The organism is Verrucomicrobiia bacterium, from assembly GCA_036268055.1.
Classification (GTDB): Bacteria; Verrucomicrobiota; Verrucomicrobiia; order Limisphaerales; family Pedosphaeraceae; genus DATAUW01.
Genome location: DATAUW010000001.1, coordinates 1 through 221596, shown reverse-complemented (window position 1 = coordinate 221596; position 221596 = coordinate 1). Strand labels below are relative to the sequence as shown.

Sequence of the window (221596 nt, the reverse complement as noted above, 5' to 3'; positions counted from 1 at the left end):
CTTGCTGGGTTTTGCGGAGAGCGATTTGCATCACTGGCTGGAAGCGGCGGGGTTCAAGCGGATTGAGATCAGTGTCGTGGCGAGGGAGGAACAGCCGCCGCATTTTGAGACGATCCTTGCTGGAGGGGAGAAATAAGTGCGGAGTGCGGAGTGTGGAATGGAAAGATAGGCGAGACGTGAGTCCTGGGTGATGGCTTTTTGACTCGTAGAGTGGAAGGAACCTTTTTTGCTCCAACTTCATGAACATAAAAAAAACCAATTCTATGGAGCAGGGCGCAGATGCCGCGCTCGCGGGGCGTGTCACATTTTCTGCTGTTACGGCGGCGGATTTTGATGAGCTGGTTGTTCTTCGGATCGCCGCGATGCGGGACAGTTTGGAGCGTGTCGGTCGCTTCGACCCGGAACGCGCCCGCGAGCGGCTTCGCAAATCATTCCATCCCGGCCACAGCCAGTTCGTGGTTCTCGACGGGCAGCGCATAGGCTTTCACACCTTTCGACCCGCCGGAGGTGATTTTTATCTGGAACATCTTTATATCCACCCAAACCATCAGTCCCGCGGCATTGGTTCTTACGTCATCCGCAACTTGTTGGCGAGATCTGACGCCCTGCGGATGCCCGTCCATCTCGGCGCGTTGCGGGACAGTCCGTCAAACCGGTTCTACCAGCGACATGGCTTTGTGCAGACCCGCGAAGAAGAATGGGACATTTACTATGTCCGAACACCCAGCGAAACCAAAAACGCCTGACCTGTCATTTAGGTTGAAGCCGGTTACGTCTGTTTTCTGTTTTTTCAGCAGTGGGTTTGTAGGGGATGTCTGCTGCGCCAGGGATCGTTTTTTGGATGAAGAGCTGGCTGCCCCCGACTGAAGTTTGGAGGTTAATGAGAAGTGCGTGGTGAATTGTTGGCGTCTCGGAAAATATCTTTTTAGATTTAATTTTTTTTTCTTACTCTGCGCCTTTGCGTCTCTGCGACTCTGCGTCAAAAAAGGAAAGCACGACGGTGGTTAAAGGATCAGCGGTTCAGATCGTTGAGCCAAGCTAGGACTCTTTTTGCGGACAGCGGGTGTGGGTTGATTTGGAATTTTTCGGAGGCGTTGAGGAGTTGGTAGGTGGCGCGGAGATTTTCGGTGGGGAAGTGGGTGGAAATGTTTTCCAGCAAAAGTGGATGAGGGGCGGCGAGGAGGGTTGTGGCGTTGAAAGTGTCTATGTTGCGGATGCCGGGGCAATAGAGGCCGGGGGCGAGCAGGTTTTGGTCGTTGGAGATGTCGAGCTGGCCGCAGTCGGCGATGACGGCATCGGCGGATTGGGCGGCGAGGAGTGACCAGAATGCGCCGTGGCCCGCGCCGTAGAGGACGACGCGATAGTTTTTGAAGTCGAGAGTTTTTGCGGCCTGACAAATGTTCATGAGATCGCGGATTTCAAGTTGAAGCTGGGTGCGATTGTAGCAGTTGAAAAGGACGGAGTGTTCGTCGGCAGCGGGCGGGGTGGCGAGGTCTTCGACGATGGCGATTTCAATATTGTGCTTGAGCAATTCACGGGCGAGACCGGCGGGAGTTTCACCATCGAGAAAAGTTTTTGCGCCGAGGGTGTTGACGAAGATGACGAGCAGCGGCTGGGCGAAGGCATTCGTTTTTGTGGGAACGAATCGCAGCATGGAACGTGAATAATCTTCACCGGCGTGGACGGTGACGCGTTGGACGGAGTAGTCGGATTTCGCGGCAAGATAGGCGAATGAGGTATCGGTATCGGCGGGGCGCAAGAGCAGCGTGTGGGTCAATGCCGGTTGCATGATCTGTTTATATTTGGCGAGCGAGGCTTTGTCGTGCGGTTCGAGCGCGGCGAGTTGCGCGGCGTGGGCGCGAATGCGGGATTGGATGAAGGCATCTTCGGTCAGGGCATCGGCGGGAAGTTTGCCATCGGGAAAAACGCGCAGAGCAGCGTCGGGTTCTTTAGAGTAGGGAAGTTCCTTCACGGGTTCGTCGGGAGCATTGAGGAGAATTTTATCGAACCATTGGTAAAGCGCTTCGCGGCTGGTTTGGTTGCAGTTGTGGGGGAAATTAAATTCGACGTAGCGCAGATTATTCGTGGCCTGAAAAAGCTGGTAGATGTGTTCGAGCGCGGGACCTTCGACGGTCAGGGTGGTCTTGGTCCAATCGCCGGTGGCACCGACGAGAATTTGCGGACGCGGCGCGGGCGCGGCGGCGATCTCCATGTTCGAGTATTCGACGCGCAGGCCGGGCATATTTTCGCAGAAGCATCCGCCTTGCATAACATGGCTGACCATGACGACGGGCGCTTGGACGGCGAGGCGATTATCTATCGCGCCCAGCATAAAGGTTTGCGTGCCGCCGCCGGATTCGCCGGTGCAACCGAGGCGATGCGGGTCGGCATCGGGCAGCGAGGCGATAAAATCCAGCGCGCGCAGACTGTTCCAGGTTTGCAGGCCCATGAGCGAAATGTTCCAGAGCAAGGCGGCGGGGTTATTCGCGGCGAAATCGTGGTGAGTTTTGTAAAAGGGCTGGTTCGTCGGCGAGTCGGCGAAATGAGTGTCGTTGTAGCCGACGAGGTCGTACGAAAAGGCGATCATGCCTTGCTTCGCGAAATTGATGCAGCGGGCCGGGAGGCTGCAAAGCTCGGTATCGGTGAGGCGGCCTTCGTCCCAATGACCGTGGGGACTCAGGACGGCGGGAAATGGTCCCGCGCCGTGGCCGAGCGGGCGGTAAAGATTTCCGGCGAGATAAAATCCCGGCCAGGTTTCGAAATAAACTTTTTCGATGGTGTAACCGTCGCGAACGATTTTGCCGGAGATGACGGAGTGCAGCGGAGTTTTGTCAGGCATCGGCCAGAGCCCGGCGCTGACGAGGATTTGTTCGCGGATGATGCGGGCGCGTGATTGCCATTGGCCTTTATTGTTGATGGCGGGGAAATCGCGCGGAGTGGCGGTGGCGATGATCGGGTTGTCGGGAGCGAGGTTGGTATCGGCGGCGCGGACACTCGATGAAACCAGCAGCGCGAACAGCAGCAGAACAAAATGAGAGCGCATGAGCTTAGTTTTCAGCTTTCAGTTTTAGTTTCAAGTAAAGATACACGATTCCGGGCAAGTGTTTTGCCTAAAGGGTTTTGGAAACGGCCAATTTGTCGGTGAAGGGACTACAAGGGATTCAGGCGAATGGCTATTTAAAGTCCGGAGGGGAATTGCCGATACTCTAACTGTGAAACGATTTTTACTGTTTACCTATTACGTGGGACGCCCGCTGGGTGGAGTGAAAGATTTTCTCGATTCATTCGACTCGGTTGAAGAGGCGTTGGACAATATCCTCGAGGAATCCATGCGCTACTATCAGGTGGTGGACGCGGAGACGATGGAGACAGTCAAAGAAGGACTGGCGCGTTTCAAAAATATTTCGCCCAAGGGTTTGAATAGTTCCAGCGATTCGAGCGATTCGTGGTCGGAAGACAATCGGTAAAGCATTTCACCAGCTTCAAAAGGTTTCCCGCAATTCTGTGTGAACTAACGCTGAAGCTGGAATGCCAGCAGTGCGTAAAATTCTTCAATCGGTGGTTTCCCGAAAGACACTTCAATCAGCGGCCCCCTAATGCGGGTCGCGGCTTTCCTCACGGAGTTCCCGGGATCACGCTTAGTGTAATATTGCCTTGAGCGCCTGAAATACTGGCTACAACGATCTGATAAGTGACGCCGGCCACGGCATTGAAAGAAACGACGGCGGGACCGGGTTGGTAGTTGCCCTCAATCCCGACAGCATTAAGATTTTGGAGCGATGTCCCAGTGAATACGCCGAGGGCAGTATAGTAATCATAGCTATAAGCTTGCAAGTCAGCGACGACTGAAACCAGACCGTTTGTCGTGGACGTCCACGACCACCAAACAGAAGGTCCTTCATTATATTCTGCGATATTTGGTTCGTTCGCTTCGAGCGTGGCACCCGTGTTCAACCCAGTAGTACTTACCGGCAGACCGGTAAGCGGCAAACGATTGGCGAATGCGTCATTTGGAGGAGGCACGGTCACACTAAAATAGTGGCTAACACTAAAATCCAACGCATCCAAGGCGGTCACCGCGTAATAGTTGACGCCATAATTGGCATTGGAATAAGTCAGGCTGAGGGAAAGATTGGTGGTGCTGGCGAGGTTGATTCCATTCAGGCTGATGGACAAGCTCTTCAGTGGAACGGTGCCAGGACTGGCGGTGGCACTGATGAAGATATTGGTGAAGGTCGCGCTGGGAATGGAGCTGATGGCCGGACTCGAAACGTTCAAGGAAGGAGGACTGCTGAGGTGTAGCTGGATGCCACCGGGATTTTCGTAACTATACCCTTCAAAATAATAAGTGGTTCCAGCGGTTGCTGAAAATACCAAAGGGTAAAAAGGAGCTTCGTAAACGTAATTTGGATTGTACAAATTGTAAACTGGGGTCAGGTTATTGATCGCAGGGCCGCCGGAATAAGCGGAGACATTGAAATAGTCATTTTTGCTCACGCCAGTGGCAGCCACAGCCGCCAATCCAGTAGCAGTGGCGGTCCACTTCCACCAAACGGTTCCCGCACCAAAAGTAACCGGATCGCCCGGTTCAAAGGTGGAGTTGTTGTTGTAACTTTCGGCGACGATTCCCAAGCCAGGCAACAGAGTAGCGTTGGCAAAATTGTCGTTCGGTGGAGGAGGCATCGAGTCAGTACGGTCAGCCACGCGATAAAATATTTTGGGGCCATCAGTAATGTTGGTGGTCGAAAAATCCATGCGATCGCCAAAACTGACAAAGGCGAACGCGTCGGTCCAATCCAAGAAATTAGTTGAGGATTCCACGACGTAGCCCCGTCCAATGCGGCCATAGACCGGGAATTCAAACGTATTTCGGTTAGATTGCAGAGACGGGGATAGCTGCTGATAAAACGTCAAATCGTGCGCGAGAACGGATTCCACGTACCCGGGAGGGATGCCTCGCACCGTGCCGCCAAAAGTGGATTCAAGCGTGCCACCGATGAATCCCTGCTTGTAAAAAACCGGAAGAAAAGATCGCGGCGCGTTTGTCGCCGTAAATGCCGCGGGTGCGTAAAGAGCGAGGTCGGAATCTATGCTGGAAATGACCATCGTATTGCTGGCGAGCGAATTCTCCAGGTCCGCGAGGGTGGCGCGGAAATTTTGCTCCCGTCCAGCGCTTTTTGGGTCCAGATTGAACAGTCGCGTCTCTCCGGCGCTCCGTTCACGGATGAACAGCGACGCCGCAAGGTAGCGGTTCACGCCATTGGTGTAAGCGCTTTTGGCATTGAGCAGGTCGTTGGTGGAGGCAAAAGTAAGCAAGCCCGGATAGTCTTTAAACAAAGCGGCGAAAGAAAAAGCGTCGTTAGCGTACAATGAACGAATGACTGTCAGTTGCGCGTCGAGATTCCATGAATAAGTGTTGTAAATAAGATATTCGCTGGCCTGAAGCATCGCGCGAAGCATTTGGATGTCGCCATAGTCGAGCGTCACGGCCACGCTGCCGGTATCCGACGCGGTTAGGGCCAGGGTGAAATTGGTATCCGTGATGACGCTTAGATTTGACTCGGCGCCGATTATCGCGGGCAAAAAATTGGTGCGAAGCAGGGAAGTAAATTCATTTGCATCCACTCCGGCCGGGGCGATTAAGAGGCCATTGCTGTCCCTGAGCGGACGCGCGGTCCAGTCGTACAGATTGCGGCCTACGGCCGGCACACCCCAGCGAGTCAAAAAATTACTTGCCGGCGGCAGCAGCGGCAGTGACAGGACTCGCGTGACGGCATAGAAGGTATTGGCCACCGGATCGGCAGGAACCGAATTCACGGCATTGGAAAAATTCACATTGGCGGAAACAATATTGCTGACTGCCAAAAAACTTCGGCCTTGCGAAACGAAGTCAGCCATCGCCGGCGACGCGCCTTTGAAGCCAAGCCACAATGCGACCAACGATCCGAGAAGAAGCCATTTTAATTTCATTTTCCCTTTCAAACCGAATAAGCGGAGTTAACTAAAACCGAAACTAGAGCCCTCCGTTGTTTCCTACGTGGCGCGGTAGCACATTGCTTACATCCAATCGGACACTGCCACACTTCGATCCGCTCAAGCGGTTACGCGTGCGCATCCGATTCTGGAAATATTCCTCGCCACTGGCATTTCGTCATTCCCCAAAAAACCTAAACTTTGGAACTGCGTGCAATCGGTTATTAAAGCTTAAAAATCCCATGACAAACCCGGTAAGACTGGCGCGGATGCTCTCAGAATTTATCTGCATGTCAAATAAATTGATACCCGCGGCTAAATAGCTATATTGGCACGACGCGCCTGAAGAATGGATTGTCAAAACCTGTAGCCACTCGAGTGCGGAATCTATTTAAATGCAGGGTTTGTTAGTGCTTGAATTTTCCAAATTTATTGATAAAAGAAAGGCTTGAATTTGTCGTTTCTCAAGCGGGGTGTTTGAACTCCTGAGTTTAATGAAGATCTGCCCGCGATTTTTTTATCTTGCCGCGCTGTCGCTGATTTTATTCCTGTCCTCTCACTCGGCCAAGGCCCAGTTGCAGGCGTCCACCAACGTCGCGGATGTTTATAAATATTTTCACTTCGATCCGTCGGCGACGAATTGCGGGGTGTTGATGCAGATTTCCGATGTTCACATGGCACTCGATAACACGGAGCTGGCCAATGGCACAATCGTGACGAATATTGACCCACGGCTGATCGCGATGTTGCATGCGATTTCGCCGCACCCCACGGCGATGATCGTGACGGGTGATTTGTGCGTGGCAGGGGCGACGGCCTTTGGACTTCACGATAATGAGCCGGAAGCGATGAATGAACTCATCCTCGCGCGGACGGCGCTGAGCCAGTTCACAAATTTTCCACTCTATATTCTGCCCGGCAATCATGACAATCCCGCTTACGAGGTCACGAATTCCGCGCTGTTCAACAAAATATTTCCCAACACGCCGCGCTACACGAATTTTACCATCGCCGGATTGCCGGTGATCGGGTTGGCGGGCCACGGCGGGGGCTGGCTGGACCCGGAGGAGCGGGCGTGGCTGACGGGTTTGCGCGAAACGATGGATCATACCAAGCCGGTGCTTTTGGCGGTGCATCAACCGATCGTTGCGGCGTTCAGCGCGGATGCGCGGGAGTTGCGGCGGGACATTTTTTGGTTTTTGAAACCTTGGACGGCGCCGACCTGGCTGGCTTGCGGTCATGCTCATACGCGGGATGTGAGCCAATTCCCGGTGGGCGCGAGCACCTTGACGGAGTACGTTTGTCCGGCGGCGCAAAACTGGCTGATCCCGACTTCAAATCCGCTTTCGCCTTCGGCTTGCGGATTTTATTTGTGGTGCATCACCAATGGAACGGTGCAGGGGGTGGTGGAAGGAGTTCTGACCAACTCCACTTATTATGCGCTTTCTCTTAATGAGAAATATGCCAGTTCTTTGCCTTCGCTATACGACGGAGTGACCAACATCCTGTTCACCGCGGAGGAAGGCCGTTTCAACCGGAGCGATTACCAGGTGAGTGTGCGGGGGATTGACGTGACTTACTGGTGGTCTTATGTGGTCACCTATACTTGCCGGTTGCCGGTGGAGAAATATCCCACGGCCACGCGGGCGCTGTTCATGGGCGCGCCGCCGGACACGAGTTATTATTTTGGAACGAATACAAATTCATGGGTGAGCGCGCCGCTGGAATTTCTTTCGCCGGGCAGCATTTCATCCATCGTGATTCCGCCTAGTTTGCGTTCGGGGCCATTATATTTTATGGCTTCGAATTCCGTGGATACGGTTTTCTCCGGCGGATTCGGACTGGCGACGACCAATCGGATGACTGACTTTGCGGCGTGGGCGGGGGCCACGGTCGGCGATTCCACGATCACGCCGATGACGCTGCTTCCGAATGCCGGCGGCATCACTGCGTGGGATGCTTATCTGTTCGGATTGGATGCGTCGCACACGGAAACTTTACGGGAGCAATCCGGTGCGCCTTATCTGGGAACTTTGCCTGACGTCAGTTCCGGGCAGTTGCGGTTTGGGGCGCGGACGAATCTCAATTATACCATTCTGCAAACGCAGTCGTTAAACGATCCGTGGACGCCCGCAACGCCAACCGTCTCCGTCACGTCGAATGGTTGGAATGAATTGAAAGTCACGAATTCAGCGTCGAAGGGTTTCTTTCGCATCGGCGCGCAGACGAATTAAAGGACAGAGCCGCGTTAAGCTGGCTCTATGAACCGTTGGCCGCCTTTTTTTGGCCGGTCATGAGGAAGTCCAGGTATTCGATCAGTTGGCGTTTCATTTCCTTGCGGGTGACGATGGAATCAATGAGGCCGTGGTCGAGGAGGAATTCAGCGGTTTGAAATCCGGGCGGCAATTCCGCTTGGGTGGTGTCTTTGATGACGCGCGGGCCGGCGAAGCAGATCATGGCGTGCGGTTCGGCGAGGATGAGATCGCCGACGCTGGCAAAACTCGCGGTCACGCCGCCGGTTGTGGGATCGGTCAGGATGCTAATGAAGGGGAGCCTGGCCTTGGCGTGGTAAGCAAGAGCGCCGCAGGTCTTGGCCATTTGCATAAGGCTGAAAGTGCCTTCATACATGCGCGCGCCACCGCTGGCGGAGACGATGATCAGCGGCAAGGATTCGTCGGTAGCGTGTTCGATGACGCGGGTCAATTTTTCGCCGACCACGGAACCCATCGAACCGCCGAGAAAACTGAAATCCATTACGCCGAGAGCGGTGCGGTGTTCGCCAATCGTGCCGACGCCCGTGACGACGGCATCTTTGTGGCCGGTGGACTTTTGATAGTCGGTGAGCTTGGAGGCATAGCTGGAAACGCCGGTGAACTTCAGAATGTCCACGCTGGTCATTAAAGCATCGAGTTCTTCAAACGAACCCGGTTCAACGAGCGAATTGATGCGGTCGCGGGCGGCGATGGGAAAATGATATTGGCATTGCGGGCAAACCTTTTGGTTTTCCTCCAGCTCTTTGTCGAAAACCATTGTGCCGCATTGTTTGCACTTGGTCCAAAGACCTTCGGGAATATCACGCTTGCGAGACTTGCCGCCGCCCATCTTGGATTTCTTAACGAAATTGGTTTCCGTGTTCGGCGGCGGAGTGACGGCCGGCTCGACGGTTTCCAAACCCAAAGTTTTTTTGGTGAAGGTGGTGGTAGAGGAAGACATGTCAGGCATTTTGCAAGTTAGGGTTGGCTGAATGGAAATGACGAATCCGTTGGGCGCATGCCCGATTCGAAGTCAGAACCGGTCCCGGTGGCGGGACGAGTTGCAAGCCGTTGAATCTTTGTCATTAAATTAAATTCCGCGAGCGACAGTCCAAACCGAGACTTCAGCCGCGCCAGCGGACAGCAATACTTTGGCACAAGCACTGGTAGTTGCGCCAGTCGTAAAAACATCGTCCAGAATCACGATACGGCGGCCATTGACCGGCTCTCCAACCCGCAGGGCGAAAGCATCTTGCATGTTTTTCGCGCGCTCGGAGCGGGTGAAATGAGTTTGGGTCTGGGTAGGTTTGACACGGCGGAGGAGCTTCGCATTCAATGGAATTTGCGTCGCGCGGCTGAGGCGGGTGGCGAGGCGTCCGGCTTGGTTGAATTCACGTTCGCGCTGCTTGGCGGGATGCAGGGGGACGGGAATGATCAAATCATAAGGGTTTTTGGCCAGGACGGGCGCGGCTTCGCGAATCAGCAGGTCGGCGAGGAATGGCTCGAACCATAAGGCGCGTTGGTATTTGTAGCGATGGATGATCTCAAGCAGAAAGGCGTTCGCCACGACCGCCGAGCGAGCGTAGCTGAAGTGCAGATCCATTTCGCGACAGTTGGCGCACTCGAACTTGGTGGTGATTGCGCCTTGGAATGGCAAGCCACAGCGATCGCAAAAGGGCGGACGGATGAAGTGGATTTTTTTCCAGCACGGCGGGCAGACAAAACCTTCGGCTGGCTTGGCGCGCTCGTGATTGCAAATCTGGCAGGTCTCGGGATACAGAAGGCCGAGGGCGGCATCGCGAAGTGGTTTGAGCGCGGAGACGTTCATCGTCGGGGCGCGGGTTTGGCTTGCGGGAGGCGAAGCAAGACGAGAAGCGCGAAGCTGAGAACGAACAACGCGAGCCAGCCATCAATCAATTTTTCCGTGCCCCAGAGCCATTGATTCGCGGAGGGCAGCGCGCCAGTGAGGAAGCCGTAGGATTTCAGCCAAAAAATCCAGCCGGCGTGCAGGCCGATGGAGAAATAAAGATTGCCGGTGCGTTGATACGCGAGGCCGAGCAGGGTGCCCGCGAGGGTGAGGTTGAAGAAACCGGGAATGACGACTTGGAGGTTGCCAAAGCCGCGCAGCATTTGGGGCACCAATTCGAGGCCGGTTGTCCAAGTGATGGGACCGGCGGCATCGGCGCTTTGCATGAAGTGGACGATTGCGTAAATCATGCTGCTGATAAGCAGGGCGATGCGCCAGTCGCAGACTTTTCGCAACGCGCCAAAGATCGCACCGCGAAAAAGCAATTCCTCGAGCACGGCGACGACGATGGCGGTGGCGGCGGCACCCGCAATTTTGCCGGTGAGTTTGGCGGCGGTGAGGTCGGAATTAAATTGGCGTCCGTGCGCGACGAGAACGATGACGGCCACGAACGCGAGCGACCCGAAACCAAGCGCGAAGCCCGCGCCAAGGCGAGAGCATTCACCGCGCGGATTTACAAGGCCCACGTCCCGCCATGAGCGCGCGCCGAGGCTTCGCAGCAACGGCCAGATACTGAGGAGCGCGAGCACGAGCAGCGAGCGATTGACGAAGCGATGAAAGGGATTGTGCGCGAGATGGGAATCCGGCGCGACGGATTGGACGAACCAATAAAGCCACGGCGCGAGCAGAGCGCCGCCGATGAAAACGACGATGAGAAAAATGAACAGCGCACGAATGGGTCGCGGGCGGATTTGGTTTGTGTGATCGTTTGCCAATGGGGAGATTAAGCCTGAAGGCGGTGGGTTTTGCGAGAAATTCTGAGAAGAAGCGCGGGGGGGGTGTGCGTCGGAAAGCACAGTGGCAGGAAATCCGGTTTCGTGCTATAAACCCCGGCGTGTTTTTTAAGTCGAAGAAAGATTCAGCATCCAGCGGCTCGGCTGAGCCGGGGCCATTCGGGCCTTATTATTTGCGGGAATTGATTAATAGCGGAGGGATGGCGGATATTTGGCTGGCGACGGACAAGGATAATGTGACGTTCGCATTGCGCCGGTTGCACGATAATTTAAAATTCGACCTTACGGCGCGCAAGCGTTTTAACCAGGGCTGCGAGGTGCTTTCCAAGATGCAGCCGCATGATTGTGTCATAGGTTATTATGGCCATGGGAAAATTGACGGCGCGTTGTATCTGCTGATGGAGTATGTCGAGGGATCGAACCTCAAGCTGATGTATGCGGACCACGATCCGGTGTTGCTGGAAAACGTGGGCAATATCCTGATTGATATGGCGTCGGGTTTGGAGCATGTGCATGAGAGCGGTTATATGCATCTCGATTATAAGCCGGAGAATGTATTGATCACGCGCAATGCGGGGGTGCGGCTGGCGGACTTCGATCTGGCGCTGCCGATTCCCAAGGAGCCGAAAAAACTTTCGAAGAATCCCGGCACGCCCGCTTACATGGCGCCAGAACAATTATTGCGCGAAGGGGTGGATCAGCGCGCGGATATTTTTGCGTTCGGCGTGTCGGCGTATGAGTTGCTGACGAATTTCAAACCGTTCCCCGGCGAGACGCCTTCGGAGATTCTGGCCAAGCAGGTGGATCGTTCCAGTTTCGTGAATCCGCGGCAGCATAATCCCGATCTGCCGATTGGTGTGGAGAGGGTGATCTTGAAATGCCTGCAACAGGACATGGACAAACGCTATATGTTCATGAGCGTGCTGACGCATGAGTTGAAGACGGCGTTGTACGTTTGAGGAATTAATTTTCGAGAGTTAAAGACCCCTCTCCCCGCGCAACGAGCGCGGAGCGAGGGAGAAGAATTTATCCTGGACAAGTTCATGTGGCGTATGTGGCAGCCTGTGAACTTCCTTCCACCGGACCGCGGGTCTGTGACCCGCAGCAATTCACGAAGAGGATTGCCGGTCGCGATAGTAGATAATTGTTAAAGAAGACGCCTGCTTTTTATCCTGCAATGGCTGAGCCGAAAGCGGCCTGACCTTATGAACCTTGCTGCGGGTCATAGACCCGCGGTCCGTTCAGAGGAGATTTCGCGCCGACCCGCTCTTATTACTCTTCCGGCTCGGGCGTCCAGTCAACGGCGCTATTGTTGTAGTCGGACGCGAGGGAGAAATAGTTCAGGTGCTGGATGAGTTCGTAAAGCTCGGAAAGGTCCAGACTTTTGGCAACGCAGGCGCTGGCGCCGAGACGCTGGGCTTGTTCAAAATGGGTGGGGTCTTTTGTCCCGCTCAAGACTACTACGGGCAGCTTCTTGAGCCCCGGACGTTCGCTCATCCATTGGAGGACGTCGAAGCCGGACATTTGCGGGAGGTTCAGGTCGAGCAAAGTCAGAGTCGGCAGGGGATATTTGTCGCGATCGGCATACATGCCATCGCCGCCGAGGTATTCCACAGCGCGTTCGCCATCGGTGGCGACATGTACAGGATTGCCGATGCCCCACTTTTTAAAAGCGAGCTGGACCAGGCTCGCATCCTCGGTGCTATCCTCGACGAGCAATATTACGTTGTCTGCTTTCACGTCACTTCAACTGCCAACCATCACGTTCCGTAACTAGGGAGACGTACTTGAGTAGGAAAAGGTTAACAAATTTGTTTTATATTTGGAAATGTTTTTCGGCGAGCGGATTTTGACGCAGAGGCGCAGAGACGCAGAGGCGCAGAGTGGAGAAGATACTGGATGGGAGGGTTTTGCGGATTTGCTCGGTTTTAAGACAAAGTGGATGCGGACATTTATAAAAAGGTCTCATCAGATTAAAATTCATTCATATTCCCAATCTTTCTCTGCGACTCCGCGTCTCTGCGTCAAAAAAAGTAAGCACCAGCGTGCTCAATCTCCCGAAACTCGTCACGGGACGGTGAAGGTAGCGACGAGGGGGCGGTGGTCGGAGGCGATGCCCCAGTTCGGCAGAGCGAGGATGGCGGTTTCCGCCGGGTTCCAGTCGCGGGCGAAGGCGTGGCTCAATAGAATGTAATCAATGCGCGAATATAAATCTTCCTTCGCGTAAAAATCGGTCCAGGTGATGTTGCGCTCGTTGAGGCGATGGTTCGCGGCCGGTTCGGCATCGCCGTTGTGCTCGGCGGGGCGCGTGTCCACGAGGCCGGTTTTGCCGCGGCCGATGATGGCGCGGATGGCGGGGGAGTCGTGGGTGTCGTTGAGATCGCCGAGGACGATGAGGCTGGTGTTGGGATTCGCAGCGAGGATATCGTCAATTTTTTGGCGGAGGATTTTGGCTTCTTCGAGGCGCATGTCGGCCTCGGCGGCTGCGCGGATGGTCCGCTTGGATTTCAAATGCGCGGCGATGAGGGTGAAGCTGTAATTGGTGGTGACGGCGACGTCCACTTCGGCGAAACCGCGGCTGACCTTGAAAGTCTCGCCGTTGAGGAGGTAAGTGTCGTTGGTTTGTGGGCGGCGCGCGGTGATGGGGAATCGGCTGAGGACGCAAACGTGGATATTGGTATCGAAGCCGGTGACGTATTCCCAATTCGGCAAGGGGAGGCCGTTGCTTTGGAGTGCGGATTGCAGTTCGAGCAAGACATTCGTCTCGCCGATTTCTTCGAGCGCGAGAACATCGGGTTTCAGCGCGAGAATACTTTCGAGAATCTTGGCTTTGGCGGCGTCGGATTTTGCGTGGCGCGTGCCGCTGTCGTGGTCGAGATCATTTTCTACGTTATAAGTGGCGATGCGGAAGGTTTGGGCGGCGGGCAGGTGGAGGCTGAGAAATAACGTGAGGAGAATTAAGCTGATGCATGCCCTATTGAAAACCATGCGCGGTAATAAAGATTTTAGGCCAGCGAGTCAAAGCGGAAATGAATGATAATTATCGCTTAGGCTTGTAATTAAAATAAGTAAATCGTATAGAGAAAGCCGTCCGACCCAATTCTGTCTCGATCGGAAGTTTGGCCAGCCGTTTTAGGGAAATCTCAGGGCAGCTTTTTTGCCGTTAATTAGCAACAGATATCAATCCCAGTTTTGTACGGGTGTTGCGAAAAATAATTATCCGTGAATTAACCCATGAAAACCAAAATTCAGAAATTAACCATCGCCCTGGCGATATGGATGTCAGCAGTATCATTGTTTGCACAGGGAACTAGTGTGTTCACGTATCAAGGGCAGCTTCATAATAATGGCACAAATGCCAACGGAGTTTATTCGATGATATTTGCGCTGTATGATGCTTCCGCCAATGGCAACCGGATTGGTAATCCCGCCTCCGCAAATCCGTTAGTTAACAATGGGTTCTTTACAGTAAATCTCGATTTCGGTTCGGCGGCTTTTAACGGAAGCGCGCGCTGGCTGGATATTACTATCACCAATGGCGGAACCGCGCAGACTCTTTCACCTCGTGTTCAAATGTTGCCAACGCCCTACGCTCAATTCGCGACGGTTGCCGCAAGTGTGACCAATGGGGCGATTATGAGCGCTCAACTGGCGGGCAATTCGGTAAGCGCAACAAATATCGCCTCCGGCCAGGTGGTGAAAAGTATTAACGGGTTGGCAGATTTTATCACGCTGGCGGCCGGGACAAATATTGTGCTCAGCGCCAATGGAAACAATCTCCAAGTTTCTGCCGCATCGAATTTAACTTCTACGGCTGAGGGTGGTATGAAAATAATTCGCGGAATTGTATTCGACACAGGTGCGCCCGTATTTGGCACTGGCTTTTCAGTGGCTTATTCGGCTGTAGGAAGCGGTGGTACGCCGGTGGCAAATTTTAGTTCCGATGGTCTCGGTGATCTTACCGCAACTGGCGACTACAGCGGCCAATTTAGCATTGGGCAATGGATAGGCATCAGTGGCCAGATTTATCAGATCAGTCAAATAACCGTCAACACCAGCCAAGGTAACTCGACCACAACGACTTTGCATGTAGGTGGTAATCCAGGCAGTGGATTCGTTTACGACAATGTCCAGACTTTTCCGACTTATACAGTGACTTTTACCACTCCATTTTCAGCGCCTCCCGCAATTATCGCCACAGCCCATACTGGAAGTGATAATCCGGGCTTCAGCGATAATATTTTTTCAGTCAATATCAGTCGCGCTTCTATACAGGCGGCGTTGACTCAATTTACTGCCGTCGTCGGCCGTAATGATATTCAGAGCGGCAATTTCACCGAAGGTTTTGATTTCATTGCCATAGGGCCGCAATGATTTTTCGCGTGGATGCGGAAGTAGCATTGAATAATAAGAATGTAATGTCTGTGCCGCTCCTTCGGAACCGCATGTGCGGCTTTGTTTTGGTGGTAAATGGGGTAAGGGAAGAAAATGCGGGATTTGTTCCTGTTTCATTATTGAAAATTTTGAGGCGCGGATTTGGCGGTTGTAGACCACGGCTACAGAGGGATTTTGGCGACAAGATTATTTGCAAAAACCTTCTGCGCTGGTAACTTGCAGAGTGCAAAAAACGACTGTTGTGAAAAATTCGAAGCCAGCCGCTGCCGCACCGAAGTCCAAGGAGCCGGCGATGCAGGACAAGCAGAACGAGCGGGATCATCGCGAGTTGCGCATTGATAAGGTGGGGGTTCGCGGGTTGCGGTTTCCCATCCAGATCCGCGACAAGGCGCGCGCGCAGCAGAATACGATCGCCACGATCGGCATGTATGTGGATCTGCCGAAGGAATTCAAGGGGACGCACATGAGCCGGTTCGTCGAAGTGCTGAATGCGCATGGTGACGTGGTGCATGTGGAGAATATCACGGACATTCTTCACGCGATGCAGAAGAAGTTGAACGCGGCGACGGCGCATCTCGAAATGGAATTTCCGTTTTTCCTGAGCAAGAAGGCGCCGGTGACGGGCATGGAGGGTTTGATGGATTATACGGCGCGGTTCGATGCGACGGCTTGCGGCAAGGAAATTGATTTTGTGTTGACGGTGGTGGCATCGGTGACGACGCTTTGCCCGTGCTCGAAGGCGATCAGCAAGCATGGCGCGCATAATCAGCGGGGCAATGTGACGGTGCAGTTGCGCTCGAAACGGGCGATTTGGATCGAGGATGTGATCGCGCTGGTGGAGAGTTCGGCGAGTTCGGAGTTGTATTCGTTGCTGAAGCGTCCGGACGAAAAGGCGGTGACGGAGCGGGCTTACGAGAACCCGGTGTTCGTCGAGGACCTGGTGCGGAACGTGGCGCTGAAGCTCAATGCGCATCCCGATGTGACCTGGTACAAGGTCGAAGCGGAGAATTTTGAGAGCATCCACAATCATAATGCGTACGCGTGCATCGAGAACGGGTGAGATGACGCGGGCGGATAAAGCGCGCTTTGGAGGCGGAAAGTGCGGGTGGGAGCGCGTAAGTGCGGATAAGTGCGGATATTTTTTTGGGCGCTTGACGAGCTTTTGGCGAAATGAGGGGTTTTGGGGTATTTTGAGGTTTAGGAATTTGCAAAGGCCAGTTAAGGGGTGTAGTTTAAGTGATATTTCACGTGTGAGATGGAACGAGGAGATTTTTAGCATCCCAATGGCATAAAAATTGTTGAATATTTTGATGGATTATTTGTTTTCCTTTGATACATTCGCACGCTCTCTGATGGATTGAAATTCCATCGGACGGCAGTTTTAGACGTAAAAAAATTTCATCAGCTTGTGACAACGAAGAAAAAGATCGTGAAAAAAGAAGCCGAAAGCAACAAGCCGGCGCGCTCCGCGACGTCCGCCGCCATCCTTGGCAATACCACGGGCCGTTCAAAAGGTCCCAATGGCGCTGTGAAGATCAAGAGCGAATGGGCGAAGTATTATCAAAATCTCCTTGAATTGCGCGAGCAGTTGCTCAAGCAGATGAGTGGTCTCGCCAAGGAATCCGCCCAGGAAATGGCGGGTTACAGCCTGCACATGGCGGATTCGGGCACGGATAATTTCGACCGCGATTTTGCGTTGAGCCTTTTGTCCGCCGATCAGGATGCGATTTACGAGATCGAAGAAGCTCTCAAGCGCATCGAGAAGGACACTTACGGCGTTTGTGAATTGACGGGCAAGCCCATCCCCAAGGCGCGTTTGGAAGTGATTCCGTGGACGCGTTTCACGGTGCAGGCCCAGGCGCAGTTGGAAAAAGAAGGCGCGTTGCGTCAACGCCGCCTCGGCGCACTCGGCTCGGTGGACAGTGTGGGCGTCAACGAAGTCGAGGAAGAAGAAGAGCCCGAAGAAAAGCCCGCCAAGGAAAAGGAATAAAAATTTATGGCCCGAGAAACTGTAACTATCGAATGCACCGAAGCGCGCAAGGAAGGCAAGTCGCCCTCCCGCTACGTGACCAGTCGCAATAAAAAATTGAAGACTGAGAAAATCGAAATCAAAAAATACAATCCCGCCCTGCGCCGCCATACGGTGCATCGCGAGATCAAATAATTTATGCCACGCAAAACGAATACGGATAAAGAAAAACGCGGCGGCCGCGGCCGCTCCAGCACTGGCGAGATGCGCACGCCGCGCCCGAAGCCGAAGATTGACTTCACGGTGGACGCGCTGGACTTCAAGAATACGAACCTGCTCAAGCAGTTCGTGACCGACCAGGGCCGCATCCTCCCGCGCAAGTACACCGGTTTGCCGGCGCATTATCAGCGCCAGTTGAACCGCTCGATCAAGCGCGCGCGCCAGATGCTGCTGATGAAGTAATTTGCCTTCCCCGCCGGAGTTGGCGGGGAATTTTGTTGCCCGCGTAATGCAAATAATTTGCAAATAGATTTCGCGGTGTTAGGCTAACTTTGTGAAGCACTGGCATTTTATCTGTCTGCTGGGCGCGTTGTTCGGGTTTAATTCTCCGGACGCACAGGCGCAACTTTTGGGGCATCGCCTCCACGTCGTCACCAGTTTTCCGCCACTCTATTGTTTCGCGGCGAATATCGCCGGGAATGTGGCCACGGTGGATAATCTTCTTCCGCCCGGCGCTGAGCCGCACGACTTCCAATTTTCTCCGCGCGAGATGCGCGAGGTCCAGTCCGCGGACGTCGTGGTGGTGAATGGCCTCGGCCTCGAGTCGTGGTTGACGCACGTGATGAACACAATGTCGAATCCGCGAAGCGTTATTGTGGCGACGACGGGTTTGTCGGAAGCTGATTTGATCCCATTCGCGCCCAATTTGGAGGATCCGATGATGACGCGCGAGGTTTCCACGAATTTCAATCCGCACACATGGCTCGACCCGCAACTCGCTGAGCAAGCGGTCGCGAATATTCTTGTCGCGATGCAGCACGTGGATCCCGCGAACGCCGCCGCCTACGCCACGAATGCCGCCGCGTACATCACGCGCTTGCAAAGACTCGATACTGATATGCAGCATGAACTCGCGCCGTTCAAGGACCAGGCGATGGTGACGTATCACGATGCGTTTCCGTATCTCGCGCGGCGTTATGGATTGAAGATCGCGGGCGTCGTCGAGCGCGTGCCCGAGGTTGAGCCTTCGCCGAGATATTTGGAAGCGCTGCATCGCGCGATTGAAAAATATCATGTGAAAGTTGTTTTCGGAGAGGCCCAGGGTTCGCAAAAGTTGGTGACGCAAATCGGCGCGGATTATCACGTCACCGTCGGCCAACTCGATACTCTCGAAACGTGTCCGTTGAGTCGCGACGCTTATGAAAACGGCATGCGCGCGAACCTTGTGGCGTTGGAGACGCATCTGAAATGAGCGCGCCTTGCTGCCAATCGCAGGGCACGGTTCCGGTGGAGGTGCGCGATGTGCATGTCTCATTCGACGGCCAGCCGGTGCTGCGTGGCGTGACGTTCCAGATTCCACACGGCCAGTTGGTCGCGCTGATCGGGCCAAACGGCTCCGGCAAAACCACGCTGCTGCGCTGCTTGCTCGGACTGCAAAAAGTTTCTTCCGGCGAAATAAAATTGTTCGGCCAGACCGACGTTCGCAAAGCGCTGCCGCGAATCGGTTATGTCCCGCAACGCCTCGCGCTCGACCGCAGTTTTATTTTAAGTGTCCGTGAATTTCTCGCGCTGCGTTTGCGCAAGACCGGCAACTGGTTTTGGCAATCGCACAAAAAAACCGACGAGTTGATCCACTCGACCTTGGCGGACATCGGCGTGGCTCCGCTGTTCGACCGTCCGCTCGCGCAACTTTCCGGCGGCCAGTTACAACGTGTGCTCATCGCATTCAGTTTGCTCACGCGGCCGGAATTATTGCTGCTCGATGAACCGACCGCGGGAGTGGACACGCCGGGCGAACAAAGTTTTTACGAACTCATCGCGGGCATTCAGCGGCGGCATCATCTTACGGTCGTGCTGGTCTCGCATGATTTGTCCATGGTGTATCGCCACGCCGCGCACGTGTATGCGCTCAACGGCGTGATCTGCTGCGAAGGCACGCCCGAGGAAGTGCTGAACGCGGAATCGCTCAAGCAGGCGTATGGCATTCACGTCGCGCCGTACGAACATCACCATCATCATGTTCACTGATCCGTTCATGCAGCGCGCGCTGCTCGCGGCGCTTTTTCTCGCCCCGTTGTGCGCGCTGCTCGGGGTGTTCGTCGTCGCGCGGCGCATGGCATTTTTCAGCGACACGGTTTCGCACTCCGCGCTGGCGGGTGTCGCGCTCGGATTTTGGTTTGGGTTCGTTGACCCAACGCTGACGATGATCGGCTTCAGCATCATCATCGCCGCCGCGATGATTTGGCTGAAGGAGAATACGGAGTTGCTGACGGACACTATCATGGCGCTGTTGTTGTCTGGTTCGGTCGCGCTTGGCGTCACGATTTTGAGCCTGTTGAAAAGTGGCAATTACCAGAGCGAACTCAATCGCTATCTGTTCGGCGATATCGTGGCGATTGGCTGGGAGGACGTGTGGACCGGCGCGGGTCTGCTGGCGATTGTGGGCGTTGGAATATTTTGGCAACTGAGTTCGCTCACGTTGCTCGCCGCGCAGGAAGATATGGCGCACGTTTGCGGCGTGCCGGTGAAACGCTTGAATTATGTTTTTGTGTTCGTGCTCACGCTAACGGTGGCGATGAGCATTCGCTTGCTGGGAATTATTTTGGTGACGTCGCTCATCGTAATCCCACCCGCGGCTGCGCGAAATCTCAGCCGGAATTTACGGCAACACGTTTTATTGAGTGTGCTGATCGGACTGATCGGTGGGATAAGCGGCACGTTGCTGTCGTATCAACTCGACGTTCCTTGCGGCTCGGCGATTGTGCTGACTTCCATCGCGATTTTTCTGCTGACGCTGATTGCGGGACGATTTTTGCCCGAAAAAACTTTCAAACCCGCGCCACGATGAAAGGCCACGCTCACGCTCATCATCAAGCGGCGGAGATGCCCGCGCTCACGGAACGCTTGCGCAAAAAATCCCGCAAGATCACCGGCGCACGCCAGGCGATTTTGGAAATTCTCCGCCGGCATCCGCACCCGATGTCCAACAAGGAAATTTTCGCCGCGTTGCCGAAAAAAGATTGCGACCTCGCGACGGTCTATCGCTCCATGCACTTGCTTGAGGGGATGAAAATGGTGAAGCGCTTTGACTTGGGAGACGGAGTCGCGCGCTTCGAGTTGCTCGCCGAAGGAGACGACGGACATCATCATCACCTGGTTTGCACCCGGTGTTCGGCGGTCGTCGAAATTGACGAATGTTTTACCCGCGAACTGGAGGAAAAAATCGCGGACCGGCACGGCTTCAAAGCCATCACTCACAAACTGGAATTTTTCGGAACCTGTCCAGCATGCCAGTGATATTTTATCCAGCGTGATTCAAAAAAACCACGCCGGACGTCCGCGAAACTCCGTCGCGGGACTGCTAAGTTGCTTCTTCAAGAGCGCCTGCACCGAGGTGCATAAACTCTTTTACTTTTCTGCGTTCGTACCGATGTTTTTGGGCCTTATTGGGTTGGCTATCGGTTTTACGGAAGGGATGTTTGCTGTTACGAATGATTTCGGTGAGGGCATCTATCGTTTTTGTCATAACTGGCATTTCCTTTCAAGTTTACACAAGCGTGTATCATGCCAACCCGGCGATCCCATTTCCGCCAAGTCCCGCGGCATTTAAAGGATTCAAACTGCTACAGAAGATTGGACGGAGATGCGCGGCATCAGTTCAAATAATCTTTGTTAAATTCTTGCGGCACGAAGCCGTCCCTTCGCATCGCATTGGCGTGCAACGCGTCTAGCTTGAAAAAATAAATGCGCCGGAGCACCACTCGCCGTCAATTTTGTAACTTACCAGTTTCAATCCGCATTTCTCAAACGCGATTTGCACTTGCGAAAATTCCTCCTTCAAAATTCCCGCCAGCACCAGCCGCCCGCTTGTTTGTAAACGATTTACGATGCGAACTTTCTCCGCGATCAGCAGATTTGAAATCAGATTCGCACAAATGAAAGCGTATTTATCGCGGCTCGTCTGCCGGATCTGAGTGAGATCTTCGCGCTCGATCTTTATTTTTTGAAGCACGCCATTTTGCCGCGCGTTTTCCCGCGCCACGCGAACCGCTTCGGGATCAAAATCCACCGCGCGAACCGGAGCATAACCGAGCTTCGCCGCTGCAATCGCCAAAATGCCCGAACCCGTGCCGAGGTCCCAAAATGACTGCGCGCTTTTCGGTTCGCGATTTATCGCCAGTTCGTGCAAACAAAAAGCCGTCGTCGGATGATTGCCCGTGCCGAAGCTCAACCCCGGATCGAGCACAACCACCGCCTGGTTTTTTTTGGCCGCGCGTTTGATCCAACTCGGTTTGATCAAGAGCCGCGAACCAATTTCAATCGGCTTGAAATGGCGTTTCCATGATTCCGACCAATCTTCTTTCGCGACGCGGCGCATAGAAATTTTTCCCACGCCAATATCTAATCCGGTACTCGCGATCAGCTTCAACCTGGCGGCGAGCGCCGACCGTTTGCGCGGAGTCCATTCTTCGCGCTTCGTGCAAAAAACTGAAACCACCGTCACCTTCGTTTCTTCGTTCGTGTAAATGGACGACGATTTGCCGAAAAAATTTGCGAGCGTTTCAACCACCGCCTCTTCCGCTTCGAGCGAAGTGGTCACGGAGATCTCCCAGAGCGATTCCCGTTTCATGGCAAATCACGCCACGGCGTGAAATTCAGCAGTTGGATTTCCGACTTATCCGGCGCGCAACGAACCTGGGTGAGACTTGCGTATTCGATTTCAAACGCCGAGGTCTGCACGAACGGCATCGCCAGCAGTACCGACAAAATCATGCGGATCGTTCCGCCGTGGCAAACCACCGCGACCTTTTGTCCAACGTGCGCGCGAAGGATTTGCTGCACGCACGGCTCGACGCGTTCGCGAAACATCGCGCCTGACTCGGCATTGGGAATCGCCGCGCGATCGAGTTGCGCGAGCCATTGAAAAGCGCTGATGCCAAATTTCTCCTTCACCTGTTCCCAACTCAAGCCCGTCCAATCGCCAAAATTAACCTCGCGCAAACCTTCGAGAGTGACGGGAGCCGGTGCGCGCCCGGCCGCGAACGGCGCGAGCGTTTGCTGCACACGTTTCATCGGGCTTGCGTAAATGGCGTCGAAAGATTTTGCCTTGAGATATTTTGCGAGCGCCGCCGCCTGTTCGTGGCCGCGGTCGGAAATATTCATGTCAATGCGTCCGCCGAAGATGCGATGGTAACGCGTCTCGACTTCCGCGTGACGCAGAAGAAAAAGCTGGGTCGGCTCGCTCATCTAAGCCAGCGCCGCCTGTTGCGCCGCGAGCAATTCGCGGATGCCCGCCTTGCCCAGCGACAGCAACGCCGCCAGTTGAGTCTCGCTGAAAGTGGCTTCCTCGCCGGTGCCCTGCAACTCGATGAATTCGCCCGCCGCATTCATCACCATGTTCAGGTCCACCGCCGCGGCCGCGTCTTCCACATAACAAAGATCCAGCAAAGGCCGTTGATCAACGATGCCTACGCTCACCGCCGCGACGCCATGCAACAGGGGATTCTCCTTCAACTTGCCATCGGCCTGTAATTTTTTCACCGCGAGCGAAAGCGCCACGTACGCGCCCGTGATCGCTGCCGTGCGCGTGCCGCCATCCGCCTGAAGGACATCGCAATCCACCCAGATCGTGCGCGAACCGATCTTCTCCAGGTCAATCGCGGCGCGCATCGCCCGGCCGATCAAACGCTGGATTTCCTGTGAACGTCCGTCAATCTTGCCCTTGGAAATATCACGTTGTTTGCGTTGCAGCGTGGAGTAGGGAAGCATGGAATATTCCGCTGTGATCCAGCCGCCGAGGACATTCTGTTCCTTCATCCAACGCGGCACGGTTTCCTCCACGGTCACGCCGCAAATCACCCGCGTATCGCCCCATTCCACCAGTGTCGAACCGGTGGCGTACGGCGCCACATGATTCTGAAAACGCAGCGGGCGAAGCTGGTTCGGCAACCGGCCATCCACCCGCAACGGCGGAGCAACGCTGGCTAAAGTTTCAATCATAGGTCAGCGCCATGTTAGGCGGGAATAGCAGAGTTTCAAGTTTTCAGTTTTTTGCTGAAAACTTAAAACTAAGTTTATCGCCCCATCGAATCAAAAAGACTCTCCAGACTATTCAACCGTTCATCCTTTTTCGGATTCAACGTCTCGCGCAAATAAACCAGCGCGTCGGGAATATTTCTCACCGACTTCGGCAGCGTCGCGCCGCAGGCGTTCGCGTGACCGCCGCCCTGCAATTTCTCCGCGATCTTCAACGCCTCGCCATTTCGGCTGCGCAAACTCACGATCACCACGCCGTTCGTGCGCCGGAACAAGGTGAGCAACACCGGATACGGCGTCGCTTTTTCCTCAAGTAATTGATGCACGATCAAATTGTTATTGCCGATGATGGTGTCCACGTAGCCGATCGTCGGGCTGAGTTCCGTGACATTGTCGCGGCTCCATGCAAAGCCCATCGGGTTCTCCACTCGCCGCTTCACCGCCATCACTTCGAGCAGCGGATGATCGAGCAAATCCTCCAGCCGCCCCTTGATGAGCGAATGCAAATTCCAGAACTGATAAACCTTCACCAGGTTCGCGTAATCATTCGCCATCTCGAAATCGGGATCGTTCTCCAAAAACAAATCGGACACGTTGTTCAAATGCACCAGCCGGTCGAGCGCCGGCGAACCCAATCCGTGCTCCTTGCACAATTCGTAGCACAACAACCCCGCCGACTTGCCCAAGTCATGAATCAAATGCGCGTTTTTGGCCGGCGCTTCCGTCGTGTGATGGTCAATCACCACCCAGTTCGGCTTGTCGAGGCGCGCCTCGAAATTCAGATCGGTGACCCACGCCGACTTTTCGCGCAACTCGCGTTGTTTCCAATTATTATAATGGAACGCTTCGAGCCGGACCTTGTCGCCAAAAAGTTTCTGCGCCAGGCGTTGCAACAACACGCCCGCCACCAACCCATCGAGATCGCTCTCATGGGTCAAAATCACTTCCGGTCTCGGCAAAATAGACATCAGAAAAGCCTAGACCAACCGCAGGCCAATATCCAGCGGTGAATTGTTCCAGAGAAACTCTCAACGCTAGTGCAAATTTTTTTAACCCTGCTATAACCATTCGAGATGAACAAAATGGTGGCTATGGCATTTTTGGTGGGCGGCATCGCCTTGCTCGTGGCTGGATATAATTCGGCGCAATCCACCAGTTCCATTCTTCATCATATCTTCACCGGTTCGCACAGCAGCCGCACGATTTGGATGAGCGTCTCCGGCCTCATCGCCACCGTCGCCGGAATCTTCGGACTCTCCGGCAGTTCAAAATAAATTGTTCTCCGCCCGTTCGTTTTTTCTTCGCACCTCGGTGTCTCCACGGTTAAAAATTATCTTTCCGCCACCGCTTGCATACCCACACAATCCCCCCACCATGAACTTATTTGATCTCTCAGGCGAAACCGCGATTGTCATTGGCGCGACCGGCGCATTGGGCGGCGCCATTGCTGAAGGACTCGGCCAGGCGGGCGCGAAAATTGCGGTGCTCGGCCGCAATGCCCAGCGCGGCGAAGCCTGTGTCAAACGCATTCAGTCCGCTGGTGGTAACGCGCGCTTCTTCACCGCCGACGCCGTCTCGCGCGACAGCCTTCGCCAAGCGCATCAGGAAGTTCAAAAAGCTTTTGGCGCACCTTCCATTCTCGTCAACGCCGCCGGGGGCAATGATCCCAAGGTCACCGTCACTGGCGAACGTACTTTCGACCAGATCGCCGTGGCCGATTGGCAGGCGAATTTCGATTTGAACCTGATCGGCGGCGTGCTGTTGCCGTGCCAGGAGTTCGGGCCCGGCATGGTCAGCCGGGGCAAAGGCAGCATCATCAACATCGGCAGTGTCTCGGCGGGTGTGCCGCTCTCGCGCGTCGTCGCGTACTCGGCGGCGAAAGCAGCGGTCATCAGCCTCACGCAATTTCTCGCGCGCGAATGGGCCACCAAAAATGTGCGCGTGAACGCCATCACGCCCGGCTTTTTTCCCGCAGAACAAAATCGTCGCCTGCTGTTCAATGAAGACGGCACGCCCACCGCTCGCGCCGCGTCCATCCTCGGCCACACACCGATGGCGCGCTTTGGCAAATCGGAAGAACTCATCGGCGCCGCGATTTTTTTGGCCAGTCACAAGGCGAGCAGTTTCGTCACTGGCACGGACGTGCGCGTGGATGGCGGGTATCTTGCGCAGACGATCTAAGTCTAAATTCTATTTGAACCGCGGAGGCGCGCAGGTCCTTGTGGACGGCCAATGGGAGAAGGGATTTTCAGCCACGGATTTAACACGGATTTTTTTAGAAAAAGTCAGCTTCTACTCTCAGTTTTCTTTTATCCGCGCCTCCGTGTCTCCGCGGTTAAAAATTAGTTTCAAATTTTTAGGGCGATACTTCCTCAATACTATTTGGAAATTTTTTACGGTTTTTGGACATGGCAATTTTCATAATATCCATTAACTTTTGACGGTGCATCATACTATTTCTCAATCCGCGCCGGCGGGTGGCAGTGTCACCGTTGGGCAGGTGGCCGATGTTCTCGCACAAGCGTGTCCGGCGAAAAATTATCGCGGGCGCAAAGTCCTCGTCATCGTTCCCGACGGCACGCGCACCGCGCCGGTGGGTTTGCTGTTTCAAACGCTCTTTCGCCAGATCGGGCCGGTCACCGGGGCGTTCGATATTCTGATCGCGCTCGGCACGCATCAGCCGATGTCGGAGGCGGCGATTTGCCAGCGGCTGGAAATCACTGAGGAAGAGCGCCGCTCGACTTACGCGCAAGTCAAATTTCACAATCACGCGTGGAACAATCCCGCCGCGCTCCAACAGATCGGCACCATTCCCGCGTCCGAAATTTCCCAACTGACTGATGGCTTGTTCGCGATGGATGTGGCGGTGGAGATCAACCGGCTCGTTTTTGATTACGACCAGATCATCATCGTCGGCCCGGTGTTTCCGCACGAAGTTGTCGGTTTCTCCGGCGGCAATAAATATTTATTTCCCGGCGTCGGCGGTCCTGAGATTTTGAATTTTTTCCACTGGCTTGGCGCCGTCGTGACGAATCCCATGATCATCGGCACCAAATGGACGCCGGTGCGCAAGGTGGTTGATCGAGCCGGGGCGATGGTGAAGGTGGACAAACTTTGTTTTTGCCTGGTGGTTGATCCCGAGAAACGCCTGGCGGGATTGGTCGCCGGAACTCCGGAAAGCGCGTGGGACCAGGCGAGCGAACTTTCCCGCCAGACGCATATCACTTATAAAGACCGTCCGTTTCATACCATCCTGTCGTGCGCGCCGAAGATGTATGACGAAATTTGGACGGCGGGAAAGTGCATGTATAAATTGGAGCCGGTGCTTGCCGACGGCGGCGAACTGATCATCTACGCGCCGCACATCACCGAAGTTTGCGTGAGCCACGGCAACACGATCAACGAGGTCGGCTACCATTGCCGCGATTATTTTTTGAAGCAATGGGACAAGTTCAAACATTACCCGTGGGGCGTGCTGGCGCATTCCACCCACGTGCGCGGCATTGGCACGTATGAGAATGGCGTCGAACATTGCCGCGCGAAGGTGACGCTTGCCACGCAAATTCCGCGCGAGCAATGCGAAGCCATCAATCTGGGCTATCGCGATCCCGCGACGATAGACATCGAGTCCTTCGCGAATCGCGAAGATGAAGGCGTGTTGCTCGTGCGCAAGGCGGGCGAGACGCTTTATCAACTCAAGAATCCGCCGAAATGGGCGGGTGGCCACAATGCGTAACCGCTGGCTATGGCTGCTTTTGATCTCAGCAGGAATTATCAGCAGCTTGTTTTTTTGGGGCAGTTCTTCATCGCAGCATGTTAATCTCATTTTTATTGGTTATGCTGATGGGCCGAGCGAAGACCGTCATCTACCCCCGGGCGTTGTGGATGTTGACGAACAGTGGGCCGGCTTCCGTAACGGGTTATATGCTGGGTTCTCAGCCGGATTCGGCGCCAAGGAATGCGTTTATGACACCTTCAGTTACTTCCGGAATGATCGATCCAGAGATATACGGCCATTTGAAACCCGGCGAAGGAAAAGTTTTTATAGTGGTCCAGCCAGATAAAATCACCATGCGATGGAGACTCAACTATCTTTATGAAGAGCTGACTCTGAAAGACAAGTTATACGACTATATCGGAAGTCACGCCAAAAAATTTCCTTTATCCTTGTTTCCACGCCTGCAGTTTCTCTCTGGATGGGCTCAGACCGACAGCGAGTGGGTGGAGAAAAGATCTGCCGGGAATTGATTGACTTCGTTTCAGGCTTGACCACGCCAATAATTCCCGCCTGAATTTCCTTATGAAAACTTTACGCGCGGCCACGCTTGGTGTTTTGCTGTTCGTTTCCCGTGGCTTCGCCGGTGATTGGACGCAATGGCGCGGGCCGGAGCGCACGGGGCATGTGCCGGAAGGTGTTGCGGTGCCGGAGACGTTACCGGCGGATCCGAAAATTATTTGGCATATTAAGATTGGTTTTGGGCTTTCGTCGCCGGTAGTGTCGGAGGGAAAAGTTTTTTATTCGGATGCGCAAGGTGATCGCGAGACATTGCACGCGGTTCAAGCCGTGGACGGAAAACCCCTCTGGCAGGCGGACATTGACAAGGTTCATTCGGATTCGCAAAGCCTTCCCGGGCCGCGCTGCACGCCGCTGGCGGGCGGCGACCGCGTTTACGCGCAATCCTGCCGCGGCGAATTGCGCTGTCTGAAAATCTCCGACGGGAAGGAATTGTGGAGCGTGAATTACACCACGAATTTCAGCGCCGCATTTTTTGGCGAGCGCGGCAATGCGCAGGGCGCGACGCGCCACGGCAACGACGGCTCGCCCGCGATTGACGGCGACCGCCTGTTCGCGCCTGTCGGCGGCACGAATGGTGAGAGCGTGGTGTGCTTCGAAAAGGCGACCGGCAAAGTGATTTGGAAATCGCAGAACGATGAGGCGTCGTACGCCGCGCCGGTCGTGGTGACGATTGACGGGACGCGCCAGCTGGTGGATTTCAACGCGGACGCGCTTTTGGGTCTCGCCTTGAGCGATGGCAAATTGCTTTGGCGCACGCCGCCGCTCAAGACCAGTTTTTCGCGCCACGTCACGACGCCGGTGATCATCGGCGAAAATATTTTTGTGGCCTCGCAAGAGTTGGGGATGATGGGCTTTCAACTCAGCCACACCGGCGCGGACTGGGGCGTGACGCGGTCGTGGCAGAGCAAGGATTCCGCGATGAATTTTTCCAGTCCGGTGGCGGTGGGGAATTATCTCTACGGTCTCGGGCCGGAAAAAAATTTCATTTGCGTGGACGGCAAAACCGGCAAGCAAGCCTGGTCGCATGCCGGTTATATCAATACTTCCGCGGGGCAAGCGCATGCGGCGTTTATCGTGATGGGCAAAAATATTCTCGCACTGACCGATGGTGGCGAGTTGGTTTTATTTGCCGCCGATCCAACGGCCTTCAAGGAAATCTCCATCGCGCAAGTGTGCAGCAAAAATTGGTGTAACCCCGCTTACGCCGACGGCAAACTCTACCTGCGCGACGCGCACGAGCTTTATTGCGTCGGGTTGCTTCCATAAAGCGATCCGCTTAATTTCTTTCTCCGCGCCTCGGCGCCTCCGCGGTTCAATTCCGTCCCAAAATTTCTCTTTGAATAATCCCCGGTTCTCGGCCAAACTGCTCGTTCGTTATTCATGAAAAGAACGCATCATTGCAACGAACTTCGCCCCGCGCACATCGGGCAAACCGTAACGCTTTCCGGCTGGGTACATTCCCGCCGCGACCTCGGCGGACTCATCTTCATTGACATCCGCGACCGCGAGGGCCGCACGCAAACTGTTTTTGATCCGTCCGATTTGCCCAAGGAACTTTTTGACCGCGCGGCCGCGTTGCGAAGCGAATGTGTTGTGAGCGTCACGGGCAAAGTCCGCCATCGTCCGTCCGGCACGAACAATTCAAAAATCCCGACCGGCGAAGTTGAAATTGGCGTCACCGCTCTCGAAGTCTTGAACATGGCCGAGGTGCTGCCGTTCCCGGTGGACGATCCTGAAGTCGCCGCGAAGGTGAATGAGGAATTGCGCCTGCAATATCGTTACCTCGATTTGCGCCGCCCCGAAATGGCGTGCAATCTTCGCCTGCGCAGCAAGGTCGCCACCGCCGCGCGCGTGTTCATGGATGAGCAGGGTTTTTTGGAAGTCGAAACGCCGACGCTTTTCAAATCCACGCCCGAAGGCGCGCGCGAATTTCTCGTGCCCAGCCGCCGTGAGCCGGGAAAATTTTACGCGCTGCCGCAATCGCCGCAGCAGTTCAAGCAGATTTTGATGGTCGCGGGCGTCGAGCGTTATTTCCAACTCGCGCGCTGCTATCGCGACGAAGACCAGCGCGCCGACCGCCAGCTTGAGTTCACGCAAATTGATATCGAGATGTCGTTCATCGAGCGCGAAGATATTTATGCGCTCATCGAGGGCTTGCTCAAGCGCGTCTGGAAAACCGCGTTGAACATGGACATCCCGACGCCGTTCAAGCGCCTCACGTTCGCGGAAGCGTTGAATCGTTTTGGCATTGATAAGCCGGACACGCGTTTCGGCATGGAACTGGTGGATTTCACCGAGGAATTTCGCGCGAGTTCATTCAAGGTTTTCAGCGGCGCGATTGCCAATGGCGGCGTGGTGAAGGCGCTGAATGCGAAAGGTCTCGCGGGCGCGACGCAAGGACAAATCGAGACAATGACTGAATACGCGAAGAGTTTCGGCGCGAAAGGCCTGGCGTTCATCAAGGTCGAGAAAGGCGAATGGAAATCGCCGATCGTAAAGTTTTTCAACGACGCAGAAAAAGCCGCGCTGACGCAGAAGCTGGGCATCGAGGAAGGCGATTTGATTTTGTTCGCCGCCGATCAATGGCTCAACGCCTGCGAAATTCTCGGCAAGATTCGTTTGTATTGCGCCGAGGTTTTGAAAGGGCAGGGCAAGCTCAACATTCCCGCCGACCGTTTCGATTTTCTGTGGGTGGTGGATTTTCCGCTGCTCAGTTTCGACAAGGAACAGAACCGCTGGTATTCGAGCCATCATCCGTTCACCGCCGCGGTCACCGATGATATTCCGCTGCTCAAGACGGATCCAAAAAAAGTCCGCGGGCAGCATTATGATATTGTGGTCAACGGCACCGAATTGGGCGGCGGCTCGATTCGTATTCATCAACCCGACGTGCAGAAAACCATTTTTGAAGACGTGCTGCAAATTCCCGCCGACATGGTGAAGGCGCGTTTTGGTTACATGCTTGAAGCGTTTCGTTACGGCGCGCCGCCACATGGAGGCATCGCGCTTGGCTTCGACCGCATGATCGCGATCCTTTGCGGCACACCGAGCATCCGCGACGTCATCGCGTTTCCAAAAACGGCGAAGGGCACTGATCTCATGACCGATTCGCCCGCGCACGTGGAGCCGAAACAACTTCGCGATTTGCATCTTGAGGTGAAAGTTGCCGCTCCAAAGCCCGCTGGTGAAACGCCCGCGCCCGCGAAGTAATTTACTTCTTTGCCGGCGCGCGATAATCGCCGTCCAGTTCCGCCGCGAAATACGTGAACACCGCGTACGCGGCGGTGCTTTGATTGATGCGCTCGGGCTTGATTTTGTCGAGCGTATCGTCCGGCGTGTGGTGATAATCAAAATAATCCGAGGCATCCAGCGCGAGGGTGACCACGGGAACGTGCGCTTCAAAAAGCGGTTCAATGTCCGACTCGCCGTGCGATAAATTATCACCGGGTAAAACTCCCAACGGCGTCAGTGCGGCTGCGATGCGTTTGAGGCTGGGTTCGTCCGCATTGGTCACGCCGGTTTGAAATTGGTAAATCGGTCCCTGACCCAAATCCGGTTCCGCCGCGATGACCACATTTGTCAACTCACTGGCGTGCATTTTTGCGTAAGCTTTTCCGCCTAAAAGTCCCGTTTCTTCCGAGCCGTAAAGCACCACGCGAATGGTGCGACGCGGGCGCTCCGGCAAATCGTGAATCAACTTTGCCGTGGCCAGCACAATCGCCACCCCCGCGCCGTCATCAATCGCGCCCGTCCCCAAATCCCAGGAATCGAGATGCGCACCGAGCAGAATTATTTCGTCCGGTTTCTCGCGTCCCTTGATTTCGCCGATCACATTCTGGCTGGTGACCGGGCCGAGGTCGCGCGGCGTCAAAGTCATTTTCACGCGCACCGGTTTGCCTAAGGCAGTGAGGCGTTCCAGTTGTTCGGCATCCGTCGCGGACAGGGCCGCCGCCGGAATTTTTGGCACGCCCTCCACATAATGCGTTCCGCCGGTGTGCGGACGCCGCACGCCATCCGTGCCGAGCGAGCGCAATAAATATCCAACCGCGCCGCGTCGCGCGGCTTCTACCGGGCCAGCGGTGCGAATTTTACCGGCAGCGGAATAACCCGCGCCGTCCTTCGTGCGAACCATGCGCTGGGTCACCACGGCAATTTTTCCGGTGAGCGATCCGGCGGGCGCGGCGAGAAGTTCAGCGTACGTTTTGAACAACGCGATTTCCGCTTCCAATCCTTCAGATGGCGTCGCCACGCCGCCGCCGAGCGCGGTGAGAATCAACGGCTGCGGCGAGGGACTGGTGATTTCCGCTTTTTCAATTCCGCGCACCCAGCCGTGTTCCAATGGAAACGTCTCGATCCAAACCTTGTCGAAGCCGAGTTGTTCCATGTGCTGCTGCGCCCATGCCGCGGCGCGCTTTTCGGCTTCCGAACCGTCCAATCGCGGGCCAATCTCGGTGGTTAACGATGTGATAATCTCCATCGCGGCAGAATTCGTCAGCGCTTGCGCGGCCAAATTTGTGGCGACATTTTCCGGTGAATTAATTTCTCCAGCGAGCGCAGGCAAAGCCGTGCATGAAATTACCAGCAGAAGAATTTGTGCCCACTTTATTTTTGCTGTCATGCGTCTCTGCATAAGAGTCGTCATGCAAGCCTCGTCAATCCTGAATGAAATAACTCAGGTTTTCCAACTCGATGGCGAGATTCACATTGTTGACCATCACTTCCTCGGGCACGTGCAGGACAATCGGCGCGAAATTCAAGATCCCCGTGATGCCGCATTGCACGAGCGAGTTTGCGACTTCCTGCGCGGCGGCGGCGGCGACGGTGAGAATCGCCATGCGCACATTATGTTCGCGGATGAAGTCGGCGATCTTATCCATGCCGAGAATTTCCTGGGTGATTTTTTTGTCACGCTTGCGCTTGGGATCAATGTCGAAGGCCGACACGATTTCAAAACCTTCCTTTTCAAAACCGCGATAGGAAAGAAGCGCGAGGCCGAGATTGCCGACGCCCACGAGCACCACAGGTTGCAATCCTTTGGTTCCAAGCTCGTCGGAAATCATCCGCGACAACTGCTCGACATCGTAGCCAAGCCCGCGCGTGCCGAACTGGCCGAAGTAAGTGAGGTCCTTGCGAAGCTGGGTGGATTTCACGCCGGCCACCTTGGCGAGCGCCTCACTCGACACGGTGCGGATGCCGTTGTCCTTGAGCCGCGCGAGGCAGCGCAGATAAATGGAGAGACGGTAAATCGTCTTGCGCGGAATTTCTGGGCGGCCGGTTTTTTTCAAGTTGGCCAAGAGATAATTCAAACCCGCCGCGCATGCAAGCGCAAGCGTGAGGCGAAGGCGGATTTAATCCACGAAGACCAATTCGTTCGCGAGCAGGATGATCTGCGCATATTTTTGCCAGGCATCGAGCCTGGCTGACGCGGGTGTGGAAGAATCCTTCGCCTGCTCATCAATAAAATCTTTTGCGAGTTGAACTTCTTCGCGGTTCGGCTCGCGTTGAAAGGCGAGTTCGTAGAGGCGGCGCACGCGTTGTTGCTCGCTGGTGATGGATTTAAGATCGGGACGCGCGGCGAGGCTTTTCGCCTGCTCGATGATGAACGGGCTGTTCATCAGGAACAAGGCCTGTTGCGGAACCGTCGTGTAAAAACGGCGCGGGCTGCTGGCATCCGGGCTGGCAAAATCAAACGCGCGAAAAAGGTCGGGAAGATTCTGGCGATCCACGAAACCGTAGACTGTGCGGCGCGTGGAATCGGCATCGGTGATGTCCACGGCATGGCCGCCCATCGTCAGGTCGAGCTTGCCGGAGACGTCGAGAAAAGTATCGCGCATGGCCTCAAATTCCAGCCGCTGGCGATTCATGCGCCAGTAGAGCTGGTTGCCGGGATCAATTTTTTCGCTTACCGGATTATTGTCGCTCGATTGCTGATAGGTGGACGAGAGCATGATGAGACGGTGCAGTTTTTTGATGGACCAGCCGTCCGCGACGAAACGCGCCGCGAGATAATCAAGCAGTTCTGGATTCGTTGGCGGGTCGGAGCGCAGACCGAAGTCGCTCGGAGTGGACACCAGCGCACTTCCAAAATGATGGAGCCAAACGCGGTTGACGAATACGCGCGCGGTGAGCGGATTGTCCGGGCTGGCGATGGCTTCCGCCAATTCGAGGCGGCCGCTGCCCTGGCGAAACGGTTTGCGATTTGGGCCGGAGAGAATTTCCAAAAATTCGCGAGGCGCATCGGCGCCTTGATTATCGCTGTTGCCACGAATAAAGATATGGACGTCATGCGGATTGGGCCGGTCCAGCAAAGCCATCGCACGCGGCGGCGCGCCGGGGTGGGTGGCATCAAGTTCCGCGACGCTGCGTTGCAAGGCGCGGAGTTTTTGGCCGGTGGGTGTATCGTAGAGGCGATCAAACTCGCCCGTAGGCAAATTCGCGGGCGCATCGGCGGCATATAATATTTGGCGGAGCGATTCGCGCGCCGGATCAGTGAGGTGAGCGGGCGCATTCGTCTCGTGAGAGACGCGAGTCCATTCCTCATCAATCTCGACGAACAATTTGCCATATTGTTCGGCTACATTTTTCATTGAGGCGGGAGCGTTCGTGAATATTTTGGCAACGAAGGGATTCACCGAGCCATCGGTGTTCGTGGAAATTTTGGCGGTGACTTTGCCAGCCTGTGCGGAAAAATTGGTTTCGTTCAAGGCGGCGAAAGCAAACCACGGCGCGAAGATTGGCTGCGAATTTTTACGCCAGCGAGCGAGGCCATCCCGCCAGCGATGGAGCACTTCGGGATCAAGCTTGGCTTTGCGAGCGAGGTCATCTATTTGCCCGTTGTCCTTAAGCGATTGTGCCTGATACGCGACGAAAAGATAATCGCCCGCCTCATGGCGCAGTTGTTCGGACATCGCGACTTCCTGCTTGTGCCGGTAATTATCGCGCTCGTCTTCGCGCTTCTTGCGCTCCGCCAAATATTCCGCGTGGGCTTTGGCGGGCGCATCCATGCCGAGCAGCGGCTCTTGTTCTTGCGCGGGTTCTTCCGAGCTGTCGAAAATGCCGTAGAGCGAATAGTAATCGCGCGTCGGGATGGGATCGTATTTGTGGTCGTGGCAACGCGCACATTCGACCGTCAAACCCATCATGCCGCGGCAAACAACGTCAATGCGGTCGTCAATGATGTCATGGATGTTATTGATGAAGCGCCGGCCCAGCGTGAGATAGCCGAGCGCGGCGAGGGGACGTTTGTCGGTGTTCGTCATCAAGTCGGCGGCGATTTGTTCCTTGAGAAATTGGTTGTAAGGCAGGTCTTCGTTGAAGGCGCGGATGACGTAATCGCGATAGGTATAGGAATAGGGATAGTGCCGGTCTTCCTCGAAAACGTAGCCCTTCGTGTCGGCATAACGCGCGACGTCGAGCCAGTGGCGGCCCCAGCGCTCACCGTATCGCGGTGAAGCGAGCAGGCGGTCCACGACCTTGGCAAAAGCCTCGGGCGACCGGTCGGCCTCGAACGCGGTGACTTCATCGGGCGTCGGCGGCAAACCGATCAGGTCAAAAGTCGCGCGGCGAATCAAAGTGCGTTTGTCGGCCTCGGGCGAGGGATGAAGATTCGCAGCTTCAAGCCGCGCGAGGACAAAATTATCCACGGGCGTCTTTACCAGGCGCGCATTTTTTGTTTCAGGAATCGCGGGTTCATGGACCGGTTGAAAGGCCCAATGCGTGCGGGCTTTTTCGTAAATTAGAGCGGCTTGCGATCTGCCAGCGCGCGGATCGGGTGCGCCCATTTTCACCCAGGCTTCGAGCGCGGCGATTTTTTCCGGCGAGAGTTTTTTATTTTTCGGTGGCATCGCCAGATCGGGATCGCTATAGCGGACGGCTTTGATGAGCAAACTTTGATCGGGATCACCGGGCTTGATGGCAGGGCCGGTATCGCCGCCTTTGAGCACGCCTTCGCGAGTGTCGAGCAACAGGCCGCCTTTGACCTTCGCACTCTGCTGACTGTGGCACTTGTAACAATCGTCCACGAGGATGGGGCGGATTTTATTTTCGAAAAATTCGATGCCGGCGGGATCGTCCGCGGCGCGGGCGCTCAGCGCAAAGACGCACGCGATGGCCACGATGATTATCGGACACAAACGAAATGACCGCGATGGGCGTTGATGCTTCAACAAGGAAATATGAACCTGCTGGTGTTCACTACTCAAACTTTTTTATCGCAAAGATCAGTGGCAATAGACCGCCGCTACGGGTGGAATTTTTGATTCTCCGCAAAATATATAACAAAATGACGAACGAGGAGGGTCTTTTGTTCAATCTGCTGGCTTTGCGCGAGCGCCGCGACTCATCGTGGCAACAGATTCAATATGGCATCCGCCGCGCGGCGGCTGGCTCCGGGACCGCCGAGCGAAGTCATGATTTCAGCGAGCCGGGCGCGAACGCGCTGGCGGGCGGATTCGTTGCGCAGCAGTTCGAGCGCGGCGGTGGAAATTTTTTCGGGCGTGGCGTCGTTTTGAATGAACTCGGGGAAAATTGGTTCGCCGGCAAGCAGGTTCGGCATCGTCAGTGATTTGACTTTGACGATGCGCTTGCCGATTTCGTAGGTCGCCCAGGAAGTTTTGTAGAGCGTGACCGTGGGCAGGCCGAAACAGGCGCATTCCATCGTGATCGTGCCGGTCTTGGAAATGGCAATGGTCGCGGTGCGCAAGGCTTCCGGCAATCCACCGGTTTGAATCTGCACCGAGGGCGTGGAGGAAATCAGATGGCGTGCGCTCCCGGAGAGTTCGGCGCTGGGCAGAATGACGGTCGCCGAGGCGAAGGGAATCGCGGCGCGAATTTTGGTGAACGCTTCGAGCATGATGGGCAGGTGGCGTTCCAATTCACGCTGGCGGCTGCCGGGCAGCAGGACAATCGAAGGATTTTGCGGACTTAAATTCGAGTCATTTTTTTGGGCGAAGGCGTAGCGGTCGAGCAGGGGGTGTCCGACAAACTCAACGTGAAGGCTGGGCACGCGACAGGCGTACCATTTTTTCTCAAACGGGAAAATGCTCAGCAACAAATCAAAATCGCGCGCGATCTGATAAGCGCGGCCTTCGCGGGACGCCCAGACTTGCGGCGAAATATATTTGATGACGCGCGGCTCCCAATTATTAAACGTGCCGCGCCGGGCGCGCACGTGCTTTTTGATCGCGGCGGCAAACATACTGTTGAACACAGAAAAATCCACGCAGATGATGGCGTGCGGCTCGCGCTCCAACGCCAGGGCGAACAAGCGATGGAACAGTTTGCGGAATTGAAAATATTTTTGCAGCAAGTCGAGGCCAATGACCGAATGCTGGGTAAGATCAAAGGCGAGTTCCACACCGGCTTCAGCCATGCGCGGACCGCCCGCGCCGAAAAAGCGGGGCGCAAGACTGGAGTTGCAAGGTTGCAGATCGTTGCTGGCGTGAACCCGGCGTTCGATTCCGGCGCGCAGTTCCCTGACGAGTTCGGCGGCGAGTTCGTCACCGCTGGCTTCACCGGCGATCACCATGAAGCGCGTGGGAATCATGGCTTGCCTTCGGGCATGAGCTTGCCGCGGTTCTCGCGGACGAACGCCGCTATTGCAATCGGCGCGAGGCAAAGGGCAATCCCGCTGAGGATGTCAGTGATGCGTCCGCTCCACTCAATGGTGAACGGCATGTTGGACGTGACGAGAGCGCCATCCGTTTGCGAATGAGTGACGACGACGACGGGAATGGGAAATCCCTGCATGGAAATTTTTGCGACAGTGTAATGAAAAAAGAATGCGAGCCAGATTCCTACAGCAAGTCCAATCGCCGAGAGCGACGCGAAGGCGCGCCACCATTTCGTCTCGTATCCCCCGCGCCGCAGCCAGCGATAGATGGAAAAAATGGACCACGCTGCCAGCGCCGCCAACGGTAGAATAAAAATAAAGCCCATGCGTGTGGTCAGCGAATCTGCTGAATCTGCCGGGTGATTTCGAACGCGAGGTCGAGCGCGAGTTTTGCGGCTTCACCGCTGACGACGGGAGTCTGGCGCGCCTGCACGCAATCCACGAAACTTTGCAATTCCACTTTAAGCGGTTCGGCTTTTTGAATCGGCACCGGCTCGCGCACGATGCGTTTGCCGGCGAACTCGCTGACAATCATCGAATCCTTGGCGGAAAATAATTTTTTCAGCAGCGAAGATTCCTCTTCGCCGTCGCGGGCGATGCGGGCGATGTAACCCTCCTGCGCGCGATAATCGAGCGAGACGTAGCTGGTGTTTGCGCCGCCGCTGAACACGCGGATTTTGCGCATGCGCTCGGGGCTGATGCGGCTCGCGGTGAGATTGGCGACGCAGCCGTTGGCGAAGCGCAACCGCGCGTTCGCGATGTCTTCGGATTTGCTGAGCACAGGAATGCCGACGGCATCCACGCTCGTCACCGGCGATTTAACGAAGGCGAGCACGACGTCCAAATCGTGGATCATCAAGTCGAGCACCACGCCGATGTCTGTGCTGCGCGCGGGAAAAGGCGAAAGGCGATGGGCCTCGATAAAACGCGGTTCGGTGGCGACACTTTCAAGGTATTTGAAAATTGGATTGAAGCGTTCGATGTGGCCGACCTGGAGCACACATTTTTTTTGCTGCGCGATTTGGACCAAGTCGGCAGCTTGCGCGGCATCGTCCGTCATCGGTTTTTCGACGAGCACATGCTTGCCTTGTTGGAGCAGCATTTTGGCGAGTTCGTAATGCGTGGTCGTGGGGGTGACGAGACTGAGGGCGTCGCTGGCCTGCGCGGCTTCGCTGACGGAAGAAAAAGCGCGCACGTCGTTTTTAGCGGCGATCTTTTGCGCTGTCTCGATGACGGAATCATAAAGCCCAACGAACTCGATCAGGCCGGCACGCGCCATCTCGGCATAGATGCGAACGTGTTCCTTGCCGAGGGAACCCGCGCCGATGACCGCCACTTTCAAAATGGATGACATGGGAAATTTATACGGCGTGGTGGGCCGAAGTTCAAAGTTTATCCGAGAGCTAGGGTAGGAGTTTCAAGTTTTCAGTTGGGAAGTTTTTTTCACATGCAGAATTAAATTTAATATCATTTGACGTTATCCGAACTTTAAACTTTGAACTTCGCAAAAGTATCTCCATAAAATGACCGCGTGGATATTGCTGTTTGTCTGATAACTGCGTTCGCCGCGTATTTACTCGGTTCGATTCCGAGCGGCTATTTGGCGGGCCGAGCGAAGGGGTTGGATATTCGCGCCATGGGCAGCGGGAACATCGGCGCGACGAACGCCTTTCGCATTCTCGGCAAAACCTGGGGCGCAGCGGTGCTGCTGGCAGATGCTTTCAAGGGATGGTTTGCGGCGGCGATGCTGCCGGTGATCGTGTGCAAAATTTTTGACCCGGCATTGTTAAACGTGCCGGAGGCGTCGCGGGATTATTTGAACATCATCGCGGCGATCTCGGTGATCCTTGGCCATAATTATACGTGCTGGTTGAAATTCAAGGGCGGCAAGGGAATCGCGACTTCGGCGGGTGTGTTGCTGGCGCTGGTGCCGTGGGCGTTGGTGATCAGTTTGTCCACGTGGATCATCGTGTGCAAACTCACGCGCTATGTGTCGGTGGGGTCCATCGCGGCGTCGGCGGTGCTGCCATTCGCCACTTGGCTGGTGCATCGCTACAGCATGCGCATGGTCGTCATCACCGCCGTGATGGGCGTGCTGGCAATCTATAAACACAAGGCAAACATCGTGCGGTTGATGAATGGGACGGAAAATAAAATGGGACAAAAACGCGCGGAGCCGGAAGCGGAGGAAATGTCATGAGCAAAATCACTGTGCTGGGCTCGGGCGCCTGGGGAACGGCGCTTGCGATCATTCTACATCAAAATGGGCATAAAATTGCGCTGTGGGGACACGACGCGAAACGGCTTGAGGAACTTGGCCGCACGCATCGCAACGAGCGTTATTTGCCGGGTGTGGAATTGCCGCAAGGCTGGCGGGTGGAAGCGGATTTGAAAAAAGCGATTGGCGACAGTGAAGTGATCGTTGCGGCGGTGCCGTCGAAGGCATTTCGGGCGGTCACGGAAAATTTTGCAGACTTCACGGGCACGGTCATCAGCGTGACGAAGGGAATTGAACCTGAGACGGGGTTGACCATGTGCGGGGTGCTGGGGGAGACGGCACCGAAGGCGAAGTGCGCGGCCTTGTCGGGGCCGACGTTTGCGCTGGAAGTCGCGCGGGGCATGCCGACGGCGATTGTCGCGGCAAGCACGGACGCGGAGACGGCGGCGCTGGTCCAGCAACTGTTTCATCGCCCGGCGTTCCGCGTTTACACGACTGCGGATGTGCTGGGCGTGGAGCTGGGCGGGGCGTTGAAAAATGTGATCGCGATCGCGGCGGGAGTTTGTGACGGGCTCGGTTTCGGGGACAATTCAAAGGCGGCATTGATCACGCGGGCGATGGCGGAGGTGCGCCGCCTGGGCGTGATTTGCAACGCGCAGGCGGATACTTTCAGCGGCTTGAGCGGGCTGGGGGATTTGACGGTGACGTGTTTTTCCAAGCTGAGCCGTAATCGTGGATTTGGCGAACGGCTGGGCAAGGGCGAACAACTCGAAAAGGTGCTGGGCTCGATGGTGACGGTGGCGGAAGGTTACCCGACGTCGCGCTCAGCGTATCAACTGGCGCGGAAACATCAGGCGAGCACGCCGGTGATTGATGAGGTCTATCGGATGCTTTACGAGGGGAAAGATGTGGCGAAGGGCGTGCGGGATTTGATGTCGCGGGATTCGAAGGCGGAGGATTAAGATTTTTGGTGAAGGGGATTTTGACGCAGAGACGCAGAATGGAGAGGGATTTTGTTGAAATGGATGAGGAATAGCCGGTCGTGGATTGGCAGGTAAAATTCTTTATTTCAGCGCTTCTTTAATTAGACGGAGTAAATCAGCGTATTCGTCAACGGCTTTGAATTGGGGGAATTGTTGCTGGATGGGGACGGGGGCGTGGAAGAAGAAGCCGAGGTTGGCTTCCATGAGCATTGCGGTGTCGTTGAAGGAATCGCCGGCGGCGACGACGTGGTAATTTAAATCTTTGAAGGCGGCGACGGCTTTGGCTTTTTGGTTGGTTTGCCGAAGCTTGTAGTTGACGATGCGATCGTTCACGACTTCGAGTTTGTGGCAAAAGAGCGTGGGCCAATCGAGTTGACGCATGAGCGGTTGCGCGAATTCCTCGAAGGTATCGGACAAGATAATGACCTGGGTGAGCGAACGGAGTTCGGCGAGAAATTCGGCGCCGCCGGGCAGGGGGCGCAGGGTGGAGATGACTTGCTGGATGTCGGAAAGTTTGAGGCCGTGCTGGTCGAGCAGATGGAGGCGGCCTTTCATGAGGACGTCGTAATCGGGGATGTCGCGCGTGGTGAGGCGGAGTTCGCGGATGCCGGTCTTTTCGGCGACGGCGATCCAGATTTCCGGGACGAGGACGCCTTCAAGATCCAAAGTGACGATGGTTTGTTTCACGGGGCGAAGTTTTGCAAAGTGACGGGGAAAAGTCTAGTGGGCACAGTGCGATGCGAAGAGATGGCGTAAAAATGGACTTATGGGGCTGCGTTGGGCTGAATTGGAAACGGCAATCTTGGCGTACATTGCTGCGGCTCACAGAGCCGCGGTCCGTTCGGAGATGGGAATCTGATGTGCGTTAAAATTTTTTGAACTCGCGTTTCCTTTGCGTGAAGCGGCAGGACTCGGTGTAACCGATTTCGCGGGCAAGTTGAATGGCTTCGGTGAAATTCATGCCGACTTCGCTGGGGGCGTGGGCGTCGGAGCCGAAGGTGATGGGAACATTTTTTTCGCGGGCGAGGCGGAGAAGTTTTGGGCTGGGATAAATTTCTTTGCAATCTTTACGCAGGCCGGCGGTGTTGAGTTCGATGGCCACATTTTTCTTCGAGGCGGTTTCGAGGAAGCGTTCGAAAAGCGAGGTGCAATCGCGGTCGGGATAGATGCCGAATTTTTTTGGAAGATCGGCGTGGCCGATGATTTCAAAGAGACCGGAGTCGGCGGCGCGGGTGAGCCAATCGAAATACATGGACCAGACTTCGTAAGCGTCGTGCTTTTTCCATTCGGCGAGTTGGTGCGGGCTGTCTATCGCCCATGATTCGGAAACGTAGTGGACGGAGCCGATGAAATAATCCCACGGGTGCATGCGGGCGAGTTCGCGGATCCAATCTTCCTGGCCGGGCAGGTAATCCACTTCGAGCGCGAGCTTGATGGTGAGTTGGGGGAAATCTTTTTGGGCGCGGCGCACGTTTTCGACGTATTCACCGAGTTTATCGGTGTTCATGCGCCATTCGTCGAAGTTGTCTTTGCGCATGGGCGAATGGTCGGAGAAGCCGATTTCGGTCAAGCCGCGCGCGACGGCGTGAGCGGCGTATTCGGTCGGCTGCCCGACTGCGTGCTGGCAGAGGGGCGTGTGCATGTGATAATCAGCGGGCCAAGACATGCGGATAGAATAAAGCAATGTGGGGTGGGGGGAAGTTTTTTTGGTGGCGGTGGACGCGGTCACGAACTGTGGGTTGGAGAGCGGATTTTGACGCAGAGGCGCAGAGACGCGAGAGGCGCAGAGGGGGATGAAGAAGGGATTTTGATGGGATGAGGAATGGGGGTTTGTTTATTCGGGCGAGTTGGTGGCGGGTGCTTTTTGGCGAAAATAATTTGTCATGGATTCGTTGCGAATCGGGCGTTGACACGGTGGGGGAGTCTCTCTAGTTTCTGTCTGTAAATACCGTGCGTTCGCCCCGAATTTACAGTTCGGGGATTTTTATTGCAGTTTTACGCGCGTGACGCTGGCGGTTGCAAAGTGCGGCTGCGCGTTTTTCGGTTGAATCATTATGGCGAATACAATTCTGGTCGGCGCCCAGTGGGGCGATGAAGGCAAAGGCAAAATCATTGACGTGCTCACGGAGCAGGCCGATGTGGTGGTGCGAACCCAGGGCGGCAATAACGCCGGTCATACGGTCTTCATCGGCCCGAAAAAATATGTGCTGCATCTGATTCCGTCGGGGATTTTGCGCAAGGGAAAAACTTGCGTGATCGGCAATGGCGTGGTGATTGATCCGGTGAGTTTGGTCGCGGAAATTGACGGGTTGCTCAAATTGAACGTGGGCGTGAACGGAAATTTGTTTATCAGCGAGACGGCGCACCTGGTTTTTCCTTATCATCGTGAATTGGATGAGCAGCGCGAAATGCTCAAGGGCAAAAATAAAATCGGCACGACCAAGCGAGGCATCGGCCCGGCGTATGGCGACAAGGCGGCGCGAACCGGACTGCGCATGATAGATTTGATCAATCCCGAGCGTTTTGCGATGCAGTTGAAATTGCGCATCAAAGAAAATAATGAAGTGCTGAAGGCGTTCGGCGCTAAACCGATTTCTTTTAGCAAAGTGCTTGCGGCTTATCGCGCGGCGGGCGAGCGGTTGCGTCCTTTCGTGACGAACACGGTGGTGCTGCTCGACAAGGCGATGCGCCAGGGCAAGGATATTTTATTCGAAGGCGCGCAGGGAACTTTCCTGGACATTGATCACGGCACGTATCCGTTCGTGACGTCGTCGAACACCACGGCGGGCGGCGCGTGCACGGGTTCCGGCGTGGCGCCGAATCGCATGGACCGCGTGGTGGGCGTGATGAAGGCTTACACGACGCGCGTGGGCGAGGGGCCGTTGCTGACGGAGAATGCGGAGATTGCGGACATGCTGCACGCGATGGGGCGTGAGTTCGGTTCGACGACGGGCCGTGCGCGCCGTTGCGGATGGTTCGATTCGGTGGCGACGCGCCACGCGACGATGGTGAATGGCATTGATGAACTGGCGGTGACGAATTTGGACGGGCTCGATTCGCTCGAAACCATCAAGGTGTGCATCGGTTATAAACTGGGCTCGACACGTTACGATTACATTCCAAACGACATCGAGACGCTCGCGAAATGCGAACCGATTTACGCGGAGTTTCCCGGTTGGAAAACGCCGACGCATGAAGTCCGCGATTGGAAAAAAATGCCGGCCAAGGCGAAGTCTTATCTCAAGGCGATTGCGGAGTTGACGGGAGCGAAGCTGGCGATCGCATCGGTCGGACCGGCGCGCGAGCAGACAATTTTCGTTTAGCCCATGAGCGCGGCCGCCATTCATCTGAGCGCCGAGGCGATGGCCTGCCTGCCGCGCCACGTGGCGATCATCATGGACGGCAACGGACGCTGGGCAAAGCAACGGCATTTGCCACGCGTCGAGGGGCATCGCATGGGCGCGGAATCCGTGCGCGCGATCATTCGCGCGGCGGGGGAACTGGGCATCAAATATCTGACGCTCTACGCGTTCTCGGTGGAGAATTGGAACCGGCCCAAGGACGAGGTGGATACGCTGATGAAATATCTGGCGCATTATCTCAAGAACGAACTTCCCGAACTCAATCGCAACAACGTGCAACTCGAAGCTATCGGCCAGCTTCATCGGTTGCCGGAGTTCGTGCAGAAGCAGTTCAAAAAAACGCAGGAAGCGCTGGCGAAAAATAACGGCCTGACTTTGATCATGGCGTTGAGTTATGGCGGCCGCACGGAAATCGTGGAGGCGGTCCGCAGCGTGGCGACGAAGGTCAAGAAGGGCGAGTTGGATGCGGCAGAAATCACCGAGCAGGTTTTTGGCGACCATTTATATACGCGCAAATGGCCGGACCCGGATGTGTTGATCCGCACGAGTGGCGAGATGCGCGTGAGCAATTTTTTGTTGTGGCAAATTTCCTACGCGGAACTGGTGGTGACTTCGACGTTGTGGCCGGATTTTCGCAAACCGCAATTCTTCGTGGCGCTGGAAGATTATGCGAAGCGGCATCGGCGATTCGGCGGTTTGTGATAGCCGAAACGGAGGCAAAGCGCTAAATTTGTGCGCGTATGCCGAATGAGATCAGTCCAACCGCGCCCAAGCTTTCCAAGCGGCAGATATTTTTTCGGAGGTTGCTGAGCTTCGTCGTATTGTGGACGGTGATTCTGGCGGGATTATTTTCAGGGCAGAAGATTATTTCCGATTGTGTGTTCCTGGTGATCATGGTGCTGCTCGCGGGCGCGGGGCTTTGGGAATTTTACGGGCTGGTCGAGAAATGCGGGCAGACGTGCTTCAAATATTCCGGGCTGGCGGGTGGATGCCTGTTGATGGTCGGGACATTTTTCAATTTGAACGGGATGCTGGGGTTGAATAATTCTCCCGCGCGCGTGAATGATTTTGAAACGACGTTTCTCATTTTGTTCGTGCTTGGTTTGTGCGTGCGGCAATTTCTTTCCAAGATCAATAACACGGCCATCTTTTCCATCGCGGCGACTTTGTTTGGGTTGATGTATGTGCCGTGGCTTTTGAATTTCATTCAAAAAATAAATTATTTCCGGCACGTGGATGGCGACGGGCATTTTTATGTTTTGTATTTCGTGTTGATCACCAAGTTCAGTGATGCGGGCGCGTACGCGGTGGGTTCGCTGATCGGAAAGCACAAGATGATTCCGCGAATCAGCCCGGGAAAGACCTGGGAAGGTTTTGGGGGCGCGATTGTGGTTTCGGGAATCGCGAGTGTGGTGTTTGTGCATTTTGCGGGAAGCAGAATGCCTTCGATGAATTGGGTGCATGCGGTCATTTTGGGAATCGTGCTTAGTGCGACGGCGGTGATTGGAGATTTGATCGAGTCTATTTTTAAACGTGAAGCTGGGGTGAAGGATTCTGGTAGAATTTTTCCCGGTATCGGTGGGATTTTGGATTTACTCGATAGTTTGTTGTTTAATGCGCCGATTATGTATTTGTATTTGCGGCACGTTTTGAAGGGCTTTTGAATCTACCATTCGTTTCGTTTTGTGCGAGGGTACGGGCTTGCCTCGCTTCGCTCGGGATAGTTATTTTTGGGGTTGGATTCTCCCCCGGCTGAAGCCGGGGGTTAATGAGAAGCGGTGGGTCTGGTGGACTTGTGGACGAAGATGGCGTGTGTGTGGAATTTTAGGGCTCGCGAGTACGCTCGCCCTCCCATTGAGTTGTCGTCGTAAATCGTAAATCTAAAATGAAAAAAGTGGTTTTATTGGGCAGCACGGGTTCCATCGGCACCAGCACGATCAAGGTCGCGGATGATTTGCCGGACCGGATTCGCATTGTGGGTATGGCGGCGGGGAATAATTTGGAGTTGTTGCTGGAGCAGACGCGGCGGCATAAGCCGGAGGCGATTTCAATCAGCGATCCCGCGAAGGCGAAGGAGGCGCAGGATACGCTCGGCACTTCGGCGAATGTTTATTGCGGTGCGGAGGGTTTGTTGAAATTGGCGACGCTGCCGTCGGCGGACATTGTGTTGATAGCGATCGTGGGCACGGCGGGATTGCAGCCGGCGCTGGCGGCGATTCGCGCGGGGAAAGATATTGCGGTGGCGTCGAAGGAAATTTTGGTGATGGCCGGCGAAATCGTGATGAACGAGGCGTGCAAGTATGGCGTGCGCGTGCTGGCGGTGGACAGCGAACACTCGGCGATTTTTCAATGCCTCGATGGCAAGCCGGAAGACTCGGTGCGCGCGTTGTGGCTGACGGCATCGGGCGGCCCATTCCGCAAGACGCCGAAAGAAGAATTTGCGGGCATCACGGTTGAGCGCGCATTGAAGCATCCGTCGTGGGTGATGGGCAAAAAAATCACGATTGATTCGGCGACGCTTTTCAACAAGGGGCTGGAAATGATCGAGGCGCGGTGGTTGTTCAACATTGAAATGGCGCGCGTGAAGGTGGTGGTGCATCCGCAAAGCGTGGTGCATTCGCTGGTGGAATTTGTGGACGGCTCGATGATCGCGCAGATGTCCACGCCGGACATGTGCCTGCCGATTCAATACGCGCTGACGTATCCGGAGCGGGCATCGAGCGCACGTGTGCAGACGAGTTTGGCGAAGCTGGGTACGTTGACGTTTGAGGATCCGGATGTGGAGCGGTTTCCGTCGTTGAACCTTGCGCGGCGCGCGGGTGAAGTGGGCGGCACTTTGCCGGCGGTGTTGAATGCGGCGAATGAAATCGCGGTGGAAGCGTACGTAAACCGGAAAATCACGTTTCCGCAGATTACGGAAATTGTCGGGCGCACGATGGACCGGCATGCGTTGGTATCGCATCCGACCTTGGAGCAAATTTTGGAAGCGGATGCGTGGGCGCGGCAGGACGCCGGGCGATGAGGCCGGTTTGGGCCCATAAAATACCGTTAAATACCATTACATTTTTGAAAGGCTTCTGCCGTTCTAATATTGATACTGCGGCCTATTTAGGTATATTAGGCAGGCATCGCGTAATGCCTCGAATTAGGAAATATGCATATTATTAAAACGGTGTTTGTGATTTTGGAGGTTCTGCTCCTATTTAATTTGCTCATCTTTGTGCATGAGCTGGGGCATTTTCTGGCGGCGCGCTGGCGCGGGCTGAAGATCGAGCGGTTCGCGGTCTGGTTCGGCAAGCCGCTCTGGAAGAAAAAAATCAACGGTGTGGAATATGTGCTGGGCACGATCCCGGCGGGCGGTTACGTGCAGTTGCCGCAAATGGCGCCGATGGAAATCATCGAGGGCAAGACCGAAAAAAGTTCGGAGCCGCTGGCGAACATTTCCGCGCTGGATAAAATCATCGTGGCGGTGGCGGGACCGCTGTTTAGTTTTGGACTGGCATTTGCGTTTGCGGTGATCGTTTGGGGCGTGGGAAAACCGGAACCGAAGGCGAAGGATTCGACCGTGGTCGGCTGGGTGGAGCAAGACGGGCCCGCGTGGAAAGCAGGTTTGCGGCCGGGCGATCAAATCGTGGCGGTGGACGGACACACCGTGACGCAATTTGCTCCACCGGCGCGGGACAGTGTGACGTGGCGCATCGTCACGAGCGAAGGCGAAAATATTGAGATCAAATATATTCGCGACGGCAAGGAAATGGCAACCCAGGTGACGCCGGTGAAATTACCGACGAAATGGTATGAACGCAAATCGCTGCGGAAAATTTTGATCGCGGCGGCGAGTCCGTCGGTCATCGCGGATGTGGCCACGAATAGCCCGGCGGCGGCGGCGGGGTTGAAGGACGGGGATGAAGTCATCGCGTTCAATGGGGAGAAAGTTTATTCGCCGGAAGCGTTGATGAACGCGGAGTTGATGCTGACGAATGGGCCGATCAAGCCGGCGACTTTTACCATTCAGCGCGGCACGAACACGTTTGACCGCACATTACTTGCAGAAAAACCCGTGGCTCCCGCAGACGCTCCGCCTTCGTTTGGCATCACCGCGTGGCTGATCAATAATGACGAAACGCTCACGCATCCTTCGCCGGTGGACCAGGTGTCCGAGAGCGCGGGGCAAATTTTTGCGACGGTGAAGACTTTGATTTCGCCGCACTCGGACGTGGGCGTGCAGCAACTTGGCGGCGCGGTGATGATCATTCGCGCGTATAAGAATTTTTTCGACGCGGACAATGGTTGGCGGCGGGTGTTGTGGTTCAGCGTGGTGTTGAATGTGAACCTGGCGCTCTTGAATCTGCTGCCGTTCCCGGTGCTGGACGGCGGGCATATCACGCTGGCGCTGGTGGAGACGGTGCGGCGCCGACCGGTGAGCGCGCGGCTTCTGAATGGGTTGCAAAGTACTTGTGCGGTGATTCTAATCGCCTTTATGCTCTTCATCGCCTTTTTTGACACCGGCGATTGGGTGCGCAGCGCGCGCCATGACCACGATCAGCCGATAGTTTTCGCGCCGAAAAAGTGACGCGAAGTTGCGGCCAGTGGGGAGTCAGCAGGGCAATTTATATGCAGTATTGCGAATCACCATTTCAGTTTCATCGCCGTAAAACCCGCGAAGTAGTCGTCGGCGATCCGGCGCGCGGCGGCGTCATCATCGGCGGCGAACATCCCGTGGTTGTGCAGTCCATGATCACGTGCGACACGATGGACACCGCCGCGAGCGTGCAGCAAACGCTTGATCTCGTGGCGGTTGGTTGCCAGATCGTGCGCATCACCGCGCCGACGGTTAAGGATGCGGCGAACCTCAAGAACATCGTTACGGAATTGCGCGCGCGCGGTTGCGAAGTGCCGATCGTGGCGGACATCCATTTCAAGCCGGAGGCCGCGATGGAAGCCGCCAAGTGGGTGGAGATGGTGCGCGTGAATCCCGGCAATTACGCGGATTCAAAAAAATTTGCAATCAAGGAATATACCGACGAGCAATACGCGGCGGAGTTGAAACGCATCGAGGAAAAGTTCACGCCGCTGGTGAAACTTTGCAAGGAACTTGGCCGTGCCATGCGCATCGGGACCAACCACGGTTCGTTGAGCGACCGTATCATGAACCGGTTCGGCGACACGCCGCTGGGCATGGTGGAGAGCGCGCTGGAATTTGCGCACATCGCGCGCGCTAATGGGTATCACAATTTTAAATTCTCGATGAAGTCGAGCAATCCGAAGGTGATGATCGAATGTTATCGCCTGCTGGTGGCGCGGTTGAGCGAACTTGGGCCGGACTGGAATTATCCGATTCATCTGGGCGTGACGGAGGCGGGCGAGGGCGAGGATGGGCGCATCAAGAGCGCGATAGGAATTGGTTCACTGCTGTGCGATGGGCTGGGGGACACGATCCGAGTTTCGTTGACGGAAGATTCGCCGCATGAAATCGCGGTGTGCCGGGATTTGCTGGCGCAGATTCCGACGCTGGCGAATACGCAGGCGCGCGTTGACAACGCGGCGGTTTCGTATGATCCATTTCATTTTGAGCGCCGCGAAACTCCGGAGATCGAGCTGAACGAGAATTGCAAATGCGGCGGCGAACAGTTGATTCGGGTGGTGGTTACACGTGGGACGTGGGACAAGGTCGCGCCGAAAATCCGGCCGCGTGACGATGTGAAACCGGAGGCGGTTTACGAGGACTTGAATGTTTTCGAGGTGCATCCGACGCAGGATTTTTCAGTGAATTGCGAGACGCAATTAGTCACGGTGAAGGATGGTGTGGCGTTGCCGGCGATCACGGCGTTTCGATTGCTCGCGGCGAAGTTGAAACGGCTGGGGTTGAACAATCCGATTTTGCTGAAGGATTGTTTGAGTTTCACGCCAACGCCGCTGGAACCGAAGATTGCGCTGTTGCGGGCGTCGGTGGTGATCGGGTCATTGCTCGCGGATGGGATTGGCGACGCGATTTTGATTCGCGGCGAGGCGGGCGGGGGACAATCGTTGCGACTGGCGTACAATATTTTGCAGGCGGCGGGCTGCCGGTCGTTCAAGACGGATTATGTGGCGTGCCCGTCGTGCGGGCGCACGCTGTTTAATTTGCAGACGGTGACGGCGCGGATCAAGGCGCGAACGGAGCATTTGAAGGGCGTGAAGATCGCGATCATGGGTTGCATCGTGAACGGGCCGGGCGAAATGGCGGATGCGGATTTTGGTTACGTCGGCGGCGCGCCGAACAAGATCAATCTTTATGTCGGCAAGACGCCGATCAAATTTAATATTCCGGAAGCGGAAGCGGTGGAGCGTTTGGTGGATTTGATCAAAGAGCACAATAAGTGGGCGGAGCCGGAAGTGGCTGAGGTGGCTCAAGTGCAGTAAGCGCCAAACTTGTTTTATTTTTTCGCAGAGGTTTTGCTGACGCTGGCGGGGAATTCGGGGCAAAGACGGGACTTTGAGAGAACGCCGCGGCGGCTGAAAAATTGAATCTTTCCGTGGCGGTCACACAGCAAAACTCAGTCGCGCCCTTGGCGAAAACGGCATTGCGCTTAATGCGGACTTCTTCATCGGAATTTGAAGGAGACAAGACTTCAATGACAATGTCCGGTGATTCCGACCACATTGCGAGGTTGAAATTGCGCTCCACTTTTTCGGACGATGCCCAGGCGACGTCCGCGACAAAAATTCCTTCGTCCGTTTCGATCGGACATTCGGGCATGGCTTCGCCTTGCGGCAGCAACTGAATAAGAGCGCGGATGATGCGGCTTTGAAAGATGCTGTGATAGCTTTGATGCGGGCTCGTGATTAGCTGGCCGTGACGAGAAAGTTCGACACGATAGGGGATGTTTTCCAAACTTGGGTCGTCGCAAAGATTTTCCCATCTGGAGGCTTCGCTGATGGTCAGCGTTTTCATGGGTTCAGGTTAGCGCGGAAAGAAAGGCGTCGCAAGCGTGGAATGGATTATAAGTGGGCGACAGGTAAAGTCGAGAAACGGTTGAAACCATTTCTTGCACGCGTGCCCTGGTTTGCCCCTAACTAACATTACGGATTAATGAGAAGTGTTGGGCGAGTGTGGGGGCTTTGGTTCCATACGGGAATTTCTTTCGTCCCTGCGGGACTTGATATAAAGAGGACTCCAACCCAGCCATAAATGGCTGGGCTAAGATCTGCCGTCCCGGCGGGACTTCGGACGGCGAAGCGCTACGACGCGCCGCCATCGGTGAGCTGTGTGTGGGGCGCGGGTTAGGAGTCCAGGCGGCGGCGGGACAGGGGGACTTTTCCGGTGTGATAGAGGAGGAAGGCGTGGAGATATTGAGCGAGGCTGGTGACCTGGGCGGGGCTTAGTTTCAGGCGGGCGAGGGCGGGCCAGTCGCTGACGAGGAGGATGCGGAGGATTTGTTTGAGGTCGGGCTTCACATTGTCTTTTTCCAAATCGGGTTGGAGGCCGAGTTCGCTTAGCAATTTTATCTCGAAGGCGAAGAGGGTTTGCGGCTGGGGCGGTTGTTTCGGGAGGTGCGCGAGGACATTGGCGAAGAGCGAAAAAATTTCCGGGATGGGCGCTTCCATTTCGGTGGTTTGCTCGATGAGCGCGATGCAATAGGAGGCTTGCTGGAGGTATTCGATTTCGTTGCGGAGCGCGGCGTGGGTTTCGCGGAGGCTGACTTCGCGGAGCGCATGAAGTTCGGAGCGGCGGCTGCGCTGGAAGCTGAAGTCGGCGAGGTAAAATAAATCGAGCTTGCCGGCGAAGGGGGATTTGGAGCGGCGCGCGCCTTTGGCAACGGTGGCGAGTCGGCCGAAATCAGGCGTGAGCCAGTGGACGATGAGGCTGGTTTCCGTCAGCGGGCGCGTGCGCAAAACCAAGCCGTGAGTGGTTTCGGTCATGCGAAACCTTAGCGTTCGATGAGCGATTTCATGCGCTGCAGCGGCGAATGTTCCGGGCTGATGGAGCCGAGGCTGATGATGAATTTGATGCCGTCGGCCACGGACATATCGAGCTTGGTGACGTGGTCTTGCGGGACGAGCACCATGAAGCCGGAGGTCGGATTGGGCGTCGTGGGGATGAAAACGCAAACAGCTTTTCCGGGGATGCGGCTTTCGAGTTCCGAATGGACTTCGCTGGTGAGGAAGCCGACGGAATACATGCCTTCGCGGGGGAACTCGATCAGCACGACGGTCTTGAAGGAGGTTTTGTTGCCGGAGGTGAACGCCTCGTTGATCTGCTTGGTGGCGCCGTAGATTTTATTGAGAAAGGGAACATTGAGCAGCGAGGTATCCACCCATTCGATCAATTTTTTGCCGAGATAATTTCGGGCGAGCAGGCCGACGATGGAGGTCAGAATTATCGCCAGCACCAGCGCGACGAGGCTCCAGTACCAGTGCATCGGTCCCGCGCCGGGTTCACCGCCGAGTTTTTCGTGCGTGATGTCCTGCGGGATGAAAATCAACAGCGTGTCGGTGATGCGCGACGCGGTGAAAAACAGCCAGAAGATGACGACGACGGAAATCACCCCCGGCAGGACGATGGCCAAACCGGTAAAGAAATTTGCGCGCCAACTGCTGAGGATGCTTTTGCTCACGTTTTCAGTTTAGGTTTGCGTGCGAGTTTGCTCAAGTGAAAGTCACACGCCAATTTTCGCACGCGGCGGCCTTCCTCGATTTTCATGCGGCGGCGCGGCGCGGGTTTCAGATCATCGTGGCCTTGCAGGTGCAAAATGCCATGGACGAAATAACGGATCAATTCCTCCGGCCAAGTGACATTAAATTGGCGGGCTTGCAACACGGCTTCGTCCACGCAAATGAACAATTCGCCCGCGAGAAGATTGGGTTCGGAATAATCCAGGGTGATGACATCGGTCGAGCCGCTGTGGTTTAACAATTCAAAATTCAGGCGCGCCATTTCGACGGCGTTGACGAGATGGATCGTGAGGTCGAAATCGTTGGCGCAAACTTCGGCGAGATGATGGCGCAGGATTTGGCGAAGCAGGCGAAGGTCAAGGGGGCGCGTGCGCTGGCGATTACGAAGGGTGAACAGTTGTTGCGGCGCGCTCATCGGGCTTTGCCGCGATGTTCCTCGTAAGCGGCGATGATGCGCTGGACCAACGGATGGCGCACGACATCGCGGCGGCTGAACTCGACGATTGCTATGCCCTCGGTTCCGCGCAGGGCGCGATGCGCTTCGACGAGCCCGGAGCGTTTTTGCGTGGGCAAATCAATCTGGGTTTCGTCGCCGGTGATCACGGCTTTGGAATTCATGCCGAGGCGGGTGAGGAACATGAACATCTGCTCGGTGGTGGCGTTCTGCGCTTCGTCGAGGATGATGAAGGCATTGTTGAGCGTGCGGCCGCGCATGTAGGCGAGGGGAGCGATTTCAATGACGTTGCGTTCCATGTATTTTTGGATTTCCTCGGCGGGCAACATGTCCTGCAAGGCATCGTGGAGCGGACGCAGATAGGGCGTGATTTTTTCGTAAAGATCGCCGGGCAAAAAACCGAGCGCTTCACCGGCCTCGACGGCGGGACGCGTCAAAATAATGCGGCTGACCTTTTCCTCCTTGAGAGCGGAGACGGCCATCGCCATCGCAAGATAGGTTTTGCCGGTGCCAGCGGGGCCGATGCCGAAGGTAACGTCGTGAACGCGGATGGCATCCACATATTTTTTCTGGCCGAGCGTTTTCGGGCTGACGCTGGGTTTCTTGCCCGAGGTCTGGATGCGCTCGGACATCAAATCTTTGAGCGCGCCGATGCCTTCGTTATTGATCACGTTGAGCGCGTTGGCGAATTCGCGATTGCGAATGGCGGTGCCGGCCTTCAAGGAATTTTCGAGCAGCAGAAAAAGTTGCTTGGCGCGTTCGATGGCTTCGGCGGGGCCGTCGAGCTTGATCCAGCCTTCGCGGGAAGTAGCTTTGACGCCGAGGGCTTGTTCGAGGGCGAGCAAATTTTGCGGGTCGTTATTAAAAAGCTGCTGGGCGAGGCGAGCGTTTTCGAAATGGAGGGTTTCCGTGGGCATGAGAATTTTGCGGGTGGGACGTTGACTTATGATTGCGCCAGCGAAGCGCGGAGCTTGGCGGCGAGTTCGGTGAGCGCTTCGGGCAGGACCATGGTGTGACCGACGACGGGCATGAAATTGGTATCGCCGGCCCAGCGGGGGACGATGTGGATGTGGAGATGTTCCTCGATGCCGGCACCGGCGGCGCGGCCGAGGTTGACGCCGATGTTGAAGCCGTTGGGTTTCATGACGGCGGTGAGGGCGTCCTGACAGCGGCGGACCATTTTCATGAGGTCGGTGAGTTCGCCGTCGGTGAGGCCGTGAAAGTCGGGGGTTTGCTTGTAAGGCACCACGAGGAGGTGCCCACCCGTGTAGGGAAAGCGATTCAACACGACATAGCAGGTGCGGTCCCGCGCGATGACGAGATTGCCTTCGTCATCGGTGGATTGGCCGATTTCGGCAAAGATGGAACCACCGGCCGGGGCCGATTTGGGAGCTTGAATATATTGGATTCGCCAAGGCGCATGGAGCATTTCCATGAGGGCAGCATAATGAGGGGCAAGAGGAAAGTCAAAGGCGAGAGGGGCGTGCAAGAGGTGTAAGCTCGTTGCGATAGGGAATTAAGCCCCCTCTCTCCGGCTCTCGCCCCGCGCGGTCGCGGGGAGAGAGAGACGGAAGGCGGTGGGTAGGCGATGGCGATGGGCGAAGGATCGCGTTTGGGGCGTGACTTTTATTGTTGCGGGGCTGTGGCGGATGGAAATCCAGCAATAAATTGCTGGGTTAATATCTGCCATCCCTGCGGGACTGCGGACGGCTGCGTGGCAGCGCACTCGTGTCCAGCTATAATTGAAAGGGCGGGCATAATCTTCATATTTTATGCGGGTAAGCTGAAGGTGGGGGCTGTTACCGACATGGAGTTTGGCTGGAAAGTTTTGTTCCTTTTCCCCAATTCCAGAGTTGACACTTTGAAGGTTTTCACGGCGGCTTTTTCGCCTAGCGTTGCGGATGCAGCCCTATGCCACCCTGTTCTCTCAAATCACCAGCGCTCTCCATGCCGCGGAGTTTTCCCGCTGCGCCGAAAAATTTCCTCCCGCCAAACCGTTCCGCGGACTCGCGGGCTATGATCATTTTCTGGCCCTTTGTTTTGGCCAGCTCACTTATCGCGAAAGCCTGCGTGATATCGTGGCCTGCCTTAATTCCAAGCCCCGGCTGCTCTATCATATGGGGTTCCGTGGCCGGGTCACCCGGACCAACCTGGCTTACGCCGGCAAGCATCGGGATTGGCGATTGTTTCAAAGCCTGGCCCAAACTCTCATGCGGCGCGCCGCCTCCTTGTATCGCCAGGCGCCCACGGAGGTCGAGGCGGCCGGGTTGGTCTTCGCCCTGGATTCCTCCATCATCTCGCTGGCGCTGGATGTTTTCCCCTGGGGTTACTACTCCCGCACCGGGCGCAGCGCGCTCAAACTGCATTTGCTGCTGTCTTTGCAGGGCAATCTGCCCGCCTGGGCGGCGATCACCGGCACCAAAATCGGAGATATGCGCCTGCTCGATCAAATCCCCATCCACCCGGGAGCGCACTACATCATGGACCGGGGCTACATGGATTTTCTGCGGCTCTATCGCCTCCAGCAACGGGGCGCGTTCTTTGTCGTTCGCTGCAAGGAGCCGGTGAGTCTCAAGGTTTTGGCCAGCCGACCGGTGGCCAAGGAAAACGGTTATAAGTGCGATCAGACGGTGCGCCTCAAAAGTAATTGGTCAGCCAAATCCTTTCCCGAGGCTTTGCGAAAAATCCGGCTCTATGATTCGGAAAACCAAGTCGGGCTGGTGCTGTTGACGAATAATTTTTCACTGAGCGCCGAGACCGTGGGCCAACTCTATAAGCGGCGCTGGCAGGTCGAATTATTTTTCAAATGGATCAAACAACATTTGCGGTTGCGGGCGTTTTACGGGCGCTCGGAGAATGCGGTGCGCTGCCAGATCTGGAGCGCCATCTGCGCGTATTTAATGGTGGCGATTTTTAAAAAGCAAAATGGAATCGAAAAAAATTTGAATGAAATTTTGCAAATTTCCAGCGTGAGCATCTTCGAACAAATGCCTGCCATTGAACTCTTTGCGCAACAAATATCACAAAACGATTCGAACAACTCTTATCCGGAAAACCAGAAGTCATTCCAGTTCCAATAGATATAGCTGGACACTAGTGCGTGGCAGCGCAGCCCTACCAAATTAGAGGAAGGGGTGGACGGCGCTGTCGCGCCGCGGCGCTTTTATGCGGCGGCGAGGGTGGGGGTAGCTTTTGCCGCGGGGGCCATGCGGCCGCGCAGGACGTAAACGAGCGCTTTGACGGCGAGTTCCATGAAGAGAAAGGGCTTGGCGATAAGGTCGTTTCCGCCGCTCATGGTGGAGTTCGCGCGGCTCTCGAAATCGGTGAGTCCGGTGACGAAGACGACGGGGGTGGCGTGGTTGCGCTGGAATCCGCGCAGCTTGGTGCAAAGCTCGAAGCCGTTCATTCCCGGCATGTCCACGTCGAGAAAAACCAGATCGTATTTATTTTCGGCGAGCAACGTCAACGCAGCCTCGGGATTTTCCACGCTGCTACTCGCGAGCTTCGCTTTTTCCAGCGCATAAGTGATGGCGCGGCGCGAGATGGCTTCGTCATCCACGACGAGGATATTCGGCTTCGCGGGCGAAGGCATCAGTTTCGGCTCGGCGATGGGCGTGCGCTCGAAAAGCAAGTTGAGAAAATCAACGGTGAGCGCGACGGTGCGAAGGGTGGAGGCGTTGATGTTTTTCGGTTTCTCGTAAAGCTCCTTGATCAGGGCTTCGAGGGCGTCGGTCATTTGCGCGATGGTCACGACGCCCGCCATGCCGGCATTGCCAGTGATGGTGTGGACGCGGCGATAAAGCTCCTGCAAATATTTGACGCGCTGTTCTTCGCTGGCGCTGCGGATGGCCGATTGCAGATGCGCGCGGCACGCGGCGATGCACGCGGGCAGCGCTTCCAAAAAGGAGCGGCGAAGATCGTCCTGAAAGGCGGCGTCGGCTTCCGGGTCCGCGACGGGAGCGGCGGTGGGAACCGTGCGCGCGGGCGCCGAGGCCGGGGCGGGATCGGACGAGCCCACGAGCGAGCGCACGACGTCAATCACCTGCTTGGGCGTGCAACTAGCCTTGGAAAGACATTTGGTGGCACCGGCTTTCCAGGCTTCCTGCACCATATTGCTAAGGTAGGTGTTGGAAAAAACGATGACCGGCAACTGCTTCAGTTCTTCCTGGGCGCGGATTTTTTTGAGGAGATCGAGCCCGGTGATGGTCGGCAGCATCAAATCCAAAATGACCACGTTGGGTTTGAAGGTCAGGATGGCATCAAAGCCCGCTGCGCCGTCATGCGCCACTTCCACGTCAAAATTATCGCAGCAAAACTTGTTGCGATAAATATTGGCGACGAGCTGGTCGTCTTCGATGAGTAAAATCTTTTTGTTCATGTTACGTCCGGGCAAGCTGAGGCGCCGAATTGAGATAATCGGTCAGAAAATTTTTGATGCGGTCGAATTCGCAACTGGCCTGGCGGGCGAGGTCGAGCGCGCTGGACTCGAGGCCTTCCATGCCCTGGCGTTCGAGTTCGCGGAGCACAGGAGCGATGCCGGTCATGCCGCAGGTGGAACTGGCACCGGCGCAACTGTGGGCGAGGCGTTTCACTTCATCGCCATTTTTCGCCTCGACGGCGCTGGTCAACTGCGTGATCTGTTTCGCGGTTTGTTGCAAATAAAGTTCGACGAGTTCGCGCAGGTTTTCCAGGTCGCCGTTGGCGAAATCAAGGAGGCGTTCCATGTCCACGGGTGGCGCTTGTTGTGCGGGAGTAGATTTAGTTTCGAGCACAGTGCTGGCGGGATGTTCCGCGGACGAGTCGGCTTGAGCTTCGGCAGTGACGCGCGAACCCCAGCGCTCGACCACGAGGCGGATGTCGTCGGGACGAACCGGTTTGGCGACATAATCGTCCATGCCGGCGGCGAGACATTTTTCGCGATCACCCTGCATGGCGTTCGCGGTCATGGCGACGATGGCGATGTTCGATTTAAAATGTCCCTCGGCGGCTGGATCTTTTTGGCGAAGGCGGATTTGGCGCGTGGCTTCGAGGCCGTCCATCTCGGGCATCTGCACGTCCATGAAAATAATGTCGTAAGGCTGGCGGGTGAGGGATTGCAAACATTCGAGGCCATTGTTGGCGACGTCCGCCTTGTAACCCATTTGCTGAAGGAGGCGCAGGGCAACTTTTTGATTGATGAGATTGTCATCGCACAGCAATACGCGCAGCGGGAGACGCTGGGCCATCGTCGGATCGAGCTTGGACGTCACGGATTTTCTTACGGCCGGTTTTGCGCCGGAGATGACGCGCACCAAAACTTCATGCAACTGGGCGGGCTTGATCGGCTTGGTCAGGCAACTGGCGAAAGCGGCGCTGGCGAAAGCGGGATTGTCCGCACGGATGCCCATCGAAGTGAGCAACACCAGCGGCAGCATTACTGTGCCGGGCATTTGGCGGATCTGTTTGGCGAGCATGAGGCCATCCATGTCCGGCATCTGCATGTCGAGAATGGCGAGGTCGAACGATTCGCCTTTTTGCATCCACTCGAGCGCCTGCGGGCCGCTGTGCGCGGAACGGGGAATCATGCCCCACTTGCTGGCTTGCAGGGTGAGAATGCGGCGATTCGTCGGATTGTCGTCCACAATCAAGAGGCGAAGGTCGGCCAGTTGTGGTTGCGGGCCGTGCAACGGGAAACGCGGAGCCGCCGCGCTTGGCTGGAAGGGGATGATGAAATGGAAGGTCGAACCTTTTTGCGGAACGCTTTCCACCCACATGCGTCCGCCCATGAGTTCGACGAGGCGTTTGCTGATCGCGAGGCCGAGGCCGGTGCCGCCGTATTGGCGCGTAGTCGAGGCGTCCGCCTGGCTGAACGATTTGAAAAGCCGGTCGAGTTGAGAGGCGGGGATGCCGATGCCGGTGTCCTGGACGGAAAAATGCAGTTGCCACGGATCGGTCATGGCGGCGGGCGAACCGTCGTTGGAACGGCCGGGGCCGGCTTCGACTTTCACCTGCACGACGACTTCGCCTTCGGTGGTGAACTTGATGCCGTTGCTGAGGAGATTTACCAAGACCTGGCGGAGACGCGTGACATCGCCGAGAATGTGCGTCGGGATGTCGTCATCAATTTGATACGCGAGATCGAGTTCTTTCTCGGCGGCCTTCGCGGCGAGCAGGTCGAGACCATCCTCAACACAACTGCGCAATTCGAACGGGCGATTTTCCAATTCGAGTTTGCCGGACTCGATCTTCGAGAAATCGAGAATGTCATTGATGATGGTGAGCAACGATTCGCTGCTGGAATAAATCGTCTCGACGTAACTGCGCTGCTCGTTGTTGAGCGACGTTTCGAGGAGCAGACCGGTCATGGCGATGACGCCGTTCATCGGCGTGCGAATCTCATGGCTCATGTTCGCGAGAAATTCGGCCTTGGCGCGGGCGGCAGTTTCGGCGGCAACGCGGGCGGCTTCGAGATCGCGATTGATCTGGGTGAGTTCGTCCTGGAGATGTTTGGTGCGGAGCGCGGAGCAAAGGCGCGCGCGGAGTTCGGCGGATTCAAAAGGCTTGGTGAGATAATCCACCGCGCCGAGTTCGAAGCCGCGCAATTTATCGGTCGTGCTGTTCCAGGCCGTGAGGACGATCACCGGCAGCGAACGGGTAAGCGGTTTTTCCTGGAGTTGTTTCAAGACTTCGAAACCGTCCATGCCCGGCAAGCCGAGGTCGAGCAGCATCAAATCGTAAAATTTTTCGCGCACCATCGAGAGTGCGGTGAGGGCATCGGGCGCGTAGGCAAGGGTGATGTTGTCCTCGGCGAGCAGCGCGGCGAGGACTTCATGCATCTTGGGATCATCCTCGACCAGGAGCACATTGGATGCGGGCAAATTCATAAAACGGCAATTTCGATGTCCATTTGACGTATGTATCGTCAATTACCTTCCAGGTATTTAGCACATTCAACACCAATAAATGGGAAAGGCAAATTTCATTTTAAAATGAATGCCCAAGTCGCGCAGCCAAGCGAACTTCGGCGTTTTTGGGACAATTCAGGTTTACCCAATTTTTTCGATGATCATTGGGCATTGGCTCTTGCTCAATTTCTGACCTATTATCGGTCACGGAGCTGCGAATTGTTAGACACGCTGGTCGAGCATGGCATAATCGGGGCAATTAGCTCCGTTCAACTGCGGCGGAGCTTCAAAGAAATATTGCATCATGGCAGAAAAGGCGCATAAATTTCCCTACATGGCTCAAACTATTGGCGAAGTCTCCTCCTTCCGCGATACATACCTGAAAGCTTACCGTGGTATGTTGCTGGCGCGCGTTTTGGACGATAAATTCGCGAGCCTTTATCGAACGGGCAAAATCGCCGGCGGCGTGTTCCTGGGGCGCGGGCAGGAGGCTTTCAGTGTGGCGGCTGGGTTGAATTTGCGGCAGGGGGACATCTTTGCGCCGCTCATTCGCGATGCCGCGGGGCGACTGGCTTTTGGCGAAACGATTTTCGATGCCATCCGCACTTACCTTGGTTCGGCTGCCGGGCCGATGCGCGGTCGTGATGGGAATGTTCATCGTGGCAACCCGCGCGCCGGTTATTTACCGATGGTGAGCCATCTGGGCGCGATGGTTTCAGTGGTGAACGGCGCGTTGCTGGCGCATCGGTTCAAAAAAATCAAAGGCACGGTTGGCGTCGCGTGTCTGGGCGATGGCGCGACTTCGACGGGAGCGTTTCACGAGGGGCTCAACCAGGCGGCCATCGAAAAACTTCCGCTCGTGCTCATGGTGGCGAATAATCAATATGCTTATTCGACGCCCACCTCGCGACAATTCGCCTGTGAAGATTTAGTGGATCGCGCCGTGGGCTACGGCGTGCAAGGCCATTCGTTCGATGGCAATGATTTGACGGCCTGTTTGAAAATCGTGGGTGAGGCGATTGAATCCGCGCGCCGCGGAAATGGCCCGCAACTAATCGTCGGACGACTGCTTCGCCTTTGCGGTCACGGCGAACATGATGATTCCAATTACATTGATCCACTGTTGAGAACGGTGGGTTACGGGCGCGATTGCCTGAAGCTGGCGGAGGAGCATTTGCTGAAAGAAGATTGGGCAGACCAAACGCTGCTGGATGCGTGGCGCAATGAGTGTGTGCATGAAATCGAGGAGGCGCTTGCCACCGTCCGCCGGGAAGCGGGGCCGGACCCATACAGCGAAGATTGGAGCGCGCTCTCTTCGCGGCATCTTATCGAGGGCCAGAACCAGTGAGCATCACCTATCTCGAAGCCATTCGCGCGGCGCAAGCCAAGGCGCTTGCCGATGATCCGCGCGTGTTCATTTACGGGCAGGACGTGGGCGCGTTCGGCGGCGCATTCAAGGCCACGAAAAATCTCGCGCGCGAATATCCGGGGCGCGTTCTCGATTCGCCCATCAGCGAAGACGCGATGGTTGGCGCGGCGATTGGAGCGGCGATTGGCGGCATGCGTCCGATCGTGGAAATGCAGTATGCGGATTTTTCGCTGCCGGGGTTCAATCAAATTGTTAATAACGCCGCGGCATTTTACTGGCGCACGAATGTGCCTTGTCCGATTACCATACGATTGCCGAGCGGCGGAATCGCGGGCGGCGGGCCGTACCACAGCCAAAGTCTTGAGGCGATTTACGCGCATTATCCCGGCCTAGTCGTGATGACTCCGGCAACGGTTGAAGACGCGTATAGCATGTTGCTTGAAGCGGTGGCGATTGATGACCCGGTGATTTTTTGCGAGCACAAACATCTTTATAATCACTTGAAGGCGGAACATCTGCCGACCGAGGCGATGCCCACGGGCAAAGCGCGCATCGCGCGACCGGGGCGTGACATGACTATCGTGGCTTATAGTGCGATGGTTCACGATGCGCTGGCGGTGGCGGAAGAATTGGCGACGGAAGGCATGGAAGTCGAAGTCGTTGATTTGCGTTCGGTCAAACCGCTGGATACCGATACCGTGATGGCATCGGTCGCGCGCACGGGACGCTTGCTTTGCGTCGGTGAAGCGTGGCCGTGGGGCGGGGTGACGGCGGAAGTGATCGCACGCGTAGCAACGGAAGGTTTTGGCCTGCTCGACGCGCCGCCGCAACGCCTCAACGCCAAAGACACTCCCGTGCCGTATCATCCGAGTTTATGGGCCGTGCATCGTCCCACCACCCAAAGCATCGCCATCGCCGCCCGCAACCTGATTCGACTTTGACCTATGCCGCAGATACCCATCATCATGCCGCAACTCGGCGAATCCATCGCCGAAGCCACCATCGTGCAATTACTCGTCAAGCCCGGCGACGAAGTGGAAGCCGATCAGGATGTGTTTGAAGTCGAGACAAACAAAGCGACGATGAATGTCTCGTCACCGTGCGCGGGGCGGATTGAAAAATTGCTCGTCAAGCTCAACGAAAGTTATGTCGTCGGCGCCGTGCTGGGTTATCTTGAAGTCAGCCAGGAAAACATGGAGCGTTTGGGACTCGACCAGCCGGTGCAATCCATCCAGGGCAATGGCGACGCGGCGGGAAATGTCGGCAAATCCACCGCTGACGGCAAGGCGCACGACGTGGAGCCGACGGTGCGCGGCTTGCCCGTCCCAGCGAACGCGGCGGGCGCGAGTTATATGTCGCCACGCATGAAAGCGCGCATGGCGGAGTTGGGGCTGCACGCAGCGGACCTTTCAGGGATTGCGGGCAGCGGCGCGGCGGGACGATTGACGATCCAGGATTTTGAAAAATTTCTCGTCAACCTCGAGCGCAATAAATTGAGTTCGGCTTCGACGATGCGCGTGGCCGTGGCCGATGCCATGCGGCGCAGTTGGACGCGGCCCATCGCGACCGTCGCGCTGCCTGTGTGCCTTGACCCGGTGCTGGCGCATCGTAAAAGTTCCGATCCCAAACCCGGCCCTGCGCTTTACGCGATGCGCGCATTGGCGCTCGCCCTTGCGGAAAACAGCGCGCCGGCGGGACGGTTGGTTGGCAATAAAATTGTTCATCCATCGGCGATTGATGTGGGCTTTGCTGTGGAAGCTGAGGACGGTGTGCTGGTTCCGGTGATTCGCAACGCCGACAAACGCTCGCTCAAGGAAATGGTCGGGCGTTACAATGAATTGGTTGAACTTGCGCGGCAACGGCGTTTGCCCGCCGATGCGACCGGCGGTTCGATTGCGACCGTCACTAACTTCGGTACGTTCGGCCTGACTTGGGCCACGCCGATTCCGCTGCCGGAACAAACGCTCGTGCTGGGCATGGGCGCGGGTCGGCTTGTGCCAAGCTGGGACGCGGCGAAAGGCCAATTTGTGCCGGTCATGGAGGCGAACTTGACGCTTAGTTTCGATCATCGCGTGCTGGACGGCGGCGCGGCGGGGCGACTGCTGGCGCGGATCGCGGCGTTGCTGACCAAGCCGGAGCAGCTTTAAGCCGTTTTTTTTCGCGATATTTTCGGGAACAATCTTTTCGCCCGCGCATCTTATTTGTGTTCCGATGGTAAGAGTGGCCGGCATCGGGTGATGCCGGTCATTTTTATTCGGATTGATGACCGCCATCATTTGGAGCACCACGGATTTGGTTTTGCTGGCTGTCTGCGCCTTGCTGGGCTTGCTGGCCGGAGGTTTTTTTATCGCGATATTCGTTGCAGATGCGCGGGATGCGAAACGCCGCGCCGAGGCCAAAAAAGCTTTTCGCCGCGCGCGCAAAGCTTTCTCAGTTGACCGGCCCAATGATCGGAAACATGAGTAAATTCTGCCGCACGTGGACATGTAGCGAGCTTGCATTTTGCGAAGGTTCGGGCAAGCATCGCTGGAGGTATGTCAAGCGGCTCTCAATCGCTTCCCTTTGTGGTCAGAAAAATGTCCCGGCGGAATTTTCCCGCGCGGGGATTGGCGGCTGGGTTGGTATTGATATGCCTCATCGGCACGGCGGGTTTCCTCAGCATTGAATATCTCAAAAACAATGCGCGCTGGATCGTGTACGACACGCTGGCGGGGTTGAGCGATTCGAGTCTTGCCAATGCCAATCTGGTCGAAGGTTTCAATCGGACTGTGCTGGCGCTGACGAGCGATTCTCCCACCGAGCGCGAGCGTTATGTGAGCGAAAGCGCGGCTTACAATCAACAAGTGAATTCGTCCATCGCGGCCTACGCGCGTTCGGTATTTTCCGCGGAGGATCTGGCCAATTATAATTCGTTGCTGCGTTCGCGGCGCGTGTATATGGAAGTTCGTAAGCAAACACTGGCTTTACTGGATCAACGCGAAGAAGCCCAAGCCCGCGAACTTTTTAAGACATCATTGGTCCCGTCGTACCGCGTCTATAAATCCACCGCTGAGCGGGTGATGAAATACAATGCCGACGAAGGCCGCGAGCGCGGCGAAGTCATCATGCAAATCTGTTCGGTGACGCAAGTGGTCATCGCGGGTGCGAGTATTGCGTTATTTGTGCTGGGCTTCCTGCTGGGCCTGTTCAAATAGGTGGAGTGGGCGGCGTCATGAGCGCGAACTCAAAGAACCTGCTTGCCTCCTAAATCAGCGAAGCCATAATGAAGAGCAAGGACAGTAAAAATGTGTGGAAGGGTGGCTGAGTGGTTTAAAGCTGCAGTTTACTAAACTGCCGTGGCGCTTGCGTCACCGGGGGTTCGAATCCCTCCCCTTCCGCCAATTATTCAACCGGTTTATATACGCCCGCGAAATCTTGTTTGCCTGATCTCGATACGTTGGAAGGTTGAACATTGTCCTTGCGAAAGAAGGTCCGACATGCGCATCTTTTTCATCCATCATTAATCCTATGAGCGAGCCTAAGGATAGTGTAGTGCCAAATTGCTTTCCCACGACCCAATGGACGCTTATCCTCGATGTCATTCAAAACGGGGATGACAAAGCTGCCCGCATGGCCTTGGATCTTTTTTGCCAGCGGTATTGGCACGCGATCTATAATTTTTTTCTTCGGCGGAAGTGCAGCCATGACCGGGCCCAGGATTATACGCAGAGTTTTTTTCACAGCCGTATTCTTGGTTGCTGGGAGGAACGGGATAGTTTGCTGCACGATGTTCAACGCAATGATAAAAGAAAGTTTCGCGTCTTTCTAGCCGTCTGCCTGTGGTCATTTCTCAAGGATCAATGGCGGGCCGCCCATACCCAGAAAGCAGGAGGAAAGATCGAGCATGTATCCTTTGAGGACATAGGAGACGCAAGTGGCAGCGCCGACCAGGCGGCTTTTAAAAAGTTCGGACGAGAGTTCGATCAATTATTTGCGGTTGAGGCCATCAAGAATGCCGCAAAACGATCCACGCATTCCGAAGTGTTCATGGCTTACTTCGTCCGAAAGGAGCGAGATGGTGACGAAGCGGCGCAAAAAGAAATAGCCGCGGAACTGGACATGACCGTTGCTTCCTTTAAAAAGGGGTATCACGAATTTCGCGCGCGATTAAGAAAAGAACTCTGGAAGGAAGTCGCCCAGTATGCCGGCCCGGGCGAGGATGAAATCGAGGATGAAATAAAATACCTGCTCTCCCTTTTTCCTGACTCGTTAACGTAACCTTGGGAGTTAAATCTCGTATCAAAGGTGTGGGCCGCTGTGCCGGTGCGGCCCGTGAATAGCGAGTCTCATGATTACGTGCGATACTTGTGGCTGCCCGATTGAGGCGAATCACCCGTACCGCGTTTGCCCGAAATGTTTGTTCGGGGAGGCGCTGGGTATGCGGGGGCATTCAACGCCGGCTGAGCCGATGCCCGAGCCATCCGATACGCCGGCGCAAGTTTTGATCCCCGGGTTGATTGCGCGGCCCGATTTTTTCCAGAAATACGAACTCATAGAGCGTATCGGTGGAGGCGGGCAAGGCGTCGTCTGGAAGGTCTGGGATTTTGATTTCCGCCGCCAGGTCGCGATGAAACGATTAGGGCATAAGGCTCTGGAATCTCCTTCCGCATTGCACCGATTCCTGGCCGAAGCGCAGATTGCCAGCCAGTTGCAGCATCCCGGCATACTTCCGATATTTGATATGGGGCTGGACCCAGACGGGCGTCCATTTTACACGACGCAACTTCTTCCGGGACTTACTTTGGGTGATATATGGGCGAAAGTGCATGACTCGAAGAATTCCGAATGGACCATTCCGCGAGCTTTGGAACTTCTCCTGCATGTTTGTGATGTGATGGCACATGCCCATAGCCGGGGAGTCATTCATCGCGACCTCAAGCCTGCGAATATCCTGGTTGGTTCATTTGGTGATGTGCGTGTCATTGACTGGGGATCGGCCCATGTTCTGAAGAGCGCGCAAAAGGATTTCCAAGTGTTCCCTTTTCCCCTGAAGGAAGAATTAGTTCAAACCGAACGGGGGGAATCCATGTGGGCGGACCCCAATTCACCGCTTGCTACTGGTCAAACCGGCCAGCCGATAACCATCCCTTTCATGCCGCCGGAAATTTTACGCGGTGAAACCAAGCAAGCAGGTCCACAGACGGAAGTTTATTCGCTGGGAGTAATGCTTTACGCTTTGCTTACCGGTCGGATGCCTTATTCGCAGGCAGGCGGGTCACTGCCGCCGTCAAGTCAGTTGCGTGATTTAGTTTTAGGCGGCGCGCCTGCGCCGGTTCGAAGTGTGGCGCCGAATGTTTCCCGCGATCTGGCTGCGGTTTGCGCCAAGGCAATGGCGCAAGATATTGACAAGCGTTACTCCTCCATGATGGAGCTTGCCGATGAGATACGCGCGGTTCTTGAAGTCCGCCCCGTTCAGGCACGGCGTCCGGGGCCGTTTTTGAAATTGCAAAAGCTGGCCCAGCGGAATGTCCCTCTCGTGCTCATGGGAAGTTGCCTGGTGGCTATCGCCTCACTGGGAATTTCCATTGATTATGCGTTGAAGACCGAACGGGATTCGGCCCGCCAAATCACTTCCTTGCGTGACGCCGAACTTGCCGCGCGCGGCGGTCGCTGGCGTGATGCTCTTCGATTATGGGGAGAGGCCGAGGCCGAGGGTTTCAAGGATCCGATTTTTCTGGGCCTGCAACGGGCGCAAGCGTGGACGGTGTTGACCGAACCGCGTCATGCGCAAATGGAATTGGACGCCCTGATGCGGCGTTCTGATTTAGGCTCCCAGCGCGGCGCGGCGCTGGTGCGCCTGGGGGAGCATGAATTATTTGATGCGCGAACTTTTAATCAAGGAGTGCTTCATGTCCGCGAATCATTGACGAATAATTTAAATGAGGCGGACAACGCTTTTGCCCGGGGGTTGCTGGCGGATTCAACGCCCGAAGCGCTCAAATTTTTCAATCAGGCTATCCAACTTGATCCTTATCATCATGGCGCCCACCGGCACAGCCTGGGTTTGGAATTTCTATTGGGGCGGCACCAGGAGATGTCCAATCATATCGCAGTTTTCAAGGTGCTCTATCCGGACGATCCCTCTCCGATTTTTCTTACGGCTGCCCAATTAGCCATGCAAGGCCGCCTGGCCGACGCCCGGGATCAACTTAAGCCCCTTCATAACGAGGTAAATTCAAATACCTGGGAACAGATTAATCTGGCCTGTGAAGTCTATGCCAACACGGCAACTTTTTACGATCTTGACTCGTTGTTGAAAGATCAATCCGCGGGTAAAACAAATCTAAGCCGGCTTCAGGCTGAACCATTTACTGCTGCTTTTATACCACTCTCCGGGGGTTCTCCAGCCTTGATGAAATTATCTGGAAATCTGCGGATGCCGCGGCTTCCGTGTCTTGAACAGGGCGTGCTGGAAGCTACGGACGGACTGAGAGATTTGCTGCTTCCGTTTTTGGGCAACCCCGTGACCGCCGTCAAACAGATCAAATCCAGTTGGCAGCATCACCCGGAGGCACTGATCCCTCTGCTGGGCGGCATGCTCCTCCAGAATCGGCAGCCGCCGCGGGGTGTCATTGATTTGGCGCTCATGCGGATGCAATGCCAATTATATCAAATGGCGTCCGATTCTCCTTCGATGATGCCTGGCCTTGGGCGGCTTGCGCGATATCTTGCCACACGTGCGGAATTGGATTTGAGCGCCCGTTCCGTAAGCGACTCGCCCTGGGCGGGCACAAATTGTCTTGCCAATATGCAGCGGGTGGTGGCATCGCCCGAGACTTCCGCCGCGGAGTGCCAGGCCTATTGCCAGTTCGCTTTGGAGTTAAAAAACCCTGACCTTGCGCGCCAGCTAATAACCATCTGGGAACAGCGAAAGCCAAGTGATCTTTCAGTCCTCCGAAGCCGGGCTGAAGTGGAAATCTCTGCCGGAGCCTATGGTCCGGCTCTCAAATTGATAGACCAGCTATTAACCAAAGACCCGGCGGATGCCTGGGCTTTGGAACACCGGCAGACAGCGTTGGACGGCGTGAATAAACTTATTGATTCAACCGGCGCTGCTTTCCGTACCAAACCTTAACCTCCACCACGTCCCTGTACCGTTTTAATAACCCACCAACAATTATGAAATTATTCCATTACCTTTGCTTAAGCACTCTGTTAGCCAGTTCCGCCTCGGCCCAACCGGTTTTTAGCGCCAACGATCTGCCGCATCAGAGTGGCCAATATAATCGCTCCTATTCCAGCACCAACAATACGGGGGTCGCGGCCATGCTGGCTTTGACGACATCGCCTGGCGTACCAGGCTCCCCGGCGACCAACGGCCCTCAGTCCTGGAATTTTTCACAATCGAAGCAAGGCAATGAAGTAATACTGCGCACCGATATCATTTCGCCTTCCAGTGGTTTGGACGGAGGATCTTTTCCCAGCGCCGGGTGGGCGGAACAGGATACCATCGAACCCAGCGATGAAAATGCCTGGCGATACTACAGTCTGACGAACCAAGGTCGGTTCTATTATGGCTTTGCGGTGGATGCGGACGTGGATGCAAGCTCTTTGGTGGTTTTTAACAGTTCCACACTGGATATAACCAACACGGTCCGATACCTGCAGACTTGGAATCGCACGGTAACCTGGCAGGGATTAATTTATGGAGACCAATTTGGAGCGAGCTACCATTTCACCGCGAGCGCCACGGTGGATGCATTCGGAACTTTAGCCCTCCCGACTATTGGCCCGGTTCCTGCATTGCGCGTGCATGAAGTTCATAATTACCAAGCCACTGTACCCCCGTATGGGGTGGTTGATTCACATCAAAACCAATATTATTACTGGTTGGTTCCAGGACTGGGGGTGGCTGTGCAGATCACCTTATTTGGTGATAATACTGTGTTTCCCCTTGGCCTGACGGAAACGAATGCAGTGATGCGCATGTTTGCAGACAATTATTTTACCAATTCTCCCGCCACAAATATGACGACGACCAGTTCCGGTAATTTGCATATCCAGTTGCACAGCGGAGCCGCAGTCCTGAACTGGGACGTGTTCACTAATGCCACCAGCTACCGGGTGGATATGGCAAATTCGTTGCCACCGACAAATTGGCAGTCATTGGGCTCGACAACCAATCGTTCCTGGACCAATACTGGGATAACAACACAGCGCTTCTTTCGTGTTGTTGGCACCCACTAAAGCTGAAGACATCACGAATATTTCATAAAGAATGGTTGGGATGGCGCGGGCAGTCGCCAACGGATCGCCGACGACGGCTGCCTTTTCTTCAGCTCCAGGGGCGGAGACGGCCCGGCAGGGAAGTTTTTTCATCAGTGCCCGGAGCAGGTTTTACTCTATTGGAAGTTCTCGTGGTTGTCGGAGTCATTACCCTATTGTCATGCCTGCTTTTACCCGCGCTTAATAGCGCCAAGCGCAAGGCGAAGCGAATAAATTGCGTTGCAAACCTGCATCAGATCGGCGTCGCCCTGGGTATTTATGAGATAGATGATCATTATTATCCGATGGCCACCGCCGGGGATGGACTCGGCAACTGGCAGCGCGCCTTGCGACCCGCGGCGGGTAATGATGTTTTTCATTGCCCGCAACTGGCGTCGGCCTCGGATCAATTTCTGCAATTCTTTCCTTCAAACACCTTTATCTTTCCTCATTATGGATATAATTCCTTCGGCGCTGTGCAGCGCAATCCGCCGCCGCAAAATCTCGGCCTGGGAGGGAATTTTGTCTGGGACGATTCCGGCGGCGGAAGCTATATGCCGGAACATGAGACGCTGGTATGCCACCCCGATCAAATGGTAGCTGTGGGTGACAGCCCGACCTTTGTGCGTCCGCCGAATTCTTCTCTCTCTACTATTACTCCCGACGATCCTATTTATATCTCCTATCCCTTTATTCTTCAGCCTACGGGTTATTATGGAGTCGGCAACTGGCATGATGACGACGCCAACATGGTGTTTTGCGATGGCCACACTGAGTTTAAAAAACAGTCAATCTGGATGGCGGCGGACGCGTCGAGCAAACAGCTTTGGAACTGTGATAACCTTTCCCATCCCGAGTGCTGGTAAACTGCCTGGTTGAAAAGAGTCCGTCTTCGTTCCCGCGCCGCAAAAGTCAGGTGAGCGCATAAAGGGAAAAAAACTTCGTAACCTTCCGCCGAAATCCGCGTTGCTTGGGTGTCGGGGAGAAAATACCCCGGCCAGTAGATCCAGAAGTTAACCAGCAAACAAAGAATAAACTCATGAAGAAAAACTTACTCAATCCGCCCTTGTTTATTGCATTGCTCGCGGGCATTGCGGTCATTCCGACCGCGCTCCAGGCCGGGCAAACCGGGTCTTATTTCAATGCCGATGCCGGCGTTTCCCTCGTGGAAGACATCACGACCAGCGTGGGCGGCGTCACCGGCAAAATCAAATTCAATCCCGGCGCGCGGTTTAGCATGGCCGGCGGCTACACATTTTACTCCTCGGCCACTTTAAGCCTGAGCGGTGAGATTGAAACGGGCTTGATTTATAATTCGCTGGATTCCGCTTCCGCTGGTGGCGCGTCCGCCTCGTTGTCTGGTTCGTACTATCAAGTTCCAATCCTTGGAAATGCCGTGCTGACGCTCTTTCCCGACTCGCATTGGAATCCGTATGTCGGGGTAGGTGGCGGCATGGTTTACAGCAGCCTGTCCGTGGATTCGGTTGGCGGCTTCTCCCTGGGCGCGAGCAGCAGCGAGGTTGATCCTGCGGTTCAAGTCATGGCGGGCTTGCGCTACAAGTTGGGTGAGCGCAGTGAAATCGGGGTGGGATACAAGTACCTTGCCACCTTCCCGGACGGTATCAGCCACGTCGGCACGCACTCCCTGTCGGCGTCTTATACGTTGCATTTTTAAGAAGCTTTTTATTCCTTATGGGGAACCCGCAGGATTGCCACTTAACTCAAGCCCGTCCTGCTTGAGACATTGAGTGCGCATCACACCCCTGTCCTGAAAGTTAGCAGGACAGGGGACTTCTCCAAGGCCACCTCCCGATAGGAAAATCCAAATGATTATCTTTTCAATTCGCCGCGCCGCCATTTTTGTTTTGCTTGCGAGCGCGGTCGCATGGTTCACCGGATGCGCCTTTGATGTGGTGCATTTGAAACAAACGCCGGTGGATTCCTTCACTCCCGCTTCCGGCGCTTCCTTTGAATTAGTTAAGGAAGTGAGAGCCAGTTTGGGAACGACCTATCTCACGGTGCTTAAAGCCGGGACGACCTGGCGCGAGTCGGGATCAATCCGCTTGGGCAAGGTATTCCACACGCAAGATCAAATCGTCAAAGTCGAAGGTTCCAATATTTACGAAGCCGATCTCGTGGTGGCTGATGGTTCCCTGGTCGGGTTCTATCTCCCCGTCGAACAAAGCTTCGTGCGCTTATCCACAGCTATTCCATTAGAAACCAAAAACAACCATTAAAAAATTCATCACTTAACTTATGAAAAATATTCGATTAGTCCTGCTATTGCTGGCGACCGTAATTCTTGTCGCGGGTTGTGCCGGCGGTCCCCAATACAGCGCACTGCACAGTACCGAAGGGCCCATTCCACCTGGTGATGGGCGTATTTATGTTTACCGGAAAGCTGTGTTGGGCGCGGCAGTTCAACCGGCGGTCAAGGTGAACGATGAAACCGTGGGGAATGCCGTGCCCCAGGGATATTTCTTCATAGACCGCCCGGCGGGCAATTACAAGATCAGCACCACCACGGAAGTAACCCGCAGCGCCAGCCTGGTATTGGAACCCGGCCAGGAACGCTATGTGCGGCTCAATATGGCGATGGGATTTTTTGTGGGGCACGTATGGCCGGAATTGATTGAGAATGAAAAAGCCGAGAAGGACATCAAGGACTGCCACTTCACTGGGAAAACCGGTTCATTACCGTAAGACCGCCAAGCATCAACCATTCGTTCTAATTCGGAAGGCAATAAACAAAAACCAACAAACTAAAAATGAAAATGATTAAACTAAAAAAGCTGACGGCCGCGATGGCGGGCTGCCTCTTGGCTACCATGTTGATGATGACTTCCGGCTGCGGCGGTGGCGGCGGAGGCGGAGGGAGCAGTAGTGGTGACTCCGGCGCGCCCGCTGTGCCGCCCGCGCCCTTGACGGGACATAGTATTCAGATAGTCGTCACCAGTGCCAGCGCGCCCCCCAATGCCCAGGTGCCGCTGCCGCAAACGACTACCTTTACTTACACTTCTGATACCGCCTGGACGGCATCCATCAGCGCCGGAGGCTTGTCTGGAAACGGATCGGGCACTTATACCTATACAATCAATTCACCCACGTCCGCTACTTATCATTTCGTTCAGACGGTTCCAGGCAGCGCGACGGGCGATATTACCTTTAACGCTTCGAGCGCCACGGCGGGGACATTTACGGGGACTCTAGACGCTCCCGGCGTTTCCGCATTCGCGGTGTCCGGCAGCTATGCCATGCTCTACTGAGCATTTTTAAACTTGCGCATTACAGCCCGCCTCGTGCGTGGGGCACAGGCGGGCTTTTACTTTTTCCAACATGTTTCGCTCGCTGCTATTTATCGGATTGGCCGTGATGCTGAGCGGGTGTCTTTCCGCTCCCAAACGGGTGCATAAAGAGATGCCCGAAGTGCAGCGGGAATGGCTCGCGAATTTGAAAGGCCAGACAGAATTGCCCGGGCAACTACTGGACTGGCCGGAAGCGGTGGCGAAGGTTCGCCTGGGCAATCTCAAGCTGTGGTCGGCGCGCATCGAAGTGACCAACGCGCAGGAGGAGGTGCGCGCGGTTTACCGCGATTTGCTTCCCATACTGAGCCTGCGTTCCGGCTTGAGCCGGAGCCTCACCGATATTCCCAGCACCACTCCCGGTGATGTCACCTTCAGCGCGGACAGTTTTATCAATGTTCCCGGTGTGGTGGGTTTTAACGCCCGGTTGTTCGCCGCCCACCTTTCTTTGTTACGCGCGCAGACGGCGCTGGCATTGACGGAACGCACGGAACTCATCAACCTGATCAAAGTTTTTTATGCGGAAAAAGATTGGCGCGAACGAATGGACGAAATGGAGGCGCAAGAGCGCGCCGCCCGCCAGTGGGTGTTGCTCGACCCTGTTCTCGGTCAAAATGCCTTGACGGAAGTTGCGCTGGAAAAAAGCGCCCTGGCGAAAGAGGAAGACGAATTGAGTGAACAAGCCAGCACTCTCTTCGGCGATCGCAGCCGGCGCTGGCAGCTCACGAGCGCGGGGCTGCCTTCGCTGGATTATGAAGCACTTTCCCTGGGCGACACTCATCGCGTGGGACAATTACAGATGCGAATGGCGGCGATTGAACTGGCCGGAGCCCGCGCCCGCGTTCAGGGAATCAAATTGCAATATTGGCCGGAATTATATTTGTCAGTCACCGCGCCGCCGCTTTACCAGCAATATGGAAACGGCGGACAATTTTTCCAGACGAGCGCGGTGCAGGCGAACGCGGATTTTTTTTGGCAAATTGACACGCGGGGATATGTCTCGCGCCAGCTTCGGCAGGAACGGAGAAGCCAGCAATTAGAGCGCCGCCAGTTCGAGTTGGAATCGCAGGCTTTAATCGGCCAGTTAGTGGGAGCGCAACATGTCTTTCCCGAGATCCGCGGACAGGAAAATCAAATCAAACGCCAACTGAACCTGCTGGCATTTCTGCCTCCGCCGGCCAATTTCGAGGATTGGCAGCGAGAATTCAAAACCCGCCAGAAGTTAAGACGAGAACAACAAAAACTTGCAAGCGAGCGGGCAGAATTGGAAACGCTTTTTTGGTTTCTTGATAATGACAACTGGAAATTCTAAGGGCGGTTTTTTTCAGCTATGGATTAACCCGGCGATTTCAAAATGGCCGCCGGTTGTCCGAAGATGGTTCGCCGCATTGATCACCTGCGGTTTGGTTTTTGGCGTCGCCACGGCGGAAATATTATTTTCAGGATGTTCGCCACAACGGGCAAAAGATTCCGCGAGACAGATGACGCAGCCTCTTCCGGCGTGGCAATGGGAAAACTATCCGTTGAGTGATCAACTTCAACTGGCGACCTTATCCTGCAAAGTTCAGGCCAAAAATAGTTTTGTCATGGTGTCGCCGATGTCTGGGTTGCTCCGCCTGCATGTCGCAACCTTTCAAACCAACCTGGCGGTCGGGGAGGTGTGGGCGGAAATGGAGTCCGATTTACTGATCTCCGAGAGCAACGCATTGGCGGAGGCAAAATCCAAAATGGAACAGCGCGAAAAAACTTTGCAGGAACTGGAGTTGCCGCGGCAAAAGTTGAAATTGACTCGCGATCTTTGGGAAGCCGAACGGCAGGAGGCCCTGACGGGTTGGTTGTTAACCAATCAGGATCTGGCCGCCTCGGTTTCGGATTTGAAAACCCCGGATTTGCGGAGCGAAAGTTTGTCCCTGGCGCATGAGGAATCGCTCCTGCTCCGGCGCGGCCTGGAGGAATTGGCCAAGACCAACCTGGTATTATCGGGAGTGGACCTTGATGAGCAGCGGGCAGAATGGGACCGCCGGGAACTGGAGTTCAAGCGCAAGCAGGAGATGTCACAAATCAAGATGCCGTTTTCCGGGCAATTAACCGTGAGCCTGCTGCTGGCCGACGGAGTGACTCAATACCCCGTGAGTTCGGGGCAGGAATTGGGGGTCGCGCGCGACTTAAGCCAGATTCAAGTCCGGGTCGCGCTGTACGATTCGGCGTGGGCGGCTTTGCCGCCGAGTTCGTTGCGGGCGACCATTCAGGAATCCGCCAATGTCGAATTGGAAGCCACCTTTGCGTGCAAGAAAATTGAACGCGCGCAATTCCGCGAAGAACCGGCGGCGTACTTTGTAATCCGCCCCGAGGATGTGGCCAGGGCTGGCCCGATGGTGGGCATGGAGGTTCCGGGAGCGCTTTGGTTAAAGCTGGAAAAACCGATGCGCATTGTTCCAAAGCTGGCTTTGATCCTGTATTGTCCGGCTTATTTTCAACGGCGTAACTGGACGGAAGGAGTGACTCACATTTGTCCCGGGGCGAAGGTCGTTGCCGAAGGCCAGGCGGATGTGGCCATTGATATTTCCGAGGTGAGGGAACCATGACTTCCTCTTTGACGTGTTCGCAGATTTGTTATCGTTATCATTCATCCTCTCAATGGGTGATCAATCATTTTACTCACTCATTTTCACCGGGAATCATTTGGGTCAAGGGCGCTTCGGGCTGTGGCAAATCCACCTTGTTAAGACTTCTCGCGGGTTATCTGGAACCGCAAGCCGGAGAGATCGTGGTTCCAAATGGCGGACGGCCAACCCAGCCGGATTTTCAACGGTGCAAGGTCGGCTACGTCTTTCAACAATTAAATCTCCTGCCGCTGGCAAACGTCAGCCGCAACCTGGAATTGGCGGGAAGCCTGGCCGGACTTTCCCGAAAGGAGATCCGCGAGAACTCAGAACGCTGGCTCGGACGGCTGGGGCTGGAACCATTTGCCCGGCGGTTGCCGCAAACCCTTTCCGGCGGACAACAACAACGCGCGGCCATCGCGAGAGCATTGGTGAAATCGCCCACTGTGCTTCTGCTGGACGAACCCACCTCAGGCCTCGATGACCTCAACACCCAGGTCATAGCCGGGGCGCTGAGGGAATTCGTGCAAGGCGATCGCATTTGTGTGGTCAGTTCGCATGACCACCGTTTGCAACCATTGGCCCATGAAATCCTTGATTTTAATCGTTTCCTACCTTTGGAAAGACACCTGCTCGCGCTGGTTTGAACAGCCGGGAAGTCCTCTGGCCCGCTGGTTCGTGACCGCAATGCTGGTTGCGGTGGCCACGGTGATGCTCATCTCCCTGAACTTGCTTGAGCGAAGTTTGCGGGAGCGGTTGGAGCATTTTGGCCTTAACACATTGCTGGTGCGGGAAACGGTATCGCCGGTGGATCAGGATTTACTGGTCAGCGAGCGCATGAACCGCATGGCGGAATTATCGAGGTACGGTTCTTTTCTTCGCTTGCGGCAACTCTACGTTCGCGGTCAAACCGAGTGGCGAAATGACCTTGCCGTGTTCAGTTACTCCACGACGACGCTGGGGCCGATAACGAATTTGCTTTCCCTTGAAACTCCCTTGATTTGCCTGAGCGAATCTTTACCAGAAAACACTTTGGTGGAGGTAACGGTGAATCATCGCCGCGGATTGGCGATGGTCCGGCGTCCAAACGATTTCCTGCGCCCCCTGGCTTTGGAAAACATTTTGATCGTGCCACAAGACTGGCTGACTGAAGAGCAACGGATGGGATACGTTGACACGCTGATTTTCCAGCGGCGTGAGGATGCCCCGCCGATGGCCCAAACGGTGGAAGCCGTGCAAATTTTATTCTCGATGGAGCAGCTTACGCCGCAAATCCAAAGCCCGCTCGAATTGATCCGCGCATGGGAATCACTCAAGGAGCGGCAACGCCAGTGGCGGGCCGGGCTCGCCATTGGGTTGGGATTCACCCTGGCTTTGGTTTTTGGCGCCATCGCGGTTTTGGAATTTCGCCAGAATTTATATGTCACGGCGCTGCTGCGCAGCTTCGGTGTGCCCGCGAGATGGCTTTGGTTCCGTCAATGGCAGGAAAGCGCGTTCATAGCCAACCTGGCCGCGCTCACGGTGATCGGCCTGCTATACTTTTGCCATCCGATGATCTTCGCCGCCCTGGGTTTCCCACCATCCGTCATTCAATTCGACGGGACCAACCCTTATTGCAGCCTGGAAATCGGCATGCTTTTACTCTGCGTCAATGCCGGCGCATTTCTCAGTTCCATTCCCGTCGCGGCCGGATTGAGAAACCCCATCGGGAAAGTCCTGGCTTAATGGTTGCCCGGGTGAAATCTGGTGGCGCTTCAATTAGCTTTATATGAAATATTAAAGCCCGCCATCGCGCCCATTATACAAAAGCTGGACAAGCGGGGGATTATGCGTTGCAATTTCCATTCGACGCCGCGCGGGTTCGGCATCATATTTCCAAATGAGCGCCGCAGAAACACGGATGTTCCGCCCGGCGAATCGAATAACTATGATGTTGTTACGACAAATCCTTTTTGGCTCGGCAGCGGTGATGCTGATGGCACAACCGTTGCGCGCCCGCGTGGCCGAGGACACGAACGCCACGCCTGATTACCTGGAAGTCAAGAAACTCATCAGCGAACATCTCGCGGGTGAAAGCGCCACTGATTTGAATCGCGATTCGGTGCTTGGCCTGTTGCATGAATTACACGGTCGGGTGTCCCTTACTGGCGGCTCCATGCCCATGCCGGATGCCACTAACGCCACGGTGTTGTCCAAGACGGTTTTGTATGACGACGGCGTGGCGTATTTGCGCGTGGGCCATGTGGGCGAGGGATTGTCGGCACAGATTTCCAAAGCGTTGAAAGACTTGCCGGGAACGAACCAGTTGAAAGGTGTGGTGCTGGATTTGCGTTTCGCTGGAGGGACGGATTATTCAGCGGCGGTTTCGGCGGCGGATTTATTTATCGCGAAAGAACGGCCTTTGCTTGATTGGGGTAACGGCGTGGTGCAATCCAAGACCAAGACGGATGCCGTGACGGTTCCGCTCGCCATTCTCGTGAATCAGGAAACGGCTGCTGCGGCTGAAGCGCTCGCGGCAATTTTGCGCGGTGATGACCGGGCAATTTTGCTGGGCGCCACCACAGCCGGTGAAGCGGCCATGAGCCAGGAATATCCTTTGAAGAACGGCCAGTTTTTGCGCATCGCGACTTCGGCGATCAAGTTGGGCGGTGGCGAAGCGATTTCGACCAAGGGCGTCAAACCGGACATTCAAGTGAACGTGAAGCCGGAAGATGAACGGTCCTATTATGCCGATCCCTACAAAGAGATTGCGAGTTCTTCAGGATTGATCGCCAGCCTCATAGGTGATTCCGTGACCACACCTATGTCGGTCACGAACCGTCCGGTACGCCAGCATCAGATCAATGAAGCCGAGTTGATGCGCGAACGCCGGGAACGTCCGGGCATGGAACTGGATGAAGTCGCGCCGCCGATGACCGAGAAGGAAATCGAAAACGAGCCGCGCATCATGCGTGATCCCGTGCTGGGACGCGCGCTGGATTTGATCAAAGGTCTATCACTTATCAATCGGGCGCAGGCCCCCTGATTTCGCGGTTGACGATTTCTCTCACCCGCCGCAAGTTGAGACAGGTTAAGCATCCATGAAAACCATCCTTTTCGTCTGCACTGGAAATATTTGCCGCAGCCCCATGGCTGAAGGCATCTTTCGCCATGTGATGAAGGGCCGCCGCGACATCCGCGTGCTGTCGGCGGGCATCGGCGCGATGGAAGGACAGGCTCCCAGCCCGTACGCGGTGCAGGCGGTCAAGGAATTGGGCATAGATATTTCCCGGCAACGCAGCCGCCAGCTTACCGGCGAGTTGGTCGCTGAAGCGGATTATATTTTTGGAATGACTCACAGTCATGTGGATACAGTTTTTCTATTGTATCCGCAGGCGGCGGAAAAAACTTTTTTGCTTCGCGAGTTCGACGACACGCTGGATATTTTCGAGAAGGACATCAGCGATCCCATCGGTGGTTCGTACGAGGTCTATATGAATTGCCGCGACCAGATCGAGCAGGGGATTGCGACCTTGATCCGGTTTGTGGACCAGGACCAGGAAGTAGCGGCGGAAGAGCAGGAGGAATTTGGCGAGCGCGTCACTTTCGCGCTGGGCGCGGACCATGCCGGATTTGCGCTCAAGGAAACGCTGAAAAATTATTTGCTTGATGAAGGCGTCAGCCTCGTGGATTTGGGCACGCATTCGACGGCGTCCACCGATTATCCCGATTACGCGTTAGCGGTGGGGCAAAGTTTGCTTTCGCACCGGGCCGAACTGGGTATTCTGGTTTGCAGCACCGGAGCGGGCATCTGCATGTCCGCCAATAAGATTCCCGGCATTCGTGCCGCGCAGGTTTTCAGTGAGCCAATGGCATCGCTGGCGCGCCAGCATAATGATGCCAATGTGATTTGTCTTGGGGCCAACGTGACCCCGCCCGAACTAGCCAAAAAAATCGTGGACGCCTTTCGCAGCGCGCATTTCGAAGGCGGCCGCCACGAACGCCGCGTAAATAAAATGGAAAACATCGCTTCTTATAACGAACTTGGACTCAAAGCCGTTGACCCGGAAATTGCCGACGCCATTGACCTTGAGCTTCATCGCCAGCAGGAAAATATCGAACTCATCGCCAGCGAAAATTTCACCAGTCCGGCGGTGATGGAAGCGCAGGGTTCCGTGCTCACGAATAAGTATGCCGAGGGTTATCCCAAGAAGCGCTGGTACGGCGGTTGCGAAAACGTGGATACGGTCGAGCAGTTGGCGATCAACCGCGCGCGCAAATTGTTTGGCGCCGAACACGCGAACGTCCAGCCGCACTCCGGCAGCGGCGCGAACATGGCGGTTTATTTCGCTTTCCTTAAGCCCGGCGACAAGATGCTTACGATGGATTTGACCCACGGCGGCCATCTGACGCACGGCAACAAGGCGAATTTCTCCGGCAAATTTTTTGAGATCGTTCACTACGGCGTGAACAAAGAAAACGAGCGCATTGATTACGATCAACTTGCGCGGATGGCGCGGGAACATCGGCCCAAAATGATCACCGTTGGCGCGAGCGCGTACCCGCGGATCATTGATTTTGAGCGAATGGGCGCGATTGCGCGCGAAGTTGGCGCGTTGATGCTGGCGGACATCGCGCACATCGCGGGTTTGGTGGCGACGGGGTTGCATCCGAGCCCGATTGAGCACGCGGATTTTGTGACGACCACGACGCACAAGACGTTGCGTGGGCCGCGCGGCGGACTCATCCTGTGCAAGGAGCGTTACGCGAAGGAAATTGATTCGCAGGCATTTCCCGGAATCCAGGGCGGGCCGTTGATGCACGTCATTGCGGCCAAGGCGGTTTGTTTTCACGAAGCGCTGCAACCGGCGTTTCGCAATTACCAGCAGCAGATCGTTCGCAACGCCGCGGCGTTGGCCGAAGGCATGCGGCGCAACAGCTATCGGTTGGTCAGCGGCGGCACGGACAACCACTTGATGCTGGTGGACGTGGGCGCGCGCGGGCTCACTGGCAAGGATTGTCAGATCATACTCGACGAAGCGGGAATCACGGTGAACAAAAACACCATCCCGTTTGAGACGCGCTCGCCATTCCAGGCCAGCGGCATCCGTCTGGGCACGCCCGCGGTGACGACGCGTGGAATGAAGGAGCCGGAGATGGCGGCCATCGCGGACATGATCAGTGAAGTTTTGATGGACATCAAGAATGTTGACACCGTGGCCAAAGTCCGGCAACGTGTCCATGAATTGACTGCAAGATTTCCCTTGCCGTATTGAGAAGAGTTAATAAATCTTTCGGTAACCCCGGTTGGTAAGCCGTCTCGAGATTTTTTAAATTAATCCAGTTCTGGGTCGTCCAACCCGTCGTCGCGAAGGAGTGATTGGAAAGGTTGTCTCCACATCGCGGCGAATTTAACAAATTACATTTTAAAGTTTATGGCTAAAGTCAGTGCAAAGAAGGCCGCGAAGCCCAAAGTTCCGGGCAAGCTCAAGGCGGCCGGAAGAATTCCTCCCGACGGTCTCCCATTTGATGGTGATGGCGCGCCGGTGGACGGCGTCGGTTCCACTCCCGTTTCCGATCCCGAACCTCCGCAGCCGCCGTCGCAGCCCGCGCCCATGAAGCTCGAACCTCCCACGCGGCCGGTCGAGGCTCATGACGAAGACGAGCGTGATGAACCTGCGCGTCCCCCCGGCAAGCGCGACGTCATCGCCACTTCGCTGAATATCGCGAAGCTCCAGGCGATGACCATGTCCGACCTGAACCAGATGGCGAAGGATTTGGGCGTGGAAAATTTCGGCACGATGCGCAAGCACGAAGTCATTTTTCATATCCTGCAAAAAAATGCCGAGCGCAGCGGTGTCCTCTTCTCCGAGGGCGTGCTGGAAGTGCTTACGGAAGGTTTCGGATTTTTGCGGTCGCAGAGTTTCAATTACCTGCCGTGCCCGGAAGACATTTACGTTTCGCCTTCGCAAATCCGCCGTTTCGATTTGCAGACGGGCAACCTGGTCGCCGGGCAAATCCGTCCGCCCAAGGACAAGGAGCGTTTTTTCGCGCTGCTGAAAGTTGAAGCGGTTGACACGGAAGAACCGGACAAGGCCAAGGACAAGACGCATTTTGATAATTTGACGCCGCTGTTTCCGAATCGCCGTTTTATTTTGGAGACGCAGCCGGACGAATTATCCACGCGCGTGCTGGATCTCGTTTGTCCGATCGGCAAAGGCACTCGCGGATTGATCGTCGCGCCGCCGCGCACGGGCAAGACGGTTTTGATGCAGAAGCTCGCCAATGCGATTTTGAAAAACGATCCCGGCGCGTATCTATTCATTCTGCTGATTGACGAACGCCCCGAGGAAGTGACGGACATGGAGCGGAGTTGCAAGCCCGCGGAAGTGATCAGTTCGACCTTCGACGAACCGCCCGAACGCCATGTGCAGGTCGCGGAAATGGTCATCGAAAAAGCCAAGCGCATGGTCGAGCACAAACGCGATGTCGTCATCCTGCTCGATTCTATTACGCGTCTCGCGCGCGCCTATAACACGGTGCAGCCGCACTCGGGAAAAATTCTTTCCGGCGGTGTGGACGCAAACGCGCTGCACAAACCCAAGCGCTTTTTTGGCGCGGCCCGCAATATTGAAGAAGGCGGTTCGCTCACGATCATTGCGACGGCGCTCGTGGACACCGGTTCGCGCATGGATGAAGTTATCTTTGAAGAGTTCAAGGGCACCGGCAACATGGAAGTGCATCTCGACCGCCATTTGGTGGACCGCCGCATTTTCCCTTCGATCAACATCGAGCTTTCCGGCACGCGCAAAGAGGAATTGCTCTATCACCCGGACGAGTACAACAAAGTCGTTGTCCTGCGCCGCGCGCTCACGGGCGTGCCGCCGGTTGAAGCGATGGAATTGATGCTCAATAAGCTCAAGAAAACCGGCAGCAATATTGAGTTCCTGCTGGGCATGGGGCCGGTGGGTTAATCGGCCAGTCGCCGCGAGTGGCGACCAATGCAATGTCAATGAAGCCGCCTTTGAATGAATTCGAGGCGGCTTTATTTTTTGATGCGCAATTATTACCCGCCATCCTTCGCTTGAACAAAACCTCTTTCCATTCAGTCCAAATTTGTATTAGATATTCTGAAACAGTTGTCGGTCAGCAAAACGTAACAAGCTAAAGTGAATTTTCTGTCTTCCGTTGCCAACCCAACATCGCTCTCGCGGTGTCTCTCCATCCTTGTTTTATTGGCAATGCTCGGCGCGGGTTGCCATCGCGAGGAAATCAGCGTGGTTCGTGTTCCGAAAGTTGCCGAGCCGCCTGCGCCGTCGCCGATCCGGTTCCAGTTACCTTCCGGCTGGACGGAAGTGCCGGCGGCGAAAATGAGCGTCGCGCTTTTTTCCATCGCCGATCATAAAGCCGAATTGTCGGTGATGTCTTTTCCCGGCGAAGGCGCGAGCCAGCTTAGCTTGATCAATGTCGTCCGCGATACTTCCGGCTTGCCGCCGTTGAGCGATGCCGAACTGGCGAAGCTTACGGAACCCGTCACGGTCGGCGATGCCAAAGGTTCGCTGGTCAATTTGACGGGTTCGACCACCGGTAATTCAACTTCTTCCAATGAAGTGCTCGTGGCGGTGGTTCCGCACGAGGGCACGACCTGGTTTTTCAAACTCATCGGCAATGCGCAAACTGTCGCGGCGCAGAAACCGGCGATGATTGATTTTCTGAAATCGGTTTCGTTCGTGAGCGGCGCGGAAATTCCTTCGCCGCACGTCGAGATGTCCAGCGCGGGTGACACGGGGCAAATGCCGCAAGATAACACCGGCGCCGCGCCGGTAAATATTCCATCACCGGAACCGGACAAACCGGCATGGATCGTTCCCACCGGCTGGCACGAAGCCGAGACTCCACAGTTCGTGCTTGCGAAATATGTTGCTAACGGTCCGGACGGTGACGCGAGTGTGACGGTGAGCCAACTGGCGGGCGAGGGCGGCGGATTTTTGATGAACATCAATCGCTGGCGCGGGCAGGTCGGTTTAGCTCCGCTGGGCGATGACGAAACGAGCAAGGCATTCACGCCGCTGGATGTGCCGGGCGGCAAGGCGATGCTGGTGGATGTGAATGGCAAAGGCAAAAACGGCAAAGACACGCGCATCGTCGGAATCATTTGGCCGCGCGATGGGCAGACCTGGTTTTACAAATTGACGGGCGATACGCCGGCGGCGGCGCGCGTCAAAGATGATTTCCTGAAATTCGTGCAATCCGTTCGCTATCCCAATGGTTAATCGCGTCGTCAAATTTCTTTGTTCACTGCGGCTGACCGTGGTGCTGTTGTGCGCCGGGCTGGTGCTGATTTTTGTCGGCACACTCGCGCAGGTGCATGAAGGGCTTTATGCGGCGCAGGTGCGCTATTTCAAAAGCTGGTATATCTGGCGGCCTACCATCGGCGACAGCACCTGGCCGATTTTGCTGCCCGGCGGTTATTTGCTGGGCGGGTTGCTGCTGGTCAATTTGATCGTCGCGCACATCAAGCGGTTTCAATTCACGACGAAAAAAATCGGCATTCAGCTTATCCATCTGGGATTGATTTTGCTGCTGCTCGGGCAGTTGCTGACGGATTTGCTCGCGCGCGAAAGTTCCATGAAATTGTTCGAGGGCACGACGCGCAATTACTCCGAGGATTTTCGCGCGAATGAACTGGTGATGGTGGATTCATCCGACCCCAAGAGCGACCAGATTGTTTCGATTCCCGAATCATTGCTCGCGCGCAAGGGCGAAATCCAAAATGCCGCGCTGCCCGTGACGATTCGCGTGAAAAATTACTGGCCGAATTGCGATGTCGAAGAAATGCCGCCGCCGATGGCGGTTCCTGTGGCGGCGGATCATGGCGCGTACACGAATTTTTCGCTGCTGGCGTTGCCGGAAACGGCGGGTGACAACGATGCGGTGCGCTCGGCGGCGCTGGTGGAAATTGTTTCCGGCGGAAAAACTTTCGGAACGTATTTAGTGCCGAGCAAGGAACAAAGCCCGCAAACATTTTCGCTGGATGGCAAACAATATTCGCTTTCGTTTTTGTTCGCGCCGATGATGGGTGGTAATTTGCTGGCGGTTTCGCTGGCGGGCGATATGGGCGGCGCGAGCATGGCTACGTTTCCCGAAGATGTCCTGGTGAAGAAGGGGGAATTGAAGGACGAGAAATTGCCGTTCACGATTCGCGTGAAAAACTATTGGGCGAAGTGCCAGTTATTTAGTCGCCCGGGCGGGAACGCGATAGACGTGCATGCAAATCAGGGAATGCTGGCGGGCACGATCGTCACGCCGGAACCAACGGTGACGGATACTGAACGTCGCAATTTTCCCGGCGTGGTGGTCGAGTTGCTTAATAATCAGGGTTCGCTCGGGACGTGGCTGCTGTGGGCGACGCCGGAAAATCCGGGCGAAACCATCAGCGTGGGGAACAAGACTTATCAGATGGCGTTTCAATTCAAGCGCTATTATGAGCCTTACACCATCAGCCTGTTGAAATTCAACCACGACATTTATAAAGGCACGGACATCCCGAAGAATTTTTCCAGCCGCATCCGCCTGGTCAATCCGACGGACAACGAGGACCGTGAGGTGCTGATTAAGATGAACTATCCGTTGCGCTACCGGGGTATCACTTATTATCAGGCAAGTTTTGATGAGAGGATGCCGAAGAAACCGGCGACGGTGTTGCAAGTGGTGAAAAACCCGGGCTGGCTGACGCCTTATCTGGCGTGCATCATGATCGCTTTGGGGTTGATTATCCAGTTCATGTCTCATTTAATTGGATTTGCTGTGAAAAGGAAAAACGCATGAAAATACTCTATAAAGTAATGCCGTGGTTCTTCCTGGCCCTTTTCGCCAGCGAAGTCATCGCCGTACTCGCGCCGAAGCCCGAAGGCATTTATCACGTGCGCGATTTTGGGCGGCTGCCGGTGCTGATGAACGGGCGCGTGCAGCCGTTCGATTCCGTGGCGCGCAATTCGCTGTTGCAGATGCGCAGCACCGCCGACCTGCCGCTGGAAATGGTTCCGTCGTGGGAATTCTGGCATCATCCGAAGAAACTGAAATCCACCGAGTGGTTGCTGGAAGTGATGACGCAGCCGGAACAGGCGGACGAGCGGCCGATATTTTTGATTCATCATCCCGACCTGCTGGGCGAGTTGAAGCTTCAGGATAAGGGCGTGGAAAAATCCGGTTTGCGTTATTACACTTTCAACCAACTCAAACCGCTGCTGCCGGAAATCATGGCGCAGGCGGGCAAAGCGGAAACGGTGGATGATCAGTTGCGCACGCCGTTGCAACGGCAGGTGTTGAAACTGGGAAATGCAGTCGGGCTTTATCAGCGGTTGAAATTCACATTGAACCCGCCGGGACGCGAAGACTTTGCGGCGGACCTGGATTTGATCCAGGCGGCGATTGAGCCGGGTGTCGCGGCGGTGCAAGCGAAAGAGGATGGCAAGACTTATGACAAGGACGCGTTCGACAAAATCACGAGCGTGTTTGGCGAGTTCAAGAATTTGCAGGAAGAACCGGGCGCGGGAACGATGTATCCGCTAATCATTCCGCCGATGCGTCCGGCCGCGGCAAAAGATGACTGGGGCAATCTCGGCACGGGCGTCACGGAATCCATTCAGGCACGCGAAATATTTGCGCCGATGGGTTGGCTGGCGTCGGCTGCCGCCGCGTACCACGATGGCAACCCGGCGGCGTTCAATCAAGCAGTGTCCGATTATACGCAATGGCTCGAAAAAAATCTCCCCGCGGAAATGGCCAAAGGACGCCACGAATTTTTCTATAATGATCTCAAGGCGTTTTTGCATGCGATGATCATGTACATTTTTGCGTTCGTGTTGACGGCGGGTGGGTTGCTGACTTTCGGCGTGGTGCCGGATTTGTCGGAGGCATTTCGCCGCTCGGCGTTTTATTTGATTTTGCTGGCGTGGGTGGTGCATACGTCGGGATTGATTTTCCGCATGGTGCTTGAAGGGCGTCCGCCAGTGACGAATCTTTATTCGTCAGCGATTTTCATCGGCTGGGGCGCGTGCGTGCTGGGACTCGTGCTGGAACGGGTGTATAAGATTGGAATCGGGAATGCGGTGGCGTCGGTGGCGGGATTTGTGACGCTGTTGATCGCGCATAATCTGGCGATTGGCGCGGACACGATGGAGATGATGCGCGCGGTGTTGGACACGAATTTCTGGCTGGCCACGCACGTGGTGATCGTGACGCTGGGTTATGCTTCGACATTTGTGGCGGGTTTGCTGGCGGTGGCTTACATCACGCTCGGCATGTTCACGCCGATTCTTTCGCGGAAAGCCGGAGCGGGCAATGCGGAGGCGGTCGCGCCCAAATCCAAGAAAGTTTCCGCGACTGCGACGCAACCGGACATCGGCAAGGCGCTCGCCAAAATGGTTTATGGCATCGTTTGTTTTGCGACGTTGTTCAGTTTTGTGGGCACGGTGCTGGGCGGAATTTGGGCGGACCAATCGTGGGGACGGTTTTGGGGTTGGGACCCGAAGGAGAATGGCGCGTTGTTGATCGTGATTTGGAACGCGACGATTTTGCATGCGCGCTGGGGCGGCATGGTGCGCGAGCGCGGGCTGATGAACATGGCTATTTTTGGAAATATCGTGACGAGTTTTTCGTGGTTCGGCGTGAATATGCTCGGCATCGGTTTGCATTCGTACGGTTTCATGGACGCGGCGTTTCATTGGCTGATCGCGTTCGTGCTGAGCCAGGTTTTTCTGATCGTGCTCGGCTGCCTGCCGCGCAATATGTGGCGGAGTTTTCGCGAGCCGCTTACGCCGGGGTCCGGATCAGTCCAAGGCGGCAAGCCGATTTCGGCGGCGACTTGATAACGGCGGAAAGTATATTTGTTTGAAGTTCGACCGGTTGCGCGCCGCTTGGACGTGTGATAGCTTCCTGGCATTGAAAGGAGTTGTATTCTTTGACATCGGCCAAGTGGTTTCCACTATGAATGATCACAAAACGCCAGTCCAACCGATCAGGGGCAAGCTCAAGCGGACGATGGTTCGGATAAGTTCGCGTTGGCTCGCTTAAGTGCGGATAAGTGCGGCTATTTATAAAATTATTTGGAGGGGCTTTCGGATTCATGGGGATTTTCCGGCTTTGCCAACGGCAGTTTTTGTATGATGTTATCAATAATGAAGCCCGGCCTGTGCGCAGTAATTTGGTTCATCGCCTGCTTTTTTGCGGTCGCGCAAACTAATACGGCCACGCTTACTAATTCTTCTCGCATCGCTACCAACACCACTGTCGCTTCCACGAATGCTGTCCGCCGAACAGCGGTTATTTCTCCCGGACAGTTGGAAATTGCGAAGGCATTTTATGTTGAGCGCGGGTTTCGTCTTGAACTCGTTGCCGGTGAATCGCTGGTGAGTGAACCGGTGGCGATGACTTTTGACGAGAACGACCGCTTGTTCGTGCTTGAAGCCGGCAAGGCGAGTGAAGGTTCGCTGGGGCGCATCCGTCTTTTATCGGGCGCGGACACCAACGGCGTCTATCACACGAACACGCTCTACGCGACCAACGTGTACAATCCAACCAGCATCCTTTGTTATGGCGGTGGCGTATTCGTGGGGGCGGGCGGGCAAATTTTATATTTGAAAGACACGACGAGCGATGGCGTGGCCGACGTGCGCCGCGAGGTGTTCAAGAGTTTTGGCGAGACCACCAACGGGACGAGCGGCGATGTGACGATCACCGGTTTGGCGTGGGGATTGGACAACCGCATCCACGCCGCGACAGCGGGAACGGGCGGCGATGTGATCTCGAGCAGTTCGCCAATCCAATCCATTATTTTGAGCAATGGAAATTTCGCCTTCGATCCGCGCTCGTTTGTGCTCACGTCCGAGAGCGGTTCCGATCCGTCGGGCATGGCGTTCGACAATACCGGGCATACGTTCGTCAGCAGTCCGGGAAAGCATTTGCAGGCCGTGATGTATCCGGCCAATGCCGCGCGTAATCCGTGGTTTGAAATGCCGCCGCCGGTCGAAAACCTGGCGGGGACCGGTCCCGACAGTTTCATTTATCCGCCCGACCGAAAAAATTTGGTGGCGTTTTATCCCGATGGCGCGACGGCCATGCGCTTTTCGGCGGCGACCAGCCTGGTCATTTATCGGGGCAGCGCGTTTCCGCCGGACTTCTCAGGAGATGCTTTCGAGATTGATACGGGCGGCAATGTCATTCATCGCGATAAACTCAAATCCGACGGAGTCGGATGGATGGCGTCGCGGCCTGACACCGAACTGGATCGGGAATTTTTCGCCGTCAAAGATGAATCGTTTCAACTGCGGTGCATCGCGAATGCGCCGGACGGGACGCTTTACGTCGCCGGGACCGCTCGCGCAAAATTGTCCGCTGGCAAAGCTGGAAAAACCAATTCTCTCGCCGCCGGTGGGCCCGCGCCGGGCCGCATCTATCGCATCGTGCCGCTCAACTTCAAACAACCGCGAGCACCACAACTTGGGAAGGCCACGACAGATTTGCTCGTACTGAACCTGCGGCATCCAAACGGCTGGCAGCGCGATACCGCCGCGCGATTGTTGTTTGAACGGCAGGATCGCACGGCGATTGTTCCACTGATTCGGTTGCTCTTCGACATGACCGTGCCGCCGCTGGCGCGAATGCATGCGTTACGGGCTCTGGACGGCTTGCAAGTCACTGCCGATGGCCGCGCGGGCAAGGCATTGATGGAGCCGCACACCGCCAAGGCACTCAGTGATCCGTACGAAGGCGTGCGCGAACAAGGGGTGTTGACCGCCGCGAGATTCATCGCGCCCAGCGGATTGATCCCTGAGAAATTGTGGGACCAGCTTGCGCCGCTCGCCGCCGATCCGTCGCCGCGCGTGCGTTATCAATTTGCTTTGTTTCTTGCCCAAATCCACCAGACCGAACGCGTGCAAACGCTCGCGCAAATCATCCGCACTGATGTGAAAAGCCGCTGGCTGCAAGCGGCGGTGTTGAGCGGGCTGAATGAGGGCGCGGCGGAGATGTTTAGCGTGCTGGTATCTGATGCGAATTTTCGCAACGACCCGAACGGCCAGGAATTTTTGAAGTCGGTGCTGGGGATTGTTGGCCAGGAAAATCGCCGCGCGGAAGTGAACCAGGTCTTGAACAGCCTGCGAAATGTTCCTGAACCGCAAGTGGCCTTCACGCTCGCGCTGGCGCTCGAAAATTCATTGCAACGCGCGAACGAATCTTTGACTACTGCCGATGCCGGTGGCGTGTTCACCGCGCTTTATATTCGCGCGGAAAATCTCGTGCTCGATATGAACACGGCGGACTCGGCGCGGATAGCGGCGTTGCGTTTGTTGTGCTCGGTCACCAATGTGGACGCGCGCCTGAGTGGCGGGTTGGTGAATGAATGGCCGAGCTTACGACCGCAAGTGCGCAGCGAGGTCATGATGTATTATCTTTCGCGCTACACTCACATGACGGCATTGGTTTCTTCACTTCAGGCAGGTTATATTCCCACAACGGAACTAACGCCGCTGCAGATACGATTTTTGTTCGATTACGATGACAAGCCGGTTCACGAGTCAACGGTCGCGGTGTACGGCAAAGAACCGACGGCTTCACGCGCGGCAGTGGTGAATGAATATCAGACGGCGTTGCGATTGCCGGGCAGCGCCGAACGCGGGCGGAGAATTTATGAGGCGCGTTGCGCGGCGTGCCATCAACTTGCGGGACAGGGAAAACTCATTGGCGTCAGTCTTGATGCGGCATCGCACTTGAGCAAGGAAGTGTTGCTGATAAAGACACTTGATCCGAACCGCGAGGCTAATCCAGCGCATCCTGAAGTTGTCATCGAGACGAGTGATCGCCAGGCGGTCATGGGTTTTATTGCCCGCGAAGATACGCGCAGCACGACGTTGATAGATCCGAACGGCGTCGAGCGCACGGTTGGGCGCGCGAATAATATGGTTCAAAACAGCCTGGGACTTTCCGGCATGCCGTCCGGCCTTCAGGCGGGATTGAGCCAGCAGGACATGGCCGACCTGTTGGAGTTCATCACGACGAACGGAGCGCAATAGCCCGCGAACCGGTCACTGGCGAAACGTGGTGGTCTGGTGTAGGTTCACCGTCGTGACGTTACTGCGCGAAGCGTGGAAGCCGTTAATCGAAAAAAGTTCGGCGCGTCATTGATTTAAACGATGTTCAGCGCGGCAACGGCTGCGGCTTGAAAATTTCCTTTTCCCAAACGGACTTTCTCCGTCATCATTGGATTTATGGGCAAGCGACGTGAGGCGCGCGAACGCGCCGTGCAATTTTTATTTCAGTACGATTTGAATCCAGCCGAAAAGCTGGATGACGCGCTGGACCATTTCTGGAACTCGCAGCGCACCGCGGCAATCGCGGAGGACAAGGCTGACGCCACTTGGGGTGAAAAAGTTGAACTGCCCGCGCCCACGGTCGAAGAGGCGGCGGTGCGGTTGTTCGCCGATCCGCTGATTCGCGGCACATTGGAGCATCGCAGTGAGTCCGATGAACTCATCAAGAAGCACGCGCAGAATTGGGATTTGCACCGCATCGCGGCGGTGGACCGGAATATTTTGCGGCTGGCGATTTTTGAAATGCTGCATCGTGACGACATCCCGCCGGTGGTGAGCATCAACGAAGCGGTGGACATCGCCAAAAAATTTTCCACGCAGGACAGCGGCAAATTCGTCAATGGCATCCTCGACAAGGTGAAGGAAGGCCTCATGCGTCCGGCGCGCATCGTCAAATGAGCCGCGCCCAATGTTCCATCGCCAGCCGCAAACCAAAATTTTAGATGTTCGCTGATCTTCATTTGCACACGAATTTTTCCGACGGCACTTACACGCCGGAGGAATTGGCCGCCGAAGGCAAACGCTATGAACTTGCGGCGATGGCCTTGACCGACCATGACACCGTCGAAGGTTGCGCGCGCATGACCGTGGCTTGCGAGTCGCAGGGCATCGAATTTATTCCGGGAACGGAATTGACCGCCGAAACCAATGGCATCGAACTGCACCTGCTGGGTTATTGCCTTGATCTCGACAATCAAAAATTGCTGACCGAAATAAATCGGTTTCAACTCGTGCGGCAAAATCGCATTCGCGAAATGGTCGAGCGGTTGAACCAATTAAATGTCCCGTTGCAGGCTGAAGCGGTATTTAAGATCGCGAATTGCCGATCGCCCGGGCGTCCGCATGTCGCGCGCGCTTTAGTGCAGGCCGGTTTTTGCGCGAACCTTGACGAAGCCTTTGATCGTTTTTTGAAAATGAATCGCCCCGCGTGGGTTCCGAAAGTGAAGATGTCCGCGACGGATGCGATTGCGCTGGTGCATCAGGCGGGCGGCGTGGCAGTGATGGCGCATCCGGGGCTGAATCGGTCCGACGAAATTATTCCCGATATGGTGGCGAGCGGGTTGGACGGCATCGAATGTTTTCACTCCCGGCATTCTTCCGCGACGGCGAATCATTATTTGCAGATGGCCGATAAATATCATTTGCTCGTGACCGGCGGCTCGGATTGCCACGGCATGAATAAGGGACGTCCGCTTATCGGTTCGATCAAACTGCCGTATCAGCACGTCGTTAAATTGAAAGAAAAAGCGGCTGAGCAGCGGGCGAAATTGGCTGCGTCCGCCGCCGCGCGCGGTTCGCAATAACATGGGCTTCTTCGAAAAATTCAAGGCGGGCCTGCAAAAAACGCAAGCCAAGCTCACACATGAAATCAAACGCATCGTCACGCGTTCGCCGAGGCTGACGTCGGGCGGCATTGAAGAACTTGAAGCGGCATTGATCGCCGCGGATCTCGGCATGGCGATGACGAATCAAATTGTCGCCGCCGTGAAGAAGGCTTACGAAACTCAGGGCGACGCGGGCATGGATGTCTTTGCGATTGCGAGCAGCGAAGTGGAAAAAAGTCTTTCCTCCAGTAACGCAGCGTTGCATCGCGCTCCCGGGTTGACGGTCGTATCGGTCGTCGGCGTGAACGGCACGGGCAAGACGACCACCTCGGCGAAGATGGCGCACATGATTCAACTGCGCGGCGAAACGGCGGTGCTCGCGGCGTGCGATACGTTTCGCGCGGCGGCGATTGAGCAATTAAAATTGTGGGGGCAGCGGTTGAAAGTGCCAGTCGTCGCGGGCGCGGACAAAGCCGATCCCGCTTCGGTCGCGCATGACGCCATCACCGCCGCGACGGCGCGGCACGCGAATTATTTGTTCGTGGACACCGCGGGACGTTTGCATACGAAGCACAATTTGATGCAGGAGTTACAGAAGTTGCATCGCGTCATGGCGAAGCAACTTCCCGGTGCGCCGCACGAGGTTCTTTTGGTGCTCGATGCCACGACCGGCATGAATGCGCTGACGCAGGCGCGCGAATTTCACAAGACGGTGCCGCTGACCGGATTGGTGGTGACGAAGCTCGACGGCACGAGCAAAGGCGGCATGGTGGTGGCGATTCAAAAGGAACTGGGCTTGCCGATTAAATTCATTGGCCTTGGCGAACAGGCGGACGACTTGCAACCGTTTGATGCCAAACAGTACGCGCAGGCGTTGTTTGAAGCATAAGGCTTTCGCCGTCTTCTTCAGTGTGGAACCAATACGCCTTTCGCAAGGGCGGTTTGCCCTTTAAAACGCCAAAATCATTGGACAAATCCCGATTCTGAATCAATTTTAATGTTCGCTTCATCAACCCCTAATGTCCGCTTGGTCGAATGGATAGGGTCTATATATGGAATCGAACAAAGAACCACAGTCAAATCCCGTCCCGCCAAGCGAACCGTTCGTGGACGAGGACGCGCCACCACCGAAGATGTCCCGTCTTTTCAACTGGAGGATCATTACCATTCTGGTGATTGCCGTTGCGTGTCTGCTGCTGCTGACTTCGCGCCACTCCTATACTCGGACCAGCCAATCGGCTGCGCCGGTCAGTGTCGCCGTTGCGCGAGTGGCGCGCGAAAATTTGTCGCAGGCTGAATCGTTCGAGGCGGAGTTCAGGCCGTACCAGGAAATTGATTTGCACGCGAAGGTCGCGGGCTTTGTGCAAAGCATCAACGTGGATATCGGCGACGTGGTCAAGCAAGGCCAACTGCTGGCGACGCTGGAAATTCCCGAGCTTAAAGAAGACATCGAACACGCCCAGGCGCAACAGACGCGCGCGGAAAAACAAATCAAAAGCGCTTCTGCTGCTTACGATGATGCGCATCTTGCTTACACGCGTTTGGGCGAGGTGAACAAATCTCATCCCAATCTCGTGGCTCAACAGGATTTGGATACCGCGTTGGAACGCGACAGCGCCGCGGACGCCACGCTTGCCGCCGCCAAGGAGGAAGTGGCCGTCGCCAAAGCCGAGGTGGACAAGCTCAATGCGAGATTGGATTATTGCAAAATCACTGCGCCATTTGCGGGTGTCATCACCAAACGCTATGCGGACGAAGGCGCGCTGGTGCAGGGTGGTGTTACTCCGAGCGCGACGGCGATGCCGCTGGTGCGCCTCTCGCAAAACGACCGGCTGCGTTTGGATTTTCCGGTTTCGGTTTCCTACGTGGAGAAGATCAGGGTTGGTGATCCAGTGGAAATTCATCTGCCGGCGCTGGGCAAGGATATTTCCGGAAAAATTTCGCGTTTCACCCGCAAGGTGAATTCCGAGACGCGCACGATGGAGGCGGAAGTGGATGTGACCAACGCCGACCTTTCGTTGACGCCGGGAATTTATGCCACGGCGAATCTTACGCTCGATCGCCGCGAGAACGTGCTGGCTGTGCCGATTGGCGCCATCGCCAATCGGAAAGCGCCGACGGTGTTCGTTCTGGACGGCGACAATCAAGTGGAGGAACGCCCGGTCACGCTCGGCTTGGAAACCGCGAATAAAATTGAGGTCGTCGCGGGCCTCAATGAAAATCAACTCGTGATGATTGGCAGCCGCGGCCAAATCAAAGTGGGCCAGAAAGTGCAGCCGAAGGTGGTGGAGTTGGGCGCGGTGCAATAGGGAATCTTACCGGAACCATCATGACAAAATTTGCCCTTCGCTATCCTTATTTCATCATCGTCATTTGCCTGATCACCTGCGTCATTGGAATCACGAGCCTCGTGCGCATGCCGGTGGATTTGTTTCCGGCGGTGAAAATTCCCGTGGTGGTGGTGGCGACATTTTATTCCGGCATGCCGCCGGAACAAATTGAAACCGACATCACCGGGCCATTCGAGCGGTTCTTCACTTTGGGCAGCGGCATCAATCATATCGAGTCGCGCTCGCTGCCGGGCGTGAGTTTGATCAAGGTTTATTTTCAACCCGGCACGGACGCCGATGCGGCGGCCACCACCATCGCGAATCTTGCCGCCGCCGACTTGCGCCGTTTGCCGCCGGGGACTTTGCCGCCGGTGGTGTTGAAGTTCGACGCTTCGAGTTTGCCGGTTTGCCTGATCACATTGAAAGGCGAAGGCATGACCGAGGCGCAACTTCGCGACACTGGCCAATACACCGTGCGCAATCAAATCGCCAGCGTGCCCGGCTCGTCGGTGCCGCAGCCGTTCGGTGGTCGCTACCGGCAAATCATGGTGTATGTGGACCCGCTGAAACTTGAGGCGCATCAACTGAGCGTGATGGACATCGTGCGCGCGGTGAATGATTCCAATTTGATCCTGCCGGCGGGCGACGTGCGCATCGGCACGCGCGATTACAATCTGTATTCCAACAGCCAGGTGCCGGACATGGACGCGCTCAATCATGTGCCGTTGAAAACTGTCGGCAACGCCGCGGTGATGGTGGGCGACGTCGGCCATGCGGTGGACGCTTCGTGGATTCAATACAATGTCGTGCGCGTGGACGGGCAGGATTCGGTTTATCTTCCGATCATGAAGCAGGGCGGCGATGCCAACACCATCTCCGTGGTCAACGGCATCAAGGACGCCATCGCGCATCTCGTGGATCTGCCAAAGGGATTGGTCACGAAAGTGGTGTTCGATCAATCCGTGTTCGTGAAGACGGCGATTGAAAATTTGCTGCATGAAGGCGCGATCGGATTGGTGCTGACGGGATTGATGATTCTGGTTTTTCTGGGAAGCATGCGCGCGACGGTGGCCGTTTTCCTTTCCATTCCGCTTTCGGCACTGGCGGCGTTCATCGCGCTTTACATGGGCGGGAATACGGTGAACTCGATGGTGCTAGGCGGACTCGCCCTGGCATTCTCGCGCTTGATTGATAATTCGGTGGTCGTGCTCGAAAATATTTTCCGGCATCTCGAACATGGCGAGACGCCGGCCGTCGCGGCCGAGAAGGGCGGCGAGGAAGTCGCATTGCCCGTGCTTGCGGCGACGCTCACGACGGTCGTCGTTTTCTTTCCGGTCACATTTCTCTATGGCGCGAGCCGTTATCTTTTCAGCGCGCTTGCGCTTGCGGTGGTGTTGTCCTTGTTTGCGTCGTATTTCGTGGCGATGACGGTCGTGCCACTTTTTTGCGCGAGGTACATCAAGGGCCACGCCGGTCACGGCGCCACGTCCGAAAAACCACGCTCGTGGGGCGGACGTTTCAACGCGTGGTTCAACGATAAATTCAACCGCATGCTGGATGATTATGGGCGCGTGTTGAACCGGTCGTTGTTGCGGCCCGTGGCGACGGTGGTTGGCATCACGGGAATTTTTGTTCTCAGCCTCGCGCTGATGCCGTGGATGGGGCTTTCCTATTTTCCGCGGACTGACCCCGGCCAATTCGTCGTTAATCTAAAAGCGCCCACCGGCACGCGGCTCGAAGTAACAAAGCAACTGGTCGAGAAAGTGGAGAAAGTCGTGCGCGAAGTGGTGAACACGAATGACCTGGATGTGGTCGTTGCGAACATCGGCATCACGCCGGATTTCTCCGCGATCTACACGCCAAACTCGGGACAGCACACCGCCTTCGTGCAAACGAGCCTCAAGGAAGGCCATCGCGTCGGCAGCTATGAATACATGGAACGCGTGCGCAAAAAGTTGAATGTGGAAGTGCCGGAACTCAGCACGTATTTTCAGTCAGGTGGTTTGGTGGATGCGGTGTTGAACCTGGGCTTGCCCGCGCCGATTGATATTCAAGTCCGCGGCTCGAAGCTCGCCGACTCTTACAAGACCGCGCAGGAAATCGCGGCGGAGGTCAAAAAATTGCCGGGCGTAAGCGATGTCTTGATTCCGCAGGACCTGGATTATCCTGCGCTGCAACTCGACGTGGATCGTTATCGCGCGGGTGAACTGGGCTTGTCGTCGAAAGAAGTGATGGACAATGTGGTCACGGCGGTGAATTCCGACGGCATGATCGCGCCGAGCTTTTGGGTGGACCCGCGCAGCGGCAATGAATACATGCTCACGGTGCAATTTCCCGAGAACGAGGTGAAGGATTTGGAAGGCCTGCGCGCCATTCCGATTCGCGGGCCGAAATTCAAAGACGCCACGCGGCTCGATTCGGTGGTGAAGATTCATCAGATTGATTCGCCGACCGAAGTGGACCATTACCAACTGGGCCGCGTGATTGACGTGTATGTTTCGACCAAGGGAGAAGACCTGGGCATAGTGACGCGCGGGATTGATAAGATCATGAAGGACACTCATCTGCCGACCGGTGTGCGCATCAACTTGCGCGGGCAGGTCGAGAGCATGTATGCGTCCTTTCAAAAGTTTGGGTTGGGATTGATTTTGTCCGTGGCGCTGGTTTATTTAATTCTGGTCGCGCAATTCAAATCGTTCGTTGACCCTTCGCTGATTTTGTTGGCGGTTCCGACCGGGCTCACCGGCGCGTTGTTGATCATGCTGCTCACGGGGACGACGCTGAACGTGATGTCGTTGATGGGCGTGGTGATGATGGTGGGCATCGTGGTTTCCAACAGTATTCTCATCGTGGAATTTACTCATCGCCTGCGGGCGGATGGGATGCCGTTGCGTGAAGCGGTAGCCACAGCGTGCCGCGTGCGGTTGCGTCCAGTGCTGATGACTTCGCTGGCGACGCTGATCGGGTTGATTCCCATGGCGGCGAAACTAGGGACGGGTTCGGAAGCTTACGCTCCGCTGGCGCGCGCCATCATCGGCGGACTGGCGGTGTCGGTCGTGTTGACGATGTTCATTGTTCCAGCGGCTTATTTGATTGTGTACCGTAATCGCGATGACAAACCCGAGGCAGGGCATTGAGCGAAAAATGTTTCACGATATGAAAAAACTTTTTTCATTCCTGGCCGTGGTCGCATTGATGATCGGCGGCGCCCGCGCGGAAGAGATGAAGCCGTTCACGCTTCAGCAAGCGCAGGCGGCAGCGATCCAGCATCATCCGCGAATCAGCGAAGCGGAACTGATCGCGCTCGCGGCGAAACAAGTCGTGCGTGAAGCTCAGTCAGCCTATTTTCCTGTGGCGACGGCGAATGCGACCGCCGTGGATTCGACGGCGAGCAATACGCGCATCGCCGCCGGTGGCTTGAATAATCCGCTGATCCTCACGCGCGAAGCCGACGGCGTGAACGTCAGTCAACTCATCACAGATTTTGGCCGTAGCATCAATTTGACGGCGAGTTCCAAATTGCAAGCGCGCGCGCAAGAGCAAAACGCGCTGGCCACACGCGCGGAAATTCTGCTGGCGGTCAACACCGCCTATTTCGAGGCGTTGCAGGCGCAATCCATTCTCACGGTGGCCAAACAAACCGTGTCCACGCGCCAGCTTACCTACGACCAAGTCAGCGAACTCGCGAGCAACAAACTCAAGTCGGGCCTCGACGTGAGTTTCGCCAAGGTGGACCTGGCTTCGAGCAAGCTTTTGCTCGCCAATGCGGGCAACGATTTACAGGCGTCATTCGCCACGCTCTCGAATGTTCTTGGCGAACGCGTGCAGCAAAATTATCTGCTCGTTGACCAACCCGTTACGACGAACACCGTGCCCGCTGATTCTGAACTGGTGCAAACGGCCTTGCGAAATCGCCCAGACATCATCCAACTGCGCTTGCAAAAGGACGCCGCGGGACGTTTCGCGCGCGCGGAGAAAGATTTGCAATATCCGACCGTCAGCGCAATCGGCAGCGCGGGCGTGGTTCCGTTGCATGACGAATCGTTGCGCGCAAATTATGCCGCCGCCGGGGTCAATGTCAGTGTGCCGATTTTCGACGGGATGCTTTTTTCGGCGCGCGAGCGCGAAGCGGAATTGCGCGAACGCGCCAGCGAAGAGGTACTGCGCGATGCCGAGGACAATGTGATTCGCGACGTGCGCATCGCCGGGCTAAATTTGAATTACGCCGCGCAACGGCTGACGCTCACCGAAGAACTGCTCGAAAGCGCCAACGAATCTTTTGAACTGGCACAAGCGCGTTACAAGGTGGGATCAAGTTCCATCGTGGAGTTGAGCCAGGCGCAGTTGAACCAGACGGAGGCTGAGATTGCGCAAGCGAGGGCGAAATATGAGTATCAAACGCGCACCAGTATTTTGAATTTTCAGTTGGGACAAAATCCGTAACTCGTTCGTGCGCGCCAGCTCTGTCTGATTAGTGGTTTGTAGTTGAATCCACTTCGGCGCGTGTGTTCAATCTTCGTCACTGAACAATATTGCAAGTTTTTCGCATCTCGAATCCGGCATTTTTACACAATGAAATTTCCCTTTGCCCACCGGCTCTTTGTCGCCGCGTTCTGCCTGGTTGCGCCTTCGCTCTTCGCCGAAACGGTTTCGCTCTCCTCGCTCGATGTCAAACAGGTCGCGAGCGGCTGGGGCGAAGCCAGGGCCGACCAAAGCATCAGCGGCAAACCTTTGATGATCGCGGGAAAACATTTTGCGCACGGCATCGGCACACATGCGCCGAGCATTTTTCGCGTCAATCTTGGCGGCAAGGCCAAACTGTTTACGGCGCAGGCCGGCGTGGATGACGACACGGGCGGGCAGGGGAGCGTGGAATTTTTTATCATTGGCGATGGCAAAACACTTTGGAAAAGCGGCGTACTTAAGGGCGGCATGGCTCCGGCGATTGTCGAGGTGGATGTTACTGGCGTGAAGACTTTGACTTTGCGCGTTGGCGATGGCGGCGACGGCAATAGTTATGATCACGCGGACTGGGCCGATGCGCAAATCGTCATGGCGGAGAATTCTGCCGCGCCAGTGGCGCTTGCGGCACGTGAAAAATTCACCGTCGGCACGGAGCATTTTAAATTGAATTTCGAAGTGGGTGATGACGGGCGGCTTTACCAGCAGCCGTTGGGTGACGACGCGGGCAAGGGCCGCGACCATCGCGACGATGAATTTTATCCGCAGGCGGGCGATGGTTATATCTGGGAGCCGGCGTTGCAGGTAGTTCACGCGGACGGCAACACTTCCACGGCACTTTTGTATCAGGGCATGACTCAAACGAATGATGAAATGGGCAAGGTCACGCGCATAGAAATGCGGGACCCGGCTTATCCGCTGAACGTCACGCTTTGTCTGCGCGTTCATCCGAATGAGGACGTGATCGAGGAGTGGAATGAGATACAGAATAAGGAAGCGGGTATAATTAAATTGGAACGCATGGCGTCGTCCGCGCTGTTGTTCGCGACGAATAATTTATATCTGCGGCATTTTTACGGCGACTGGGCGAAGGAGATGAATCCCGTGACCGAAGCGATCACGCCCGGCTTGAAGATTCTCGATTCAAAAACCGGCGTGCGCGCCGATCAATTTGGCAATCCATCGTTTATTCTGTCGCTGGATGGTCCGCCGCGTGAAGATTCGGGACGGGTGGTGGCGGGCTCGCTGGCATGGTCGGGAAGTTTTCAATGCGCGTTTGATCACACCGGACAGCGTGTGCGAGTGCTTTGCGGGGTGAATCCTTTCGATTCGACCTATCACCTTGCGTCCGGCGAGACATTTACCACGCCGGTCATGATTTGGACGTGGAATGACAATGGCCTCGGTGGGATGAGCCGCAAGCTGCATCGCTGGGCGCGGGACTTCGGCATGCGCGGCGGACACGAGACGCGTTCGGTGCTGTTGAACAACTGGGAGGCGACGGGATTTGATTTTAATTTCCAACGTATCGCGGGACTGTTCAAGCCGGCGAAGGAGTTGGGCGTGGAACTTTTTCTTTTGGACGACGGCTGGTTTGGGAACAAGTATCCGCGCGTAAATGATGCGGCGGGTTTGGGCGATTGGCAGCCGAATCGCCAGCGGTTGCCGGATGGGCTCGCGCCGCTCGCGAGCGAAGCGGTGAAGGATGGTTTGCGATTCGGAATTTGGATCGAGCCGGAAATGGTGAATCCGAAAAGTGAATTGTACGAGGCTCATCCCGACTGGGCGATTGTGCAGCCGAAGCGCGAGATCGAATTGCAGCGCAACCAGCTGGTGCTCGATCTCACGCGGCCCGCGGTGCAGGACTTTGAGTGGAATGTCATCTCGAATATTCTTGCGGTGCCGGACATCAGTTATGCGAAGTGGGATTGCAATCGCTACCTCACGCAACCGGGTTCGTCGTGGCTCGCGCCGGATCGCCAGACGCATTTGTGGATTGATTATGTGCACGCGCTGTACGCGATGATGCAAAAAACGGCGGCGACTTTTCCGAACACGGAGTTGATGCTTTGCTCGGGCGGCGGCGGGCGCGTGGATTACGGCGCGCTGCGTTATTTTCATGAATTTTGGCCGAGCGATAATACCGACCCGACTGTGCGGGTGGGCATGCAGTGGAATTATTCGTACTTTTTTCCGCCGATGGCGATTGCGAGTCACGTGACGCATTGGGGAAACCGGCCGATGCACTTCGCGTGCTCAGTGGCGATGAGCGCGCGGTTCGGGATGGACCTGGATCTGAATAAATTATCAGCGTCCGACAAGGCGATTTGCGCGGGGGCCATCAGCGCCTACAAACGCATTCGCGATACGCAACTTGGCGATTTGTACCGGCTTGAAGCGCCGCAAGACTCGGTGCGCGGGGCATTGAATTTTGTGTCGCCTGGCGCGGCGCACGCGTCGGTATTCGTATTTCAGTTAAAGGACGGAGAAGCGCTGCCGGTGCGTCCGCAGGGACTTGATCCTACGAGGCATTATCTGGTCAAGGAATTGAATCCCGCGCCGGGCCGCGCGGCCATGCCGCAGGAAGGGCAGACTTTGACGGGCGATCAGCTCATACGCGAGGGCATCGTTCCATCGTGCTCGAAAGCGGTCGAGGCTTGCGTGGTTGAATTGACAACGGCAAAATAACTGCGTGATTGGCGCACCCCTCTAAAGAGGGGTGTTGCTTTTATCCGAAAAATCTAGGTTCATAGGCTGAACCTTGGCCTGAGTCGAAACGATAACACTTATTCACACATGCGAACTTTTGCAGATGCTCTTACGCGTATTATTAATAGTTATTACGCCGTGATGGCGTTGATGTTGACCTTCGCTTTTGCCAGCACGGCATCGGCGGATACGAACACCACGCGGCTTGATTCCGGTTGGGAATATCATCAGGGCACGCTCGGAAGCGTGTGGGAAATCTGGCGCGGCGACAAGGCGAGCGACAATGTAGCGTGGTTGCGCGTGATCTTGCCGCATTGTTTCAATGCGTTCGATGCGGTGGACCCCGACGAGCATTATTATCAGGGGCAGGGATGGTATCGCACGCGGTTGAAACTGGCGAATCCGTTTCCGCATGGGCGCACGATTTTGCATTTTGACGGCGCGGGTCAAAAGGCACAGGTGTTCGTGTGGTTGCAGAAGGCGGGCGAACACGTGGGCGGATACGATCAATGGGACGTGGACATCACGGACCTGGCGGCGCAGGCGTTGACCAATGCTTTCAACAAAGGCACGGTGCCGATTTCGGTGATGTGCGATAACGGGCGCGACGCGGAATCCATCCCGTCCGACCTGAGCGATTTCACCAAATACGGCGGGCTGTATCGCCACGTAAGTTTGGTTTATGCGCCGGCGATCTCGGTGGAGCGCGTGCATATCGAGTCCACTTTGAATGCGAACGGCAACGCATCGGTAAAAGTTCTTTCGCGTTTTTATAATCCGACGGGTTCGCGGGAGCCGGTCGAAGTCACTATTCGCGTGACCGATCCGGCGGGAAAATTGATCCAGATGTTCGCGATAAAAGATGCGCCGTGGGATGGGATGAAGGACGTGGCGAACTTTGAAATCGCCGCGCCCCAACTTTGGTCGCCGAAATCACCGGCGCTTTATACCTGCACCGCGACGTTGAAATACGCCGGGGGCTCGCAGCAAGTGACGGAGCATTTTGGTGTGCGTTCGTACGAGTGGGTCGATCACGGTCCGTTCAAGTTGAACGGCCAGCGATTGCTTTTGCGCGGCACGCATTATCACGAAGACCACGCGGGCGTGGGTGGAGCGGTCCCAGACGATGTCGTGCGCCAGACCTTTCGCCAGATCAAAGACATGGGCGCGAACTTTATCCGCCTCAGTCATTATCAGCAATCGCAGCTCGTGCTCGAACAGTGTGATGAACTGGGCATTCTAGTTTGGGAAGAAATTCCGTGGTGCCGCGGTGGCCTCGGTGGAGATCGTTATAAGCAGCAATGCCGCGACATGCTGGGCGCGATGATTGACCAGCATTATAATCATCCGGCGGTGATTTTGTGGGGGCTGGGCAACGAGAATGGCTGGCCGGGAGATTTTGAAGTGTTCAACACAAATGCGGTTCGCGATTTCATGATCGAACTGAATGGGCTCGCGCATCAACTCGATCCTTCGCGCAAGACGACGATTCGTTACTGCAATTTTTGCACGGACGTGACGGATGTTTATTCGCCGAGCATTTGGGCGGGCTGGTATTCGGGAAGATACCCGGAGTATCGCGCGACACTGGATCGCGCGATCAAAAGCGTGCCGCACTTTTTCCACGCCGAGTGGGGCGGCGACAGCCATGCGCGGCGTTTCTCGGAGGAGCCGGAGAAATTTTTGCAGGACGTGGCGACGAATCGCGGAACGGCGGAGACAGGCACGGCTTACAAGCGCAGCGGCGGCTCGGCGCGCGCGGCGAAGGACGGCGACTGGTCGGAGAGTTACATCGCGAATCTGTTCGACTGGCATTTGCGCGAGCAGGAGCGCATGACGAACCTCACCGGCGCGGCTCAATGGATCTTCAAGGATTTCGCCACGCCGTTGCGTCCGGAAAATCCGGTGCCGCGAGTGAACCAGAAAGGCGTCGTCGAGCGCGATGGCACGCCCAAGGAAAGCTATTACATTTTCCAAAGTTACTGGACGGAGAAACCGATGATCCACATCTTCGGCCACACGTGGCAAACGCGCTGGGGCAGGGCGGGCGAAGCCAGGGAAGTGAAAGTGTTTTCAAATTGCCGCGAGGCCGAGCTTTTTGTGAACGGCGTTTCCCTGGGAATGAAGCGCCGCAACCAGGAAGATTTTCCGGCGTCGGGTCTGCGGTGGATGGTGAAGTTCAAAGCGGGCATGAATACATTGCGCGCGGTGGGGCATCGCGACGGCGTGGAAGTGGCGGACGAAATGACGCAAGGTTATCAGACGGCGATGTGGAGCAAGCCGGCGAAACTGACGTTGAAAGAGATTGGGCGCACCAACGGCGTGGCGACCATTGAAGTACGGGCCTTTGATCAGGCGAACGTGCCGTGTCTCGACGCCATCAATGAAGTGCGATTCGGGCTCGTGGGAGACGGCCAGTTGATTGATGATTTGGGGACTTCAACGGGTTCGCGCGTGGTGCAGCTTTATAATGGACGCGCGCAAATCAGTTTGCATTTGAAAGGGCGCGCGGTGGCGTCGGTTTCAAGCGAAGGATTACCGACAGAATTTGTGAGTCTGGTTGGCACGGCGGCGTCTGCCACACGCTGAAGAAACTATTCCGACGGCGGTGTTTTGCGTCCGAGCAAGGCGCCGCCGAGCATCAGGAGGCCGAACACGAGCAGCACGATTCCCCACCACAGGTTGATGTTGATGCCGAGCGAGGAGTTTTGGTACATCGCGGTATCGGAGTTGGTCGCCGCGCCGTAGCCGACGAGCATGATCCCGTAAATGGTGAAGAGAATGCCGATGGGGAAGCGCAGGTCAAATTTCATAAGCGGTGGTGGAGTTTACCAGAAAATGATGTTGAGGATCAGCGTGGCGATAAGGATAAGAATGCCAAGCGTCGCAGGTTGCTTATACCAGGGTTCGTCAGTGGACTTGAGTTTCGGCGTCAGCGAGTAAACGAGACCTTTCAATTCCTCCTCGGTGCGATTGCGTTTGGTCGCCAGCGAAATCAAAATGGTCAGCACGAAGCAGCTCGTCCACGCGGTGAGGGCCATATAGAAAGTTTGGCCGAGATCGTTGTGGAAATGAAACATGGGAGTGATCCATCCGCCCTTGATGCCGACGACGGCGCCTTCAGGCAGCGCCAACCCGTGGAAAATGGCGGCGGCAAGCGTTCCGCCAAGCAGGCCGAAGAAAGCCCCGTGGCCATTCGCGCGTTTCCAAAACATGCCCAGGAGAAAGGTCGCGAACAGCGGCGCATTCACGAAACCGAAGACCAACTGCAACATGTCCATGATGTTGTTGAATCGGGCCGCGAGGTAGGCGCAACCGATACTGATGATGATGCCGAAGACCGTCGCCATCCGGCCCATCCAAAGATAATGCACGTCCGATTTTTTGGGCGCGATGTAACTTTGATAAATGTCGTAAGTCCAAACCGTGTTAAAAGCGGTGACGTTGCCCGCCATGCCGGACATGAACGACGCCATCAATGCCGTGAAACCGATGCCCAAAATTCCCGTCGGAAGATATTTCGCGAGCAGCGTCGGAATAGTCATGTTGTAATCGGGCGTGCCATCGGCGGCTAGTGGCAGGAATTTATTTCCACTGCCATAATGCAAGGCGATGGCGATCATGCCGGGCAAAATCACCAGCGCGGGAAAAAGCATTTTGGGAATGGCGGCGATGAGAGGCGTGCGGCGAGCGGCAGACATGGAGTTGGCGGCCATCGCGCGTTGCACGACGAGGAAGTCCGTGCACCAGTAACCAAACGACAACACAAAGCCGAGCCCCATCACGAGGCCGAACCATTCCACGCCCATCGGGTTCGACGCGGTGCTGCCCATATGAGTCCATGAATCCGTCCAGGTGCCGGCGGCATAACCCTGCGATGTGGCGACCGGGATAAGTTTTGCCTTGAGGGCCGACCAGCCGCCGATGTCCTTGAGCGCGAGAAAAACCAGCGGCGTAAAGCCGAGCACAATCATAAAAAATTGCAGCACTTCGTTGTAGATGGCGGAGGTGAGGCCGCCGAGAAAAATATATACGAGCACGACCGTCGCGGAGACGATAATGCTGCCGTCGAACGACCAACCGAGCAAAATTTCCAGCAGGCGCGCGAGCGCATACATCGAAATGCCGGAGGAAAACACCGTCATGATGGCGAACGAAAACGCATTCAGTCCGCGCGTCTTTTCATCAAAGCGCAGTTTCAAATATTCCGGCACCGAGCGCGCTTTGGAGCCGTAATAAAATGGCATCATGAAAATCGCAAGAAACACCATCGCGGGAATCGCGCCCACCCAATAAAAATGGCTGGTCATGATGCCGTATTTTGCGCCGGAAGCCGCCATGCCGATGACTTCCTGCGCGCCGAGATTGGCGGAAAGAAATGCCAGGCCGGTCACCCACGCGGGGATGGAACGCCCGGACATGAAGAATTCCGCGCTGCCTTTCATGTAGCGCTTGAGCATCCAACCGATGCCAATCACAAAGATGAAATAAATGGCGAGAATGGCTTTATCTATCCAGGCGAGATGAATGTGCATGTTTTTAGTTCAGTTGCAAAAAGGCGATTGAACGGAATTTAGCTGCCGTGATTTTCTTTCGCAATACTTTTGCGAAACGGAATGCCGTGTTTACCAAACGTAAGTGCCGACCGCGCCGCTGTTCAAGACCGAATCCACCTGCCGGCCTTGATACTCAATGTTGAAATTTTGGGAATGCGAACTGCTGTTGAGAACGACCAAAACTTTTTCACCGTTGGGCGCGTGGAAGGCGACGTTGGGCAGTGTAGTGAGATAATTGGAAGCGATACGCACGGAGCCGGGGCGGACGAATTTCGCCGCGTGCGCCATTATATAATATGCGGCATTGCGGGAGACTTCGTTGCCCTCGATCGTGACCGCACCGAGACAGGTCGTGCAGCCGCCTCGATCTGTATGGGGCTCATGCTTGGCATCGGCGGCAAGATTCCATTCGAGGACGTTGCGGCTCCAGTTGCGCGTGGCGCCGATGATCAGATTGCGCATGTGCTCGGTCAATCCGCGTTTAATGCTAGTGGAAGCACCGACCCATTGTTCAGTAAAATAGACCGATTTATCGGGGTGCGCCTCATGGACTTTGGTGAGGGCTTTGATATCGCCGGCGTATAAATGGAAGGCCGAGCCGTCCACGTATTTGCTGACACCAGGATCGTCGAGAATCGAGATGGGATATTCAGGGTGATCGCAATTATGGTCGTAGAGAATGATTTTGGTGTGAATGTTCGCCTTGGCGAAGGCGGGGCCGAGATTATTTTTGATGAAATCGGCTTCCTCGGGCGCTTCCATTTCCACGCTGGGATTGTTCTTGGGATTGAGTGGTTCGTTTTGAACGGTGATGGCATCAATGCGGATGCTTTCGGCCTTCATGCCTTCGATATATTTTACGAAGTAATTTGCATAAGCGGGGTAATATTCCTTGAGCAGCTTGCCGCCGCGCGTGTCGTGGTTGTCCTTCATCCACGCCGGTGGCGACCAGGGCGAGCCAAGAATCAAGACGTCGGGATTGATCGCGAGAATTTCCTTGAGAATGGGAATCACGTCCTCGCGGTCTTGCGCCAGGCTGAATTGTTTCATGGCGGGATCGGTTTGTCCCGCGGGCAGATCGTCATAGGAAAAAACGTGGTCGTTCAAATCCGATGCGCCGATGCTTACGCGCAAGTAACTCAGGCCGATGTTGGTGCCGCTGGTGGAAAATAATTCCTGCAATAACTTCACGCGGGCATTGGCATCCATGCGAATCAAGTGCATCGCGCTCCCGCCGGTGAGACAGCAACCAAAGCCATCCATCGTTTGAAAAGTTTGGGATTCATCCACGACGATGGTTGGGTTATCATTGGACGTGGTGACAAAATTAAGGCTGTCTTTTTGGTCCTGAAACAATATGGATTGGTCGGGATTCGTGAGCCACAGATGCACCTGCGCAAAACCTGTCAGGGTCACGAAAAACGAAATCAGAGCGCACGCGCAGACGCGCAAAAATCGTGTGTGAACGGGTTGCATACGGCTAGAACGTATTCATTTATATCGCGGTGCGCACCCCTCTAAAGAGGGGTGGCGTCGTATTAGTAACTCAGTAACCTTGGCGCTCAATAAACCATTATGTTTTCACAATCTACGCAACCACCGTCCTCGCACGGTCATCGGAATTCGTTTTTTAAGATCAGCCTCGCGCAACATGTTTGCACGCGAGCAGGCGTCCTGTCTCTCATGCTGGCAAGCGCGCTTGCCTTTCCCAGCCAGAGTGTGTTTGCGCAGAGCGCGGCGAAGGCAGATAGCGAAGCCGATGCGTTGCTGGCGAAGATGACGCTCGACGAAAAGATCGGGCAGATGACGCAAGTAGATATGGACGCGTTGAAGAAGAACATGAGCGATGTCCAGAAATATGGTTTTGGCTCGGTGTTGAGCGGCGGCAGTTCCGACCCGGCGGACATCACGGCGAAAGGCTGGCTCGCGGCGACCGACGAATTTCAATCTTACGCGCTCAAGACGCGTCTCAAGATTCCGCTGCTCTACGGCATTGACGCCGTGCACGGCCATAATAACGTGCAGGGCGCGGTCATGTTCCCGCACAACGTCGGTTTGGGCGCGACGCGCAATCCAAAATTGATCGAGAAAGCCGCGCGCGTGACGGCGGAAGAAGTCGCGGGCACAGGCATCCGATGGGCCTTTGCCCCGTGCGTGGCGGTGGCGCAGAATGAACGCTGGGGCCGCACCTACGAGAGCTTTGGCGAGAACCCGGAATTGTGCTCGGAACTCGGCGCGGCGGCGGTGCATGGTTATCAGGGCAAGAAACTTTCCGATGATGGCTCGGTGCTCGCGTGCGCCAAACATTTCCTCGCGGACGGCGGCACGACCGATGGCATTGATCAGGGAAATTCCGTGGGCGACGACGAGCGGATGCGCAAATTATTTTTGGCGCCTTACGTTGCGACCGTGAAGGCGGGCGTCGGTTCGATCATGGTTTCGTACAACAGTTGGAACGGCGTCAGAATGCACGCGAACAAGGATTTGCTGACGGGCGTGTTGAAGGGCGAACTCGGTTTCAAAGGATTTCTCATCTCGGATTGGGCGGCGATTGACCAGATCACGAATAATTATAAGAGTTGCGTGGAGATTTCGATCAATGCGGGTCTCGACATGATCATGATTCCGAACGGCCCGGGGCAGAAAAATAATTACGAGGAATTCATCCGCTATATGAAGGAACTTGTGAGCGAAGGAAAGATTCCGCAATCGCGCATTGACGATGCGGTGCATCGCATCCTGCGCGAGAAATATATGCTCGGCATTTTTGAAAACATCTCGACCGATCCCAAGCTGACGGAGGAAGTCGGTTCGCCGGAGCATCGTCTCGTGGCGCGTGAATGTGTGCGGGAATCGTTGGTGTTGCTGAAGAATAGCAATCGCGCGCTGCCGCTCTCGAAGAACTTGAAACGCCTCGCGGTCGTGGGCAAAGGCGCGAATGATTTGGGTATCCAATGCGGCGGTTGGACTATCGGCTGGCAGGGCGAAGCGGGCCAGCGAGTGGATGGCGGCACGACGATTCTTGATGGCATTCGCAAAGAAGCGGCGATCAAGGAAATCCAGGTGAGTTACTCCGCGAACGGCGAAAATCTTTCCGGCGCGGACGAAATCATTGTCGTGGTGGGCGAACAGCCTTATGCGGAAATGAAGGGCGACCGCAAAGACCTGAACCTCGCCGCGGCCGATGCGGCGTTGATCAAAAAAGCGAAAGGCGCCGGCGTGCCGGTGGTCACCATTTTGCTTTCGGGCCGTCCGCTGGTGCTGGGAAATTCATTTGATATGAGCGATGCGTTTGTCGCCGCATGGCTGCCGGGTTCGGAAGGCGAAGGCGTGGCGGATGTTTTGTTCGGCGATTATAAATTCAAAGGCAAACTTTCGCGCACCTGGCCGCGCAGCAATGAGCAAATCCTGAATCCGACGACGGTGGTTGAAGCGCCGCAGTTTTCCTATGGTTTTGGTTTGAGCTACTAAAAAATCTTGAACACATTCAGCGGTTGCGGCGAAAGCGGCAACCGCTGCATTTTTTTATTGAGCGCTTGATTTAGCCGAATTTGTTGCGCAACCTGCAAATATGTCCTTGAATCGTTATACTGAAAGGGCGCACATCAAAGCGGCCGAACGCCAAAAAGTTTTGGTTGAGGTAAATAAATTCGCCGCCGACATCGCGCGAAGCGAACGCACCATTGCGTCGGTGATGGCGGATTTGAATGTGGTCAACGCGAAATATCAGGGCACGCGCACGACGCGCGAAGAAGTGGAATTTTTGAAAGTTCTGCTCGATTGCGCCAAAAAGAAACTCGCGTGGGAAACCCAGATCGCCAGTTTCAAAAAGCGCGCGCCTGCGTTGCTGGAGAAATTAGGCGCGATCATGACCGACACCGAGCATCCGCCGAGCGACGAATTGAAAATGGAAATGCTGCGGTCGCTTCAAGCCATCCAGGGCGCGCTGGAACGATTGCAGAAAGTCGAATCGGGCGGATAAAGGGAAGTGTAGAGGGTTACGGCTCCCCGAAAATGAGGAGACGATTTTCGCTGGCGTTGGCGGGGGCTTTCGTCTTAATCTCGCACTCATGAAAAATACCCTATTGATTTCTTTAACTTGTTTGTCCCTCGCGTTTGCCGCCGGCACATCCGCTTACGCGCAGGACGAGCCTAATACTCTTAGCTCCAGTGAGCGCGCCGCGGGCTGGCAGCTTTTGTTCGACGGCAAGGACTTCAATGGCTGGCATAATTTCAAGCACGACGGCGTGCGCCCCGGCTGGGAAGTGAAGGATGGCGTTTTGGTTTGTTCCGATCCGCACAACGCAGGCGATATCGTGACCAGCAATCAATATCAATGGTTCGAGTTGCAACTGGATTATAATATCTCTGAGGCGGGCAACAGCGGCATCATGTATCACGTGGGCGACACGGGCGGCGCGGTATGGGCGACGGGGCCGGAGTTCCAGCTTGAGGACAATAAGGAAGCGCGCGATCCGATTCGTTGCGGCTGGCTTTACCAGTTGTATCAGCCGCCGATTGATCCCGCCACCGGCAAAACGCTTGATGCCACCAAGCCTGTTGGCGAATGGAACCATGTGCGCCTGCTCATCAGCCCGGACAAGTGCGAGCACGATATCAATGGTGTGAAATATTTTGAATACGTGCTCGGCAGCGATGACTTCAACGCACGCGTCGCGAAGAGCAAATTCTCGAAAATGCCGGGCTTTGCGAAATCGCCCACCGGTTATATCGCGCTGCAAGGCGACCACGGCCAGGTTTCGTTCCGGAACATCAAGGTCCGCGTGATTGACGCGAAATAAATTTTAGTCCTTAAAACCAAGCTGAAATCCGATAACGGGTTTCAGCTTTTTTTGTGTACCGATCAATGCGTCACGTTGAACGATTTTAAAATATCGTCCACGATGGTTTGATAGGTCGGGTCGGTTTCGGCGGAATTATTCAACGAAATGATGACGATGATCGTGCCGTAATCGCCACTGGTTCCGCGCGAGATTTCACGGACGATTCCATCCTTGGACTTCGCCAGGACGCGGGCCTCGGTCCACGTCACGTTACCTTCGCGAATTTTTTGCGTGGATTCCAATCGAGCCTCGGATTTGCCGAGCACATTGTTTTGCGACAGCCGCAATTCCGGCAAGGAATTCAAATCCTCCTTGCCCGCCGCGGCGACAACCTGGAGGCGAAGACGGCCATCAGGACTTTCGCGCGAGAATTCCATCAGGTCATTGTCACCCGGCACTTCGATCATCGTTTCAGGAATTTCAAATTCGTACGAAACGGATTTGCCCTTGAGCGTTTTATGATTTTGAGCGGCGAGTTGTTTGGCCGCGTTGCTGGTGGCTTCCTGGACTTGCGGATCGTCGGACGCCATTGCGGTAAACGGCGCAGGTTCTTTGTCGTCATCAAAAGTGATCGCGCTCGCAACTGTGGCGGAAAATTCGGGATCAATGATCGCCTCGGCAGTGGAATCCGCGCCAAAAAAGGGCAGGCAAATCAAAGCCAATGCGAATGCGAGAGCGAGGGCCGTGCCGGACCAGTTGAGCGTGGCGCGCAACCAATTCGGGCGGCGCGTCACCGGCAATTTCTTTCCCTCCCAGCCTTTGACGAAGGGTTTTAATGAACGACGCAGGCTCGCCGCATCGCTCATAAACGGCCAAAGTAATTGGAATTTGTAATTCAGTTCGTGAACTCGCGGCTTCCAATTTTCATCAAACAAAATAAATACCGGCCGTTTTCTGAACGGCAATGCGCGCGGCAAGTTTGCTTCCAAAATATTGCGCGCGAACATGGACAGTTCCTCGTACGCCTGCGGATTTTGCCAATCGGCGGCTGGGCAAAGCAGGACGCGCGATGGGTCCACGCTGGCGTGGACTTGTTCGAGTTCCCAGCGGACGCCCGCCGGCGCGCCGGGCAGTACGACAACGCCTTGCGCGTGGGCAAGCTGACTGCGAACGGTGTTTTGCCATTGCGAATAGTCGGAATATTTGCGCTCTTTTTCCGGCGTCGTGGGATTGCCGGATTTGCCAATGGCCAGGACGGGCCCAAGTCTCCGAAAATAATTCACGAGCGATTCCTCGGCGGGCTTGACGTAAAAATCAAGCAGCATCCGGAAAAGTTTCACCGGATGGTTCAACATCAACAGGTCCCAAAGCGGGAAATGCCAGCGGCGTTTTTTGGGTTTTGGTTTCGGGTCCGGCGGCATGAGCCAGCGGGAACGGATTCCCATTAGCCACGCCAGCGGACCGGCGGGCTGAAGCGAAATGGCCGGATCCATTTCAAATGGCCGGAGAATGACGATGGGTTTGCGCGCATCCGCGCTGTTCAGGCGTTCGCGCTGGCGCACGCACAGGCGATAGCCGGCCAATATCAACAGCGGCGCGGGCAGCCAGACCAATCCCCAAATCGAATAGATGATGGTGTTCGCGTGATGAAAATGTTGGAAGACTATGGGGCCGAGCCCGTTTGTGAGCGGGCTGGCGATAACGATCAGATATGCCACGCCAAGCAACTTGAGCGGCAGACCGAGCCATACGGCGCGAAAGGGCGGGCGTGCTGACGCGTCGGATGTTTTTGAGCGCAACGGCGTGACTTCACTTGAGGGATATTTATTGAATTGTTTTTTCTCGGGCCGTTTTTTTCCGAATTGAAGCCATGAACCGAGCCCGCACAAAGCCGCGCCGGGCGCGACACCGAGCAAGGCAAGGACTGGATACCGATAAATGAAAGAAGTGAAACCGAACAAGAGGGCCAGAACACCACAAATCAAAAACAAGCGCACTAGAAAGTAACGCGAAAGCCACGATCCTTTCGCGAGCCAGTAGCGGTCGCCAAGCATGGTGGCAAAATAGGAGCGGGGAGTTTTGAGTTGCGAGGCTTGCACGGAAAAGCGCAGCCGCTCCTTTTTTTTCCCAACGATGCTGAAGGAATTCGCGCGGTTGCCGGCAGACGGCAGCGCAATTATACCGTCCTCCCTGAATTCCGTGATGTCCGAGAAAAAAATGCTCCGGGGCCGGAACAGAATTTTTTTCAGAGCGGCTTCGCCCGAAGGCGCGCACATTTCCTCGGTGATGTTGGGCGGAAGCAAAAAGCGTTTTCCGCAGACAAGATGTTTTTCGTAAATGGCGACGACGTCATACCAAAGCCAGGCGCGATAAACGCGAATGATTGGAAAAGGGGGAAGACCATCGTAGCGGCGCGGCGGAGAGGGAGCGTCCGTGCGCGGGCCAGGGAGGGTAAAGACCGTTTGGCAATTAGGACATTTGGCGCGAGCGCCGCCCCGGTTGGCCGGTGCGGCAATCCGCTGCCCGCACTTGGGGCAGGACAACTGCACTTTTTCGCCGTCAGACACAGAGCATACAAGAAAGTGGTACCGATGGAGGGGGTCGAACCCACACGTCAATAAAGACACTAGATTTTGAGTCTAGCGCGTCTGCCAATTCCGCCACATCGGCTGCATTGACAATCAATCACTTGCGTCGCTGATTGAATGTCTGATTGGGCAGTGTGCTACGAAGCTTACGAGTGTAAGGTCATGGAAGCCAAAGCAACCATTTCCTGACCGCAACCAGCAGTTTTGCTCGCACACGCCGACATCACGACTTAACTCTACCAGAGAGTTCACAATGAACGCAAGCGTCCAATTCGCGGACTTTGAAAGCAGGCGACTTTGTTAGCGTGGGTGTCAAAATTCAGAATGGTGCATCGGATGGCTACGGAGTAAAAAAGGTTATGCAAACCACGAAAATCTCCCAAGCCGAAACCATCAGAGGAGAAGTCCTCAGATTTGGGAAATTAAAATCCAACACTCCCCGGCCTGCCGGAATTGCCAACGGCAAATCAATATTCCGGCCGGTAGATAGCAAAACAAACATTTTTAATTGCGTTGGAAATTCAATACAGCTTGTGATTGCGGCGTTGATGATGGTCGTAACAGGTTGCAGTCATCTCAGCCAAACAGGTCGTTCGCTGACGAGCTATGTGAATCCCTTTGTCGGAACCACCGTTCTGACCAACAGCGCCGACCTCGGCTATGTTGCGTCCTGGCGGACTTGGAATGGCTTGAACGCGCCCGCAGCGACTGTTCCCTTTGCCATGGTTCAGGCAGTTCCCATTACTACTTATGGCAGCGGGAGCGGATATGAATACGAAGTCAATACGATCAAGGCTTTTGCTCAAACGAGCGATACGCAGTGGGGAAAGCAGAACATTCCCATCATGCCACTTGAAGGCAGCGGATTCACTGCCGATGATTTTGCATCGAAATTTAACCACGCCGGTGAATCGGCCCACCCGGGTTATTATCAGGTTCGCCTGGAACGCTACGACATCAACGCTGAAGTAACTGCCACCAGGCGGTGTGCTTACTACAAATTCACCTACCTGGGCGGGCAAGAGAAGAAACTCGCATTCGATCTAGTTCATTCAGGAGGCGGCAGCAGCGATTGGGATTTGCAGCAGTCGGGTGATTATGCCGTTTCGGGAAAGCAGGGTGGCTTGTGCTTTTATTGCGTGATGAATGAGCGCATCAAAAGCATAGATACCTACAAGCGTGATCCCAACCAGCCCGTCATTCCGCGTTCCGGCCAGGGCGCTGGCGGTCGAAGAAGAATCAGCGGGAAGATTGACGTTCCGGTAATCAGCTTCGAAAAGGAAAGCAAGCCTTTGGAGGTAAAGATCGCCCTTTCCTATACGAGCATCGAAGCGGCAAAACACAATCTGGAAGTTGAGATTGGCGGAAAAAGTTTCATTCAGGTTCGCAAAGAGGCGAATCAAAACTGGGAAACGATGCTCGACAAAATTCAGGTAACCGGCGGAACTGACCGGCAGAAAGAATTGTTCTACTCCTGCCTGTTCCGGCAGTTCTGGTTCCCGAGTCTTACCAGCGACGCCGGCGCAGAATTCGAAGCGCTGACGAGTCCGGCCTTGTGGGATACTTTCCGCACTAAACTGGTCCTGTTGGACATGCTGCTTCCTGATGTCAGCAACGAGATTATCAACTCCATGTTGCGCCGCAGCGCGCGTTCGGGATTTCTGCCCACCTCGTTCCACGGCGATTTTGGTTCGGCTTACATAACGGGGTCGTATCTGCGCGGCGTCACGAACTTTGATGTTCAGGAGGCATTCCACTACATGCTTAACAATGCCAACACTGGCGACGGCAATCGGGCAAGGCCTCACAACAAAGAATATATGGCGCTCGGCTATGTTCCCGAAGCCAACCTCGCCCACCCGGTGACCGAAACTAAATCTACCGCTGGAACCACCAAGACGCTGGAGTATGCCTATTCCGATTATTCCATCGCGCGGCTTGCCCAAGCGCTGGGCGACACCAACACGTACAACGAAATGTTGAAGCGCAGCCAGAACTACAAAAATGTATTCGATCCGGAAACTGAGCTGATGAGAGGCCGCCTTGCCGATGGAACCTGGTATGCGCCGTTCGATCCATATTATCCCTACTATGAGTTTATGTATCGCGAGGCTAATGCCTGGCAGGCATCTTTCTTCGTGCCGCAGGATACGCAGGGCTTAATCAGCCTTTACAAAAGCCCGGCGGATTTCGAGCGGAAACTCGACGATCTGTTTACTATTCCCTGGAAAGGATATGCCAGGGACAATCTATCGTGTTTTCTCGGACAGTTCTGCATGGGTAACCAGCCCGACTTCAACTATCCTTACCTCTATTATTTCGTGAATAAGCCGGAGAAATCACAGGCCGTTCTCACCAAGCTGCTCTTCCATTACTTTGGCATGGGTGCTGAAGGTCTGGCTTTGCCAGGAATGGACGATCAGGGTTCGCTCACGGGATGGTATGTCTTCAATGCCATGGGCATCTACCCTTACTCCCCAGCCGACCCTGAATACATCGTATCAGTGCCTATTTTCGACAAAATCGCCATAACCCTGGGCAACGGCGAGACTTTCACCATCGTCAAAAAAGGCAAAGGCGATAATATTGATAAAATCACCATCGGCGACAAGCCGCTTGACGGATGGTTTGTAAAACACACCGATATGCTGCAAGGCAAGGAGATGAAAATTTATTTGAAATAGCGGAACTCAACTATTCTCGCATCCATTTCCAATGAGCCCGATTCGCAGAGCAGGACACACTTCCAAAGCTGCAACATTTGTCGGCACGGTTGATCTTCCGGTACAGAAAAAAGGCGAAGGATTTAAAAATCACTTCGCCTGGAGTTTGATCGGCGCCGGATAAACTGGCGCGATGGATCAGACTTTTTTGAATTTGCGTTGCACGAGCGCGCAACTGAAAAGGACGCCACCCAGCAGCATGACCGTGTTCGCATTGTCGGGCACGGGGACCTCGGTGGTGGAGGAGAACGTGAAGGTAGCTACGCCGATGGTTTGGGCTGACAGCATGAATTCACCGCTGGTAGGGGTTTCACCAGTGATGAAGGCCGTGCCCATGCCCGAAAGCAACATGCCGGTCGGGTCAGCGAAGTCTTCATGAATGGAACTGATGTCGAAGGAATACGTTTTTGCGCCAACGGTGAAAGTCCACAGGGGATCAATCGGCGTGCTGGCGTTGGCCGGGTTCCAGATAAAGGGCGTGACGGTCACAGCGGCGCCGGAAGTGCCGGTGTAATCTCCGAACAGCGCTGAGTTCGCGCCGACGAATACGTCCTGAAATGACAGGAAGCGCGTTGAGGTCATGAAGTTGGCGCTGTCAGTGACGGCGGTGCCGGAGAACGAAACCGTTCCCGAGATGGAACCGGCTTGCGCGGTTCCGGTGAGTCCCAATGCGCCGAGGGTGAGGGCCGCGGCGCAGGCGAGTGTAGCTGGTTTATTTTTCATTTTGTTTGGCTCTATCTGATGATTCTGGTTAGTGATCGTGGTCGGTTTGCTCATTCCGCATACCAATTAGCGAAGGTTTCAGCACGGCCAGTGCCACCGGTATTTTGCAAGGCCCGCGCTGTTCCGGCGGAGGTAACACTCAATTCGTGGTTTGGGCGCGCAAAAAAAAATGCGATTTGCAAATTCTTCTAACTCCTTCAAGTAACAGTTCCTTTTCGCCGCACGATTTTTATTTCCCAAGTGGAACCTTGCAAATTGTCGCGGGGCGGATGCGGATAACCGCACGCCTGCGGCGAGGTTTCGTCGCAATTCGCCATCGCGGCACACTTGCAAAATGCTAAGGAAAAACTTTTTGCAATAGGTATTTTGCAAGCAGCGTGCAAAAGGAGCCTTTGTAAACCGGCCTTTTGCAACGGAGCCAGCGGCGAGACATCGTGGCACTTAATTTGCAAAAGGCTACGGAGTCCAATCGTTTCGAGCGGACATCCGCCCCGATGGGTAGCGGATCGGCCAAACAAAAATCAGAAGGGCGATGCCAGCACGGCACATGCCTCAAGCAACTGTTATTATATTATGAATAAGATGCAGCCTGCACCAGACGACGACCGTTTCCGTATCGCATCCATTATTAATCCACACCAACAACTTTTTTCGCTCACTGGATTTCTGAAAATCTTGCGGCGAGTTTTTTGGCGCGCGGCTTTCGGGTTTTCCATTTTATTGATGAGTCTCATTGCGCCCGAAACCAGTTCTGCTGCGGGCTTCGTGCAGACTCTCGCCGCCACGACCATCACCTCCACCAGCGCGGTGTTGAATGCCTCGGTCAATCCCGGCGGTATCGCCACCTCGGTATCCTTTGAGATCGGTCCCACGACCAATTACGGGACCACTACGTTTTCCACGCCGATTGGTTCGGGATCGGTGACATTCACTTTCACGCACTTGCAGACGGGCCTCACTCCGGGCGCCACTTATCATTATCGTATTGTTGCCAGCAGTTCCGCAGGTGTTACCAATGGCGACGATATTTCGTTCGTGGCTTCCGCATCCACGGTCTTCAGTCTTGCGTCCATTGCTTTGCCGCCGGTGGGGCATGGCGCGATTGCGTGGGGAGATTTTGATGGCGACGGCAAACTCGATCTTCTGGTCACCGGCGAAAACGCGAGCTTCAATAATATCTCGCAGGTCTGGCGTAACACCGGCAATAATGTTTTTGCCAATCTCAACGCTACGATTGCCGGCGTCAGCAGCAGCGCGGCCGCAGTGGGAGATATGTATAATGATGGCAACCAGGACATCATGCTTTCCGGTTTCGCGGGGGTGGACGGACAGGGTTTTCCCGTGCGCGTGACCAAACTCTACCGCAATCTTGGCGGCGGATCTTTTAGTGAGGTGACGACTTCGCTTCCGGGGTTGGATACCGGTTCGATTTCGCTGGGCGACATGGATAATGACGGGCGGCTCGATGTTCTCCTTACCGGGTTCGGCGACAGCGGCGCCGTCGCGCAGGTGTGGCACAATCAAGGCAACGGAACTTTTGCCAACCTGAATGTTCCTTTGTCGGGGGTATTTTATAGTTCCACTGCGTGGGGAGATTTTGATGGAGACGGCAACCAGGATTTCGTCATCGCTGGGACGACTACGGATTTGAATAACGATTCTATTTGTCAGGTATGGCGCAATCTGGGCAACGGCACGTTCGCCAATATCAACGCCAATCTTCCGGGAGTTTCGCAGGGCGCAGTCGCGTGGGGCGATTTCGATGGCGATGGTAAACTTGACCTGGTCATCACTGGATTCGCGTCCAACGGACCGATCGCGCAAATCTGGCGCAATCTTGGCAATGGCACGTTCGCCAATGTGAATGCGGGACTTACCGGCGTGTCGGAGAGTTCAGTTGCCGTCGCAGATTTCGATAATGACGGGAAGCTGGACATTGCGATCACCGGTGTGGATGCGAACAGCAATTTCGTGGCGCAAATCTGGCGCAACCTCGGCAACAATGTTTTCACCAATATGTCCACCGGGTTCACCGGACTTTCCTTCGGCACGGCCACGTGGGTGGACACCGACAATGACGGACGTCTGGATCTGGTGATCACCGGTTATGATACCAACGTCAATCCCGTGCTCGCCCTTTATCACAACAACAGCCCGCTCGCGAACACGAACGCCTTGCGCCTCGGCGGGGTTTCCAAACTCGCGAATGGATTTTCGCACCTGAAATTTAATGCGCCCGCCGGGTTTAGTTACCGCGTTCAGGCATCGAGCGATATGGCGCATTGGACGGCGCTCGGCTCATCCGTGGCCACCAGCTCCGGCACTCAGGAATATAACGAAGTCAGCACAACGAACACCGCCCGCTTCTACCGCGTCTCGAATCCGTAACGACGAAGCTGGCCAGGAATGAAGTAACTCCGCCGACCTGTGCGGAGTTACTTTTCTTTTCGCCGCCGCATTCGCATCCGTGCCACTTGTGTTATAGTTCGCACGATGCTTTTGCAGAATACAGAACGCGGACTTTACTGCGTTGCGGGCGATTTCTACATTGACCCGTGGCGACCAGTGGACATGGCCGTCATCACTCACGGCCACTCGGATCACGCGCGTCCCGGTTCGCGGCAATATCTTACGGAAACCACTGGACGAGAGATTTTGCAGGTGCGCCTCGGTGCCGACGCCCGCATTGAGACGCATGCTTATGGAGAAACTTTTTCGCGCAACGGCGTCAAGGTTTCACTGCATCCCGCCGGTCACATTCTTGGTTCGGCGCAGGTGCGCATTGAACACGGCGGCGAAGTGTGTGTGGTCAGTGGCGATTATAAATTGGAGAACGACGGCATCTCGCAGCCGTTCGAGCTGGTTCGTTGCAATATGTTCGTGACGGAATCCACTTTTGGCCTGCCCATCTATCAATGGCGGCCACAGGCGGACATTTTTCGCGAGATCAACGATTGGTGGCGGCAAAACCAAATGGAAAAACGCACGAGCGTTTTGTTTTGTTATTCGCTCGGCAAGGCGCAACGCCTTTTGACGGGGCTCGATGCGAACCTCGGGCCGATTTTTTTGCACGGCGCGATGGAACGATTTTTGCCCGCATATCGCGCTGCCGGCGTGAAGTTGCCGCCGACGGCCAAAGCGGACGCTGACACGGTGAAAAGTGCTGAAGGCAAAGGATTCATTCTCGCGCCGGGTTCGGCGGACAATTCGCCGTGGCTGCGAAAGTTTGGCGACATCTCGACTGCCTTCGCCTCGGGGTGGATGCAAATTCGTGGGCCGCGCCGTCGCCGTTCGCTCGACCGGGGATTTGTACTGTCCGATCACGCCGATTGGGATGGATTGTGCCAAACTGTGGAGGCCACCGGCGCGGAAACGGTTTGGGTCACGCACGGATATACGAACGCATTCGCGCGCTACTTACGTGAAAAGGGAATCGCGGCTGAGGCCATCGAAACGCGTTTTGCCGGCGAGTTGGATGAGGAAGCGGATAAACCAGAAGAAACGCCCGCCGCCGAGGTGACCGAGACAGCCACCGAGCCATCGTGAAACGGTTCACCCAATTATTTTGTGAGTTGGATCAAACGACGCGCACGAATGAAAAAGTCGCCGCGCTGGAAAGTTATTTTCGTGAAGCGCCGCCCGCCGATGCCGCGTGGGCTTTGCAATTTCTTTGCGGCCGCACTTTGCCGCGAGCCGTGCCCACCAAAACGCTTTGGCAACTGACCGCCGAGGAAACGAATCTGCCGGAGTGGTTGATTGACGAATGCTATGACGCCGTCGGCGACATGGCCGAGGCGATGGCGCTGCTGATGCGCGACCCAGGCGAAGGTTCCAAACTTTCGCTTTCGCAAATTGTGGAGCAACGGCTGGTTCCCTTGCGCTCATTATCGGAGTTGGCGCGGCGCGAATTGTTGCGGCGGACGTGGCGTGAACTCAAAACCAGCGAACGGCTGGTATGGAACAAACTCATCACGGGAAATTTTCGCATTGGCGTGGCGCGCACGCTGGTCATCCGCGCTTTGGCGGCGGTCGCGAACGTGGACCCGGCGATCATGGCGCATCGCGTTCTCGGTTCGTGGCAGCCGACGCCCGAGGATTTTCAGCGGTTGATGAGCAGCGCGGATGGCGTCGTGGAAACCGCCAAGCCGTATCCATTTTTTTTGGCGTCGCCGATCGAAATCAAAATCAAACGTGGTGAGGATATTTCATCGCTTGGTGATGTGCGCGATTGGTTCGCTGAATGGAAATGGGATGGCATCCGCGCGCAACTAATCCGCCGTGGCGATGATACGCTGGTGTGGTCGCGCGGGGATGAAATGGTCACGGATTCATTTCCGGAAATTGTGGAAGCGGGCGCGAACCTGCCGCCGGGCACGGTGCTGGATGGCGAAATTCTCGCGTGGCAAAATGATCGTCCGCTACCGTTCGGCAAACTGCAGCGACGTCTTGGCCGGAAAAAAGTCGGCGTGCGCACTCGCAGTGAATTTCCCATCGTTTTTGTTGCTTATGATTTGCTTGAATTGGATGGGAAGGATTTGCGCGCGCGCCCACTGGTCGAGCGAAGGAAAAATCTCGAAGAAATTGTCGCGCAAGTGACTGCCGAGGCGTCGCAGAAAACGATCGGGATCGCGATGCCATCTTTGGAAACGCCATTGTTGCCAGGATTGGAAATTGGGAATTCAGTTCACGAAGACCTTGCGCTCAAGCCAGTATTTCCATTGCGCCTCTCGCCATTGGTGGAGGTCCAATCCTGGGAGGAACTCGCGCGCCTGCAAACCGAAGCGCGTGCACGCGGAGTTGAAGGACTGATGCTGAAGAAAAAGGATTCTCTTTATGGCGTTGGGCGGCAGCGCGGCGATTGGTGGAAGTGGAAGATTGATCCGTTCGTGATTGATGCCGTTTTGATTTGCGCACAACTCGGCCACGGGCGCCGCGCGAGCCTTTACACCGATTATACTTTTGGTCTTTGGGATCAAGGCCAACTGGTCCCGGTTGCGAAAGCTTATTCGGGTTTAACTGATGAAGAAATTTTGCAGGTGGATAATTTCGTGCGGCACAACACGACCGGGAAATTTGGCCCGGTGCGAACCGTGGCGCCCGCGCAAGTTTTTGAAATCGCATTCGAGGCGATCCAAAAATCCACGCGCCACAAGTCCGGCGTGGCGGTCCGGTTCCCGCGCATGAGTCGCTGGCGGCAGGACAAGAAACCTGAGGAAGCCGATACGCTGGATAATTTGCGCGCACTTGCTAATTTTGAGGATGCGGCCTGATGGAAGAGCAAAATTTATTCAATACGCCAGCAAGCCAAGCTGCTGGTGAAGCTGCTTTGAACCAATGTTTACAGTGGTTTAAGGAGCATCGTTGGAAGCCTTTTGATTTTCAACGTGAAACATGGGCAGATTATTTGGCGGGGCGGGGCGGATTGATTCACGCACCGACGGGCACGGGGAAAACCTACGCCGTTGCGATTCCGCCATTGATAGAATGGCTCACGGAAAATCCCGACCGGGAGCAGTGGCCGAAGGAAGTTCCGCTGCGCATGTTATGGATCACGCCGTTGCGCGCGCTGGCGAATGACACGGCGAAATCCATTCGCGCGCCGATTGAGGATTTGGGATTGCCGTGGACGGTGGAGTTGCGCACCGGCGATACATCCTCCGCCACGCGCGCGAAGCAACGCGAGCGTTTTCCCACGGTGCTGGTGACTACGCCAGAAAGTTTGTCGCTCCTGCTTTCGTATCCGGGCACGCGAGAGAAAATGGCGTCGCTCAAAAGCATTGTCGTGGACGAATGGCACGATCTTCTCGGCACGAAGCGCGGCGTGCAAACCGAGCTTTGCCTGGCGCGATTGCGCCATTGGTTTCCACAGCTTCGCACGTGGGGGCTTTCGGCGACGCTTGGGAATTTGGACGAGGCGCTTGCTGTCCTGATGGGGCAAAATGCCGCGTCCGCGCGGCTGATTTCGGGGGATCTGAAAAAACGCGTGGCCGTTGAAACCTTGCTGCCGAAAAATCTCGAGACGTTTCCGTGGGGCGGCCACCTGGGTTTGGATTTGCTGCCGCAGGTGTTGAAATATCTGGAGAAAAAACAGACGACGCTTTTGTTCACGAACACGCGTTCGCAAACGGAGATTTGGTTCCAGGCTTTGTTGAAAGCCAAGCCCGCGTGGGAGAATGAGATTGCGCTGCATCACGGTTCGATTGATCGCGCGGCTCGCGAGGAGGTTGAACAACGGTTGCGCGCGGGGACGATTCGGTGCGTCGTATGTACGGCGAGTTTGGATTTGGGCGTGGATTTTTCGCCGGTGGAGCAGGTGATCCAAATTGGCGCGCCGAAAGGCGTCGCGCGGATGCTGCAACGCGCGGGACGCAGCGGGCATCAGCCGAATGCGGTGAGCCGAATCGTGTGCGTGCCGGCGCATGCGCTCGAACTGGTGGAATTTGCCGCCGTGCGCGAGGCGATTGCGGCGGGGGATTTGGAATCGCGCCGGCCGCTGGAACATCCGCTGGACGTGCTCGCGCAACATCTCGTGACGGTCGCGCTGGGCAGCGGATTCGATGAAAAGGAAATGCTCGCGGAAGTGCGCAGCAGCCATGCGTATCGCGATCTCACGGATGAGGAGTGGCGCTGGTGCATGGACTTCGTGACGCTTGGCGGCCATGCGTTGCGCGCGTATCCGCAATACTCGCGCGTGCGCGAAACGAACGGGCTTTATGGCGTGCCTGACGAATTCATCGGGCGGCTGCATCGCATGTCCGTCGGCACGATCACGAGCGATAGCGCGGTCGCGGTGCGCGTCGTGCGCGGGCCGATGCTCGGCACGGTTGAAGAATCGTTCATCGGGCGATTCAAGCCGGGTGATAAATTTTCGTTTGCGGGACAAACATTGGAACTCGTGCGCATTCGCGACATGACCGCGTGGGTGCGGCGCTCGAAGAAAATGAGCGGCGTGGTTCCGCAATGGATGGGCGGGCGAATGCCCCTTTCATCCCAACTTGCGCGCGTGGTGCGGCAAAAACTTTCGCAGGCGAACCATGGGATTTTTGACGGGCGCGAGATGCGCGCGGTCGAGCCGGTTTTAAAAATCCAGGCGCACTGGTCGCGTATTCCTGAGCCGGATGAATTGCTGATCGAGCGATTGCAGATGCGCGATGGCGTGCATCATTTTATTTTTCCCTTCGCGGGGCGGTTGGTGCATGAAGGGCTCGCGGCGTTGGTGGCGCATCGCGTCTCGAAACTTTTTCCGGCTTCTATCGCGGTGACGTTGAACGATTACGGGTTTGGTTTGTTGTCAGCGACGGCGCTTTCATTGAGCGATGAAGATTGGCAAAAGGTTTTTTCGCAGGAGAATCTTTTGACGGATTTGCTTGCGTGTTTGAACTCGGCGGAACTGGCGCGCAGGCAATTTCGCGAGATCGCGCGCATCGCCGGGCTCGTGTTCCAGGGTTATCCCGGCAGCGGCAAGACCACGCGGCAGTTGCAATCTTCCAGCGGACTTTTTTACGATGTCTTCACGCAATACGATCCGCAGAATTTGTTGCTCGAACAGGCGCGGCGAGAAGTTTTGGAACGCCAGCTTGAAGTGGGCCGGCTCAACGGAACGCTGGGCGAATTGAAGACGATGAAAATTGTGCGCTGTGAGACGCCGCGGCTTACGCCACTTTCGTTTCCGCTGTGGGCGTCTTTCGTGCAGGCGAACGTGACTTCGGAAAAATGGGCTGACCGCGTCAAGCGGATGGCGTTACAGTTGCAGGACGTCGTCGCGGAAGAACAGGCGGCGGCAAAGAAATGATGCTGGAAATTGATTGTGCGGGCGAACGGCTGGCGTTGCTGGCGGAGAAGGCGGTTTTTTGGCCGCGCGAACGGGCGATGATCATCGCCGATTTGCATTTAGGGAAACCCGCGGCGTTTCGCAGGGCGGGCGTGGCCGTGCCGGAAGGGACCACGCTTGGGGATCTGGAACGCCTGGATAAAATTTTGCGCGAAACCGATAGCCGCCGCCTCATTGTGCTGGGAGATTTTTTTCATGCGCGGGCCGGGTTGCAACCGGAGATGCTGGACACCGTCGCCGCGTGGCGCGAACAAAACGCCGCGCTGGAAATCATTTTGATTCCCGGAAACCACGACAGGAAATCGGGATCGCCGCCGGCTTTGTGGCGCGTTTTGGAGACGGAGGAATGCTGGAGCCGCCCGCCGTTTTTATTTTGCCACGAGCCGCACGCGGAACCAGAAAGTTACATGCTGTCGGGCCATCTGCATCCGGCGATTGTTTTGCGCGAGGCTTACGGCGGCGGCGTCCGGGCGCCGTGCTTTTGTTTTGGTAAGCGCAGCGCGATTCTTCCGGCGTTCGGCAGTTTCACGGGCATGAGCAATTTACAACCGCAACGCGGCGACCGGATTTTTGCGATCAGCCGCGTGGATAATGAAGTGATGGAATTGACAGTGCCTTCGCGTTGATCCGAGCAATGGCCGCGATTCCACGCAATTCGCAATCTTTTCCGGCGCAAATTGCATAAGGCATTTTTGAGGAAAAGGCCAGACCGGCTGGAAAGTCCATCCATTGAGGGCATTAAAGGTGGTTTTAACCAAGGAATGGGCCGAAACCGGCTTGGCACAACTTTCGCTGAAGTCAGCAACGGCCTTGAGAACAGGCCGGTTTTGAAGTTCGTCAGCCAACAACACAAATTAACAAAACCTATGAAACAGTCATCGAAACTTTTGAGTTATATCACAGTCGGAACTTTGTTCGCGCTGGGGCAGTTTACCGTGGCGCAGGCGGCGGAAAATCGTGGCCAGCTTTCGGAGCACGATTTTAGCTTCGTTTGCAAGGCTGCCGAGGGTGGCAATGCGGAAGTCAGCTTCAGCCAGGTTGCCGTGAGCAAGGCATCGGATTCGGCCGTGCGCGATTTTGCGCAACGGATGGTGACCGACCACACCAAGGCCAACCATGAATTGACCGGACTGGTGTCGCAGAAAGGCGCGACGCTGCCGGACGCCGAGCCGAAGAAAGTCGAAAAGGAGACGGAGAAATTGCAAAATCTTTCCGGCAACGATTTCGACAAGGCGTATATGAAGATCATGCTTAGCGACCACGAAAAAACGGTGAAAATGTTTCAGAAAGAAGCGGACCACGGGGACGACGCCGATTTGAAGGGCTGGGTTTCCAAGACGCTGCCGACCTTGCAGGAACATTTGAGCATGGCGCAGACGACGGAAGCCGCCGTGAAAGCGAAACCTTGATTGGTAATTCGGCCACGCATTAAGCCATGAAAACCGAATTGAAAGGCAAACGGATCGCGATACTCGTCGCGAACGGTTTTGAACAAAGCGAATTGGAAGGGCCGAATGAAGCCTTGAAGGAGGCCGGCGCTGAGACCGATATCATCTCGCCAGAGAACGGAAAGGTCAAAGGGTGGGATGAAACGGACTATGGCAAAGAATTCGACGTGGATGTGAAATTGAAGGATGCCAAAAGCGGCGATTACGACGCCCTAGTGCTGCCGGGCGGCGTGATGAATCCCGATAAATTGCGCACGCTGCCCCTGGCGGTGAGATTTGTGCGGGAGTTTTTTGACGCGCATAAACCGGTGGCAGCAATTTGTCACGGGCCGCAGACGCTCATCGAAGCGGGTGTCGTGAACGGACGAAAAATGACGTCGTATCCTTCCATCAAAACGGACTTGATCAACGCGGGCGCAAGTTGGGTGGACGAAAAAGTTGTCGTAGATGAAGGCTTGATCACCAGCCGGAAGCCGGATGATATTCCGGCTTTCAACAAAAAGATGATTGAAGAATTCGCCTGACGACAAAAACGTCTCGCGCAATTTGCGAATAAAATGCGGCACTTTTTTGCAATCTGCAAGAGGTGTCGCTTTTCTTTTGCTGATTTTATTGCATTTTACGGGTGGTATATGTCGTGCTGAACATTCGAGAAGCCGCAAGATTTTGCTGGCGATAATAATAGCAATGGTTGATGGCCTTTAAGCCGGGCCGGGGATGGAGGGATGACAAGGCTTGGAGCAGAATGAAAAGCATCACTCTCATCTCTGAAATTTCTCCGCCGACTTCGTGCCGGAAAAATACCCATCCATCCATGAAGGCACTCGCATGAAAATACTCGTCGCGGGCATTGGAAATATTTTTTACGGCGACGATGCCTTTGGCTGCGAAGTCGCGCGCGAATTGAAACGGGTGAAGCTTCCTGAAAATGTGACGGTCACGGACTTCGGCATTCGCAGTTACGATCTGGCTTATGCGCTGACGAATGATTTTGATGCGATCATTCTGGTGGATGCCACGACGCGCGGCCAGGCGCCGGGGACGGTTTATCTGATCGAGCCGGATATGAACCATTTGAACGAACTTGACCGCACTTCGGTGGATGCGCATTCGATGGATCCGGTCGCGGTGATACAAATGGCGCAATCGCTCGGCGGTGGCGTGCGGGGGAAATTATTTTTGGTTGGCTGTGAACCGGCGATGGTTGAGAACGAGGACGGTGCGCTGGAATTGAGCGAGAAAGTGAAAGCGGCAATACCAGGCGCGATGGCAATGATTGGTGAATTGATCCGGGAACTTACTGGCGGAAAAACGAAATCGTCCGGCCTTGCTCCGGCGGTAACAAAAGAAGTTTAGTTTGTAAATGGTGTTGAACGGTATGAATGCGATTTTAGCCCTCACCTCTATTCCGTCGAAGTTGGACGGACCGGCGGGTGATGCGGCGCACTTCCCGCAAGTCGAAACGAAATCGCGTGGCCGGCGCATCCAGGAATTGACCGGCAAAATCAGTTCGCTTCAGGATACCCAGGCGCGCGAGCTTTTGCGGGAGTGTTTGGAATCGGTTTTGGAACTGCACGAAGACGGGCTGAGACGGATCATGCAACTGCTCAAGAACGCGGGCGCGGCGGGCAGGGAGTTGAGCGATGGGTTGTTGCGCGATGGTGTCATCCGGGGATTGCTGTTGATTCATGGATTACATCCGGTGCCGCTGGAAAAGCGATTGCTTGAGGCGTTGGATCGGGTGCGTCCCTTCATGCAAAGCCAGGGCGGGAACGTGGAACTCATCACGTTTGAAAACAATCACGCGCGATTGCGGGTGCGAAGCGAATGCCAGGATTTTCCGTCCTCTTCGCTGACAATGGAATTGGCAGTGCGCGAGGCGGTGGAAGAAGCATGCCCGGATTTGCTGAGATTCGAAGTTGAAGCCGTGCTGATGCAGCCACCCATTGCCGGAGTTGCGCCGACGGAGCCTTTGCATTGGATCGTGCTGGAGGATTTGGGTGAACTCGATGAAGGCGAGATGCGATCCATTGAATTAGAAGATGCGCCGGTGCTGGTGGTGAAGACCGGCGGGAATCTTTATGCGTATCGCAATCTTTGTCCGGCGTGCGGTACGCGGCTTGACGAGGGGACGTTAAAACTGAATATCTTGAAATGCCGCCGAGGACATGAATTCGACGCGCGCCGCGCGGGCATGTGCCCACACCGGCGGGAGATTCATCTCGAGTTGTTTCCGTTGCTGACGGCGAATGACGCGGTAAAAATTTCGGTGGAACCATTTTCTAAATAAAAAAATGTGCCTGGCCATACCTGGGAAGGTGATCGAAATCGCTAACGATGCCGAGGGTTTGCGCATGGCGCGAACAAACTTCGGCGGGGTGGTCAAACAAATCTGCCTTACATACATGCCGGAGGTGCAAGTCGGCGATTACGTGCTGGTGCATGTGGGCGTGGCGATTGGGAAAGTGGATGAGGCGGAGGCGGAACGCACTTACAAGGCGCTGGAAGAACTTGGGCAGCTTGAGGAATTGGAGCCGCCGGACATTGAGGCGCTCGCGCGCGAGCGAGGGAATTCCCCATGAAATATCTCGACGAATACCGGCAGGAACCGCTGGCGAAAAAACTCGTGGAAGAAATCAAGCGGGTAGTGACGAAGCCGTGGGTATTGATGGAAGTTTGCGGCGGGCAGACGCATTCGATTGTGAAGTACGGCATTGACCGGTTGCTGCCGGAAGGCGTGGAACTGGTGCATGGGCCGGGTTGCCCGGTGTGCGTGACGTCGCTGGAGATGATTGACAAGGCGCATGCGATTGCGCGGCGGCCAGAGGTGATTTTTTGTTCGTTCGGCGACATGCTGCGAGTGCCGGGTTCGGACGCGGACTTGCTCGTGCTGAAATCCCGCGGGGCGGACATTCGCATCGTTTATTCGCCGCTGGATTGCTTGAAAATCGCGCGGGAGAATCCGGCAAAAAAAGTGGTGTTCTTCGCCATCGGCTTTGAGACGACGGCGCCAGCGAACGCGCTCGCGGTTTGGGAGGCGCACAAGCAAGGGGTGAAAAATTTTTCGGTGCTGGTTTCACACGTGCTCGTGCCGCCATCCATCGCGTCCATTTTGCAATCGCCGCTCAATCGCGTGCAGGGATTTCTCGGGCCGGGGCATGTTTGCGCGGTGATGGGTTATCGCGAATACGAACCACTGGCGGCGCGTTTTCGGGTGCCGATTGTGATCACGGGATTCGAGCCGCTGGATTTGCTTGAGGGCACGCTGATGACGCTGCGGCAGCTTGAGGCGGGCCGCGCGGAAGTGGAAAACCAATATCCGCGCATCGTGAAGCGCGAGGGCAATCGCGTGGCGATGGACACGGTGAATAAAGTTTTTGAAGTATGCGACCGCAAATGGCGCGGCGTGGGTTCGATTCCCAAGAGCGGTTACAAATTGCGCTGGGATTTTCGGGATCACGACGCGGAACGATTGTTCGAGGTGAAGAACATTGACACGCAAGAGCCGGCGGATTGCATCAGCGGACTGGTATTGCGCGGGGTGAAAAAACCGCACGATTGTCCCGCGTTCGGGAAAAAATGCAAACCGGAGCATCCGCTGGGCGCGACGATGGTCTCGGCGGAGGGCGCGTGCGCGGCGTATTACGCGTATGGCCGGCATTTGGAGCCGAAAAGGCCCGCGGCGGCGGCAGCTTGATAGTGAATCATGGCTGCCAACTTTGAAAATTTCCGCGAAAAAATCCTGCGCAAATGCGGCGAGAGCGTGGAGATGAAGCAGAAATTTTTCGACACGTACGCCGAAAAAATCGAGGCGATGGCGCGCGACATGGCGGCGCGGTTTGAGCAGGGGAAAAAATTGCTGGTGATGGGCAACGGCGGCAGTTTGTGTGATGCGCTGCATTTCGGTGTGGAGTTTACCCATCCGATCATCGAGAAGCGGCGGGCGTTCCCGGTAATTCCATTGATGACGGACATCGCAACGATTTCGGCGATTGGAAATGATTTGGATTATTCGCAAGTGTTCGCAAATCAGATCGCGCTTTTTGGGCAGGCGGGCGACATGGTGCTAGCGGTGAGCACGAGCGGGAAATCCGCGAATTTGATTTATGCGGTGGAAGCGGCGCGGGCGCGCGGGCTCATGACGATCGCGTGGCTGGGAAAGGATGGGGGACGGCTGGCGGAAATGGTGGATTATAGTTTTATTGTTCCGAGTTACAGCATTCATCGCATCCAGGAAGTGCATGCGACGCTGGTGCATATCGCGTGGGACTTAATTCATGTGGCATTGGGAGAAGAAGATGTCGTTTAAAAGTGGCGAACCAAACAGCAAGGAATCGGCGGCGAGCATTTTGTTCGGCTCGTGCCCGATACCGATTTCCGACCACAAGGAGATTGTGCTCGGGCACGGGAGCGGCGGGAAATTATCGCATCAGTTGGTAGAGAAATTGATCGTGCCGATGTTCAAGAATGAATTGCTTGAACCGCTGCACGACGGCGCGATTTTTTCGCTGAACGGGACGCGGTTTGCGTTCAGCACGGATTCGTTCGTGGTGAATCCGATTTTTTTTCCGGGAGGTGACATTGGCAGATTGGCGGTGTGCGGCACGGTGAACGACCTGGCGATGTGCGGGGCGGTGCCGAAGTATTTATCGGTCGGATTGATTTTGGAGGAGGGCGTTACCATCAGCGAAGTGTGGCGCGTGACGGCTTCGATGCGGCAGGCGGCGGAAGAGGCGGGCGTGCAACTGGTGACCGGTGACACGAAGGTGGTGGAGCGTGGTAAGGGCGATAAAATTTTTATCAATACGTCGGGCATCGGCGTGGTGGAGCAGGGGGTGAGGATTGATCCGCGGCTCGCGCAGGTGGGTGATAAAATTATTATCAACGGGCCGATCGCGATGCACGGGATCGCGATCATGTCGGTGCGCGAGGGATTGAATTTTGAGACGGAGATTGTGAGTGATTGCGCGCCGTTGAATTCATTGGTGGCGGCGTTGTTGCAGGCTTGCCCGGAGGTTCATGTGATGCGAGACCCGACGCGCGGCGGGGTGGCGAGCGCGTTGACGGAGATTGCGGAGGCGTCGAATGTGGGCGTGCATTTACACGAGGCGGCGATTCCGATCAGCGAAGAGGTGAAGGGCGCGTGCGAGATTTTGGGGTTCGATCCGTTGTATGTGGCGAATGAAGGAAAGATGCTGGCGGTGGTGCCGGCGCCGGGCGCGGATGCGGCGCTGGCGGCGATGCGCGAGCATCCTTACGGCCGGGGCGCGATGATCATCGGCGAGGTCGTGGAAAATCATGCGGGGTTTGTGACGATGCGGACGCGGGTGGGGGGAAATCGCGTGGTGGATATGTTGTCGGGGGAGCAGTTGCCGCGGATTTGCTGACTAATTTTTACCGCGGAGACGCGGAGGCGCGGAGGTCCTTGCGGACGGCCACTGGAGGAAGGAGTTTTTTTGATGTGGATTGACCGGGCGAGAAATGTGGGTTCGTTACTTCACCAAGGCAAAGGCACTTAAATTTTTTTGGAGAATATTAAAGGAGAAATTTTTATTTTGAGAACCGAATCGCCGCGCTCGGTTAGAACCCGCTCGCCAAGCTTTTCGTCGCATGTGAAATGGGAGCTTAATCTTTTATCAAAAAAGTATTCGATGTAGGCAAATGAAACCGCGCATTTGCCTACATCGAATTTTAAATACAGGTTATTTAAGATGTCGAGTTAAATGTGAATGTAATGACACCTATGTGAATGTAGAGGCGCTATGTGAATAATAATAACTCTAAATGAATTTAGCAGTGATGTATGTTTTTCGTTTTGCGAGGAATTCGGTGGTCGTAGATCGTCCCAGTTCAAACAGATATGCCTCCGCAACACGAGCGAATTGATTTTCGGGGGCGACTCGCTAAGGTCGGGGTGAATGAATTCCCAAACAAAAACGCAGAAGTGGTTTTGCTATTTTTTTATTGTGGTCGCGTGGTGGGTTGGAGTTTGTCAGATCGCGGCACAAAATTCGGCGGGGCCTACCGGGATTTTTCCTGAGGACCCGGATGGCCGCGCGATGTTGCAGGAGGCGCAGAAGATTATCGCGGCTTATCACGAAGGGCAGCCGAAGGGGAATCACACGTTGCGAGTTGTTTATTTTGTTCCCAAGGGAGGCGAACCTTTGGCGAATTACGCGGAGCGGGTGGATCGCATCGTCACGGATGTGAGCCAATTTTATCAGGAGGGGCTTGAGCGTTTTGGCATCACCAACTCAGGGCTGCCGCTGGAGCGGAAAGACGGCAAGCTGGTGATCTACATGGTTAAGGGGAAATTGCCGGCGAGCAGTTATAGCTACGATTCCGGCGGCGTCACGGGCCAGGAGATTCGCAACGCGCTCGGCGGAAAGATAGACTTTGAACGCGAGCATGTCCTGGTGTTTTACGCGCTGTGCGACAAAACGAACGATGGCGCTTACGTCTTTCATGCGCCGTACTATGGCGATGGCGGCAGTTCGCAGCGCAGCGGGTTCTGTCACGTGGCGGATTGTGAATTGCTTGATCCGATGCTGCTGACGGACACCAATCACCAAATTGTTTTTACCGAACATTATTATCCGCACGTCAAGCAGTCGGTGGCCAAGTTCAATAGTCTTTATCTCGGCGGTGTGGCGCACGAACTGGGTCACGGGCTCGGCTTGCCGCACGATAATGGCGGGCCGACGGAGCAATCGCTGGGACTGTCGCTGATGGGATTGGGGAATTTGAATTACCGCGCTTATTTGTGGGGCGGCAAGTCATCGAGCTATCTTAGCCGCGGGTCGGCGCTGCAAATTATTTCGCATCCACTCATTACGGGTTCGGATCGCGGGCGATGGGACGCAGTGGACAGCCGATTCAAGTCGCTCGAATTTTCGACGACGAATGGCACGCTGGTGATTGACGGGACAATCACGGGCGAAATTCCTGCTTATGGAGTCATCGCCTACGTTTGGCAAGACGACGATCATTTTGCGGAGACATTTCCGTGTGTCGTGCGCGATGGAGTGTTCCATTTGACGCTGAAGAAGCCACATCCTGGCGCCAAGCGGGATTGGCATTTGAAGGTGGCCAGACTGCACGTAAACGGAGCCACGGCTGCGAATGATTTTTCGCTTCATTATGATTTGTCATACATTCCCGACGTGGCCGCTTTGAACGCCGAATGGCAAGTCGGGCAGGCGGAGCGGGCCATCATGCAACATCAGGCCGACGCGAAGGATTTTCTAAGCGATGCGGCGGTGGCGGCGGCTTACACGCCGGAAGCGGCGCGCGAACTTCGCTCGTTGCGCGAGGTGTTGAATCCGCCGGCGCCGTTCGATCTTGCGACGATGACGGGTGACAGCGCTTTTGTGTCCGACGCGATTTGGACCAAGGCCAAAGTCGGTTGGGGGCACGTGGCGCGAAACCATTATTGGTTCGATGAAAACATCCAGAATGGAATCCTGCTTTTGCTCAACGGAAAATTTTATGACAAGGGATTATATGCGCATTCCGACGCGCGCTATGTTTTTCCCGTGAAAGGAAAATGGAAAACCTTCACGGCGAAGATCGGTCTGCGCGATGGCGCGAACGCACAAGGTTCGGCGATTTTCACGGTGCGCGGCGATGGCCGGGAACTTTTTCGCTCGAAGATTTTGCGAGCGGGCCAGCAAGCGGAGGTGAACGTGGACATCGCGAAGGTGAAAGAACTCGAACTGCTGACGGAAGGTGGTGAGGGCCATAACCACAGTTCATGGGCCATTTGGGTGGACGCGAAAGTGGGGCGGTAAAGGCTCTACCCACGGATTCAACACGGAAGAACACGGATGGGGCATTTTAATGCGTCTGGGCTTTTGAGAGGTCCATGCGTTTTAGAAATAGCGTGAGGAAGGCGGCGAAGAAGCTGCAGAACATCAGGACGGCGAAGATGTCGAGGTAGGAGAGCATGCTGGCCTGGGTGTTCACGACGCGATAGAGATTGGCGAGGGCTTGTTTACTGGCGGTGACGGAATCCATGCCGTGCGCGATGAGGCGTTGCGTGATGAAATGGAGGCGGGTTTGGAAGGCCAACGACGTGGGCGTGAGGTTGGAGATGAGGCGTTCCTGATGCGTCTGGCTGCGGCGGGCGAGCAGGGTGGTGGCGAGGGAGATGCCGACGCTGCCGCCGAGGTTGCGCATAAGATTGATGAGCGCGGAGGCGTTGTTGGATTTACCCTTGGGCAACCTGGAGTAAGCGAGGGTGTTGATGGGCACGAACAGGAAGGCGAGTCCGGCGGCTTGAAAGACGCGCGCGATGGCGAGCACGCGAAAGGAAACTCCCGTTTCGATGCCGCCGAGGTTGGCCATCGCGAATCCGATGATGATGAAGCCAAAGGCGATGAGATATTTCGGCTGCACTTTGCGCACGAGGAAACCGACCACGGGCATGAGCGCCATGATGATGAATCCGCCGGGCATGAGGATAAGACCGGCCTTGGTGGCATTGTAGGGGAGGATTTCCTGGACGAACTGGGGGAGAAGTTGGGTGGTGGATTGCAGGACGAACAGCGTGGCGAACATCATTATGTTGGTGAAAAGAAATCCGCGGTCGCGAAAGAGCGGGAGGTCCACGATGGGATTTTTGGTAATGCACAACTCCCAAATGATGCCGCCGATGATGCCGACCAAAGCGAGAATGGCGAAGGTGGTGATGAAGACGCTGCCGAACCAATCGTCCTCCTGGCCCTTGTCGAGAACGATTTGTAACGAGCCGAGTCCGATCGCAACGAACGCGAAGCCGATGTAATCCACTTTGATGCCGCCTTTGGTCGCCTTCTCATGTTCTTTTTTTGCAGTTGCAGAATCCGTGACCAGCATGGAAGTCATGATGAGCGAGATAATGCCGACGGGCACGTTGATGAAAAAAATCCAACGCCAGGAAAATTGGTCGGTAATCCAGCCGCCCAGCGCGGGGCCGATGGCGGGCGCGACGACCACAGCCACGCCATAGACGGCGAAAGCCATGCCGCGCTGCTCGGCGGAAAAAGTATCGGTAAGGATGGATTGCTCGGATGGCGCGAGGCCGCCGCCGCCGATGCCTTGAAGAATGCGGCATAAAAGGAGAATGCCAAGGGTGGGCGCGATTCCACAAGCGAAGGAACTGACGGTGAACAACGCGACGCACGACATGTAAAAGCGTTTGCGGCCCATGATGGACGCGAGCCAGCCGCTGATAGGCACGACGATGGCGTTGCTTACCAAGTAGCTGGTTAAAACCCAGGTGGCTTCGCTCTGGCTGGCGGCGACGCTTCCGGCGATGTGGCGAAGGGCGATGTTGGCGATGGAGGTATCCATCACTTCCATGAACGTGGCGAGCGAGACGGTCACGGCGATGAGCCACGGGTTCGTCACTTTTCCGCTTTGCGGCATAAACTAGCGGACTTTCACGCGCGGTTCCACGGAGAGGCCGGGCGAAAGCATGTAGGCGTTGTTGGTGTTGGCGTCGTGCTCGAAAATGATTTTCACGGGAATGCGCTGGACGACTTTGACGTAATTGCCGGTGGCATTTTCGGCGGGCAGGACGGAGAAACGCGAACCCGAACCGGCCTGGATGGAATCCACGTGGCCATGAAATTTGTGATGCGGAAAGGCATCCACTTTGATGGTGACGGGCTGGCCGGGCTGCATGTGGGTAAGCTGGGTTTCCTTGAAGTTGGCGGTGACCCAGACGTTGAGGTCCACGAGCATGAACAATGTTTGGCCGGCGGTGGCGAAATTGCCGGCCTCGACGGTGCGCTCGGTTACGCGACCATCGCAAGGGGCGTAAATCTGGCAGTAAGACAAATTAACCTCGGCGCGATGGACATTGGCTTCGGCGGTTTTCAAATCGCCTTCAGCGGCTTTGAGCGAGGCTTCGGCGGTGACGACGTCGGCCCTGGCGGAATCCACGCTGGCGTGGGCGACTTCGAGCTGGGCCTGCGCGTTGGTCTGGGCGGTGGCGGCGTTGTCGAGTTGTTGTTTGGAACGGGCGCGTTCGTCCACGCTTTGGAAGCGGTGCAAATCCTTCGTGGCGTTATCGAGTTGGGCCTGGGCGGATTTCTCGCGGGCGAGCGCTTCGGGCACGGCGGTTTTGGCGGCCTCGATTTGGGCATGCCCCTGATCCACGCGGCCGCGCGCGGCGATGACTTGCGCCTGGGTCTGCTGGAGGGCGACCTGGTAATCTATCGGGTCGAGTTGGATTACCAGATCGCCTTTGTGGACGAGTTGGTTGTCGTCAATGTAGAGCGCCTGCACGCGGGCGCTGACTTGCGGGCTAATCTGAACGACGTGGGTATCTATGTACGCGTCGTCGGTTGAAACGTATTGGCGAAGGATGAGCCAGAGGATAATGCCGCCGACCAGGAGGAGCACCAGAATGATGGCAGCGGTGATGATGAAGGCTGGGCGTTTGTAGAGGGGAGGCTTTTTGCGCTTGCCTGACTGGTCATCTTGGTCCTCGGACTTTTTGTCTTTGCCGTCTGATTTTTTGTCTTTGTCTTCGTCGTTTTCATTTTTGTCTTCGTTATCGTCGGATTTTTTATCGCTGTCTTTACCGTCCGCTTTATCGCCATCGTCCTTGCCTTTTTCCTTCGTGGAAATGGTGACGGTGACCGGCTGGTTGAAGACGAGCGTCTTATTTTCGGATTTAGAATCAGCACCCGGCTGGCTGCCTGATTTAACATTGGAATCCTCATTTTCCGATTGGCCGGAACCGGAGGATTCATCATGGCCGTCGCTGGAGGCGGCGGACTTTTTTTCTTCTGCTTGTTCCGATTCGTCTTCGTCGGATTCGCTCATAAACTTTTAGCCCTTCAGACGGCAGACAGTTACGAAACAATCATTGGAGGTGGTTGTGCAGGAAGGATGCCAGAATCATGCGAGGGAATTGTTTCGATGGGCGTGGAAGGAGTTGAGGAGAGTTGGAAATTGTATCATGCAAAATGCAGTTTGGTGGGGATTTTTTTGCAATTTGCGGGGCGGGTTTGGGAAAGGGTTGGCGCGGGCGGTTTAGAAGAGAAAAAGTTTTGGTGGATCTGGTTTCAATTTGGCGCGGCAATCTTTTCTTTAGTTGCTGCGGGTCATAGACCCGCGATCCGTTAGAAGGGATTTATATGGGGCTCGCGAGTACGCTCTCTCTCCCAATTTGGGAGGAGTTTATTTTTTTGTGGCGTCGGTGAGGGCGGCGATTTTTGCGAGCGTTTGGGTGGCTTCGATGGGGAATTTGCCCATGGCGGTTTCGCCGGAGAGCATGACGGCGCTGGACCCGTCGAGGATGGCGTTGGTGGCGTCGGTGACTTCGGCGCGGGTGGGATGGGGCTTTTCCATCATGGAGAGGAGCATCTCGGTGGCGGTGATGGCGGGCTTGCCGAGGCGGTTGGCGCAGCGGATGATTTTTTTCTGGGCTATGCCGATTTCTTCGAGCGGAATTTCCTGACCGAGATCGCCACGCGCAACCATCACGAGGTCGGCGGCGCGGATGATTTCATTTAGGTTCGCGAAGGCTTCGCGGCGTTCGATCTTTGCGATGATGGGCGTTTGCGCGCCTTGATCACGGATGAATTTGCGCAGGGTGTTTATCTCGGCGGCCGTGGTGGCGAAGGATAGCGCGATGAAATCCACCTGGTGGGCGAGGCCGAAGGCGACGTCGTTGAGATCTTTCAAAGTGGGCACGCAGACGGGCGCGGCTTTGCCGGGCACACGGACGGATTGGCCGGACTTGATGCGTCCGCCGATGAGGACGCGGCAATGGGCATCGGTGCTCGTCACGGAGAGAGCTTGCAAACGGAGTTCACCGTCATTGAGGAGGATGGTATCGCGAGGGCGGATGACGGAGATGAGTTCGGGAATTTTGAGCGAGACGATGCGGGCATTGCCAGGGACGGTGCGGGCGGTGAGGGTGAATTCGGAGCCGGATTTCAACTGGACTGAGCCGCGGGTGAATTCGCCCATGCGGACTTTGGCGCCGGTGAGGTCCTGGAGGATTTTCACGGGACGATGAAGATGGCGCGCGGCGGCGCGGATGCGACGGATGTTTTCGGCGTGTTCCTCCTGGCCGGCGTAGGAAAAATGCAGGCGCGCGATATCCATGCCGGCTTTGATTAACGCGGCGATTTTTTCGGGCGAACGGCAGGCGGGGCCGATAGTGCAGATGATTTGGGTGCGTTTGGAGGTGGTTTTCATTTTGGCGCGTGGTGGCCTGAAGCTTTAGCTGGTGGCTTGCCAAATTATGTTAGGGCGCCGTGGACGATTGTTTTTCCCGATCAAGGATTGGGGGCGGTAACTCGCCTCGGGGCGAGACTCGCTTCGCTCTATTTAGTTTGGAGATTAATGGCGCGGGGTTAATGAGAAGGGGTGGGTTTTTCATGTTGTGAAAATACAAATGCGAAAAAGCTAAGGCTGAAAATCTGAGAAGTCTATCTACTTGGAAGTGTTTGGATACCATTCCAGCGGACCGCGGGTCTGTGACCCGCAGCAATCCACGCGAGAATGCCGCTGCCGATTGTGCAAGTCTTTTGAATATCACCGGTCCTGCTTTTGAGATGGATGACCCAGACGGGTCGTACAATGGGCTGATCTGCACGCGGCTTGACCTGGTGTACCTTGCTGCGGGTCAGAGACCCGCGGTCCGTCAGGATGGAGCTTTTCATACGGTGGGTGGTTATGCCAATGCGCTGTTCTAAGTTCGCGCTGGACGCGCAAGTGCGGTTAAAGTGCGCTTAAATTTTTAAGAATGTTTGAGAGAAACGGGCGAGTTATCTGATTGCGAAAGTGTTTATAAGAAACTGTTGAAATGAATTCAAGATTCGTGCATCCTGCGGCGCATGGAACAAGATCATTTGGATGAAGTAACGGAATGCCGTCTGGATGCAGTTCACAAAACGGTGGAACCTTGTTCCGTCGTCATCTATGGGGCAAGTGGGGACCTCACCGCGCGCAAGCTTATTCCCGCGCTCTACCATCTTTTTAAAGACAAGCAAATGCCGCCGGATTTTCGCGTGATCGGTTTTGCGCGGCGCGAAAAATCGGATGAATCGTGGCGCACGGAATTGCGGCAGGCGCTGGACCAATTCTCCCGCACCAAGCCGGTGGACGAGGCGATTTGGGCGGAGTTTTCCCAGAAGATCTCCTATTGCATGGGTGAGTTCGGCGACCTCGGCGCTTATCAAAAGCTAGAGAAGATGCTCAGCGGTTTCGGCAATGAGCAGTTGCGCAATAATGTATTGATCTATCTGGCTACCTCGCCGAGCCAGTTTGGCGAATGCGTCGAGAAATTGCATGAGGCGGGCATTCTCCACAAGGAAGCGTCGAAAGGCTGGCAGCGCATTGTCGTGGAAAAACCGTTCGGACATGATCTGGAATCGGCGACGCAGTTGAATTCCGAACTCACGCGGTTCGCGAATGAACAGCAGGTCTTCCGCATTGATCATTATCTCGGCAAGGAAACGGTGCAGAACATTTTGATGTTCCGCTTTGCCAATTCGATTTTTGAACATCTGTGGAATCGCGAGTCGGTGGACCACGTGCAGATCACGGTGAGTGAGAATCTCGGTGTGGGCGGGCGCGGCGGTTATTACGAAGAAGCGGGCGCGTTGCGCGACATGGTGCAGAACCATTTGCTGCAAGTGATGTCGCTGGTGGCGATGGAGCCGCCGGTATCGCTCGACGCAGAACCGATTCGCGATGAAAAAGTGAAGCTGTTGAAATCCATTCGCGCGTTGACACCGGATGCGGTCGCGAAACAGGTGGTGCGCGGACAATATTTTGCGGGAACGGTGAATGGCAAATCCACTTTGGGTTATCGCCAGGAAACGAAGGTCAAGCCGGACTCGAACACAGAAACCTTCGCGGCGTTGAAGTTGCTGGTGGATAATTGGCGCTGGTCGGGCGTGCCGTTCTATTTGCGCACGGGAAAATATCTGCCGTTCAGCGCGAGCGAAGTGCGCATCCAATTCAAGCCAACGCCGAATGTGCTGTTCGCGGCGAAGTGCGAAAATAAACTTGATCAAAACGCGCTGACCTTGCGCTTGCAGCCGAATGAAGGCATTTCGCTGAAGTTCAACGGCAAAGTCCCGGGCATCAGCACGAGTGTGCGCCCGGTGCGGATGGCGTTCAGTTATAATACCGAGTTCGGCGCTTACACGCCCGAGGCTTATGAGCGTCTGCTGCTGGAAGCGATGGCGGGCGATGCGACGTTGTTCATCCGGCGCGACGAAGTCGAAGCGGCCTGGGGCATTGTGGATGCCATCCGCAAAGGCTGGGAAAACAAGCCGCTCACGAACAAGGAATTTTACGCGGCGGGCACGTGGGGGCCGATGGCGGCAGACGATTTGCTCGCGCAACGCGGCCATGCCTGGGTGAATCCGCAGCCGATAAAATAATGGGCCGCGGTGTGGCGCAGATGGCCAACGTGGATTAAATTTTAGCATGGGTCATAAACTCATTCCATTCGCGAATCCGGCAGAATTGGCCAAGGGCGCGGCCACGAGCTGGCTGATGGAATTGCGCAAACGCAACCAACCGGCGGCGCGTTACAACGTGGCGCTTTCGGGCGGGCGCATCACGCAAACTTTTTTTTCAGAGATCGTGACTCTGGTCGGGACCGCCACGGAAGCCGCGAGTCTTTTTCAAAACGTCCATTTCTACTGGGCGGATGAGCGCTGCGTGCCGCCGACGGATGCGGAAAGCAATTTCGGCGCGGCACAAAGACTGTTGTTCGGCCCGCTCAAAATTCCCGAGGCGCAGATCCATCGTTTGCGCGGCGAAGGGCCGGAGCCACAAGTGTTGCGTGAGGCGATCATTGATATTTGTGCGGGGGCGCCTTCCGTCAAGGGCCAACCAGTGCTGGACATGATTTTTCTTGGCATGGGCGAAGACGGGCATGTGGCATCGCTGTTTCCCGGCGAAACGGAGGACGTGATCAACAACGGACTGGTTTATCGCGCGGTGACGGCGGTGAAGCCACCGCCGCGGCGCATCACGCTTGGCTACGCAGTGCTCGCGGCTGCGACGGAAGTTTGGGTGGTGGCTTCGGGCGCGGGCAAGGAAGGCGCGTTGAAGGAATCGCTTTCGGCCAACGGCAAGACTCCGCTGGGACGCGTCCTGCGTTCACGCGAGGATACGAAAATTTTGACGGATATTCCGCAGCGGTAAGACAAAATTTCGGCAAGTTCTCTTCTTCATGCGCCAAAGCGGCGCTAACCTCATCGCAAATTGCGACAAGTTTTTTCTGCGGGTCACCTTCAAAAATAAATGGAAATAATTCCGAACGAATTGCTATTGGCGGTTATCTATTAATTGTAGATGTCGCTGTTCGTTTAGGGTTGGCAGAGAGGTTGTGCCAGTAGTGAGGTTCGAGCAGCGTCACATAGTTGGCCTCACTACCCTTCTGAGCGCCCGGATGAGGGCGTCATAACCTTATCATCACTGAGCCAGAGAAATCTGGCTCTTTTTTTTGTTTCGAATTCGGCGTTGCGCGGCGCGCTGGGAAAACTTAAACTGGCAGCCGATGAAAAACCTGCTCGATTTCGAGAAGCCCATCTTCGAGTTGCAGAAGAAACTGGATGAGTTGAAAAAACATCCGGAAACCCACTCGCTGGATGTCAGCTTCGAGGACGAGATTGTGCAAATGGAGAAAAAGATCACGGAGACCAGCCGCCAGATTTTTTCAAACCTGACTCCGTGGCAACGCATCCAGCTCGCGCGGCACCCCAAGCGGCCATTCACGCTGGATTATCTTTCGTCCACCTTTACGGATTTCAATGAACTGCACGGCGACCGTTTGTTCGGTGAAGACCGCGCGATGGTCGGTGGATTTGCCCGTCTGGATGGCCGCAAGGTCATGGTGATCGGCACGCAGAAAGGCCGCGATGCGAAGGAAAATGTTTTGCGCAATTTCGGTTATGCGAATCCTGAGGGTTATCGCAAGGCGCTTCGCCTGATGCGCCTGGCCGATAAATTCAATCTGCCGATCATTACTTTGATTGACACGATGGGCGCTTACCCGGGCATCGGCGCAGAGGAGCGGCATATTGCTGAATCCATTGCGGTGAATCTGCGCGAGATGATGCTGCTGGAAGTTCCGTCTATTGCCGTGATCATCGGTGAAGGCGGGTCGGGCGGGGCGCTGGGCATCGGCGTGACGGACCGCGTTTTGATCATGGAGAATGCGTATTATTCCGTCATCGCGCCGGAAGCTTGCGCGAGTATTTTGTGGCGGGACCGCACCGCCGCGCCCAAGGCGGCGGAAGCGTTGAAAATTACCGCCCGCAATCTATTGGAATTCAAACTGGTGGACGACGTGATTCCTGAGCCGCTGGGTGGCGCGCATAATGACAAAGCCGCCATGTCCGATACGCTCAAAAAATATCTGCTCGCGCATTTGCAGGAACTGGACAAAATTTCGCCGACGAAGCGTCTCAAGCAGCGTTACCAGCGGTTTCGTTCGCACGGCCAGGTGCTCGAGAAGTCCACGAATGGCGCTTGAAATCGGATGACGCATCACGACGCTGATTTTCCGCGCCACCGGCACACCTCATTTTTTCCATGACATTGTATCCATTCATATTCACGCCCATTTTCAAGGAACGCGTCTGGGGCGGACGCCGGCTTGAAACGCTTTACCAAAAGAAATTGCCACCTAGTGTGCCGATTGGCGAGTCGTGGGAAATCTCGGACCGGCCGGGCGATGAAAGTGTGATCGCGAATGGCCCGCTGGCGGGACGCGATTTGCGCTGGCTGATGGAGCATCACGCGGGCGAGTTGCTGGGCAAGGGCAAGGAGAAGCTCGACCGTTTTCCGTTGCTCGCAAAAATTCTCGACGCGCAGGACAAGCTCTCGCTGCAAGTGCATCCGCCGGCGAGCATCGCGGCGAAGATGGGCGGCGAACCCAAGACGGAGATGTGGTACATCGCGGAAGCCACGCCGGAAGCAGATGTTTACGCCGGGCTTAAACACGGCGCGACGCGCGCGGAGTTCGAGCGCAAGATTGAAGACGGCACGGTGGCGGAATGTTTTCATCGCATCATGGTGAAGAAGGGCGACGTGATGTTTTTGCGCAGCGGGCGTGTGCATGCGCTGGGCGCGGGGAGTGTGGTATTCGAGATCCAGCAGAATTCCGACACGACGTATCGCGTGTATGATTGGCATCGCGTGGGGCTCGACGGCAAGCCGCGCGAGTTGCACGTTGAGCAATCGCTGGCGAGCATTGATTTTGAGGATTTCGAGCCGGGTCTGGTGAAGAGTGTTTATCCCGAGCATGGCGCGTTCAAGGTGCGCGTGCTGGTGGATGATCCGTTGTTTCGCATTGATGCGTGCCTGGTGAAACGCGGCGAGCGGTTTCACATCCGCAGCGAGGGGTTGCAAATTCTTGCGATGCTGCATGGGCGCATGGAGATTATTTACGAGGACACGAAACTGATGGTTGGACCGGGGCAATTTGTTTTGCTGCCAGCGTGTTTGGGGCGGGTGACGATCATTGCGGAAACGCAGGCAGAGTATTTGCATGTGCAGAATCGGTGATCTTGAAACTTGATTTTAACCGCGGAGACGCGGAGGCGCGGAGGTCCTTGCGGACGGCCAATGGGGAAAGGTTTTGATCATTTAGAACAGATTAATAATCATTCTTCTGGGTTTAATCCGTGTTCAATTCGTGGCGAGGCTACCCGCTCTTGTTAAGCGGGCGCGGTTGCGGCATGTTGATGGGGCGAAGGTTTGGCGAGTGCCGATCAAATAAATGTCACCGAAGCTAAAAGAATTTTTATGGCGCTGGTTGAAGAATGTCCTGGGCGTCGCACTGGCGGCGGAGATGGTCCGCGGGATACATTTTTACCGACTGGTGGATTTGTTGATGGGGACGTTTTTGTTGAGCGTGCTGCATTACTTTGTGAGGCCGCCGCTCAAGGCGTTTCTGCGCATTCTGAATTTCATGACGCTCGGTTTGTTGACGCTGGTGATCAATGCAGGGATGCTGCTTTTGGTGGGATGGATGCTTGGGGCGAACTTTTACGTTGCTGGTTTTTGGTCGGCGTTTTGGGGCGGGATCATCGTCATGATCGTCTCGGGAATGGTCTTTGTGTTCGAGAAGCTTTTCTTTGGCGTGAAAGTCGTGCAGACATTTCGCCAATCGGCTGCGCCGCCGCCGCCGCGCCCACGCGCCCCGGCTGGACCTCCGCCGGGCACGGGGCCGATCATTGACGTTTAATCGTCAGCCCATCTTGAAATAAGCGGCGCGCAAGGTGCCGACGCCGCGGGCGTGGAAGTTTCGCTCGAAATCGGTCACGACGGCGCTTAGTTCTTCCGGTGTTTCGGTGAGGCCGAAATCTTTATTCGCGGCGAAGGCGGTCACCATTTGATTAAAATAATCCTCGTCGTCGGTGCGCAAATAAACGATGCCTTTTGGAGCCAGAACTTTGTGCGCGATTTGGGTAAAGCGGTCGTTGATCAAACGATTTTTGCGATGTTTGCGCTTGGGCCACGGGTCGGGAAAATAAATGTGCAGGGCGGACACGGATTGCGGGGGGAGCAAATATTCCACGAGATACGCCGACTCGATTCGCACGCCGCAGAGGTTGGCGAGACCGGCGCGGCGAGCCTTGCGGTCGAGCTTGCGCAGGCGTCCGAGCAACCGTTCCACGCCCAAAAAATTGCGTTCGGGATGCAGCTTGGCGTAATTCACGAGGAATGAGCCATCGCCGCTGCCGAGTTCCACTTCGAGCGGTTGCGATGTGGGAAAAAGGGACGCGAAATCGAGCCGTTCGATGATGGAAATGATTTGGTAAATCAACGTGAGGCGGGCGGGCGAGTTCGGAACGGGTTCGTGCATCGCGGGGAAATTAGCAGGGACGCGCGGAGAATCAATAGACGACAAAAGAATTTAGCGAATGAAATTAAGGGCTGACCATCTTGAAGAGGAAGATGGTCGGGACGGTGAGAATTGAACTCACGACCTCGTGGACCCGAACCACGCGCGCTACCAGGCTACGCTACGTCCCGAACCGGACGGCTAACTTGCCTGTGCTTCGTCCGAAATGCAATGACGATTTGATTTTAGTTTTTGTGCGCTGCCGGAGCATTTTCCGCTTTGAAGTTCCAAATCGCCGTGTTTGAGTGGGCGGGTGCCGATGACCGGAGCCATCCTGAATGCGATTGGAATTCTCGTGGGTGGCCTGCTGGGGTTGAATCTCAAGCGCCAATTCTCCGGGAGCACGCAACTGGCGTGGCGCGGATTGATGGGGGTGATGACGGTGGTGATCGGGCTGCACCTGACGTGGATCGGCCTTAACGGAAACGCTTACCAAATCTTCAAGCAGGTGGTGGTGGTGATATTTTCCCTGATGCTTGGCCGGTTTGTGGGGCGGTTGTGTCGCATTCAGGCGACGTTGAATCGGCTGGGGCAATCGGCGAGCCAGCGGTTTGCCGCGGCGCGACCGGACGATCCCAATCGCGTGAGTGAAGGGTTCACGATTTGCGCGCTGCTGTTTTGCGCAGGACCTTTGGGGCCAATCGGCGCGGTGCAGGATGGCTTGATGGGTTATTGGGGGCCGCTCGCGGTGAAGATGGTGATGGACGGATTGGCGGCGATGGGTTTTGTGTGTGTGTTCGGTCCGGGCGTTTTGCTTTCGGCGATTCCGGTGCTGGTTTATGAGGGGACGATCACGCTGGCGGTTCGCACGATGGAGCCGTTTTTGCAGGCGCATCATTTAGTGGATTCGCTTTGTGCCGTGGGCGGGATGTTGATTTTTTGCGTGGCGTTGATTGTTTTGGAATTGAAGAAGCTGGAGTTGGCGGATTATTTGCCGAGCATGTTGATGGCGCCGATCATCACGTGGATTTTGCAGTAGTACCGTATGCGGCAGTGGAAATAGAGTTTTGAGGGAGAAGGCGGTAACGCGCCTTGGGCGCGACTCGCTTCGCTCTATATGGTGGGGGATTTTTGGTGGTTGACCCAAGGTAGCGCCGTTGGACGGCGCAACCATTGGGCTTTGTTGCCTGAACCTCATTGAGGTTCCCGGATGGTGGAGGATTGATTTTTGGAGAAAAGGGACGGCGGCGCTGCCGCGCCGCCTTACCAAGGGAGCGGTATCCAAGAAAAGTGAAGATTTTTCCGAACTAAATCTACCCTGATGGCGTTAAACCTTGTGACGGGTGGGAAACGCGAAGTGGAAACCAGCATGGCGGGAACATTTTTGAGCGCGGGGATTTTTGGCGTCACGGACGAGCAGGCGATGTGGCGCGTCAAGATGGACGACGACGCGCAGGCGTTTGCCCAACTGGTGCGGCGCTGGGAGAAGCCGATCCAATCGCTTTGCGCGCGCATGACCGGCGATACGCATCGCGGACAGGATTTGACGCAGGAGGCGTTCGCGCGGGTGTTCGCGGGGCGGAAGGATTACCAGGCGTCGGGAAAATTCGCGACGTTCCTTTGGCGGGTCGCGCTGAACTTGTGCTACGACGAGTTGCGCAAGGTCGGCCGCCGCCGGGAATCGCTGCTCGAAGACGGCGGTGAGGAAAGCGAAAGCGAAACTCTCGTGGCGGCAAATCCCGCGCCGGATTTTGCGCTGGTGGAACAGGAGCGCGCCGAGGCGGTGCGTTGCGCGCTGCTGAAATTGTCCGAGCCGTATCGCACCGTGGTGGTCATGCGGCATTACGAGGGGCTGAAATTCCGCGAGATCAGCGAGGTTTTGGAAATTCCCGAAGGCACCGTGAAATCGCGCATGGCCGAGGCGCTTGCGCAACTAAACGACATATTAACCGGTTTATTGAACGAAAGAGAATCCGTATGCAAAACGAAAACGAGTCCGCAAGTCCCCGCGATATGAAACATCCGCGCAACGAGGAATGGATGGAGTTTCTTTACGGCGAAAGTTCACCGGAGGAAGCCGCGCGGCTCGCGGGGCATCTCAAGCAATGCGGCCAATGCCGGGCGGAAGTGCAGCGCTGGGAGCGCACGCGCCAAACGCTTGACCTGGGCAAAGTGGAGATGCCAAAGGTGCGCGCGCGAGCGGTGGCACCGTGGTTGAAATGGGGAATGGCCGCGGGTTTTATGCTGGCGATCGGATTTGCGGTGGGCCGGGAGATTTCGCCGGGGGCGGCGCAGGCGCGGGAGCTGCGGGCGTCGCTGAAGGCTGAGTTATCGGTTGAAATGGCGCAGCAACTGGCGAGTTACAAAAAGGCAGCGGATGAAAAAGCGGCGCAGGACAATAAAGTGATTTTGGAGGCGATTGAAAAAGTGAATGTGGATCGAGTGACGGATTACGCGCAGTTGCACAAGGACCTTGAGACGGTTGCGGTGCTGACGCAGAACACGTTTCAACAGACACAACAGCAAATCGTCACGCTGGCGAACTATTCGCGGCCGGAAAACAAAACGGAATAATCATCAAACCAAGAAGAAATATGAGAATTAAATTATACTCAAGCGTGGTGGCGGTGGCGTTGTCGCTGGCACTTACGGTTAATGCCGAGCCGGCTGCGGCCTATAATCATGACGCGTCGGAAGGCAGCGCGTCCGGCCTCGCGGGGACGGATTATGCCACGGCATCTCAGGCGGAAGCGGCGGCGGCGGACCAGATTCGCGCTGCCGCAAAACAACAGCGCATGGTTATGGCCCAGGCGTCGCAGGACGCGAACGCGACGAGGGAGGAACAATTTCGCACCGCAACCCTGCTGAACAGGTTACAGTATGCTTCCAAAGGCGAAAATCGTGCGGAACGGGGATTGGTCATTTGTTCCAGCGACGCGGACCCGAAAGTTCTCGAAGCGGGGCAGGAGGATTTGAGCATCATGGGCCGCATTTTGGAGAAGGCGTTGGCGCACGCGGACGAAGATGAGGATCATCAGGCGATGGGCATCAAGATATTTAATTTCGGCAATTCCGACAGTCCAAAGAATCTGTTGATCCAGGGTTACGGAGCGATTTTTATGTTGAATGTAAATTTTCCGCTGGCGGGTCCAGTGAAAAAAGTGGACGACGCGGAGACGAAGGAGCACGCCAATTCGCCGTGGGACGAAACCAAGCATGAACTTTACGGCGATCCTTCCGATGCGGCCAACGCCGGAGATGCGAAGCCGGAATTTGATCCGGCGCAGGTGGAGAATCTTAAAAAGGCGCTTACGTCGGCTTTAAAAAACGCGAGCAATATCCGCAACTTGAAATCGGATGAGACGGTGACGCTGGTTGTCTCCACGGAAAGTGGGGGGAATGCTCCGCACTTCGCATTTCATAAAGATCAAAAGGGTGGACGCGTGGGAGGTGGAGGCATGAGCACCAGCAGTACTGGCACTGTGACTGTCAGTGGTGGCGGGTATGGCGGACCGGTTCCGCCGGGGGCGGCGTGGGTGGGTTCGTCGAGTTCCGGGCATTCGTCGGGCGGGCCGGTGCTGACGATTCGCGCGAAGAAATCGGACATTGATGCTTTCGGCAAGGGCAAGCTGAACCTGGAGGAGTTCCGCGGCAAGACGACGGTGCTGCTCTACTGAAGAAAAGGAGGAGGTTCTCCAGCGAGGCAGTGACACTGCCATTGCTGGGCCAGGGACATCGCGAGGGCGATGTCCCGTTGAGGTGTACGGGGTTGAAGAATGCGCCTACGTTTGTCTTCATGGTGGCAAAATTTAAATTTGAGAAACGGTTGGAAACCGTTTCTGACGCAGGCGATTGAATTTTCCCCCCACTGAAGTCGGGGGTTAATGAGAAGTGTTGGACGAGTAGGTTAGCGTTGGTTCCATACGGGAATTTCTTTCGTCCCTCCGGGACTTGGATTGAAGGGGAGTTCAACCCAGCAATAAATTGCTGGGCTAAGATCTGTCGTCCCTGCGGGACTTCGGCGGCGGAGCGGCAAGTCGCGTTACGACGCGGATGGTGTGCGAGGTGACTGAGGTTGCGATACGATGGAATTGCGGGTTTGAATTATTTGGTGAGGCCGGTAATCTTTTTGCATGAACACAGTGCGGCTTGGGATTATCGGCATGGGAAATATTGGCAGGCATCACGCCGATTATTTGCGCGCGGGAAAAGTCGGCCGGTGCGAACTGGTGGCGGTTTGTTCGACGTCGCCGGAGAAGCTTGAGAAGTACGCGCCGTTGAAAATTTTTGCTGATGGTGAGGAACTGATTCGTTCGGGGGAGGTGGATGCGGTGCTCATCGCCACGCCGCATTATCAGCATACCAGCCTGGGGATTTGCGCGCTCGAAAACGGCGTGCATGCGATGGTGGAAAAACCGATTTCAGCGCACAAGGCGGATGCGGAAAAGTTGATCGCCACGTATCAAAAGCAAAAGCAGAAAAATAAGGGGCTGGTTTTCGGGGGAATGTTTCAACTGCGCGTGGAATCGCGTTACGCGAAGATTCGCCGGTTAATCGAGAGCGGTGAGTTGGGGGAAATCACGCGGGTGAATTGGATCATCACTGATTGGTATCGCACGGATGCCTATTATTCGAGCAGCGAGTGGCGCGCGACGTGGAAGGGCGAGGGCGGGGGCGTGCTGCTGAATCAATGCCTGCATAATCTCGACGTGCTGCAATGGCTTTGTGGCATGCCGGCGCGGGTGCGCGGGTTTTGCCAGCTTGGGCGGTTTCACAAGATCGAGGTTGAAGACAATGTCACCGCGTATTTTGAATATCCGAACGGGGCGACGGGCGTTTTTATCACGTCCACCGGGGAAGCGCCGGGAACGAACCGGTTTGAAATCGCCGGCACGCGCGGCAAGATTGTTTTGGAAAAGGACAAATTGTTTTTCACGCGCAACGAAGTTCCGATGGATGAGTTTTGCAAATCGTCCAAGGTGGGATTTCTGAAACCGGAAGTGTGGAATGTGGAAATTCCGATTGAGAATGCCACCGCGCCGCATGCGGCCCTGATGCAGAATTTTGTGGATGCGATTCTGGACGGCGCGCCGCTGATTGCGCCCGGGCCGGATGGAATTCATTCTGTCGAACTGGCGAATGTGATGTTATATTCGTCGCTGACGGGCAAGACAGTGGAATTGCCGATGGACAGCAAGGCTTACGAGAAAAAATTGAAGCAGTTGATCGCAGGTTCCACGGCGAAAAAGAAAGTGGTGAAAGTTTCCACGGAAGATTTTGCGAAATCGTTCAGCCGATAGGAAGCGAATGACGGGGACTAAAAGCAACCAGATCATTTTCGCAATTCTCTTCGGGTTCGTTGCATGCTTGTTGAGTTCATGCGCTGAAACTGCGGGAGAGCCGGCGATAGTCTCGGGGCACGCAGCGCCCGGCTTTGTGCGGGTGAGCATGTGGGGGCCGATGGGATCGCGAAACGGCATTTACTATTTTACAAATGGAACGACACTGGAAACAGCTTTGAACATTTCAAGCAATTTTAATGACTTTAGTCACAAAGCGGTGATTCTTGGTTCTTCCGTGAACGGCAACGTGAAAAAAAAGCGTTATTATGTCAATCGTTTGGAGCCAGCCGCAAAGGCGGTGACTTTAAAGGATGGGGATTACCTGGAATTTCCCCGCATTTTCCCATAGATCAAATTTATGTTTCTAACTGGCATTGCTGATGAAGCGGGCGCCGCGATTGATACGCAAATCAAGGCGACGACGGAATTGGGCTGGAAAAATATCGAGGCGCGCATGGTTGAGGCACCCGGTTTTCCGGCGGGGAATATTCATGATATTCCCGAGGCGGCGTTTGATATAGTCGTCGAGAAACTGGCGCAGACGGGAGTTCACATCAGCGGGTTTGGTTCGGCGATTGGCAACTGGGGGAAGAAAATTGATCAGCCGGGGGAATCGTCATTGGCGGAAACGCGCCGGGCGATTCCGCGCATGCAGCGGCTCGGCACGAAGATGGTGCGCATCATGAGTTTTGCGCCGCGCGATGGTGATGATCAAATGGAGGAGGAGCGTTTTCGCCGTTTGCGCGAGATCACCAAACTGTTTCTCGATGCGGGCATCCAGCCGGTGCATGAGAATTGCGCGAACTATGGCGGCATGGGCTGGCCGTTCACGCTGAAGATGCTGGAGAATGTGCCGGGGCTGAAATTGGTTTTTGATACGGGCAATCCCGTGATCACGGCGGATCGCACGAAGCCGAAACCGTGGTCGCAGCAGGACGCGTGGGAATTTTATTCGCACGTGCGCGAGCACATTGTTCATGTGCATGTGAAGGACGCTGTTTGGGCGCCCGCGAAAAAAGACGGCGATTATAAATTTCCCGGCGAAGGCGACGGGCAGGTGCGCAAGATCATCAAGGACTTGCTGGCGCATGGTTATGATGCGGGCATTTCCATCGAGCCGCACATGGCGGTGGTGTTTCATGACAAGAGCGTCACCGCCGCGCCGGAAGTGCAGTATAATAATTACGTCGAGTACGGCCGCCGGATGGAAAAACTGGTGAAGGAAGTGCAGTCGGAATTGCGCGCGAAACCGCAGACGGTTGGGACAGCGGCATAACTTCGCAACCGCCAGTTCGCTGGCGCGCGTGCCTCATTTATATACAGCGCGCGCGTTGCGTGGCGGGCGCGGATGAAGAGTTTCTACTTATTTACGGGGAGGAAAGGTGTCCTCTGCATTTTCGACTTCATGGCATTTCTTCTGCTCCGAAATTGCCACGTTCAAATTAGGCAGGTTGTTTTAAGTCGTATGATTCTTAGTGCGGATGAGTTGGAAGTTTTGGATTACCTCAAATCCTGGAAGGGCACTTCGGTTCCGCTCGCGGAGATTTCCCGTTGCGCCGGTGGCCGCCGGAAATTTCGTGAAAAGCCGGATTGGGCGAGGGGATTGATGACGCGGCTGGTGGAAGCGAAGCTGGTCACGGTAAATGACCGCGGGCACTTTCGTTTTGTGGAAGTCGAAGACGCGGACGTGAATGCAAAGAGCAAATTGCCGCCGCCGCCCAAAAAATGTTTTCAGGTGGATGACAATTATTTTCCCGCGGACATTCAGTTGCCGATGGCGGATTCGGTGGACGGCATCGTGGGGGAAGATTATTTTCCGGTGCCCCCACAGGATATTTCCATGAAGCGCTCGGAGGATTGGTTTTCGGCGCAGATTCGGGAAATTCTTGAGGAGACGGGGTTGCCTTTTGGGCCGCTGGCGGCGGAGGAGTAGGCTGGGGGAAAGCCTGTGCGAGTGGGGAATGGTGGGGCGCAATAATCGGGCGATAACCTGAAGTGAAGTTCGTGGAGGATGGTTCCAGGGAACGGTGCGGCCTCGCTGCGCTCGGGATGGTGTGGTTGGAAGGGTGGACGCGGCGACCCCCTAGATGAATCTGGAGGTTAATGAGAAGCGGTGGAGGGTGTGGATAATCTGGGCGGGGCGTGAGTGGATGATCATTTTACGGCTCGCGAGTACGCTCGCCCTCCCCTTAATGGGGGCATACGGTTGGCGGAGGCGTTGGTGGAGGGATTTAGTTTGTGGATGAGGGGAGGTTATTTCTATTTTTGTATCCTATGGAAGGGTGGACTGTATCTTGGGGATGCGGTATGGTAGGGATGGTTCTTTGAAATGGAGGTAATGGTTTGCTCTAAGGCGAGTTGGACGATGGCAGCGGGTTCAAATCCGCAAGTGGATAAAAAACGCCAACGGCCGGGTTTGGCTCGGCTCTTCAAACGACGTTAAGCGAGCCAAAAAGGCCGGAAAAGTTCGCGTTGGCTCGGATAAGTTCGGATAAGTTCGGATAAGTCCGCTTAAGGTCGCTTAATGGGAGGAAAAAATTATTGGCGGAGGCCGGTGCCGGGTTGGGCGCGGGAAAATCATGGCCTCAACGCATTTAAATTCTATTTGTGATGAGATCCGCCGTCCCAGCCGGGACGGATATTCTGTTTGGATGCCGTTTCGGGGATGTTATCCTTGGCTAAGGTCCGGCAACCCTCCGGGTTGCAAGAAACTGAGATGCGCCCCTGCGGTTAGCCGGTTCATGGCTGCATTTGCAATAGCCGGCGCGTTGGGCTATGATGCGGCGTAGCCAAAATGGCAGTAAAGGAGATGGCGTTGGTTCAGTGCGTTGAGTGTGATTTTAAAGTCTTTGACGCATGGGGATGGATGCCGTAATTTCCATGACTCTTTTTAAAGATTTTGCATGATCGGATATATTGTCAAAAAGTTCATCGGGTCGAAGAATGACCGGGAAATCCGGAAGCTGCGTCCCATGGTGGAGCGCATCAACCAGGCCGAGGCGGAATTACAGAAGCTTCCCGAGGATGCTTTGCGGCAAAAGACCGCCGATTGGAAGGCGCGCCTCGCCGCGATTGATAATCCGACAGAGCTGGCGGCGGCGGTGGATGAAATTTTGCCCGAAGCTTTTGCGGTCGTCAAAAATGCCTGCCGCCGCATGTGCGGGCGGGATGTCATTGTGCGAGGCCAGCCGCTCAGATGGGAGATGGTTCCATTTGATGTGCAGCTCGTCGGCGGAGTTTCCCTGCACACTGGCAAGATCGCCGAAATGGCCACGGGCGAAGGCAAAACCCTCGTCGCCACGCTGCCGGTTTATCTGAATGCCCTTACTGGCCGCGGCGTGCATGTCGTGACGGTGAATGATTATCTGGCGTCGCGCGATAGCGAATGGATGGGCGCGGTTTATAAATTTCTCGGCCTGACTGTGGGTTGTATCGTGCATGATCAGTCGCCGAGCGTCCGCCGCGAGCAATATAATTGCGACATCACTTACGGAACCAATGCGGAGTTCGGTTTCGATTATCTGCGCGATAACGGCATGGCCACGCGCCGGGAGGACCAAGTCCAGCGCGGTCATTATTTCGCGATTGTTGACGAAGTGGATTCGATCCTGATTGATGAAGCCCGCACGCCGCTGATCATCAGCGGGCCGGCCGTGGTGCAGGTGAACAATCAATACGGCGAATTCAAGCCGGTGGTGGAATCGGTGGTGTTTGCGCAGCAAAAGCTTTGCGGGCGTTTCCTCAAGGAAGCGGAAGAACTGCTGGTTAAGTTGCGCGCGAATGACAAGTCGAGTTCGGAAAATCTCGAACGGCAAATCGGTTTGTTGCTTTATCGCGTTAAACTCGGCCAGCCGACGTCGCTCGAGTTGATGAAGATTCTGGAAGAGCCCTCGAACCAGCGGTTGATGCAGGATGCCGAGTTGTCGTTGCACGGCGATCAATCGAAGAAGGAACTTTACGCGGAGAAGGAAGAATTATTTTTCGCGATTGATGAGAAGAGCCACGAGGCGGACCTGACCGAGAAGGGCCGCAATTTTCTCAGTCCGAAAGATCCCGACGCTTTCATGCTGCCCGACCTCGGCACGGCGTTGCATGAAGTGGATACGGGCGTCGAAACCGACCCGCGCAAGCGGCTGGAAGCGAAGGCCAAGCTGCAATCCGAGTTTGAGGCCAAGGCGCAGCGCATCCATTCCATCGCGCAGTTGCTCAAGGCCTACAGTCTTTACATCAAGGACGTGCAGTATGTAGTCCAGGATAACAAAGTCATCATCGTGGATGAAAACACGGGCCGCTTGATGACGGGCCGCCGCTGGAGCGATGGGTTGCATCAAGCCGTCGAAGCGAAGGAAGGCGTGGAGATCGAACGCGAAACGCAAACGCTCGCGACGATCACGATCCAGAATTATTTCCGCCTCTATCGCAAACTCGCAGGCATGACCGGCACGGCGGAAACCGAGGCGGGCGAATTTCTCGACATTTATAAATTGGGCGTGGCCGTCATCCCGACCAATCGGGTGGTCGCGCGCAAAGACAAAAACGATTCCGTCTATAAGACCAAGCGCGAAAAATTCGAAGCGGCGCTCAAGGAAATCCAGACCATCCATCAGCAGGGCCGTCCGATTCTGGTAGGCACGATTTCGGTTGAGGTCAGCGAATTTCTTTCCCGCCTGTTGAAGAAGGCGGGCATCGTGCATTCGGTGTTGAACGCGAAATTCCACCAGCAGGAAGCGGAGATCGTCCAGCGTGCCGGCCAATTAGGCGCGGTCACCATCGCGACGAACATGGCGGGCCGCGGCACGGATATTAAACTGGGGCAGGGGGTTTCCGAGCTTGGCGGTTTGCACGTCATCGGCACGGAGCGGCATGAATCCCGCCGCATTGACCGGCAGTTGCGCGGACGTTGCGCGCGCCAGGGCGATCCGGGTTCGACGCATTTTTTCATTTCGCTGGAAGACGATTTGATGCGCTTGTTCGGTTCCGACCGCATTGTAAAAGTGATGGAGCGCATGGGCCTCGAGGAGAACCAGGAGTTGGAACATCCGTGGCTGAATCGTTCGATCGAGCAGGCGCAAAAACGCGTTGAAGAACACAATTTCCAGATCCGCAAACGCACGTTGGAATATGACGACGTGATGAACAAGCAGCGCGAAGTCATCTACGGCTTCCGCAATGAAATCATCAATTCGCCGGATGTCCGCGACCGCCTCATGGACATCATGGAAGAGGTGGTCATCCAGAAGATCGAGCAGTTCACCTCGAACACGCAGGACACGGCTGAATGGCGTTTGCGCTCGTTGTCGGATTGGGTGAATTTGAATTTCCCGCTCGGCATGCCGGAGGAGGAAATCGTCAAAGCGGCGCATGACAACCAGGAAACGCCCGTGCCCGGATCGGTGTTCGATGGCTTGAGCCCGGCGCAATTTGGGGCGTGCAATTTTATTTCCGACAGCGTGCGCAAGGCGTACGAGTTGAAGATCAGTTTCGAGAATCCCGAGGCGATCAAGTCGGTCGAGCGTTACACGATTTTGACGGCGATTGACCGGTTGTGGCAGGAGCATCTTTACGAGATGGACAGCTTGCGTTACAGCATCGGCCTGCGCGCCCACGGCCAGCGCGATCCGCTGATCGAATACAAGGCGGAGGCTTTCAAGATTTTCGAGGAATTGATGATCAACATCAAAACGGAAATCTGTCACGGCATTTTCCGCAGCGCATCGAGCCTGATGGCGTTCGAGAATTTTTTGAAGAACGCTCCGCAAAGAACCTTGCATCAATCTTCGAGCGCGTTTGGCGGCGATGCTCCGGCGGCCAAAGGCAACGCCAGCGACGTGGTCAGTGAAGCGAATGCGGCGGTCGAAAAAGCCAAGCCAGTGCGTTCGGGACCGAAGGTTGGACGAAACGATCCTTGTCCTTGCGGCAGCGGGAAGAAGTATAAGAACTGTTGCGGACGATAAGAATATTCGCGCGGCGTCAGGGCACTAGCCGGATGCGATAGAAGCTCGCCATCGCCGCGTTGATGGCGGCGGCGTTGGTCGCGACGAAGTGATTCGCGGTCACTGAGGGGCCGGCATCCAGCCAATTCACCGGCGCTAAATTCGTCGTGTATTGCACGAGGTAATTATCGCCGGGAATGGAACTCCACGTCAGCACCACGTTTGTGTCCTCGAGGCTGATGGATTGAATTGTCGGCGCGGGTACGACGGTGACGTTGAATGATTGCGAGTCGTTCAATAGCGGGTCAGTATTGTCGCTGACATCCACGGTGAAGGCATTTGTGGTGTCGAGATAGTTGGTGTCAGGCGTCCACGTGAGGATGCCGGTGGTTGGATTGATTTCCGCGGTTGGCGGGGAATTGGTATCCAGGCTAAAAGCCAGTGTGTGTGGAGGCACGACCGAATCGGCCACTTGATTCGTGATGATCAAAGTGGCGCCGAGATGGATTGTGACGTCCGCGATGGGCGCGAGCGCGGGCGGCGGATTTGTTTCGGTCGTGAGGTTGAAATCTTCGGGTGAGATGGCGAAGAAAATATTTCCCACAGCCTCGACCCGGATGCGCGCTTGCGAAGTGGCGATGACCGGCAAGGTGACATCGGCGCTGCCGGTGTTGGGTGCGTTCGCGGCGAGCACGATCGGGAAATTCGTTCCGCCGTTGGTGGACAATAAAATATTCACGAACATCGTGTTCACGTTCGTGTCCGTCGTGCCCGCGACGTCCCACATCACCGTCTGCGTCTCGAACCATGTCGCACCTGCGGCGGGCGCAATGATGGTGAAAGGCCCCGCGCCGGGATCAACAAACACCTGCGTGTCCGCTGTGCTGATTGCGCCGCCGCCGGGTTGGTTATCGCGCGCGGTGACGCGGAAATTCATCGTGCGGGCAAGCTGCGGAAGTTGTTCGCCGGGCGTTTGCGTGCCGCTGAGGATGTCGCCAATTTGCGGAAAAGTGCGCGAAGGATTTTGCGTGGGCAGAAATGAGCGGAAGAGCGGGCTGCTGCCATTGTCGGCTTGTTGAAGCGTTTGCGCGGGGCCGAGATCGCGTTCCTCCCAGCAATAGGTGAGCAGGTTGGTATTGGCATCGCTGCCCGTCGCGGTGAGCGTGAACGGTGTGCCGACGGGAATGGTGAAGTTGGAGCCGGCATCCACGTTGGGGCCGGTGCGTCCAGTTGGTGTCAGGACCGGACAACTGCTGCCCGCGCCTTGAGTCGTGTAAGTGATGATTTCGGCGAGGTTGACCGAGTGAAAATACGGGTCGCTGTGTTTCTGCAAATCGTCCCCGGCGCAAATTCCCGCGTAGGCCATGATCGTCGAGCCGCTGCCGGGTTCGTAAGCCGTCGCCGGATTGCGCTGCGTGCCGGCACAATTTCCCTGCACGCCATTGAACGGATGATGCGCGCCAAACTCGTGGCCGATTTCATGCGAGACATAATCTACATAAAAAGCATCGCCAATGGGCATCGGCAAACCCGTCACGCCTTGGGCTTTCATTCCGCTTTGGCAAACGACGCCCAATCCCGCGATGCCGCCGCCGCCCGTGCTGAAAACGTGGCCGATGTCGTAATTGGCATCGCCGATGACATTGTCGAGGTTCGCCTGATTTTGGGAAAGCATGGCATTGCCGTCGGCATTGCTGTAAGGCTCGTTTGTGGTGTCGGTGTAAATAATGGCGTCATTGCTGGCGACGAGCACCATGTGAATCGCCACTTCCGTTTCGTAAATGCCATCTACGCGATTGATCGCCGTCACGATTGCGGCCATGCCGGCGGGCACATTCGGCGGGTCTGGCGCGCTTTGAAATGCGACGTATTCCGCCGTCGCGGCGCAGGCGAGCCGGTAAGTGCGCAGCATGTTATCGCCGTAAGCCAAACCAAGCGGCGTAGGCTTATTCAGCGCGAGCGGCGAATTCGGCGATTCGGCGAGGCAATGAAAATCATCCGCGGTCCGATGATAATCGTGCTTGTAATAACAGGCGTAGAAATTCGTCTCGCCCTTCTCCAGCGGATCCAGATACACCGCGCCGTTTGGCGATAAAATCTGCGCGTGAAATCCAGCGGGAGTGTAATCGAATCGCACCGTGGCCAGCGGATCGTCAATGCCCTGACCGCGATAGGTTTTAAGCGCGGGAAACTTGGCGGCGAGTTCGGACGCCATCACCGGCGATTCAAAAATGTGGAACCGGGCGAGCGAACCGTCCGGCATTGGCAGAGATATTTCCGAAGGCGCGGCATTGCTGGAAAATTCCATCGGCACGCGATTGAGCAGCGCGCGCAACGCGGCATGGTTGAGATTGAAACTGTGAAATACTTGCGGGTGAATCCAAGGGGAAGAGGCCGCAGCAACATTCGGCGCGCGGTCCATAGATTGCCAGATGGCGTTGGTTAATTGGGCGGGAAAGGCGGTTGCAGCCCAAAAGAGAAGGACTAAAACGACCGAGCCACCTGATAAACGCCTGCAACTCACGAATTCACTCTCAATCTGACTATAGTTACTCTCACACGGTTCTCGCATGGTGCGGCACAGATGCATCACCGCGTGGAACACTCCGATTCAAGCATATCCACGCTGCTTTTGCAAGAAGCGCCACTTATAATTTGCGCGAATGCGAATATTCTATTCACCCTCGATAATTTGTTTTTAACTGTGACGCGATTGGAACGATGGAACCACTTCCGTCGTCATAATCGTGGTTATTATGCCGCTGCTAGAGATAAGACAGCTCAAAAAATCGTTTTGTTCCCCGGACGGCGAAATTCATACGGTTGTGGACATTGAATCCTTCGACCTCGCCGAAAAGGCGCAATGTGCCTTGAGCGGCGAAAGCGGTTCGGGGAAAACCACCTTTCTTCATCTCATCGCGGGAATCCTCAAGCCGGACTCGGGTTCAATCCTGCTTGCCGGACGAGAAATGTCGGCTTTGAGTGAACCCGCGCGCGATCGCCTGCGGGCGACTACGGTCGGTTATATTTTCCAGACGTTCAATCTCTTGCAAGGCTACACCTGTCTCGAAAATGTTTTGCTTGGCATGTCGTTCGGCCCGGGAGTAGATCGCGAATTTGCCCAGCACTTGCTTGAACGCGTTGGCTTGGGCCAGCGGCTGCGACATTATCCCCGGCAACTTTCCACTGGCCAGCAGCAACGCGTTGCGGTGGCGCGCGCGCTGGCGAATCATCCCAGACTTGTCCTCGCGGATGAACCTACCGGCAACCTCGATCACAAAAATGCCGGCGAAGCCTTGGCGTTGATCCGCGAAGCATGCGCGGAAAATGGCGCGGCCTTATTGATTGTGAGCCATGACCGCGAAGTGCTCGCCAAATTTGAACACGTCCATTCACTCGCAAAAATAAACCGCGCCACCGCGCCAGAGGTGCGGACGTGACGCTGTGGTTGGTAGTATTTCGCAGTCTGCGACAGCACGCGCTCTCGACTATCGTGACCGCGCTGTCCATCGCACTCGGCGGGGGATTGCTGATGTCTGTGTGGGCGGTGAAGACGCAATCCAGTGCGGTATTTACGGGCGTAAATGGCGGGTTCGACGCCGTGCTGGGCGCGCGTGGGGCGAAGTTGCAGTTGGTGTTGAACGCCATATTTCATCTTGAAGCTTCGCCGGGAAATATCGAGTGGAGCGATTACCAGGAAATCAAAAATAATCCGAACGTGGATCTCGCCGTGCCGATTGCGGTGGGAGATAATTATCACGGCTACCGGCTCGTCGGCACGCTGCCGGAATTATTCGAGCGCGCGGAATATGCTCCCGGGCGCCACTACGAATTCCAACCCGGCGGCCGGATTTTTGATCCCACCTTGCGCGAAGCCGTCGTGGGCAGTTTCGTCGCGCAAAAAATGAATCTCAATCGCGGCGATGTTTTTCATCCGTATCACGGTTTGATCTATAATGAGAAAGACCAGCACTCGGAGACCTATGTGGTCGTCGGGATTTTGATGCCGTCGAACACGCCGGCCGATCGCGTCATCTGGATTCCGCTTGAAGGCATCCAGCGAATGACCGGCCATAATCCTGACAATGTGACCGAAGTCAGCGCTGTGCTGGTGAAGTTGAAGGAAGGCGCGGCTGCCGCGGGTTTCCGGCTCAACACGATGTACAACAAGGAAGGCAAGCGGCTGACATTCGCGTGGCCGATCGGGCAGGTGATGGTGGAATTATTCAACAAAATCGGCTGGGTGGATAGCGTGTTGGAATTGGTTTCGTATCTCGTGGCATTGGTGACAAGTGCTTCGATTCTCGCGAGCATTTATAATTCAATGAACGAGCGGCGTCGTGAAATTGCCATTCTGCGCGCGCTCGGCGCAAGGCGTCGAACCATCTTCGGCGCGATTCTGCTCGAAGCGGCGAGTATTTCTGCGCTTGGCATGGCAATCGCGTTTTTATTTTATGCCATTATCATGATTGTGGCCGCGCATATTATTCGTGCTCAAACCGGTGTTGTAATTGAGCCGATGAAATTTAATCAGGTAATGTTTTGGGCTCCGGTGGCGTTGATTACGCTCGGCGCATTGGCAGGAATTGTGCCCGCATTGAAAGCCTATCGTACCGACGTGGCGGAATATCTCTCGCCAAGCTCGTAATCTGGTCTGCCTTGCAAGATGCGTCGGACGGGCGCGAACCGCTGAAATTCAAGTTGTTAACCCGGCGGGACGAGCCCCATTTATTAACCATTTTTTAAGGCGGGATTTAACTCTGAACCTCGCCCTCAAGTTTTCTGAAAAAAACGCTTGTGAAATTTTTCACGATGAGGCAACTTTCCCCCCGCTTTCAGGCGCAATATCGAATTAACGGCGATAGGTGTCCCTCGAAACCGACGGGAATTTTGATTGTGATGAAGTTCGTAAAAGTAATCCTAATACTCATGCTGGCCTTCGCTCCCTTGATGGGGCGCAGTGCGGTCAGCGCCCAGACGGCTGAAAAAGTTGCCGAGAGCCATGCCGAAAAGGGCGTCTCTCCGACGGCGACTGAGATTGCCCGCGTCGCCGGTTTCCCGATTACCAATTCGATGGTGGTGACGTGGATTGTGGCGCTGGGCCTGATTATTTTCGCGCAAATGGCCACGCGCAATATTCAAGCGGTACCGTCGGGCTTGCAAAATTTTTGCGAATGGTTGGTTGAAAGCCTCTATAACTTTTTGGAAGGCATCATCGGTTCGGACCTGGTTAAAAGAACATTCTGGTTTTTCGCCACCATATTTATCTTCATTTTGTTTTCAAATTGGGCCGGGTTGATTCCGTTTTTTGGAACAGTTGGTTGGAAGGAAACGCTATCGGATGGAACGCAAGTTTTCATTCCTTGGTTTCGTGGTGCGAATGCGGACCTTAATATGACCATGGCAATGGCGCTGGTTTTCTTCGCCTGCTGGATTTACTGGGCTTTGCACGCGAACGGTCCGATCGGTTTCCTCAAACATCTCTTCGCGCCCAAAGGCAATCCGCAAGGCTGGCTTAAGCCGCTGCTCATCGTGGTATTTTTCGCGGTCGGGTTCCTGGAAATCTTCTCAATCCTGTTCCGTCCAGTTTCGCTAAGCTTTCGTCTTTACGGCAATATTTTCGCGGGTGAAAACATGCTGGAAACGATGTCCAACCTCATACCCGGCCTGGGTTGGCTGCTGCCGATACCCTTTTATTTCATGGAATTGCTGGTCGGAGTCATTCAGGCGCTGGTGTTCATGCTGTTGACGGCGGTGTTCACGATGTTGATCATGCCGCATGATGAGGGACACGATCACGCCCACCATTAAAACGATTTCGCCGGTTTGACCGTGTTCAATCGCGGGAGCCGGTGAGCAACAAAAAAGGAAAATATATGTTAACGCCTATGTTGGCAGAAGTATCGGGAAATCTTCACGTCGGTTTGGCCGCCCTCGGTGGCGCGCTGGGCGTGGGTTTCATTGGCATGAAGGCTTCGGAAGCGGTGGGACGCAATCCCGGCGCTGCGACACCAATTCTGGTGCAGTCGATTCTCGCAATCGCCTTCGCTGAAGCCATCGTGTTCTATGCTCTCTTCCTCGTGAAGTAAGAGTTTACTGTGGATAATTGATGGGTGCGGGCCCGGTTGGGTTCGCACCCACTTTAAAGCGTTGATCTATGAATCACTTTGTCATGTTAGCAAATATGGCCAGCGACCTGGCCGAAACGGCACGGTCCACCGGGAAGACATTTGCCGTTGACACGCCGCATTTGATTTCGCAGGCGGTCAGCTTTTGCATTGTGGCCGCGTTGCTCGCCGTTTTCGCGTATCGCCCGGTTTTGAAAATTTTAGCGGAACGCCGCCAGCGCATTGCCGATGGTTTGGCGAATGCCGACAAGATCAAATCCGAATTGGCCCGCACCGAAGCCTCGCGCCAGGAAGTTTTGAATCAGGCGAATGTCCAAGCCAATAAATTGATTGAAGAAGCTCGCGCCGCCGCCGCCCGCGTGCAGGAGCAGGAAACGCAAAAGGCCATCGCCGAAGCCGCGCAGATCATTGCGAAGGCCCGCGAAGCCGCCGAACAGGAACGCGTCCGCATGCTCGGCGATTTGCGCCGTGAAGTCGGACGTCTGGTGGTGGATACGACCAGCAAAGTCACCGGCAAAGTGCTTACGCCGGACGACCAGAAACGTCTTGCTGACGAAACCAGCCGGCAACTGGCCGCGTGATTCTGGATAAATGAAAATCTCCAAACAAGCCCGGCGCGACGCCAAGCAACTGTTCCACAGTTGCACGGCCAATGGATTGCTCGACGAAAATCGTGTTCGCCAGGCGGTGCAACTGGTCATCGCGCAGAAGCCGCGCGGTTACGTGTCCATCCTCACGCATTTGCAGCGACTGGTAAAACTCGACATCGCACGCCGCACCGCGAAGGTGGAGAGCGCCACGGTGCTTTCGCCCGACCAGCAAACGGCGGTGAAGTCCGATCTCAGCAAGAAATATGGCGCGGGCTTAGATATTTCATTTGCCCAAAATCCCGCGTTGCTCGGCGGCCTGCGCATCCAGGTGGGCAGTGATGTTTATGATGGAAGCGTCCGTGCGCGTTTGGAAAACCTGCGCGAGGCATTTTAACCCGACTGATTAATTTATGAGTAACTTACTGCAAGAAATTGAAGCGCAAATCTCCGGCATCAAAACTTCGGTGTCGCGCCAGAATGTCGGCATCGTCCGCGAAATCGGCGACGGCGTGGCGAAGATCGAAGGTCTGACCGACGCCATGCTCAATGAAATGTTGGACTTCGGCAACGGCGTGGTCGGTCTCGCGCTGAACCTGGAAGAAAACGAAGTCGGCGCCATCATTCTCGGTGATTATACTTCCATCACCGAAGGCCAGGAAGTGCGCACCACAGGCAAACTGCTTCAGGTGCCCGTCGGCAAGGGGTTGCTCGGGCGCGTGGTGAACTCACTCGGCCAGCCGATTGACGGCAAAGGCCCGATCAAAGCCGAGGCCAATTATCCCGTCGAAAAAATTGCGCCCGGCATCATCAAACGCCGTTCCGTTAGCCAGCCGTTGCAAACCGGCATCATGGCGGTGGACGCGATGATTCCCATTGGCCGCGGCCAGCGCGAATTGATCATCGGTGATCGTTCGACCGGCAAGACGACCATCGGCGTGGACACGATGATCAATCAGGCCCGCATCAACAAGGCGAACGAAGGCTCGGGCGACAAGGATTTCCGTCCCATCTACAGCATCTACGTGGCAGTCGGCCAAAAGCAATCGAATGTCGCACGCGTTATCAACGTCCTCGAAGAATCCGGTGCGATGCCTTACTCGATCGTCGTGGTGGCCGCCGCTTCCGATTCCGCGACCAACCAGTATCTTGCTCCGTTCGCCGGCGCGGCGATGGGCGAATGGTTCATGGATAACGGCATGGATGCCTTGATTATTTTTGATGATCTTTCCAAGCACGCCGTGGCATATCGCCAGGTGTCGCTCGTGTTGAAGCGTCCTTCGGGCCGTGAAGCGTATCCCGGTGACGTGTTCTATTTGCACAGCCGTTTGCTCGAACGCTCGGCGCGCGTGAGTGAAAAGTATGGCAACGGTTCGTTGACCGCACTGCCGATCATCGAGACGCAAGCGGGCGACGTCTCGGCTTACATTCCGACGAACGTCATTTCGATCACGGACGGCCAGATTTATCTGGAAACGGATTTGTTCTATCAAGGTATTCGTCCCGCGATTTCGGTCGGTCTGTCGGTGTCGCGCGTCGGTTCTGCCGCGCAAATCAAGGCGATGAAACAAGTCGCTGGGCGTATCAAAGGCGATCTCGCACAGTTCCGTGAATTGGCGGCGTTCGCGCAGTTCGGTTCCGACCTCGACGCAAAAACCCAGGCGCAACTCGAGCGCGGCAAACGCATCGTGGAAGTTTTCAAACAGCCGCAATACAACCCGATCCCGGTTGAAGTGCAGGCCGCAATTCTCTGGACCGTTCAAAACGGTTTTATGGACGACGTCGCCGTGGATAAGCTCAAGGATTTCCAAAAGAAACTCACGGAATATCTCACGAGCCGCAAAGCCGATTTGATGGGCAAAATCTCGAAGGAAAAAGCCATTTCGGATGCGCTGGCTGGTGAACTGAAATCAGCCGTTACCGATTTTAAGCAGACTTATAAATAAGTCTCCGGGATTAAGAGAATTGATATGTTCATTGAATCAGTAGCCGACATTAACGATTGCGATGCAGTTTCTTGCAATCTTGAGGTCGCAATTTGCGACCTCAAGTTACGCTGGTTCACGAAAAACAATAACTGACCATGCCGAGCACACGCGACATACGCCGACGCATCAAGTCGGTCAAGAACACAGCGCAGATCACCAAGGCGATGCAGATGGTGGCGGCGTCCAAGATGCGCAAGGCGCAGATGGCCGCGATCGCGGGCCGTCCGTACGCGCAGTTGATGAATCACGTGCTCGGTGAAGTCGCGGGCAGCGGCGGTGATTTCAGCAATCCGCTCATGGACAAGCGCGAGGTCAAGAAACGCGCGATCATCGTCGTGAGCACGGACAAAGGTTTGTGCGGCGGCCTTAACAGCAATTTGATGCGCGAAGCCTCGAAGTTTGATCGCAACGTCACCGTGTTCGTGACGGCCGGGCGCAAAGCTTCGCAATTTATTGCCCGCACCAAGCGCGATCTCGCCGCCGAGTTCACTTACAAAGACGCGCCGACCTTTGCCGAAGCGCGGGCGATTGCGAAATTCGCACGCGATTTGTTCCTCAGCGGCAAGGTGGACCAAGTGGACATCCTTTATACGAATTTTATTTCGACGCTCAATCAAAAGCCGGAAGTGGTTCCGTTCCTGCCGGTGACCGAGGTCAAAGCGGTCGGCAAGACGGCGCATGACGAGGAAAAATTGGCGAAGGGCACGACCGAATTTTTGTTCGAGCCGAATGCGCAGCAGGTTTTGGATGCGCTGCTGCCGCACTATTTGAATTATCGCGTTTACCAGATTTTGCTGGAAGCCAAAGCGAGCGAGCACAGCTCCCGCATGGTCGCGATGAAGAATGCCACCGACAACGCCAAGCAGATCCTGAAGGACCTGACACTTGAGTACAACAAACTGCGCCAGGCCAACATCACGAAAGAACTTTTGGAAATCACCAGCGCCGCGATGGCGATGAATTAACCTCAGATCACATGAATAAAGGCAAAATCGTTCAAATTATCGGTCCCGTTGTGGACGTGGAATTCTCCGACAAGCTGCCCGGCATTTATAGCGCCTTGACAGTGGAATACACCGTGCAGGGCCACCCCACGAAGCTGACGCTCGAAGTGCAGCAGCATCTTGGCGACAACTGGGTCCGCACCGTCGCCATGTCTTCGACCGAAGGCCTCAAGCGCGGCATCGAAGTCTCCGATTCCGGCGCGCCAATTTCCATGCCCGTGGGCGAAGGCGTGATGGGCCGCGTGTTCAACGTGACCGGTGATCCGGTGGATGAACAAGGCCCCGTGACGGCCGACAAGTATCTGCCCATTCATCGTCCGCCGCCCGCGTTGACCGACCAATCCACTTCGCCGCAGGTGCTCACCACGGGCATCAAGGTCATTGACCTGATCTGCCCGTTCTTGAAGGGTGGCAAAGTCGGCGCGTTCGGTGGCGCCGGTGTCGGCAAGACCGTCGTCATCATGGAACTGATCAACAACATCGCGAAATTACACGGTGGCGTTTCCATGTTCGCGGGTGTCGGTGAACGCACACGCGAAGGCAACGATCTTTATAACGAAATGATCGAGGCCGACGTCATCAAGGTCAAGAAAGATGCCAAGGGCCATCCCATCAAGGGTGAAAACGGTTTGCCATTGATTGAGCAAGGCTCGAAAATCGGCCTTGTGTACGGCCAGATGAACGAACCACCGGGCGCGCGTCTGCGCGTGGCGCTTTCCGCGCTGGCCGTGACGGAATATTTCCGTGACGAAAAAAATCAGGACGTGCTCCTGTTCGTTGATAATATTTTCCGCTTCTCGCAGGCGGGTTCCGAAGTGTCCGCGCTGCTGGGCCGCACGCCGAGCGCCGTCGGTTACCAGCCCACGCTGGCCGCCGAAATGGGTGACCTCCAGGAACGCATCACCTCGACCAAAAAAGGTTCGATCACTTCCTTCCAGGCTGTGTATGTGCCGGCGGACGACTTGACTGACCCTGCGCCGGCCACGACCTTCGCGCACTTGGACGCGACCATCGTGCTCGAGCGTTCAATCGCCGAGTTGGGCATCTTCCCCGCGGTGGATCCGCTCGCCTCGAATTCCCGCGCCTTGACGCCGGAAATCGTCGGCCAGGAACATTACGACGTCGCCCGCGGCGTGCAGCGCGTTCTTCAGCGTTACAAAGACTTGCAGGACATCATCGCGATTTTAGGCATGGATGAATTGTCGCCGGAAGATAAATTGACCGTGTTCCGCGCGCGCAAAATCCAGCGCTTCCTCAGCCAGCCGTTTACCGTCGCGCAGGTCTTCACGGGCCGCGAAGGCAAGCAGGTGCCGGTGGCCGAGACGGTCAAGAGCTTCAAGGAAATCCTCGAAGGCAAACACGACGACGTGCCTGAAGGTAATTTCTACATGAAGGGCGGCATCGGCGAAATCAAGGAAGCTTGATCGGACGGATGAACGGCAGAGCCAAGCGATTCCTCAACTGTAATTGACATAATGGCCAACACGCTAAAACTTGAAATTGTCACGCCCGAAGGCCGCACCTTCCCGGCGGCGGGCGCGGACGGCAAACCGGAATCGAACGACGTGGAAATGGTCACGCTCCCAGGTTCCGAAGGCGAAATGGGCATCTACCCGATGCACGTTCCGCTGATGACGCAAATCGTGGCGGGTGAAATCATCGTGCGGCGTGACGGACGCGATTTTCATCTGGCGGTCGGCGAAGGTTTTGTCGAGATCACCGGCGATCACGTCGCGGTGATGACGGACATGGCGATCAAGGCGGAGAACATTGACGAGGCGAAAGCCGAAGAAGCCCGCCGCCGCGCCGAGACGCGCCTGAGCGAAAAATTGAACGAAGAAGATGCAGCCATGGCGCAAGCGGCGCTCGCTCATTCCGTGGCGCAGTTGAAGGTCAAGCGCCGCACCCACTCGTAATCAGGAAATCTTCAGCTTGGACAAATCCATTTTGGGTTTTGGCCAGGACATTTTCAATTTCTCCAACGCCTTCGCCATCGTCTCGGCGACCACATAATCGCGATACCACTTGTGGTCGGCAGGGACGACGTGCCACGGCGCATAATCCGTGCTGCATTTGTTGATCGCGTCCTCGTACGCCTGCTGATAGTCCTTCCAATAGGCGCGCATCTTCAAATCGTTCATCTCCAGTTTCCAATTTTTTGACGGATCATCAATGCGCGCTTTGAGACGTTTCGCCTGCTCGGCCTTGCTGATATGAAGAAAAAATTTCAACAGGATCGTGTTGTTCTGGCTGAGCATTTTTTCAAAGGCGTTGATCTGTTCGTAACGCGCGGACCAGACTTCCTTCGGTTGGAGTTTCAGGACGCGCACGATGAGCACGTCTTCATAATGGGAACGGTTAAACACGCCAATGTTGCCGTAATGGGGCGTGGCTTTGTGAACACGCCATAAATAATCATGCGCGAGATCCTCGGAGGATGGCGACTTGAAATTGGTCGTCTCGACGCCTGAGGGAACGACGTGTTGCAGCACGCGTTTTCCCGCACCGTCCTTGCCGCTGGTGTCCATGCCTTGAAAAAGCAGGATGATCGAATGGGTATGATTTCCGTAGAGCAGTTGCTGAAGGTCGCCGATGCGCTGGCAAAGCTTGTCGGTCTTGGCGCGCGTGGCTTCCTTGTCGAGACCGGCGTGATAGGCAGTATTAAGGTCCTTGAGCTTGATTCGCGAAGTGATTTTGAATGGCTGCGACATAGTGTGGAACTAATACCACAACCTTTCACCGCGGGCATGCAAAATCGCATCGCCATTTAATCACACTGCCGTTGGAACTTCCTTGCCTTTGCGGCGAGGCTTGCCGTTGATCGGCCGGGCAGGGCGAGATAACGCTCGGCATTCGAGTAACAGATATTACGGATCATTGAGCCAATCAGCGCATCGTCGCCGGGAAGTTCGCCGTTTTCGACGTCGCGGCCAATCAGGTTGCACAGCACGCGGCGGAAATATTCGTGGCGCGGATAGGACATGAACGAACGCGAGTCCGTCACCATGCCCACGAAGCGCGAGAGCAGGCCGAGGTTCGAGAGCGCGTTGATCTGCCATTCCATGCCTTCCTTTTGGTCGAGAAACCACCAGCCGGAACCGAACTGAATCTTGCCCGGCGTCACACCGTCCTGGAAATTTCCGATCATCGTCGCGAAGGCGTAATTGTCCGAGGGATTCACATTGTAGATGATGGTTTTGGGCAGCGCTTTTTCCTTTTCGAGACGATTGAGGTACGCGCCGAGCGCCGCCGTTTGTGGAAAATCACCGATGCTGTCGAAGCCCGTGTCGGGGCCGAGTTCATGGAGCAGGCGGGCGTTGGTGTTACGCAACGCGCCCAGGTGGAGCTGCTTGGTCCAGCCGCGTTCGGCGTCGAGCTGACCGAAAAACAGCATCATGAAACTGGCGAATTGGGAATGCTCGGCGCAGGTGACGGGCTTGCCGCGATGGCCTTTTGCAAAAATCGCGGCGGCAACTTTCTCCGAACAAAAATCTGCGAAGCAATGGTTCATGCCGTGGTCGGAAAGACGGCAGCCTTGTGCGTGAAAGAAATCGTGGCGTGAGCGAAGCGCACGCAGGAAATCGCCGAAACTGCCGATGTCCATATCGCTGGATTTTTCGAGTTTCGCGATCCACGACTTGAACGCTTCCGGTTGATTCACCGCGAGCGCCTTGTCGGGACGAAACGCTGGCAGCACACGCGTGGCGAGATTCGAGGTGGCGATGGCCTGGTGCGGCTTGAGATCGTCCGTGGGGCAATCGGTCGTGCAAAGCGCATTGACGCGAAATTTTTTCAGGATGCCCTGCGTCGTCAATTCCGGAGTGGCGAGTTGTTCGTTGGCGCGTTGCCAGATATGGCGGGCACTGGCTTCGTCGAGCAATTCGTTGATGCCGAAATAGCGCTTCAACTCGAGATGCGTCCAATGATATAGTGGATTGCGCAGTGTGTGGGGAACGGTCGCGGCCCACGCGCGAAATTTTTCAAACGGTTCGGTCTTGCCGGTGCAATAGCGTTCGCTCACGCCGTTGGTGCGCATGGCGCGCCATTTGTAATGATCGCCTTCGAGCCAGATTTCAAAGAGGTTGTTGAATTGGCGATTGTTCGCGATGTCGTGCGGCGAGAGATGGCAATGATAATCGAAGATGGGTTCGGGGGCGGCGAATTGGCGATAAATGCGGCGCGCGGTTGCGGTCTGCAATAGAAAATCTTCGTGAATAAATTTCATAAATAGGACGTTATCGGGTGTCGTCTTTTTTCACGTCGGGCTGGTCATTGCCAAAGTGGTTCCCTTCGATCAGCACATCGGTGGCCGTGCCTCCGAGCATCAACACCGGCTTCGCCGTGCCCAGCGGCATGGAGCAACCATGCACGAAAACATTTTTGGCATCGCCGACCACGATCAGGGGCGCGCCATTCGTCTGCGTGGTGCTGACGGAGTCCAACTCAAGGTTTGTGACTCGGTCGGTGACGATGGGCGAGCCTTTGGTGGTATTGATGATGACGTTGTGCAGGCTGATGTTGCGCGCGTCCTTGATGGTCAAGCCTGTCGTTGTGTCCAGTTTGACATCGCTGAACGAAATTCCATCGAGCGGCATTTCATCGAGACCGCTTAAGTCACCGGCGATCTTGGCGTCGCCAGTCAAACCGCTCAGACGGATATTTCGAAAAACCGGCGTGCGCTCGCTGAAGGGTTCGACGTCGCTGCTTTCATAAAAAGTAGTGATGATGACCGCCTCATTGTGAATGTTGCGCATGACAATATTATTGATGCGCACATCTTCCACCACCCCGCCGCGGCCGCGCGCGGACGTGATGCGGATGCCCCGGTCTGTGCCGTCGAAAATGCAATTCGCGATCGTGATGTTCTTCACGCCGCCGGACATTTCGCTGCCGATGACTAGACCGCCGTGGCCATCCGCCATCGTGCAGTTGCTAATGGTGTAATCCTCGGCGGGACGGCCGACGCGGCGACCATCGGCATCGCGCCCGGATTTGATCGCGATGCAATTATCGCCAACGCTGATGTGGCAATTCGAGATGTGGACGTTCTGGCAGGAATCGGGATTGATGCCGTCCGTGTTCGGCGAAACGGGATTGTGAATAATCACAGCCTCAACCGTGACATTTTCGCAATAGAGCGGCGTGACCGTCCAGAAGGGCGAATTGATAAGCGTGACGCCTTCAACCAAAACATTCGTGCAATTATATGGTTGGAAAAATGGCGGGCGCATAAAACCCATTTGCAGCGTCTTATAATTTTCCGCGACCAGTGGATGCGGATTGAGGTGCGCGAATTCCTGCTGCCACTTGTCGCGCTCAGCGTCGTTGCGCGAAGCGCGCACCTGCGACATGTGTTTCCACCACGCCTCACCCTGACCGTCAAGCGTGCCGCGCCCGCGAATGGCGATGTCCTCAGCGTTTTGCGCATAGATCAACGGCGAAAAGTTCGTGACTTCAATGCCTTCCCAGCGCGATGGAACCATCGGCAAATAATCGTCGAAATTGGTGCTGAATTTCAGCAGGCAGCCCGAGTCGAGAAAAAGCGTGATGTGACTTTGCAAATGAATGGGACCGGTGAGGAACACGCCCGCGGGAAAAAAAATCGTGCCGCCGCCCCGCGAATTCGCCGCCGCGATGGCTTGGCGGATGGCATCGGTGCAAAGGGTTTGTCCATCCGCCACGGCGCCAAAAGTGCGAATGTCATAAGTCACCGGCGAATTGGAAAAACTGAGCGACGGTGCCGCCGGGTGAACGGACGAGCAGGCGGCCAGGCCGCAAAGTGCAACCGAAAAAAGGGACACGGCCAACTGGCGGGCTATAATTTTCATTGGCCGATGATATTGGCGGAACGAAGCCGCGTTCAATTCACAAACAACGGCTTGAGATGGCGCTCGTAAAGGTTGTGCGTGACGTTGCGCGACACGGAAGCTTCGTTGGCTTCGAGGGCGTCGAGGTAACGGCGGCCTTGCTTGGCGGCAATTTTGTAGCCGACGTGGAGCAGTTGGCGGACGTGAGGATTGAACTCAGGATTCTTTGGATCATGACGCAACGCGGCGACGAATTGCTCCGCGCTCCAGCCTTTGACGGCATCTTTGGGAGGCAGACGCTTCTCATCAATATCAATCACCGCGGCGTACGGCGCGCAAAGCTGGTCGAGATGATCGAGCGCCTCGCCATAAATATCCTTGGCGAGAATCAGTCCGCTGCCGCCCGCTTCGGCAAGGCCAATGATTTCTTCAAGCCAGGTGGTGCCGGCGGTTTTGATGTGCAGGCCGGCATTGAATTTCGCGAGGCTGCGGCGAATGGCGGGGTAAATGGAAAATTTATCGCTGCCAGAATGAACGCTGAGTTTGAGGTTCGCGGGCAGGCCGTAATGTTTCACCGCGAGCGAGATGACCGCAAGGTCTTCGCTGAATTCTTTTTCGAATTGAGCAAGGTTGCCGACGTAATCCACGCCTTTGTTGAAACGGCCGGTAAATTTGGGCGCGATGGTTTGCGCGGGGATGCCTTCGGCGGCAATCGCCGCGAGGATGACGAGTAATTCCGGCGGGGTTTGAGGCGCGTCAGTTTCATCCATGGAAACCTCGGTGATAAAATTACTCTCGCCCTTCGCCGCGGCAATGTAGCGATAAATTTTGCCGGCTTCCTGAACAGCGAGCAGATATTCGGATGCGATGGCCTCGACCTGCGCACGTGTCGTCTTGAAAGGCTCGGCGATTCCGGGAATGGAAATCTGTCCGACCAATTCGGGGTGGGCGTCCATGAATTTGGCGACAGCGGCGGGAGCAACGGGTTTGCCGATCCAGTCGGCCACGTCAATCGTGTAGAAATCCGAATGCGGCAAGAAGCGGTCCACCGTCTCAATGCGGATATGGTCGGCATCCACGTGGTAAGGCTTGGTCCAGCCGAGCGCCTTGACGGCGGCATCGGCAGCGGCGCGGGTCGTGGAAGGTTCAGAGCCGATGGTAGTGTGCTCGCGATTGGATTTATTCCAGACGGGGATGACCTCGACGCCTTTTTGATTGGCGAGCAGGCATGCCTGGAGTTGGGCTCTGGCTTGGTGCGCAAAACGGTCGCCGATGCCAAAAGAATAACGGCCCACGATCAACGATTTGTTCATACCTAATACTGATAACTAAAACCAAGACGTGTAAATCCCCATTTATGGGAATGGGCGCGCGAGCGCGGATTTCATGCGGAGGAAATAGTTGCCAAAATCACTCGCTATGGCACTTTAGGAGCGGATTTAAATTATGAACAAACCAAAAATCATTGCTTATTTGAAACCCTCGTGCGGCTGGAGCCAGGGCGTCCGCGCTATCATGCGCAAATACGATCTGCCTTTTGAAGACCGCGACATCATTAACGACCCGGTGCAGCGCCAGGAGATGATCGAAAAAAGCGGGCAGATGCTTAGCCCATGCGTCGAGGTCAATGGCCGTATGCTGGCCGATGTCAGCGGTGACGAAGTCGAAGCTTACCTGTTGGCCAATAGCCTCGTCGGCAACACAGAGCGCAAAGCCGATGCCCCGACGAATCAGCCTTGCGACCACGAAATGCCGCGCGTTTCCCCGCTCGATTTCCAGATCCGCCGCTAAACGAGCGCATCCGATTTAGCCAAGTGCGAAGACCAACCGGTCTTCGCATTTTTTTGCGCACGGCGAAATTCCAATTTTTTAGTCCCCGAACCAGCCACAATATAGACAGTCAGTGGCTCAAAATGTCTCGCGTGTGTGGACAGTGTCCAGAAATAGGCGCGTTTTGAGACGCATTGCCTAGATTGTGGGCCTTGCAGCCTGTCAAAACGCGCTTGGCATGTTCCATGCGCTAGCCTCTCGCGAGCTTCAAGCTCACTAATCCATGTTTCAACCCTGAAAAAATAGAGGCAACTATGACTCAACATCTCCTCAAATCCCTCGGTCTGATCGCCTGCACGCTCATGCTCAGTTCCACTTTGCAAGCCCAGGATCTTCCCCGGGTGCGTCTGCGCGCCACTGATCCCACGGCTCTTGAAGGCACCACCGCCGGCGCTTTCACATTGATTCGCCACGGTGACACCAATGACACGCTGACCGTCAATGTGACCATCTCCGGCACCGCTGCGAACGGCGTTGACTATGAGGCCATCAGCACGACGCTCACGTTGCCTCCCGGTTATCTCGCCGTAGATGTTCCTGTGCAACCGATCATTGACACTGTCAATCGGGGCAATAAAACCGTTGTCCTTACCGTGGAACCCAGCGCGGCTTACACCATTGCCGGCAAAGGGAATGCCACCGTGAAAATTGTAGATGATGTTTTTGATGTGCCGCCGCCCACAGTTTCGATTTCAAGCCCCGCAGATGGTTCTTCCTTCACGAGTCCCTCGTCTGTCACGATTCAGGCGGATGTGAACGACACCGAAATTCCCGTCGCTGGAGTAAGCTTCTTCGTGAACGACACTTTGATTGGCCGCGCGACGAATGCGCCATATTCCGTCACCTGGAAAAAACCCGCCGTTGGTCATTACGCCATCTTTGCCCGTGCTGAAGACGAGTTGGGCAAATCCGGCGTGTCCGATCCTGTTCACGTGACCATTTCCTCCACGCCGGTCGTGACCTTAAGCACGCCAGACGGAACCACGTATCAACTCGGTCAAATCGTTACGTTGCAGGCCGACCTCGCTGATCCGACGGAAAACGCGAGCGTAAGCTTCCTCGTGAATGGCAAAGTCGTCGGCACCGCGACCAGCGCGCCATACGTTTTTGAATGGAACACCACGGCCAAAGGCGCTTTCACCGTGCAAGCCACCGCGGTTGACGCGAACAGCGGCAAAAAAGGCTCATCGGCAAAAACCACCATTAACGTCCTTGGAGATCTGGGAAACTGAGCGCAGTGGGTTCAGCTTCGGCAGAAGGCTGAAGTTCAGTTTCGAATAGTAAAAGCACCAGAGAGCGCCGGCGCAATGCCGGCGCTCGGCTTTTTATTTGATCTCCGGCATGTCTTTCTTCGCGATGGCCCAGGCCACTTTTTCGTTGGCGGGCAAACGCTTCACTACGGTGTTGCGGAACATCACCACGCTTCCGTCGTTGTGTTGTTGCAATGCCAGATGGCCGGAAACGTAAGTGTTTTTTTCATCCACAAAATCCGTCACGATCTGATCGTTGATTTTTACGATAATGCGGTTGCCGATGGCGATTACATGCTGCGTCCACCAGGTATCGTCCGGGATCAGTTGCTCCGTAACCTTGCTGAAATTATACAAGCTTCCGGTGCGTTGCGGATCCGGGCTCGTATTCTCCACCTGGGTCTCGTAACCCTTGGGCCAGCCTTGTCCCAACGCTGCGCGGATATACATGCCGCTGTTGCCACTGTGGTTTAATTTCACCTCCGACTTGAATTCCAAATTCGTGTATGTTCCCGGGCTGAACAAATGGCTGCGCGGACCTTGCCCGATCACGACGCCATCTTTGATTTCCCATTTGCCGGGGTCGGGCGCCGTCCAACCGCTCAAGGTTTTTCCATCGAACAAATGAATCCAGCCATGCGCGTCAGGTTTCTCCGGCACAGGCGCGCCGGCATCGGTCTGGGCAAAACTTTGGGTGACGCCTGCGGAAAACAAAACCGCGAGCAAGACAGGAATAATAGATCGTTTCATATATGGGAATGGCTGCCGTCGTTCTAACGCCGTTGCCGCCGCATGACAATCTTATTGATACTTGGCCGCGGGTACACCACTTTTTCCGCATGCGAATTGTTAAATCCGCCGCGGCGATGCAGAAATTGGCCCGGCGCTGGCAGACCCAAAATATTCGAGTTGGTTTTGTGCCCACGATGGGTTACCTGCATGCCGGGCATATCAGTCTCGTTTCCCGCGCGCGCCGCGCCGTGGGCAAGAGGGGCATTGTGGTCGTCAGCATTTACGTCAACCCGACGCAATTCGGGCCGCACGAAGATTTGTCGCGTTATCCCCGTGATTTTGCCCGCGACCAGAAACTTTGCCGCGAGGCTGGCGTGGATATTATTTTTGCTCCCGCTGACGGTGAAATGTATCCGAAAAATTCTCACGATTCCTACAGCACTTATGTGGTCGAGGAAACGCTTTCACGCGGAATGGAAGGCGCGTCGCGGCCGACGCATTTTCGCGGTGTGACCACCATTGTGGCGAAATTATTCAACCTGGTGCAACCGCAAGCCGCCGTGTTCGGCGCCAAGGATTTTCAGCAAGCCGCCGTCATCAAACGGATGGTGCGCGACCTGAATTTCCCGCTGAAAATAATCGTCGCACCCACGCATCGCGAACCGGATGGACTGGCGATGAGTTCGCGCAATAAATATCTCACGCCCACACAGCGCGAACAGGCGGTCGTGCTTTCGCAAGCCTTGAAACAAGCGCGCGCCGAAGTGCGAGGTAAAAAAATCTCCGCGCAAAAACTCAAGACACGACTCGCGCATATCATCGCGGCCAAGCAGGAAGCGCGGCTCGATTATCTCGAATTCTTTGATGCACAAACTTTGCAACCCGTCGAGCAAGTCGCGCGCGGCACGCAGATGGCGCTGGCGGTTTTCTTCGGCAAGACGCGGTTGATTGATAACGGTGTTTTGTAAAATAATTTTGCGCTCGGAGTTCACATCCGAACGGACCGCAGGTCTGCGACTCGCAGTAAGGTCCAGCCGGTCAAGCCACTGTCGGCTTAGTCTAGTGCGGCAATCTTAATTGTGTATTGCTGCGGGTCATAGACCCGCGATCCGCTGAAATGCCGCATTGACGACATCCAAGCCTGTTTGCACAGTGGGTTGGCTAAATTGAAATGAAGCCATTCGATTACATTGTTCTCGGCAGCGGCATCGCGGGGCTCACCTTTGCCCTTAAAGTAGCGCCGTCCGGGCGCGTGGCCATCATCACCAAAAAAAATCGCGCGGAGTCCAATACGAATTACGCGCAAGGCGGCATTGCCGCGGTCACGAGCAAAGAAGATTCCGTTGAGATGCACGTGCGCGATACGCTCCAGGCGGGCGCGGGTTTGTGCAATGAAAGCGTCGTCCGCACGATCATTCAGGAAGGCCCGGCGCGCATCGCCGAATTGATCGAGCTGGGCATGAAATTTTCCGAGCGCGAGATTCCTGAATCGCACGGCGCGCGCGAATTGGATTTGGGCAAGGAAGGCGGTCATTCCAAGCGGCGCATCCTCCACGCCAAGGACGTAACAGGCCGCGAAATCGAACGCGCATTGCTCGCAGCCGTGGCCGCGCAACCGAACATAAAAATTTTTGAAGACCACGTCGCGATTGATTTGATCACCAGCCAAAAGCTGGGCGAACCAGGGCCGAACCGTTGCCTCGGCGTGTATGTGCTGGATAAAAGTTCCGGAAAAGTGGAGACGTTTACCGCGCGCTCAGTGCTGCTCGCCACCGGCGGTTGCGGAAAAGTTTATCTTTATACCACGAACCCCGACATCGCGACCGGCGACGGCGTGGCGATGGCTTATCGCGCAGGCGCGGAAGTGGCGAACATGGAGTTCATCCAGTTTCATCCGACCTGCCTGTATCATCCCAAGGCGAAATCATTTCTCATTTCTGAAGCCGTGCGTGGTGAGGGCGGCGTGCTCAAGACTATCGCGGGCGTGGAGTTCATGGACAAATATCATCCGTTGAAATCGCTCGCGCCGCGCGACGTCGTAGCCCGCGCGATTGACAACGAAATGAAACGCAGCGGCGCGGATCACGTGATGCTCGACATTACGCATCAGCCGGCGGATTTCATCATCGAACGCTTTCCGAATATTTACAAAACGTGTTTGCAATTCGGCATGGACATCACGCGCGAGCCGATTCCTGTTGTGCCTGCCGCTCATTATCAATGCGGCGGTGTGCTGACGAATGTGGATGGCGAAACGGGCATCGCGGGACTTTACGCGGTGGGTGAAGTGGCCTGCACCGGTCTGCACGGGGCGAACCGGCTCGCGAGCAATTCATTGCTCGAAGCGCTCGTGTGCGCGCATCGGGCGGCGAACAAAGTTTTGACGCAACCGGCGAGCGGCACGATTTTTAAAATTCCCTACTGGCAATCCGGGAACGCCACGAATCCCGACGAACTCGTGGTCATCTCGCACAACTGGGATGAAATCCGCCGGCTCATGTGGGACTACGTCGGCATCGTCCGCACCAACAAACGCCTGCAACGCGCGCGTTCGCGAATAGCAAATTTGCAGGAAGAAATTCAGCAGTATTATTGGAATTTCATCGTGACCAGTGACCTGTTGGAATTGCGCAATATCGCGCTCGTGGCGGAATTGATTGTGGCAAGTGCATTGCATCGTCCGGAAAGCCGCGGGTTGAATTATAATTTGGATTACCCAAATCCCGATCCTGCCTGGGCGCAACGCAACGATGTGCTGCGCAAGGTGAATTGACCGAATTTCTTCTAAATCAGGGGCGAACAATAGCGGAATCGTGCCCTTGGCCGTTTCCCTAATCTTTCGTCTAATAAACTTCCTCGTGGTGTGTCATACCTAGTGAGACAGGACCGTCTCGCGAGGGTTGGCGGCGGATGAACGCCACGAATCGCGCGGGACGAACCGAGCATGGCCGTAATGCGAGCAAAAGAAGTCAGCGAGCCGCCGGCAGGGGAAACGATCGAGGAGCTTTTCGCCAACCTCGAATCACCGCTGCTCGCGTATGCCCTCCGTTTGCTCGGTGATCGCAACCTTGCCGAGGACACTGTCCAGGATGCTTTCATGAAATTGCACGCCCAGTTCAAAGAAGTTCGCGAGCCGCGCAAGTGGCTTTATCGCACGGTGCATAACCAGTCCCTCAATCATCGCCGTCAATCCGCAAAAACCATTTCGTTTGACAGCCTTACCGAAATTGACGCTCCGCCTTCACTCGATACCGCCGATTCCCAGCCGCTGCCCGATGAATTGATTTCGCGGCTCGAAGGCGTGGGTCTGGTGCAACTCAGTCTGGAAACTCTCGACGAGCGCAGCCGCGAATTGATCCGGCTCAAGTTCACCGAGGACATGTCGTATAAGGAAATCAGCGCGCGCACGGGATTGAAAGTCGGGCACGTCGGTTACCTGCTGCATCACGCGCTCAAGGAAATCGCCGATGAACTGGCGAGAAATGGAGTCGTGCCGTGAACCCCGAACTTCCACCCGAACAACTCGCGGAATTCGAAGCGCGCCTGACCGCGTATCTGCTCGGCGAATTGCCCGCGCACAAGGCCGCCGCGTTGCGCCAGGAACTTGAGGAGAATGCCGAGTTGGCGAAACTTTACGACCGTCTCAAGCCCACGATCAAATTGGTTGAAGCTGCCAGTCGCGCCGCACAGGCCGAAGCCGCGCCGGCTGCGCCGTTAAAACTTTCCGCTGATCGCCGCGAAAAATTGCTCGCGCAGTTCAAGACGATTGTGCCGAAGGAATTCGCGGAGCCGTCCGCGCCGCAAAAGATTAATTGGATGTTGCTGGCGGCGTGCGCGGTCATATTTATTGCTCTGTCGGGATTGTTTTTGCCCGCGCTCGCAAAGTCGAAATCGAAAGCGATGCGGATTAACACGCTTTCCAATCTGCGGGAATTGGATATGGCGAAGGAAATGTGGGCGGGTGACAACAAAAAAGGCGCCGAGGATGCACCTACATTCAAAGATTTGAAACCGTATCTTCCCGGGGGAAAACTTCCACCGGTCGCGGGTGAAAGATATTTGATCGGCAAGGTCGGCGAATCGGCTTCCGCGGAAGTGGATCGCCGTGAGGCAAAGAAATTGCTTGGCGTGAATCTGCCATCCAGCGCGGATGCCAGTGGAAGTGTTCGGATTTATGCGAATGGGGCGACAGTGCCAGTGGGAGAAATGCAGTTGGTTCAAACGAAGACACCACAGGAAATGGATAGCCTGCAACCGCAATCGCGTGGATTGAAATCAGAGGGGACGTTTAATACCGGGTCTGCCAGATCTACTACACCTTTGACTCCTCCACAAGCAGGCTCACCTTTTGCAATTTTTGTGCAACCGGCTGACAAATCAGCCACCGCCGGAAAATCCGAGATTGTTTTGCCAGCATCTGAGCCCGCGCCGATGGCCGCGCCGGCTTTGGTCGAAAACGAAAAAACTGCTTTTGGATTGCCGACCGCACCTGCCGCGCCGACGGGAGGCGTGGTTGCCGCTAACGGAAATTTGAATGCTATCACTCCGCCGGTTCAGTTGGCGGATACGGTTTCAGGAAGCCAGGACAAGGTCCAAGTCGGGGTGGGCGGTTCTATTCAAGGCTTTGGCGGCGGAGGCGGAGGCGATAACAGTAATGAATACAATTTAGGAATCGTTGGGTATGTCAACTTGCCAGCCTCAAATGCTCATACCGCCAATAATGTTCAGCAGTACGCTAAACTCGCCGGTAATAATCCTGGTGTTTTAGGGGCTGGTGGCGGTGGCGGTGGAATTGCCGACATCGGCGCTTTCAAGAACGACCAGACTGTTGCTAGTCAGATTGAACGCACACCTTCATTTCAAAGCGATAAAATAGATAATGACCTGCAAGCCTTTCGACAGCGGAAAATGGCCAATGACGCGCGCGCTTATGAATTGAAAAATTCCGACAGATTAAAAAACGTCGATAAGGCATGGACAAAGGACACTAGTTCCAATTTATCAACTCTAAATTCGGCCACACTTTCGGATAACGTCACTTTCAGTTACGATCCCGCAACTCGCGATGAGGTTCCCATGAGTGGCGCTTCGACCCCCAACTGGATAAACAAGGCGATGCAATCGCAATCGGCGGTTGCGCAGTCTGATTCCGACGCGTCCAACCTAATGCTGGCGTACCAGGAAAAACAGGAAGAGCTAAAATCATTAACCACGACTCGCGATCTGACGAAACTGAAAGTTTTGCAGGAAAACGTCGAAACAAAGATGCCCAATACCACAATGGTCGAAATCGTCGAGCGGGCGGAGACCAATTCAACATCCAATCGAAGTCTGTCTGAAAAAGTCACTGGATTTTTCACTGGCACAGTTGAAAGGCGCGCGCGGATTAAATCTGACCATGATGTTTCGGATATCAGTGGAATTTCAGGAAATGCAACTGCGCAGACGTACGATCCTCATTTTGTGCAAAGCGAGGTTGAGACTATTCAATCGAAAGCTGTGCTTGATAAGGTCATTGAAAAGCTGGATTTGAAAAAAGTATGGGCCGATAAGGGAGGCGCGCCGTTGACTGAATCCGAGGCGCGCGCTCGGTTGAAAAAGAGCCTGGATGTCCGCCCGGAAAAAAACTCCAGTTTAGTGGATATTGGCGTTAAGAGTGACAACCCCGTTGAGGCAGCCAACATTGCAAATGCACTTGCCGTTGCGGTAAGGGATTTTAAGACCGAACAACGCAGCAACGCTGATTTTGGAAAGGTCAAGCAAATCGAAGTTCAACTGGCTGAACAGGACTTAAAGGTGGCGCGCACTATGCAAGAGTTGGCTGTGTTGAAAAAACAATTGGACAATCAACAGAAAGATCTGCCGCTCGCCAAATCCGCAGTGCAGCTTCCTATTCCTATGCCGGAAATTCTCACGCGCGAAAATGCTTTTTCAACTTTCTCGCTCAACGTGGCGGATGTCTCGTTCAAACTTGCCGAAGCGAGTTTGGATAAGGGCGTGATGCCGGATGCGGCATCCATCCGCAGCGAGGAATTTATTAATGCGTTCGATTATCGCGATCCCGATCCTGCGCCGGGTGCGCCACTGGGTTTTGCCTGGGAGCGTGCGCATGATCCGTTCGCACACAATCGCGATTTGCTCCGCTTCTCGGTGAAGACGGCGGCTGCGGGGCGTCCGCCGGGGCGGGCGTTGAATATTGTTTTGCTGCTGGATAATTCCGGTTCGATGGAGCGCGCGGATCGCGTGCAGATCATTCACGAAGCCTTGCGCGTGCTGGCGACGCAGCTTCAACCGCAGGACAAATTGAGCATCGTGACTTTTGCGCGCACGCCGCGGCTTTGGGTGGATGGCGTGCCGGGCGATCAGGCGGGCGCGGTGTTCGAGAAAGTCAGCGGCCTCACTCCGCAAGGCGGCACGAATCTCGAGGACGCGATGAGACTCGCTTACGAAACGGCGCGCCGTCATTACCTCGCGGACGGTGTCAATCGCGTGGTGCTGCTCACCGATGGCGCGGCGAATCTTGGCAATGTGGACGCGACTACGCTTCGCCAAAAAGTCGAAGCGAATCGCAAGCAAGGCATCGCGCTCGATTGTTTTGGCATTGGCTGGGAAGGTTACAATGACGATTTGCTCGAAGCGCTTTCGCGCAATGGCGACGGGCGTTACGGTTTTCTCAACACGCCCGCCGAAGCGGCGAGTGATTTTGCCGGACAGCTTGCGGGTGCGCTGAACATCGCCGCCGCCGATGTGAAAGTGCAAGTTGAGTTTAATCCCAAACGCGTGAAGGCGTATCGCCAGATCGGTTACGCCAAGCATCAACTTACCAAGCAACAGTTCCGCGATAACTCCGTGGATGCGGCGGAAATCGGCGCGGCGGAATCGGGCAACGCGCTTTACGTCGTGGAAACCGATGCGAGCGGCGAAGGCGCCATCGCCACCGTGCACGTGCGTTTCCGCGTGCCGGGGACTTCCGAATATCGCGAGCACGCGTGGGAAGTTCCTTACAACGGCAGCGGCGTGGCGCTCGACCAGGCGAGTCCCGCGATGCGACTTGCGGCCAGCGCCGGGGAATTCGCCGAATGGCTTGCGAACAGTCCTTACGCGGCTGAAGTGACGCCCGATCAATTACTCCGTTATCTCGCGGGCGTGCCGCAGACTTATGGCGCCGATGCGCGCCCGGCAAAATTGGAAGAGATGATCCGCGAGGCGAAGTCCATTTCGGGAAAATAATTTTAATTAAGGAGAAAATATGAAACTTGCACCCGTACTCTGTCTGCGAATCGCAACCATGCTGGCGTTTTTGACAGCAACATTACCCAATGGCGCGCGGGCGGAAGCTTACGCGCCGCCGCCGGTGACGTTGCACGATTTCAAACTCACGGGTGATTTGCGCGACGACCGCGCCGTGTTCACGCTGAATGCGATTGCGCATGTGGAGAATGCGGGTTCGCTTGATTTGTTGAAAGGGACGGTCGCGTTGATGGATGTTCCGACCAATCCGAAATGGCGAGTGCGCGTTGAACAAAATGGATTCGCGCTGGACTTTGATCGCAAGGGAGAATTTCCGTTTCAAATCAAATTCGCCGCAGCAGTCATGCATGATGACAATGGCAACAGCGTGGATTTTCATATCGCGCCCGGAACATTGCTGCCGGTTGTGTTGCAAGGACTCGCCGCAGATACGCAATTTCAATTTCCCGGCGCGGCGCTGCCGGAACGCCGTGGCAATGATTTCATGAGCTTTCTGCCGAGCGATGGGAACGTAAAACTTTCGTGGAAGGAAGCGCGGACGGAAGTTGAGGGCAAACTTTTTTACGCCGCGGAAATGATTTCGCAAATCAGCGTGAGCCCCGGTTTGATGCGGCAAGACGCGGTGATGGATTTCAAGGTCATGCAAGGCGAGTTGAATCGAGCGACGCTTGTGTTGCATGGCGACGGCGAAGTGACGCGTGTGCAGGGCGAGCATGTGCTGGCGTGGAACGTCGAGCCCATCACGAATTCCACCGACCGTTTGCTTACCGTGCAACTGAACCAGCCGCAAAAAGATCAGTTCACGCTTACCGTGCAGGCGCAGACGCCGCTGGGCGCGTTTCCGCAGACGGCGGACGTGATGCAACTGCGGCCGGAATCGGCCACGCGTTTCGCCGGATATTTTCGCATTGTCAACGAAGGCGCGGTGCGATTGGAAGTGGCGCAAGCCAGCGGGCTCTCACAAATTTCGCCCGAACAATTTCCCGAGAATGATGTCATCCGTAATCTGCACGCCACGGGCGAACAACGATTTGCCTACCGTTTTTCCGGCGCGGATTTTGCGCTGCGAATTCAGGCGGACCAAATTCTGCCGGAACTCACAGTATCCGAATTATTCGATTATCATCTCGGCGAAAGCGAATTGGCGATTGATGCCGAACTCGAACTGGACGTGCGCGAAGCGCCGTTGCGCGAACTTTTGTTGAACGTGCCGAAGGGCTACGCCATTGCGCGCATCAACGCCGCGGGCATGACGGATTATTTTGTGACAGATGCGCCGGACAAATCCGATTCGGATGTGCGCATCGTTTACGGCGCGCCGGTTTCGGGACGGCAAGTGATCGAATTGCGATTGGAGCGCAATCAGGCATTGGACACGACGAATTGGGCGCTTCCACGCATTGAAGTCGCGCATGCCAAGTCCGTGCGCGGCCATGTGAGCGTGTCGTCGGACGCGGGATTTCGCCTCACGCCGGAACGCACGCAAGCATTGACGGAAATCGCCACGGCATTTTTTCCGCGCAAAGTCGCGGGCATCCAGCAGGCGTTTCGTCTCGAAGAACCGACGTGGGAAGCGACCATGCGCGTCGAGCGTCTTCCCCAAACCGTGCAGGCGGATGTGTTTCATTTGTTTTCAATCGGCGAAGGGGTCGCTTACGGCAGCAGTGTGATGAATTATGCGGTGTCGGGTGCGCCAGTGTCGGCGTTTCGCGTGGATTTGTCGGATGAATATTTCAACGTCGAGTTTACTGGCAAAGACATTCGGAACTGGGTGAAGACGAACGGCGGTTATGTGGTGCAACTGCATACGCCGGTCTCGGGGGTTTATACGCTGCTCGCGACCTACGAGCGTCCGTTCAAGGCGCAGGGCGAGACGCTTTCATTCACCGGCGCGCGACCGGTGGATGCGCAGACCGAACAGGGTTACACGCTTGTGATCAGCGCGTATCAATTTCAAGTGAAGCCCGCCAATGTTTCGCCGGGTTTGCTGCCGCTGGAAACGGGCGAAGTGCCGGCGGAATATCGCCTGTTTTTTGACGCGCCGATTCTTGCGGCGTATCGCTACACGTCGCGGCCATTCGATTTAAAACTCGCATTGAGCCCGCTGGCGCAAGGTGATTCGCTCAGCCAGGTGGTTGATCGCGCCACCATTTCATCGCGCATTTCCAAGGAAGGGCAGGTGTTGACCGACGTTCGTTACTTCGTGAAAAATCGCGGCAACCCAAACTTCCGGCTCACGCTGCCCGAAGGCACGGAGTTGTGGTCGGCATCGGTCAACGGCGCGGCGGTCGTGCCGGTGCTCGATGGAAAATCCAATTTGATTCCGCTGCCGCAACGCGCCGATCCCAATGCCGTTCTCACTTTGGATTTGAAACTGGCGGCGCGTTCCACGGACGCGAAATTGCTGAGTATCGCGACGCCAACGGTGAATGCGCCGGTGATGCTGGCGGAATGGAAATTGACGCCCGACGACGGCCAGCGGCTGGTGTATCGCCGCGGTTCATTGACACCGATTGGGGGAGTGCCGGACATCTCGGGTTTCGGACAACTGATGCGGCTTTTGACCAGCACCGATGCCGGGCGGGCGATGTTTTTATTGATTGCGTTACTTTTTTTGGTGGGGAGTTCCGCAATACTGTGGCGCTGGACTGGCCGCGAGGAGGCCGGCAAGTTCAGCGCCCAGTCTATTTTTAAATGGCTGCTGGGTTTCGTGGCGTTTGGCCTGGCGCTGTTGGCGCTGGCCTATCTTCACGACCTCGTCCGACGGCAGCATCATGCGATTCCATACGATATTACTTTTCTCGCGCCGGTGCAGCAGGCGGGGAGCGCATTGCAAGCCGAGGTGGGTAATGTGCCCGAAAAAAATAGCGGCTTGGAGGTCATGGCGAAGGCGTGGCCCGCGTTCGCCGCGCTTGGGGTGTGGATTTATGCGCGGGGCAAAAAGCGCGCGTGGCTGGAGGCCGCGGGCTGGACTTTGCTGGCGTGGGCGGCATTGCGTTCGGATAACGGGGTGGAGATTTTTCTGTGGCTGCTCGCGGTATTTTTCGTGTGGCAGATTTTTGTTCCAGCCATGCGTGCATGGTGGAAGTTGCCGCGCCGGTCTGCGGGTGGTTTAGCGGACTCAGGCGGCGCGCCGGTCGTCGCCGCGTGGCTTATCGGTGGATTGATTTTGTTTTGCTTTGCGGGAACGCCAGCGCAAGCCAAGGACAAGCCGAATGTGAAGGCAGTTGAAACGCCGCTGGCGCAATCCATCGTACAACAAATGCGCGTCGAAGAAAAATTTGCCTTCGCGACCGCGAAGATTCATTGGCAGGCGAGCAGGGGAGATCGTCTGCCGCTGTTATTCGAGCCGGCGATTCTCACGCACGTGACGTTTCCGAATCGCGCGTTCAAACTGGAGCAGAGCGCGGGGCGGCGCGGTGAAGAATTGCTCGCGCAGGAAAGCGGCGCGTTCGACGTGGAAGTGCAATATGAACTGCCCATCATACAAGGCAACGGCGTGAGCGGGGTGACTTTGCCCACGCAATTCGCGCTGGTGAATCAACTGCAACTCACGCTGATGAATCTCGACGTGGATGTGCGTTCGCAACAAGCCGTGTCCGTTCAGCGGGAGACTTCGGGCAGCAACACCGTCGCGAAGCTTGTGCTATCGCCCGCCGCTGACGCGTGGATTTCCTGGCAGCCCCGCAGTCGCGATGTGAAGCTTGAGAAGCCGGTTTTCTACGCGGAACTTTCCCAGCTCGACGTGCCCAGCGCCGGGGTCATTGAAGGCGCTCATTTCGCGGCGATCCGCCCCGCTCAAGGCGAACTGAGCGAACTTATTTTCGACGTGCCGCCCAGCGCGACCATCACGGACGTGAGCGATGCCGCTGTGAATTCAAAATCGGGAAATTCGTTTGTGTCCGTGTGGCGATTCGATCCCGACGCGCGCAAACTGCGCGTCAGCCTCAATCCGCCACAGTCGCGTCCATTTGCGTTGATGATTCGCTCGCAGGTTGCGACCGGGCCGTTGCCGGTGGAGAAATCGGTGGGCTTGATTTCGGTGGAAAATGCCGCGGGACAAATTGGCTTGCTCGGCATTGCCACAGGAAACGAAGTGCAACTCGATAAGGTGGCGGCGAATAATTTTTCACCGATCAACCTCGAAGATTTCCCAGGCAACCTGGCGGCAGCGTTGCAAAACGAAATTCCCGGACTGACCGTGCGGCGCGCATTTCGTTATTCGGAGGTGAACGCGGTGGTTTCGCTCAAGGCGTCGGCCGTCGAACCGGACGTGCGCGTGGAAACGCAAAATACGCTTTCGCTCGGGGAAGACCGCACCGTGCTTGCGGTGGACGCGGCGGTGGACATCACGCGCGCGGGAATTTTTCGGCTGAGCTTCGTGCTGCCCGCCGGGATGGACGTGGAATCGGTGAGCGGCGCGGCGTTGAGTCACTGGACGGAATCGAAGGGCGACGCGGGCAGCGTGATCACGCTGCATCTGCGCGGGAAGACGGAGGGGCAGCAGCAATTTGCGCTGAGCCTTTCCGGGCCGGGCGTGAAAGCGACGAATGGCTGGACGGTTCCGCAACTGGTTTTGCGCGAGGCGAGCAAACAGCGCGGGACATTGGTCATCGCGCCGGAACAGGGGATGCGTTTATCCGTGGCATCGCGCGACGGTGTGACGCAACTCGATCCACAGAAGTCCGGCATCCAACAAAAGGGCGTGCTGGCTTTTCGAATTTTGCAGACACAATGGAGCCTGGCGCTCGATACCGAACGCGTGGACCCGTGGATACAAGTGACGAGCCTCCAACACGCGACGATCAACGAGGCGCAAGTCAAAGTCATCGCGAACCTGCAATATCAAATTGAGAACACGGGTTTGAAAACTTTTCACGTGCGGTTGCCGGAGAATGCGGAGAGCGTGCATTTTCAAGGCGACCAAGTGGCTGACTTTCTCCCGGTACACGGCGCGGTGACCAATGGCTTGCAGTTGTGGGAAATCAAATTGCAACGCCGCGTCATCGGCACTTACTTCCTTCAGGCGAGTTATAATACGGTGCTGGAGGCGCAAGCCACACAGGCCACTTTGCGCGGCGTGCAAGTCGCAGATGTTAATTTGCAACGCGGTTTTGTGACGTTACAGGCGGGTGGGCGGCTGCAACTGCGTGTGGATTCGCCGCCGGCGGCGTTGCAACCGGCGGAATGGCAGAGCATCCCGCGCGCGTTGCAACAGGACTTGCCATCGGCCTCGGCGAATTTTGCGTATCGCCTCGTGGAACCAAGTTTTCAACTGGCGTTGACGCTGGACCGCCATGAAGCGGCGAAACTTTTGCAGGCGCAGGTTAATAACGTCACGCTGACCTCGGTGATTTCTGACAACGGTGCGATGCTCACAGAGGCTCGGTTGGAAATCCTGCCGGGTGACAAGCGATTGCTGAAATTGACCTTGCCGAAGGGGGCAAAGTTTTGGTTCGCATTCGTGAACCAAAATGGCGTCTGGCCGTGGCGCGAGGAAGACCAAATTCTCATTCCACTTGAGCAGCAATCGCGCGACAACAAACCGATTCCGGTGGAAATTTTTTACGCGAACGAAGCGGGAGCCGCGGGCGGACATCGGCTCGACTTGGATTTGCTGGCGCCGAAATTTGATTTGCCGCTCGAAGACATCACCTGGCGCGTTTGTTTGAATGACAAATGGCGGTTGAAAAATTGGGGCGGTTCGTTTCAGTTGCAAGCGGGTGACGGCGTGGCTGCGGTGGCCGCGCTGGACGCAAACACATATTTAAAAAATGAGGCGAATGCGCAACGCGAGAAAACCAAAGCGGCTGAAGACATGCTGGCATTCGGCAACAACATGCTTCAGAACGGCGACCCACAACAGGCGCGGCGCGCGTTTCAATCGGCGTACGGTTTGAGCCAGGGAGACGATGCGTTCAACGAGGACGCGCGCGTGCAGTTGAATAATCTCAAATTGCAGGAGGCGCTGGTGGGTTTGAATGTGCGGCAGGCGGCGGTGGGCGATTCGAGTGGCGCCAGTGGAATTTTTCGTGACCTGCGCGGGCGCAAGGAAATGGCTTACTCGCAGCAGCAGGCGAAGGACATGATTGACCGCAACACGGCCGACGACAACAGCGCATTCATGCGTCTCGCGCAACGCATCATTCAGCAACAGGACGCGGCGGTCAGCACGCCGGCGGCGATTCGCGCGAGCATTCCTGAGCAGGGGCGCGTGCTGACTTTCAAACGCGCGGTGGCAGTGGATCGCTGGGCGGATTTGAAGATCGGCCTGAAAGTAACGGCGGCGGGCGCGGCTTCGTGGGTGGTGCGCATCGGTGTGTTGGTGGGGATTTTTGCAATGGTGGTGGTGCTTACGCTTATTGGGAAAAATATGCGCGCGAGAGAAGTTTGAAAAACTCGACCCTCTCCCCGGCCCTCTCCCGCACTGGCGGTGCGGGAGAGGGGGAAGATTTACGGCATGAGCGATGGGCTAGTGGGTTTGTAGTTCTTGAAATGAACGCTGCTTTGGGCATCATGAGGTGCAATTATGAGAGAGCGTTTTTGCCGTGTGCTGGTTGGTTTTTTTATCGTGGTTTCGGCGGTTGTTGCTGGCGCTGATGAACCGCACCTGGCGTCGCCGCGCGAGCGGATTTTGATTTTGATTTCGCTGGATGGGTTTCGTTGGGATTATTTGCAGAAATTTAAAAACGAAACTCCCAACTTGAACACGCTGGCGGCGGAAGGCGTCCATGCGCAGCGATTGATTTCCGCATTTCCATCGCTCACGTTTCCGAATCACTACACCATCGTCACTGGTTTGTGGCCGGAACATCACGGCATCGTCAATAACCGGATTTACGATCCGAATTTTAAGGCGGAATTTAATATCTCGAATAATCCCGGGCCCGGCGATGGCCGCTGGTGGCAGGGCGAACCGATCTGGGTGACGGCGATCAAGCAGGGGCGCGTGGCGGACTGTTTATTTTGGCCGGGGTCCGAAGCGGAAATCGAAGGTGTGCGACCGACGATTTGGAAACCTTACGATGGACACGTTTCTCCCGATGCGTGCGTGGATATGGGGCTGAGCTGGCTGGCGCAAACGAATCAGCGGCCAAATTTTATGACGCTTTATTTTCACGAGGTGGATTCTGAGTCGCATCATCATGGCGTGGAATCGCCGCAGGTCGAAAAGGCGGTGGCGCAAGTGGACGAGGCGATTGGGCGGCTGACGAATGGTTTGCATCAGCTTCAACTGGACAACATCGCCAACATCATCATTGTCTCCGATCACGGCATGACGGATTTGAGCACGAACCGCATTATCGTCCTGAGCAATTATGTGAATTTGGATACTGTGCGCGTGGATGCGACGGGAGCCATCGCCGGTTTGCGTCCGCTCGATGGAAATGTGGATGCGCTTTACAACCAATTTGCCGGGAAGGAAAACCACTTCAAAGTTTATCGCCGCGAGAACATGCCGGAGCGTTATCATTATACCGATAACCCGCGCATTCCGCCGGTCGTGCTGGTGGCGGACGAAGGCTGGTATATCAATCGCCGGCCGCTGGATCCGACGCGGAATTTTGAGAGCGCGACTCACGGCTTCGATCCCGAATTGGAATCCATGGGCGCGACGTTCATCGCCTGGGGACCGGCGTTTCGGCATGGTGTGACGCTTCCACCAAGGCCGAACGTGGACATTTATAATCTGCTTTGCGCCACGCTCGGACTTACGCCCGCGCATAACGATGGCGACGACACGTTGGTGAAAGAGGTTTTGGCGAAGTGAGCCGAAATGAGTGTGCCTCTGCCAGCGGTTGGCGAATTAGAAAAAAATGAGGGTGGAGTTTTGCGGGCGATGTTGCGAGGCAGTGTTGGGTTTGCGATCGTGAGCATCGCTGCGTTTTCAGTTTGGGCGTTTGCGGGAAGGTGGCTCGGGCAAAACTTTGGAGAAGCGGGATTGTATATCGGATGCCTGATTATTTTTCTGGGCGTGTCGGGATTATTGCTGCGTTCTTTAGTTCTAGGGCCGAATTCACTGGGACGGTTTTATAAAATATTCACGCCGGCGTTTCTGGCTTACGCGATGGTGTGGTCCGCGGCGTGGTTTGAATTGCATTTCGGTGCGGGGGAATGGGCGGGATCGTTGGGGGGATGTGCGGTGTTTGTGGCGTTAGTGGGGAGAGGATTTGGAAATTATCGCGGATTTGCGATGGCTTGCCTGGTGATGTTTGTCTGCCATTCGGCGGGATATTTTTTGGGCGGAAAATGCATGGGGTGGATTTTGTCGCCCGGAGGCGGAGGCGGAGGGGTGTTGAGTGGATTTTCCAAGGCGCAACTTTCGGTTGCGGGAAAACTTTCGTGGGGACTGTTTTATGGGCTCGGTTTCGGCGCGGGCATGGGGTACGTGTTTTTTGTTTTTCAACGAACACGGATGACTTAGCCGAGAAAAAATAACGCTGTCTTATGACGGCGTTTTGTCGGTGGCGGGAATTTGTTTGGGGTTCCACGGCCAGGGGCGAGCGATCGGAAGGGTCTTGCGCCAGTCGAGAAGTTTTGTTTTCAGCCGCGCGAGAATTTCAGTTTGTTTGCCGGCGAGGTTGGTGGTTTCGCGCGGATCATTGGCGAGGTTGTAGAGTTGCGGGCGGCTGCCGTCTTCCATGATCAAAAGTTTCCAATCGCCGTCGCGGATGGCGAGGTCGGGGAAGGGCACTTTGGCATTGCCGGGACGGTCGGGAGGACGAACCCAGAGCAGCGGTTTGGTGCGGGTCTGATGCGCTTTGCCGAGGATGGTGTCGCTGAGATCTTCGCCGTCGAAATCCGTGTTTGCGGGAAGAGGTGCGCCGGTGATTTTGGCGATGCTCGGAAGCAAGTCCACGCTTGCGATGACGGAAGTGTCGTTCACCGTGCCGCGCGAGGCCGGAGCCAACAGGCCGGGACCCCAAGCGATGAATGGTTCGCGGATGCCGCCTTCGTAGAGATTGCCTTTGAAACCCCGGAAGATACCGGGTGAGCCCGCGCCGGGTTCGGGGCCGTTATCGCTGGCGACGATGATGAGGGTGTTCGTGCTGAGCGTTGGACTCGTGCGGATGTAATCAATGATCGGGGCAAACTGGTCGTCAGTCGCTTTAACGACTCCGAGGTAAAGTTGCTTCTTGGAACCGTCGCCACGGAGATCTTTCGGCGGGAAGAACGGCGAATGAACGTCATCTGGCCAAAGGTCAACGTAGAAGTGCTGGCCGGTTTTTTCGGTTTGCTGGATGTAAGCGAGGGCGTTGCTGGCGAAGGCCGTGGTGACTTGTGAACGGTCGAGCCAGGTGATTTTGCCGCGGCCGAGTTTGTCGGAGCCGAGGGAATATTTTTTGGCGGGCTTGCCGTCGAAGGCATCCAGCAGCGGGAGGATGCGGTCGCCGAGGCCTTCAAAGGTGGTGAGCGTCTTGTCGTAACCGTACTCGGTGATGAGTGGAGCTTCGCCGACGTCGCGCTGGCCGCCCATATGCCATTTGCCGAAATGGCCGGTGGTGTAACCCGCAGTTTGAAGCGTGCGCGCGAGGGTAGGAGCGGCGGGATCAAGCCACTGAGGCATGCCGCGATCCGTGTTGAGCTGACGTTCGGCGAGATATGAAGTCATGCGCCAGCGGGCGGGAAATTGCCCGGTGATCAAGGCGGTGCGCGATGGCGAACAGATAGGGGCGTTGACGTAAAATTGGGTGAAGCGGATGCCTTCGCGGGCGAGTTGATCGAGGTGCGGAGTTTGAATGCGCGTTTCGCCGTAGCAGGAAAGATCGGCGTAACCCATGTCGTCTATCAAAATGAAAAGAACATTGGGACGAGACGCGGCCTGGCTCCAGCGCGGCGAAATTACTAACAGGCAGGAAACACAAAATGCGAGGAGGTGAGATGTCCGGTTCATAATAGCGAACGGTTTTGGGCTTTCAGATTATTGAGATTGAGCGTGGCGATGAGTTTTGGCGGAGTCAATCCCGGACAAGCGAAAGTTCCGCTTTTCGACTTGCAAAACTTGGCGCGAGCGAGAAAACTATCCGACACGGAAATCAAAATTCCGTCGCAGAACGCGCGCTTAGCTCAGTGGTAGAGCATTACCTTCACACGGTAGGGGTCGCAGGTTCGAAACCTGCAGCGCGCACCAGCTTCTCAAGGCCGCAAAATCCACCGATTATGAATACGACAAATTTGATTTGATTTGACTGGTCAAGAGGCTTTCCCGTCGCAAAATTAGGAAAAGAATCATTTTGACATTTTTATCAGTGGATACATATTGTATCTATGCGGTTGGTAAGCAAAACATTCATCAGAAAGCGGGCAGAAGAATATCCCAAGGCGGCTAAATATCTCGAACAATGGATTCACACTGCTGAAGAGGCAGAGTGGCGGAGTTTGGTTGATGTGCGTCGGCACTATCCGACAACCGACTCGGTGAGAGTAAATAGCGGACGCAATGTTTTGGTTTTTAATGTGTGTGGCAATGATTACCGATTCATTTGCGCGGCACATTTCAATACGCAGGTAATATTCGCGCTCTGTTTTATGACCCATGCCGAATACAGCAAAAATAGTTGGAAAAATGAATTATGAAAACCAAAACGACTGTCCCCAAATACAGTTTCAAGAATTTGCCTGTGGATTATATAGGACTGATCGCTCTTTTGTCGCCGCGTCCGATTCGCGACGCGGTAGATCTCGCCAATGCCGAGGAGATGGCCCGCGCCTTGGCTGGATTCGACTTGAGCATTGACCAGGCGGATTATCTTGAGGCGCTCTCTGTGTTCATTGAGCAGTATGAGCGGGAAAACGTCAAATGGCCCAGGAAGCGGCCTACTCCCTTGGAATCCTTGCGGCACCTGATGGATGAAAGGCAGATGAAGGCGGCGGATCTGGCCCGTTTGTTAGGCGTGCATCGTACCTTGGGAGGCATGATCCTGCGCGGCGAACGCCAATTAACCGTCGGGCATATTAAAATACTGGCAAAGCACTTTGGCATTGCAGCCACGTATTTTATGTAACTTCACATTTATGCTCAACCCGCACAAGTTTTCCCAAACCCATTTTGAACACTTAATTTTTTCATTTGTGTTTAAAAACAGGTTCGTCCCCGCATACACGAATGCACGCATTCCGATGCTTGGAAAAGTTTGGTGTTCGGGGAGAAAAATAACCCTCGCCGTCCCCGGTCACGGTGGGCTGGGTTGATTGCGGCTTATCCAGCGACCGCCCCGTGCCATGCGCCACTATTGGGAACGCTATGGTTTCACGGTGGAGTGCTGCGACCCACTCAAACCTATCTACTTCTTGCACACTTAGAACAGCATGTCAAGCAGCATGAGGGCTTGCGTACCCGCGATTTTCATTTCGGATTCAAATTCTCGATGCTGTCCGCGTTGAACGTGGCGTAGCGCTGCACGTACGATAGCTTGGGGTTCAAGAAGGCCGCCGCCAGCCAAGGCAGGAGGTCTGTTTTGTCTTGAAAGTCTAAACGCACGAAGGGTCCGCTGCCTCCAGCCTTTTCGAGGTAGGTATAGCCTCCTTTCGAGCCAAATAACAGACCGGCATGGTCTGTCGAGATTATGTGGTGGCTCGTATCAGCACTGTGGACGAGAACAACCTCAAATCGGTTTGGAAATTGGATTGTTTCTCGCCGCCACGTTGCGCGCAATACATCCATCGTTCCGGTTTCCAGATTTTCTTCGGTGGTTCCCATCGGTAAGACATACAATCGGTACAAGCAGGCAGTGAGGCAAATTCGCTCATCCTGAATTGACTTTGGAAAAAATGATTCTGTCGCTTCCCGATATTGAGGGACATAACCCCAAGTGAACGCATCCCTTGGAGTGGCAAAAATTCCAAGACGATCACCATTCGTAGTTGACGTGGAGGCCATGAACGGTCCAAAAATCTCATCCGGTCTCAGGCTCGTACGCAGTCGGTTATCCGCTGTCACAATAACCATGTCCATACAATTGAAATCAAAAGAGTGGCGGGTTTTACCGAGATGATGCGGGAGGGCGGTCAGAAATTCTTGCGTTGACGGGAATGCGTAAAACCCGTTGGTAGCTTTCGGGAATTTGGCAAAATCGAAATTGAAAGGTTCATCCGCAATAATGACGAACGACTTGCCGGAAATTAGAGGCATTCGAATGGGTGCAGCCGCTGGCCATTAGCACCTCGATCGTGGATTGGAGAGAGGAAGCATCCTGCAAAAATGATGCTCGTATTGGCCCGGCTTCCGTTGTCCCTCGGAAGACGAACACGCACACTGCGAGTGTGAAATGCAATCTCATGACTGACGAACCGTAGTTGCCGTTGCTTCGCAACACATGCCAGCGATACGACGCCAACTCGATTCAATCAAAGGACAACAACGATGTCAAATTAGCGTACCAAACCTCAACACTACAAAATAATCGCACGGTGAATTCCTCCGCCCACAGGCCTCCTTTTCGCAATAGCTTCCGCCTTTCTGGCGAAGTGTTTGCCCGACGATAACGTCGAATTGTCCGCCGCAACACGACAGCCTGCTTTTCCGTTAACTCGACCGCCTCGCGCTTGCCGAGCTTAAGATTCTTTCGCGCAATCACACCCCAGAATCTCCTCGGCTTGTGTTCAAACGCAGGCATGGCTTCTTTTTTCACCATGTAACGCTTGGAGGCATACGCGAACGCACCCTTGACACTCCGCAACCGTTCAACCCGCGTCCCGGCCCGATAATGTTTCCCGTCGCCAGTACCGACCACATCATACCAATTCCGCGAAACCCACCGCTTGAATGAATTTGCTCCCCAAACTTGGCCATCGCCTGTCTCACTCCCCTCCGGCGCCTTCGGATCAACTTGCGCCGCGTAAAGGCAGAACTCGCCTTCACTCGATTTCACAAACTCGCACCAAATTTCCCCCGTTGCGTCCACATGCCTGCGCTCCGACCGATACCACCGCCCGCGCTCGCGCTCGAATCGAAATGACTACGGCACACCGTAAACGAACAAATGATAGTGCGGCGCAATCTTGCCTTTGTTCTCGCCTGACTTGCGTTCCTTGAATTCCAGTTTCCAAATCACCGCCGCTCCCGGCCATCGCCGCAGCAATCGCGCACAGAACACTTCCAGATGCCGCTTGAACTCCTCGTGATAAAGCGGGAATGAGTCAGGATAAGTCAGGGTGACAAACAGCGGAATTTCCGAGACTTGAATCTTCGCCATGAGGTGCAGCATCCTACGGCGCAAAGCATCGGTGAACGAAGTTATTTCCTTCCGCTTGCCCTGTTCATGTTGTCCACCCGTTCCTTCCCCTCCGCTTGACCGCAGCCGCACTTCCAAAAGGCTCGCACCTCGATAACACACCAACTCTCCTTGCTTGTGTCGCGAAGGAATATGCTCCTTAGACAAGCCCAGGGCACGCGCCGCAACCGGGCCGGGTGCTGCCGCATCCCGACCCGGCCGCGTCGCGGCGAACGGCTTCAATACGTAGTCTCTCACGCCGCACCCCCATTACTGGAAGATTCGGCAATGTCCGCGAGTGCGACCTTGACGCGCTCAGGCAACCCTGGTCATGCCTTGAGAAGGCGCACCAATGGCAGAGAGCCTACAGCGTGTGTGCTTATCTGTGTGTCACGTTGCGGAAACCCCTTTGAATTGCTACTATATTGACAGTTCGAAACCTGCAGCGCGCACCAATCTTTCCAATTCGTAAGTAACTCCATTCAGACGTTGAATTAAAACAGTTGAATTTTCAGCCGTCTGATAGCATAATGATATCATAAATATGCCGCGCAAGATTCGACAACTAATGGGTGATTTGGAGAAGGCGGGTTTTCAAAACTGCGGCGGCAAAGGCAGCCATCGCAATTATAAACATCCCACAGGTCCATACGTTTTGTTGAGCGGCAACCCCGGCGACGACGCGCACCATTATCAGGAAAAAAATGTGAAGCGCGCTATCGCGCTTGTGAAAGAATAAAGTTATGACTCGCAAACAGATCAAAGAACTGTCAGCAAAATATCCTAAATTTGTTGAGTGGAGCGACGAAGACAAAGTTTTCATTGGCCAATGCCCCGCGCTTTTTTTGGGCGGTGTGCATGGAACCGACGAAGCTGCGGTTTATAAAGACTTGTGCGAGGCGGTCGAGGAACATCTCGAGATATTGCACAATCGCAGCGAACCATTGCCCGAGCCGCCGGATGGAAAAAAATTCAATGGCAAAATCCTTTTGCGGATTGAACCGGCATTACATCGCCGGCTCGCGGCCAAAGCACAGGCAGAGGGGGAAAGTCTAAACCAATATGCCATACGCGCTCTGGTCAAAGCTTGATTCGGGTTTGAAATAAAAACGTCAGACATGAATAATCACACAATTAGCCATTGAATTGTCGGAGGCATCAAGCCAATGAGATTTATCAAGACCATTTTCTTTTTGCTGTTCGTTGCCGGTTCGGGCTGCGTTCATGTGCGGGACTCGCCACATATCACCGGCGTTGTGTATGATATGGGGACGCTGCAACCGATTGCAGGGGCTAGGCTTTATTACGATCGGCATCCGAAGCGCGTGATTCATACTTTTTCGGACGGGACATTTGATTTCCCACCGATTTTCAAATGGTCGCCAGCTTTACCGATTGACAGACCTTTTCATCAATATTTGATAGTGGAAGCACAAGGGTATGAATCGTCGGAACGGAGATGTGATGCTTGGCACGATAGGACTAACGAACTGTTTTTGTTGAAGCGTAATTAGTTCTTATATAGAAGCAGAGGATAAATAAAACACGCCACGAGCTACGCAATTCTAATTAATGCTTCATCGAGCGGATGAAGTTTTTAGGAATTTTAAGGAGCGGATTGCGCTTTGCATCGGCGCTTGGTCTGAGTCGTCTATCACAGAAGCCGCAAGCACAAGATAGTAATCATCTGTCTGGATCAAATAAAGATTTTGATGAACCGTATCAGTAAACTTTCCCTCAACTTGGACTTCATACCCTTCACTATTATCAATATGAAACGGCGACGGGCCTGAGAGAGTATGGTAAGGACCTTTGAGTGAAGAAAATCCGAGTGCAAAAGCTTGCAATGTTGTGGTGCCATTGGTGGCCAGCACTTTCTTTTTTTCCGCAGTGATGGCGAGCGAAGGATTATATCCTTTCGTGTTCCAGGGGTATTTATACAAGGCCAGAAGACGGTAAATTCCGGGACGTTCTTTCGCTAATTCCTCGGCTTGTTTTTCATCATTTTGGGCGATTGAGTAAGCGCCTGAATTGTTTTTGCGGCGAATGGTGTTGAGGCTTGATACGTGCCAGTCCGGAGGCAGATCCATGGTGATCCCGATGATGCCATTTGAATAAATATTGTTTATGATCGTGCCTGCTTCAAACACGCCGCGCCGCTCGCCACCAAGGAATTCGTGAGCAGCCGCGCGCAGTTTATTTTGAGCGAACGTGACGCTCCAAATTGTCGTGAAGAAGGCTAATGCTGTCCCTGATATGCATAAAGCGTTTCCGACGCATTTGGCGACATCCATTCTTTCTCGTCTTTTTATCGTGGTTATGAAAGCAATGACTTGAGGAATTCCCAAGGCGGCGAAGAAAAGATTAATGACAACGGGAAGAATCCATCCTCCATTGGGACTCAGATCGAGTGTCCTTATCAATGTGTCATATATAGTGGTCCAATATTTCACGGCCAAGACAGCCGAACCAATATATATCCAGATGATGGCTGGAATAATGAAGGGCTTGATTGATTTCATTATATTTTTATTCGGAGTCTTATTATATGCCGGCTATCGGAGCCCTTATAATCAATCTCAGTGACCCTTCAAAGAAAGGCTGTTGCCGCCAGTGGGCATACCGCTTTTCCCAGGCGCCGGAGTTGAGGTCGGCGGTCAGGGTTTTCACGAAGCGGTCTTCAGCGGTTTTTTCTACGAAACCCCAGGCGGATTGGCTGCGGCGGACGGCGGGATCGAGGAAGCGTTCGGGGCGCGCGTAGAAGGCTTCGGTGAAACCATCCACGCAATCTATAGGGATGGGGACGGTTTGGATTTGAATGTTGCCACCGAGATTTTCGCGGAGGAAATCCATGGTAGGATAGCGGCGGCGCTCGGCGGCCATGAGTTCGGGGATGTAATCGGCGAGCCAGAAGCGGTCGAGGGCGTCGCCGTCAAAGGTGAGGATGATGATGGGGCCGCGGGTGACGCGGCGAAGTTCGCTCAGGCCTTTTTTGAGGTCGCGCCATTGGTGGATGGTGACCATGGCCATCGAAGCGTCAACGGATTGATCATCCAACGGCAGATTTTCGGCGACACCATGAATTGCGGGCGTGAGGTGCGCCGGGCGTTGCGCGCGCATGGCAGCGGAAGGTTCGATGGCGATGACGTGGCGGTCGGCGGGTTCGTACGAACCTGCGCCGGCACCGACGTTAAGAATGGTGCGAGCACTGCCAAAGGCCTGATGGACAAGGGCGGCAATGCGTGGGTCGGTGCGGCGTTGCTGGGCGTAACCGCCGCCGTGTTTGTCGTAATCGAAATCTCCGGCGACGGGGCGTTGCGGATTGTCGGTCATGCGCTTTTTATCAACCGTCCCGAAAGACGATTGATAGGCAGATTAATATCGCGACCGGAAGCGTCAATGGATTTTGACGCGTGGCGGGTTCCGCGATTCGCTGGCGCACGTTGCCGGATCAGAATGGCAAGCGCGCGGTGAGGATGACGTTGCGGTGATAGAGGGGATGATCGGTCACGGCGATCTGGACGCCCGCGCCGAAGGTCAAGCCGACGCGGCCGACAATGGGGATGCGGCCGATCAAAAGTCCGGGCGTGATGAAGAGTTGATTGAGGCCTTCGTGTTTGCCGTCGGTCCAGTAGGTGTAGTTGGCTTCGACTTCCGGCCAGAAATATTTGGCGAGTTTATATTGGAGAGCGGTGTTGAAAAGAACTGGTTCGCCGGGGCCGGTGCGGACGCCGCCATCGTCCGGAATGGCGAAACCCAGCGTGCTTTGAAAATCAAAATCTCCCCAGCCCTGAGCGTAGGCGATGGTCGGCGTGTAAGTGAAATGATGCGAGGTCGTGTTATCGCTGCCGTCCGGCACGGTCAAACCCATGAACGCGGTGAGAACATAATTTCCATTGTCAGCGTTGCCAGACAGGAGGCGGTATTTGACGAGAAAATTCTGGTCGGTCCAGCCGTTCTTGTGCGGCGTGGTGTTTTGGGTTTGCCACGAAGGCACGCCGATGATGAGTTCGACGCGCTCGAAGGGAATCAGTTCAAGACCTTTGCCGCCGCCGTAGCTGGTCAGGGTCTTGCCTGCGGGAAGGGATTCAAACATTTGATCGTAACGAATTTCTTCCTCCAATCGCGGGGTGACGGTAACGAGCGGCGTGACGAAGCGCGGTTGCTCGGCCTGGGTTTTCGAGACGCGTTTGAACCAGGTGCCGAAATAATCTTCGAACCAATTCGATGAATGCGAACTGGTGCCGAGCACGGAATCGTCCGCGTGGCAAAGAGGCAGGCTCGTGAGCAACGACAGCGAGGCGAGAGCGACGGTGGCGGTTCGACGGGTAAATGCGGGGCGGTTGTTTGAGGTCATGGTCAGTGTCTGATGGTTGATAGGCAGGCGTATTAGTTGTTTATGTTCCGAAAACGCGATACTGCAACCGAGGCGATATATTTTGTCAAGTATAACGAAAAGCCAAAACCAGTTGTGGTGATTTTTTTAACGTGGAATCAAATGGATGTGTGGGGCTTTCACCAGCGCGACGAGATTGCTGTCGGGTTGGAGCGCCATTTCTTCACAGGCTTGCCGGGTGACGAGCACGCTCAGGGTGAAGCCGCAGTCCAATTCCAGGCGCACCAATGACCCATCATGCGCGATTGATTTCACGACGCCGGGTAAACGATTTCGCGCGCTGCTCGCCCCTTCGATACCATGAACCAGAATGACATCCTCGGCACGGATGCAGACGTGGACGTCGGTGGTGTTTGTGGGAAGATTTTGTTCGGTCGCGGTTAGTTGGGTGGCGCCGACGAGGACGGTTACGAGATTTTCGGCGCGGTTGACGATGCGGCCGGGTTGAATGGTTTCGACGGTCAACAAGCTCGCGACGACGATATTTGCGGGACGGCTCAAGACTTCCTGCACCGGGCCGATCTGCGCGATTTTGCCATTGGCCAAAATGGCCAATTCATCGGCGAGCGCGAGCATTTCGCGGCGGTCGTGAGTGACGTAGAGCATGGGGATACGGAACTCATCGCGGATGCGCGCGAGGTAGGGAATGATGCGGGCTTTCAATTCAGCGTTGAGGCTGGCGAGCGGTTCGTCGAGCAGCAGTAATCGCGGCGAGGCGAGCAGGGCGCGGGCGAGGGCGACGCGTTGTTTCTCGCCACCGGAAAGCTGGGTGACGGCGCGCGAAATGAGCGGTTGAATTTCTAAAATTTCGATGACGCGGTCGAAGGAGATTTCGGGATTGCCGTTGGCCGAAGATTTCTTGCCGTAGAGCAAATTTTTTCGCACGGACAAATGTGGAAACAACGCCAGGTCTTGCGGAACGTAACCAATGGCGCGTTCGTGAGTGGGGACAGAGATTTTGCGGGAGGTGTCTTCAAGCACGCGACCAGCGAGTTCGATGAACGCGGACGTGGGGCGTCGCAGGCCGGCGAGAAGATCGAGCAGCGAGGTTTTACCCGCGCCGGAAACGCCAAAAATCACGGTAAGGCGGCCGCGCAACTCGGCGTTCACTTCGAGCGTGAAGGGCGCGAGCGGTAGCGAAATATTTTTCAGCACCAGATTCATGGCGATTTTTTTCGGCGCAGAAAACATTCGCTGCCCCACACAGCGGCAAATGCGAGCACGACGGAAACGGCGAGCAGACGATAGGCGTTGTCGTCGTGGCCGAGCTGGACGGATTGAAAAATGGCGAGCGAGATGGTGGAGGTGTGGCCGGGAATATTGCCGGCGATCATAATGGTCGCGCCGAATTCGCCAAGCGCGCGCGCGAAGGCGAGCAGCAGGCCACCGACGATGCCGCGGGCGGCGAGGGGAAGGGTGATAGTGCAAAATACGCGACCATTTCCCGCGCCGAGAGTGCGGGCGATTTCTTCAAGGCGCGGATTGATCTCTTCAAACGCGACCCGCGCCGAGCGCACAAACAGCGGAAAGGACATCACGCATAAAGCGATGAGCACGGCGCGCCAGGTGAAGACGATGTCGAAGTCAAAATGGTTGTGAAGGAAGCCGCCGATTGCGCCGCGCCGACCGAAGATTTTTAAAAGAATCAGGCCGGTCGCTACGGGCGGCATGACGAGTGGGAGCGAAATGAAAGTTTCGACCAGCGATTTGCCGGGCCATTGACGCCGGGCCAGCAACCAGCTTGCGGCGAGGCCAAAGGGCAAAATAAGAAGCGTGCTGAGAACAGAAATCCAAACGGTAAACCAGACGAGTTGCCAATCACCGTTTTCCATGGCGCGAGCGTAAAATTATTTGCTTACGGTGGCAAGGAGTTGGTGCCGCCGCGATCGCCAAGCGGGACCACTTCGACGGCTGTGACTAGGCGCGCCGGTTTCATTTCACGAGGATGAAGCCATAATTCTCGAATACATGAGTCGCGCCGGGTGATTGCAAGTATTCAAGAAGTTTGCGCGCGGCTTCGGGATTTTTGGAGTCTTTGATGATGGCGACCGGGTAACTGATCGCGGGGCCTTCGCTGATGGGAATTTCGCAGGCGACTTTTACTTTTTTGGAGATGGCGGCGTCGGTTTTATAGACCATGCCGGCTTCGACGTTGCCGGATCCCACGGCGGCCAAGGCGGCGCGGACATTTTCGGTGGGAATCACTTTGGGGGCAATGGCGGTCCAGAGTCCGCGCTTCGTAAGATATTCCCTGGAGTAAACGCCCGCGGGCACGGCTTTGGGATCGGCGAGGGCAAGATGTTTGATGGCGGCGTTCGTGAGGTCGTTGGCGGAATTGATGGATAAAGCGCTGTCCGAGGCGACGATGATGACCAGGGAATTGGAAAGCAAACTGCGACGGGTGCCGGGCGCGAGCAGACCGGCGTGGTCGAGGGAATTCATCTGGGCTTCATCGGCGGAGAAAAACAGGTCGGCGGGCGCGCCTGCGATTATTTGGCGGGCGAGCAAACTGGAGGCGGCGAAATTAAAGGTGAGTTTATCGCCGGAAGTCTTTTCGTAGGCGGCGGCGATCTGCTTGAGGGAATCGGTCAGGCTGGCGGCAGCGAACACGGTGATTTCTGCCGCGCGCAAGGAACTTGCGAGAAAAAGCGCAAGCAGGCAAGCCGGGAGCCGAGATAATAATCTTTTCATCGCTGAAGGAGTCTTGGTTTTTCCCGATTCAAATTCAATGACAAAGCCGGGTTCGTGCGGCGGGATTTGCCAATTCTTGGAAATAAGAAATTTGGTTTTCCAATTTTTGCGAATTTCTTGTTGACAGAAGGGCGTTACAGAACGATACATCCATACTATGAAACAGTCGAAGAAATTGCAGCGCGAGATTTCCGATTTCGTTGAGAAGTGCCGTCAAAAGGACGCCGCGAAAGCAGCGGCGCATTATCCTCCCGTCACGGGAGCGCAAGTGGCAAAATATGATAATTCGCTTTGGGCGCACTTATTTTTTGAGTCGTCCTCACTGAAGGCTGATGCCAATCGCAGTACCCGCAAAAACGCGGCTCGTTAAAAAATTAGTTGGATGCCTTCGCAATGGAGGTATCGTCAATGCCTTGGGCACGTCACCAGACAAACGTGCCGCCGTACATTGAGGCGGAGTGGGGAACGATCCGTTCGATGTTTTCGCTGGCCGGGAGGGCAACTGGTTGTTCCTCCAATTCCCGTTCGATCTCTAGAGAATTCAGAAGTTTCGTGCACGAAGGGCAGACGTTGGGATTGGCAGACGGAGAATAACCGTCGGCAGGCATGGGCTCGTAACAGCACAGACAGATACTCGGATGCAAGTTGACCTTTCTTACCGCTCAAGTTTCCAACCGCCAAGGCATTCGACGGATCGAGAGCGTAGTTCGGTAAAGAGCTTGATTTGTGCCAGCGGCGGAATTTGCTGTAAACTTTTATAAATCAACAATGATTGCAGGTTGATGGCTTGGTGTTTATGCATTTTTCCTGCTTTTTGCGCGGCGGATAGGTTAAATTCTAACGCATTTTGCGTTGTACATGACGTTGGCAAATTCGTTAACCGCTCCCTGTTTCAATAATAAATCAAAACGCGCGGAGAAAAGTCCGATTCTCCGCGCGCACTGAAAGGACTTCCCATTTAAGGATTGGGCTGTTTCACGAGTTGGGCAGGAGGAAACTCTTGAGATACGTAGCTGGCATTGTCAGGCGTGCTTTGACAGCCGGTGAAAACAGCCGTCGCGGTAAGAAGCAAGGAGAGTAGGATGATTTTTTTCATAGGTTCGATTTCCTGGTTGACCGACGTTAATCCGGCACCAAACTTCTGCCTTCCCTGTTTATATAGACCGAGCGGTCAACAAAAGGTTACAGGGATAAATTTAGCCACAGATGGAACACGGAATGAATGGGCTTGCTTCAAAAAGGCGGACACTGAAAGGGATTAGCTGCTTACGAAGCTTATTTTGTTGTCCAGCGAGGCGAGAATTTTTCTACTTCGTGCGTTGCGACAATTTTGCGTAACGAGCTTTTGCCTGTTGCCAGGCGTCGGCGGTCGCGGGATTTGGTTCAAAGGCGCGCATTTCTTCTGAGCGGGTGATGGTTGCGCGCATTTCGGCGAGGGAACCGATTTCGCCGCAGCCGCGAGCCTGGATGAGCAGGTTGCCGAGCGCGGTGGCCTCGACCGGACCGGCGAGGACGGGGCGGGCGCAGGCGTCGGCAGTGAATTGATTGAGCAGATCGTTGCGCGAACCGCCGCCGATGATGTGGATGACTTCGATGCGTTCGCCGGTGACTTCCTCGAGCGCGGCTACAGTCGTTTGATATGCGAGCGCGAGACTTTCAAGCGCGCAACGGACGAGCGCGCCTTCCGATTGCGGAGCGGGCTGAGTGGTCGCGCGGCAAAATTCCTGGATGGTGCGGGGCATGTCGGGAGGGTTGAGAAAAGCGGCATCATTCGGGTCCACGAGCGAGACGAGCGCGGGTTCGGCGGCGGCCAGGGGCATGAGCGCGGCGTAATCCAATTTTTTTCCACGACTCTCAAATGAACGGCGGCATTGCTGCACGAGCCAAAGGCCCATGATATTTTTCAGCAGACGATACGTGCCGTCCACGCCGCCTTCGTTCGTGAGATTGAGTTCCAGCACGCGCGGCGAGACGTGCGCCTTCGCCACTTCCACGCCGAGTAATGACCAAGTGCCGGAACTGAGGTACGCCCAGTTCGCGCGGCCAGTGTGTTTCGTTGGCGCGGCGGCGACGGCGGAGCCGGTGTCGTGTGCGGCGGGCACGGTGATGGCGATTTTTCCGAGGCCCGTACGGGTGGAGACGGAGTCGCGCAATGTGCCGATGCGGGTTCCCGGGCGAACGACTTCGGGAAAAATTTTTGCGGGCAAGTTGAATTGATCGAGCAATTTTTTCGACCAGGCGCCGGTGGGATGAAGCAGTTGGGAGGTGCTGGCGATGGTGAATTCACAGGCACGCACGCCGGACAAACACCAGTGCAAATAATCCGGGGTGAAGAGGAGGCAATCCGCTTGCGCGAGCAGTTCAGGAGAATTTTTTTGCAGAGCGAGCAACTGATAGAGCGTGTTCAACTCCATGAATTGCAAGCCGGTCTCGGCGAAAATTTCCGCACGCGGCACGCGCGCGAAGGCTTCGTCCAGCATGCCGCGCGTGCGGGCATCGCGATAATGATACGGCTGGCCGAGGAGTTCGGAACTTTTCGAGAGCAGGGCGAAATCCACGCCCCAAGTATCCACGCCGACGGAAACGATGCGCGAGCCGTAGGTGCGGGCGGCGGCGGTGAGGCCGTTCTGGATTTCAAACCAAAGGCGTGCGGTGTCCCAATGGAGGCCGTTGCCCATCGCCACCGGTTCGTTCGGAAAACGATGCACGGATTCGAGACGCATTTGATTGCCGCCCCACAATCCCGCCATGACCCGGCCGCTTTCCGCGCCGAGGTCCACTCCCAGATAAACTTGCTCGGGCATCAAATCACTTCGACTTGGCGCGAGTCTTTTTTGCACCCGCTTTTGGCAAGTAATTGAAATGAGCTTCGAGCGCGGCGACCTTCGCCAGCCGGCGCATGTGGCGCGCTTCGCGGGTGAATTTGGCGCCGAGATAGGCTTCGACCAAGTCCTGCGCCGCCGCCGTGCCGATGACGCGCGCGCCAAGCACGAGCACATTCATATCGTCGTGCTCCACGCCTTGATGCGCGGAATAATGATCGTGGCAAAGACCAGCGCGGATGCCTTTGATCTTGTTTGCCGCGACGGAAGCGCCGACGCCGCTGCCGCAAATCAAGATGCCCGAGTGCGCCTGGCCGGCGGCAATCGCCTCGCCGACCTTTTGCGCGTAGTCGGGATAATCCACCGACGCTTCGCTGTGAGTGCCGACATCAATCACCTTGAATTTGCCTTCAAGGAAGGTCTTGATGGTTTCCTTCAAGGGGAAACCGGCGTGGTCTGAGCCGATGACAATGGGTTTCATTTCGCGGAAGCTTTCTTGATGGAGGCTTCGGCGCGCGCGACGACATTTTCGACGGTGAAGCCGAATTTTTTCTGCAAGTCTTTCAGCGGAGCCGAAGCGCCGTAGGAGAGCATGCCGACACTTTCGCCGCGCAAACCGGCGTAGCGTTCCCAGCCGAAGGTGGAAGCCTGTTCGACGGTCACGCGCGCATGGATATTGCTCGGAATCACGGATTCGCGATAGGCCGCGTCCTGTTGTTCAAACAATTCCCACGAGGGCATGCTGACCACGCGGGCGTTGATGCCTTTGGCCTTGAGCGCGTCCTGCGCGCTGACGCAAAGACCGACTTCGCTGCCAGTGCCGATGAGAATGACGTCGGGTTTTCCGCCGGGCGCGTCGGAGAGCACGTAAGCACCCTTGGTGACGCCGGATGCCGGAGCATATTTGGTGCGGTCGAGCGTGGGCATCGGCTGACGGCTGAGGATGAGCACGACGGGATGATGTTTGAGGCCGATGACGTAACGCCATGCTTCGGAAACTTCATTGGCATCGCCGGGGCGCAAGACGATTAAGCCGGGAATGCAGCGCAGCGAAGGCAGTTGCTCGATGGGCTGATGCGTGGGGCCGTCTTCGCCGACGCCGATGGAGTCGTGCGTGAAAACGTAGATGACCGGGATTTCCATGATCGCCGCGAGACGAATGGGATTGCGGCCGTAGTCACTGAAGATGAGGAAGCCGGAGCCGTAGGTGCGAATCTTCGAGAGCGAAAGGCCGTTGAGCATCGCGCCCATCGCGTGTTCGCGGATGCCGAAATGGAGGTTGCGACCGCCATAGCTGCCGGCTTCAAAATCACCAGCGCCGTCGAAGGTCAAGCGCGTCTTGGTCGAAGGCGCGAGGTCCGCCGCGCCGCCGATGAGCCACGGAAGATTCTTGGCGATGGCGTTGAGCACCTTGCCAGAGGAATCGCGGCCTCCCATGCCTTTGGCATCGGGCGGAAACACGGGAATATCCTTGTCCCAACCGGCGGGATTTTCGCGCTTCTGCATCTGCAACGATTGTGCGGCGAGGGCGGGTTCGGACTTTTGATAATTGCCGAACAGATCCATCCATTCCTTGCGGGCCTTCGCGCCGCGAGCGCCGATGCCTTTGCGGAAATTCTCGGTGACACCTTCAGGCACGAGAAATTTTTCGTTCTCGGGCCAGCCGTAATTGCGCTTGGTTCCCTTGATTTCGTCTTCGCCGAGCGGTTCGCCGTGGGCGCCGCTGGTGTCCTGTTTGTTGGGCGAGCCGAAGGCGATATGGCTGTCCACGATGATGAGCGTGGGGCGGTCGGTGGTTTTCTGGAAGGTCTTGAACGCGTTGCGCAGGCGGTCGAGGTCGTTGGCATCACCGCAGCGCAGGACGTTCCAGCCGTAACCCATGAAACGGGTGGCGACATCTTCCGAGAAGGCGAGCGAGGTATTGCCTTCGATGGTGATGTGGTTGTTGTCGTAAATCCAGCAGAGGTTCGAGAGCTTGAGATGCGCGGCGAGCGAAGCGGCTTCGCTGGCGACGCCTTCCATCATGCAGCCGTCACCGCCGAGGGCATAGACATTATAATCAAAGAGCGAGAAGCCGGGGCGATTGAAATGCGCCGCCTGCCAGCGGGCAGCGAGGGCCATGCCCACGCTGGTGGCGTAACCCTGGCCGAGCGGGCCGGTGGTGGTTTCGACGCCGGAAGTCCAACGATATTCGGGATGGCCGGGGCATTTGCTATCGAGTTGGCGGAAGCGTTTTAAATCGTCGAGCTTTACGGAGAGTTCGCCGATTTGTTCGTACTTATGATTGACGGCCTTGACGCCGGTGAGATGGAGCATCGAGTAAAGCAGCGTCGAGGCGTGGCCCGCGGAAAGGACGAAGCGGTCGCGGTTCGGCCAGATCGGATCTTCGGGATCGAAGCGGAGAAATTCCTGCCAGAGCACGTACATCACGGGGGCCATGGCCATAGGCGTGCCGGGATGGCCGGAGTTGGCTTGCTGGACGGCATCCATGCACAGGGTTCGGATGGTATTGGTTGAAAGAATGTCTAGTTCGGCTTGGTTCATAGGAGTTGACGCTGAGGGTGATGGTTTTGGTCCTGCTGAATATTAATTAATGGTGAAGCCCGGAAAGTTGAGAATGCCTGATGGTCGAGTGGCGATGCGAAATCATTGCTGGCGGCGAAGCCAGTTTTTCCACGACGCGCCCGCGCATGGCGGGCAAGGTATGTTGATCTCGGAACGCCACGCGGCGATAGTCCGCGAAAAAAGGATATGGGGCAATGGGAAAATGCGGCTGGAGTTTTTTTTGGGCGTTGGGTATTCGGGAGGAGATTTGACGCAGAGGCGCAGAGGCGCAGAGGCGCAGAGAGGAGGGAAAGGAATTTTTTTGGATTTGAGGATTATGGCTTAAAAAATTGGATTAACTTAGGGCCATTGGGAGAGCCCGGTCACATAAATCCATTCTTTAAATTTGTTCTAATCTTTTCTTGCTCTGTGCCTCTGCGTCTCTGCGCCTCTGCGCCTCTGCGTTAAAATAGAATACCCACGGCTTTCGATTACACCGAGGTAGAAATAAAAACAGATTGCGGCGACGCGCGCGGGGCGGTTATAAAGAATTAATAATTATTTATAAACCCGTTCATGCGTTCCAAAAATGAAATCGTCGCGCGGCTGCTGGATCCGGGGATCATTGCGGTGGTGCGGGGAAAATCCGCCGAGCAAATTCCGGCGTTGACTGAGGCGCTGCTGGCGGGCGGGGTGATGGCGATTGAGATCACAATGACGACGCCGAATGCGCTGGCGGCAATTCGTGAGGCGAGCCAGAAATTCGGGGCGCGCGCGTTGATCGGCGTGGGCACGGTGCTGGATGCGCGGACTTGCACGGAAGCGATTGCGGCGGGCGCGGAGTTTGTGGTGAGTCCGATCGTGCGGCCGGAAATTGTGATGGCGGCGCAGGCGGCGCACAAGCCGGTGATGCTGGGAGCTTATACGCCGACGGAGGCGCAGACGGCGTACGAGGCGGGGGCGGATTTCATCAAGATTTTTCCGGCGGACGGTTTGGGCGTGAATTATATCAAGGCGTTGCACGCGCCGCTGCCGCACTTACGCATCGTGCCGACGGGCGGGGTGCATTTGCATAATGTCGCGGAATTTTTGAAGGCGGGTTGCTGCGCGCTGGGAGTGGGGTCGTCATTGGTGTCGGCGGAGATTTTGCGGGACTCGAATTGGCCGATGCTGACGAAGCTGGCGGGCGAATTTGTGGCGGCGGCGAAAAATGTTCCCCGCAAAAATCAATGAGCGCGAATCCTGTGGTTCTGGTGACGGGGGCGAGTCGCGGGCTGGGGCGCGGCATTGCGCAGAGTTGCGCGCGGCTTGGCTGTGATGTCGCGATTCATTACCAGGGGAACGAAGCCGCCGCGCGTGAGACGATTCAACTTTGTGAGCGGGCGGCTATATGCGAGCAGAAGTTTGCGCCGGTGCAGGGGAATATTGCCTTGAGCGCGGATCGGGCACGGCTGTTCGATGCGACGCTTGCGGCATTCGGACGGCTCGATGCGTTGGTGAATAATGCGGGCATGGCGCCGCGGGTGCGTGCGGACATCACCGAGGTGGGCGAGGAAAGTTACGACGAGGTAATGGGCGTCAATTTGAAGGGGCCATATTTTCTCACGCAACTCGCGGCGCGGCACTTTTTGAAACACCCGAACCAATGCCGGCTGGCGGGCGGTTATAAAATTATTTTCATTACGTCGGTTTCGGCGGACACGGCATCGGTCAATCGCGGCGAGTATTGTTTGTCGAAAGCGGGGCTGGCGATGGCGAGTCAATTATGGGCGACAAGGCTTGCAGGCGAAGGCGCGCAGGTTTTTGAAATCCGGCCGGGCATCATGGAGACGGACATGACGGCGGGCGTGAAGGAAAAATATGACAAGCTGATCGCCGACGGTTTGATTCCGCAAAAGCGCTGGGGCAAACCGGAGGATGTGGGGCTGGCCGTCGAGGCGATTTTGCGGGGGAGTTTTCCATACGCGACCGGGGAAGTTATTTACCTCGACGGCGGTTTTCATTTGCGCCGGCTCTAGCGCGCATCCGCACAAACAATTTCATCATGAAAAAAATTGAGACGCGCCTCACGGCGGAAAAATTGCTGCCGCAAGCGCAGGAAGTTTTTGAATTGTCGGCGGAGAAAATCCTTCGGCTGGAAAAGCGGTGGAAAAATAATTCCGGCGCGCCGGTTTTCACCGTGAAGGGAAAATATACCGCGCGCGGCTGGACGGAATGGACGCAGGGCTTTCAATACGGCTCGGCGATTTTGCAATTCGACGCGACGGGCGATGAAAAGTTTTTGGAAATCGGGCGCGCGGCGACGGTGCAAAAGATGGCATCGCACGTGAGTCATATCGGCGTGCATGACCACGGCTTCAACAACATCAGCACGTACGGAAATCTATTGCGGCTGATGCGCGAGGACCGCATTCCGTCGAATGTGTGGGAACAGAATTTTTACGAATTGGCGGTGAAACTTTCGGGGGCGATCCAGGCGTCGCGCTGGACGCAGCTTTCGCCGGACCGGGGATATATTTATTCATTTAACGGGCCGCATTCGCTGTTCAGTGATACGATCCGTTCGTTGCGCGCGCTGGCGGTGGGGCATCAACTTGGCCATTGCCTGATGGGGGAAAAGGACAGTCGAATTCATTTGCTGGCGCGGCTGCTGCAGCACGTCGAGGCGACGGTGGAATATAATGTTTATTTCGGCAAGGGACGCGATGCGTATGACGTTCCCGGGCGCGTGGTGCATGAGTCCATTTTTAATTTGAACGATGGAAGTTATCGCTGCCCGAGCACGCAGCAGGGTTATTCGCCGTTTACGACGTGGACGCGCGGGCAGGCGTGGATTTTGTGCGGGGCGGCGGAGCAACTGGAATTTTTGACGGAGTTGCCGGCGGAAGAATTTCCGAAAAGTTTTCCGAAGGCGAAAGTTTTAAAACGGCTTACACAAACAGCGGAAGCGATCGCGCAATTCTGGGTGGAGCAGACGCCGGCGGATGGAATTCCTTATTGGGACACAGGCGCGCCGGGGCTCGCGAAGATGGGTGATTATTTAAATCGCGTGGCGGACCCGTATAATGAACATGAGCCGGTGGATAGTTCGGCGGCGGCGATTGCGGCGCAGGGATTTTTGCGGTTGGGAAATTATTTCTGCGCTCACGGGCGCGGAACGGAAGGAGAGAAGATGCGGGGTATTGCGTTGACGCTTGCGAAAAATTTATTTGCCGAGCCGTATCTTTCGCGCGAGGCGAATCATGAAGGACTTTTGTTGCACACGGTGTATCACCGGCCCAATGGCTGGGATTATGTTCCGCCGGGTAAAAAGATTCCTTGCGGCGAATCGGCGATGTGGGGGGATTACCATCTTCGCGAATTAGCGCTGATGATTTTGCGCGAGGCGACGGAGCAGCCGTATTACAAATTTTTTCTCTGAGGAAAACGAAAGAAACCATGCCACCCATTACCATTGTTCGCGTGCCGTCGCTGAAAAGCATCGAGGCTTTTGGCGAACACGTCCGCAGCCTGAATATTGATTTGCGGTTCGAGAAACAAATTTTCACCGGCGCAGAGTCGGCGTTGACCAGGCCGATACCGTTCAAGGGCCGCACGATTGGGAATCGCTGGGCGATTCATCCGATGGAAGGCTGGGACGGCACTGAAACGGGTGGCGTGACGGAGCCGATGATCCGGCGGTGGCAACGGTTCGGCGAGAGCGGGGCGAAATTGATCTGGGGCGGCGAGGCGATGGCGGTGCATCCCGATGGACGCGCGAATCCGAACCAGATCATCCTCAATGAGGAGAACCAGGCAGGCATCGCGAAATTGCGCGAAACGCTGGTGACGGCGCATCGTGAAAAATATGGCCGCACGGATGATTTGGTGATCGGTTTTCAACTCACGCACTCGGGGCGTTTCTGCAAGCCGCGCGACAAGAAAAAAATGGAGCCGCGCGTGGCGTATCGGCATCCGCTGTTGGACAAAAAATTCAACGTGACGAGCGACGAGCAGATGTTCACGGATGACGAGTTGAAGAGGTTGATCGAGAATTATATTGCGGCGGCGAAAATCGCGGCGGAGGCGGGCGCGGATTTCGTGGACATCAAACATTGCCACGGTTATCTGCTGCATGAATTTTTGAGCGCGCATACGCGGGCGGGAATGTTCGGCGGGTCGTTTGAAAATCGCACGCGGATGTTGCGCGAGATCGTGGCGGGAATCCGGGCGGCGTCGCCGAAGCTGGAGATCGGTGTGCGGTTGAGCGCTTTTGATTTCGTGCCGTTCAAGCCGGATCCCACGCAGGCGAAGCCGGGCAAGCTCGGGCCGGGCGTGCCGGAGGATTTTTCAAATTGTCTGCCGTATCAATATGCGTTCGGCGCGAAGCAGGACAATCCGGTGGAGTATGATTTGACGGAGACGGTGGAGTTGCTGCGCTGGTTCGAGACGCTGGGAATTCATCTGGTGAATCTCACGGCGGGCAGTCCATATTATAATCCGCATATCCAGCGTCCGGCGATTTATCCACCGTCGGATGGGTATCAGCCGCCAGAAGATCCGCTGGTGGGCGTGGCGCGGCAGATCAATGTGGTGAAGGAATTGAAGGCGAAGTTTCCGAAATTGATTTTGGTGGGAACGGGTTACTCGTATTTGCAGGAATATTTGCCACAGGTGGCGGAGTATTATGTGCGGCACGGGCACGTGGATTCGGTGGGACTCGGGCGCGCGGTGTTATCGTATCCGGCGATGCTCGCGGACGCGACGGCGAAGGGAAAACTCGAGGCGAAATTCATCTGCCGCACATTCAGCGATTGCACGACGGCACCGCGCAACGGGCTTCGGTCGGGATGCTATCCGCTGGATGAGTATTACAAAAATTTTGAGGATGCGCCGAGGCTAAAGGAGATAAAAAAGGGGCAAGTGTAAGAGCCGTTTTTAACCGCGGAGACGCGGAGGCGCGGAGGTACTGAGGAAGTTTTTTTGCCACGGATTGAACACGGAAGAAACACGGAATTGGAGAATCCATGTTTGATCGGTGTTCAATCCGTGGCTGAAATGAATCAGGATTTTTTACGGGCGCGTCCGCCGAGGCGACCGCCTTTGCGGGCGGGGGCGTGGTTCTCGGTTTTGCCGCGGCCGGAACCGCTTTTTTTGCCGCCGTGGGTCATTTTGTTGACGGTGGCCCAGGCGCGGCGTTCGGATTCTTTGGTGCCGAGTCCGCGTTTCTCATAGCCTTCCTCGATGTGTTCGGCCTGGCGTTTTTGTTTGCCGGTATAGCTGGATTTATCACCTTGTGGCATAAGTATGGTTGGATTTTGGTTCAGTGGTGTTTGAAATATTGGACGGCGCGTTCATGTTTTTCGGCGGCGGCGCGGGAGTTGAAGGTGCCGAGGTTGCGCTTGCGTCCGGTGCCCGGATTTTTCTTGAGGGAGTAAAGGCGGAATTTTCCGCTGGCAAGTTTTCGTATCATAACGAGGAAGTTTTTAGCTTGGAAAATGCCAGCGGAGGTTTTCGCGGGTTTGTGCGTGGTGGGAAATGACGGGGGCGCAGTTTGCGAGGGTTTTTTGAGGGCTGGGAGGCAATTTGCGTGTTGGGGAACGGGGAGGAGAGATGGAGGCGGAATGATGAGAGTTTTATTGTGTTCAGTGTTGGCGTACGGGCTTGCCTCGCTGCGCTCGGGATAGTTTTTTTTTGCCAGGATTTTCCCCAGGGTAGGCTCGGGGACGAGCCAACCCTGGGCTTTGCAGGCAGAACTTCGTTGAAGTTCTCAGATAGGACTCAAAAATGGACACGGAGTGATAACTCCGTTCGGCCACGACGAACTGATGTCTCGGCGGTTTTGACTGAAAGGGATAAAAACTGGATTAAGTTAGTACGGGAGAGGTCGGAGGTTCGGTGGCTTGGCGGAGTTGGACCCAGAGGCGGGTTCCGTGGCCGGGTTCGGATTCGAGGCCGACGGTCCCTCCCATGCGTTCGACGGCGCGCTTGACGATGGCGAGGCCGATGCCGGTTCCTTCATAGACTTCGGGCCGATGGAGTCGCACGAATATTTTGAAGAGTTGTGGCTGGGATTCTTTGGGGATGCCGATGCCGTTGTCTTCAAACCAAAGCCGCACAGAACCGGCGGGCACGGGATTAGTGTCGGTGGCGGAGGTTTGCGGAGTTTGGGCCCATAGGCGGATTTGCGGTTTGACGCCGGGGGCGACGAATTTGACGGCGTTGCCGAGGACGTTGGAGATAACTTGAGTCAGTGCGGCCTGGTTGGCGATGACGGGAGGTATCGGGCTGGCGATGGTGATGCCGGAGCGAGCCTGGAGCAGTGCGGGGTATGACTCGATGATTTCGAGGGTGAGCTTTTCGACGTCCACGGAGTCGAGGTTTAATTCGCCGCGGACGACTTTGCTGTAATTGAGGATGTCCACTATCAAGTGGTCCATGCGGGTGGCGGAGGCGATGAGGCGGTGGAGATATTCGCGGCCGGTTTCGTCAAAGCGGGGGCCGAATTCCTCGTCGAGCAAGGTGCTGAAACCGACCATCGAGCGGAGGGGCGCGCGCATGTCGTGGGCAATGCTGTAGGAGAAGGCTTCGAGTTCCTGGACGGTTTCGCGCAGGCGCGCGGTGCGTTCGGCGATGGTGGCTTCAAGGTTTTGGTTGGTCTGTTCGAGTTCGATGCGCGCGCGGGAAAGAGCAGCCTCGGTGCGCTGGCGTTCGGTAATGTCCATGACGACGCCGGAGAAACGCAATGGTTTGCCGTGGAGGTCGCGCTCAACTTTGCCGCGCGCGGTGACCCAGCGGACGGTTTTGTCCGGCTGCACGAGACGGTAGTCCATTTCATATTGGCTTTGATGATTATGCAGCGTCTCGATCATGGCCGCTTCGACTTTTGGACGATCCTCGGCGTGAATGGCGTGGAGATATTTTTGGATGGAACCACCGGCGGCGTCCTGCACGGACACGGAAAAAAAGCGGGCGAGATTTTTGTCGGCGAAAAGGCGGTCGTTGGGAACATCCCAGGTCCAGGTGGCGACCTGGGTGGCGGCGAGCGTGGCTTCGAGGCGGTCCTGGGTATCGCGAAAGGCAGCTTCGGCGACCTTGCGCTGGGTGATGTCGCTGGTGAGGCCGAGGAGGGTCTCGCCTTCGTTATCGGAGGAAACGGGGATGATGCGGGTAAGCGTCACGCGGCCGCCGAATTCAAATTCAAAGGATTGTTCGTGGAAGGATTTGAGCGCCTGCTGGCAGGCAGTTTCAAAACGCTCGCATAGTTCGAGCGTGGTGCCGGTTTCGGCGATGGTTTTGCCGAGGTATTGCGCGGGGGGAAGGCTGGAAAATTTTTCGATGGTGGGGCTGATGTAGAGGTAACGAAATTGGCGGTCGAGGCGGAAGACGACGTCGGGGATATTTTCGACGAGTTGCGAATAGCGATGTTCGCGCTGGGCGAGGGCGTGGGCGGCGGCATTGAGGCGAGCGGCGTTGAACCAGGTGAGGCCGACGAAGAGGAAGGTCGTGGCGAAGGCGATAGTGGCGACACTGTATTCGGCGGAGTGGATTTTGCCGCCGGCGATGTGCAGCGCGAACCAGCCGAGCGCGAGCGGCAGGACGAGGGAAGTGACGAGCAAGCGGCGAAAGACGGAACTGGCTTGCGTGCGCGCGGTGAGCGATTCCATGAGGTCGCGATCAGGATCGCGCAGAAGCAGGGCAATGGAACCGGCGAGGAAAGCGAGCGCGGTGGGCATGGCCATGTAGGCGCTTTGCGGGCCGAGGCCGACGATGGTCATGTGCCCGAGCAGGTAACCGATGATGGCTTGCGCCGGGAAGATCATGCTGCCGAGCGCGGCCCAATGTGCGGTGCGCCGCAGGCGCGGGATCGGGCAGTTGAGGACAAAAGCGCCGGCGGCCATGAGCGAAAAAGTGAGGGCGCTTTGCGGGGCCATGCGCCCGGCGAAGGTGGTGCCGATGAGGTTAAAGTCTTGATAGACGAATTCATCGAGGCCGAAATTTTGCGAGAAAAAATATTCGCAAAGTGTCAGGAGCGCGATGAGGAGGACGAGGGCGGAGCCGAGGATGCTGAGCGCGCGGGAGGTTTTTCCGGATTTGAAATTCAGCAGCAGCGAGCAGCCAATCAGCGAGAGGCAAAGGGCGGTGTTGAATTTCATTTCCGCGCCGCTGTGTCCAAAGGAGCGGAAAGCCGGCTGATGAAAAAACCAGCCGGCGAGGCCCATCAACCCAAACGCGAGGGTGGCGAGCGAACAGGCGCGACCACCCCATAACAGCCCTTGAGACGATTCGACATCCGAGACGATGTGTTCCCGGTCAATTTGTAGTTCGAGTTCCAAAACAATGATCTGATTTGCCGTGTCCGGCGGCGCGGCGATGTTAGACCGCCTTAACTGGCAAATTAATCATAGGTAGAAGCATGCCAAAAATGACATTGTTCGCAGGGTTTTGAAGAAATCGGGACGGGGAAATTGTCATCGCGGATTGCGAGGAAAATTGCTCACAGGCATCACATTTTGCAAGGGAATTGGGAGGAAAAGCGGTTTTTAAGCAGGATTGTGCGGACCAAAGGCGGGCATGTTTCATGCGAAATACTATCTATTATGCAAACGATGACAGAAAAAATTCACGGGTTACTCACGAAATTTGACACGGCGGTTCTGGTCACTCACGGACGCGATAGCAATCCGCGGGCGCGGCCGATGGGGATTGCGAAAATTTCGGAGAGCAACGAGCTTTGGTTTTTCACGGGGCGCGATTCGGAAAAAGCCCACGAGTTGCGGGACGATGAACAGGTGTTGCTGGTGTTTCAGAAAGATCACAGCGCTTATGTGTCGCTGGTGGGGCGGGCGTCGCTGGTTTCGGACCGGTCGGCGATTGCGGAATTGTGGAAGAGCAGTTACAAGACGTGGTTTCCCGGTGGCGTGGATGACCCGAACCTGTTGCTGATCCGTGTTCACGGCCAGGAAGTTGAATACTGGGACAACACCGGTTTCAACAGTGTGAAATATCTTTTCGAGACGGCGCGCGCTTATATCACGGGCAACAAACCTAATGTGACTGAGCCGGAGCAGCACGCGCATGTGGCGATGAAATAGATTTGTAATTTTATTGAGCGACGGGACGCGTGGGTAAACGCGTCCGGTTTTTTTGGCTTGGTGATGGTTTGCGAAGAGAAGACAGAAAGGGACCGCGGCGGCGCAACAACGCCTGCCAATATTGATGAAATGGGTTGCGGGTTTTGGGAGGGTGATTCAGACTTCGGGTGAACTTAATTATTTGAAAGATTCCATGATACAACTCTCTCCTGAAACTACGGCGCTGGTATTGATTGATTTGCAGAAGGGCGTGGTGGCGCGTGAGTGCGTGCCTTATACGTCGGAACAGGTCATTGAAACGGCGAAGGCGCTGGCTGAAAAATTTCGCAAGGCGGGCGCGACGGTTGTGCTGGTGAATGTGGCGTGGTCGAGCGATTTCAAGGATGCGTTGCGGCAACCAGTGGATAAGCCGATGCCGATTCCGCCGGGCGGGTTTCCGGCGAATTTTGGCGAGTTGGTGGAGGGGCTCGCGAAGCCGGGGGATGTGTTGGTCACGAAACGGCAGTGGGGCGCGTTTTATGGGACGGAACTGGATCTGCAACTGCGGCGGCGCGGGGTGGAGACGATGGTGCTGGCGGGCATTTCGACGAATATCGGGGTGGAATCCACGGCGCGGCAGGCGTGGGAACTGGGTTATGCTTTGGTGCTGGCGGAGGATGCGACGAGTGGGGCTTCGGCGGCGATGCACGCGTTTGCGATGGAGAATATTTTTCCGAGGATCGGGAGGATCGCGAAGGCGGCGGAGATTGAATTGAAATAGGAGGCGGCAGCGTGCGGTGAAGAGTGGGTCTGAAGAGGTGGATGAACCAAGGCTCGGTCTTCACCGCCACAAACACAATGCTTTCACTGACAGTTTTACCGACATTTGTGCCGTGAGGCTGGGTTTCTCGAAAAAAGATAGGGAAAAAGCAGTATTTCCTAATGAAATGAAAGATTTTTCGTTTCCACACGCGCTGGGAATTATTGAAGATTTGTCGGAATCGTAAAAAAACGTCGGAATCGCTTACACTTCTCGGTGGAATGGTGATTTAATCAGCGGCGGGAAATTATTCATATTATTCTGATATTAAACAGTTTATGATTGCAATTCATGTGGTGTCAAATAATGGTACACGGTTTGCTGATTCCTCTTCGACTTCTGTTGCGACTGGATGGTGCAATCGGAATGATGTTTAAAGTCAACGTAAACCTAATTATATTAATACAATGAAAAAAATCCTCTTGCCCGCTGCAGCGATTCTCATTGCTGCTGTATCCGGTAATGCCCAGACGTTAGGAACTCCTCCGACCGTTACTGGCATTCCTAACGCTTACGGTGGTATTGATCCCAGCCAATCTACTTACACACAAACCACTGTTGGCGGGGATACCGTGACGCTGGCGTTGGATGCCACGCCGCACGTCTCCAGTCCGCTCGCTCTCAATCCTCCTCCAGTGAACACCCTCGGTGTTGGCAGTTATGGCGTTTCCACTGGTATTGGCGGCGACCTTCGCTCGTTCTGGAACTATGATTTCGCGGTTTCGTCCTCTTTGGATCAGCTCTCGGCTTATAATTTGACGTTGACCGTGCTGAATGTTTTCACTGGTCAATCCGCCACTTATAACCCGGCGGCCATTGGCGACAACCATACTCCTGCTGCTGGCACTATCGGCAACAGCGAGAGCTTGGATTTCACCTTGACGAACCCATTCTTCGGTTCGATCAACTATGATCCGAATGCGAATGCCACCTATGACATCACTCTGACTGCCTCGCAAAACGGCGCATCGGTCGCGAGTGACGCGATTCAGATCACCGCTGGCACAGGTTCGGCTCCGGACGCGACCTCCACGATGGGCTTGATGTCCTTCGCCCTCGCTGGTTTGGGCCTGGTCTCCCGCCGTTTCCGCAAATAATCGCGGTTAGAGCACAAATTACAACCGCATCTCCCGCGAGGGAGATGCGGTTTTTGTTTTTTTATCTTTACGATAGTGGAAGCAGATCGTTTGAGTTGTCGGAAAATTTTACGGGTTTTAAAAATTGGCGAGGGAAACCAATGTGAATGAGATCATGATGAGTTCAAGTAGGTGACCTGCTTCGAGGTTCCTGGAGGGGATGGTGGAGCGGCAGTTTCGGTCCATTACATTTTGAGTTGGTGTGTTGGGAGGAGAAGACGGTGTTACGGCTCGCGGGTACGCTCTCCCTCCCGAATTAAGGGGGGGTGGGTGGCGGGAGAACTTCGGACGGTTGCGCGGCAGCGCAGCCCTAGCAGGTTAGAGAAAGGGGTGGGCGGCGCTGTCGCGCCGCGGTTCGACCCTACTATTCACTAGATTTCAGTTTTCTTTGCGAGACTTCGGATGGTGGAGCGGAGGTTCCAGGAAAGATCGGCTTGCGATGAATTATCGGTTGTGGTTCCGGCATCCTTTCAGGATGCAAACGGGAATGGGATTGGTGCCCCGGGGGTGTCGGCGCGGGAACGCGCCTTTACCGCCCGGCTAATATCCGTCAACCCTCCGGGTTGCGGGGGTGGGGAGAATGGGATGGGAGTTTTATTATATTTGGTGTTGGCGTACGGGCTTGCCTCGCTGCGCTCGGGATAGTTTTTTTGCGGGAATTTTTCCCCAGGGTAGGTTCGGGGCGAACCAACCCTGGGCTTGGTTGCGGAACTTCGTTGAAGTTCTCAGATAGAACTAAAAAAATGGGAGGTGGTGCGGAGTGCCGCCCTACTGTGCGGTAGAATTTTATGGTGGTGAATGCGTCCGCGTCTTTTTACTTTGAGAATTCTTTCGTCCTTAGCAGGACTTGGTTGGATGGTTTGAACACCCAGCAATAAATTGCTGGGCTAAGGTCTATCGTCCCTGCGGGACTTTGGGGGCGGAGCAAAGTGTCGTTCTACCACACACTAAATACGGATGGTTCCTGTAGAACTTCGGACGGCTGCGCGGCAGCGCAGCCCTACCAAGTTAGAGAAGGGGTGGGCGGCGCTGTCGCGCCGCAGGTGCGCCTTACTATTCACTAGATTGTCAGTTTTCTTTGCGAGACTTCGGATGGTGGAGCGGAGGTTCCAGAAAAGATCGGCTTGCGACGAATTATCGGTTGTGGTTCCGGCATCCTTTCAGGATGCAAACGTAAACGGGATTGGAGGTCCGGAGGTGTCGGCGCGGGAGCGCGCCTTTACCGCCTGGCTAATCTCCGTCAACCCTCCGGGTTGCGGGGATCGGGTAGAATGGGATGGGAGTTTTATTATATTCGGTGTTGGCGTACGGGCTTGCCTCGCTGCGCTCGGGATAGTTTTTTTTGCGGGAATTTTTCCCAGGGTAGGTTCGGGGCGAACCAACCCTGGGCTTTGTTGCGGAACCTACTTCGAGGTTCTCGGAGGGGACGGCGGTGGCACGGCGGTTTCGGTCCGTCACGTTTTGAGTTGGTGTGTTGGGAGGAGAAGACAGGGTTACGGCTCGCGGGTACGTTCGCCCTCCCAAATTAAGGGGCGGTGGGTGGCGGGAGGTGTGGTGTAGAGATTAAGTTTTCTTTCGTCCTTAGCAGGACTTGGTTGGATGGTTTGAACACCCAGCAATAAATTGCTGGGCTAATTTCTGTCGTCCCTGCGGGACTTTGGGGGCGGAGCGGAGTGTCGTTCTATCACACGCTAAATAGCGGTGGTTCCTGTAGAACTTCGGACGGCTGCGCGGCAGCGCAGCCCTACCAGGTTAGAGAAAGGGGTGGGCGGCGCTGTCGCGCCGCAGGTGCGCCTTACTATTCACTAGATTGTCAGTTTTCTTTGCGAGACTTCGGATGG

At 55.6% G+C, this 221596-nt stretch carries 183 protein-coding genes, 4 tRNA genes and 1 pseudogene; 126 read left to right on the top strand and 62 right to left on the bottom strand.

Features of this window, described 5'->3' with window-relative positions:
- Positions 1-239: 239 nt before the first annotated feature.
- A complete protein-coding gene (locus VH413_00940) occupies positions 240-746 on the top strand; it encodes a GNAT family N-acetyltransferase (GenBank protein HEX3797236.1) in 507 nt (168 codons plus the stop codon).
- A gap of 266 nt (positions 747-1012) precedes the next feature.
- Here the strand turns inward: VH413_00940 and VH413_00935 are convergent, their stop codons facing one another.
- Positions 1013-3043 (bottom strand): acetylxylan esterase, encoded by a 2031-nt coding sequence (locus tag VH413_00935; GenBank protein HEX3797235.1) that lies wholly within the window; start codon positions 3041-3043, stop codon positions 1013-1015.
- A 169-nt stretch (positions 3044-3212) separates the two neighbouring features.
- On the opposite strand from VH413_00935, the gene VH413_00930 reads away from it, so the two are divergent.
- Positions 3213-3467, top strand: a complete 255-nt coding sequence (locus VH413_00930; protein ID HEX3797234.1) for a hypothetical protein — start codon at positions 3213-3215, stop codon at positions 3465-3467.
- A gap of 148 nt (positions 3468-3615) precedes the next feature.
- Here the strand turns inward: VH413_00930 and VH413_00925 are convergent, their stop codons facing one another.
- Positions 3616-5970 (bottom strand): hypothetical protein, encoded by a 2355-nt coding sequence (locus VH413_00925; protein ID HEX3797233.1) that lies wholly within the window; start codon positions 5968-5970, stop codon positions 3616-3618.
- Positions 5971-6467: 497 nt separating this feature from the next.
- Here VH413_00925 and VH413_00920 point away from each other — a divergent pair, with 497 nt between their 5' ends.
- Positions 6468-8207, top strand: a complete 1740-nt coding sequence (locus VH413_00920) for a metallophosphoesterase (protein ID HEX3797232.1) — start codon at positions 6468-6470, stop codon at positions 8205-8207.
- A gap of 25 nt (positions 8208-8232) precedes the next feature.
- Here the strand turns inward: VH413_00920 and accD are convergent, their stop codons facing one another.
- From accD to VH413_00905, 3 genes are all read right to left on the bottom strand, one after another.
- Entirely contained in the window at positions 8233-9186 is a 954-nt protein-coding gene (gene accD / locus VH413_00915; protein HEX3797231.1) for an acetyl-CoA carboxylase, carboxyltransferase subunit beta, read from the bottom strand.
- Positions 9187-9315: 129 nt separating this feature from the next.
- Positions 9316-10053 (bottom strand): ComF family protein, encoded by a 738-nt coding sequence (locus VH413_00910; protein ID HEX3797230.1) that lies wholly within the window; start codon positions 10051-10053, stop codon positions 9316-9318.
- A complete protein-coding gene (locus tag VH413_00905) occupies positions 10050-10967 on the bottom strand; it encodes a CPBP family intramembrane glutamic endopeptidase (GenBank protein HEX3797229.1) in 918 nt (305 codons plus the stop codon). Before VH413_00905 ends, VH413_00910 begins: the two co-directional genes overlap by 4 nt.
- A 119-nt stretch (positions 10968-11086) precedes the next feature.
- Here VH413_00905 and VH413_00900 point away from each other — a divergent pair, with 119 nt between their 5' ends.
- Entirely contained in the window at positions 11087-11944 is an 858-nt protein-coding gene (locus tag VH413_00900; GenBank protein ID HEX3797228.1) for a serine/threonine-protein kinase, read from the top strand.
- Between the two features lie 313 nt (positions 11945-12257).
- On the opposite strand, the gene VH413_00895 is transcribed toward VH413_00900, so the two are convergent.
- The gene (locus tag VH413_00895) at positions 12258-12725 is read right to left on the bottom strand and encodes a response regulator (protein HEX3797227.1); all 468 of its coding nucleotides are present in this window, start codon (positions 12723-12725) and stop codon (positions 12258-12260) included.
- Positions 12726-13052: 327 nt separating this feature from the next.
- Positions 13053-13973, bottom strand: a complete 921-nt coding sequence (locus tag VH413_00890) for an endonuclease/exonuclease/phosphatase family protein (protein HEX3797226.1) — start codon at positions 13971-13973, stop codon at positions 13053-13055.
- A gap of 246 nt (positions 13974-14219) precedes the next feature.
- Between VH413_00890 and VH413_00885 the strand changes: the two genes are divergently transcribed.
- The 9 genes from VH413_00885 (at position 14220) to VH413_00845 (ending at position 20865) form a co-directional block, all read left to right on the top strand.
- Positions 14220-15359: a hypothetical protein gene (locus tag VH413_00885; protein HEX3797225.1), complete on the top strand. Its 1140-nt coding sequence runs from the start codon at positions 14220-14222 to the stop codon at positions 15357-15359.
- A 313-nt stretch (positions 15360-15672) separates the two neighbouring features.
- Positions 15673-16440 (top strand): GTP cyclohydrolase FolE2, encoded by a 768-nt coding sequence (folE2, locus tag VH413_00880; protein HEX3797224.1) that lies wholly within the window; start codon positions 15673-15675, stop codon positions 16438-16440.
- A 348-nt stretch (positions 16441-16788) separates the two neighbouring features.
- Positions 16789-17370, top strand: coding sequence for a TraR/DksA C4-type zinc finger protein (locus VH413_00875; GenBank protein HEX3797223.1), 582 nt, complete (start codon positions 16789-16791; stop codon positions 17368-17370).
- A 6-nt stretch (positions 17371-17376) separates the two neighbouring features.
- A complete protein-coding gene (gene rpmG / locus VH413_00870) occupies positions 17377-17544 on the top strand; it encodes a 50S ribosomal protein L33 (protein HEX3797222.1) in 168 nt (55 codons plus the stop codon).
- A gap of 3 nt (positions 17545-17547) precedes the next feature.
- The gene (rpsR, locus tag VH413_00865) at positions 17548-17811 is read left to right on the top strand and encodes a 30S ribosomal protein S18 (protein ID HEX3797221.1); all 264 of its coding nucleotides are present in this window, start codon (positions 17548-17550) and stop codon (positions 17809-17811) included.
- 91 nt (positions 17812-17902) lie between these two features.
- Entirely contained in the window at positions 17903-18820 is a 918-nt protein-coding gene (locus VH413_00860) for a zinc ABC transporter substrate-binding protein (GenBank protein ID HEX3797220.1), read from the top strand.
- Positions 18817-19596 carry a metal ABC transporter ATP-binding protein gene (locus VH413_00855; GenBank protein HEX3797219.1) on the top strand — a complete coding sequence of 260 codons (780 nt, stop codon included), beginning with the start codon at positions 18817-18819 and terminating at the stop codon, positions 19594-19596. The genes VH413_00860 and VH413_00855 overlap by 4 nt, the downstream gene beginning before the upstream one ends.
- Positions 19547-20416, top strand: a complete 870-nt coding sequence (locus VH413_00850; GenBank protein HEX3797218.1) for a metal ABC transporter permease — start codon at positions 19547-19549, stop codon at positions 20414-20416. The genes VH413_00855 and VH413_00850 overlap by 50 nt, the downstream gene beginning before the upstream one ends.
- Positions 20413-20865, top strand: a complete 453-nt coding sequence (locus VH413_00845; protein ID HEX3797217.1) for a Fur family transcriptional regulator — start codon at positions 20413-20415, stop codon at positions 20863-20865. Before VH413_00850 ends, VH413_00845 begins: the two co-directional genes overlap by 4 nt.
- A 64-nt stretch (positions 20866-20929) precedes the next feature.
- Here the strand turns inward: VH413_00845 and VH413_00840 are convergent, their stop codons facing one another.
- From VH413_00840 to VH413_00820, 5 genes are all read right to left on the bottom strand, one after another.
- The gene (locus tag VH413_00840; GenBank protein ID HEX3797216.1) at positions 20930-21094 is read right to left on the bottom strand and encodes a hypothetical protein; all 165 of its coding nucleotides are present in this window, start codon (positions 21092-21094) and stop codon (positions 20930-20932) included.
- Between the two features lie 201 nt (positions 21095-21295).
- Positions 21296-22198, bottom strand: coding sequence for a 50S ribosomal protein L11 methyltransferase (locus tag VH413_00835; GenBank protein HEX3797215.1), 903 nt, complete (start codon positions 22196-22198; stop codon positions 21296-21298).
- Positions 22195-22815 (bottom strand): histidine phosphatase family protein, encoded by a 621-nt coding sequence (locus VH413_00830; GenBank protein HEX3797214.1) that lies wholly within the window; start codon positions 22813-22815, stop codon positions 22195-22197. Before VH413_00830 ends, VH413_00835 begins: the two co-directional genes overlap by 4 nt.
- Positions 22816-23568 carry a ribonuclease PH gene (gene rph / locus VH413_00825; protein HEX3797213.1) on the bottom strand — a complete coding sequence of 251 codons (753 nt, stop codon included), beginning with the start codon at positions 23566-23568 and terminating at the stop codon, positions 22816-22818.
- A 74-nt stretch (positions 23569-23642) separates the two neighbouring features.
- On the bottom strand, positions 23643-24572 hold the full coding sequence (locus VH413_00820) for a DHHA1 domain-containing protein (GenBank protein ID HEX3797212.1): 930 nt from the start codon (positions 24570-24572) through the stop codon (positions 23643-23645).
- Between the two features lie 123 nt (positions 24573-24695).
- Here VH413_00820 and VH413_00815 point away from each other — a divergent pair, with 123 nt between their 5' ends.
- The 6 genes from VH413_00815 (at position 24696) to aspS (ending at position 31111) form a co-directional block, all read left to right on the top strand.
- Complete coding sequence (locus VH413_00815) at positions 24696-24878, top strand: DUF3185 family protein (protein ID HEX3797211.1); 183 nt, start codon at positions 24696-24698, stop codon at positions 24876-24878.
- A 100-nt stretch (positions 24879-24978) separates the two neighbouring features.
- Positions 24979-25785, top strand: a complete 807-nt coding sequence (locus VH413_00810) for an SDR family NAD(P)-dependent oxidoreductase (protein HEX3797210.1) — start codon at positions 24979-24981, stop codon at positions 25783-25785.
- 262 nt (positions 25786-26047) lie between these two features.
- Positions 26048-27340 (top strand): lactate racemase domain-containing protein, encoded by a 1293-nt coding sequence (locus VH413_00805; protein ID HEX3797209.1) that lies wholly within the window; start codon positions 26048-26050, stop codon positions 27338-27340.
- A gap of 77 nt (positions 27341-27417) precedes the next feature.
- On the top strand, positions 27418-27852 hold the full coding sequence (locus VH413_00800; GenBank protein ID HEX3797208.1) for a hypothetical protein: 435 nt from the start codon (positions 27418-27420) through the stop codon (positions 27850-27852).
- A 52-nt stretch (positions 27853-27904) separates the two neighbouring features.
- Positions 27905-29167 carry a PQQ-binding-like beta-propeller repeat protein gene (locus VH413_00795; GenBank protein HEX3797207.1) on the top strand — a complete coding sequence of 421 codons (1263 nt, stop codon included), beginning with the start codon at positions 27905-27907 and terminating at the stop codon, positions 29165-29167.
- A gap of 114 nt (positions 29168-29281) precedes the next feature.
- A complete protein-coding gene (aspS, locus tag VH413_00790; GenBank protein ID HEX3797206.1) occupies positions 29282-31111 on the top strand; it encodes an aspartate--tRNA ligase in 1830 nt (609 codons plus the stop codon).
- A 1-nt stretch (position 31112) separates the two neighbouring features.
- Here the strand turns inward: aspS and VH413_00785 are convergent, their stop codons facing one another.
- The 6 genes from VH413_00785 to VH413_00760 all read right to left on the bottom strand — a co-directional run bounded on the left by VH413_00785 (position 31113) and on the right by VH413_00760 (position 38865).
- Positions 31113-32462: a M20/M25/M40 family metallo-hydrolase gene (locus VH413_00785; protein ID HEX3797205.1), complete on the bottom strand. Its 1350-nt coding sequence runs from the start codon at positions 32460-32462 to the stop codon at positions 31113-31115.
- A gap of 91 nt (positions 32463-32553) precedes the next feature.
- Complete coding sequence (locus VH413_00780) at positions 32554-33186, bottom strand: redox-sensing transcriptional repressor Rex (protein HEX3797204.1); 633 nt, start codon at positions 33184-33186, stop codon at positions 32554-32556.
- 63 nt (positions 33187-33249) lie between these two features.
- A complete protein-coding gene (locus VH413_00775) occupies positions 33250-36102 on the bottom strand; it encodes a PSD1 and planctomycete cytochrome C domain-containing protein (protein ID HEX3797203.1) in 2853 nt (950 codons plus the stop codon).
- 137 nt (positions 36103-36239) lie between these two features.
- Entirely contained in the window at positions 36240-37445 is a 1206-nt protein-coding gene (locus tag VH413_00770) for a lipid-A-disaccharide synthase (protein HEX3797202.1), read from the bottom strand.
- Positions 37442-37837, bottom strand: coding sequence for a hypothetical protein (locus tag VH413_00765; protein ID HEX3797201.1), 396 nt, complete (start codon positions 37835-37837; stop codon positions 37442-37444). The genes VH413_00770 and VH413_00765 overlap by 4 nt, the downstream gene beginning before the upstream one ends.
- A gap of 8 nt (positions 37838-37845) precedes the next feature.
- Positions 37846-38865: a Gfo/Idh/MocA family oxidoreductase gene (locus VH413_00760; GenBank protein HEX3797200.1), complete on the bottom strand. Its 1020-nt coding sequence runs from the start codon at positions 38863-38865 to the stop codon at positions 37846-37848.
- Between the two features lie 177 nt (positions 38866-39042).
- On the opposite strand from VH413_00760, the gene plsY reads away from it, so the two are divergent.
- Together plsY and VH413_00750 are read left to right on the top strand one after the other, a co-directional pair.
- Positions 39043-39711: a glycerol-3-phosphate 1-O-acyltransferase PlsY gene (gene plsY / locus VH413_00755; GenBank protein ID HEX3797199.1), complete on the top strand. Its 669-nt coding sequence runs from the start codon at positions 39043-39045 to the stop codon at positions 39709-39711.
- Positions 39708-40691 (top strand): NAD(P)H-dependent glycerol-3-phosphate dehydrogenase, encoded by a 984-nt coding sequence (locus VH413_00750; protein HEX3797198.1) that lies wholly within the window; start codon positions 39708-39710, stop codon positions 40689-40691. Before plsY ends, VH413_00750 begins: the two co-directional genes overlap by 4 nt.
- 102 nt (positions 40692-40793) lie before the next feature.
- Here VH413_00750 and thrH read toward each other — a convergent pair whose 3' ends face one another.
- Together thrH and VH413_00740 are read right to left on the bottom strand one after the other, a co-directional pair.
- Positions 40794-41399: a bifunctional phosphoserine phosphatase/homoserine phosphotransferase ThrH gene (gene thrH, locus VH413_00745; protein ID HEX3797197.1), complete on the bottom strand. Its 606-nt coding sequence runs from the start codon at positions 41397-41399 to the stop codon at positions 40794-40796.
- 178 nt (positions 41400-41577) lie between these two features.
- The gene (locus VH413_00740; protein HEX3797196.1) at positions 41578-42378 is read right to left on the bottom strand and encodes a histidinol-phosphatase HisJ family protein; all 801 of its coding nucleotides are present in this window, start codon (positions 42376-42378) and stop codon (positions 41578-41580) included.
- A gap of 388 nt (positions 42379-42766) precedes the next feature.
- On the opposite strand from VH413_00740, the gene VH413_00735 reads away from it, so the two are divergent.
- The 6 genes from VH413_00735 (at position 42767) to ispG (ending at position 50476) form a co-directional block, all read left to right on the top strand.
- The gene (locus VH413_00735) at positions 42767-44035 is read left to right on the top strand and encodes an adenylosuccinate synthase (protein ID HEX3797195.1); all 1269 of its coding nucleotides are present in this window, start codon (positions 42767-42769) and stop codon (positions 44033-44035) included.
- 3 nt (positions 44036-44038) lie between these two features.
- Complete coding sequence (locus VH413_00730; protein ID HEX3797194.1) at positions 44039-44776, top strand: isoprenyl transferase; 738 nt, start codon at positions 44039-44041, stop codon at positions 44774-44776.
- Positions 44777-44814: 38 nt separating this feature from the next.
- Entirely contained in the window at positions 44815-45738 is a 924-nt protein-coding gene (locus VH413_00725; GenBank protein ID HEX3797193.1) for a phosphatidate cytidylyltransferase, read from the top strand.
- Positions 45739-45959: 221 nt separating this feature from the next.
- Complete coding sequence (locus VH413_00720; GenBank protein HEX3797192.1) at positions 45960-47096, top strand: 1-deoxy-D-xylulose-5-phosphate reductoisomerase; 1137 nt, start codon at positions 45960-45962, stop codon at positions 47094-47096.
- Between the two features lie 132 nt (positions 47097-47228).
- Positions 47229-48647, top strand: coding sequence for an RIP metalloprotease RseP (gene rseP / locus VH413_00715; protein HEX3797191.1), 1419 nt, complete (start codon positions 47229-47231; stop codon positions 48645-48647).
- Positions 48648-48688: 41 nt separating this feature from the next.
- Positions 48689-50476: a (E)-4-hydroxy-3-methylbut-2-enyl-diphosphate synthase gene (gene ispG, locus VH413_00710; GenBank protein HEX3797190.1), complete on the top strand. Its 1788-nt coding sequence runs from the start codon at positions 48689-48691 to the stop codon at positions 50474-50476.
- Here ispG and VH413_00705 read toward each other — a convergent pair.
- From VH413_00705 to VH413_00680, 6 genes are all read right to left on the bottom strand, one after another.
- Positions 50418-51008 (bottom strand): Uma2 family endonuclease, encoded by a 591-nt coding sequence (locus VH413_00705; GenBank protein HEX3797189.1) that lies wholly within the window; start codon positions 51006-51008, stop codon positions 50418-50420. The genes ispG and VH413_00705 overlap by 59 nt on opposite strands.
- 329 nt (positions 51009-51337) lie before the next feature.
- The gene (recO, locus tag VH413_00700) at positions 51338-51976 is read right to left on the bottom strand and encodes a DNA repair protein RecO (GenBank protein HEX3797188.1); all 639 of its coding nucleotides are present in this window, start codon (positions 51974-51976) and stop codon (positions 51338-51340) included.
- Positions 51977-51984: 8 nt separating this feature from the next.
- Positions 51985-52671, bottom strand: a complete 687-nt coding sequence (locus tag VH413_00695; protein ID HEX3797187.1) for a DUF502 domain-containing protein — start codon at positions 52669-52671, stop codon at positions 51985-51987.
- Positions 52668-53144 (bottom strand): rRNA maturation RNase YbeY, encoded by a 477-nt coding sequence (gene ybeY / locus VH413_00690; protein HEX3797186.1) that lies wholly within the window; start codon positions 53142-53144, stop codon positions 52668-52670. The genes VH413_00695 and ybeY overlap by 4 nt, the downstream gene beginning before the upstream one ends.
- Positions 53141-54100: a PhoH family protein gene (locus VH413_00685; GenBank protein HEX3797185.1), complete on the bottom strand. Its 960-nt coding sequence runs from the start codon at positions 54098-54100 to the stop codon at positions 53141-53143. The genes ybeY and VH413_00685 overlap by 4 nt, the downstream gene beginning before the upstream one ends.
- A 26-nt stretch (positions 54101-54126) precedes the next feature.
- Positions 54127-54618, bottom strand: coding sequence for an HIT domain-containing protein (locus VH413_00680; GenBank protein ID HEX3797184.1), 492 nt, complete (start codon positions 54616-54618; stop codon positions 54127-54129).
- A 466-nt stretch (positions 54619-55084) separates the two neighbouring features.
- Between VH413_00680 and VH413_00675 the strand changes: the two genes are divergently transcribed.
- On the top strand, positions 55085-56263 hold the full coding sequence (locus VH413_00675) for an IS4 family transposase (GenBank protein ID HEX3797183.1): 1179 nt from the start codon (positions 55085-55087) through the stop codon (positions 56261-56263).
- A gap of 83 nt (positions 56264-56346) precedes the next feature.
- Here VH413_00675 and VH413_00670 read toward each other — a convergent pair whose 3' ends face one another.
- Both VH413_00670 and VH413_00665 read right to left on the bottom strand, forming a co-directional pair.
- On the bottom strand, positions 56347-57561 hold the full coding sequence (locus VH413_00670; protein HEX3797182.1) for a response regulator: 1215 nt from the start codon (positions 57559-57561) through the stop codon (positions 56347-56349).
- A 1-nt stretch (position 57562) separates the two neighbouring features.
- Positions 57563-60046, bottom strand: coding sequence for a response regulator (locus tag VH413_00665; GenBank protein ID HEX3797181.1), 2484 nt, complete (start codon positions 60044-60046; stop codon positions 57563-57565).
- Between the two features lie 105 nt (positions 60047-60151).
- Here VH413_00665 and VH413_00660 point away from each other — a divergent pair, with 105 nt between their 5' ends.
- The 34 genes from VH413_00660 (at position 60152) to VH413_00495 (ending at position 104346) form a co-directional block, all read left to right on the top strand.
- Entirely contained in the window at positions 60152-60391 is a 240-nt protein-coding gene (locus VH413_00660; protein HEX3797180.1) for a hypothetical protein, read from the top strand.
- 10 nt (positions 60392-60401) lie between these two features.
- Positions 60402-61415, top strand: coding sequence for a thiamine pyrophosphate-dependent dehydrogenase E1 component subunit alpha (locus VH413_00655; GenBank protein HEX3797179.1), 1014 nt, complete (start codon positions 60402-60404; stop codon positions 61413-61415).
- On the top strand, positions 61412-62377 hold the full coding sequence (locus tag VH413_00650) for a transketolase C-terminal domain-containing protein (protein HEX3797178.1): 966 nt from the start codon (positions 61412-61414) through the stop codon (positions 62375-62377). Before VH413_00655 ends, VH413_00650 begins: the two co-directional genes overlap by 4 nt.
- 3 nt (positions 62378-62380) lie before the next feature.
- On the top strand, positions 62381-63583 hold the full coding sequence (locus VH413_00645) for a dihydrolipoamide acetyltransferase family protein (protein HEX3797177.1): 1203 nt from the start codon (positions 62381-62383) through the stop codon (positions 63581-63583).
- A gap of 115 nt (positions 63584-63698) precedes the next feature.
- Positions 63699-63902 carry a hypothetical protein gene (locus VH413_00640; protein HEX3797176.1) on the top strand — a complete coding sequence of 68 codons (204 nt, stop codon included), beginning with the start codon at positions 63699-63701 and terminating at the stop codon, positions 63900-63902.
- Positions 63903-64012: 110 nt separating this feature from the next.
- The gene (locus tag VH413_00635) at positions 64013-64630 is read left to right on the top strand and encodes an MCP four helix bundle domain-containing protein (GenBank protein ID HEX3797175.1); all 618 of its coding nucleotides are present in this window, start codon (positions 64013-64015) and stop codon (positions 64628-64630) included.
- A gap of 96 nt (positions 64631-64726) precedes the next feature.
- Positions 64727-64816, top strand: a tRNA-Ser gene (locus VH413_00630).
- A 127-nt stretch (positions 64817-64943) separates the two neighbouring features.
- Entirely contained in the window at positions 64944-65693 is a 750-nt protein-coding gene (locus VH413_00625) for a hypothetical protein (GenBank protein ID HEX3797174.1), read from the top strand.
- Between the two features lie 190 nt (positions 65694-65883).
- Complete coding sequence (locus tag VH413_00620; GenBank protein HEX3797173.1) at positions 65884-68550, top strand: protein kinase; 2667 nt, start codon at positions 65884-65886, stop codon at positions 68548-68550.
- A 44-nt stretch (positions 68551-68594) separates the two neighbouring features.
- Positions 68595-69662 (top strand): hypothetical protein, encoded by a 1068-nt coding sequence (locus VH413_00615; GenBank protein HEX3797172.1) that lies wholly within the window; start codon positions 68595-68597, stop codon positions 69660-69662.
- A gap of 194 nt (positions 69663-69856) precedes the next feature.
- Positions 69857-70546: a hypothetical protein gene (locus tag VH413_00610; GenBank protein ID HEX3797171.1), complete on the top strand. Its 690-nt coding sequence runs from the start codon at positions 69857-69859 to the stop codon at positions 70544-70546.
- Between the two features lie 173 nt (positions 70547-70719).
- A complete protein-coding gene (locus tag VH413_00605; GenBank protein ID HEX3797170.1) occupies positions 70720-71355 on the top strand; it encodes an outer membrane beta-barrel protein in 636 nt (211 codons plus the stop codon).
- A gap of 151 nt (positions 71356-71506) precedes the next feature.
- Positions 71507-71917, top strand: a complete 411-nt coding sequence (locus VH413_00600) for a hypothetical protein (protein HEX3797169.1) — start codon at positions 71507-71509, stop codon at positions 71915-71917.
- Between the two features lie 19 nt (positions 71918-71936).
- Positions 71937-72383, top strand: coding sequence for a DUF2846 domain-containing protein (locus tag VH413_00595; GenBank protein ID HEX3797168.1), 447 nt, complete (start codon positions 71937-71939; stop codon positions 72381-72383).
- Positions 72384-72454: 71 nt separating this feature from the next.
- Complete coding sequence (locus VH413_00590) at positions 72455-72946, top strand: hypothetical protein (protein HEX3797167.1); 492 nt, start codon at positions 72455-72457, stop codon at positions 72944-72946.
- Positions 72947-73016: 70 nt separating this feature from the next.
- Complete coding sequence (locus tag VH413_00585) at positions 73017-74294, top strand: hypothetical protein (GenBank protein ID HEX3797166.1); 1278 nt, start codon at positions 73017-73019, stop codon at positions 74292-74294.
- A gap of 169 nt (positions 74295-74463) precedes the next feature.
- On the top strand, positions 74464-75567 hold the full coding sequence (locus VH413_00580; protein ID HEX3797165.1) for a hypothetical protein: 1104 nt from the start codon (positions 74464-74466) through the stop codon (positions 75565-75567).
- The gene (locus VH413_00575) at positions 75564-76232 is read left to right on the top strand and encodes an ATP-binding cassette domain-containing protein (GenBank protein HEX3797164.1); all 669 of its coding nucleotides are present in this window, start codon (positions 75564-75566) and stop codon (positions 76230-76232) included. The genes VH413_00580 and VH413_00575 overlap by 4 nt, the downstream gene beginning before the upstream one ends.
- Positions 76171-77310, top strand: coding sequence for a hypothetical protein (locus VH413_00570; GenBank protein ID HEX3797163.1), 1140 nt, complete (start codon positions 76171-76173; stop codon positions 77308-77310). Before VH413_00575 ends, VH413_00570 begins: the two co-directional genes overlap by 62 nt.
- Positions 77311-77512: 202 nt before the next feature.
- Positions 77513-78610, top strand: coding sequence for a S41 family peptidase (locus VH413_00565; GenBank protein HEX3797162.1), 1098 nt, complete (start codon positions 77513-77515; stop codon positions 78608-78610).
- Positions 78611-78665: 55 nt separating this feature from the next.
- A complete protein-coding gene (rpiB, locus tag VH413_00560) occupies positions 78666-80840 on the top strand; it encodes a ribose 5-phosphate isomerase B (GenBank protein ID HEX3797161.1) in 2175 nt (724 codons plus the stop codon).
- Between the two features lie 159 nt (positions 80841-80999).
- Complete coding sequence (gene rho, locus VH413_00555; protein HEX3797160.1) at positions 81000-82538, top strand: transcription termination factor Rho; 1539 nt, start codon at positions 81000-81002, stop codon at positions 82536-82538.
- Positions 82539-82733: 195 nt separating this feature from the next.
- Positions 82734-83837 (top strand): hypothetical protein, encoded by a 1104-nt coding sequence (locus tag VH413_00550; GenBank protein ID HEX3797159.1) that lies wholly within the window; start codon positions 82734-82736, stop codon positions 83835-83837.
- On the top strand, positions 83830-85392 hold the full coding sequence (locus VH413_00545) for a cytochrome c biogenesis protein ResB (protein HEX3797158.1): 1563 nt from the start codon (positions 83830-83832) through the stop codon (positions 85390-85392). The genes VH413_00550 and VH413_00545 overlap by 8 nt, the downstream gene beginning before the upstream one ends.
- Entirely contained in the window at positions 85389-87434 is a 2046-nt protein-coding gene (ccsA, locus tag VH413_00540; GenBank protein HEX3797157.1) for a cytochrome c biogenesis protein CcsA, read from the top strand. Before VH413_00545 ends, ccsA begins: the two co-directional genes overlap by 4 nt.
- A 294-nt stretch (positions 87435-87728) precedes the next feature.
- The gene (locus tag VH413_00535; protein HEX3797156.1) at positions 87729-90635 is read left to right on the top strand and encodes a PVC-type heme-binding CxxCH protein; all 2907 of its coding nucleotides are present in this window, start codon (positions 87729-87731) and stop codon (positions 90633-90635) included.
- 195 nt (positions 90636-90830) lie between these two features.
- A complete protein-coding gene (gene nusB / locus VH413_00530) occupies positions 90831-91331 on the top strand; it encodes a transcription antitermination factor NusB (GenBank protein ID HEX3797155.1) in 501 nt (166 codons plus the stop codon).
- Between the two features lie 44 nt (positions 91332-91375).
- Entirely contained in the window at positions 91376-92236 is an 861-nt protein-coding gene (locus VH413_00525; GenBank protein ID HEX3797154.1) for a PHP domain-containing protein, read from the top strand.
- Between the two features lies 1 nt (position 92237).
- Positions 92238-93146 (top strand): signal recognition particle-docking protein FtsY, encoded by a 909-nt coding sequence (gene ftsY / locus VH413_00520; protein ID HEX3797153.1) that lies wholly within the window; start codon positions 92238-92240, stop codon positions 93144-93146.
- A gap of 163 nt (positions 93147-93309) precedes the next feature.
- A complete protein-coding gene (locus VH413_00515; GenBank protein ID HEX3797152.1) occupies positions 93310-94566 on the top strand; it encodes an efflux RND transporter periplasmic adaptor subunit in 1257 nt (418 codons plus the stop codon).
- A 20-nt stretch (positions 94567-94586) separates the two neighbouring features.
- The gene (locus VH413_00510; protein HEX3797151.1) at positions 94587-97724 is read left to right on the top strand and encodes an efflux RND transporter permease subunit; all 3138 of its coding nucleotides are present in this window, start codon (positions 94587-94589) and stop codon (positions 97722-97724) included.
- A 19-nt stretch (positions 97725-97743) separates the two neighbouring features.
- Complete coding sequence (locus VH413_00505; protein ID HEX3797150.1) at positions 97744-99030, top strand: TolC family protein; 1287 nt, start codon at positions 97744-97746, stop codon at positions 99028-99030.
- A 129-nt stretch (positions 99031-99159) separates the two neighbouring features.
- The gene (locus VH413_00500) at positions 99160-101736 is read left to right on the top strand and encodes an alpha-galactosidase (protein HEX3797149.1); all 2577 of its coding nucleotides are present in this window, start codon (positions 99160-99162) and stop codon (positions 101734-101736) included.
- 108 nt (positions 101737-101844) lie between these two features.
- Positions 101845-104346, top strand: a complete 2502-nt coding sequence (locus VH413_00495; GenBank protein HEX3797148.1) for a glycoside hydrolase family 2 TIM barrel-domain containing protein — start codon at positions 101845-101847, stop codon at positions 104344-104346.
- A gap of 5 nt (positions 104347-104351) precedes the next feature.
- Here VH413_00495 and VH413_00490 read toward each other — a convergent pair whose 3' ends face one another.
- The 3 genes from VH413_00490 to VH413_00480 form a co-directional block, all read right to left on the bottom strand.
- Positions 104352-104570, bottom strand: coding sequence for a hypothetical protein (locus VH413_00490; GenBank protein HEX3797147.1), 219 nt, complete (start codon positions 104568-104570; stop codon positions 104352-104354).
- A gap of 15 nt (positions 104571-104585) precedes the next feature.
- A complete protein-coding gene (locus VH413_00485; GenBank protein HEX3797146.1) occupies positions 104586-106292 on the bottom strand; it encodes a sodium:solute symporter family protein in 1707 nt (568 codons plus the stop codon).
- 90 nt (positions 106293-106382) lie between these two features.
- Positions 106383-107789 carry a glycoside hydrolase family 30 beta sandwich domain-containing protein gene (locus tag VH413_00480; protein HEX3797145.1) on the bottom strand — a complete coding sequence of 469 codons (1407 nt, stop codon included), beginning with the start codon at positions 107787-107789 and terminating at the stop codon, positions 106383-106385.
- Between the two features lie 99 nt (positions 107790-107888).
- On the opposite strand from VH413_00480, the gene VH413_00475 reads away from it, so the two are divergent.
- The 3 genes from VH413_00475 (at position 107889) to VH413_00465 (ending at position 111115) form a co-directional block, all read left to right on the top strand.
- Positions 107889-109784, top strand: coding sequence for a glycoside hydrolase family 3 N-terminal domain-containing protein (locus VH413_00475; protein ID HEX3797144.1), 1896 nt, complete (start codon positions 107889-107891; stop codon positions 109782-109784).
- A gap of 100 nt (positions 109785-109884) precedes the next feature.
- A complete protein-coding gene (locus VH413_00470; GenBank protein HEX3797143.1) occupies positions 109885-110295 on the top strand; it encodes a hypothetical protein in 411 nt (136 codons plus the stop codon).
- An 88-nt stretch (positions 110296-110383) separates the two neighbouring features.
- Entirely contained in the window at positions 110384-111115 is a 732-nt protein-coding gene (locus VH413_00465; GenBank protein ID HEX3797142.1) for a DUF1080 domain-containing protein, read from the top strand.
- Positions 111116-111177: 62 nt separating this feature from the next.
- Here VH413_00465 and VH413_00460 read toward each other — a convergent pair whose 3' ends face one another.
- Positions 111178-113664, bottom strand: coding sequence for a hypothetical protein (locus VH413_00460; GenBank protein HEX3797141.1), 2487 nt, complete (start codon positions 113662-113664; stop codon positions 111178-111180).
- A gap of 16 nt (positions 113665-113680) precedes the next feature.
- A tRNA-Leu gene (locus VH413_00455) sits at positions 113681-113767 on the bottom strand.
- Positions 113768-113966: 199 nt separating this feature from the next.
- On the opposite strand from VH413_00455, the gene VH413_00450 reads away from it, so the two are divergent.
- Entirely contained in the window at positions 113967-116369 is a 2403-nt protein-coding gene (locus tag VH413_00450) for a GH92 family glycosyl hydrolase (protein ID HEX3797140.1), read from the top strand.
- A 177-nt stretch (positions 116370-116546) separates the two neighbouring features.
- Here the strand turns inward: VH413_00450 and VH413_00445 are convergent, their stop codons facing one another.
- Positions 116547-117131: a hypothetical protein gene (locus VH413_00445; protein ID HEX3797139.1), complete on the bottom strand. Its 585-nt coding sequence runs from the start codon at positions 117129-117131 to the stop codon at positions 116547-116549.
- Between the two features lie 723 nt (positions 117132-117854).
- Here VH413_00445 and VH413_00440 point away from each other — a divergent pair.
- The 14 genes from VH413_00440 (at position 117855) to VH413_00375 (ending at position 134200) form a co-directional block, all read left to right on the top strand.
- Complete coding sequence (locus tag VH413_00440; GenBank protein HEX3797138.1) at positions 117855-119519, top strand: FG-GAP-like repeat-containing protein; 1665 nt, start codon at positions 117855-117857, stop codon at positions 119517-119519.
- 105 nt (positions 119520-119624) lie between these two features.
- Complete coding sequence (locus VH413_00435; GenBank protein ID HEX3797137.1) at positions 119625-120677, top strand: ligase-associated DNA damage response exonuclease; 1053 nt, start codon at positions 119625-119627, stop codon at positions 120675-120677.
- On the top strand, positions 120674-122401 hold the full coding sequence (locus tag VH413_00430; GenBank protein HEX3797136.1) for an ATP-dependent DNA ligase: 1728 nt from the start codon (positions 120674-120676) through the stop codon (positions 122399-122401). Before VH413_00435 ends, VH413_00430 begins: the two co-directional genes overlap by 4 nt.
- Positions 122401-124923 carry a ligase-associated DNA damage response DEXH box helicase gene (locus VH413_00425; protein ID HEX3797135.1) on the top strand — a complete coding sequence of 841 codons (2523 nt, stop codon included), beginning with the start codon at positions 122401-122403 and terminating at the stop codon, positions 124921-124923. Before VH413_00430 ends, VH413_00425 begins: the two co-directional genes overlap by 1 nt.
- On the top strand, positions 124920-125588 hold the full coding sequence (pdeM, locus tag VH413_00420) for a ligase-associated DNA damage response endonuclease PdeM (GenBank protein ID HEX3797134.1): 669 nt from the start codon (positions 124920-124922) through the stop codon (positions 125586-125588). The genes VH413_00425 and pdeM overlap by 4 nt, the downstream gene beginning before the upstream one ends.
- A 240-nt stretch (positions 125589-125828) precedes the next feature.
- A complete protein-coding gene (locus tag VH413_00415) occupies positions 125829-126371 on the top strand; it encodes a DUF4142 domain-containing protein (GenBank protein HEX3797133.1) in 543 nt (180 codons plus the stop codon).
- Between the two features lie 26 nt (positions 126372-126397).
- Positions 126398-126934: a type 1 glutamine amidotransferase domain-containing protein gene (locus VH413_00410; protein ID HEX3797132.1), complete on the top strand. Its 537-nt coding sequence runs from the start codon at positions 126398-126400 to the stop codon at positions 126932-126934.
- A 265-nt stretch (positions 126935-127199) separates the two neighbouring features.
- The gene (locus VH413_00405) at positions 127200-127766 is read left to right on the top strand and encodes a hydrogenase maturation protease (GenBank protein HEX3797131.1); all 567 of its coding nucleotides are present in this window, start codon (positions 127200-127202) and stop codon (positions 127764-127766) included.
- A 22-nt stretch (positions 127767-127788) separates the two neighbouring features.
- The gene (locus VH413_00400) at positions 127789-128700 is read left to right on the top strand and encodes a NifU family protein (GenBank protein ID HEX3797130.1); all 912 of its coding nucleotides are present in this window, start codon (positions 127789-127791) and stop codon (positions 128698-128700) included.
- A 4-nt stretch (positions 128701-128704) separates the two neighbouring features.
- Positions 128705-128992, top strand: a complete 288-nt coding sequence (locus tag VH413_00395) for a HypC/HybG/HupF family hydrogenase formation chaperone (protein ID HEX3797129.1) — start codon at positions 128705-128707, stop codon at positions 128990-128992.
- Positions 128989-130107, top strand: a complete 1119-nt coding sequence (gene hypD / locus VH413_00390) for a hydrogenase formation protein HypD (GenBank protein ID HEX3797128.1) — start codon at positions 128989-128991, stop codon at positions 130105-130107. The genes VH413_00395 and hypD overlap by 4 nt, the downstream gene beginning before the upstream one ends.
- A gap of 9 nt (positions 130108-130116) precedes the next feature.
- Positions 130117-130719 carry an SIS domain-containing protein gene (locus VH413_00385; GenBank protein HEX3797127.1) on the top strand — a complete coding sequence of 201 codons (603 nt, stop codon included), beginning with the start codon at positions 130117-130119 and terminating at the stop codon, positions 130717-130719.
- On the top strand, positions 130709-131797 hold the full coding sequence (hypE, locus tag VH413_00380; protein HEX3797126.1) for a hydrogenase expression/formation protein HypE: 1089 nt from the start codon (positions 130709-130711) through the stop codon (positions 131795-131797). Before VH413_00385 ends, hypE begins: the two co-directional genes overlap by 11 nt.
- A gap of 579 nt (positions 131798-132376) precedes the next feature.
- The gene (locus VH413_00375) at positions 132377-134200 is read left to right on the top strand and encodes an NPCBM/NEW2 domain-containing protein (GenBank protein ID HEX3797125.1); all 1824 of its coding nucleotides are present in this window, start codon (positions 132377-132379) and stop codon (positions 134198-134200) included.
- Positions 134201-134246: 46 nt separating this feature from the next.
- Here the strand turns inward: VH413_00375 and VH413_00370 are convergent, their stop codons facing one another.
- From VH413_00370 to pyk, 3 genes are all read right to left on the bottom strand, one after another.
- Complete coding sequence (locus tag VH413_00370) at positions 134247-135818, bottom strand: DHA2 family efflux MFS transporter permease subunit (protein HEX3797124.1); 1572 nt, start codon at positions 135816-135818, stop codon at positions 134247-134249.
- A 3-nt stretch (positions 135819-135821) separates the two neighbouring features.
- Positions 135822-137225, bottom strand: coding sequence for an efflux RND transporter periplasmic adaptor subunit (locus VH413_00365; protein ID HEX3797123.1), 1404 nt, complete (start codon positions 137223-137225; stop codon positions 135822-135824).
- 357 nt (positions 137226-137582) lie between these two features.
- Complete coding sequence (gene pyk / locus VH413_00360; GenBank protein HEX3797122.1) at positions 137583-138608, bottom strand: pyruvate kinase; 1026 nt, start codon at positions 138606-138608, stop codon at positions 137583-137585.
- A gap of 641 nt (positions 138609-139249) precedes the next feature.
- On the opposite strand from pyk, the gene zwf reads away from it, so the two are divergent.
- The 5 genes from zwf to VH413_00335 all read left to right on the top strand — a co-directional run bounded on the left by zwf (position 139250) and on the right by VH413_00335 (position 144627).
- Entirely contained in the window at positions 139250-140806 is a 1557-nt protein-coding gene (gene zwf, locus VH413_00355) for a glucose-6-phosphate dehydrogenase (protein ID HEX3797121.1), read from the top strand.
- A gap of 46 nt (positions 140807-140852) precedes the next feature.
- Positions 140853-141578 carry a 6-phosphogluconolactonase gene (pgl, locus tag VH413_00350; GenBank protein ID HEX3797120.1) on the top strand — a complete coding sequence of 242 codons (726 nt, stop codon included), beginning with the start codon at positions 140853-140855 and terminating at the stop codon, positions 141576-141578.
- A 355-nt stretch (positions 141579-141933) separates the two neighbouring features.
- The gene (locus VH413_00345; protein ID HEX3797119.1) at positions 141934-142911 is read left to right on the top strand and encodes an acetyl-CoA carboxylase carboxyltransferase subunit alpha; all 978 of its coding nucleotides are present in this window, start codon (positions 141934-141936) and stop codon (positions 142909-142911) included.
- A 59-nt stretch (positions 142912-142970) separates the two neighbouring features.
- The gene (locus VH413_00340) at positions 142971-143945 is read left to right on the top strand and encodes a type I phosphomannose isomerase catalytic subunit (protein ID HEX3797118.1); all 975 of its coding nucleotides are present in this window, start codon (positions 142971-142973) and stop codon (positions 143943-143945) included.
- Positions 143946-144159: 214 nt separating this feature from the next.
- Complete coding sequence (locus VH413_00335) at positions 144160-144627, top strand: phage holin family protein (GenBank protein HEX3797117.1); 468 nt, start codon at positions 144160-144162, stop codon at positions 144625-144627.
- 3 nt (positions 144628-144630) lie between these two features.
- On the opposite strand, the gene trmB is transcribed toward VH413_00335, so the two are convergent.
- Both trmB and VH413_00325 read right to left on the bottom strand, forming a co-directional pair.
- The gene (trmB, locus tag VH413_00330) at positions 144631-145248 is read right to left on the bottom strand and encodes a tRNA (guanosine(46)-N7)-methyltransferase TrmB (GenBank protein ID HEX3797116.1); all 618 of its coding nucleotides are present in this window, start codon (positions 145246-145248) and stop codon (positions 144631-144633) included.
- A 93-nt stretch (positions 145249-145341) separates the two neighbouring features.
- Positions 145342-145418, bottom strand: a tRNA-Pro gene (locus tag VH413_00325).
- Positions 145419-145528: 110 nt separating this feature from the next.
- Between VH413_00325 and VH413_00320 the strand changes: the two genes are divergently transcribed.
- From VH413_00320 to secA, 9 genes are all read left to right on the top strand, one after another.
- Positions 145529-146266 carry a DUF554 family protein gene (locus tag VH413_00320; GenBank protein HEX3797115.1) on the top strand — a complete coding sequence of 246 codons (738 nt, stop codon included), beginning with the start codon at positions 145529-145531 and terminating at the stop codon, positions 146264-146266.
- A 282-nt stretch (positions 146267-146548) separates the two neighbouring features.
- Positions 146549-147244 carry an RNA polymerase sigma factor gene (locus VH413_00315; protein ID HEX3797114.1) on the top strand — a complete coding sequence of 232 codons (696 nt, stop codon included), beginning with the start codon at positions 146549-146551 and terminating at the stop codon, positions 147242-147244.
- Complete coding sequence (locus tag VH413_00310; protein HEX3797113.1) at positions 147241-147801, top strand: zf-HC2 domain-containing protein; 561 nt, start codon at positions 147241-147243, stop codon at positions 147799-147801. The genes VH413_00315 and VH413_00310 overlap by 4 nt, the downstream gene beginning before the upstream one ends.
- 20 nt (positions 147802-147821) lie before the next feature.
- Positions 147822-148904, top strand: a complete 1083-nt coding sequence (locus VH413_00305) for a hypothetical protein (protein ID HEX3797112.1) — start codon at positions 147822-147824, stop codon at positions 148902-148904.
- A gap of 456 nt (positions 148905-149360) precedes the next feature.
- Positions 149361-150527 (top strand): Gfo/Idh/MocA family oxidoreductase, encoded by a 1167-nt coding sequence (locus VH413_00300; GenBank protein HEX3797111.1) that lies wholly within the window; start codon positions 149361-149363, stop codon positions 150525-150527.
- Complete coding sequence (locus VH413_00295; GenBank protein ID HEX3797110.1) at positions 150505-150918, top strand: hypothetical protein; 414 nt, start codon at positions 150505-150507, stop codon at positions 150916-150918. The genes VH413_00300 and VH413_00295 overlap by 23 nt, the downstream gene beginning before the upstream one ends.
- A 9-nt stretch (positions 150919-150927) precedes the next feature.
- Complete coding sequence (locus VH413_00290; protein HEX3797109.1) at positions 150928-151845, top strand: TIM barrel protein; 918 nt, start codon at positions 150928-150930, stop codon at positions 151843-151845.
- A 189-nt stretch (positions 151846-152034) separates the two neighbouring features.
- Positions 152035-152502 (top strand): hypothetical protein, encoded by a 468-nt coding sequence (locus tag VH413_00285; protein ID HEX3797108.1) that lies wholly within the window; start codon positions 152035-152037, stop codon positions 152500-152502.
- A gap of 970 nt (positions 152503-153472) precedes the next feature.
- Positions 153473-156523: a preprotein translocase subunit SecA gene (secA, locus tag VH413_00280; protein ID HEX3797107.1), complete on the top strand. Its 3051-nt coding sequence runs from the start codon at positions 153473-153475 to the stop codon at positions 156521-156523.
- A gap of 16 nt (positions 156524-156539) precedes the next feature.
- On the opposite strand, the gene VH413_00275 is transcribed toward secA, so the two are convergent.
- A complete protein-coding gene (locus tag VH413_00275; protein HEX3797106.1) occupies positions 156540-158924 on the bottom strand; it encodes a zinc-dependent metalloprotease family protein in 2385 nt (794 codons plus the stop codon).
- Positions 158925-159258: 334 nt separating this feature from the next.
- Here VH413_00275 and VH413_00270 point away from each other — a divergent pair, with 334 nt between their 5' ends.
- The 10 genes from VH413_00270 to atpC all read left to right on the top strand — a co-directional run bounded on the left by VH413_00270 (position 159259) and on the right by atpC (position 168125).
- Complete coding sequence (locus VH413_00270; GenBank protein HEX3797105.1) at positions 159259-159942, top strand: ABC transporter ATP-binding protein; 684 nt, start codon at positions 159259-159261, stop codon at positions 159940-159942.
- Positions 159939-161150: an FtsX-like permease family protein gene (locus VH413_00265; GenBank protein HEX3797104.1), complete on the top strand. Its 1212-nt coding sequence runs from the start codon at positions 159939-159941 to the stop codon at positions 161148-161150. The genes VH413_00270 and VH413_00265 overlap by 4 nt, the downstream gene beginning before the upstream one ends.
- A gap of 164 nt (positions 161151-161314) precedes the next feature.
- Positions 161315-162313, top strand: a complete 999-nt coding sequence (gene atpB, locus VH413_00260) for a F0F1 ATP synthase subunit A (GenBank protein ID HEX3797103.1) — start codon at positions 161315-161317, stop codon at positions 162311-162313.
- 65 nt (positions 162314-162378) lie between these two features.
- Complete coding sequence (locus VH413_00255) at positions 162379-162591, top strand: ATPase (protein HEX3797102.1); 213 nt, start codon at positions 162379-162381, stop codon at positions 162589-162591.
- 83 nt (positions 162592-162674) lie between these two features.
- Complete coding sequence (atpF, locus tag VH413_00250) at positions 162675-163211, top strand: F0F1 ATP synthase subunit B (protein HEX3797101.1); 537 nt, start codon at positions 162675-162677, stop codon at positions 163209-163211.
- A 10-nt stretch (positions 163212-163221) separates the two neighbouring features.
- On the top strand, positions 163222-163614 hold the full coding sequence (locus VH413_00245; protein ID HEX3797100.1) for a F0F1 ATP synthase subunit delta: 393 nt from the start codon (positions 163222-163224) through the stop codon (positions 163612-163614).
- Between the two features lie 16 nt (positions 163615-163630).
- On the top strand, positions 163631-165163 hold the full coding sequence (gene atpA / locus VH413_00240) for a F0F1 ATP synthase subunit alpha (protein HEX3797099.1): 1533 nt from the start codon (positions 163631-163633) through the stop codon (positions 165161-165163).
- Positions 165164-165300: 137 nt separating this feature from the next.
- Positions 165301-166170, top strand: a complete 870-nt coding sequence (gene atpG / locus VH413_00235; protein HEX3797098.1) for an ATP synthase F1 subunit gamma — start codon at positions 165301-165303, stop codon at positions 166168-166170.
- 11 nt (positions 166171-166181) lie between these two features.
- Entirely contained in the window at positions 166182-167633 is a 1452-nt protein-coding gene (gene atpD / locus VH413_00230) for a F0F1 ATP synthase subunit beta (protein ID HEX3797097.1), read from the top strand.
- Positions 167634-167684: 51 nt separating this feature from the next.
- Entirely contained in the window at positions 167685-168125 is a 441-nt protein-coding gene (atpC, locus tag VH413_00225; GenBank protein ID HEX3797096.1) for an ATP synthase F1 subunit epsilon, read from the top strand.
- Here atpC and VH413_00220 read toward each other — a convergent pair whose 3' ends face one another.
- From VH413_00220 to VH413_00205, 4 genes are read right to left on the bottom strand one after another with little or no spacing between them, the layout of a single operon-like run.
- The gene (locus VH413_00220; protein ID HEX3797095.1) at positions 168126-168920 is read right to left on the bottom strand and encodes a PPK2 family polyphosphate kinase; all 795 of its coding nucleotides are present in this window, start codon (positions 168918-168920) and stop codon (positions 168126-168128) included. It lies immediately after the preceding gene.
- Positions 168921-168976: 56 nt separating this feature from the next.
- A complete protein-coding gene (gene uxaC, locus VH413_00215; protein ID HEX3797094.1) occupies positions 168977-170434 on the bottom strand; it encodes a glucuronate isomerase in 1458 nt (485 codons plus the stop codon).
- 10 nt (positions 170435-170444) lie between these two features.
- Positions 170445-172037: a glycoside hydrolase family 28 protein gene (locus VH413_00210; protein ID HEX3797093.1), complete on the bottom strand. Its 1593-nt coding sequence runs from the start codon at positions 172035-172037 to the stop codon at positions 170445-170447.
- A 32-nt stretch (positions 172038-172069) separates the two neighbouring features.
- Entirely contained in the window at positions 172070-173329 is a 1260-nt protein-coding gene (locus tag VH413_00205) for a tagaturonate epimerase family protein (GenBank protein ID HEX3797092.1), read from the bottom strand.
- A 133-nt stretch (positions 173330-173462) separates the two neighbouring features.
- On the opposite strand from VH413_00205, the gene VH413_00200 reads away from it, so the two are divergent.
- Both VH413_00200 and VH413_00195 read left to right on the top strand, forming a co-directional pair.
- On the top strand, positions 173463-173807 hold the full coding sequence (locus VH413_00200) for a glutaredoxin (GenBank protein HEX3797091.1): 345 nt from the start codon (positions 173463-173465) through the stop codon (positions 173805-173807).
- 293 nt (positions 173808-174100) lie between these two features.
- Complete coding sequence (locus tag VH413_00195) at positions 174101-175078, top strand: Ig-like domain-containing protein (protein HEX3797090.1); 978 nt, start codon at positions 174101-174103, stop codon at positions 175076-175078.
- 93 nt (positions 175079-175171) lie between these two features.
- Here VH413_00195 and VH413_00190 read toward each other — a convergent pair whose 3' ends face one another.
- Positions 175172-175846, bottom strand: coding sequence for a DUF1080 domain-containing protein (locus tag VH413_00190; protein HEX3797089.1), 675 nt, complete (start codon positions 175844-175846; stop codon positions 175172-175174).
- 89 nt (positions 175847-175935) lie between these two features.
- On the opposite strand from VH413_00190, the gene panC reads away from it, so the two are divergent.
- The 7 genes from panC to VH413_00155 all read left to right on the top strand — a co-directional run bounded on the left by panC (position 175936) and on the right by VH413_00155 (position 191504).
- Positions 175936-176796 carry a pantoate--beta-alanine ligase gene (gene panC / locus VH413_00185; GenBank protein HEX3797088.1) on the top strand — a complete coding sequence of 287 codons (861 nt, stop codon included), beginning with the start codon at positions 175936-175938 and terminating at the stop codon, positions 176794-176796.
- Positions 176797-176999: 203 nt separating this feature from the next.
- On the top strand, positions 177000-178601 hold the full coding sequence (gene nadB, locus VH413_00180; GenBank protein HEX3797087.1) for an L-aspartate oxidase: 1602 nt from the start codon (positions 177000-177002) through the stop codon (positions 178599-178601).
- Between the two features lie 171 nt (positions 178602-178772).
- Positions 178773-179327 (top strand): RNA polymerase sigma factor, encoded by a 555-nt coding sequence (locus VH413_00175; GenBank protein ID HEX3797086.1) that lies wholly within the window; start codon positions 178773-178775, stop codon positions 179325-179327.
- Positions 179324-183058: a von Willebrand factor type A domain-containing protein gene (locus tag VH413_00170; protein HEX3797085.1), complete on the top strand. Its 3735-nt coding sequence runs from the start codon at positions 179324-179326 to the stop codon at positions 183056-183058. Before VH413_00175 ends, VH413_00170 begins: the two co-directional genes overlap by 4 nt.
- Positions 183059-183077: 19 nt before the next feature.
- Complete coding sequence (locus VH413_00165) at positions 183078-189473, top strand: hypothetical protein (protein ID HEX3797084.1); 6396 nt, start codon at positions 183078-183080, stop codon at positions 189471-189473.
- A gap of 135 nt (positions 189474-189608) precedes the next feature.
- Positions 189609-190850 (top strand): ectonucleotide pyrophosphatase/phosphodiesterase, encoded by a 1242-nt coding sequence (locus VH413_00160; protein HEX3797083.1) that lies wholly within the window; start codon positions 189609-189611, stop codon positions 190848-190850.
- A gap of 99 nt (positions 190851-190949) precedes the next feature.
- Positions 190950-191504 (top strand): hypothetical protein, encoded by a 555-nt coding sequence (locus VH413_00155; GenBank protein ID HEX3797082.1) that lies wholly within the window; start codon positions 190950-190952, stop codon positions 191502-191504.
- A 21-nt stretch (positions 191505-191525) separates the two neighbouring features.
- On the opposite strand, the gene VH413_00150 is transcribed toward VH413_00155, so the two are convergent.
- The gene (locus VH413_00150) at positions 191526-192974 is read right to left on the bottom strand and encodes a sulfatase-like hydrolase/transferase (protein HEX3797081.1); all 1449 of its coding nucleotides are present in this window, start codon (positions 192972-192974) and stop codon (positions 191526-191528) included.
- Between the two features lie 162 nt (positions 192975-193136).
- Between VH413_00150 and VH413_00145 the strand changes: the two genes are divergently transcribed.
- The 3 genes from VH413_00145 to VH413_00135 all read left to right on the top strand — a co-directional run bounded on the left by VH413_00145 (position 193137) and on the right by VH413_00135 (position 194085).
- Positions 193137-193211, top strand: a tRNA-Val gene (locus tag VH413_00145).
- Between the two features lie 137 nt (positions 193212-193348).
- The gene (locus VH413_00140; GenBank protein HEX3797080.1) at positions 193349-193657 is read left to right on the top strand and encodes a type II toxin-antitoxin system HigB family toxin; all 309 of its coding nucleotides are present in this window, start codon (positions 193349-193351) and stop codon (positions 193655-193657) included.
- Positions 193654-194085 (top strand): helix-turn-helix domain-containing protein, encoded by a 432-nt coding sequence (locus tag VH413_00135; GenBank protein ID HEX3797079.1) that lies wholly within the window; start codon positions 193654-193656, stop codon positions 194083-194085. The genes VH413_00140 and VH413_00135 overlap by 4 nt, the downstream gene beginning before the upstream one ends.
- Positions 194086-194426: 341 nt before the next feature.
- On the opposite strand, the gene VH413_00130 is transcribed toward VH413_00135, so the two are convergent.
- The 3 genes from VH413_00130 to VH413_00120 all read right to left on the bottom strand — a co-directional run bounded on the left by VH413_00130 (position 194427) and on the right by VH413_00120 (position 196536).
- Positions 194427-195212 (bottom strand): hypothetical protein, encoded by a 786-nt coding sequence (locus VH413_00130; protein ID HEX3797078.1) that lies wholly within the window; start codon positions 195210-195212, stop codon positions 194427-194429.
- Positions 195213-195423: 211 nt separating this feature from the next.
- The gene (locus VH413_00125; GenBank protein ID HEX3797077.1) at positions 195424-195951 is read right to left on the bottom strand and encodes a hypothetical protein; all 528 of its coding nucleotides are present in this window, start codon (positions 195949-195951) and stop codon (positions 195424-195426) included.
- Positions 195952-196038: 87 nt separating this feature from the next.
- Positions 196039-196536 carry a hypothetical protein gene (locus tag VH413_00120; protein ID HEX3797076.1) on the bottom strand — a complete coding sequence of 166 codons (498 nt, stop codon included), beginning with the start codon at positions 196534-196536 and terminating at the stop codon, positions 196039-196041.
- Positions 196537-196837: 301 nt separating this feature from the next.
- Between VH413_00120 and VH413_00115 the strand changes: the two genes are divergently transcribed.
- Positions 196838-197032, top strand: a complete 195-nt coding sequence (locus VH413_00115; protein HEX3797075.1) for a type II toxin-antitoxin system HicA family toxin — start codon at positions 196838-196840, stop codon at positions 197030-197032.
- 4 nt (positions 197033-197036) lie between these two features.
- Positions 197037-197384: a toxin-antitoxin system HicB family antitoxin gene (locus tag VH413_00110; protein HEX3797074.1), complete on the top strand. Its 348-nt coding sequence runs from the start codon at positions 197037-197039 to the stop codon at positions 197382-197384.
- Between the two features lie 486 nt (positions 197385-197870).
- On the opposite strand, the gene VH413_00105 is transcribed toward VH413_00110, so the two are convergent.
- The 6 genes from VH413_00105 to modA form a co-directional block, all read right to left on the bottom strand.
- Positions 197871-198815: a hypothetical protein gene (locus VH413_00105; GenBank protein ID HEX3797073.1), complete on the bottom strand. Its 945-nt coding sequence runs from the start codon at positions 198813-198815 to the stop codon at positions 197871-197873.
- Positions 198816-198837: 22 nt separating this feature from the next.
- A complete protein-coding gene (locus tag VH413_00100; GenBank protein ID HEX3797072.1) occupies positions 198838-199626 on the bottom strand; it encodes a class I SAM-dependent methyltransferase in 789 nt (262 codons plus the stop codon).
- 118 nt (positions 199627-199744) lie between these two features.
- Positions 199745-200650 carry a hypothetical protein gene (locus VH413_00095; GenBank protein HEX3797071.1) on the bottom strand — a complete coding sequence of 302 codons (906 nt, stop codon included), beginning with the start codon at positions 200648-200650 and terminating at the stop codon, positions 199745-199747.
- 126 nt (positions 200651-200776) lie between these two features.
- Complete coding sequence (gene modC, locus VH413_00090; protein HEX3797070.1) at positions 200777-201853, bottom strand: molybdenum ABC transporter ATP-binding protein; 1077 nt, start codon at positions 201851-201853, stop codon at positions 200777-200779.
- The gene (gene modB / locus VH413_00085; GenBank protein HEX3797069.1) at positions 201850-202521 is read right to left on the bottom strand and encodes a molybdate ABC transporter permease subunit; all 672 of its coding nucleotides are present in this window, start codon (positions 202519-202521) and stop codon (positions 201850-201852) included. Before modB ends, modC begins: the two co-directional genes overlap by 4 nt.
- A gap of 100 nt (positions 202522-202621) precedes the next feature.
- Positions 202622-203380, bottom strand: a complete 759-nt coding sequence (modA, locus tag VH413_00080) for a molybdate ABC transporter substrate-binding protein (GenBank protein HEX3797068.1) — start codon at positions 203378-203380, stop codon at positions 202622-202624.
- A 157-nt stretch (positions 203381-203537) separates the two neighbouring features.
- Between modA and VH413_00075 the strand changes: the two genes are divergently transcribed.
- Entirely contained in the window at positions 203538-203750 is a 213-nt protein-coding gene (locus VH413_00075; GenBank protein ID HEX3797067.1) for a hypothetical protein, read from the top strand.
- Between the two features lie 588 nt (positions 203751-204338).
- Here VH413_00075 and VH413_00070 read toward each other — a convergent pair.
- From VH413_00070 to tkt, 4 genes are all read right to left on the bottom strand, one after another.
- Entirely contained in the window at positions 204339-204476 is a 138-nt protein-coding gene (locus tag VH413_00070) for a hypothetical protein (protein ID HEX3797066.1), read from the bottom strand.
- A 211-nt stretch (positions 204477-204687) separates the two neighbouring features.
- The gene (locus VH413_00065; protein HEX3797065.1) at positions 204688-206184 is read right to left on the bottom strand and encodes a rhamnulokinase family protein; all 1497 of its coding nucleotides are present in this window, start codon (positions 206182-206184) and stop codon (positions 204688-204690) included.
- Positions 206185-206188: 4 nt separating this feature from the next.
- The gene (gene rpiB / locus VH413_00060; GenBank protein ID HEX3797064.1) at positions 206189-206683 is read right to left on the bottom strand and encodes a ribose 5-phosphate isomerase B; all 495 of its coding nucleotides are present in this window, start codon (positions 206681-206683) and stop codon (positions 206189-206191) included.
- Positions 206680-208746, bottom strand: coding sequence for a transketolase (gene tkt, locus VH413_00055; GenBank protein HEX3797063.1), 2067 nt, complete (start codon positions 208744-208746; stop codon positions 206680-206682). The genes rpiB (VH413_00060) and tkt overlap by 4 nt, the downstream gene beginning before the upstream one ends.
- A 576-nt stretch (positions 208747-209322) precedes the next feature.
- Here tkt and VH413_00050 point away from each other — a divergent pair.
- Genes VH413_00050 through VH413_00035 form a run of 4 tightly spaced genes read left to right on the top strand, consistent with a single transcriptional unit; the run spans position 209323 to position 213654 of the window.
- A complete protein-coding gene (locus VH413_00050) occupies positions 209323-209979 on the top strand; it encodes a bifunctional 4-hydroxy-2-oxoglutarate aldolase/2-dehydro-3-deoxy-phosphogluconate aldolase (GenBank protein HEX3797062.1) in 657 nt (218 codons plus the stop codon).
- A complete protein-coding gene (locus tag VH413_00045) occupies positions 209976-210764 on the top strand; it encodes a 3-ketoacyl-ACP reductase (GenBank protein HEX3797061.1) in 789 nt (262 codons plus the stop codon). Before VH413_00050 ends, VH413_00045 begins: the two co-directional genes overlap by 4 nt.
- A gap of 26 nt (positions 210765-210790) precedes the next feature.
- Positions 210791-212167: a glycosyl hydrolase gene (locus VH413_00040; GenBank protein ID HEX3797060.1), complete on the top strand. Its 1377-nt coding sequence runs from the start codon at positions 210791-210793 to the stop codon at positions 212165-212167.
- A gap of 17 nt (positions 212168-212184) precedes the next feature.
- A complete protein-coding gene (locus VH413_00035; protein ID HEX3797059.1) occupies positions 212185-213654 on the top strand; it encodes an NADH:flavin oxidoreductase in 1470 nt (489 codons plus the stop codon).
- A 149-nt stretch (positions 213655-213803) separates the two neighbouring features.
- On the opposite strand, the pseudogene VH413_00030 reads toward VH413_00035, so the two are convergent.
- The 3 genes and pseudogenes from VH413_00030 to VH413_00020 form a co-directional block, all read right to left on the bottom strand.
- A pseudogene (locus VH413_00030) lies at positions 213804-214028 on the bottom strand (plasmid stabilization protein).
- A 20-nt stretch (positions 214029-214048) separates the two neighbouring features.
- Positions 214049-214198 carry a hypothetical protein gene (locus VH413_00025; protein ID HEX3797058.1) on the bottom strand — a complete coding sequence of 50 codons (150 nt, stop codon included), beginning with the start codon at positions 214196-214198 and terminating at the stop codon, positions 214049-214051.
- A 394-nt stretch (positions 214199-214592) separates the two neighbouring features.
- Positions 214593-217061 (bottom strand): ATP-binding protein, encoded by a 2469-nt coding sequence (locus VH413_00020; GenBank protein HEX3797057.1) that lies wholly within the window; start codon positions 217059-217061, stop codon positions 214593-214595.
- Positions 217062-217325: 264 nt separating this feature from the next.
- Between VH413_00020 and VH413_00015 the strand changes: the two genes are divergently transcribed.
- The 3 genes from VH413_00015 (at position 217326) to VH413_00005 (ending at position 219716) form a co-directional block, all read left to right on the top strand.
- Positions 217326-217820, top strand: a complete 495-nt coding sequence (locus VH413_00015; GenBank protein HEX3797056.1) for a pyridoxamine 5'-phosphate oxidase family protein — start codon at positions 217326-217328, stop codon at positions 217818-217820.
- Positions 217821-218013: 193 nt separating this feature from the next.
- Positions 218014-218580, top strand: a complete 567-nt coding sequence (locus VH413_00010; GenBank protein ID HEX3797055.1) for a hydrolase — start codon at positions 218014-218016, stop codon at positions 218578-218580.
- A gap of 446 nt (positions 218581-219026) precedes the next feature.
- Positions 219027-219716, top strand: a complete 690-nt coding sequence (locus tag VH413_00005) for a hypothetical protein (GenBank protein HEX3797054.1) — start codon at positions 219027-219029, stop codon at positions 219714-219716.
- Positions 219717-221596: the final 1880 nt, after the last annotated feature.

Bases quoted from the DNA above. Each gene is read 5' to 3' on its own strand.
- VH413_00940 (HEX3797236.1), top strand. From the start codon at position 240: ATGAACATAAAAAAAACCAATTCTATGGAGCAGGGCGCAGATGCCGCG.
- VH413_00935 (HEX3797235.1), bottom strand. From the start codon at position 3,043: ATGCGCTCTCATTTTGTTCTGCTGCTGTTCGCGCTGCTGGTTTCATCG.
- VH413_00925 (HEX3797233.1), bottom strand. From the start codon at position 5,970: ATGAAATTAAAATGGCTTCTTCTCGGATCGTTGGTCGCATTGTGGCTT.
- VH413_00920 (HEX3797232.1), top strand. From the start codon at position 6,468: ATGAAGATCTGCCCGCGATTTTTTTATCTTGCCGCGCTGTCGCTGATT.
- accD (HEX3797231.1), bottom strand. From the start codon at position 9,186: ATGTCTTCCTCTACCACCACCTTCACCAAAAAAACTTTGGGTTTGGAA.
- VH413_00910 (HEX3797230.1), bottom strand. From the start codon at position 10,053: ATGAACGTCTCCGCGCTCAAACCACTTCGCGATGCCGCCCTCGGCCTT.
- VH413_00890 (HEX3797226.1), bottom strand. From the start codon at position 13,973: ATGGTTTTCAATAGGGCATGCATCAGCTTAATTCTCCTCACGTTATTT.
- VH413_00885 (HEX3797225.1), top strand. From the start codon at position 14,220: ATGAAAACCAAAATTCAGAAATTAACCATCGCCCTGGCGATATGGATG.
- folE2 (HEX3797224.1), top strand. From the start codon at position 15,673: ATGCAGGACAAGCAGAACGAGCGGGATCATCGCGAGTTGCGCATTGAT.
- rpmG (HEX3797222.1), top strand. From the start codon at position 17,377: ATGGCCCGAGAAACTGTAACTATCGAATGCACCGAAGCGCGCAAGGAA.
- rpsR (HEX3797221.1), top strand. From the start codon at position 17,548: ATGCCACGCAAAACGAATACGGATAAAGAAAAACGCGGCGGCCGCGGC.
- VH413_00855 (HEX3797219.1), top strand. From the start codon at position 18,817: ATGAGCGCGCCTTGCTGCCAATCGCAGGGCACGGTTCCGGTGGAGGTG.
- VH413_00850 (HEX3797218.1), top strand. From the start codon at position 19,547: ATGGCATTCACGTCGCGCCGTACGAACATCACCATCATCATGTTCACT.
- VH413_00845 (HEX3797217.1), top strand. From the start codon at position 20,413: ATGAAAGGCCACGCTCACGCTCATCATCAAGCGGCGGAGATGCCCGCG.
- VH413_00840 (HEX3797216.1), bottom strand. From the start codon at position 21,094: ATGACAAAAACGATAGATGCCCTCACCGAAATCATTCGTAACAGCAAA.
- VH413_00835 (HEX3797215.1), bottom strand. From the start codon at position 22,198: ATGAAACGGGAATCGCTCTGGGAGATCTCCGTGACCACTTCGCTCGAA.
- VH413_00830 (HEX3797214.1), bottom strand. From the start codon at position 22,815: ATGAGCGAGCCGACCCAGCTTTTTCTTCTGCGTCACGCGGAAGTCGAG.
- rph (HEX3797213.1), bottom strand. From the start codon at position 23,568: ATGATTGAAACTTTAGCCAGCGTTGCTCCGCCGTTGCGGGTGGATGGC.
- VH413_00820 (HEX3797212.1), bottom strand. From the start codon at position 24,572: ATGTCTATTTTGCCGAGACCGGAAGTGATTTTGACCCATGAGAGCGAT.
- VH413_00815 (HEX3797211.1), top strand. From the start codon at position 24,696: ATGGCATTTTTGGTGGGCGGCATCGCCTTGCTCGTGGCTGGATATAAT.
- VH413_00810 (HEX3797210.1), top strand. From the start codon at position 24,979: ATGAACTTATTTGATCTCTCAGGCGAAACCGCGATTGTCATTGGCGCG.
- VH413_00800 (HEX3797208.1), top strand. From the start codon at position 27,418: ATGTTAATCTCATTTTTATTGGTTATGCTGATGGGCCGAGCGAAGACC.
- VH413_00795 (HEX3797207.1), top strand. From the start codon at position 27,905: ATGAAAACTTTACGCGCGGCCACGCTTGGTGTTTTGCTGTTCGTTTCC.
- aspS (HEX3797206.1), top strand. From the start codon at position 29,282: ATGAAAAGAACGCATCATTGCAACGAACTTCGCCCCGCGCACATCGGG.
- VH413_00770 (HEX3797202.1), bottom strand. From the start codon at position 37,445: ATGATTCCCACGCGCTTCATGGTGATCGCCGGTGAAGCCAGCGGTGAC.
- VH413_00765 (HEX3797201.1), bottom strand. From the start codon at position 37,837: ATGGGCTTTATTTTTATTCTACCGTTGGCGGCGCTGGCAGCGTGGTCC.
- VH413_00760 (HEX3797200.1), bottom strand. From the start codon at position 38,865: ATGTCATCCATTTTGAAAGTGGCGGTCATCGGCGCGGGTTCCCTCGGC.
- VH413_00750 (HEX3797198.1), top strand. From the start codon at position 39,708: ATGAGCAAAATCACTGTGCTGGGCTCGGGCGCCTGGGGAACGGCGCTT.
- VH413_00740 (HEX3797196.1), bottom strand. From the start codon at position 42,378: ATGTCTTGGCCCGCTGATTATCACATGCACACGCCCCTCTGCCAGCAC.
- VH413_00735 (HEX3797195.1), top strand. From the start codon at position 42,767: ATGGCGAATACAATTCTGGTCGGCGCCCAGTGGGGCGATGAAGGCAAA.
- VH413_00730 (HEX3797194.1), top strand. From the start codon at position 44,039: ATGAGCGCGGCCGCCATTCATCTGAGCGCCGAGGCGATGGCCTGCCTG.
- VH413_00725 (HEX3797193.1), top strand. From the start codon at position 44,815: ATGCCGAATGAGATCAGTCCAACCGCGCCCAAGCTTTCCAAGCGGCAG.
- VH413_00720 (HEX3797192.1), top strand. From the start codon at position 45,960: ATGAAAAAAGTGGTTTTATTGGGCAGCACGGGTTCCATCGGCACCAGC.
- rseP (HEX3797191.1), top strand. From the start codon at position 47,229: ATGCATATTATTAAAACGGTGTTTGTGATTTTGGAGGTTCTGCTCCTA.
- ispG (HEX3797190.1), top strand. From the start codon at position 48,689: ATGCAGTATTGCGAATCACCATTTCAGTTTCATCGCCGTAAAACCCGC.
- VH413_00705 (HEX3797189.1), bottom strand. From the start codon at position 51,008: ATGAAAACGCTGACCATCAGCGAAGCCTCCAGATGGGAAAATCTTTGC.
- recO (HEX3797188.1), bottom strand. From the start codon at position 51,976: ATGACCGAAACCACTCACGGCTTGGTTTTGCGCACGCGCCCGCTGACG.
- ybeY (HEX3797186.1), bottom strand. From the start codon at position 53,144: ATGAGCGCGCCGCAACAACTGTTCACCCTTCGTAATCGCCAGCGCACG.
- VH413_00685 (HEX3797185.1), bottom strand. From the start codon at position 54,100: ATGCCCACGGAAACCCTCCATTTCGAAAACGCTCGCCTCGCCCAGCAG.
- VH413_00680 (HEX3797184.1), bottom strand. From the start codon at position 54,618: ATGGAAATGCTCCATGCGCCTTGGCGAATCCAATATATTCAAGCTCCC.
- VH413_00675 (HEX3797183.1), top strand. From the start codon at position 55,085: ATGCAGCCCTATGCCACCCTGTTCTCTCAAATCACCAGCGCTCTCCAT.
- VH413_00670 (HEX3797182.1), bottom strand. From the start codon at position 57,561: ATGAACAAAAAGATTTTACTCATCGAAGACGACCAGCTCGTCGCCAAT.
- VH413_00665 (HEX3797181.1), bottom strand. From the start codon at position 60,046: ATGAATTTGCCCGCATCCAATGTGCTCCTGGTCGAGGATGATCCCAAG.
- VH413_00660 (HEX3797180.1), top strand. From the start codon at position 60,152: ATGAATGCCCAAGTCGCGCAGCCAAGCGAACTTCGGCGTTTTTGGGAC.
- VH413_00655 (HEX3797179.1), top strand. From the start codon at position 60,402: ATGGCTCAAACTATTGGCGAAGTCTCCTCCTTCCGCGATACATACCTG.
- VH413_00645 (HEX3797177.1), top strand. From the start codon at position 62,381: ATGCCGCAGATACCCATCATCATGCCGCAACTCGGCGAATCCATCGCC.
- VH413_00640 (HEX3797176.1), top strand. From the start codon at position 63,699: ATGACCGCCATCATTTGGAGCACCACGGATTTGGTTTTGCTGGCTGTC.
- VH413_00635 (HEX3797175.1), top strand. From the start codon at position 64,013: ATGTCCCGGCGGAATTTTCCCGCGCGGGGATTGGCGGCTGGGTTGGTA.
- VH413_00625 (HEX3797174.1), top strand. From the start codon at position 64,944: ATGAGCGAGCCTAAGGATAGTGTAGTGCCAAATTGCTTTCCCACGACC.
- VH413_00620 (HEX3797173.1), top strand. From the start codon at position 65,884: ATGCCCGAGCCATCCGATACGCCGGCGCAAGTTTTGATCCCCGGGTTG.
- VH413_00615 (HEX3797172.1), top strand. From the start codon at position 68,595: ATGAAATTATTCCATTACCTTTGCTTAAGCACTCTGTTAGCCAGTTCC.
- VH413_00605 (HEX3797170.1), top strand. From the start codon at position 70,720: ATGAAGAAAAACTTACTCAATCCGCCCTTGTTTATTGCATTGCTCGCG.
- VH413_00600 (HEX3797169.1), top strand. From the start codon at position 71,507: ATGATTATCTTTTCAATTCGCCGCGCCGCCATTTTTGTTTTGCTTGCG.
- VH413_00595 (HEX3797168.1), top strand. From the start codon at position 71,937: ATGAAAAATATTCGATTAGTCCTGCTATTGCTGGCGACCGTAATTCTT.
- VH413_00590 (HEX3797167.1), top strand. From the start codon at position 72,455: ATGATTAAACTAAAAAAGCTGACGGCCGCGATGGCGGGCTGCCTCTTG.
- VH413_00585 (HEX3797166.1), top strand. From the start codon at position 73,017: ATGTTTCGCTCGCTGCTATTTATCGGATTGGCCGTGATGCTGAGCGGG.
- VH413_00580 (HEX3797165.1), top strand. From the start codon at position 74,464: ATGACGCAGCCTCTTCCGGCGTGGCAATGGGAAAACTATCCGTTGAGT.
- VH413_00575 (HEX3797164.1), top strand. From the start codon at position 75,564: ATGACTTCCTCTTTGACGTGTTCGCAGATTTGTTATCGTTATCATTCA.
- VH413_00570 (HEX3797163.1), top strand. From the start codon at position 76,171: ATGAAATCCTTGATTTTAATCGTTTCCTACCTTTGGAAAGACACCTGC.
- VH413_00565 (HEX3797162.1), top strand. From the start codon at position 77,513: ATGATGTTGTTACGACAAATCCTTTTTGGCTCGGCAGCGGTGATGCTG.
- rpiB (HEX3797161.1), top strand. From the start codon at position 78,666: ATGAAAACCATCCTTTTCGTCTGCACTGGAAATATTTGCCGCAGCCCC.
- rho (HEX3797160.1), top strand. From the start codon at position 81,000: ATGGCTAAAGTCAGTGCAAAGAAGGCCGCGAAGCCCAAAGTTCCGGGC.
- VH413_00545 (HEX3797158.1), top strand. From the start codon at position 83,830: ATGGTTAATCGCGTCGTCAAATTTCTTTGTTCACTGCGGCTGACCGTG.
- ccsA (HEX3797157.1), top strand. From the start codon at position 85,389: ATGAAAATACTCTATAAAGTAATGCCGTGGTTCTTCCTGGCCCTTTTC.
- VH413_00535 (HEX3797156.1), top strand. From the start codon at position 87,729: ATGATGTTATCAATAATGAAGCCCGGCCTGTGCGCAGTAATTTGGTTC.
- nusB (HEX3797155.1), top strand. From the start codon at position 90,831: ATGGGCAAGCGACGTGAGGCGCGCGAACGCGCCGTGCAATTTTTATTT.
- VH413_00525 (HEX3797154.1), top strand. From the start codon at position 91,376: ATGTTCGCTGATCTTCATTTGCACACGAATTTTTCCGACGGCACTTAC.
- ftsY (HEX3797153.1), top strand. From the start codon at position 92,238: ATGGGCTTCTTCGAAAAATTCAAGGCGGGCCTGCAAAAAACGCAAGCC.
- VH413_00515 (HEX3797152.1), top strand. From the start codon at position 93,310: ATGGAATCGAACAAAGAACCACAGTCAAATCCCGTCCCGCCAAGCGAA.
- VH413_00510 (HEX3797151.1), top strand. From the start codon at position 94,587: ATGACAAAATTTGCCCTTCGCTATCCTTATTTCATCATCGTCATTTGC.
- VH413_00505 (HEX3797150.1), top strand. From the start codon at position 97,744: ATGAAAAAACTTTTTTCATTCCTGGCCGTGGTCGCATTGATGATCGGC.
- VH413_00500 (HEX3797149.1), top strand. From the start codon at position 99,160: ATGAAATTTCCCTTTGCCCACCGGCTCTTTGTCGCCGCGTTCTGCCTG.
- VH413_00495 (HEX3797148.1), top strand. From the start codon at position 101,845: ATGCGAACTTTTGCAGATGCTCTTACGCGTATTATTAATAGTTATTAC.
- VH413_00490 (HEX3797147.1), bottom strand. From the start codon at position 104,570: ATGAAATTTGACCTGCGCTTCCCCATCGGCATTCTCTTCACCATTTAC.
- VH413_00485 (HEX3797146.1), bottom strand. From the start codon at position 106,292: ATGCACATTCATCTCGCCTGGATAGATAAAGCCATTCTCGCCATTTAT.
- VH413_00480 (HEX3797145.1), bottom strand. From the start codon at position 107,789: ATGCAACCCGTTCACACACGATTTTTGCGCGTCTGCGCGTGCGCTCTG.
- VH413_00475 (HEX3797144.1), top strand. From the start codon at position 107,889: ATGTTTTCACAATCTACGCAACCACCGTCCTCGCACGGTCATCGGAAT.
- VH413_00470 (HEX3797143.1), top strand. From the start codon at position 109,885: ATGTCCTTGAATCGTTATACTGAAAGGGCGCACATCAAAGCGGCCGAA.
- VH413_00465 (HEX3797142.1), top strand. From the start codon at position 110,384: ATGAAAAATACCCTATTGATTTCTTTAACTTGTTTGTCCCTCGCGTTT.
- VH413_00445 (HEX3797139.1), bottom strand. From the start codon at position 117,131: ATGAAAAATAAACCAGCTACACTCGCCTGCGCCGCGGCCCTCACCCTC.
- VH413_00440 (HEX3797138.1), top strand. From the start codon at position 117,855: ATGAGTCTCATTGCGCCCGAAACCAGTTCTGCTGCGGGCTTCGTGCAG.
- VH413_00435 (HEX3797137.1), top strand. From the start codon at position 119,625: ATGCTTTTGCAGAATACAGAACGCGGACTTTACTGCGTTGCGGGCGAT.
- VH413_00425 (HEX3797135.1), top strand. From the start codon at position 122,401: ATGGAAGAGCAAAATTTATTCAATACGCCAGCAAGCCAAGCTGCTGGT.
- pdeM (HEX3797134.1), top strand. From the start codon at position 124,920: ATGATGCTGGAAATTGATTGTGCGGGCGAACGGCTGGCGTTGCTGGCG.
- VH413_00415 (HEX3797133.1), top strand. From the start codon at position 125,829: ATGAAACAGTCATCGAAACTTTTGAGTTATATCACAGTCGGAACTTTG.
- VH413_00410 (HEX3797132.1), top strand. From the start codon at position 126,398: ATGAAAACCGAATTGAAAGGCAAACGGATCGCGATACTCGTCGCGAAC.
- VH413_00400 (HEX3797130.1), top strand. From the start codon at position 127,789: ATGAATGCGATTTTAGCCCTCACCTCTATTCCGTCGAAGTTGGACGGA.
- VH413_00395 (HEX3797129.1), top strand. From the start codon at position 128,705: ATGTGCCTGGCCATACCTGGGAAGGTGATCGAAATCGCTAACGATGCC.
- hypD (HEX3797128.1), top strand. From the start codon at position 128,989: ATGAAATATCTCGACGAATACCGGCAGGAACCGCTGGCGAAAAAACTC.
- VH413_00385 (HEX3797127.1), top strand. From the start codon at position 130,117: ATGGCTGCCAACTTTGAAAATTTCCGCGAAAAAATCCTGCGCAAATGC.
- hypE (HEX3797126.1), top strand. From the start codon at position 130,709: ATGTCGTTTAAAAGTGGCGAACCAAACAGCAAGGAATCGGCGGCGAGC.
- VH413_00370 (HEX3797124.1), bottom strand. From the start codon at position 135,818: ATGCCGCAAAGCGGAAAAGTGACGAACCCGTGGCTCATCGCCGTGACC.
- VH413_00365 (HEX3797123.1), bottom strand. From the start codon at position 137,225: ATGAGCGAATCCGACGAAGACGAATCGGAACAAGCAGAAGAAAAAAAG.
- pyk (HEX3797122.1), bottom strand. From the start codon at position 138,608: ATGAAAACCACCTCCAAACGCACCCAAATCATCTGCACTATCGGCCCC.
- zwf (HEX3797121.1), top strand. From the start codon at position 139,250: ATGGAACAAGATCATTTGGATGAAGTAACGGAATGCCGTCTGGATGCA.
- pgl (HEX3797120.1), top strand. From the start codon at position 140,853: ATGGGTCATAAACTCATTCCATTCGCGAATCCGGCAGAATTGGCCAAG.
- VH413_00345 (HEX3797119.1), top strand. From the start codon at position 141,934: ATGAAAAACCTGCTCGATTTCGAGAAGCCCATCTTCGAGTTGCAGAAG.
- VH413_00340 (HEX3797118.1), top strand. From the start codon at position 142,971: ATGACATTGTATCCATTCATATTCACGCCCATTTTCAAGGAACGCGTC.
- VH413_00335 (HEX3797117.1), top strand. From the start codon at position 144,160: ATGTCACCGAAGCTAAAAGAATTTTTATGGCGCTGGTTGAAGAATGTC.
- trmB (HEX3797116.1), bottom strand. From the start codon at position 145,248: ATGCACGAACCCGTTCCGAACTCGCCCGCCCGCCTCACGTTGATTTAC.
- VH413_00315 (HEX3797114.1), top strand. From the start codon at position 146,549: ATGGCGTTAAACCTTGTGACGGGTGGGAAACGCGAAGTGGAAACCAGC.
- VH413_00310 (HEX3797113.1), top strand. From the start codon at position 147,241: ATGAAACATCCGCGCAACGAGGAATGGATGGAGTTTCTTTACGGCGAA.
- VH413_00305 (HEX3797112.1), top strand. From the start codon at position 147,822: ATGAGAATTAAATTATACTCAAGCGTGGTGGCGGTGGCGTTGTCGCTG.
- VH413_00300 (HEX3797111.1), top strand. From the start codon at position 149,361: ATGAACACAGTGCGGCTTGGGATTATCGGCATGGGAAATATTGGCAGG.
- VH413_00290 (HEX3797109.1), top strand. From the start codon at position 150,928: ATGTTTCTAACTGGCATTGCTGATGAAGCGGGCGCCGCGATTGATACG.
- VH413_00285 (HEX3797108.1), top strand. From the start codon at position 152,035: ATGATTCTTAGTGCGGATGAGTTGGAAGTTTTGGATTACCTCAAATCC.
- secA (HEX3797107.1), top strand. From the start codon at position 153,473: ATGATCGGATATATTGTCAAAAAGTTCATCGGGTCGAAGAATGACCGG.
- VH413_00275 (HEX3797106.1), bottom strand. From the start codon at position 158,924: ATGGACCGCGCGCCGAATGTTGCTGCGGCCTCTTCCCCTTGGATTCAC.
- VH413_00270 (HEX3797105.1), top strand. From the start codon at position 159,259: ATGCCGCTGCTAGAGATAAGACAGCTCAAAAAATCGTTTTGTTCCCCG.
- atpB (HEX3797103.1), top strand. From the start codon at position 161,315: ATGAGGCAACTTTCCCCCCGCTTTCAGGCGCAATATCGAATTAACGGC.
- VH413_00255 (HEX3797102.1), top strand. From the start codon at position 162,379: ATGTTAACGCCTATGTTGGCAGAAGTATCGGGAAATCTTCACGTCGGT.
- atpF (HEX3797101.1), top strand. From the start codon at position 162,675: ATGTTAGCAAATATGGCCAGCGACCTGGCCGAAACGGCACGGTCCACC.
- VH413_00245 (HEX3797100.1), top strand. From the start codon at position 163,222: ATGAAAATCTCCAAACAAGCCCGGCGCGACGCCAAGCAACTGTTCCAC.
- atpA (HEX3797099.1), top strand. From the start codon at position 163,631: ATGAGTAACTTACTGCAAGAAATTGAAGCGCAAATCTCCGGCATCAAA.
- atpG (HEX3797098.1), top strand. From the start codon at position 165,301: ATGCCGAGCACACGCGACATACGCCGACGCATCAAGTCGGTCAAGAAC.
- atpD (HEX3797097.1), top strand. From the start codon at position 166,182: ATGAATAAAGGCAAAATCGTTCAAATTATCGGTCCCGTTGTGGACGTG.
- atpC (HEX3797096.1), top strand. From the start codon at position 167,685: ATGGCCAACACGCTAAAACTTGAAATTGTCACGCCCGAAGGCCGCACC.
- VH413_00220 (HEX3797095.1), bottom strand. From the start codon at position 168,920: ATGTCGCAGCCATTCAAAATCACTTCGCGAATCAAGCTCAAGGACCTT.
- uxaC (HEX3797094.1), bottom strand. From the start codon at position 170,434: ATGAAATTTATTCACGAAGATTTTCTATTGCAGACCGCAACCGCGCGC.
- VH413_00210 (HEX3797093.1), bottom strand. From the start codon at position 172,037: ATGAAAATTATAGCCCGCCAGTTGGCCGTGTCCCTTTTTTCGGTTGCA.
- VH413_00205 (HEX3797092.1), bottom strand. From the start codon at position 173,329: ATGAACAAATCGTTGATCGTGGGCCGTTATTCTTTTGGCATCGGCGAC.
- VH413_00200 (HEX3797091.1), top strand. From the start codon at position 173,463: ATGAACAAACCAAAAATCATTGCTTATTTGAAACCCTCGTGCGGCTGG.
- VH413_00195 (HEX3797090.1), top strand. From the start codon at position 174,101: ATGACTCAACATCTCCTCAAATCCCTCGGTCTGATCGCCTGCACGCTC.
- VH413_00190 (HEX3797089.1), bottom strand. From the start codon at position 175,846: ATGAAACGATCTATTATTCCTGTCTTGCTCGCGGTTTTGTTTTCCGCA.
- panC (HEX3797088.1), top strand. From the start codon at position 175,936: ATGCGAATTGTTAAATCCGCCGCGGCGATGCAGAAATTGGCCCGGCGC.
- nadB (HEX3797087.1), top strand. From the start codon at position 177,000: ATGAAGCCATTCGATTACATTGTTCTCGGCAGCGGCATCGCGGGGCTC.
- VH413_00175 (HEX3797086.1), top strand. From the start codon at position 178,773: ATGGCCGTAATGCGAGCAAAAGAAGTCAGCGAGCCGCCGGCAGGGGAA.
- VH413_00165 (HEX3797084.1), top strand. From the start codon at position 183,078: ATGAAACTTGCACCCGTACTCTGTCTGCGAATCGCAACCATGCTGGCG.
- VH413_00160 (HEX3797083.1), top strand. From the start codon at position 189,609: ATGAGAGAGCGTTTTTGCCGTGTGCTGGTTGGTTTTTTTATCGTGGTT.
- VH413_00150 (HEX3797081.1), bottom strand. From the start codon at position 192,974: ATGAACCGGACATCTCACCTCCTCGCATTTTGTGTTTCCTGCCTGTTA.
- VH413_00140 (HEX3797080.1), top strand. From the start codon at position 193,349: ATGCGGTTGGTAAGCAAAACATTCATCAGAAAGCGGGCAGAAGAATAT.
- VH413_00135 (HEX3797079.1), top strand. From the start codon at position 193,654: ATGAAAACCAAAACGACTGTCCCCAAATACAGTTTCAAGAATTTGCCT.
- VH413_00130 (HEX3797078.1), bottom strand. From the start codon at position 195,212: ATGCCTCTAATTTCCGGCAAGTCGTTCGTCATTATTGCGGATGAACCT.
- VH413_00115 (HEX3797075.1), top strand. From the start codon at position 196,838: ATGCCGCGCAAGATTCGACAACTAATGGGTGATTTGGAGAAGGCGGGT.
- VH413_00110 (HEX3797074.1), top strand. From the start codon at position 197,037: ATGACTCGCAAACAGATCAAAGAACTGTCAGCAAAATATCCTAAATTT.
- VH413_00105 (HEX3797073.1), bottom strand. From the start codon at position 198,815: ATGAAATCAATCAAGCCCTTCATTATTCCAGCCATCATCTGGATATAT.
- VH413_00100 (HEX3797072.1), bottom strand. From the start codon at position 199,626: ATGACCGACAATCCGCAACGCCCCGTCGCCGGAGATTTCGATTACGAC.
- VH413_00095 (HEX3797071.1), bottom strand. From the start codon at position 200,650: ATGACCTCAAACAACCGCCCCGCATTTACCCGTCGAACCGCCACCGTC.
- modC (HEX3797070.1), bottom strand. From the start codon at position 201,853: ATGAATCTGGTGCTGAAAAATATTTCGCTACCGCTCGCGCCCTTCACG.
- modB (HEX3797069.1), bottom strand. From the start codon at position 202,521: ATGGAAAACGGTGATTGGCAACTCGTCTGGTTTACCGTTTGGATTTCT.
- modA (HEX3797068.1), bottom strand. From the start codon at position 203,380: ATGAAAAGATTATTATCTCGGCTCCCGGCTTGCCTGCTTGCGCTTTTT.
- VH413_00075 (HEX3797067.1), top strand. From the start codon at position 203,538: ATGAAACAGTCGAAGAAATTGCAGCGCGAGATTTCCGATTTCGTTGAG.
- VH413_00070 (HEX3797066.1), bottom strand. From the start codon at position 204,476: ATGAAAAAAATCATCCTACTCTCCTTGCTTCTTACCGCGACGGCTGTT.
- VH413_00065 (HEX3797065.1), bottom strand. From the start codon at position 206,184: ATGCCCGAGCAAGTTTATCTGGGAGTGGACCTCGGCGCGGAAAGCGGC.
- rpiB (HEX3797064.1), bottom strand. From the start codon at position 206,683: ATGAAACCCATTGTCATCGGCTCAGACCACGCCGGTTTCCCCTTGAAG.
- tkt (HEX3797063.1), bottom strand. From the start codon at position 208,746: ATGAACCAAGCCGAACTAGACATTCTTTCAACCAATACCATCCGAACC.
- VH413_00050 (HEX3797062.1), top strand. From the start codon at position 209,323: ATGCGTTCCAAAAATGAAATCGTCGCGCGGCTGCTGGATCCGGGGATC.
- VH413_00045 (HEX3797061.1), top strand. From the start codon at position 209,976: ATGAGCGCGAATCCTGTGGTTCTGGTGACGGGGGCGAGTCGCGGGCTG.
- VH413_00040 (HEX3797060.1), top strand. From the start codon at position 210,791: ATGAAAAAAATTGAGACGCGCCTCACGGCGGAAAAATTGCTGCCGCAA.
- VH413_00035 (HEX3797059.1), top strand. From the start codon at position 212,185: ATGCCACCCATTACCATTGTTCGCGTGCCGTCGCTGAAAAGCATCGAG.
- VH413_00025 (HEX3797058.1), bottom strand. From the start codon at position 214,198: ATGATACGAAAACTTGCCAGCGGAAAATTCCGCCTTTACTCCCTCAAG.
- VH413_00015 (HEX3797056.1), top strand. From the start codon at position 217,326: ATGCAAACGATGACAGAAAAAATTCACGGGTTACTCACGAAATTTGAC.
- VH413_00010 (HEX3797055.1), top strand. From the start codon at position 218,014: ATGATACAACTCTCTCCTGAAACTACGGCGCTGGTATTGATTGATTTG.
- VH413_00005 (HEX3797054.1), top strand. From the start codon at position 219,027: ATGAAAAAAATCCTCTTGCCCGCTGCAGCGATTCTCATTGCTGCTGTA.